Source organism: Cryobacterium sp. Y50 (assembly GCF_002929805.1).
GTDB lineage: Bacteria > Actinomycetota > Actinomycetes > Actinomycetales > Microbacteriaceae > Cryobacterium.
This window is the reverse complement of sequence record NZ_PJJM01000104.1, coordinates 1-230,686: the sequence shown is the minus strand read 5'-3', so window position 1 is coordinate 230,686 and position 230,686 is coordinate 1. Positions and strand designations below refer to the sequence as shown.

The 230,686-nt window shown below is 64.3% G+C and carries 199 protein-coding genes, 1 tRNA gene and 1 pseudogene (1 of these 201 cut by a window edge); 47 read left to right on the top strand and 154 right to left on the bottom strand.

Annotated features, from left to right (window positions below; genetic code table 11):
• The 5 genes from CXY73_RS19900 to uvrA all read right to left on the bottom strand — a co-directional run.
• On the bottom strand, positions 1 to 340 hold the 5' portion of the coding sequence (locus CXY73_RS19900) for a superoxide dismutase (protein WP_104178691.1). The gene continues 287 nt to the left of window position 1, outside the view; the window shows 340 of its 627 coding nt (coding positions 1–340); the start codon lies at positions 338 to 340; the stop codon falls past the left edge of the window.
• 97 nt (positions 341 to 437) lie between these two features.
• Complete coding sequence (gene whiA / locus CXY73_RS19895; RefSeq protein ID WP_104178699.1) at positions 438 to 1,418, bottom strand: DNA-binding protein WhiA; 981 nt, start codon at positions 1,416 to 1,418, stop codon at positions 438 to 440.
• Between the two features lie 84 nt (positions 1,419 to 1,502).
• Entirely contained in the window at positions 1,503 to 2,378 is an 876-nt protein-coding gene (gene rapZ, locus CXY73_RS19890) for an RNase adapter RapZ (RefSeq protein WP_104139358.1), read from the bottom strand.
• Between the two features lie 62 nt (positions 2,379 to 2,440).
• Entirely contained in the window at positions 2,441 to 4,345 is a 1,905-nt protein-coding gene (uvrC, locus tag CXY73_RS19885; RefSeq protein WP_104178690.1) for an excinuclease ABC subunit UvrC, read from the bottom strand.
• A gap of 13 nt (positions 4,346 to 4,358) precedes the next feature.
• A complete protein-coding gene (gene uvrA / locus CXY73_RS19880; RefSeq protein WP_104178689.1) occupies positions 4,359 to 7,226 on the bottom strand; it encodes an excinuclease ABC subunit UvrA in 2,868 nt (955 codons plus the stop codon).
• Positions 7,227 to 7,362: 136 nt separating this feature from the next.
• Between uvrA and CXY73_RS19875 the strand changes: the two genes are divergently transcribed.
• Genes CXY73_RS19875 through CXY73_RS19865 form a run of 3 tightly spaced genes read left to right on the top strand, consistent with a single transcriptional unit; the run spans position 7,363 to position 11,572 of the window.
• Positions 7,363 to 7,971: a PadR family transcriptional regulator gene (locus tag CXY73_RS19875; protein WP_104178688.1), complete on the top strand. Its 609-nt coding sequence runs from the start codon at positions 7,363 to 7,365 to the stop codon at positions 7,969 to 7,971.
• Positions 7,968 to 8,696 carry an ABC transporter ATP-binding protein gene (locus CXY73_RS19870; protein WP_104139346.1) on the top strand — a complete coding sequence of 243 codons (729 nt, stop codon included), beginning with the start codon at positions 7,968 to 7,970 and terminating at the stop codon, positions 8,694 to 8,696. The genes CXY73_RS19875 and CXY73_RS19870 overlap by 4 nt, the downstream gene beginning before the upstream one ends.
• On the top strand, positions 8,693 to 11,572 hold the full coding sequence (locus tag CXY73_RS19865; RefSeq protein WP_104178687.1) for an FtsX-like permease family protein: 2,880 nt from the start codon (positions 8,693 to 8,695) through the stop codon (positions 11,570 to 11,572). Before CXY73_RS19870 ends, CXY73_RS19865 begins: the two co-directional genes overlap by 4 nt.
• 112 nt (positions 11,573 to 11,684) lie before the next feature.
• On the opposite strand, the gene uvrB is transcribed toward CXY73_RS19865, so the two are convergent.
• The 8 genes from uvrB to polA all read right to left on the bottom strand — a co-directional run bounded on the left by uvrB (position 11,685) and on the right by polA (position 26,151).
• A complete protein-coding gene (gene uvrB, locus CXY73_RS19860; RefSeq protein WP_104178686.1) occupies positions 11,685 to 13,748 on the bottom strand; it encodes an excinuclease ABC subunit UvrB in 2,064 nt (687 codons plus the stop codon).
• Positions 13,749 to 13,777: 29 nt separating this feature from the next.
• Complete coding sequence (gene coaE, locus CXY73_RS19855) at positions 13,778 to 14,443, bottom strand: dephospho-CoA kinase (RefSeq protein WP_104139337.1); 666 nt, start codon at positions 14,441 to 14,443, stop codon at positions 13,778 to 13,780.
• Between the two features lie 98 nt (positions 14,444 to 14,541).
• Entirely contained in the window at positions 14,542 to 15,252 is a 711-nt protein-coding gene (locus CXY73_RS19850; protein WP_233198494.1) for a response regulator, read from the bottom strand.
• 750 nt (positions 15,253 to 16,002) lie between these two features.
• Entirely contained in the window at positions 16,003 to 17,457 is a 1,455-nt protein-coding gene (rpsA, locus tag CXY73_RS19845; RefSeq protein WP_104178684.1) for a 30S ribosomal protein S1, read from the bottom strand.
• Between the two features lie 194 nt (positions 17,458 to 17,651).
• Positions 17,652 to 20,300, bottom strand: a complete 2,649-nt coding sequence (locus CXY73_RS19840; RefSeq protein ID WP_104178683.1) for a multicopper oxidase domain-containing protein — start codon at positions 20,298 to 20,300, stop codon at positions 17,652 to 17,654.
• A complete protein-coding gene (locus CXY73_RS19835; protein WP_199185432.1) occupies positions 20,297 to 21,571 on the bottom strand; it encodes a hypothetical protein in 1,275 nt (424 codons plus the stop codon). The genes CXY73_RS19840 and CXY73_RS19835 overlap by 4 nt, the downstream gene beginning before the upstream one ends.
• Positions 21,572 to 21,652: 81 nt before the next feature.
• A complete protein-coding gene (locus CXY73_RS19830) occupies positions 21,653 to 23,326 on the bottom strand; it encodes a DUF885 domain-containing protein (RefSeq protein WP_104139328.1) in 1,674 nt (557 codons plus the stop codon).
• A gap of 152 nt (positions 23,327 to 23,478) precedes the next feature.
• Positions 23,479 to 26,151, bottom strand: coding sequence for a DNA polymerase I (gene polA / locus CXY73_RS19825; RefSeq protein ID WP_104139326.1), 2,673 nt, complete (start codon positions 26,149 to 26,151; stop codon positions 23,479 to 23,481).
• A 53-nt stretch (positions 26,152 to 26,204) separates the two neighbouring features.
• On the opposite strand from polA, the gene CXY73_RS19820 reads away from it, so the two are divergent.
• Positions 26,205 to 26,630: a hotdog fold thioesterase gene (locus CXY73_RS19820; RefSeq protein WP_104139432.1), complete on the top strand. Its 426-nt coding sequence runs from the start codon at positions 26,205 to 26,207 to the stop codon at positions 26,628 to 26,630.
• On the opposite strand, the gene CXY73_RS19815 is transcribed toward CXY73_RS19820, so the two are convergent.
• Entirely contained in the window at positions 26,627 to 30,241 is a 3,615-nt protein-coding gene (locus tag CXY73_RS19815; RefSeq protein WP_104178682.1) for a bifunctional RecB family nuclease/DEAD/DEAH box helicase, read from the bottom strand. The two genes, CXY73_RS19820 and CXY73_RS19815, sit on opposite strands and share 4 nt — an antisense overlap.
• 135 nt (positions 30,242 to 30,376) lie before the next feature.
• Positions 30,377 to 30,982, bottom strand: a complete 606-nt coding sequence (locus tag CXY73_RS19810; protein WP_035879545.1) for an ANTAR domain-containing response regulator — start codon at positions 30,980 to 30,982, stop codon at positions 30,377 to 30,379.
• A 38-nt stretch (positions 30,983 to 31,020) separates the two neighbouring features.
• On the opposite strand from CXY73_RS19810, the gene CXY73_RS19805 reads away from it, so the two are divergent.
• Positions 31,021 to 31,103 (top strand) — tRNA-Leu (locus CXY73_RS19805).
• 186 nt (positions 31,104 to 31,289) lie between these two features.
• The gene (locus CXY73_RS22150) at positions 31,290 to 31,460 is read left to right on the top strand and encodes a hypothetical protein (protein ID WP_158253163.1); all 171 of its coding nucleotides are present in this window, start codon (positions 31,290 to 31,292) and stop codon (positions 31,458 to 31,460) included.
• Positions 31,461 to 31,517: 57 nt separating this feature from the next.
• Here CXY73_RS22150 and pyk read toward each other — a convergent pair whose 3' ends face one another.
• From pyk to recO, 20 genes are all read right to left on the bottom strand, one after another.
• Entirely contained in the window at positions 31,518 to 32,963 is a 1,446-nt protein-coding gene (gene pyk, locus CXY73_RS19800; protein WP_104139321.1) for a pyruvate kinase, read from the bottom strand.
• Between the two features lie 66 nt (positions 32,964 to 33,029).
• Positions 33,030 to 34,487 carry a glutamate synthase subunit beta gene (locus tag CXY73_RS19795; protein ID WP_104139318.1) on the bottom strand — a complete coding sequence of 486 codons (1,458 nt, stop codon included), beginning with the start codon at positions 34,485 to 34,487 and terminating at the stop codon, positions 33,030 to 33,032.
• Positions 34,480 to 39,057: a glutamate synthase large subunit gene (gene gltB / locus CXY73_RS19790; protein WP_104178681.1), complete on the bottom strand. Its 4,578-nt coding sequence runs from the start codon at positions 39,055 to 39,057 to the stop codon at positions 34,480 to 34,482. Before gltB ends, CXY73_RS19795 begins: the two co-directional genes overlap by 8 nt.
• 165 nt (positions 39,058 to 39,222) lie before the next feature.
• Entirely contained in the window at positions 39,223 to 40,212 is a 990-nt protein-coding gene (gene lgt / locus CXY73_RS19785) for a prolipoprotein diacylglyceryl transferase (protein ID WP_104139429.1), read from the bottom strand.
• A gap of 93 nt (positions 40,213 to 40,305) precedes the next feature.
• Positions 40,306 to 41,139, bottom strand: coding sequence for a tryptophan synthase subunit alpha (gene trpA / locus CXY73_RS19780; RefSeq protein WP_104178680.1), 834 nt, complete (start codon positions 41,137 to 41,139; stop codon positions 40,306 to 40,308).
• On the bottom strand, positions 41,136 to 42,362 hold the full coding sequence (trpB, locus tag CXY73_RS19775) for a tryptophan synthase subunit beta (protein WP_104178679.1): 1,227 nt from the start codon (positions 42,360 to 42,362) through the stop codon (positions 41,136 to 41,138). Before trpB ends, trpA begins: the two co-directional genes overlap by 4 nt.
• Positions 42,363 to 43,133: an indole-3-glycerol phosphate synthase TrpC gene (gene trpC / locus CXY73_RS19770; RefSeq protein WP_104139308.1), complete on the bottom strand. Its 771-nt coding sequence runs from the start codon at positions 43,131 to 43,133 to the stop codon at positions 42,363 to 42,365.
• A gap of 19 nt (positions 43,134 to 43,152) precedes the next feature.
• Positions 43,153 to 43,383: a DUF6704 family protein gene (locus CXY73_RS19765; RefSeq protein WP_104139304.1), complete on the bottom strand. Its 231-nt coding sequence runs from the start codon at positions 43,381 to 43,383 to the stop codon at positions 43,153 to 43,155.
• A 74-nt stretch (positions 43,384 to 43,457) separates the two neighbouring features.
• Entirely contained in the window at positions 43,458 to 44,090 is a 633-nt protein-coding gene (locus tag CXY73_RS19760; protein WP_104139301.1) for a Trp biosynthesis-associated membrane protein, read from the bottom strand.
• Positions 44,091 to 44,101: 11 nt separating this feature from the next.
• Entirely contained in the window at positions 44,102 to 45,652 is a 1,551-nt protein-coding gene (locus CXY73_RS19755; RefSeq protein WP_104139298.1) for an anthranilate synthase component I, read from the bottom strand.
• Positions 45,649 to 46,014: a phosphoribosyl-AMP cyclohydrolase gene (gene hisI / locus CXY73_RS19750; protein ID WP_104178678.1), complete on the bottom strand. Its 366-nt coding sequence runs from the start codon at positions 46,012 to 46,014 to the stop codon at positions 45,649 to 45,651. Before hisI ends, CXY73_RS19755 begins: the two co-directional genes overlap by 4 nt.
• Entirely contained in the window at positions 46,014 to 46,775 is a 762-nt protein-coding gene (hisF, locus tag CXY73_RS19745; protein ID WP_104139293.1) for an imidazole glycerol phosphate synthase subunit HisF, read from the bottom strand. The genes hisI and hisF overlap by 1 nt, the downstream gene beginning before the upstream one ends.
• Positions 46,776 to 46,799: 24 nt before the next feature.
• A complete protein-coding gene (gene hisG / locus CXY73_RS19740) occupies positions 46,800 to 47,639 on the bottom strand; it encodes an ATP phosphoribosyltransferase (RefSeq protein ID WP_104139290.1) in 840 nt (279 codons plus the stop codon).
• Positions 47,640 to 47,709: 70 nt separating this feature from the next.
• Positions 47,710 to 47,973, bottom strand: a complete 264-nt coding sequence (locus tag CXY73_RS19735; protein ID WP_104139287.1) for a phosphoribosyl-ATP diphosphatase — start codon at positions 47,971 to 47,973, stop codon at positions 47,710 to 47,712.
• A 4-nt stretch (positions 47,974 to 47,977) separates the two neighbouring features.
• Positions 47,978 to 48,652, bottom strand: a complete 675-nt coding sequence (gene rpe / locus CXY73_RS19730; RefSeq protein ID WP_104139284.1) for a ribulose-phosphate 3-epimerase — start codon at positions 48,650 to 48,652, stop codon at positions 47,978 to 47,980.
• Positions 48,653 to 48,958: 306 nt separating this feature from the next.
• Positions 48,959 to 50,209: a deoxyguanosinetriphosphate triphosphohydrolase gene (locus tag CXY73_RS19725; RefSeq protein WP_104139281.1), complete on the bottom strand. Its 1,251-nt coding sequence runs from the start codon at positions 50,207 to 50,209 to the stop codon at positions 48,959 to 48,961.
• Positions 50,202 to 51,389 (bottom strand): tRNA dihydrouridine synthase DusB, encoded by a 1,188-nt coding sequence (dusB, locus tag CXY73_RS19720; RefSeq protein ID WP_104139278.1) that lies wholly within the window; start codon positions 51,387 to 51,389, stop codon positions 50,202 to 50,204. Before dusB ends, CXY73_RS19725 begins: the two co-directional genes overlap by 8 nt.
• Before the next feature lie 369 nt (positions 51,390 to 51,758).
• Entirely contained in the window at positions 51,759 to 52,436 is a 678-nt protein-coding gene (locus tag CXY73_RS19715; protein ID WP_104139275.1) for a DsbA family protein, read from the bottom strand.
• An 83-nt stretch (positions 52,437 to 52,519) separates the two neighbouring features.
• Positions 52,520 to 53,338 (bottom strand): isoprenyl transferase, encoded by an 819-nt coding sequence (locus CXY73_RS19710; protein ID WP_233198486.1) that lies wholly within the window; start codon positions 53,336 to 53,338, stop codon positions 52,520 to 52,522.
• The gene (recO, locus tag CXY73_RS19705; RefSeq protein ID WP_092448515.1) at positions 53,335 to 54,072 is read right to left on the bottom strand and encodes a DNA repair protein RecO; all 738 of its coding nucleotides are present in this window, start codon (positions 54,070 to 54,072) and stop codon (positions 53,335 to 53,337) included. Before recO ends, CXY73_RS19710 begins: the two co-directional genes overlap by 4 nt.
• 168 nt (positions 54,073 to 54,240) lie before the next feature.
• On the opposite strand from recO, the gene CXY73_RS19700 reads away from it, so the two are divergent.
• Entirely contained in the window at positions 54,241 to 54,933 is a 693-nt protein-coding gene (locus tag CXY73_RS19700; RefSeq protein ID WP_199185431.1) for a hypothetical protein, read from the top strand.
• Positions 54,934 to 55,039: 106 nt separating this feature from the next.
• Here CXY73_RS19700 and leuA read toward each other — a convergent pair whose 3' ends face one another.
• Positions 55,040 to 56,806 (bottom strand): 2-isopropylmalate synthase, encoded by a 1,767-nt coding sequence (leuA, locus tag CXY73_RS19695; protein WP_104139266.1) that lies wholly within the window; start codon positions 56,804 to 56,806, stop codon positions 55,040 to 55,042.
• A 448-nt stretch (positions 56,807 to 57,254) separates the two neighbouring features.
• Here leuA and CXY73_RS19690 point away from each other — a divergent pair, with 448 nt between their 5' ends.
• The gene (locus tag CXY73_RS19690) at positions 57,255 to 58,466 is read left to right on the top strand and encodes an LCP family protein (protein ID WP_104178676.1); all 1,212 of its coding nucleotides are present in this window, start codon (positions 57,255 to 57,257) and stop codon (positions 58,464 to 58,466) included.
• Positions 58,467 to 58,657: 191 nt separating this feature from the next.
• Here CXY73_RS19690 and era read toward each other — a convergent pair whose 3' ends face one another.
• From era to hrcA, 8 genes are read right to left on the bottom strand one after another with little or no spacing between them, the layout of a single operon-like run.
• Positions 58,658 to 59,575: a GTPase Era gene (gene era, locus CXY73_RS19685; RefSeq protein ID WP_104139260.1), complete on the bottom strand. Its 918-nt coding sequence runs from the start codon at positions 59,573 to 59,575 to the stop codon at positions 58,658 to 58,660.
• Positions 59,572 to 60,903, bottom strand: a complete 1,332-nt coding sequence (locus CXY73_RS19680) for a hemolysin family protein (RefSeq protein WP_199184371.1) — start codon at positions 60,901 to 60,903, stop codon at positions 59,572 to 59,574. Before CXY73_RS19680 ends, era begins: the two co-directional genes overlap by 4 nt.
• Entirely contained in the window at positions 60,903 to 61,367 is a 465-nt protein-coding gene (ybeY, locus tag CXY73_RS19675) for an rRNA maturation RNase YbeY (RefSeq protein ID WP_104139254.1), read from the bottom strand. The genes CXY73_RS19680 and ybeY overlap by 1 nt, the downstream gene beginning before the upstream one ends.
• Positions 61,364 to 62,380 carry a PhoH family protein gene (locus tag CXY73_RS19670; protein WP_104178675.1) on the bottom strand — a complete coding sequence of 339 codons (1,017 nt, stop codon included), beginning with the start codon at positions 62,378 to 62,380 and terminating at the stop codon, positions 61,364 to 61,366. The genes ybeY and CXY73_RS19670 overlap by 4 nt, the downstream gene beginning before the upstream one ends.
• A 40-nt stretch (positions 62,381 to 62,420) precedes the next feature.
• Positions 62,421 to 62,798 (bottom strand): HIT domain-containing protein, encoded by a 378-nt coding sequence (locus tag CXY73_RS19665; protein ID WP_104178674.1) that lies wholly within the window; start codon positions 62,796 to 62,798, stop codon positions 62,421 to 62,423.
• A gap of 19 nt (positions 62,799 to 62,817) precedes the next feature.
• The gene (locus tag CXY73_RS19660) at positions 62,818 to 63,558 is read right to left on the bottom strand and encodes a 16S rRNA (uracil(1498)-N(3))-methyltransferase (RefSeq protein WP_104139245.1); all 741 of its coding nucleotides are present in this window, start codon (positions 63,556 to 63,558) and stop codon (positions 62,818 to 62,820) included.
• Position 63,559: 1 nt separating this feature from the next.
• Complete coding sequence (gene dnaJ / locus CXY73_RS19655; RefSeq protein WP_104139242.1) at positions 63,560 to 64,666, bottom strand: molecular chaperone DnaJ; 1,107 nt, start codon at positions 64,664 to 64,666, stop codon at positions 63,560 to 63,562.
• Between the two features lie 51 nt (positions 64,667 to 64,717).
• On the bottom strand, positions 64,718 to 65,737 hold the full coding sequence (gene hrcA, locus CXY73_RS19650; protein ID WP_104139239.1) for a heat-inducible transcriptional repressor HrcA: 1,020 nt from the start codon (positions 65,735 to 65,737) through the stop codon (positions 64,718 to 64,720).
• A 238-nt stretch (positions 65,738 to 65,975) separates the two neighbouring features.
• Here hrcA and CXY73_RS19645 point away from each other — a divergent pair, with 238 nt between their 5' ends.
• The 3 genes from CXY73_RS19645 to CXY73_RS19640 all read left to right on the top strand — a co-directional run bounded on the left by CXY73_RS19645 (position 65,976) and on the right by CXY73_RS19640 (position 67,014).
• On the top strand, positions 65,976 to 66,356 hold the full coding sequence (locus tag CXY73_RS19645) for a DUF4870 domain-containing protein (protein ID WP_233198485.1): 381 nt from the start codon (positions 65,976 to 65,978) through the stop codon (positions 66,354 to 66,356).
• The gene (locus CXY73_RS23055) at positions 66,357 to 66,449 is read left to right on the top strand and encodes a DUF4870 domain-containing protein (RefSeq protein WP_233198484.1); all 93 of its coding nucleotides are present in this window, start codon (positions 66,357 to 66,359) and stop codon (positions 66,447 to 66,449) included.
• A 157-nt stretch (positions 66,450 to 66,606) separates the two neighbouring features.
• Positions 66,607 to 67,014 carry a DUF4870 domain-containing protein gene (locus tag CXY73_RS19640; RefSeq protein WP_233198483.1) on the top strand — a complete coding sequence of 136 codons (408 nt, stop codon included), beginning with the start codon at positions 66,607 to 66,609 and terminating at the stop codon, positions 67,012 to 67,014.
• A gap of 45 nt (positions 67,015 to 67,059) precedes the next feature.
• Here CXY73_RS19640 and hemW read toward each other — a convergent pair whose 3' ends face one another.
• The 4 genes from hemW to CXY73_RS19620 all read right to left on the bottom strand — a co-directional run bounded on the left by hemW (position 67,060) and on the right by CXY73_RS19620 (position 72,168).
• On the bottom strand, positions 67,060 to 68,283 hold the full coding sequence (hemW, locus tag CXY73_RS19635; RefSeq protein WP_104178673.1) for a radical SAM family heme chaperone HemW: 1,224 nt from the start codon (positions 68,281 to 68,283) through the stop codon (positions 67,060 to 67,062).
• 24 nt (positions 68,284 to 68,307) lie between these two features.
• Positions 68,308 to 68,961, bottom strand: a complete 654-nt coding sequence (locus tag CXY73_RS19630) for a DUF1990 family protein (protein WP_104178672.1) — start codon at positions 68,959 to 68,961, stop codon at positions 68,308 to 68,310.
• A gap of 5 nt (positions 68,962 to 68,966) precedes the next feature.
• Positions 68,967 to 70,817 carry a translation elongation factor 4 gene (gene lepA, locus CXY73_RS19625; protein WP_104178671.1) on the bottom strand — a complete coding sequence of 617 codons (1,851 nt, stop codon included), beginning with the start codon at positions 70,815 to 70,817 and terminating at the stop codon, positions 68,967 to 68,969.
• 127 nt (positions 70,818 to 70,944) lie between these two features.
• A complete protein-coding gene (locus CXY73_RS19620; protein WP_104178670.1) occupies positions 70,945 to 72,168 on the bottom strand; it encodes an amidohydrolase in 1,224 nt (407 codons plus the stop codon).
• A 63-nt stretch (positions 72,169 to 72,231) separates the two neighbouring features.
• On the opposite strand from CXY73_RS19620, the gene CXY73_RS19615 reads away from it, so the two are divergent.
• A complete protein-coding gene (locus tag CXY73_RS19615; RefSeq protein WP_104178669.1) occupies positions 72,232 to 72,969 on the top strand; it encodes an alpha/beta fold hydrolase in 738 nt (245 codons plus the stop codon).
• Positions 72,970 to 73,266: 297 nt separating this feature from the next.
• A complete protein-coding gene (gene rpsT / locus CXY73_RS19610; RefSeq protein ID WP_092339797.1) occupies positions 73,267 to 73,530 on the top strand; it encodes a 30S ribosomal protein S20 in 264 nt (87 codons plus the stop codon).
• A 272-nt stretch (positions 73,531 to 73,802) separates the two neighbouring features.
• Here rpsT and holA read toward each other — a convergent pair whose 3' ends face one another.
• The 4 genes from holA to leuS all read right to left on the bottom strand — a co-directional run bounded on the left by holA (position 73,803) and on the right by leuS (position 80,764).
• The gene (holA, locus tag CXY73_RS19605; protein ID WP_104178668.1) at positions 73,803 to 74,858 is read right to left on the bottom strand and encodes a DNA polymerase III subunit delta; all 1,056 of its coding nucleotides are present in this window, start codon (positions 74,856 to 74,858) and stop codon (positions 73,803 to 73,805) included.
• A 39-nt stretch (positions 74,859 to 74,897) separates the two neighbouring features.
• The gene (locus tag CXY73_RS19600; RefSeq protein WP_104178667.1) at positions 74,898 to 77,354 is read right to left on the bottom strand and encodes a ComEC/Rec2 family competence protein; all 2,457 of its coding nucleotides are present in this window, start codon (positions 77,352 to 77,354) and stop codon (positions 74,898 to 74,900) included.
• Complete coding sequence (locus tag CXY73_RS19595; protein ID WP_104178666.1) at positions 77,351 to 78,043, bottom strand: helix-hairpin-helix domain-containing protein; 693 nt, start codon at positions 78,041 to 78,043, stop codon at positions 77,351 to 77,353. Before CXY73_RS19595 ends, CXY73_RS19600 begins: the two co-directional genes overlap by 4 nt.
• 135 nt (positions 78,044 to 78,178) lie before the next feature.
• Entirely contained in the window at positions 78,179 to 80,764 is a 2,586-nt protein-coding gene (leuS, locus tag CXY73_RS19590; RefSeq protein WP_369831265.1) for a leucine--tRNA ligase, read from the bottom strand.
• A 201-nt stretch (positions 80,765 to 80,965) separates the two neighbouring features.
• Between leuS and CXY73_RS19585 the strand changes: the two genes are divergently transcribed.
• A complete protein-coding gene (locus CXY73_RS19585; protein WP_104139212.1) occupies positions 80,966 to 81,601 on the top strand; it encodes a DedA family protein in 636 nt (211 codons plus the stop codon).
• Here the strand turns inward: CXY73_RS19585 and cydC are convergent.
• The 4 genes from cydC to CXY73_RS19565 are packed head-to-tail and all read right to left on the bottom strand — an operon-like array spanning position 81,589 to position 87,390.
• Positions 81,589 to 83,289 carry a thiol reductant ABC exporter subunit CydC gene (cydC, locus tag CXY73_RS19580; RefSeq protein ID WP_104178664.1) on the bottom strand — a complete coding sequence of 567 codons (1,701 nt, stop codon included), beginning with the start codon at positions 83,287 to 83,289 and terminating at the stop codon, positions 81,589 to 81,591. The genes CXY73_RS19585 and cydC overlap by 13 nt on opposite strands.
• Entirely contained in the window at positions 83,282 to 84,952 is a 1,671-nt protein-coding gene (cydD, locus tag CXY73_RS19575) for a thiol reductant ABC exporter subunit CydD (RefSeq protein ID WP_104178663.1), read from the bottom strand. Before cydD ends, cydC begins: the two co-directional genes overlap by 8 nt.
• A 4-nt stretch (positions 84,953 to 84,956) precedes the next feature.
• Positions 84,957 to 85,961, bottom strand: coding sequence for a cytochrome d ubiquinol oxidase subunit II (gene cydB, locus CXY73_RS19570; protein WP_104178662.1), 1,005 nt, complete (start codon positions 85,959 to 85,961; stop codon positions 84,957 to 84,959).
• A 16-nt stretch (positions 85,962 to 85,977) separates the two neighbouring features.
• Complete coding sequence (locus CXY73_RS19565; protein ID WP_104178661.1) at positions 85,978 to 87,390, bottom strand: cytochrome ubiquinol oxidase subunit I; 1,413 nt, start codon at positions 87,388 to 87,390, stop codon at positions 85,978 to 85,980.
• A gap of 108 nt (positions 87,391 to 87,498) precedes the next feature.
• On the opposite strand from CXY73_RS19565, the gene CXY73_RS19560 reads away from it, so the two are divergent.
• The gene (locus CXY73_RS19560) at positions 87,499 to 87,885 is read left to right on the top strand and encodes a BlaI/MecI/CopY family transcriptional regulator (RefSeq protein WP_104139199.1); all 387 of its coding nucleotides are present in this window, start codon (positions 87,499 to 87,501) and stop codon (positions 87,883 to 87,885) included.
• Positions 87,886 to 87,910: 25 nt separating this feature from the next.
• A complete protein-coding gene (locus CXY73_RS19555; RefSeq protein WP_104139196.1) occupies positions 87,911 to 88,885 on the top strand; it encodes a M56 family metallopeptidase in 975 nt (324 codons plus the stop codon).
• 3 nt (positions 88,886 to 88,888) lie between these two features.
• Here the strand turns inward: CXY73_RS19555 and CXY73_RS19550 are convergent, their stop codons facing one another.
• The 5 genes from CXY73_RS19550 to CXY73_RS19530 all read right to left on the bottom strand — a co-directional run bounded on the left by CXY73_RS19550 (position 88,889) and on the right by CXY73_RS19530 (position 92,942).
• Positions 88,889 to 89,815, bottom strand: coding sequence for an ABC transporter substrate-binding protein (locus CXY73_RS19550; protein WP_104139193.1), 927 nt, complete (start codon positions 89,813 to 89,815; stop codon positions 88,889 to 88,891).
• A gap of 30 nt (positions 89,816 to 89,845) precedes the next feature.
• A complete protein-coding gene (locus CXY73_RS19545) occupies positions 89,846 to 90,553 on the bottom strand; it encodes an ABC transporter permease (RefSeq protein ID WP_104139191.1) in 708 nt (235 codons plus the stop codon).
• A complete protein-coding gene (locus CXY73_RS19540; protein WP_104178660.1) occupies positions 90,550 to 91,230 on the bottom strand; it encodes an ABC transporter permease in 681 nt (226 codons plus the stop codon). Before CXY73_RS19540 ends, CXY73_RS19545 begins: the two co-directional genes overlap by 4 nt.
• Positions 91,227 to 92,126, bottom strand: a complete 900-nt coding sequence (locus tag CXY73_RS19535; protein WP_104139184.1) for an ABC transporter ATP-binding protein — start codon at positions 92,124 to 92,126, stop codon at positions 91,227 to 91,229. The genes CXY73_RS19540 and CXY73_RS19535 overlap by 4 nt, the downstream gene beginning before the upstream one ends.
• Before the next feature lie 138 nt (positions 92,127 to 92,264).
• On the bottom strand, positions 92,265 to 92,942 hold the full coding sequence (locus tag CXY73_RS19530; RefSeq protein WP_104139181.1) for a TetR/AcrR family transcriptional regulator: 678 nt from the start codon (positions 92,940 to 92,942) through the stop codon (positions 92,265 to 92,267).
• Between the two features lie 148 nt (positions 92,943 to 93,090).
• Between CXY73_RS19530 and CXY73_RS19525 the strand changes: the two genes are divergently transcribed.
• Positions 93,091 to 94,113, top strand: coding sequence for an App1 family protein (locus CXY73_RS19525; protein ID WP_104178696.1), 1,023 nt, complete (start codon positions 93,091 to 93,093; stop codon positions 94,111 to 94,113).
• A gap of 193 nt (positions 94,114 to 94,306) precedes the next feature.
• On the opposite strand, the gene CXY73_RS19520 is transcribed toward CXY73_RS19525, so the two are convergent.
• The 3 genes from CXY73_RS19520 to hisD all read right to left on the bottom strand — a co-directional run bounded on the left by CXY73_RS19520 (position 94,307) and on the right by hisD (position 97,301).
• Complete coding sequence (locus tag CXY73_RS19520) at positions 94,307 to 95,341, bottom strand: quinone-dependent dihydroorotate dehydrogenase (protein ID WP_104178659.1); 1,035 nt, start codon at positions 95,339 to 95,341, stop codon at positions 94,307 to 94,309.
• A gap of 19 nt (positions 95,342 to 95,360) precedes the next feature.
• Positions 95,361 to 95,903, bottom strand: a complete 543-nt coding sequence (gene nrdR / locus CXY73_RS19515; protein ID WP_104139175.1) for a transcriptional regulator NrdR — start codon at positions 95,901 to 95,903, stop codon at positions 95,361 to 95,363.
• Between the two features lie 87 nt (positions 95,904 to 95,990).
• Positions 95,991 to 97,301, bottom strand: a complete 1,311-nt coding sequence (gene hisD, locus CXY73_RS19510; RefSeq protein WP_104139172.1) for a histidinol dehydrogenase — start codon at positions 97,299 to 97,301, stop codon at positions 95,991 to 95,993.
• 220 nt (positions 97,302 to 97,521) lie between these two features.
• Here hisD and CXY73_RS19505 point away from each other — a divergent pair, with 220 nt between their 5' ends.
• Positions 97,522 to 98,013: a flavin reductase family protein gene (locus CXY73_RS19505; protein WP_233198492.1), complete on the top strand. Its 492-nt coding sequence runs from the start codon at positions 97,522 to 97,524 to the stop codon at positions 98,011 to 98,013.
• Between the two features lie 144 nt (positions 98,014 to 98,157).
• Here the strand turns inward: CXY73_RS19505 and CXY73_RS19500 are convergent, their stop codons facing one another.
• From CXY73_RS19500 to CXY73_RS22145, 10 genes are all read right to left on the bottom strand, one after another.
• Entirely contained in the window at positions 98,158 to 98,940 is a 783-nt protein-coding gene (locus tag CXY73_RS19500) for a 1-acyl-sn-glycerol-3-phosphate acyltransferase (protein ID WP_104178658.1), read from the bottom strand.
• An 84-nt stretch (positions 98,941 to 99,024) separates the two neighbouring features.
• A complete protein-coding gene (gene dnaE / locus CXY73_RS19495) occupies positions 99,025 to 102,492 on the bottom strand; it encodes a DNA polymerase III subunit alpha (protein ID WP_233198491.1) in 3,468 nt (1,155 codons plus the stop codon).
• Positions 102,493 to 102,630: 138 nt separating this feature from the next.
• Entirely contained in the window at positions 102,631 to 103,563 is a 933-nt protein-coding gene (locus CXY73_RS19490) for an RluA family pseudouridine synthase (protein ID WP_104139160.1), read from the bottom strand.
• Positions 103,560 to 104,207, bottom strand: coding sequence for a signal peptidase II (lspA, locus tag CXY73_RS19485; RefSeq protein ID WP_104178657.1), 648 nt, complete (start codon positions 104,205 to 104,207; stop codon positions 103,560 to 103,562). Before lspA ends, CXY73_RS19490 begins: the two co-directional genes overlap by 4 nt.
• The gene (locus CXY73_RS19480; protein WP_104178656.1) at positions 104,197 to 104,823 is read right to left on the bottom strand and encodes a DivIVA domain-containing protein; all 627 of its coding nucleotides are present in this window, start codon (positions 104,821 to 104,823) and stop codon (positions 104,197 to 104,199) included. Before CXY73_RS19480 ends, lspA begins: the two co-directional genes overlap by 11 nt.
• A gap of 189 nt (positions 104,824 to 105,012) precedes the next feature.
• A complete protein-coding gene (locus CXY73_RS19475; RefSeq protein WP_233198482.1) occupies positions 105,013 to 105,306 on the bottom strand; it encodes a YggT family protein in 294 nt (97 codons plus the stop codon).
• Positions 105,307 to 105,314: 8 nt separating this feature from the next.
• The gene (locus CXY73_RS19470) at positions 105,315 to 105,848 is read right to left on the bottom strand and encodes a cell division protein SepF (protein WP_104139151.1); all 534 of its coding nucleotides are present in this window, start codon (positions 105,846 to 105,848) and stop codon (positions 105,315 to 105,317) included.
• A 32-nt stretch (positions 105,849 to 105,880) separates the two neighbouring features.
• On the bottom strand, positions 105,881 to 106,588 hold the full coding sequence (locus CXY73_RS19465) for a YggS family pyridoxal phosphate-dependent enzyme (protein WP_369831264.1): 708 nt from the start codon (positions 106,586 to 106,588) through the stop codon (positions 105,881 to 105,883).
• Between the two features lie 86 nt (positions 106,589 to 106,674).
• Complete coding sequence (gene ftsZ / locus CXY73_RS19460; protein WP_104139145.1) at positions 106,675 to 107,865, bottom strand: cell division protein FtsZ; 1,191 nt, start codon at positions 107,863 to 107,865, stop codon at positions 106,675 to 106,677.
• A gap of 287 nt (positions 107,866 to 108,152) precedes the next feature.
• Entirely contained in the window at positions 108,153 to 108,968 is an 816-nt protein-coding gene (locus CXY73_RS22145; RefSeq protein WP_158253162.1) for an FtsQ-type POTRA domain-containing protein, read from the bottom strand.
• A gap of 157 nt (positions 108,969 to 109,125) precedes the next feature.
• Between CXY73_RS22145 and CXY73_RS22140 the strand changes: the two genes are divergently transcribed.
• Positions 109,126 to 109,365, top strand: a complete 240-nt coding sequence (locus tag CXY73_RS22140) for a hypothetical protein (protein ID WP_158254169.1) — start codon at positions 109,126 to 109,128, stop codon at positions 109,363 to 109,365.
• 102 nt (positions 109,366 to 109,467) lie between these two features.
• On the opposite strand, the gene murC is transcribed toward CXY73_RS22140, so the two are convergent.
• From murC to CXY73_RS19395, 12 genes are all read right to left on the bottom strand, one after another.
• Complete coding sequence (murC, locus tag CXY73_RS19450) at positions 109,468 to 110,889, bottom strand: UDP-N-acetylmuramate--L-alanine ligase (RefSeq protein WP_104178654.1); 1,422 nt, start codon at positions 110,887 to 110,889, stop codon at positions 109,468 to 109,470.
• A 74-nt stretch (positions 110,890 to 110,963) separates the two neighbouring features.
• A complete protein-coding gene (locus CXY73_RS19445) occupies positions 110,964 to 112,037 on the bottom strand; it encodes a glycosyltransferase (protein ID WP_104139136.1) in 1,074 nt (357 codons plus the stop codon).
• Positions 112,034 to 113,392: a putative lipid II flippase FtsW gene (gene ftsW, locus CXY73_RS19440; protein WP_233198481.1), complete on the bottom strand. Its 1,359-nt coding sequence runs from the start codon at positions 113,390 to 113,392 to the stop codon at positions 112,034 to 112,036. Before ftsW ends, CXY73_RS19445 begins: the two co-directional genes overlap by 4 nt.
• A gap of 14 nt (positions 113,393 to 113,406) precedes the next feature.
• Positions 113,407 to 114,906, bottom strand: a complete 1,500-nt coding sequence (murD, locus tag CXY73_RS19435; protein ID WP_233198480.1) for a UDP-N-acetylmuramoyl-L-alanine--D-glutamate ligase — start codon at positions 114,904 to 114,906, stop codon at positions 113,407 to 113,409.
• Positions 114,906 to 115,997, bottom strand: a complete 1,092-nt coding sequence (gene mraY / locus CXY73_RS19430; RefSeq protein ID WP_104139129.1) for a phospho-N-acetylmuramoyl-pentapeptide-transferase — start codon at positions 115,995 to 115,997, stop codon at positions 114,906 to 114,908. The genes murD and mraY overlap by 1 nt, the downstream gene beginning before the upstream one ends.
• On the bottom strand, positions 115,994 to 117,403 hold the full coding sequence (gene murF, locus CXY73_RS19425) for a UDP-N-acetylmuramoyl-tripeptide--D-alanyl-D-alanine ligase (protein WP_104139126.1): 1,410 nt from the start codon (positions 117,401 to 117,403) through the stop codon (positions 115,994 to 115,996). The genes mraY and murF overlap by 4 nt, the downstream gene beginning before the upstream one ends.
• Positions 117,404 to 118,948 (bottom strand): Mur ligase family protein, encoded by a 1,545-nt coding sequence (locus CXY73_RS19420; protein WP_104178653.1) that lies wholly within the window; start codon positions 118,946 to 118,948, stop codon positions 117,404 to 117,406.
• A gap of 15 nt (positions 118,949 to 118,963) precedes the next feature.
• Positions 118,964 to 120,772 (bottom strand): penicillin-binding protein 2, encoded by a 1,809-nt coding sequence (locus CXY73_RS19415; protein ID WP_104178652.1) that lies wholly within the window; start codon positions 120,770 to 120,772, stop codon positions 118,964 to 118,966.
• A gap of 27 nt (positions 120,773 to 120,799) precedes the next feature.
• Entirely contained in the window at positions 120,800 to 121,357 is a 558-nt protein-coding gene (locus CXY73_RS19410; protein ID WP_104139116.1) for a hypothetical protein, read from the bottom strand.
• Positions 121,354 to 122,310 carry a 16S rRNA (cytosine(1402)-N(4))-methyltransferase RsmH gene (rsmH, locus tag CXY73_RS19405; RefSeq protein ID WP_104178651.1) on the bottom strand — a complete coding sequence of 319 codons (957 nt, stop codon included), beginning with the start codon at positions 122,308 to 122,310 and terminating at the stop codon, positions 121,354 to 121,356. The genes CXY73_RS19410 and rsmH overlap by 4 nt, the downstream gene beginning before the upstream one ends.
• Before the next feature lie 99 nt (positions 122,311 to 122,409).
• Positions 122,410 to 122,841: a division/cell wall cluster transcriptional repressor MraZ gene (gene mraZ / locus CXY73_RS19400; RefSeq protein ID WP_092339873.1), complete on the bottom strand. Its 432-nt coding sequence runs from the start codon at positions 122,839 to 122,841 to the stop codon at positions 122,410 to 122,412.
• A gap of 317 nt (positions 122,842 to 123,158) precedes the next feature.
• Positions 123,159 to 123,536: a DUF3040 domain-containing protein gene (locus CXY73_RS19395; protein WP_104178650.1), complete on the bottom strand. Its 378-nt coding sequence runs from the start codon at positions 123,534 to 123,536 to the stop codon at positions 123,159 to 123,161.
• Between the two features lie 132 nt (positions 123,537 to 123,668).
• Between CXY73_RS19395 and CXY73_RS19390 the strand changes: the two genes are divergently transcribed.
• Positions 123,669 to 124,835: a polyprenyl synthetase family protein gene (locus tag CXY73_RS19390; RefSeq protein ID WP_104178649.1), complete on the top strand. Its 1,167-nt coding sequence runs from the start codon at positions 123,669 to 123,671 to the stop codon at positions 124,833 to 124,835.
• A 109-nt stretch (positions 124,836 to 124,944) separates the two neighbouring features.
• Here the strand turns inward: CXY73_RS19390 and CXY73_RS19385 are convergent, their stop codons facing one another.
• Complete coding sequence (locus CXY73_RS19385) at positions 124,945 to 125,286, bottom strand: Rv2175c family DNA-binding protein (RefSeq protein ID WP_092450557.1); 342 nt, start codon at positions 125,284 to 125,286, stop codon at positions 124,945 to 124,947.
• Between the two features lie 158 nt (positions 125,287 to 125,444).
• Between CXY73_RS19385 and CXY73_RS19375 the strand changes: the two genes are divergently transcribed.
• A complete protein-coding gene (locus CXY73_RS19375) occupies positions 125,445 to 126,884 on the top strand; it encodes a LysM peptidoglycan-binding domain-containing protein (RefSeq protein WP_233198479.1) in 1,440 nt (479 codons plus the stop codon).
• A 112-nt stretch (positions 126,885 to 126,996) separates the two neighbouring features.
• Entirely contained in the window at positions 126,997 to 128,937 is a 1,941-nt protein-coding gene (gene pknB, locus CXY73_RS19370; protein ID WP_199185437.1) for a Stk1 family PASTA domain-containing Ser/Thr kinase, read from the top strand.
• 194 nt (positions 128,938 to 129,131) lie between these two features.
• Here the strand turns inward: pknB and CXY73_RS19365 are convergent, their stop codons facing one another.
• The 3 genes from CXY73_RS19365 to CXY73_RS19355 all read right to left on the bottom strand — a co-directional run bounded on the left by CXY73_RS19365 (position 129,132) and on the right by CXY73_RS19355 (position 132,368).
• Complete coding sequence (locus CXY73_RS19365; RefSeq protein WP_104139097.1) at positions 129,132 to 130,502, bottom strand: class II 3-deoxy-7-phosphoheptulonate synthase; 1,371 nt, start codon at positions 130,500 to 130,502, stop codon at positions 129,132 to 129,134.
• A gap of 100 nt (positions 130,503 to 130,602) precedes the next feature.
• A complete protein-coding gene (locus tag CXY73_RS19360) occupies positions 130,603 to 131,292 on the bottom strand; it encodes a 1-acyl-sn-glycerol-3-phosphate acyltransferase (RefSeq protein WP_104139095.1) in 690 nt (229 codons plus the stop codon).
• A gap of 131 nt (positions 131,293 to 131,423) precedes the next feature.
• On the bottom strand, positions 131,424 to 132,368 hold the full coding sequence (locus CXY73_RS19355) for an ROK family glucokinase (RefSeq protein ID WP_104139092.1): 945 nt from the start codon (positions 132,366 to 132,368) through the stop codon (positions 131,424 to 131,426).
• A 173-nt stretch (positions 132,369 to 132,541) separates the two neighbouring features.
• Here CXY73_RS19355 and CXY73_RS19350 point away from each other — a divergent pair, with 173 nt between their 5' ends.
• A complete protein-coding gene (locus CXY73_RS19350; protein WP_104139089.1) occupies positions 132,542 to 134,374 on the top strand; it encodes a long-chain fatty acid--CoA ligase in 1,833 nt (610 codons plus the stop codon).
• A gap of 227 nt (positions 134,375 to 134,601) precedes the next feature.
• On the opposite strand, the gene CXY73_RS19345 is transcribed toward CXY73_RS19350, so the two are convergent.
• The 3 genes from CXY73_RS19345 to CXY73_RS19335 form a co-directional block, all read right to left on the bottom strand.
• Positions 134,602 to 135,093 carry a peptide deformylase gene (locus CXY73_RS19345; protein WP_104139086.1) on the bottom strand — a complete coding sequence of 164 codons (492 nt, stop codon included), beginning with the start codon at positions 135,091 to 135,093 and terminating at the stop codon, positions 134,602 to 134,604.
• A 94-nt stretch (positions 135,094 to 135,187) separates the two neighbouring features.
• The gene (locus CXY73_RS19340) at positions 135,188 to 136,582 is read right to left on the bottom strand and encodes a MinD/ParA family protein (protein ID WP_233198478.1); all 1,395 of its coding nucleotides are present in this window, start codon (positions 136,580 to 136,582) and stop codon (positions 135,188 to 135,190) included.
• 35 nt (positions 136,583 to 136,617) lie between these two features.
• Entirely contained in the window at positions 136,618 to 140,022 is a 3,405-nt protein-coding gene (locus tag CXY73_RS19335; protein WP_104139083.1) for a pyruvate carboxylase, read from the bottom strand.
• 78 nt (positions 140,023 to 140,100) lie between these two features.
• Here CXY73_RS19335 and CXY73_RS19330 point away from each other — a divergent pair, with 78 nt between their 5' ends.
• Positions 140,101 to 140,913, top strand: a complete 813-nt coding sequence (locus CXY73_RS19330) for a ParA family protein (RefSeq protein WP_104139081.1) — start codon at positions 140,101 to 140,103, stop codon at positions 140,911 to 140,913.
• A 47-nt stretch (positions 140,914 to 140,960) separates the two neighbouring features.
• On the opposite strand, the gene CXY73_RS19325 is transcribed toward CXY73_RS19330, so the two are convergent.
• From CXY73_RS19325 to CXY73_RS19295, 7 genes and pseudogenes are all read right to left on the bottom strand, one after another.
• A complete protein-coding gene (locus tag CXY73_RS19325) occupies positions 140,961 to 141,512 on the bottom strand; it encodes a MerR family transcriptional regulator (protein ID WP_104139078.1) in 552 nt (183 codons plus the stop codon).
• A 308-nt stretch (positions 141,513 to 141,820) separates the two neighbouring features.
• Positions 141,821 to 142,513, bottom strand: a complete 693-nt coding sequence (locus CXY73_RS19320) for a MerR family transcriptional regulator (RefSeq protein WP_104178694.1) — start codon at positions 142,511 to 142,513, stop codon at positions 141,821 to 141,823.
• Between the two features lie 29 nt (positions 142,514 to 142,542).
• Entirely contained in the window at positions 142,543 to 142,977 is a 435-nt protein-coding gene (locus CXY73_RS19315) for an FHA domain-containing protein (protein WP_104139404.1), read from the bottom strand.
• Positions 142,978 to 143,167: 190 nt separating this feature from the next.
• Positions 143,168 to 143,764 (bottom strand): CDP-alcohol phosphatidyltransferase family protein, encoded by a 597-nt coding sequence (locus CXY73_RS19310; RefSeq protein WP_104139401.1) that lies wholly within the window; start codon positions 143,762 to 143,764, stop codon positions 143,168 to 143,170.
• A 91-nt stretch (positions 143,765 to 143,855) separates the two neighbouring features.
• A pseudogene (locus CXY73_RS19305) lies at positions 143,856 to 144,362 on the bottom strand (NUDIX domain-containing protein); the annotation flags it as partial.
• Between the two features lie 79 nt (positions 144,363 to 144,441).
• Positions 144,442 to 144,993, bottom strand: coding sequence for an adenine phosphoribosyltransferase (locus CXY73_RS19300; RefSeq protein WP_233198477.1), 552 nt, complete (start codon positions 144,991 to 144,993; stop codon positions 144,442 to 144,444).
• A 54-nt stretch (positions 144,994 to 145,047) separates the two neighbouring features.
• Positions 145,048 to 145,602, bottom strand: coding sequence for a MarR family winged helix-turn-helix transcriptional regulator (locus tag CXY73_RS19295; protein ID WP_104139067.1), 555 nt, complete (start codon positions 145,600 to 145,602; stop codon positions 145,048 to 145,050).
• A gap of 214 nt (positions 145,603 to 145,816) precedes the next feature.
• On the opposite strand from CXY73_RS19295, the gene CXY73_RS19290 reads away from it, so the two are divergent.
• Genes CXY73_RS19290 through CXY73_RS19260 form a run of 7 tightly spaced genes read left to right on the top strand, consistent with a single transcriptional unit; the run spans position 145,817 to position 151,415 of the window.
• Positions 145,817 to 146,863, top strand: coding sequence for a polyprenyl synthetase family protein (locus tag CXY73_RS19290; RefSeq protein ID WP_158254168.1), 1,047 nt, complete (start codon positions 145,817 to 145,819; stop codon positions 146,861 to 146,863).
• Positions 146,863 to 147,771 carry a squalene/phytoene synthase family protein gene (locus CXY73_RS19285; protein ID WP_104178643.1) on the top strand — a complete coding sequence of 303 codons (909 nt, stop codon included), beginning with the start codon at positions 146,863 to 146,865 and terminating at the stop codon, positions 147,769 to 147,771. The genes CXY73_RS19290 and CXY73_RS19285 overlap by 1 nt, the downstream gene beginning before the upstream one ends.
• Complete coding sequence (gene crtI, locus CXY73_RS19280) at positions 147,768 to 149,432, top strand: phytoene desaturase family protein (RefSeq protein ID WP_104178642.1); 1,665 nt, start codon at positions 147,768 to 147,770, stop codon at positions 149,430 to 149,432. Before CXY73_RS19285 ends, crtI begins: the two co-directional genes overlap by 4 nt.
• A gap of 43 nt (positions 149,433 to 149,475) precedes the next feature.
• The gene (locus CXY73_RS19275; RefSeq protein WP_104139055.1) at positions 149,476 to 149,799 is read left to right on the top strand and encodes a lycopene cyclase domain-containing protein; all 324 of its coding nucleotides are present in this window, start codon (positions 149,476 to 149,478) and stop codon (positions 149,797 to 149,799) included.
• Positions 149,796 to 150,116, top strand: a complete 321-nt coding sequence (locus tag CXY73_RS19270) for a lycopene cyclase domain-containing protein (RefSeq protein ID WP_104139052.1) — start codon at positions 149,796 to 149,798, stop codon at positions 150,114 to 150,116. The genes CXY73_RS19275 and CXY73_RS19270 overlap by 4 nt, the downstream gene beginning before the upstream one ends.
• Complete coding sequence (locus tag CXY73_RS19265; protein WP_104178641.1) at positions 150,109 to 151,008, top strand: prenyltransferase; 900 nt, start codon at positions 150,109 to 150,111, stop codon at positions 151,006 to 151,008. The genes CXY73_RS19270 and CXY73_RS19265 overlap by 8 nt, the downstream gene beginning before the upstream one ends.
• Before the next feature lie 29 nt (positions 151,009 to 151,037).
• On the top strand, positions 151,038 to 151,415 hold the full coding sequence (locus CXY73_RS19260; RefSeq protein WP_104178640.1) for an RNA-binding S4 domain-containing protein: 378 nt from the start codon (positions 151,038 to 151,040) through the stop codon (positions 151,413 to 151,415).
• 16 nt (positions 151,416 to 151,431) lie between these two features.
• Here CXY73_RS19260 and csrA read toward each other — a convergent pair whose 3' ends face one another.
• From csrA to CXY73_RS22125, 36 genes are all read right to left on the bottom strand, one after another.
• Positions 151,432 to 151,800: a carbon storage regulator CsrA gene (gene csrA / locus CXY73_RS19255; RefSeq protein ID WP_104178639.1), complete on the bottom strand. Its 369-nt coding sequence runs from the start codon at positions 151,798 to 151,800 to the stop codon at positions 151,432 to 151,434.
• 16 nt (positions 151,801 to 151,816) lie between these two features.
• A complete protein-coding gene (locus tag CXY73_RS19250; RefSeq protein WP_146071824.1) occupies positions 151,817 to 152,764 on the bottom strand; it encodes a hypothetical protein in 948 nt (315 codons plus the stop codon).
• Positions 152,739 to 154,790, bottom strand: coding sequence for a flagellar biosynthesis protein FlhA (locus CXY73_RS19245; protein WP_104178637.1), 2,052 nt, complete (start codon positions 154,788 to 154,790; stop codon positions 152,739 to 152,741). The genes CXY73_RS19250 and CXY73_RS19245 overlap by 26 nt, the downstream gene beginning before the upstream one ends.
• Before the next feature lies 1 nt (position 154,791).
• Positions 154,792 to 155,973: a flagellar biosynthesis protein FlhB gene (locus CXY73_RS19240; protein WP_104178636.1), complete on the bottom strand. Its 1,182-nt coding sequence runs from the start codon at positions 155,971 to 155,973 to the stop codon at positions 154,792 to 154,794.
• The gene (locus CXY73_RS19235; RefSeq protein WP_104178635.1) at positions 155,974 to 156,732 is read right to left on the bottom strand and encodes a flagellar biosynthetic protein FliR; all 759 of its coding nucleotides are present in this window, start codon (positions 156,730 to 156,732) and stop codon (positions 155,974 to 155,976) included. It lies immediately after the preceding gene.
• A complete protein-coding gene (gene fliQ, locus CXY73_RS19230; protein WP_104139023.1) occupies positions 156,733 to 157,008 on the bottom strand; it encodes a flagellar biosynthesis protein FliQ in 276 nt (91 codons plus the stop codon).
• Complete coding sequence (gene fliP, locus CXY73_RS19225) at positions 157,005 to 157,874, bottom strand: flagellar type III secretion system pore protein FliP (RefSeq protein WP_233198476.1); 870 nt, start codon at positions 157,872 to 157,874, stop codon at positions 157,005 to 157,007. Before fliP ends, fliQ begins: the two co-directional genes overlap by 4 nt.
• Entirely contained in the window at positions 157,871 to 158,386 is a 516-nt protein-coding gene (locus tag CXY73_RS19220; RefSeq protein WP_104139020.1) for a flagellar biosynthetic protein FliO, read from the bottom strand. The genes fliP and CXY73_RS19220 overlap by 4 nt, the downstream gene beginning before the upstream one ends.
• 3 nt (positions 158,387 to 158,389) lie before the next feature.
• Positions 158,390 to 159,094: a flagellar motor switch protein FliN gene (fliN, locus tag CXY73_RS19215; RefSeq protein WP_104139017.1), complete on the bottom strand. Its 705-nt coding sequence runs from the start codon at positions 159,092 to 159,094 to the stop codon at positions 158,390 to 158,392.
• Positions 159,091 to 160,020, bottom strand: a complete 930-nt coding sequence (locus CXY73_RS19210) for a flagellar motor switch protein FliM (RefSeq protein ID WP_104139014.1) — start codon at positions 160,018 to 160,020, stop codon at positions 159,091 to 159,093. Before CXY73_RS19210 ends, fliN begins: the two co-directional genes overlap by 4 nt.
• A gap of 44 nt (positions 160,021 to 160,064) precedes the next feature.
• Positions 160,065 to 160,931 carry a flagellar motor protein MotB gene (locus CXY73_RS19205; protein ID WP_104139011.1) on the bottom strand — a complete coding sequence of 289 codons (867 nt, stop codon included), beginning with the start codon at positions 160,929 to 160,931 and terminating at the stop codon, positions 160,065 to 160,067.
• Positions 160,928 to 161,797 carry a motility protein A gene (locus CXY73_RS19200; protein WP_104139007.1) on the bottom strand — a complete coding sequence of 290 codons (870 nt, stop codon included), beginning with the start codon at positions 161,795 to 161,797 and terminating at the stop codon, positions 160,928 to 160,930. The genes CXY73_RS19205 and CXY73_RS19200 overlap by 4 nt, the downstream gene beginning before the upstream one ends.
• Positions 161,797 to 162,030: a flagellar FlbD family protein gene (locus tag CXY73_RS19195; protein ID WP_092450621.1), complete on the bottom strand. Its 234-nt coding sequence runs from the start codon at positions 162,028 to 162,030 to the stop codon at positions 161,797 to 161,799. Before CXY73_RS19195 ends, CXY73_RS19200 begins: the two co-directional genes overlap by 1 nt.
• Positions 162,031 to 162,190: 160 nt before the next feature.
• On the bottom strand, positions 162,191 to 163,135 hold the full coding sequence (locus CXY73_RS19190; protein ID WP_146071823.1) for a hypothetical protein: 945 nt from the start codon (positions 163,133 to 163,135) through the stop codon (positions 162,191 to 162,193).
• A gap of 169 nt (positions 163,136 to 163,304) precedes the next feature.
• Entirely contained in the window at positions 163,305 to 164,492 is a 1,188-nt protein-coding gene (locus CXY73_RS19185; protein WP_104178633.1) for a flagellar hook protein FlgE, read from the bottom strand.
• 55 nt (positions 164,493 to 164,547) lie between these two features.
• Positions 164,548 to 164,973, bottom strand: a complete 426-nt coding sequence (locus CXY73_RS19180; protein WP_104178632.1) for a flagellar hook assembly protein FlgD — start codon at positions 164,971 to 164,973, stop codon at positions 164,548 to 164,550.
• A 15-nt stretch (positions 164,974 to 164,988) separates the two neighbouring features.
• Positions 164,989 to 166,548, bottom strand: a complete 1,560-nt coding sequence (locus CXY73_RS22135) for a flagellar hook-length control protein FliK (protein WP_158254167.1) — start codon at positions 166,546 to 166,548, stop codon at positions 164,989 to 164,991.
• Positions 166,545 to 167,219: a C40 family peptidase gene (locus CXY73_RS19165; RefSeq protein ID WP_104178629.1), complete on the bottom strand. Its 675-nt coding sequence runs from the start codon at positions 167,217 to 167,219 to the stop codon at positions 166,545 to 166,547. The genes CXY73_RS22135 and CXY73_RS19165 overlap by 4 nt, the downstream gene beginning before the upstream one ends.
• Positions 167,216 to 167,674 carry a flagellar export protein FliJ gene (locus tag CXY73_RS19160; protein ID WP_104138990.1) on the bottom strand — a complete coding sequence of 153 codons (459 nt, stop codon included), beginning with the start codon at positions 167,672 to 167,674 and terminating at the stop codon, positions 167,216 to 167,218. Before CXY73_RS19160 ends, CXY73_RS19165 begins: the two co-directional genes overlap by 4 nt.
• The gene (locus CXY73_RS19155; protein ID WP_104178628.1) at positions 167,671 to 169,014 is read right to left on the bottom strand and encodes a FliI/YscN family ATPase; all 1,344 of its coding nucleotides are present in this window, start codon (positions 169,012 to 169,014) and stop codon (positions 167,671 to 167,673) included. The genes CXY73_RS19160 and CXY73_RS19155 overlap by 4 nt, the downstream gene beginning before the upstream one ends.
• Complete coding sequence (locus CXY73_RS19150) at positions 169,011 to 169,640, bottom strand: FliH/SctL family protein (protein WP_158253158.1); 630 nt, start codon at positions 169,638 to 169,640, stop codon at positions 169,011 to 169,013. Before CXY73_RS19150 ends, CXY73_RS19155 begins: the two co-directional genes overlap by 4 nt.
• Complete coding sequence (gene fliG / locus CXY73_RS19145; protein ID WP_104138982.1) at positions 169,630 to 170,673, bottom strand: flagellar motor switch protein FliG; 1,044 nt, start codon at positions 170,671 to 170,673, stop codon at positions 169,630 to 169,632. Before fliG ends, CXY73_RS19150 begins: the two co-directional genes overlap by 11 nt.
• The gene (gene fliF, locus CXY73_RS19140; RefSeq protein ID WP_104138979.1) at positions 170,670 to 172,313 is read right to left on the bottom strand and encodes a flagellar basal-body MS-ring/collar protein FliF; all 1,644 of its coding nucleotides are present in this window, start codon (positions 172,311 to 172,313) and stop codon (positions 170,670 to 170,672) included. Before fliF ends, fliG begins: the two co-directional genes overlap by 4 nt.
• Positions 172,313 to 172,627, bottom strand: coding sequence for a flagellar hook-basal body complex protein FliE (locus CXY73_RS19135; RefSeq protein WP_104178627.1), 315 nt, complete (start codon positions 172,625 to 172,627; stop codon positions 172,313 to 172,315). Before CXY73_RS19135 ends, fliF begins: the two co-directional genes overlap by 1 nt.
• Entirely contained in the window at positions 172,627 to 173,016 is a 390-nt protein-coding gene (locus CXY73_RS19130; protein ID WP_104138974.1) for a flagellar basal body rod protein FlgC, read from the bottom strand. The genes CXY73_RS19135 and CXY73_RS19130 overlap by 1 nt, the downstream gene beginning before the upstream one ends.
• A complete protein-coding gene (locus CXY73_RS19125) occupies positions 173,013 to 173,354 on the bottom strand; it encodes a flagellar basal body protein (protein ID WP_104138971.1) in 342 nt (113 codons plus the stop codon). Before CXY73_RS19125 ends, CXY73_RS19130 begins: the two co-directional genes overlap by 4 nt.
• Before the next feature lie 260 nt (positions 173,355 to 173,614).
• Positions 173,615 to 173,962 (bottom strand): hypothetical protein, encoded by a 348-nt coding sequence (locus CXY73_RS19120; RefSeq protein WP_104178626.1) that lies wholly within the window; start codon positions 173,960 to 173,962, stop codon positions 173,615 to 173,617.
• Complete coding sequence (fliS, locus tag CXY73_RS19115) at positions 173,955 to 174,383, bottom strand: flagellar export chaperone FliS (protein WP_199184377.1); 429 nt, start codon at positions 174,381 to 174,383, stop codon at positions 173,955 to 173,957. Before fliS ends, CXY73_RS19120 begins: the two co-directional genes overlap by 8 nt.
• A gap of 5 nt (positions 174,384 to 174,388) precedes the next feature.
• On the bottom strand, positions 174,389 to 175,738 hold the full coding sequence (gene fliD, locus CXY73_RS19110; protein ID WP_104178625.1) for a flagellar filament capping protein FliD: 1,350 nt from the start codon (positions 175,736 to 175,738) through the stop codon (positions 174,389 to 174,391).
• 437 nt (positions 175,739 to 176,175) lie between these two features.
• Positions 176,176 to 177,474: a type IV secretory system conjugative DNA transfer family protein gene (locus tag CXY73_RS19105; protein ID WP_104138963.1), complete on the bottom strand. Its 1,299-nt coding sequence runs from the start codon at positions 177,472 to 177,474 to the stop codon at positions 176,176 to 176,178.
• 3 nt (positions 177,475 to 177,477) lie between these two features.
• Positions 177,478 to 178,752 (bottom strand): hypothetical protein, encoded by a 1,275-nt coding sequence (locus CXY73_RS22130; protein ID WP_158254166.1) that lies wholly within the window; start codon positions 178,750 to 178,752, stop codon positions 177,478 to 177,480.
• Positions 178,753 to 178,840: 88 nt separating this feature from the next.
• Positions 178,841 to 179,620, bottom strand: a complete 780-nt coding sequence (locus CXY73_RS19095; protein WP_104138957.1) for a hypothetical protein — start codon at positions 179,618 to 179,620, stop codon at positions 178,841 to 178,843.
• Between the two features lie 15 nt (positions 179,621 to 179,635).
• The gene (locus CXY73_RS19090) at positions 179,636 to 181,648 is read right to left on the bottom strand and encodes a hypothetical protein (RefSeq protein ID WP_146071822.1); all 2,013 of its coding nucleotides are present in this window, start codon (positions 181,646 to 181,648) and stop codon (positions 179,636 to 179,638) included.
• 598 nt (positions 181,649 to 182,246) lie between these two features.
• Complete coding sequence (locus CXY73_RS23685; protein WP_104178623.1) at positions 182,247 to 184,115, bottom strand: flagellin; 1,869 nt, start codon at positions 184,113 to 184,115, stop codon at positions 182,247 to 182,249.
• A 221-nt stretch (positions 184,116 to 184,336) separates the two neighbouring features.
• The gene (locus tag CXY73_RS19080; RefSeq protein ID WP_104178622.1) at positions 184,337 to 185,500 is read right to left on the bottom strand and encodes a flagellin; all 1,164 of its coding nucleotides are present in this window, start codon (positions 185,498 to 185,500) and stop codon (positions 184,337 to 184,339) included.
• Between the two features lie 768 nt (positions 185,501 to 186,268).
• Positions 186,269 to 186,433, bottom strand: coding sequence for a hypothetical protein (locus CXY73_RS22125; protein WP_158254165.1), 165 nt, complete (start codon positions 186,431 to 186,433; stop codon positions 186,269 to 186,271).
• 300 nt (positions 186,434 to 186,733) lie between these two features.
• Here CXY73_RS22125 and CXY73_RS19075 point away from each other — a divergent pair, with 300 nt between their 5' ends.
• Positions 186,734 to 188,149 (top strand): HNH endonuclease signature motif containing protein, encoded by a 1,416-nt coding sequence (locus CXY73_RS19075; RefSeq protein ID WP_158254164.1) that lies wholly within the window; start codon positions 186,734 to 186,736, stop codon positions 188,147 to 188,149.
• On the opposite strand, the gene CXY73_RS19070 is transcribed toward CXY73_RS19075, so the two are convergent.
• The 3 genes from CXY73_RS19070 to CXY73_RS19060 all read right to left on the bottom strand — a co-directional run bounded on the left by CXY73_RS19070 (position 188,146) and on the right by CXY73_RS19060 (position 190,215).
• Complete coding sequence (locus tag CXY73_RS19070; protein WP_104178620.1) at positions 188,146 to 188,811, bottom strand: maleylpyruvate isomerase family mycothiol-dependent enzyme; 666 nt, start codon at positions 188,809 to 188,811, stop codon at positions 188,146 to 188,148. The two genes, CXY73_RS19075 and CXY73_RS19070, sit on opposite strands and share 4 nt — an antisense overlap.
• A 132-nt stretch (positions 188,812 to 188,943) precedes the next feature.
• A complete protein-coding gene (locus tag CXY73_RS19065) occupies positions 188,944 to 189,279 on the bottom strand; it encodes a flagellin (protein WP_104138933.1) in 336 nt (111 codons plus the stop codon).
• A gap of 99 nt (positions 189,280 to 189,378) precedes the next feature.
• The gene (locus tag CXY73_RS19060; RefSeq protein ID WP_104178619.1) at positions 189,379 to 190,215 is read right to left on the bottom strand and encodes a sigma-70 family RNA polymerase sigma factor; all 837 of its coding nucleotides are present in this window, start codon (positions 190,213 to 190,215) and stop codon (positions 189,379 to 189,381) included.
• A gap of 353 nt (positions 190,216 to 190,568) precedes the next feature.
• Here CXY73_RS19060 and CXY73_RS19055 point away from each other — a divergent pair, with 353 nt between their 5' ends.
• The 4 genes from CXY73_RS19055 to CXY73_RS19040 are packed head-to-tail and all read left to right on the top strand — an operon-like array spanning position 190,569 to position 193,859.
• A complete protein-coding gene (locus tag CXY73_RS19055) occupies positions 190,569 to 191,054 on the top strand; it encodes a flagellar protein FlgN (protein ID WP_104138928.1) in 486 nt (161 codons plus the stop codon).
• A gap of 10 nt (positions 191,055 to 191,064) precedes the next feature.
• A complete protein-coding gene (flgK, locus tag CXY73_RS19050) occupies positions 191,065 to 192,507 on the top strand; it encodes a flagellar hook-associated protein FlgK (RefSeq protein ID WP_104178618.1) in 1,443 nt (480 codons plus the stop codon).
• Positions 192,508 to 192,510: 3 nt separating this feature from the next.
• On the top strand, positions 192,511 to 193,419 hold the full coding sequence (gene flgL / locus CXY73_RS19045) for a flagellar hook-associated protein FlgL (RefSeq protein WP_104178617.1): 909 nt from the start codon (positions 192,511 to 192,513) through the stop codon (positions 193,417 to 193,419).
• Positions 193,416 to 193,859, top strand: coding sequence for a flagellar assembly protein FliW (locus tag CXY73_RS19040; protein ID WP_233198475.1), 444 nt, complete (start codon positions 193,416 to 193,418; stop codon positions 193,857 to 193,859). Before flgL ends, CXY73_RS19040 begins: the two co-directional genes overlap by 4 nt.
• Before the next feature lie 57 nt (positions 193,860 to 193,916).
• On the opposite strand, the gene sufU is transcribed toward CXY73_RS19040, so the two are convergent.
• Complete coding sequence (gene sufU / locus CXY73_RS19035) at positions 193,917 to 194,450, bottom strand: Fe-S cluster assembly sulfur transfer protein SufU (protein ID WP_104178616.1); 534 nt, start codon at positions 194,448 to 194,450, stop codon at positions 193,917 to 193,919.
• The gene (locus tag CXY73_RS19030; RefSeq protein WP_104178615.1) at positions 194,447 to 195,808 is read right to left on the bottom strand and encodes an aminotransferase class V-fold PLP-dependent enzyme; all 1,362 of its coding nucleotides are present in this window, start codon (positions 195,806 to 195,808) and stop codon (positions 194,447 to 194,449) included. Before CXY73_RS19030 ends, sufU begins: the two co-directional genes overlap by 4 nt.
• 97 nt (positions 195,809 to 195,905) lie before the next feature.
• Here CXY73_RS19030 and clpS point away from each other — a divergent pair, with 97 nt between their 5' ends.
• From clpS to CXY73_RS18995, 6 genes are all read left to right on the top strand, one after another.
• Positions 195,906 to 196,190: an ATP-dependent Clp protease adapter ClpS gene (gene clpS / locus CXY73_RS19025; protein ID WP_104178614.1), complete on the top strand. Its 285-nt coding sequence runs from the start codon at positions 195,906 to 195,908 to the stop codon at positions 196,188 to 196,190.
• Positions 196,187 to 196,747, top strand: a complete 561-nt coding sequence (locus CXY73_RS19020) for a DUF2017 family protein (protein WP_104178613.1) — start codon at positions 196,187 to 196,189, stop codon at positions 196,745 to 196,747. Before clpS ends, CXY73_RS19020 begins: the two co-directional genes overlap by 4 nt.
• 286 nt (positions 196,748 to 197,033) lie before the next feature.
• Positions 197,034 to 197,849: an FAD binding domain-containing protein gene (locus tag CXY73_RS19015; RefSeq protein ID WP_104134332.1), complete on the top strand. Its 816-nt coding sequence runs from the start codon at positions 197,034 to 197,036 to the stop codon at positions 197,847 to 197,849.
• Complete coding sequence (locus tag CXY73_RS19010; protein WP_104178612.1) at positions 197,846 to 200,674, top strand: molybdopterin-dependent oxidoreductase; 2,829 nt, start codon at positions 197,846 to 197,848, stop codon at positions 200,672 to 200,674. The genes CXY73_RS19015 and CXY73_RS19010 overlap by 4 nt, the downstream gene beginning before the upstream one ends.
• 297 nt (positions 200,675 to 200,971) lie before the next feature.
• Positions 200,972 to 202,384 carry an amidohydrolase family protein gene (locus tag CXY73_RS19000; protein ID WP_233198474.1) on the top strand — a complete coding sequence of 471 codons (1,413 nt, stop codon included), beginning with the start codon at positions 200,972 to 200,974 and terminating at the stop codon, positions 202,382 to 202,384.
• 129 nt (positions 202,385 to 202,513) lie between these two features.
• Positions 202,514 to 203,182 (top strand): NTP transferase domain-containing protein, encoded by a 669-nt coding sequence (locus CXY73_RS18995; protein WP_104178611.1) that lies wholly within the window; start codon positions 202,514 to 202,516, stop codon positions 203,180 to 203,182.
• Between the two features lie 12 nt (positions 203,183 to 203,194).
• On the opposite strand, the gene CXY73_RS18990 is transcribed toward CXY73_RS18995, so the two are convergent.
• From CXY73_RS18990 to CXY73_RS18980, 3 genes are all read right to left on the bottom strand, one after another.
• Positions 203,195 to 204,520, bottom strand: a complete 1,326-nt coding sequence (locus tag CXY73_RS18990) for a nucleotide disphospho-sugar-binding domain-containing protein (RefSeq protein WP_104178610.1) — start codon at positions 204,518 to 204,520, stop codon at positions 203,195 to 203,197.
• Positions 204,517 to 206,865 (bottom strand): glycosyltransferase, encoded by a 2,349-nt coding sequence (locus tag CXY73_RS18985; RefSeq protein ID WP_104178609.1) that lies wholly within the window; start codon positions 206,863 to 206,865, stop codon positions 204,517 to 204,519. Before CXY73_RS18985 ends, CXY73_RS18990 begins: the two co-directional genes overlap by 4 nt.
• 401 nt (positions 206,866 to 207,266) lie before the next feature.
• On the bottom strand, positions 207,267 to 208,661 hold the full coding sequence (locus CXY73_RS18980; RefSeq protein ID WP_104134337.1) for an OFA family MFS transporter: 1,395 nt from the start codon (positions 208,659 to 208,661) through the stop codon (positions 207,267 to 207,269).
• 207 nt (positions 208,662 to 208,868) lie between these two features.
• Between CXY73_RS18980 and CXY73_RS18975 the strand changes: the two genes are divergently transcribed.
• Positions 208,869 to 211,169: an FdhF/YdeP family oxidoreductase gene (locus tag CXY73_RS18975; protein ID WP_104134338.1), complete on the top strand. Its 2,301-nt coding sequence runs from the start codon at positions 208,869 to 208,871 to the stop codon at positions 211,167 to 211,169.
• Positions 211,170 to 211,175: 6 nt separating this feature from the next.
• On the opposite strand, the gene fdhD is transcribed toward CXY73_RS18975, so the two are convergent.
• From fdhD to CXY73_RS18940, 7 genes are all read right to left on the bottom strand, one after another.
• A complete protein-coding gene (gene fdhD / locus CXY73_RS18970) occupies positions 211,176 to 212,027 on the bottom strand; it encodes a formate dehydrogenase accessory sulfurtransferase FdhD (RefSeq protein WP_104134339.1) in 852 nt (283 codons plus the stop codon).
• A 49-nt stretch (positions 212,028 to 212,076) separates the two neighbouring features.
• Positions 212,077 to 213,195, bottom strand: coding sequence for a GTP 3',8-cyclase MoaA (gene moaA, locus CXY73_RS18965; protein WP_104134340.1), 1,119 nt, complete (start codon positions 213,193 to 213,195; stop codon positions 212,077 to 212,079).
• Between the two features lie 251 nt (positions 213,196 to 213,446).
• Positions 213,447 to 214,664, bottom strand: a complete 1,218-nt coding sequence (fdhA, locus tag CXY73_RS18960) for a formaldehyde dehydrogenase, glutathione-independent (protein ID WP_104134341.1) — start codon at positions 214,662 to 214,664, stop codon at positions 213,447 to 213,449.
• A gap of 192 nt (positions 214,665 to 214,856) precedes the next feature.
• Entirely contained in the window at positions 214,857 to 216,971 is a 2,115-nt protein-coding gene (locus CXY73_RS18955; RefSeq protein ID WP_104178608.1) for a PhoX family phosphatase, read from the bottom strand.
• 131 nt (positions 216,972 to 217,102) lie between these two features.
• A complete protein-coding gene (locus CXY73_RS18950) occupies positions 217,103 to 218,467 on the bottom strand; it encodes a GntP family permease (protein ID WP_104178607.1) in 1,365 nt (454 codons plus the stop codon).
• Positions 218,468 to 218,516: 49 nt separating this feature from the next.
• The gene (locus CXY73_RS18945) at positions 218,517 to 219,689 is read right to left on the bottom strand and encodes a glycerate kinase (protein ID WP_104178606.1); all 1,173 of its coding nucleotides are present in this window, start codon (positions 219,687 to 219,689) and stop codon (positions 218,517 to 218,519) included.
• A gap of 72 nt (positions 219,690 to 219,761) precedes the next feature.
• Positions 219,762 to 220,904: a sugar diacid recognition domain-containing protein gene (locus CXY73_RS18940; protein WP_158254163.1), complete on the bottom strand. Its 1,143-nt coding sequence runs from the start codon at positions 220,902 to 220,904 to the stop codon at positions 219,762 to 219,764.
• A 340-nt stretch (positions 220,905 to 221,244) separates the two neighbouring features.
• Here CXY73_RS18940 and CXY73_RS22120 point away from each other — a divergent pair, with 340 nt between their 5' ends.
• A complete protein-coding gene (locus CXY73_RS22120) occupies positions 221,245 to 221,406 on the top strand; it encodes a hypothetical protein (RefSeq protein ID WP_158252965.1) in 162 nt (53 codons plus the stop codon).
• A complete protein-coding gene (locus CXY73_RS18930; protein ID WP_104178604.1) occupies positions 221,403 to 224,819 on the top strand; it encodes a DNA polymerase III subunit alpha in 3,417 nt (1,138 codons plus the stop codon). Before CXY73_RS22120 ends, CXY73_RS18930 begins: the two co-directional genes overlap by 4 nt.
• A gap of 16 nt (positions 224,820 to 224,835) precedes the next feature.
• Here the strand turns inward: CXY73_RS18930 and CXY73_RS18925 are convergent, their stop codons facing one another.
• Complete coding sequence (locus tag CXY73_RS18925) at positions 224,836 to 227,034, bottom strand: transglycosylase domain-containing protein (RefSeq protein ID WP_104178603.1); 2,199 nt, start codon at positions 227,032 to 227,034, stop codon at positions 224,836 to 224,838.
• Positions 227,035 to 227,235: 201 nt separating this feature from the next.
• Between CXY73_RS18925 and CXY73_RS23680 the strand changes: the two genes are divergently transcribed.
• Positions 227,236 to 227,436, top strand: coding sequence for a glutamate-cysteine ligase family protein (locus CXY73_RS23680; RefSeq protein ID WP_146071827.1), 201 nt, complete (start codon positions 227,236 to 227,238; stop codon positions 227,434 to 227,436).
• 237 nt (positions 227,437 to 227,673) lie between these two features.
• On the opposite strand, the gene CXY73_RS21675 is transcribed toward CXY73_RS23680, so the two are convergent.
• Both CXY73_RS21675 and CXY73_RS18915 read right to left on the bottom strand, forming a co-directional pair.
• Positions 227,674 to 229,200, bottom strand: coding sequence for an HNH endonuclease signature motif containing protein (locus CXY73_RS21675; RefSeq protein ID WP_146071821.1), 1,527 nt, complete (start codon positions 229,198 to 229,200; stop codon positions 227,674 to 227,676).
• A 10-nt stretch (positions 229,201 to 229,210) separates the two neighbouring features.
• Positions 229,211 to 229,447, bottom strand: coding sequence for a hypothetical protein (locus CXY73_RS18915; RefSeq protein ID WP_146071820.1), 237 nt, complete (start codon positions 229,445 to 229,447; stop codon positions 229,211 to 229,213).
• 893 nt (positions 229,448 to 230,340) lie between these two features.
• On the opposite strand from CXY73_RS18915, the gene CXY73_RS23040 reads away from it, so the two are divergent.
• Positions 230,341 to 230,686, top strand: a 346-nt coding sequence (locus CXY73_RS23040; protein ID WP_233198471.1) for a hypothetical protein, incomplete at its 3' end; no start/stop codon positions are given.

Here is a 230,686-nt window from a genome sequence, read left to right as displayed (position 1 = left end):
TGAAGTGCGCCTGGAACTTGTCGAAGGAACCGAAGTTGTCATCGATCGCGGCGGCGAGCTCGCCGATCGGCTTGTCTCCGCCATTCGGGGAGAGGTTGGTCCAGAAGATGGAGTGATTGACGTGGCCGCCGAGATTGAAGGCGAGGTCCTTCTGCAGCTTGTTCACGTTGGCGAGGCTTCCGCTGTCACGGGCCTCGGCCAGCTGCGCCAGCGCGGTGTTCGCGCCGGCGACATATGCCTGGTGGTGCTTGCCATGGTGAAGTTCCATGATGGTGCCGCTGATACTGGGCTCGAGAGCCGAGTAATCGTAGTCAAGGGTGGGCAGGGTATATTCAGCCATTACTTATCTCCTCTTCAGTGGTGTCACCGCACGAGTGCGGCGACCTTGCGCACATTCAAGTGTACCTGCGGGTTTACGCGGCACAGAATTGATGACGTCAGTCGTCTTCCGTGTGCACGGGGTAGGGAACATCGGTTCCCTCGATGCCAAACTCGACCGCTTTCTTGTCTGCCATGGCGAGCAGGCGGCGAATCCGGCCGGCGACGGCGTCCTTGGTCATTGGTGGATCGGCGTGGTGGCCCAGTTCATCGAGGCTGGAGTCACGAAAATTGAGGCGCAGATCGCCGGCATAGCGCAGGTGTTTGGGGATATCTTCGCCCAGGATATCCATGGCGCGCTGAACGCGGGCACAAGCGGCGACCGCGGCTTCGGCCGAACGGCGCAGGTTCGCGTCGTCAAAGTTGACCAGCCGGTTGGCGGTGGCACGCACTTCGCGGCGCTGCCGCAGCGTCTCCCAGTTGAGCACGGTGTTGGTGGCGCCCATGTGCACGAGCATGGCGCCGATGGCATCGCCATCGCGGATCACGACACGGTGCACTCCGCGCACTTCGCGAGCCTTGGCGGCGACGCCGAGGCGCCCGGCAGCGCCGACCAGCGCCATGGCCGCCTCGTTGCCGGGGCAGACGACCTCGAGTGCCGCCGACCGACCGGGATCGGTGAGCGTGCCGTTGGCAAGGAAGGCGCCGCGCCAGACGGCGGCGATCTCTTCCTTGGAGCCCGTGGTCAGTCGGTTTGGCAGACCGCGGATCGGTCGGCGACGAGCATCCAGCAGGCCGGTCTGACGCGCCAAGGTCTCGCCACCCTCGATGACCTGCACGAGGTAGTGGTTGGACTGACGGATACCCGTTGCGGCGATGACCTGCAGGGCGCTGCGCACACCATAGAGTTCGGCGAGGTCCTTGCGTACCCGGCGGGCCAGGATCTGGGTGTCGAGTTCGGATTCGATGGCGATGCGGCTGCTGATCATGTGCAAGCCTCCGGAGAACCGAAGAATGGTCGCCAATTCGGCGGCGCGCACGGTGGTCTTGGAGACCTCTACGCGGGATAGTTCATCTTTAACGTCGGCGGTGAGTGCCAATCGCTTTTCCATTCTGTTGATCAGTTGCGTTAGGTCTGAGTGGTGAGAGTGCGGTGGAGCAGCGGATGCTGAACCCGGTCTCGCTTATTCGCGTCCGAGGTCGCGGTGCTTGATATTAACCGCGACTCCGGGAAGTTTTTCGAGTCGGGACGCCAGTTCTCGGGCCATGGCGACGGAGCGATGTTTGCCTCCGGTGCAGCCGATACCGATGGTGGCATGGCGTTTGTTTTCCCGCTGGTACCCGGCCAAAACCGGTGCCAGGGCGGCCGCATAGTGGTCGATGAATTCGAGGGCACCTTTTTGGGCAAGTACAAAGTCTCTCACTTCCGGATCAACACCGGTGTGCGCGCGCAGCTCAGGGATCCAAAACGGGTTTGGCAGGAAGCGGGCATCGGCGACCAGATCGACATCCGTGGGCAGGCCATACTTGAAACCAAAGCTCATGATAGTGAGCTGCACGCCAGCCGCTCCGGCTGCGGCAAATCGCTCAGTGACGGTCGTCGCCAGCTGGTGCACGTTGAGGTCTGAGGTGTCGATGACCAGGTCGCTCGACTCCCGTACAGTCAGCAAGCGAGACCGCTCGGCCGCGATGCCGTCGAGCAGGGTGCCATCTCCCTGCAAGGGATGCGGCCGACGCACCGATTCAAAGCGGCGCACGAGCGCGTCATCTCGCGCTTCGAGGAAGATCACTTGAACCTGCGTGTTGCTGCGTAATTGCTGCACGGTTTCGAGAAAATCACCGAACAAGTCGCGGCCGCGAATGTCAACCACGGCGGCGATCTTGGGCAGGTTAGTACCGGCACGTTCGACCAGATCGACCAAGGGTCGAAGCATCTGCGGGGGCAGATTATCGACGACGTACCAGTCGAGATCTTCCAGCGCATTGGCTACGGTCGAGCGACCCGCCCCGGACATTCCCGTGACGATCAGCACTTCCTGCTTGTCGGGATCCGTAGTCATACGTTCAAAGCGCCTTAATGAAAAGTTGTGGGACTCTCAAGCCTACCCAGCGGGGAAGAGGTTCACGCGCGCAAATGGGCATGGATCGACTCGGCCAGCACCGGGCCGATGCCGCGGACATCTGCTATTTCCTGCACGGATGCGACCTTGAGCCGGGCTACCGAACCGAAATGCTGCAGCAGGACCTTGACCCGCGCGGGGCCGAGCCCGGCGATCTCCCCCAGAATCGAGGCAACGTCCTTCTTACGTCGGATGCGCTGATGGGTGATGGCAAACCGGTGCGCTTCGTCGCGGATGCGCTGAATCAGGAACAGAGCGTCGCTGTTGCGCGGCAGAATTACTGGGTAGTCGGAGTCGGGCAGCCAGATTTCTTCGAGCCGCTTGGCGATGCCGCACAGTTGAATTCCGGTCACGCCCGATTCAGCGAGGGCCCTCCTGGCCGCGGCGACCTGCGGTTGGCCACCGTCGACAATGAGCAGGTTCGGCTGGTACTTGAATTTGCCCCGCTTCTGCTCTATTTGGGCTATGTCGCTCTGACCTGCGACCGCGGTGGGAGCTGCATCTGCGCCATCCGCTGCACCGGATTCGGGTTTCAGGTAGGCGAGCCGGCGCGTGAGAATCTGGTAGATCGAGTCGGTGTCGTCGGTGGATACGGGAATGTTGAAGCGGCGGTATTCGTCTTTGCGGGGCAGTCCGTCTTCGAAGACGACCATCGATGCGACGATATTGGTGCCGCTGAGGTGGGACACGTCGTAGCATTCCATGCGCAGCGGGGCGGCCGGCATCTCCAGGGCTTCCTGAATGTCCTCGAGCGCCTTCGACCGCGCGACGAAGTCGGAGCTGCGCCGGGTTTTGTAGAGCATGAGCGCCTGTTTGGCGTTGTTGGTGGCCGTGACGAGGAGGGCGGCCTTCTCGCCGCGCTGCGCGGCCACCAGCCGCACCTTGCGCCCCGCTAGGTCGGCCAGCCAGATTTCAAGGGCTTCAGCGTCGTCGGGCAGTTCAGGCAGCACGATCTCGCGCGGCGGCTTCGACTCGTTGTTGTAGGCCGTCTGCATCATGGAGTCGATGAGCTCGCTCATGGTGACGTCGAGCTCCTTGTCGACCATCCAGCCACGCACACCGCGGATGCGACCACCCCGCACGATGAAGAGCTGCACGGCTGCCGCCAACTCGTCCTGCTCGATGGCGAACAGGTCGATGTCGACGTTGTCCCGCAGCACGACGGCACTCTTTTCGAGCACGGCATTGAGTGCCCGCACTTGGTCGCGCCGTTTGCCGGCGATTTCGTACTGCTGCGCTGCTGCTGCGTCTTTCATCTCCTGGGTGAGCTCGTTGATGAGCTTCTTGTCGTGACTGCCCATGAAGCTCACGAACTCGTTGACGATCTTGCGGTGATCCTCCATCGAAACCAGGCCGGAACAGGGGCCGAAGCAGCGCCCGATCTGCCCCGCGAAACACGGCTTGCCGCTCTGCATCGCCCGCTTGTAATTTGCGTTGTTGCAGGTGCGGATGGGGAAAGCCTTGAGCATGAGCTCAATGGTTTCGTGCACAGCCCACACCTTGGGGTAGGGACCGAAATAGCGAGCACCCTTGATACCCTCGGTGCGGGTTACCAAAGCGCGCGGCGCCTCGTCGCCCAGGGTGACGGCGAGGTACGGGTAGGACTTGTCGTCCTTGAACTGCACGTTGAACGGCGGATCGAACTCGTTGATCCACATCCATTCAAGCTGCAGGGCTTCGACCTCGGTGCCGACGACCGTCCACTCGACTCCGGTCGCGGTAGTGACCATGCGCCGGGTACGTTCGTGCAGGCTGTGCAGCGGTGCGAAGTAGTTGCTCAGCCGGGCCCGCAGGTTTTTAGCCTTGCCGACATAGAGGATGCGCCCGGTCGCGTCGCGAAACCGGTACACGCCGGGGTCCCGCGGAATCTCGCCCGCTTTCGGGCGATAGCTCAAGGAGTCAGACATGCCGTTCAGCCGCCTAGCCGGCCGCCAGGACCTCCTTCAGGAAGGAACCGGTGAAGCTCTTCTTGACCGTGGCGAGGTGTTCCGGCGTTCCGGTCGCAAGCACCTTGCCACCGCCCGAACCGCCCTCTGGGCCGAGGTCGATCACCCAGTCAGCGGACTTGATGACGTCGAGGTTGTGCTCGATCACGATGACGGTGTTGCCCTTGTCGACGAGGCTGTTGAGCACGAGCAGCAGCTTGCGCACGTCTTCGAAGTGCAGACCGGTGGTCGGCTCGTCGAGCACGTACACGCTGCGACCGTTGGAACGGCGCTGCAGCTCGGTGGCGAGCTTGACCCGCTGGGCCTCGCCGCCGGAGAGGGTGGTGGCGCTCTGGCCGAGACGCACGTAGCCGAGTCCGACCTCGACCAGCGTCTTGAGAAAACGGTGGATCGATGAAATCGGTTCGAAGAAGTCGGCCGCTTCGCTGATCGGCATGTCGAGCACCTCGGCGATGTTCTTGCCCTTGTAGTGCACGGTTAGGGTGTCGCGGTTGTACCGGTCTCCTCCGCATACCTCGCAGGCCACGTACACGTCGGGCAGAAAGTTCATCTCGATCTTAATGGTGCCGTCGCCCGAGCAGGCTTCGCAGCGTCCGCCCTTGACGTTGAAACTGAACCGGCCGGGCAGGTAGCCGCGGGTCTTGGATTCGATGGTTTCGGAGAACAGGGTGCGGATCTTGTCGAATACCCCGGTGTAGGTGGCCGGATTGGACCGCGGCGTGCGGCCGATTGGTGCCTGGTCAACGTGGATGACCTTGTCGAGCTGTTCGAGGCCGGTGACGCGGGTGTGCTTGCCCGGCAGCTTGCGGGCGCCGTTGAGTCGGTTGGCGAGTACCCGGTAGAGGATATCGTTGACCAGCGAGGATTTGCCAGAGCCGCTGACTCCGGTGACGGCGGTGAAGGTGCCGAGCGGGAACGTCACCGAGACCTTCTGCAGGTTGTTCGCCTCGGCTCCGGTAACGCCGATCAGTCGCTCCGGGTCGATCGGACGGCGGGTTTTCGGGGTGGCGATGGACTTGCGTCCGGACAGGTAGTCGCCGGTGAGCGACTTGGTGTTGGCCAGCAGTCCTTCATAAGAGCCCGAGTGCACGACGTGCCCGCCGTTGACGCCGGCACCGGGGCCGATGTCGACGATCCAGTCGGCCGTCTTGATGGTGTCTTCGTCGTGTTCGACCACGATGAGTGTGTTGCCGAGGTCGCGCAGCGTGACGAGGGTCTCGATCAGGCGCCGGTTGTCGCGCTGGTGTAGGCCGATGCTGGGTTCGTCGAGTACATAGAGTACCCCGGTGAGCCCGGAACCAATTTGCGTGGCCAAGCGGATGCGCTGCGCCTCACCGCCCGAGAGGGTCGCCGCGGCGCGGGCGAGGTTGAGGTAGTTGAGCCCCACCCGAATGAGAAAGTCGAGGCGCGCGCGAATCTCCCGGAGCACCTGAGCGGCGATGGCGGCCTCGCGCTCGGTGAGCGTGAGCTGGTCCATGAACTTGCGCGCGTCGCTCAAACTGAGCGCGCAAACATCCGCAATGCTCGCGTCGTGCACGAGCACGGCGAGTACCTCGGGCTTGAGCCGGGTGCCCTTGCAGACGTGGCAGTCAACCTCGCGCAGATATTCGGACCAGCGCTGCCGCTGGGTGTCGCTCTCGGCCTGCAGGTACTGGCGTTCGATGTAGGGCACGACGCCCTCGAAGCCGGAGGTGTAGCTCATTTCACGGCCGTAGCGGTTCTTCCACTTGACCCGCACCTCGAAGTTGTCGCCGCGCATGACGGCGTTCTGCACCTCGCTGGTCAGGTCACCCCAGGGGGTGTCGAGCGAGAAGTCGAGGTCGCGGGCGAGACCGTCGAGCAGCTTCTCGTAGTACTGGAACAGGCCCTTGCCCTGGGTCGTCCAGGGCAGCACGACTCCCTCGGCGATGCTCAGGTCTGGGTCGCCGAGTAGCAGGTCTTCGTCGACGGACATGCGCGTGCCGAGGCCGGAGCACTCTGGGCAGGCGCCGAACGGGGCGTTGAACGAAAAAGTGCGCGGTTCGATCTCGGTCAACTGCACAGGGTGGTTGTTCGGACAGGACAGCTTCTCGGAAAAGTTCTGCCAGGCCTTGTCGCCTTCTTCGTCGAGAAAGTTGATCTGCACCAGGCCGTCGGTGAGCTTCAGCGCCGTCTCGAGCGAGTCGGTGAGGCGGCTGAGCAGTTCGGGGCCGGCGACCAGACGGTCGACAACGACGGAGATGTCGTGCTTTTGCTGTTTCTTGAGCGTGGGCGGTTCACTCAGCTGAATCTGGGTGCCATCCACAATTGCGCGAGAGTAGCCGCCACCGGCGAGTTCCTGGAAGAGGTCGACGAACTCTCCCTTCTTCTGCGAAATGACCGGGCTGACGACCTGATAACGGATGCCTACCTTCAACTCCATCAGCTGGTCGGCGATCTGCTGTACGGTCTGCGACTGGATGATCTCGCCGCAGATCGCACAGTGCGGCACGCCGATACGCGCCCAGAGCAGACGCATGTAGTCGTAGATCTCGGTGATCGTGCCGACCGTGGACCGCGGGTTGCGGTTGGTGGACTTCTGGTCGATCGAGACCGCCGGGCTCAGGCCCTCGATGAAGTCCACGTCGGGCCGGTCAACCTGCCCGAGAAACTGCCGGGCATAGGCCGAGAGCGACTCCACATAGCGGCGCTGGCCCTCGGCGAAGATGGTGTCGAAGGCGAGCGACGACTTTCCCGAACCGGAGAGACCGGTGAAGACCACGAGCGAATCGCGCGGAATCTCTAGATCTACGTTGTGAAGGTTGTGCACGCGGGCTCCGCGCACACTGAGTTTCGGACCTGTTTCTACCTTGGTAATCGACACTCATAGAGTCTATGCAACGCCACTGACAGTGCCTGACAGCAAGCATCGCCGAGAGCGAACACCGGCGCATCCCGATATTGTTTCAGAGTATGTATATACTCAGTAGTTATTAGCCGATTGAAGTGCCGGAGGTCGTATGTCCGTTCGCCAGAGCCTGCTCGCCATCCTGAACCAGGGGCCGTGCTACGGCTACCAGTTGCGGGCCGAATTCGACCGTCGCACCGGGTCGACCTGGCCGCTCAACGTCGGCCAGATCTACAACACCCTCGACCGGCTCGAGCGGGACGGCCTCGTACAGAAGGCAGACATCGACGCTGACGGTCAAAATTACGTCGAAATAACGGATGCCGGCCGCGCGGAGGTCGCCGATTGGCTCGGCTCCCCCGTGGTGCGCACCATGGCCACCCGCGACGAGCTCGCCATCAAGCTCGCGATCGCCGTGACGCTGCCCGGCGTCGACATTGCCCAGGTGATTCAGGTACAGCGCACCGCCACCATGCGCACCCTGCAGGAACTGACCCGCGCCAAGAACGCGACGGCCGACCCGGAATCATCCGAGCAGTTGGCCTGGCTGCTCGTGATCGACTCGCTCATCTTCGCCGCTGAGGCTGAAGCGCGGTGGCTCGACCACTCCGAGCACCGGCTAGCCAGGGCGCGGGCGGCCGGCCTGGCCGCTCCGCTGCCGCTGAACACCGCGGTGCCCAAGCGTGGCCGCCCGGCCAAGACTGCGGCGGCCAGCGCATGACCGGCTCCGACATTCTTTTGCAGCTCGACGGCGTCTCGATGCAGTACGGCTGCGGTGAGACCGCGATCACCGCACTCGCGGGGGTCGACCTGTCGGTGCGCTGTGGCGAACTTGTGGCGGTGATGGGGGCATCCGGTTCGGGTAAATCGACCCTGCTCACCGTGGCCGGCGGGCTGACCCCGCCGACGGCCGGGGAGGTCATCGTCGAGGGGCACTGGCTCAGTCAACTCTCGGCGCGCGAACTTGCGACCCTGCGCCGTCGCAGCCTCGGCTTCGTCTTTCAAGACTTTAACCTGATCCCCTCACTGACCGCGCTTGAAAACGTGAGCCTGCCGCTCGAACTCGACGGGTGGACGTCGAAGAGGGCGCACCGTCCAGCCGTCGATGCGCTCAATATCGTCGAGCTCGGCGATCGGGCCCAGCATTTTCCCTCCGACCTGTCTGGCGGTCAGCAACAGCGCGTGGCGATCGCCCGTGCGGTCGTCGGCGGCCGGTCGTTGATTCTGGCCGATGAGCCCACCGGTGCCCTCGACAGCACGACCGGCGAGCTCGTGCTGCGGATGCTTCGCTCTCGAGTCGATGCGGGTGCCGGCGGCATTCTGGTCACCCATGATGCTCGCCATGCGGCCTGGGCGGACCGGATTGTCTTTCTGCGCGACGGGCGGATCGTGGACGAGTCGCGGGCATCCGCTGTAACGAGCTTGCTGAGTGGGCTGCCGGCATGAGTGCTGAACCGAGTTCGCTCGCTGGCGGGCGCCCGGGATCTACTCGAATTGCATTTCGGATCGCCCGTCGGATGGCCGGACAATCCCCGGGTCGCAGCGCGCTGATCGCCCTGCTCGTGGCAATTCCCGTGCTCGGCCTGGTGGGAATCACGACGGTCGACGCGAGTAATGTCGCTACCCCGGCCGAACGCGTGGTCCTCGAGCTCGGATCGACCGAAGCCCGGGTACAGATCGTGTCAGCGCCCGAACCGAAGCTCATCCAGGCCCCGCTGAACGACGGATCTTGGGGGACGAGGGACGATATTGCTGACGCTGACGCTCTACAGTCGATTGAACCCACGCCCGTCGCCGCGGCATCACTGTTCTCCAAGGGCACCTCCATGTTGTCCATTCGCTCGACGGCGGTGGTCGCGGAGACGAAGGACGGGCTCGGTTCCTTTTCGGCCGTGCAGGGCCAGCCGTGGGACCCCGCCTTCGCGGGAAAATGGGACGTGACGGCGGGATCGGCCCCGACCAATGACGAACAGATCATGGTGACCGCTGCCACGCTGGACCGACTCGGGGTGAAGCTCGGGTCGACCGCCACGTTCGCCGCGCCCGTTGTCGCGTCGTTCACCATTTCAGGCACGATTCGAAGCGCGACCCTCGACGACTCGGTGGTCGCGTTTTACGGGCTGCCAGGCGTCTTCGACGGCGTCATGCCCGACGATGCTGACCTGATGACCGAGTGGTACTTGCCCGACACACCGCTCACCTGGAGCCAGATCCGTGATCTCAACCCGCGCGGCGCGACCGTGCTGTCGCGCAACGTTCTGCTCGACCCGCCGCCGGCGGGCAGCAGTCCCTTTGACGGCGGGTCCTCCGGAGATTTCGTCGACCTCTTCCTCGTTCTCCTCGGCGCCTTCGCCCTGTTCGAGGTGGCGTTGCTGGCGGGTGCCGCGTTCACCGTCGGCGCCCGCACCCAGCAACGTACGCTCGCGACCCTGGCGAGCGTCGGCGGTGACCGGCGCATGTTGTTTCGCGTTATGTCTTTCGGCGGCATCATTCTCGGCTCTCTCGGAGCGGCCTTGGGAACCGTTCTCGGACTTGGCGCCGCGTGGATCTTCATGCAGTTCTCCGCGAACGGCAGCGCGAGCCGGTATCCGGGCTTTCACCTCGATCTGTTGTCCCTGTTGGTCATCGCGGCCTTCGCCGTGCTGGCCGGCTGGTGTGCGGCGGCAGTGCCGGCCCGGGCGGCTGGCCGCATTGACGTTTTGGCGGCACTGCGCGGCGCTCAGCGTCCGCCACGGGTCACGCGCCGCCGCCCGGTGGCAGGGCTCGTCCTCCTGGTTTTGGGCGCCGTCATCGCCGTTACCGGCGGCCTGGTCGAGCTCGCCGCTTTTGCGCCGACCTATCAGATGGGGCTCGCCAATTTCGGGATCGGCCTCATTGTCGCCGGTCCGGTAATCATGCAGATCGGAGCCGTGTTCGTCGCTCCCCTGATTCTGCGCTGGGCTGCCCGGTTAGCCTCGCGGTTCGGACCGGGTGCGAGGCTCGCAACCCGCGATGTGGCTCGCAACCCCGGGCGCAGCGTTCCGGCTCTCGCTGCCATCATGAGCTGCGTCTTCGTGGCGACCTTCGCGATGACCCTCATTTCGACCGCTCAGTTGAATTCGACAAAGGACTATACGTACCCCGTTCCGCTCAACACCGCATGGGTGGGTCTGAACGCCTACGGCAACGAGCCTCCTTACGAGTTTGTGATGCAGGACAGTGGACCCGAGGTGGTGGAAGCCCTGGATAGCGCCTTCCCCGATGCGCACGCTCGCCTGCTCAGCAGCGCAGCGGATCCACCCGGCGACTTGCAGTTTTCCAACCCCGAAGCCGGCGCTGTCGAATCGGATGCTGCTACCAGCGCAAACGCCACCGCCGCCGATGGCGTGCCAGTCTTCGCCTATCCGCGAATCAACCCCGGCACGGTGTGCCCGAGCGATGCCGATCAAAACGACATGGCGACGACCGAAATGCGCACCGACATCCGCTGCCCAACGCCCTATTACCTCGACATGAGGATGTCTGTTGGCAACGACCACATCTGGGTCGGCGATCTCGATGACTTTGCCGCGATTCTCGGCGAACCCGTGTCAGAGCAATCACGGGCCACGCTCGCCGCGGGCGGTGCGGTGAGCACCTATGAGCAGTACCTGGCGGACGAGACCGTGATCGTCGATTGGATGACGTCGCTCGATTCGACAGACAGTCCGGACCGCAGTGTGACACTGGCCGCGACCCTACAGCAGCCGGAGCATCCGCTGCCGTACGCGGTCTTCATGCTCGAATCAACGGCCGACTCGATGAAACTGGATTATCGACCGACGATGGTGATCAGCAGCCTCGGCACGGCACCCACTCAGGCCGAGAAAGACCACGTGTTGGGAACCGTCACCGCAGTGTCCCCGAACCTGAACGTGCAGGTGGAGCCTGGGCCGCAGGTCTTCGGCGCGTCGTGGACCTGGGCCCTGCTCGGTCTCACCGCCGTCATCGCCCTGGTCACGGCGTCGATCACCATCGGGCTCGCCCGCGCCGACGGGCACCGGGACAACGCCGTGCTCACCTCGCTCGGGGCTTCCCCGCGAGTGCGCCGGGCTTTCGGCTTCTGGCAGGCGGTGGTGATCGTTGGCCTCGGCAGCGTCATCGGGGTGCTGCTCGGGCTGGTTCCCTCACTCGCGCTGTCGCTGACCCGCGACACCGCTGGGCTCTCTTTGCTGCCATTCGCTCCCCCGTGGCTGCAGCTCGCGCTGATCGTGGTGGCGGTGCCGGCGGTCGTCGCGGTCGGTGGTGCCCTCACTGCTGGGGGAAACCGCACTCGGTTCAGCAATCGGGCCGCGTTCGACTAATTGACCGGCCGGGGATCGGGGATCCGCTCTCGCGGCACTGGTTGAGAAGTTGGCATGTGATTCAACCCGTGCCAGCTTCTCAAACACGTGCCGCGAGGCGCACAGGCCTCGGTTACTGCAGGTGGCCGGCCTTCTCCATCTGCCGGAGCTCGCGCTTGAGCTCGGAGAGCTCATCGCGGAGGCGGGCGGCGAGCTCGAACTTGAGCTCGCCAGCAGCCTCAAGCATCTGCGAGTTGAGATCGGCGATAATCGACTCGAGGTCGTTGGCGCCGTTCGCGGCCAAGCCGACCCGGCGGTTGGGCGTCGAACTCTTGCGGCGGGCATCGCGGCCCGCGAGCAGTTCGGCGGTGTCGGCCTCTTCGCGGGCGAGGGCCTCGGTGATGTCGCCGATCCGTTTGCGCAGCGGGGTCGGATCGATGCCGTGCAGCGTATTGTAGGCAACCTGCTTCTCACGGCGGCGGTCGGTCTCGTCGATCGCCTTCTCCATCGAGGCGGTGAGCCGGTCGGCGTACATGTGTACCTCACCGGACACGTTGCGGGCGGCGCGCCCGATGGTCTGGATGAGTGAGGTGGCCGAGCGCAGGAAGCCTTCCTTGTCGGCGTCGAGGATGGCGACGAGGGATACCTCGGGCAGGTCGAGGCCCTCACGCAGCAGGTTGATGCCGACGAGCACGTCGTAGATGCCCGCGCGCAGTTCGGTCAGCAGCTCGACCCGGCGCAGGGTGTCGACGTCGGAGTGCAGGTAGCGCACGCGCACCCCGGCCTCGGTGAGAAAGTCGGTGAGGTTCTCGGCCATCTTCTTGGTAAGCGTCGTGACCAGCACGCGTTCGTTGCGTTCGCTACGCTTCTTGATTTCTTCGAGCAGGTCGTCGATCTGCCCCTTGCTCGGCTTGACGATGATCTGCGGGTCGATCAGGCCAGTCGGGCGAATGATTTGTTCGACGATGCCATCTGCGATGCCCATCTCGTATTTACCCGGCGTGGCCGAGAGGTACACGGTCTGGCCGACCCGATTCTTGAACTCGTCGAACTTGAGCGGTCGGTTATCGAGCGCGCTCGGCAGTCGAAAGCCGTGGTCGACGAGGGTGCGCTTGCGCGAGGAATCCCCCTCATACATGGCACCGATCTGAGGAACGGTCACGTGCGACTCGTCGATGACCATGAGAAAGTCATCGGGAAAATAGTCGAGCAGGCAGTGCGGAGCCTCCCCCGGTTCGCGCGCATCGATGTGCCGGGAGTAGTTCTCGATACCCGAGCAGAAGCCGATCTGCTCCATCATTTCGAGGTCGAAGGTGGTGCGCATGCGCAGCCGTTGGGCTTCGAGCAGTTTGCCCTCGCGTTCGAGCACTTCGAGCCGGTCGGCCAGTTCGATTTCGATGGTGCCGATTGCCCGGCGCATGACGTCGTCGCTTGCGACGTAGTGCGAGCCTGGAAAGACCGATACCGAATCGAGCTTCTTGACGATATCGCCGGTGAGCGGATGCAGGCTGTACAGACCTTCAATCTCGTCGCCGAACATTTCGATGCGAATGGCGAGCTCTTCGTACATGGGAATGATTTCGATGGTGTCGCCGCGCACCCGAAAATTACCTCGGGAGAAGTCGACATCGTTGCGCTTGTACTGCATGGCGACAAATTTGCGAACCAACCAGTCGCGGCTGACTTTTTGGCCGATCTGTAGCGCGATCATGGCGTCGAGATAGCCCTGTGGCGTGCCCAGACCGTAAATACAGGACACGGTCGACACCACGATGACGTCGCGGCGGCTCAGTAGCGAGTTCGTTGTGGAGTGCCGCAGTCGCTCGACCTCTTCGTTAATCGAAGAGTCCTTCTCAATGAAAGTGTCGGTCTGCGGAACGTAAGCCTCTGGCTGGTAGTAGTCATAGTAGGAAACGAAGTATTCGACCGCATTGTTGGGCATGAGGTCGCGGAATTCGTTAACCAGCTGGGCAGCGAGCGTCTTGTTGTGGGCCAGAACGAGCGTCGGACGTTGCACCTGCTCGATCAGCCAGGCGGTCGTCGCTGACTTACCGGTTCCCGTCGCACCGAGCAGCACGATGTCGGTCTCGCCGGCATTGATGCGGGCGGTCAGATCGGCGATCGCGGACGGCTGATCGCCACTCGGCGTGTACTCACTGACCACTTCAAACGGGTTCACAGAGCGCGTTGGTTCCATGCCTCCATTCTACAAAGGCGGTCTGACAGTCAGTTCTGCGGAGCCGAAATCGGCGAGCGGATGCCATCGGTCGTCGTGGTCTCGCGGGTTTCAGCGGCGAGCACTCGCTCCCAGAGCACATCGACCTGCGCCCGCGTAGCATCGAGCGTGCCGGTGTTGTCGATCACGACGTCGGCGACGGCAAGTCGTTCCTCATCGGTCGCCTGCGCGCCGATCCGCTGGGTGGCCTGCGCCTCTGTCAGTCCGCGGAGGGCGATCATGCGTTGAATCCGGGTCGCCGCGTCGGCGTGCACGACCACGACCAGATCGAAGGTGACCAGGCCGCCGGCCTGCGCTTCGGCGAGCAGCGGAACGTCATAGACCACGATGGCGTGCGGATCGGCAGCGGCCGCGGCCGCGATCCGGTCGCGGGTGAGCTGGCGCACCTGTGGGTGGATGATCGCGTTGAGTCGTTTACGTCTCATCGGGTCGGCGAAGATGATGGCACCGAGCGCAGGCCGGTCTAGGCTGCCGTCCGGCAGCAGCACAGTGCTACCGAACTCCGCCGAGACTGCTGCGAGCCCGGGAGTGCCGGGCTCGACGACCTCGCGGGCCAACTGGTCAGCATCGACGCCCACCGCGCCGTGTTCGACCAGTCGCGTCGCAACTGTGCTCTTACCCGAGGCGATTCCGCCGGTCAGCCCAATCAGATACATTCCGTCAGACTATCTGCTGCGTGGGGTTGCACCGCGCGCATCCGCCACGCGGATGCGTCGACTTTTCGCGGGGCCCCGCGCCGGTGGTTGAGATCTTCCTATTCGAGGGCGCGCTTGATCTCGGCGAGCAACGCCTCACGGTTGAGGTCGGGCCTGTTCATAACGACGATGGGTTGTCCTGGATCGCTGTCGAGGGTGTCTTGTTCCTGGTCGGTGAGCTGTTCCGAAGACGTGACCAGAACCGGGATATGCTGCGTCGCCGCATGCTCCTGCAGCGCTTGCACGATCTTGAAGCCTCCCAGTTCTTCCATCATCAGATTGATCAGGATCAGATCAGGAGCCAGCGCGAGGGCGTCGGTGATCGCCGCGTCGCCGGTCTCGGCGGATTTGACGCAGTAGGTGGGTTTCTCCAAATACGAGGTCACCTGCTCGAAGGTTTCCCGGTCTTCGTCAACGACGAGGATACAGCGGGGATGGGAACGGTTGGGGCGCAACCCCAGCAGGGAAAGGGAATTCTGCAGTTCCGCTCGCTGGAGCGGTTTTTCCAGCACGGCCGCTGCGCCACGACTCAACGCCACACTCATGTCCACATCGCCGGCGATGACCACGACCGGGATTGACGCGAATTTTGGCGATTCATGCAGCTGAAGCAGAAAGTTCCACCCGTCTATCCCCGGCAATTTCACGTCGAGGGTGATGAGGCTGAGCGGGACTTGGCGGGCAAGATCGAGTGCCTCCTCTCCCGTGGAAGCTACAACCACCGCGAAGCCCTCGGCTTCGAGGAAAAGTCGGACGAGCTTCGCCGACATGTGGTCGTCTTCGACGACGAGGGCAGTGGATGTTCCCCCCGGCTCAGCTATAGCGGCGACAGCGTCGCTGAGACCCGCGAAGATGCATTTGGAATCGTGACCACCCATGGCGATCACTTCCTGCACGGAACCTTCCCCGAGTGCAGCGCAATTTTCATCCTCGGGTTTCACAGGTCGCTGCGGTCCGGAGCTGGAAGATGCTTCGACGACGACGCTGGGGCTGGGGGCTGGCGCCGTAGTGGCAAGCGGTTCGGCGTTGGCGTTGGCGGTCGTTCGGGCAGCATGGCGCGGCAGGCCATTGACTGACCATGACTGAGCTCCGTCGAAAGGTGTACCCTCGTCGTCCGTCGAGCCCCGCCATTCAGAATTGTTCTCGACCCGGTCGCCGGAGGAATCAACGGGACAAAATCTATTCATGAAACTCTCCGATGGGGCTGTGAAACCGTTGTGCACTGTGTTCTGCCGGCCAGAAGCCGATTGCAAATGGCGGTAGCCGCATCCGCTGGGCAATTTTGTGAATACCGAGACGCGACAAAATAGAGGAAATTTCCTCACTATCAGGTATACCACGAACGACGACGCGACTCATGACGATTGCGTAGCGATGGCGGATACCACCAAGTGCGCGGTCCGTCGGCATCCGCTTTCGTCGCCCCGGTTAAAACAAGGCGGGCCGCATCCCGAAGGATGCGGCCCGCCTTGCGCAGTCACACTGTAGCGGTGAAACAGCGCAGTGGTAAAGCTATGGTGCTAGTTGCCGCCGGAGAGCTTCTCGCGGAGAGCCGCGAGTGCTTCGTCGTCGGCGAGCGTGCCGGCGCCAGCCGACTCGCTCGAGAAGGAAGAGCCAGCCGGTGCGACGTCGCTGGGGGCAGCGATCTCGTCGTTCGCGGTCGAAACCTGCTTCTTGTGGGCTTCCCAACGTGCCTGGGCTGCAGCGTAGTCCTGCTCCCACTTTTCGCGCTGCTCGTCAAAGCCTTCGCGCCACTCGTTGGTCTCGGAGTCGAAGCCCTCGGGGTACTTGTACTGACCCTTGTCGTCGTACTCGGTGAGCATTCCGTAGAGCGCTGGGTCAAACTCGGTACCGTCGGGGTCAACGCCATCGTTAGCCTGCTTGAGGCTCAACGAAATGCGGCGACGCTCGAGGTCGATGTCGATGACCTTGACGAACACCTCGTCGCCGACCGAGACAACCTGCTCGGCGAGCTCAACGTGCTTGCCGGACAGCTCGCTGATGTGCACGAGACCCTCGATGCCCTCAGCAACGCGAACGAACGCGCCGAACGGAACGAGCTTGGTGACCTTACCCGGTGCAACCTGGCCGATGGCGTGGGTGCGGGCGAATACCTGCCACGGGTCTTCCTGCGTTGCTTTGAGCGACAGAGAGACACGCTCGCGATCGAGGTCAACTTCGAGGATCTCGACGGTGACTTCCTGGCCAACTTCAACGACCTCGCTGGCGTGCTCAATGTGCTTCCAGCTGAGCTCGGAAACGTGAACCAGACCATCGACGCCGCCAAGGTCGACGAACGCACCGAAGTTGACGATCGAGGAGACGACGCCCTTGCGGACCTGTCCCTTTTGGAGGTTATTGAGGAACGTGGTGCGGCTTTCGCTCTGTGTCTGCTCGAGCAGGGCGCGGCGCGACAGCACAACGTTGTTGCGGTTCTTGTCGAGTTCGAGGATCTTCGCTTCGATTTCCTGGCCCAGGTACGGGGTCAGGTCGCGAACGCGACGAAGTTCGATGAGCGATGCCGGCAGGAAGCCGCGCAGGCCGATGTCGACGATGAGTCCACCCTTGACGACCTCAATGACCGAACCGGTGACAACACCGTCGGACTCCTTGATCTTCTCAACGTCGCCCCATGCACGCTCGTACTGAGCGCGCTTCTTGGAGAGGATGAGGCGGCCTTCTTTGTCTTCTTTCTGAAGAACGAGGGCCTCGACCAGGTCGCCGACCTTGACAACCTCAGAGGGGTCAACGTCGTGCTTGATGGAAAGTTCGCGAGAGGGAATGACACCCTCAGTTTTATACCCAACGTCGAGGAGAACCTCGTCGCGGTCGATCTTCACTACGGTGCCCTCGATGAGGTCTCCGTCGTTGAAGAATTTCAGAGTCTTTTCGACCGCGGCAAGAAAGTCTTCAGCAGATCCAATATCGTTGATGGCGACCTGCTTGGGTGCCCGTTCGGTCGTTGCGATTGTCATATAGTAGTTGCTCCAGGATGGACATAATCGGGCCACACGCGAAAATACTTCAGATGTTTTGGATGCTCCGCGGTATAGAAAGACCGTAGAACGTTCCGCGCGTGGCAGCGGATAGGCGTCACAATTGTGACACTCCATACTAGCTACCCCGGGAGATCAGGGGCAACTCGAGATTCAGCTTCCAACAGTAGGCCCTACGGAACAACCCGGATATGCCCGGCCGCGCCGCGTTCAGCATCGGTCATAACGTGCGTCACGAAGGAATAGGTGCCGGCTTCTGGAAAAACCAGCTCGACAAACCCACCCTGCGCCGGCGCGAGAGCCAACGACTGGCTGCCGCCGGTACCGGTGCTACCGCCGGCACGCAGCCGGTAGTCGCCCTCAGCGTAGACCGTGTCGAACTGTCCGCCCACGATGTGAAAGGAGCTCATCAGGTTCGGTCCTGCGTCAACCACCCAGAAACGGATGCGCTCCCCCACCTTCGCGGTGAGCGGCTGCTCTTGATACTGGTTGGCGTAGCCGTTGAACACGACGAGGTCGGGGGTAGCCGCGGCGATCTTGTCGGAGTCGGCGGTGCCCCCCTGCGGCCCCAGGTAAAATTCGGACTGCACGAGTAGGTATTCCCGGTCAACCGGGTCGAGTCCGGCGGGGTCGATGACGACCGCCCCGAACATGCCGCTGGCGATGTGCAGCGACATCGGCATGGTGGAGCAGTGGTAGAGCCAGATACCTGACCGCGTCGCGGTGAAGGAGTACTCGAGGGTTTCGCCCGGCTCGATGGTGCGCATCGGGCCGTCGGGAGCGAGCGCGCCGGCGTGGAAGTCGAGGGAATGACCGGTCGTAGCCTCGTTGATCAGGGTGATCGTGAAGGTGTCGCCGACCTTTCCACGCAGGGTAGGGCCGGGCGCGGTGCCGTTGAACGGCCACAGGGTCTGGGTCACGCCGGGGGCGACCTCCAGCTCGGTGTCGCCGACCCGAAAGGTGTACTCGTGGTGGGTGTCAGTCGATGCGGGCGGCAGTGCGGCGTCGCGCGCCTCAAATCCGATCGAAGGCTCGGTTTGGGCGCCGAGATCGTCGGCGGCGGAGGAGTCGGTTAGACCGGATCCAGCGTGGTCTACGTGGTCGGCCGCGGCATCCGTCGACTCGGTATTCGCCTCGCCGTTGACATCGATCTGCAGCACCATGCCCATCTGGCGGTGGCCGGCGATGGAACACCAGCCTTCGCTGCTGGCGGCCAGGATGCCGGCGTCGATGACGACCGTCTCCCCCGGGGTGACCCGGCCCGACGTGATGCCGGTCGCCAGAGTGAGGTCGTGCACGGCCGTGTCGTCGTTGGTGATGGTCAGTTCAAGCCGGTTGCCGGCGGGTACGGTCAGGCTGGAGGGCGAGAATCTCATGTCGAGCATGGTCACGGTGGCCTGAGTGATCTCGCCCGAGGCGGTCGCGGTGTCCGAAGCGGTGACCGATGCTGCCCCGACCCCGGCCGTAACCGGGTCAAGAGCGACGCCCGCGGTGACGGCCAGCACGAGCACTCCAACCGCGGCAGCGGCCATTCCGCTGCGTGTGTGGCGCGGGCCGGCTGGCTTCGTGGCGAGCCGGGCAACCGGGGCAGACCCGGTCCGAGAGCGGAGACGTCCGCCCGCCATGACTGCGCGCACCAGCAGCACCAGAAAGCTCAGCAGCACCCCGAAGACCAGCAGGGACAGCACGACCTTGACTAGGCTCGGCACCGGCAGCAGGTACAGCAAGATGCCACCGTTGACGACAAGCAGACGAAACAGCGGCGCCCGGTCGAGTTCGGCGGCGGCGGCCTTGCCTGCCTGCGGTCCGCCGCCGGACACCATCGGTACCAGATAGCTCAGGGCGCCGAGCAGCAATTGCACCGCGAAGCCGGCCAGCAGCGGAATCAGCAGCCAGCCCAGGCGGGCAACGGCGTCAGTCAGAGTAGGAGCGGTCGCCACCAGCCAGCCGAGCACCCCGACACTGAACGTGAGCCAGGCGATCGATGCGGCCAGGCTCCAGCCGGCGAACGTGGTCGGCGGCGCCTGTTGGGCCTGCCGCACGGCCTCGCGTACGACGGGCACGAGGCCGATCAGGTAGAGCAGGCTGCCCGCGGCAGCGCCGAGCGGAAGACCAGCCAGGCTGGCACCGGCGGCGACGACCACGCCGGCCGCGAGCAAGGGTAGGGCGGTGCGGGCGGCCGCATCCGTTCCATCGCCGAGGCGGGTGCGCAGCACGGTGGGCCAGAGCAGCAGCAGGGTGCCGACCGCGGTCAGGCCGACCCAACCAAGTAGATTGAGAATGATATGCGCCAGGTAGAGGCGGGAGTGCAGATCGCCGCCGGTCCCCGGGTTCGCCATCCAGATGCCGAGGCCTACTCCCACGGCGAGGCTCACGGCGGCTGCCACGTAGTAGCGCACGAGCGAGCCGAAGCGGGTGGGTTTCGCCCGGTACAGCTGGCCGCCGAGGAAAACCGCGTGCAGCACCGCGACCGCGCCGACAATTAAGCCACCGACGAGCACCACAGGGAACAGGTTGACGGTCATGCCGACCAGCACGAGAATCGCCCCGAGCGTGTGCCCGGTCAGGCGAATGATCAGCGACCGGCGCCCGCTGAGGGCCGGCCGCCGAACCAGAGTGTCGGCGAAATGCTGGCTCCAGATGAGGATCGCGGTGCTGACGGCGCCGAGCAGCAGCAGATGCACCATAAGCCAGTCGGCGCCCGGAATACCCTGATGCACCAGAACGACGACCGCGAGCACGGCAAGCCAGCCGACGACCACGGCGTTGGTCTGCAGGTACCAGGTGCGGCGGGCGTGCACTCGGGCGGTGACGGGGCTCATTGACGGTTTTTTCTGGCGGGGCTGGCGTTTGGCATCGGGGCGCGGGCAGCGGAGGCCACGGCGATGATGATGAACAGCAGCAGGGCGGCGATGCTGAGTGAGCCGCCGAGCTGCAGCAGGGTGAGCTGTCCGCGACCGTCGCCGAACAGCACCCGCAGCAGAAGCGAAGCGTGCAGGAGAACGACGGGCAGGTACATGATCGGCCGGTACGGCAGCGGGCGGCGCAGCACGGCCGGCAAAATGACGGGGGCGTGCGCCATGATCATCGAGAGGGTGAATCCGAGCAGCACGGCGTGAACGGCGGCATCGTAGATCGGTCCGTTTGTCGTGGCACCGCCGATGATCCAGATCACTCCGGCGACGATCAGCCAGGCGTAGCCGCTGAGCAGACAGGCAGCCATGTACCGTGGCAGCCCGGTGGCCCGGAGCGTGCGGCGTGCGACATCGTGCAGGAACAGCCAGGAGACCACCCAGAGCAGGGCCAGGCCGAAGAATGGATATCCGACGGCCGGCAGGCAGAGGGCGAGCGAGACGCAGCCGCTCAATGACAGCGACGCCCAGAGCAGGCCGCGCCCGGGGTGGGTGCCGCGCAGGGATAACCGAGCGAGTTCGAGGCGTTCGCCGACGATCGTCAACACGAGGAAGGCGCTGAAAGCCGGGATCAAGTGGGCGACCGGAACGTTGGCGAGCCAGAGAACGGCGGCGACGACCAGGTTGATGCCGCCGAGGAACTGGATGGCGGTGGCCGTCATCGCCTGCCGACGCCAGATCGTGCGGTAGATCAGCAGCAGGCCGATCGCGCCGACGACGATCGTGGTGCGGCCGATCCAGGTCGGCAGGGGCGCCAGCACGAGCAGGCTGCCGAGACCGAGCAGCGCCGGCGCGGTGAAAGCCCACCATTTCTTGATGGCGACGGCCCGTTCAAGCACGATCAAGGTGCCGACGAAGCCGAACACCATCAGGGCGCCGTGCGACGCGGCCAGACGGTCGGCAAGTGGCGGAACGTCCAAGCCGAGCAGCGCCGTCGCAGCGTAGAGTCCCAGCAGCAGCGATGCGCCCGCCGGAGCCAGAAACAAAAAACGGATGCCCGGGCGATCGATCAGGGCGCGTTTGGGTTTGAGCCGTGGCCCGGTCCGGGCTGGTGCACGTGAGATGGGTGCGGTGCCGGTCGTTGAGACAGTGCCGGTCGTTGAGACAGTGCCGGTCGTTGAGACAGTGCCGGTCGTTGAGACAGTGCCGGTGTCGGACGGGGACAATTCGGCGGGACGCACAAGTTCAGTTTACCGATTCGTATATTCCCGCCGAGGACTACGTCTTGGGCCGGCCGGGCCGGCCCAAGTGCTACCGACGGGCTAGGCCAGCGCCGACCGCAGGGTGTCGAGGCCGACGCCGCCGAGGTCGAGGGCACGACGGTGAAATGCCTTGATCGAGAAGTTCGCTCCCTCGCGGGCAGCGTTCTCGTCGCGCAGCTGCTCCCAGATGCGCTGGCCGACCTTGTAGGAGGGAGCCTGGCCCGGCCAGCCGAGGTAGCGGTTGACCTCGAATTTGACGAAGCTCTCGTTCATGTTGACGTTCTGGCCGAGAAATTCGAAGGCGTAGTCGGCGGTCCAAGGGCCGGAGCCGTCGGGCAGGGGTTTGCCGAGGTGCACCCCAATGTCGAGGACCACGCGAGCTGCGCGCATCCGCTGCCCGTCAAGCATGCCGAGACGATCGGCCGGGTCGTCGAGGTAGCCGAGTTGTTCCATCAGGCGTTCGGCGTAGAGCGCCCAGCCCTCGGCGTGGCCCGAGGTACCGGCCAGCTGGCGGCGCCAGGTATTGAGTTTATTCCGGTTGTAGACGGCCTGCCCGATCTGTAGGTGATGGCCGGGAACGCCCTCGTGATACACGGTCGTCAGTTCACGCCAGGTGTCGAATTCGGTCACGCCGACCGGAACGGACCACCACATGCGGCCGGGCCGGGAGAAGTCGTCGGTTGGGCCGGTGTAGTAGATACCGCCCTCCTGGGTCGGAGCGATCATGCACTCGATGGTTTTGATCTCGTCGGGAATGTCGAACTGGGTTTCGGCCAGGTCGGCGACGGCTTTGTCGCTGGTTTTCTGCATCCACTCCTGCAGCGCCGGGGTGCCGTGCAGTTTGCGGCTCGGGTCGGTGTCGAGGTAGGCGATGGCTTCGAGCACGCTCGCGCCGGGCTTGATCTGGTCGGCGATCTTCTCTTGCTCTTCGACCATGCGGGCGAGCTCTTCGATGCCCCACTCATAGGTTTCGTCGAGGTCGATGGTGGCGCCGAGAAAGCGGCGGGAGGCGAGGGTATACAGGTCACGGCCGATCGCATCGTTTTCAGTGGCCGTACCCTCAAGCTCGTCGCGAAAGAAGGTGGCGAGCTTGTCGTACGCGGTCGCTGATTTGCGGGCACCGAGGCCGAGATCCTTAGCTAGAGAGGCGGGCAGGGTTCCGGTATCGAGCGACGCATTCGCGGTGAATTCGGCGAAGAACCCGTCGTTGGCAGCGTGGCGCTGGGCTTGGGCGAGCACCTCTCGCACCTGGCGGCGCGCCGGTGTCACGCCGCGTTCGATGCCGTGGCGCAGGGTCTCGATGTACCCGTCGATGGCCACTGGCAGGTTGCCGAGGCGGCTCGAGATGTTGGCCCAGTCTTCGACAGTTTTCGTGGGCATGAGGTCGAAGATCTCGCGGATCTCCTGCGCGGGCGATGCAATCACGTTGACGTCGCGAAGCTGCAGCTCGGCGTCGGAGCTTTCGACGGTGAGCGACAGTTCGCTGCGTAGGTCGGTTTGCGTGACTTCGTCGACGCTGTCGGCCGGGCGGGCGGCATCCAACTGCGCGATCGTCTTCTTCGCCGCGTCCACGAACCGTTCGTGACCGGCCGGGGAGTAATCGCCGTAGCGACCGTCTCCCTCTGTGCGGCCGATGTAGGTTCCCACGGTGGGGTCGAGGTCGACGAGGGTGTCCACCCACTCTTCGGCGATCTCGTCGATGGCCGTGGGAGAGCGCTGGATGTCATTTGTCATGCATCGAGCCTAGAACACGACGTTTCATTGCGAACCCCCAATTGGGGAATTTGGCCGGTCAACCCGACAGAGTGAGGGTAGCCAATCGCCCTGAAACCGAGCAGGGAAAGACGATTTGGCGCACCTCAGCCCTTCGATCGCGCTCGGTTGGACTAGTGCGCGGCGGCGTCCCAGTTGGCGCCGCGACCAACCTGTACTGTCAGCGGAACGAGAAGGTCGGCAGCGGACTCCATGTTGTGGGTGACGACCTGGCGCAGGGCATCCCATTCCCCCGGTACGACGTCGAAAATTAATTCGTCGTGCACCTGCAGCAGCATGCGGGACTCCATCGAGGCATCCAGCAGATCGGCGGCGATACCGTTCATGGCGATCTTCATGATGTCGGCCGCCGAGCCTTGGATAGGCGCGTTGAGGGCGGCCCGCTCGGCGTTGTCGCGCAGTACCCGTTTCGGGCTGGCCAAGTCGGGAAACGGCCGACGCCGACCGAAAATGGTCTGGGTGTAGCCGTCGACCTTGGCCTGCTCGACGACGTTTCGAAGGTAGTCGCGCACCGCGCCAAACCGCTCGAAGTAGTCGGTCATGAGTTGCTTGGCCTCTTTGGTATCGATGCGCAGCTGCTTTGACAGCCCAAAGGCGCTGAGGCCGTAGGCGAGCCCGTAGCTCATGGCCTTGACCTTGCTGCGCATCTCGCCCGACACGTCGGCCGGGTCGACTCCGAAGATGCGAGAACCGACGAAACGGTGCAGGTCTTCCCCGGCGTTGAACGCCTCGATCAGTCCGGCATCCTCGGAGAGGTGCGCCATGATGCGCATCTCGATCTGCGAGTAGTCGGCGGTGAGCAGGCTCTCACTGCCGGTGCCGGCTTGGAAGGCGGCCCGGATGCGCCGGCCTTCTTCGGTGCGCACTGGGATGTTCTGCAGGTTCGGGTCGTTCGAGGAGATGCGACCGGTGGTCGTGCCGATCTGCACGTAGGTGGTGTGGATGCGGCCGCTCGTGTCGATGGCCTTGTCGAGGGTTTCCACGATCTGGCGCAGCTTGGTGGCGTCGCGGTGCTGGAGTAGCAGATCGAGGAACGGATGCGGGTTGCTGGCTTGCAGGTCGGCAAGAGCACCGGCATCCGTTGAAAAACCGGTCTTGTTTGCGCGGGTCTTGGGCATCTCGAGCTGGGTGAACAACACATCCTGCAGCTGCTTGGGCGAACCGAGGTTCACCTCACGGCCGATCTCGGCGTAGGCAGCGGCGGCAAGGCTCGCTGTGCTGGTACCGAGCTCGGCGGAAAGCTCGGCGAGCTGCTCGTGCGAGACGCTGACACCGGCCAGTTCCATGTCGGCCAGGGCCAACAGGGTCGGCAGCTCGATCTCGAGCAGCAGTTTGAGCGAGCCGGGGTCGAGGGCTTTCTCGACGGCGGCGAACAGACGCAGGGTATACCAGGCCTGGGCGGGCGCTCCGGCCTGCTGCGTTTCGTCGGGTACGAGCTGGTTGGGGTCGGCGACGGCCAAGGTTTCGTCGAGATAGCGCGATACCAGGTCGGCCAGGGTTTTGTCGGGGCCGCCGGGGCGAATGAGCCAGGCGCCGACCAGGGTGTCGAAGGCCAGGCCGGCAAAGGGCAGCCCGCTGCGGCGCAGCGCCTTCACCTGGTGCTTGGCATCGTTCATGATCTTCGGGGCGTCGCCGGCGAGCCACGATTCGAACGGGGCGTAGTCCTTGCGACCGGCTTGCCAGGGCAGATTGATGGTTTCGTTCGGGCTGGCCAGCCCAAACCCGATCACTTTGCCGTCCTGCACCTCCACCGTGAGGCCGAGGCCCGCCGGGTTTGCGCTGCTCACCCGGTCAAGCCAGGACTGCAACTCTTCATCGAGCAGGTCCTGCGCAACAGGAGCCTGCAACGCGGGCACCTCCTCGATGACAGCAACGGATGCCTCAACCGTCGGATCTTCTCCGGCCAGCTTGAGCACTCGGTCGAGCAGGGTTTTGAATTCGAGGCGGGTGAAGATGTCGCGCACGGCGTCGGTGTCCATGGCGCCGCGCTCGAGCGCGGCGACCGCTACGGGCAGCTCCAGGTCAGTGACCAGGCGATTGAGCCGGCGGTTGCGAATCGCGTTCTCCTTCTGCTGGCGCAGGTTGTTGCCGACGACACCCTTGATCTCCTCGGCGTGTTCGAGGATGCCGTCGAGACTGCCATACAGGCCGAGCCACTTCACGGCGGTTTTCTCGCCAACCTTGCTGATGCCAATCAGGTTGTCGCTGGTTTCGCCGACCAGGGCGGCGACGTCGGGGTACTGCTCGGGTTCGATGCCGTAGCGTTCACGCACCCGGGCCGGGTCGTAGCGGGTGAGCGCTGACACGCCCTGGCTGGCCGGGTAGAGCAGGGTGACGGTCTCGTTGACTAGCTGGATCGCGTCGCGGTCGCCGGAAACGACGAGCACGTTGTAGCCCGCTGCGGTGCCCTCGACCGAGAGGGTCGCGAGAATGTCGTCGGCCTCGAAGTCTTCCTTGGTGATGGTCGTGATGTTCATCGCAGCGAGGGCTTCCTGCAGCAGCGGAATCTGGCCGAGGAATTCCGGCGGCGTCGCGTTGCGGGTGCCCTTGTACTCGGGGTATTCCCGGGTGCGAAAGGAAGCACGGGAGATATCGAAGGCGACCGCGAGGTGGGTCGGCTTCTCATTGCGCAGCAGGCTGAGCAGCATCGACAGAAAACCATGGATGGCGTTCGTATGCTGCCCGGCGTGGGTCTGAAAGCTATCCACTGGCAGGGCGAAGAACGCCCGGAATGCCAGGGAATGGCCGTCGATGATCATCAGGGTAGGCTTTTCGGAGTCCAACACTCCCCTAGCCTACAAGTGTCTTCCCGCGTGGGTTCCCCCGACCAAAGGTGATCATGTTCAATACGACTGACGATGCACTCGCCTGGGTTCAGCAGCGCGGTGGCGGAGACCTGGCCGACAAGATGGGGCTGGAGTTCATTGAGTTCACGATAGACCGCGCTGTGGCACGGATGCCCGTGGCCGGCAACACCCAGCCTGCCATGCTGATGCATGGCGGTGCCTACGTCGTGCTTGGCGAGACGCTCGGCTCGATGGCCGCGAACCTGCACGCCGGACCGGGGAAACTCGCCGTCGGCATTGAGATCAACGCCTCCCACAACCGCTCGGCAACGTCCGGCTATGTGACCGGAGTCTGCACGCCGATCCACCTGGGGCGCACGCTCACCACGCACGAGATCGTGGTCACCGACGACGCGGGGCGTCGCTGCTCGACGATTCGCATCACCAACATCATCAAGGACCTGCCGCCGCGAGCCTAGCTCTCCGCGCCGCCAGGCTTCTCCGCACCGCATGGCTTCTCCGCGGGGTCTGGCTTCTCCGCGGGGTCTGGCTTCTCTGCGCGATCTGGCTCCACCAGGCTGATGAACGCGCTGAGTTCGGCGACGCCGGCCGGTGTCACCGGCAGATAATCGGTCAACGCCGGCGAATAGACCAGGTAGGCGGCCCATTTCGCACGTGAGATGGCGACGTTCAGGCGGTTCTTCATGATCAGGAACGACAGGCCACGCGGTACGTCCTCGGCCGAACTGGTCGCGAGCGTGACGATCGCGACGGCGGCCTCCTGGCCCTGGAATTTGTCGACGGTGCCGACCCGCACGTCAGGGTAGCCTGCAGCGTCGAGGGAGTGCCGAACCAGGGCCAGCTGGGCGTTATACGGCGTGACGACGATCACGTCGGCTTCGGTCAGCGAGTCGTTCAGCCGGTCGGTGCTCGGGTCGGTCCAGAGCCGACCGAGGGTGGTCTGCACGAGGACGACCACGGCATCCGCTTCTTCGGGTGAGGAGATGGCGTTGCCGGTGTGGACGACCGGCACCGCGTGCAGCCCGGGCGCGACACCGGCGAGCGACCGGGTCGAGGTGACCGGGTTGGCGCGCAGCAGGCCGCCATAAGACAGCCGGGAGACAGGAGCGGCCACGGCCGGATGCATGCGGCGACTCTCGGCGAGAAAATAGCCCCGGTCGGCAGGCAGCACGTCGTGGCCGGCGGCGACCCAGCCAAGCGCCGACTGGTCGATCGGCTCGGGGTGGGTACCCTGGCTCACCTGTGGAAGCTGCTGCGGGTCGCCCAGCAGCAGCAGGTTCTGGGCGCCGACGCTTGCCGCGATCGTTGAGGCGAGCGAGAACTGCCCGGCTTCGTCAATGACGAGCAGGTCGAGGCTGTGGCGCGGCACACGGGCGGGATTGCTGAAGTCCCAGGCGGTGCCGCCGATCACGAATCCGGTGGCGGCATGGTCGAGCGCGAAGAGCAACTGGCCGTCCTTCGGTAGTACCGTGAAGGCGGCATCGACCGGGTCAACACCGGTCTTCACGACCTTGCCGACCAGAGCCAGATCGAGCCCAGCCGAGACGACGGCGCCGAGGAGATTCTCGACGACCGCATGGGATTGCGCGACGACACCGATCTTCCACCCGTGATGTTGTACGAGGGCGGTGATGACGTGAGCGCCGAGATAGGTTTTGCCGGTGCCGGGCGGCCCCTGGATCGCGAGGTAGGAGTGGTCGAGGTCAAGCAGCGTTACGGTGATGGCGTCGATCGTGGTGTCGTCGGTCGCGATGGCCGTCAGCTGCCCCGTGCGAGTACGCGGCGGGGTGCGGCGCAGAATGTCGACCATCGGGTCGCTCGGCCAGCCGGGCTGGGCGTCGACGATGGCAGCGGCCCACTGATCGATAGCGGGCTTCTGCTGCATCGGCCGGGGCGGTGCGGCCGGCGCGAGGGCGCTCGGCCGGTGATCATACCGAGCGACATCTTTGAGGAGCGTCTCTTCGACCAGGATGCCACCGTCGTCGCTGACCTCGAGCACTTTCACTGCGCGGTGGGTGCGGGCGCCCTCGGAAGTGTCCGGATTGGGGAATGGCCCCGGGTATTTGTAAAGCAAATAGGGCCCGGCCTGGTCGCCGGGTTTGATGCTGCTGCCCGGGGCAACTCGCCCGCGCAGCCACAGGTGTCGGCGGTCGACGCGTTGCTGGCCCTCCCTAAACCAGTCACGGTCTACGTTGACGTGTTCGACGACGAGCACGTCGCGGGTGTCCTGCCACTCGTCGATCGGATACTCGAGTCGAAAGTAGTGCCCCCACCAGAAACTCTTCTGCTCGCGGCGGTGATAGTCGATCGCGGCGGCGGCGAAGGCGGCCGCGGTCTGGTCGGCGGTGCGCGGGGTGTGGCTGGCCGGGGCCGCTAGGGCGAGCAGGGCGTCGCGCACCGGCGACGGCTCCACCGTGTCGGCATCCGCTTTGAGCGGCGTGCCGGCCGAGCGGATGCCGGCCCGGCGAGCCAGGGCGAGCAACCAGTCGCGCAGGCGCAGCGTTGACACGCAGTCATAGCGGTTGTAGTCGGCGATGGAGTCAAGCATGCGCTGCGCTTCAGCCCGATCTCCGTGTTCGTGCAGGTCGCGGACTGCAGCGTATTCGGTGATGGAATCGGCTGCGTTGGTGACCTCGCCACCCCGCAATTCGGTTCCCATGTAGAGCGGTTCGAGCTTCTTGATCGAATAGGAACGTGACCCTACACGCATCGTCTTACGCACCAGCGGATACAGGTCGACCAGCACATTCTCACGCAACAGCTGATCGATCTGGTCTTCGCCGACGCCATGGCGTGCGGCCAGGCTGAGCAGGTGAGTGCGCTCGTAGGCGGCGTAGTGGTAGACGTGCATGCCCGGAAACCGAGCTCGACGGTCGGCAAGGTAGGCCAGAAAGTCGGTGAGCGCCACGCTCTCCTCGGTCCAGCTGTGGGCCCAGAAAGCACGAAAGGTTTCATCGGTGTCGACCAGGCCGAACAGGTAGTCGAGGCCCCACTGTGTGCTGGTGCTCTTGGTCACGTGACCTTCCGACGCGTCTCCCTCGGACGCGTCTCCTTCAGAGTAGAGCGGGTCGCCTTCGAAATCGAAGAAGATATCGCCGGGGTTCGGTTCGGGCAGCACCGCAAGTGCGCCCGCGTTGTACAGGTCAATCGGCGGGGCCGTGCCCACGACCGCCTGCAGCTGCAGCCGCGCCTGCGTACGCAAGGTGGTGAGCGTCGAGTCGGCTATTCCGTCGATACTGCCGGTCGATGCTGCGACGTCGTCAATGGTGCGGATATCACCAGCCGCCAGCCGGGCACGCTGTGAGAGCCGTAGCCCAGCAACCAGCAGCGGATCGCGATGCTCCTGCACCTCGGTCTCACAGCTGGCGCAACGCCCGCAGACGGTGTACCGCGGGTCTCCCCAGGCGACGGATTCGGTGTCGGTGAGGCGCTCGGTGATGATCTGGATCAGGCGCTGCCGGCGTTTGCGATAGACCGGCCGAATGTCGGCGAGCCGGTGCACGCTCACCGAGCCGTCGCCGAGTAGCAACTCGACCGAGCAAGCCGTGGCAACTCCGATGCGCTCCAGTTGCTCCGCGTAGGCGGCGAGTTGGAGCAACGCGGTGACTCGGGCGTGCCGGGCGAGTTTGGTGTCCTGCAGCAGCCAGGCTTCGTCGCTCTGGCGCACGATAAAGTCGGCGAACCCGAGGAAGGCGATGTCTGCGGTGGGCGAGCCGAAGTCAGAGCCGCCAAAGTCGGAGTCAAACAACGTCGCCTGAAAAATAACTTCGGCGCCCGCGGTGAAGGCCAGCCGCGTGTCGTCGGCTGCTGCCACGAGGACGGCGCGGGACATCCTCTCCGGCCGGGAGATCTCGACGACGGAATGACTCTGCCGGTAGCGTTCGAGTACCCGGTGTTCGTGCTCGTCGCCGAGCCGGGACGTGCGTTCGAGCATGGCGTCGACCGGGTCGGACACGCTGTCGATGCGACCGAGCTTCGCGTCGATGCGGCGCAAGAAGGCAAACTCGCACACGGAAGCCGCGCTCAGGTCACTCGCGCTTGTCACCACGCTTCCGTCCAGTAAAAACATGCGTCCGCCCTTGCTCTTTTTTCGAGCGTATCGGACACCACCGACATACGATCCGAAAGGCCGCCGGCGGTCCCCTGGCCGCAACGCAGAACGGCCCGGCAGAATCTGCCGGGCCGTTCCATTTGATGAGTCCTGTTATTTCTTCGCGCTGAGCTGCTCGATGATGGCCTGCGACACGTCGTGCATGGTGAGGCGACGATCCATCGAGGCTTTCTGAATCCAGCGGAAGGCTTCTGGCTCGGTCAGGCCCATCTTCTCGTTGAGCAGGCCCTTGGCCCGGTCGACGAGCTTACGCGTCTCGAACCGTTCGACCAGGTCGGCGACCTCGGCCTCAAGGGTGATGATCTGGCTGTAGCGCGAGAGGGCAATCTCGATGGCCGGCAGCAGGTCGTTGGGGGTGAAAGGCTTGACGACGTAAGCGAGGGCGCCGGCTTCGGTGGCGCGCTCGACCAGTTCCTTCTGGCTGAACGCGGTCAGCAGAACAACCGGGGCGATGTGCTCCTTGGAGAGGCGTTCAGCCGCGCTGATGCCGTCAAGCTGGGGCATCTTGACGTCCATGATGACCAGGTCGGGGCGAAGCTCCCGTGCCAAGGCGACCGCAGTTTCTCCGTCACCGGCTTCGCCGACGACTTCAAAGCCGTTGTCGCGCAGAATCTCGACGATGTCGAGGCGGATGAGGGATTCATCCTCAGCAACGACAACGCGTCGCGGAGGGGTGGGGGTGCTGTCTTGGTCGGTCACGTGCAAAAGCCTACGGTATTCTGATCGAGTAGTTGTAAGCCGGTGTGGCGGAATGGCAGACGCGGAGCACTCAAAATGCTTTGTTCGCAAGGACGTGTGGGTTCGAGTCCCACCACCGGTACTTATTTCAACAGAGAAAACCCCTGGTCAAACGGGGGTTTTTTCATGTTCACAGCCACTTCGATAACTGGTATGCCACGAATCTATGCCGCCGGGCGCCCGAATCACGGCAATTTATCGGCACCCTCAGGGGTTTGTGACGCGCGCCAGATTGTGCTGATCCGCCGGCATCTGTCAGGCTGCCGCGATGATGAACAATATTACCCTTTGGGGCTATCTCGCGTTACTGATCTATCCAGCGCTCATCGCGCTGGGGTTTTGGATGGCTTATTTCGTTATTCGAAATGCAATCCGTTCGGGGCTGAGACAGCACCAGGAATGGCTGGACACGCGGGAACAACGTCCACCCGTTTCCTGAACCGCACGCGGAAAAGCCCCGCCAGGAACGATCCGGGCGGGGCTTTTACGTCAGGTGCTACTTCTTGACGTACGCCGGTGCGACCTCGTTGTGGGCGTCGCCCACGCGGTGCACGCGAATGTCGTTCGTCGAGCCGACGATTCCGGGAGGAGAACCGGAGATGACGACGACCTTGTCACCGACTTCAGCGAGGCCCTGCCCGATGAGAATGTCATCGACCTGACCGAACATCGCGTCGGTGTGGGTCACCGGCTCCACCAGATAGGTCTGGATACCCCAGGTGAGGGCCAGACGACGACGAATGCCAGCCTCCGGAGTGAACGCCAGCATCGGAATTTTGGACCGCAGCCGCGACATGCGCCGAGCAGAGTCCCCGGACTCGGTGAAGATACAGAGGAACTTCGCGTCGACGAATTCGGCGACCTCGATGGCGGCCAGGGTGATGGCACCGCCCTGGGTGCGCGGCTTATTGGTCAGCTTGCCGATGCGCTCGAGCCCATGTACTTCGGTGGATTCCACGATGCGGGCCATGGTCTGCACCGTGACGACGGGGTATTCCCCGACGCTGGTCTCACCGCTGAGCATGACGGCATCGGCACCGTCGAGCACGGCGTTGGCGACGTCGCTGGTCTCGGCGCGGGTGGGTACCGGGCTCAGAATCATGGATTCGAGCATCTGCGTGGCCACGATGACCGGTTTGGCCATGCGGCGGGCGATCTCAACGGCCTGCTTCTGCACGATCGGCACGGCTTCGAGCGGAAGTTCAACACCGAGGTCGCCACGGGCAACCATGATCGCGTCAAAGGCATCGACGATCTCTTCGAGGTTGTCGACGGCCTGCGGCTTCTCGATCTTCGCGATCACCGGAACGCGTCGCCCTTCTTCGGCCATGATCTCGTGCACGCGGGTGATGTCATCGGCGCTGCGCACGAAGGACAGCGCGATGAGGTCGGCTCCGAGACGCAGGCCCCAGCGCAGGTCGGCTTCGTCCTTCTCCGACAGGGCCGGCACGTTGACGGCCACGCCGGGCAGGTTGATGCCCTTGTTGTTGGAGACGGGGCCGGCGACGATGACCTTGGTCGTGACGACGACGCCATCCGTTTCAACGACCTGCACCTTGACCTTGCCATCGTCGATGAGCAGAAAATCGCCGGGGTGCACGTCGTGCGGCAGACCTTTGAAGGTCGTACCGGAAAGCTCCTTGGTGCCGAGCACATCGTCGGTGGTGATCTTGAAGATGTCGCCAACGGCGAGGTCGTACGGGCCACCCTCGAACTTGCCGAGACGAATCTTCGGGCCTTGCAGGTCGACCATGACGGCGACGGCACGACCGGAATCGTTGGCGGCCTTGCGCACGTTGGCGTAGACACTTTCGTGCACCTGATAGTTGCCGTGGCTCAGGTTCATGCGACAGACGTCAACCCCCGCATCAATGAGCGCCCTGATCTGCTCGTAGCTGGCCGCTGCCGGCCCAAGGGTGGCAACGATTTTTGCGCGTCTCATACTGGTGAATCTCCGATTTCCGCGCCCGGTGGGCGCAATAACAGCGTAGTGCGGAAGAATTAGGGGCTAGAGGGCGAAGGACCTGTCCGTGGGCTTCACGGGAGACGGTAGTTGCGTCGTTCCTTCGAGGAACGAGTCGACGGCGGCTGCAGCGGCTCGGCCTTCGGCGATGGCCCAGACGATCAAGGACTGGCCGCGACCGGCGTCGCCGGCCACGAAGACACCCTCGTGGCTGGTCTGGTATTGGGCGTCGCGTTCGACGTTGCCGCGATTGTCGAACGGGAGCTTCAGCTGGTGGCGGAGTACGTCCGATTCCGGGCCGGTAAAGCCCATCGCGAGCAGCACGAGGTCAGCTGGAATCTCCTTCTCGGTGCCAGCCTTGGGAACGCGACGTCCATCGAGGTATTCGGTTTCGGCGATGCGAATGGCACGCACCTCACCCAAGTCGTTGGCCAGAAACTCCACCGTCGACGCGAGGTACTGGCGGGTACCGCCCTCTTCGTGCGCGCTCGACACCTCGAACAGGGTCGGCGACATCGGCCAGGGCTGGCTGTCCGGGCGGGTCGTGCCCGGCTGCTTGCCAATGGCAAGGTTGGTGACGGATGCTGCCAGCTGGCGGTGCGCAGTGCCGATGCAATCGGCTCCGGTGTCACCGCCGCCGAGTACAACAACGTGTTTGCCCTCGGCAGTGATCTGGGCTTCGAGGCTTCCGCCGGCGCCGATCTTGTTCTGCTGCACGAGGTATTCCATAGCGAAATGCACGCCGGGCAGGTCGCGCCCGGGAATCGGCAGGTCACGGGGAATCATGGCACCGGTCGCCACCACAACGGCGTCATACCGGGCGCGCAGGTCGTCCCAGGTGATGTCCACACCGATGTTGACGTTGGCGCGGAATCGGGTCCCCTCCGCCGTCATCTGCGCGAGGCGCAGTTCGAGGTGCTTCTTTTCCATCTTGAAGTCGGGAATGCCGTAGCGCAGCAGACCACCGATTCGATCGTCGCGTTCGAACACGGCGACCGTGTGGCCAGCGCGGGTCAGCTGCTGGGCCGCGGCGAGACCGGCCGGGCCGGAGCCGACGACGGCGACGGTCTTGCCGGTCAGGCGTCCGGGCGGTTGCGGCTGCACCCAGCCTTTAGCGAAGGCCTGGTCAATGATCGACACCTCGACCTGCTTGATGGTGACGGCGGGCTGGTTGATGCCCAGCACACATGACGATTCACAGGGCGCCGGGCAGAGCCGTCCGGTGAATTCGGGAAAGTTGTTGGTCGAGTGCAGGCGTTCGATGGCTGCTCGGCCCTCGTCGCGCCAGACCAGGTCGTTCCATTCGGGAATGAGGTTGCCGAGCGGGCAGCCCTGGTGGCAGAACGGCACGCCGCAGTCCATGCAGCGACCGGCTTGCCGTTTGAGCACGGCACTGTCACCCTGCTCGTAGACCTCTTTCCAGTCCATCAAGCGGATGGCCACGGGCCGCCTCGCGGGAAGCTCACGTTCCGTGTCCTGTAGGAATCCCTTCGGATCAGCCATTGGTTACCTCCAGAATTCGATTCCAGACGACGAGACCGTCGGGATCGAGTCCCTCATCGACGGCAGTCTGCCTGGTCTCCAGCACGGCCGCGTAGTCGCGCGGCAGCACCTTGACAAAAGCGTTCATGGTTTCTTCCAGGTTCTCCAGCATGCGCTGAGCGAGTGCCGAGTCGGTCTGGTTCCGGTGTTGCTCGAGCAGGTCGCGAACGGTCTCGCGGTCCACGCCGTCGAGAGCGAGCAGGCGCAGCTCCCCCGAGGTCAGCGCATCACGGTTGACCCGTTCGGCGGTGAGGCCGTAGACATAGGCGGTTCCGCCACTCATGCCGGCACCGAGGTTGCGCCCGGTCTCGCCGAGAATAAGAGCGAGCCCGCCGGTCATGTACTCGAGTGCGTGGTCACCCACACCCTCGACGACTGCGATGGCACCGGAGTTGCGCACCAGGAACCGTTCGCCGACGATGCCACGAATGAACATGCTGCCCTGGGTGGCGCCGTAGCCAATGACGTTGCCGGCGATGACGTTGTCTTCGGCCGGGAACTGACTGGTCCGGTGGGGGCGTACAACGATCTGTCCGCCCGACAGGCCCTTGCCGACGTAGTCGTTGGATTCGCCCTCGAGCCGCAGGGTGATTCCACTCGGCAGGAAGGCCCCGAAGGACTGGCCGGCCGAACCGGTCAACCTGACCTCGATCGACCCGGCAGGCAGGCCGTTTTCGCCGTGCCGCAGGGTGACCTCGTAGCCGAGCATGGTGCCAACGGCGCGTTCGGTATTGCGAACCGGCAGATCGATCTGCACTGTGCCGCCGTGTTCGAGCACGCTCCGGCTGCGACGAATGAGTTCGTTGTCGAAGTGCTTCTCGAGTTCGTGTTCCTGAGCCCTGGCCCACTTGCGTGGTTCGCTCTCGGAGAAGTCCGGTCCGCTCAGAATGGGTGAGAGGTCAAGCCCCTGCGCTTTCCAATGGGTGAGCGCACGGTTCACATTCAAGACTTCACGGTGTCCGATGGCCTCGTCGAGGCTGCGGAAACCGAGTCCGGCGAGATACTCGCGCACCTCCTGGGCGATGAACTCGAAGAAGTTCACGACGTGGTCGGCCTGACCGCTGAAGCGCCCCCGCAGTTCCGGGTTCTGGGTGGCGACCCCGACCGGGCAAGTGTCGAGATGGCAGACGCGCATCATGATGCATCCGGTGACCACGAGCGGAGCTGAGGCGAAACCGAATTCTTCGGCGCCGAGCAGGGCACCGATCAAAACGTCGCGCCCGGTTTTCAGCTGTCCGTCAACCTGTACGACCACGCGGTCGCGCATGCCGTTGAGCATGAGCGTTTGCTGCGTCTCGGCAAGGCCAAGTTCCCACGGCGTGCCGGCGTGCTTGAGCGAGTTGACCGGGCTGGCGCCCGTTCCGCCGTCGTGTCCGCTGATCAAAATCACGTCGGAGAGCGCCTTGGCGACCCCCGCCGCGACGGCGCCGATACCGGATTGGCTGACCAGTTTGGTGTGGATGCGCGCCTTCGGGTTAGCCCGCTTCAGATCGAAAATGAGCTGCTTGAGGTCCTCGATGGAATAGATGTCGTGGTGCGGCGGCGGCGAGATAAGGCCGACGCCGGCCGTTGCGTTCCGGGTACGGGCGATCCACGGGTACACCTTGGTGGGCGGCAGCTGGCCACCCTCACCGGGTTTGGCTCCTTGAGCGAGCTTGATTTGAATATCATCGGCGTGCGTCAGGTACATGCTGGTCACGCCAAACCGCCCGGAGGCTACCTGCTTGACGGCACTGCGCCGGGACGGGTCCAGCAAACGGTCGAGGTCCTCGCCGCCCTCACCGGTGTTCGACTTGCCGCCGAGCCGGTTCATCGCGATGGCGAGGGTTTCATGTGCCTCCTGCGAGATTGAGCCATAGCTCATCGCTCCGGTCGAGAATCGCTTCACGATCTGCGAAACGGATTCGACCTCGTCGAGCGGCACGGGGGTGCGCTGGCCGGCGCTGAGCGTGAACATACCGCGCAGCGTCATCAGCGATTCGGCCTGGTCGTCGACCATTTTCGTGTACTCGCGAAAAATATCGTAACGGCGGGTGCGGGTCGCGTGCTGCAACCGAAAGATGGTCTCCGGGTTGAACAAGTGTGGGGCACCATCCCGGCGCCATTGGTATTCCCCGCCGGTCGCGAGCCGCTCGTGTGCGGTCACCGCGGCATCCATGGGGTAAGCCGATGCGTGCCGCGCCAGGTTTTCGACGCCGATCACGTCGATGCCGACGCCGCCGAGCTTGCTCGTGGTGCCGGTGAAGTATTGGTCCACGAAGGACTGCGCCAGGCCGACGGCCTCGAAGGTCTGCGCGCCGGCGTAGGACGACACGGTAGAAATGCCCATCTTGGACATGATTTTGAGCACACCCTTGCCGAGAGCCTTGATCACGTTCCGCACAGCCTTTTCGGGCGTGACGTTGGTGATGATGCCGCTGCGCACAAGGTCTTCGCAGGTTTCCATAGCGAGGTAGGGGTTGACGGCAGAGGCGCCGTAGCCCATGAGCAGAGCCACGTGGTGCACCTCGCGCACATCGCCGGCCTCGACCACGATGCCGACCTTCATGCGATTTTCGGTGCGGATCAAGTGGTGGTGCACTGCGGCGATCATGAGCAGCGACGGGATCGGGGCGAGGTCCTTGTTGGAATCGCGGTCGCTCAGCACGATGAACAGCGCGCCGGCTTCGATCGCTTCGTCAACCTCGACGCAGATCGCGGCGAGTCGATTGGCCAGGGCGTCGGGGCCCTCTTCGAAGCGGTACAGGCCGCGGACGGTTGTGGTGGTGCGGCTTCCGACGGCGGGGTCGATGTGCTGGATCTTTGCCAGTTCGTCGTTGTCGATGACCGGGAAATCCAAAATGACCTGGCGAGCATGCTCAGGACCCGCCGAGAGCAGGTTGCGTTCCGGGCCTAGACCGAGCTTAAGGCTCGTGACGACTTCTTCGCGAATCGAGTCGAGCGGCGGGTTGGTGACCTGCGCGAATTGTTGGGTGAAGTAGTCGAATATGAGACGTGAGCGGTCGCTCAGCACCGCGATGGGGGTGTCGCTGCCCATGGCGCCGAGTGGTTCTGCTCCGGTGCGTGCCATTGGGGTGAGCAGAATGCGCACCTCTTCTTCGGTATAGCCAAAGGTGCGCTGACGACGCACAACGGATGCCGGCGGGTGCACGATATGTTCCCGCTCCGGAAGGTCCTTGAGGTTGATGCGCCCCTTCTGCAGCCAGTCGCCCCAGGGTTCGCTGGCCGACAGTTCGGCTTTGATCTCCCGGTCGTCAATGATGCGGCCGGCCACGGTATCGACCAGGAACATCTGGCCGGGGCGCAGGCGGCCCTTGCGCACAACCCGTGCCGGATCGATTCCGAGCACGCCGATCTCACTTGCAAGCACGACGAGGCCGTCGTCGGTGATGAGGTAGCGACCGGGACGCAGGCCGTTGCGGTCAAGGGTGGCACCGACGAGAGAACCGTCGGTGAAGACGATCGCAGCCGGTCCGTCCCACGGTTCCATGAGCATGGAGTGGTATTCGTAGAAGTCACGACGTTCGTCATCGAGATCGGTCTGGTTCTCCCAAGCCTCGGGCACCATCATCATGATGGCGTGCGGCAGGGATCGACCCGACAGGCTGAGCAGTTCAACGACCTCATCGAAGGAGGCCGAGTCGCTCGTGCCGGGCGTGACGATCGGCAGCAGGGGGGCGAGGTCACCGAGCAGCTCGGACTCGAGCTGGGACTGGCGGGCTCGCATCCAGTTGCGGTTTCCCTGCACCGTGTTGATCTCGCCGTTGTGGGCGATCATGCGGAACGGCTGGGCGAGCGGCCAGGACGGAAAAGTGTTGGTGGAGTAACGCGAGTGCACGAGGGCGAGAGTCGACACGAATCGGTCGTCCGACAGGTCGGGGTAGAACGGTTCGAGCTGCAGGGTGGTGACCATGCCCTTGTAGACAAGGGTGCGGCAGGACAGCGAGACGAAATAGATCTCAAGCTCACGCTCCGCGCGCTTGCGCAGCCGAAAGGTCTGCCGGTCGAGTGCGATGTCGGCGAGCAGGTCGCCGGATTCGGTCGTTCGCACGCTCTGCACGAACAGCTGTTGGATAGCCGGCATGTTCGCACGCGCCTGGTTGCCGAGATCTTCCGGGTGCACCGGAACCTCACGCCAGCCGAGGATGGTCAGGCTTTCCTCGTCGGCGATCAGACTGATGGCCCGCTTGATGGCCGTGCGCGCGGTCGGGTCGGTCGGCAGAAAGACGTTACCGACGGCGTACTGCCCAACGGGCGGAAGCGCGAAATCCGTCACGGCGCGCAGGAATGCGTCGGGTATCTGGGTAATGATGCCGGCACCGTCACCGGTTCCGGCGTCGGAACCGACCGCTCCGCGGTGTTCAAGATTGCGTAGCGCGTCGAGGGCTTGGGTAATAATGTCATGCCCGGCGGTGCCCCGCAAGGTCGCCACCATGGCAAGGCCGCACGCATCACGTTCGGCGGCTGGGTCGTACAAACCGGCCGCTTCGGGCATGCTACTGAAGCGGGAATAGAGAGGTTTCTGCGGCATTGAGACCGTCCTCACGAAATAACTGGCAGTAAGGGACGACGCTGGCCCGAAGGAAATGTGTGCAGGGACTTGTAGCGGGAGCCCTGATCGGGTTTGGCCCTGTTCGAGTTTGCCTTGACCGGGCACCTCTACGAGTGTTCCGGTTGGGATTCAACCGACGTGATTCTACAGACGCGACGCGCTCGTGCTTGTGGCTGCGGCCTCGGTCGATTCGGTGTGATCATCGGCATCATCGCTCTGATCTGCGGAGCTTTGATCAAGATCATCCGAATCGCTGTCATCGAACTCTACCCCAGCGTCCGGACCAATCCATTCCCGGCCGGGAATATAAGGGCTGAGCTCTAGTCCGGGGTGGCGGTGGCGTTGCACGAGGATAATCACGAGGCCGAGCGCGATAGCGGCCAGAGCGGCCCAGACGTTGGTGCGGATTCCGAAGTAGATCTCACTCGGGTCGATGCGAATCGACTCAAAAAAGCTGCGACCCAGTCCATACCAGATGAGATAGACGCCCAGCGTCTGACCGAAACGCAGACGGAATTTACGCTCAAGATAAAGGATGACGGCGACGCCGATCAGATTCCAGATAACTTCGTAGAGAAAAGTCGGGTGGAATAGGGTGTCGGCCGGCAGTCCGACCGGGAAGGCGGCATTGCCCGACTCGATTTCCAGGCCCCACGGCAAAGTCGTCGGCAGCCCGAACAACTCGTGGTTGAACCAGTTGCCAAGCCGACCGGTGGCCTGAGCGACCAACAGTGCGGGAGCAACAGCATCCGCGAAGGTCCAGAAACGGATGCCGGCCATCCGGCAGCCGATATATGCGCCGACGGCGCCGCCGATCAGCGACCCGAAGATGGCGTTTCCGCCTTCCCAAATATAAAGGGTGCGGAGCAGGTCCGCTCCCTCAAAGAAGTAGTCCCCCGGGTGCGTCAGCACATGGTAAATGCGGGCTCCGACGATGCCGAGCGGAACGGCCCACAGAATGATGTCGAGCACGACACCCGGCTCGGCACCGCGCTTCGTCAAGCGGCGCGAGGTGATGATGGTCGCGAGGATGATTCCGGCGAGAATACACAGCGCATAGGCGTGGATGCGGAACGGGCCGAGGTCGAAAAACCGCCACTCGGGACTCGGAATACTCGTGCTCAGGAGACTCAACAACACCTAGGTACTACCTCTCATCGTGACTTGCGTCACTTGGGGCGAAATAATCGATCGCCTCGAACAATTTAGTGTAAAGCGCGCCTGCGCTTATTGGAGCGCGGAGGCCGGGCGAATATCGCTCGCACCCGCGGCGAGTTCGAGGGCCAACCGCGCTACGGCGGTCACTCCCCCGTCGGTGAGCGCCTTTACGAGGGCAGACCCGACGATGGCACCGTCGGCATAGCGGAGAATTTCCCGTACCTGCTCAGGGGTAGAGATGCCCAGACCCACACAGGCACTCGTGCAGCCGACACCACGGAGGCGTTCCACCAGAATACGAGCGGCAGCATCGACGCCGGCGCGGGCGCCGGTCGTGCCCATCGTCGAGACGGTGTAGACGAAGCCCCGGCTTGCTTTAATAGCCTGAACCAATCGGGCATCCGACGAGGACGGCGCGGCAAGGAACACCCGGTCCAGCCCCGTGCGTTCGCTGGCGGCCATCCAATCTGAGGCCTCGTCGGGAATGAGGTCGGGGGTGATCAGGCCAGCACCACCCGCGACACGCAGGTCGTCGGCGAAACGCTCGACGCCATACTGCACCACTGGGTTCCAGTACGTCATCACGAGAATGGGGGCGTCAACCTGGGCGGAGATCGCCTTGACGGCTTCAAATCCGTGGCGCAGCTTGAACCCGTTCGCCAGGGCCTGCTGCGTGGCAGCCTGAATGACCGGGCCGTCCATGACGGGGTCCGAATACGGCAGACCGAGTTCAATGATGTCGACGCCATTGACTACGAGCGCCACGGCGGCGTCAATGCTCTCAGTCAGGGTCGGGAAACCTACCGGCAGGTAGCCGATGAGAGCGCCGCCACCCTCGGTGCGTCGCTGTGCGATGGTCTGTTCGACCGTGCTGGCCACATTGCTGGTGACTCGAGTCGTCATGACTGTTCCGCGCCTTCATCGAGCAGGTCAAAATACCGGCCAGCTGTTTCCATGTCTTTATCGCCGCGGCCGCTGAGGTTGATCAGGATGGTCGCGTTCGGGCCGAGCTGACGGCCGAGCTCGAGCGATCCAGCCAGGGCGTGTGAGGATTCAATCGCCGGGATGATTCCTTCGGTACGGCTGAGTAACCGCAGGGCGCTCATCGCGTCGTCGTCGGTGATCGGCAGGTAGCCGGCCCGGCCGATGCTGGCGAGCCAGGCGTGCTCTGGGCCAACGCCGGGATAGTCGAGACCCGCTGAGATCGAGTGCGATTCCACGGTCTGGCCGTCTTCGTCTTGCAGCAGCATACTGCGGGCGCCGTGCAGCACACCCGGGCGTCCCTTGGTGATGGTCGCCGCGTGGCGCGGTGTATTGACGCCGTCGCCGGCCGCTTCATAGCCGTACAGCGCGACATCGGCATCGTCTAGAAAAGCGTGGAAGATACCCATGGCGTTTGAGCCGCCACCGACACAGGCCGTGACGGCATCCGGCAGGCTGCCGGTCAGGTCGAGGACCTGCTGGCGAGCCTCCTCGCCGATGATCTTTTGAAAGTCGCGCACCATGGCAGGGAACGGATGCGGCCCGGCCACGGTTCCGAAAATATAGTTGGTCGTCTCGACGTTGGTGACCCAGTCACGCATGGCGTCGTTGATCGCGTCTTTCAGGGTGCGGGAGCCGGTCTTCACCGGTACGACCTCGGCACCGAGCAAGCGCATACGGGCCACGTTCAGGGCCTGCCGCTCGGTGTCGACCTCCCCCATATAGACGACGCATTCGAGCCCGAACAGGGCGGCGACGGTTGCAGTGGCGACCCCGTGCTGGCCAGCTCCGGTTTCGGCGATGACTCGAGTTTTACCGATGCGCTTGGTCAGTAGAGCTTGGCCGAGAGCGTTGTTGATCTTGTGCGATCCGGTGTGGTTGAGATCTTCACGCTTGAGAATGATGCGGGCGCCGCCGGCATGCTCGGCGAATCGAGGCACCTCGGTAATGATGGACGGGCGACCGGTGTAATTAATGTGCAGGTCCATCAGCGCCGCGGCGAAAGCTGGATCCTTCTTGGCGAGTTCGTATTCCGCGGTGAGTTCATCGAGCGCTGCAACGAGGGACTCCGGTACAAACCTGCCGCCAAATTCACCAAAATATGGGCCGGATTCCGCACGCAAAGATTCTTTTCGCAAAGACATTTATACCGCCAAAAACTCAGAGAGGGTTCGGATGGGATCACTCGTGACGAGCGCTTCGCCGACCAGAACAACATCAGCTCCGGACGCACGGTAGTGCGCGACATCGACTGCCGTCTTGACGGCGGACTCGGCGACGCGAATAACGCCGGAAGGGATTTTGTCGGCGAGAGTGCCAAACAGGTTCGGATCAAGCTCAAAGGTGGACAGGTTGCGGGCATTCACCCCGACCAGGCTGGCGCCAATGTCGAGGGCACGACTAACCTCATCCCCGCTGTGTGTTTCGACCAACGCCGTCATACCAAGCTCACGGATGAGGTCGTGCAGGGACAGCAGGGTGGGCTGGTCGAGAGCGGCAACGATCAGCAGCACCAGATCGGCTCCGGCCGCGCGGGCTTCGAACACTTGGTACGGCGTTCCGATGAAATCCTTGCGCAGAATCGGGATGCTCACCGCGGCGCGCACCTGCTCGAGGTCGGTCAGCGAGCCGTGAAAGCGTCGCCCCTCAGTGAGCACGCTAATGGCGCTTGCCCCGCCGGCCTCATAGGAGACGGCCAGCGCTGCGGGATCGGTGATGGCCGCGAGGGCGCCGCGGCTCGGGCTCGCCCGCTTGATCTCGGCGAGAATCTTGACCCGTTCGGCGGGAGCAAGGGCGTGCAGGGCGTCGAGTGCGGGCGCGCGGATACGCGCAGCAGCCTCCACGCTCGCGAACGGGCGAGTGAGTAGGCGTTCTTCGGCGTCGGAAACCGCGCCGGCGAGAAGTTCTTGGAGCACCAGGTGGCAGCGCAGCCGGTCAGTGACCGTGCGGCGTGGCGGTCATGGTGTTGACGCCATAGCCGACCTTGCTCATCACATAGCCCACAACGAGGCCGGCGAGCAGCAGGCCGAAGGAGGCCCAGACCAGCCAGTGCAGCTCAAAGAAAAATGCGGTCGTGCCGATGGTGACCGCGACCAGCATGATGATGACAGCAGTCCAGGCTGCCGGGGAGTGGCCGTGTCCGGGATCTGACAGATCGATGCTCATGGTTCTCCTCATAAATACATTCTGCTGTGTACGTTGACAAGCGGGTTAAGTCTAGCGGAGCGGACGCGAGCGCTTCAGCGTGCGGTCGGGTCATCGCCGCGGCTGAGGTCGTCCCAGTCACCGACGGAGTCGCCTGCGGCAGTTTTGGCCGGGGTTGCCAGTGGTTGTGCACCGTCGGGCGAAGCGACCTGTTCAAACCGAACGGCCTGATACTTTCGGGTCGGACCCGGCCACCGACCGCTTGTGACGATGACGGCCACACCAACACCCGCCATGACGATTGCAGCGCTCATCGCCACGTACGGCCACGGAGTGACGACCGTCCCGAGCACGCTCAGCTGAATCGATTCGTGGCCGGCTATTCCCGTAGCGGCGGTCACCGCTGCGGCGCTGGCATCGGCGGGGTCTTGCACCGCTAGGAACGCGGCGAGAAACACCGAGAACCCGAGGAGTACCTCGAGCGCGCCGAGCACGATGCGAATGAGCCGACCGGCTATGGTGAGTGCCGCAGCGAGGGCGAATCCGGACAGCGCGAGGGCGGTCAGCGCCGGCGCGGCAATGGTTCCGTCGATCTGCAAGACCTGAGTGCCGGCGTCGGGGAGTCCGACTTCGGCCTGCACCCATACCTGAGTCCAGGCCAACAGGGCGAGCGAACTCGCGCCCAAAACGGCGAAGATGAGGATGAGTTTCAGGCGACGCGCGGACATTCGTTCTATCACTAGTACACCCTGCGCATGACGTTGGCGACGGCGACTGCTCGCAGCGGGGCTGCCGCCTTGTTCTGCGACTCCTGGTACTCGGACGCGGGGTCGGAGTCGGTGACGACGCCGCCGCCGGCCTGCACCCGCGCGATGCCGTCCTTGATCGTGGCGGTGCGGATGGCGATGGCGAGGTCGGCATCGCCGGCGAAACCGAAATAGCCGACCACGCCCCCGTACACACCGCGCTGGGCCGGTTCGAGAGCGTCGATGATCTCGAGCGCCCGCGGTTTCGGCGCACCAGAGAGCGTACCGGCAGGGAAGGTGGCCCGGAAGACATCGATCGCGGTCTTGCCAGGAACCAGGTTGCCCTCGACCGAGGAGACGAGGTGCATGATGTGGCTGAATCGTTCGATGCGCATGAACTCGGTCACCTCGACCGAGCCGGCCGTGCATACCTTGAGCAGGTCGTTGCGGGCGAGGTCGACGAGCATGAGGTGTTCGGCACGTTCCTTGGGGTCTTCGGCGAGCTCGATCGCATAGTCGGCGTCGGCATCCGGTGTTGTGCCCCGCGGTTTGGAACCGGCGATCGGGTGGGTGAAAACGCGTTGGTCTTGCACCTTGACCAGCGCTTCCGGTGAGGATCCGACGATCCAGTATGGATCGCCGCTCGGGGTTTCGAGGCTGAGCAGATACATGTACGGGCTGGGGTTGAGGCTGCGCAGCACCCGGTAGACGTCGATCGGGTGCGCGGTGCAGACCTGGTCGAAGCGCTGCGAGATAACCACCTGAAACACGTCTCCGTCGACGATGTGCTGCTTGCCGATGTTGACAGCCGACAGAAAATCGTCGCGGGTGGTGCGGTTGGTGGGTGCGCTCGGCGCTTGCAGGTCGACCTCGGCCAGCCACGCCTCGCTGGGCGCGGCGAGTCGGCTCTGCAGCGAATCGAGGCGCTCAGTCGCGGCAGCCCAGAGTTTGTCGGGCGTGTCGGTGCCGTCGTTCAGCACGTTGGCGATGAGCTGCACGGTGCCGTATTTGTGGTCGAGCACGACCAGGTCGGCGACGAAGCTGAAGGACTGGCCGGGAACGTCGTAGTCGGCGGGCGGCTGGTGCGGCAGGCGTTCGATCTGACGAATCGCCTCCCAGCCGATGAAGCCGACCAGCCCGCCGGTCAGTGGCGGGTGTTCGGGCAGCCGCGGCGTCTGCCAGCGGTCGAACAGGTACGCCAGCGCCGCGAGCGGGCCGAGGGAGGCCGCAGACCCGAGCGCGCGCTCGGCGGAGAGCCCATAGTCGATCCACCGGGTGTCGTCGCCCTGTTGGGTGAGCACTCCGAACGAGGAGACACCGACGAAGGAGAATCGCGACCAGATGCCGCCCTGTTCGGCGGACTCGAGCAGAAAGCTGCCGGGCAGCCCATTGGCGAGCTTGCGGTAGATGCCCACCGGGGTTTCGCCATCGGCGAAGAGTTCACGGATGACCGGGATGACCCGGTGCTCGCCGATCAGCGCATCGAACTGGACGCGGGCAGTCGAGCCCGCGGTGCGGGATCCTGAGGGGCTGCTACCGCTCATTCCGTGGGCCTTTCCATGGTGATCGCGCCGAGGTCGCGCCCGTCGAAGCAGGTGTGGCTGCCGGTATGGCAGGCGGCTCCGACCTGGTCGATTTGAACCAGCAAGGTGTCGTTGTCGCAATCGAAGGCAGCGGAGTGAACGTATTGAGCGTGGCCGGAGGTATCGCCTTTGCGCCAGAATTCCTGGCGGCTGCGCGACCAGAACGTGACGCGCCCCTCGGTAAGGGTGCGGCGCAGCGCTTCCCGGTTCATCCATCCGAGCATGAGCACCTCATGAGTGTCCCACTGTTGAATAACCGCGGGCAGCAGCCCGGCGTCGTTGAACACCGCGGCGTCAAGCTGATCGGTTAGTTGATCGTTCATCAGCGCACCACCATTCCCTCGGCGGCGAGTTCTCGCTTAACATCGCCGATGGTCAATTGTCGGTTGTGAAAAACGGATGCCGCGAGCACGGCATCCGCACCGGCTCGAATCGCCGGCGGAAAGTCTGAGGCGCGTCCCGCCCCGCCAGAAGCGATCACCGGAACCCGACTGTTCGCACGCATGAGGCCGATGAGGTCGATATCGAAGCCGGCCTTGGTTCCGTCGGCGTCGATGGAATTCACCAGAAGCTCCCCGGCGCCGAGCTCGATCGCCTGCCGGGCCCAGGCCACAGCATCCAGATCGGTTTCGGTGCGGCCGCCGTGGGTCGTGACAACGAAGCCGCTCTCTGTGCGAGCGGATCGCTTCACATCGAGGCTGAGCACAATCACCTGGGCGCCGAACCGATCGGCGATCTCCGCGATTAGCGCCGGGCGGGCGATGGCGGCGCTGTTCAGTCCGACCTTGTCGGCACCGCTCGCCTGCAGCCGCGAGACGTCTTCGACACTGCGAATACCACCGCCGACAGTGAGCGGAATGAACACCTGCTCGGCGGTCGCGCTCACCACGTCATAGGTCGTCGAACGGTTATCGACGGTCGCCGTGACGTCGAGAAAGGTCAACTCGTCTGCGCCCTGCTCGTAATAGCGGCGCGCGAGTTCGACCGGATCGCCGGCGTCGCGCAGGTTCTGAAACTTGACCCCTTTGACGACACGACCGTTGGCCACGTCGAGGCAGGGAATGACGCGCACACTCAGGCTCATCGCTGGTTGTCCTCTTCCGTGTACCTAGAGACGGGCGTTGTGAATGGTGGTGACCAAAATGGCTCTGGCCCCGATGGCGTAGAGCGCATCCATCACGTTGTTCATGTCCAGTCGGGCGATCATGACCCGCACTGCGGCCCACTCGGGGTCGTGTAGCGAGGAGACGGTCGGCGATTCGATGCCGGGCGCGAGCGCGGCGGCCGTGTCGAGCAGCGCGACCGGAATGTCGTAGTCGAGCAGCACATATTGGCGGGCCACGAGAACGCCCTGCAGGCGGCGTAGCAGTGTCGCGATTCCGGCCTTGTCGTTGGTGGAGCTGATCAGTACGGCGGTGGATTCGAGGATGACCGGTCCAAAGATTTCGAGGCCGGCCTTGCGCAGTGTGGTGCCGGTGGAGACAACGTCGGCAACGGCATCCGCTACCCCGAGCTGAACCGCTGATTCAACGGCCCCATCGAGTTCGACCAGATCGACGGTCACCGAGTGGGTGGCGAGAAAGCGTTCGACCAGACCGGGATAGCTCGTGGCGATCCGTAAACCGTCGAGATCTTTCAGCTCGGTGAAGCGCCCGGCCGGTCCGGCGAAGCGAAAGGTGGAGTCGCCGAAGTCGAGGCTGGCGATTTCCCGCGCCTTGGAGTGAGAGTCCAGCAGCAGGTCACGACCGGTGATTCCAACGTCGAGGGCACCGGAGCCGACGTAGGTGGCGATGTCACGCGGACGCAGGTAAAAGAATTCGACCCCGTTGCGCGGGTCGGCGGTGACGAGGTCGCGCGGGTCGCGACGACCGGCATAGCCGGCCTCGGCGAGCATCTGCGCGGCGGTTTCAGACAACGAGCCCTTGTTGGGCACGGCAATTCTCAGCATGGGGATATTCTCTCGGTTTTAGATCACGCGACTAGTCAATGATTTCGGGCCAGCACAGGCGCTGGCGCGGTCACAAATGTCGGTAAATATCGGCTGGAGAGAGGCCTTTAGCGATCATCATAACCTGCAGGTGATAGAGCAGCTGAGAGATTTCGGCAGAGGTTTCATCATCGCTCTGAAACTCGGCGGCCATCCAGACTTCGGCCGCTTCTTCGACGATCTTCTTGCCAATGGCATGCACGCCGGCATCGAGTTCACGAACGGTACCGGAGCCTTCCGGGCGGTTGCGGGCCTTGTCGCTGAGTTCTACGAACAGGTCATCGAAAGTTTTCACGACTCTAGGTTACCCGCCCGTGACGGTGACTCGCCGCGCGCTCCCGCAGCAGACCGATCTGGGCGGCCGGATTCTCGGCCCCGAACACACTGGATCCGGCCACGAAGGTGTCGGCACCGGCTCTGGCTGCGATCTCGATGGTCTGCGCGGTGATGCCACCGTCGACCTGCAGCCAAACGTCGAGGCCGATCTTCTGCACCTGTGATCGGAGCTGGGATAGCTTCGGCATGGTCTCTTCCATGAAGCTCTGCCCGCCAAAACCGGGCTCAACGGTCATCACGAGCACCTGGTCGAATTCGGGGAGCAGTTCGAGATACGGCGCGACATCGGTGCCCGGTTTCAGGGCGATGCCAGCGCGCACGCCGATCTGCCGCAGGCGACGGGCCAGAGCGACGGGCTCGGTCGTCGCCTCGGCGTGAAAGGTGACCGAGTAGGCACCGGCCTCGGCGTAGCCAGGCGCCCACCGTTCGGGGTCGTCGATCATCAAGTGGATGTCCAGCGGCAGCGGCGACACCTGCTGGAGCCGCTCGACCATGCCCAGCCCGAAGGTGAGGTTCGGCACGAAGTGGTTGTCCATGATGTCGACGTGAACGAGGTCGGCAGAGCGGATACGGCCCAGTTCCCTCTCGAAATTGGCGAAATCGGCGGCGAGGATGCTCGGATTTATGCGGGTAGCCATCCGTTTAGCTTATCGAGCCACAGCTGACTGCGTGGGTATCCTGTGGTGGTTCGCGCCGCTTGCAGTACAGTCATGTGTCTTCGAGAGTTGGAGCAATCTGAATCCTCGGATTCGCCCAAGACGAAACATACGTCGCGAAGCCGATGGTGGAACATACGCCAGTGCCCGCGCGTTCTGGCACCAGCGCGGCGCCAGCCGAGCGCACCGCGCGGGACCTACGGCGTTACGCGGGACTTCGTGTCTGGTCCCAGGATCTGAACGTGGGCCTGGGCCCCGACCAGCAAGGGAGTCGAGAGGAGGCGGGTGCTAGCCCTGTACCAGGCGCTCGTACCAGGCCAGGGCGGACTGGTCGGTGAGGCTCGCGACCTGGTCAACGATGACTCGCTTGCGGGAGGCATCGTCGGCGGCGGCCTGCCAGTCTTCGCGAAAGCCGGGGTCGAGGTGTTCATCACCGGACTGGTGCAGGGTTTGGGCGAGCAAGGTGAGTACCTGGCGCTGCTGCACGTAGATGGGTTTGCGGGTGTTGCGGGTCATGACGAACGCCGCGACGATGCCTTTGAGCACCGCAATTTCGGCCTGGATCTCGCGCGGCACGATCACATTTGCCCCGAACCGCAGCATGTTCGCGTCGGGGTGGGACTCTTTGGTGGCGTGCACGGCGGCACTGCTGAACCGGCCGATGAGCTGGCTCGTAAGGTTTTTCAGGTGACCCTGGTCGCGCCGCCCCGCGGTCCAGGAGTCCATCCAGACATCGAGGGAGTCGAGCCGGTTGAACGCGGTCGCCAGGTCCTCGGCGCTGGTCTCGTCGCCGATCCATTCCGACATGGTGGCGAGGAGTTCGTCGTGATCTGCACGGCTGCTCAGCGCTGCCACATCGACGTAGCCGTTGACGATGGCGTCTTCGAAGTCGTGCACGCTGTACGCGATGTCGTCGGAGAGGTCCATCACCTGGGCTTCGATGCAGAGTTGCCGGTCGGGCGCACCCGTACGCAGCCACTCGAACGCGGACATGTCGTCCTGGTAGAACCCGAACTTGGCCCGGCCGCTCGGGTCATAGACCGAGGATCCTTCTGGCCAGGGATACTTGCAGCTTGCATCGAGGCTCGCCCGGGTCAGGTTGAGGCCGTAGCTTCGCCCATCAGGCCCAAACACCTTCGGCTCGAGCCGGGTGAGCAAACGCAGGGTCTGCGCGTTACCCTCAAAGCCGCCGATGTCTTCCGACCATAGGCTGAGCGCTTTCTCGCCGTTGTGCCCAAAGGGAGGATGCCCGATATCGTGCGCAAGACAGGCGGTATCGACGATGTCGGGGTCTACGTTGAGGCGTGACGCGATCTCTCGCCCGACCTGGGCGACCTCGAGCGAATGGGTTAGTCGGTTGCGGGCAAAGTCGAGCCCCGCCGTGGGACTGAGCACCTGAGTCTTGGCCGCGAGGCGGCGCAGGGCGCTTGAGTGCAGCAGGCGGGCGCGGTCGCGGGCAAAATCGCTGCGCCGCGAATAGTGCTCTTCGGGAAACCAGCGGGCCTCATCGGTTTCGCTGTACCCGGTTTTGTTAGCCACCGCTGGTGTCCCCTTCGCCCTCGGTCAAATTCAGTCGTTGCTCACCGACGAGATCCTGCGACTCGAGCCAGTGCTCGGGCAGCGATGGTTTCTTCGGTGTTCCCGCCCGGCCGCGCGGTCCTTCAACGTCCGCGCCCGGGTAGGGCAGCGAGGAGTCGAGGGTGCCGAGCAGGTCGTCGAGTTGGGCGAGAGACTGCACCATGGCGAGGCTCGCGCGCAGGTCGCCGCCGACCGGGTAGCCCTTGAAGTACCAAGCGACGTGCTTGCGAATGTCGCGGCAAGCCCGGTCTTCGCTGTCAAAGTATTCGGTGAGCAGTTCGGCGTGGCGGCGGAATGCGTTGATGACCTGGCCCAGGCCCGGTTCGGCCTTGAGTTCCTGCCCACGAAATGCAGCGTCGAGGTCGCCAAAGAGCCACGGGCGGCCGAGGCAGCCACGCCCGACGACGACGCCGTCGCATCCGGTCTCACTGACCATGCGCAGAGCATCGTCGGCCGACCAGATGTCGCCGTTGCCGAGCACCGGTACGTCACTGATGGCGTTCTTGAGCTTCTCGATGGCCGACCAGTCGGCGTGGCCGGAGTAGAACTCGGCGGCCGTTCGGCCGTGCAGGGCGATGGAGGCAACGCCGGCTCCGGCAGCGGCCTTTCCGGCCTCAAGGTAGGTGAGGTGGTCGGCGTCGATGCCCTTGCGCATCTTCACGGTCAGCGGTATTGGGCCGGCCGCGGTGACGGCCGCCTCGACGATCTGACGGAACAGGCCGATCTTCCACGGCAGGGCAGCTCCCCCGCCCTTGCGGGTGACCTTGGGAACTGGGCAGCCGAAGTTGAGGTCGATGTGATCGGCGCGGTCCTCAGCGACGAGCATGGTCACGGCCTCTGACACCGTTTTCGGGTCAACGCCGTAGAGCTGAATGGAACGGGTGGTTTCACTTTCATGATGGGTGATCAACCGCATGGTCTCGGTGTTGCGTTCGACGAGCGCTCGGGAAGTGATCATCTCGCTCACGAACAGTCCGGCACCGTATTCGCGGCACAGCCGGCGAAACGCGGTATTGGTGATGCCAGCCATCGGGGCGAGCACCACGGGCACATCAAGCGTGAGCGGGCCGATACTGAGCGGACCGACTGCCAGCTGGACGATCGGCGCCCGCTGGTCGACGGCAGAAGTAGGTGAAGTCATGGTGGACCAATTCTCCCAGAAAGCGCGTGGTGCTCCGAATCCTCTGCAGACCGGATGCCCAGCGCACGCAGAAACGCAGCTGCCGGGCCCGGCAAATGGGGCGTTCGGCAGCTGCGCACAGCAATGAAGGGGTTCAGATCAGCTGCAGCAGCCGCCACCGCAGCAGGACCCAGCCGCCTCGTCGGTTGCGGCGGGTGCGCCCAGGAGTTCTATGGTGGGACGGCCGGCCGCGTCGGTGAAGACGGGCGGCGTCGTGGTGGCGGTGTCGGTCATAAGTTATCTCCTGTATCAATTGGGTGAAACGGTGAAGTCTGCGGGTACAGCTGGTTGCTTACCCGTCAGGCTACGCGAGTTCGCTGGGTGTCGCCGTTACGCGGAGGCTTCGTCGGCCAGAGCGTTGACCGAACGGTCGGCGCGGGCCTGGTCGAGCGCCTGAGTGAACGCCGTCGGATCCTGCGCGCCGGAAATGCCGTAGCGGCCGTCGATCACGAAGAACGGAACCCCCTGGATACCGTAGGCGCCGGCCTGTGCCACGTCGGCCTTGACCGCGGCGAGGTGCTCGTGGGCGGTGAGCGACCGCACGACGTCGGCTCGGTCGAGTCCGATCTCGGCGGCGAGGTCGGCGAGGTCTTCGATCCGGCCGACATGGCGACCGTCGATGAAGTAGGCCTTGAGTAGGCGCTCCTTCATATCGAGCTGACGGCCGTGCGCTTTGGCGTAGTGCAGCAGCTCGTGCGAAATGACCGTATTGGTCTGGTGCACGGCGTCGTAGTCGTAGTGCAGGCCGACACTTTCGGCGATACCGGTGACGCGCTCAAGCATCTGCTCGACCTCGGCGAGGGGCATGCCCTTCTTTTCGCTGAGATACTGCACAGGGGTGCCGGCATAATCGACTGGCGTATCAGGCGACAGTTCAAAGCTGTGATATTCGACCTCGACGGTGCCGTCGAACTGGGCGACACCGGTCTCAAACTTGCGTTTGCCGATATAGCACCAGGGACATTGCACATCAGACCAAATGTCCACCTTGATGGTGTCGGTGCTCATGGACGTGGTCGCTTCAGTAAGAATTGTGTCAGTCACACTCTGGTCAACGGGGCGCCGGGCCGATGTATTCCCAACTGAAACATTCAGGCAGTTGGGGTGTCGACCGCTCCGCCATAACGACGGTTGCGGGCTGCATAGAGCTCAACCGCGTGCCACAGGTCGACGCGGGTAAAGTCCGGCCACAGGGTATCGAGAAAAACCATTTCGGCATAGGCACTCTGCCAGAGCATGAAGTTGCTGGTGCGCTGCTCCCCAGAGCTGCGCACGAACAGGTCGACGTCGGGCAGCTCGGGCACGTACAGCTGCTTGGCGATAGCCTTCTCGGTGATGCCGGACGGCTGCAGCCTTCCGGCGGCAACATCCTCGGCCAGCGCGCGCACGGCATCCGCTATCTCGGTGCGCCCGCCATAGTTCACGCACATCGTGAGGGTGAGCACGTCATTGCCCGCTGTGAGTTTCTCGGCAAATTGCAGTTCGTTGATAACGGATGCCCACAGCTTCGGTTTGCTCCCGGCCCACCTGACGCGCACGCCCCACTCATTGAGCTGATCACGGCGGCGGTGTAGCACGTCCCGGTTGAAGCCCATCAGAAAACGCACCTCATCGGGCGAACGCTTCCAGTTCTCGGTGGAGAAGGCGTAGACGCTGAGATGCTTGACGCCGATCTGGATGGCGCCGGCGACGACGTCGAGCAGGGCGGCCTCGCCGGCCTTGTGGCCCTCGACCCGGGTGAGGCCCCGGCCGTTTGCCCAGCGGCCGTTGCCGTCCATGACGACGGCGACGTGCTGGGGTACGACCTTGCGGGGCAGGTCGGGCGGGTAGAGGCCGGTCCAGTCGAGCGGTTTGTACGCGACGGCGTCTTTGTGGGTGAACGGTTTGTGGCCGAACAGACTGGCCATCATCGGGCGACGTGTTCCAGCGAGCGAAGCCCGCGGCCCAGGTGCCACTGGGTGTAGGCGGCGACGACTCCGGCGGCTTGGTTTTGGGTGCGGTCTGGGCTCGCGGCGGCGTGTTCCCAGTCGCCGGTGAGCAAGGCGCTCAGCAGGCCGATCGTCGCTGCGTCGAGTCGCGGCGATCCGGGTGGGGCGCAGGAGTCGCAGACGATGCCGCCGAGCTGCACGACCATGGCCGAGTGTTGCCCGCCATCGCTTGACTGCGTGGCGCCGCAGCGGGCGCAGTCCTGAAAGCTCGGCGCCCAGCCGGCCATCGACACGGCCCGTAGTAGATAGGAGTTGAGGGTGAGGTGGGAACCGTGCTCCTGCCGGGACAGCGATCGCAGCGCGCCGACGAGCAGCAGGTATTGCTGCAGTGATCCTTCCGATTCGGTGAGTTTGTCGGCAGTCTCGACCATCACACTCGCTGCGGTGTAGCTTCCGTAGTCGGCCGTGATCAGGGCGCCGTAGGAGCCGAGGGACTCCGCCTGGGTGATGATGTCGAGGCTGCGCCCCTCGTAGAGCTGTACGTCAGCGACCATGAACGGCTCCAGCCGGGCGCCGAATTTGGAGCCGGTGCGTCGAACGCCCTTGGCCACGGCGCGCACCTTGCCGTGCGCTCGAGTGAGCATGGTGACGATTCGGTCGGCTTCACCCAGCTTGTGGGTGCGCAGTACGACGGCTTCATCTCGGTAGACAGGCACAGGTAATTATCCCACTCCGTCGCGCAGACTTCGGTCACGGCTCGAGTACCGGCCAAACGGCTGGCTCCGGTCGCTGAAAATTTGTCACGACTCGCATCAGACACTGGTTTTTCCGGGCAGACGGGGGGAAACTTAGAAGACGTAGTCCCCGTGGTATGGAGGTTTTTCATGAAGCCAGTCCAGGGCAGCCTGCCCGATATTATGCCCGTGCTGTCACGTGGCAAACACCGCACGCCCAAGAGCGGCGGCTGCTTCATGGAATTCGCCTCTTATCTCGCTGGCGAGTCGTGGAGCGACCACCCCGCGTGCACCCATCCGGTGCTCGCCTCGCTCGCCCGAATGGTCAACGACTGCAGTTCCGACACGGCGCGCTCGCGGCTGGCGCTGCTGATTCCATCGGTGATCGGCCTGACCGGACCCGACAAGCGGGTCGAAATCGTGGTCGCCCTGCGCGCCGGGTGCGAAGCGCTTCCGGTGGCGAGCCTGGAACGTCAGCGCGCGCTGACGGTGGGCATTCTCACCTGTGAACGCAACGCATCTGTTCTGAATCTACAATTGCCAGATCTGCCGCTGGCCGAACAGCTGCGTGCCAGCATTCGGGTCGCCCTTGATCAGGCTCCCGATGCCGAACGATGGGCGCGTGATTTCATTGGCAGCATGCACCCCTGGTCGCACACGAAGTTCACCCCGCGCACCGCCGACACGATCATTCGTGTCGCCGTGCAGGGCATCGGCGAAGCGTGCATTTCCGACCCGGACGCCCGGCTGTATACCCTGCTAGACCATGCGATCAACGATTGTCGCGTCCTTCTCGGCACCCGTACACCGGACCGATCAGAATACCTGCCAGCCCTGGCTTAGTCCCCGGCACAGGGCCAGGCTCACAACCGCACCCGGATGGTGCAACGAAAGCCCAGACTGCAGAGTCTGGGCTTTCGTGTGTTGCGCTAGAGCGGATGCTGTCTGCTTAGACGGCGGACAACTCCCGGTTGCCGACCTCCGCGCGAATGCCGCGGTTGACGGCGGAGACGACCGACTTGAGCGACGCGGTGGAGATGTCCGCATCGATGCCGACACCCCAGTAGCGCTTGCCGTTCACGTCGAGCTCGACATAGGCGGCTGCCTGAGCATCGCCGCCGGCCGACAGTGCGTGTTCGACGTAGTCGTAGAGCGTAATCGCGATTCCGCGCTCGGCCATGACGCCGAGGAACGCGTTGATCGGGCCGTTGCCGGAGCCGGTGGCCGGAGCCGCTGTGTCGCCGTCACGAAGTACGACGGCAAGGTCGACGGTGCCGGACAGGTCGCTTGAGGTGCGGGTGGAGTGCAGTTCAAACCGGCCCCACTGTGCTTCGGGGTTCTTGACCGTGGCCGGCAGGTACTCGTCGTTGAAGATGTCCCAGATCTGCTCGCTCGTGACCTCGCCACCCTCGGCATCCGTTTTGGCCTGCACGACGCCGGAAAACTCGATCTGCAGCCTGCGCGGCAGGTCGAGGGCGTGGTCCGTTTTGAGTAGGTAGGCGACGCCGCCCTTGCCGGACTGCGAGTTGACCCGAATCACGGCCTCGTAGCTGCGACCAAGGTCCTTGGGGTCGATCGGCAGGTACGGAACGGCCCAGACCAGGTCGTTGACGGTGCAGCCCTGCTTGGCGGCATCGGCATCCATGGCTTCGAAACCCTTTTTGATGGCGTCCTGGTGCGAACCGCTGAAGGCGGTGAAGACGAGGTCGCCCGCCCATGGGTTGCGCTCCGGTACCGGCAGCTGGTTGCAGTATTCAGCGGTGCGCTTGATCTCGTCGATGTTGCTGAAGTCGATCTGCGGGTCGATGCCCTGGGTAAACAGATTGATGCCAAGGGCAACCAGGTCGACATTTCCGGTGCGCTCACCGTTTCCAAACAGGCAGCCTTCGATGCGGTCGGCACCGGCCAGGTAGCCGAGTTCGGCGGCGGCAATCGCAGTACCGCGGTCGTTGTGCGGGTGGAGCGAGATCAACACGTTCTCGCGCTGGTTCAGGTGACGGCTCATCCACTCAATGGAATCGGCATACACATTGGGCGTGGCCATCTCGACTGTCGCCGGCAGGTTGATGATGACCTTGCGCTCCGGGGTCGGCTGCAAAATCTCAATGACCTGGTTGGAGATGTCGACAGCGAAGTCGAGTTCGGTGCCGGTGAAGCTCTCGGGCGAGTACTCGTAATAGATAGTCGTGCCGGGAATGGTCGATTCCATCTGCTTGCACAGGCGGGCGCCAAACAGGGCCAGATCGACGATGCCCTGCTTCTGCTCGCGAAACACCACCTCGCGCTGCAAAATGCTCGTGGAGTTATAGAAGTGCACGATGACCTGCTTGGCGCCGGCGATCGACTCGTAGGTGCGCTTGATTAAATGTTCACGAGCCTGGGTCAGCACCTGAATCGTTACGTCGTCGGGGATGGCGTTCTCGTCGATGAGGCTGCGTACGAAGTCGAAGTCGGTCTGGCTCGCCGAAGGAAAGCCCACCTCGATTTCCTTGTAGCCCATACGCACGAGCAGGTCGAACATGATGCGCTTGCGCTCGGGACTCATCGGGTCGATAAGCGACTGGTTGCCGTCCCGCAGGTCGACCGCGCACCAACGCGGTGCAACCGTGATGTGCTTACTCGGCCAGGTACGGTCGGGTAGCGCAACGGCGAACTGCTCGTGGTACGGGCGGTAGCGATGAATCGGCAGGGTGGATGCGGTCTGATTGTTCTTCATGATCCTGTTTCCTCGTGGGTGTCGCACAGCCAACGACGAACGCCGCGACGAGGGAGGCCTTTAGATTAGGACCCGTCGCGGCAGCTAAGGAGGAGCGCACCGTTCAACACATTTTTAGGCTAGCACCGTTTGGCACCGTTGCGCCCACGTGGCGGCGGAGGCGTCGGCGAGCGGATGCTCCTAGCCGAGTCCGGAAACTGAGGTCGCTTTGAACGAGTACGAAGCGTGACGCGGGAACCTCGTTCACGACTTGCCCGATTTTGGCGGCTGAATCGCGCCAACGCGTTTTGGTGACCACCGCGGTCGCTGACGAAGGCGATAGCCTCGGGAGGTACCAGGGCGATGCCGAGGGGCATGATGGGGTCGTGACGTTGATAGAAGGTTCGATCAGTGATCGGGCGCAAGGGGACGAGGCTTTGTGGTTGACGCGAACAGGCATAGCAAACGGATGGTCGGAATCGCGCGCCACGGGCGATTGAAGCGATCGAATCCCTATGCGAGGGCACTCAAAGCGGTGGCGGCGGTGCTGGCTGTTGCCGTGATCAGCGCATCATCCGTGGCGGCTATTGCGGTCTGGAGCCTGCACCAGAAGGTCGACGACAACGCCATCGACATCACCGATGGCGACACGTCAGCCGCAGAGTCACAGTTCGAAAGCTACGAAAACGGCTTCAATATTCTTTTGGTCGGCATCGACAACGATGCAACGCAAAGCGCGGCGTACGGAAAACGTGACGCCACCCTCAACGATGTGAACATTCTCGTGCACGTTTCTGCCGACCACAGCAATGCGGTCGTCGTGAGTATCCCTCGCGATCTCATCGTGCCGCATCCCACGTGCACGGATACAAAAAACGGGGACGAGTTTTCTGCGATGGCCGCACGCCCCGTCAATGAGGCCATGTCGCGTGGCGGGCTGCCCTGCGTGGTCAAGACCATATCCGAACTGACGGGACTGATCATCCCCTATGCCGGACTCATCTCGTTTGATGGGGTCGTGCAGCTGAGCGACGCCATCGGTGGAGTTCCGATCTGCCTGGATGCGGCCATCAAAGACCCCGCTGCGGGCCTCAATCTGCCCGCCGGCACGAGTATCGTCGCCGGGGACACCGCACTGGCGTTTCTGCGCAGCCGCAAAGGCGTGGGCGATCGCAGCGACCTGGCGAGAATCTCCTCGCAGCAGATTTACATGGCCTCACTCATGCGCACGGTTCAGGGCAATGGCACGCTCACGAGCATCCCGACCTTGATCAACCTGGCCGACGCTGCGGCGAGCAACATTGCACTATCGACGTCGCTGGCCAACATCGACACTATGGTCTCGATGGCTCTGGCGCTCAACGACATCGACCTGGATCGACTGCTGTTCGTACAATATCCGGGCACGACCGAGGACTCTGACTTTCCGGGCAAGGTGGTACCGCTCGACGCTGTGGCCGAGGAGATGTTCGCCAAACTCGCAGCCGACGAGCCCTTCGCTCTCGCCGGTACAACACCCACGCCGGCCCCGACGACGAATCTCCCGGTGCCGGTCGAAACGTCAACGTCGGCGCCAGGCGAAACTGCGCTCCCCACCCCCGAGCCAACCGTTCAGGCTCTGGATGGACTCACCGGCCAAACGGCCGAGGATGATTCCTGCGTCCAGGCCTTCAGCGGGTGAGTGCGGGCGGCACTCGGGCCGTTCCTGCCGGTTTCAGGCCGGCGGGCGTGAGTGTGCCCGATATGGGTAGCCGCTACGACGGTTACCTTAGCGGCCACCCGTTTCGGGGCGGGCGCTAAACATTTAGTGCTGGTGAGTCTTACCGATCCATGGCGGTTTTCGGACGGGACCCGAACTGCCTGCTCGGCGGGCTAGAAGCCGAGCCGACCGAGCTGCTTCGGGTCGCGCTGCCATTCCTTGGCGATCTTCACCCGCAGCGAGAGAAAGACCCGCTTACCGACGAGCGGTTCAATCTGTTTGCGCGCGCGGGTACCGACATCCTTCAGTCGGCTGCCCGACTTGCCGATGATGATGCCCTTCTGGCTATCCCGTTCGACGAACAGGTTGGCGTAAATCTCAACCAGTTCTTGGTCATCACGCTCGATGATGTCGTCGATGGTCACAGCGATCGAGTGCGGCAGTTCGTCGGTGACGCCCTCGAGGGCTGCCTCGCGAATGAACTCCGAGATGCGCGACTCGAGGGTCTCGTCGGTGACGGTGTCAGCGGGGTAGAGCGGGGCATCGGCATGCGGCAGCAAGAGCAGGAGTTGCGTTGCCAGGGTGTCGAGCTGGATGCGGCTGGTCGAGGAGATCGGAACAATCGCTTCCCAGTCCCGCAGCTGAGAGACGGCGAGCAGCTGATTGGCGACGTTGGTCTTGGAGGACGCATCAATTTTGGTGACGATGGCGACCTTTTTGGCCCGTGGGAAGGCATCCAATTGCTCGTTGATGAACTTGTCTCCCGGGCCGATCGGCTCGTTGGCCGGGATGCACAAGCCGATCACGTCGACGCCGGCCAGGGTGGCGGTGACAAGGCTGTTGAGTCGCTCACCGAGGAGGGTGCGCGGGCGGTGAATGCCGGGGGTGTCGACCAGAATGAGCTGGCCGTTCTTCTGGTGCACGATGCCACGGATGGCGCGGCGGGTGGTCTGCGGTTTTGACGAGGTGATCGCGACCTTCTCTCCCACGAGTGCGTTCGTCAGGGTGGATTTTCCCACGTTGGGGCGTCCGACGAAGGAGACGAATCCCGCTCGGTAATCGGCGGGGTGCGCCTGTGTTTCTGCGGTCATAACCGTTCTCCTTCATCATCAGACACTGTGCTGCGATTCATTCCCGTAAGAAATGCGGTCTGCGCATCAATCAGAGCTTCGTCTCGCTCCACCAGCACGGTGCTGATGCGCTTACGACGACCTTCGGTGCGTTCGGCGGTGAGGTTCAACCCGCTCACCGAGGCGACTGACCCGGCGACCGGCAGTCGCCCCAGCGCCTTAGCCAGAAGGCCACCGACCGAGTCGACATCATCGTCGTCGAGCTCGAGGTCAAAGAGTTCGCCGAGTTCGTCGACCGGCAGTCGGGCACTGACCCGAAAATGCCCATCGCCGAGGTCTTCGAACTCGACCACGTCGCGGTCGTACTCATCGGAGATATCACCGACGAGCTCCTCGATCAGATCCTCGAGGGTGACGAGTCCGGCGATGCCGCCGTACTCGTCAACGACCATGGCCAGGTGGTTAGACTCAAGCTGCATCTGCCGCAGCATATCGTCGGCTTTCTTGGATTCGGGCACGAACACGGCCGGACGCGCGAGTTCGGCGACCGTCAGTTGCAGGCCATTGATCGGGCGTTCAAAGACCAGCCGAGCGACGTCGCGCAGGTAGAGGATGCCAGCGACGTCGTCGACCTCGCCGCCCCGAACGGGTAAGCGCGAGGTACCGCTGCTCAGGAACAGGCCCATAGCCGCGTCAATGCTCGCGTCAGCGTCGATGGTGATCATGTCGGTGCGGGGAATCATGACCTCGCGCACGACCGTGTCGCTGAACTCAAAAATCGAGTGGATGAGCTCGCGGTCGTCTTCCTCGATCACGTCGAGTTCGGTGGCCTCGTCGACCATGCTGAGCAACTGATCTTCGGAGGTGAAGGTGGCGAGTTTGGTGCGCCCGGGGGTGACGCGGTTGCCGAGGGCGACCAGAGCGTTCGCGATCGGTCCGAGCAGAACGCGCACAACATGCACGAGCAGCGCGGTGGCTGTCAGTAGGGCGACCGGATGCGCCCGCCCGACGCTGCGCGGACTGGCACCGACCAGCACAAACGAAACCGAGGTCATGATCAGCGCCGACAGCAGCAGCGCGAGCCACAATGCCTCGATCGTGGTCGCAAAAACGAGGGTCACCAGTACGGCCGCCGTGGTTTCCGCAGTAATGCGAATGAAGTTGATCGCGTTCAGGTGCGCGCCGGTGTCTTCAGCGATCGCGCGGAGTGACCGTTTGGCGCGATGATTCGGCACCAGGCTGGCGATATCAGCCCGCGATTGGGTGGTGATCGCGGCGTCGACGGCGGCCATCAGACCAGCAAAAACGACCAGAACGACGGCCGCATAAATGAACCACACAATGTGCATCAGGGGCGTTGTCGTTCCTGCATGGCGAAGCCGATGAGGATATCGCGCTGAATGCCGAACATTTCCTTCTCTTCGTCCGGTTCGGCGTGGTCGAAGCCGAGTAGATGCAGTACGCCGTGGGTGGTGAGCAACAGCAGCTCATCGAGAGTGCTGTGGCCGGCGGTTTCGGCCTGCTCCTTGGCGACCTGCGGGCAGAGCACGATATCGCCGAGCAGTCCGGGCGGGGTCTCCTGCTCCTCGGTTCCGGGGCGCAGTTCGTCCATCGGAAAGCTCAAAACATCAGTGGGACCGGGCTCGTCCATCCACTGCACATGCAGCTGCTCCATGGCCCCTTCATCGACGAGCACGATCGCGAGTTCGGCGTCGGCGTGCACGTGCATGGTGTCGAGCGCGAAGGCGGCCAGGCGCAAGATGGCAGCCTCATCGACCGGGATGGCCGACTCGTTGTTGACTTCGATGCTCAACTGGAACTCCGTTTCGGATTGCGGCCGGGCGCATTGCCGGTGCGCTGGGGGCCACGGGTGGCGAATTCTCGGGCTTCGGCGCTCTCCTGTCGGAGGGCCTGCTTCTGCGCGTCGTACTCGGTGTAGGCATCGACGATACGACCAACCAGCGAGTGCCGAACGACATCGGCGCTGGTCAGATAAGCGAAGTGGATGTCGTCGATTCCGTCGAGCACGCGGGTGACCAGCTTCAAACCGCTCGTGCCGGCCGGCAGGTCGATCTGGGTGACGTCGCCGGTGATGACCATCTTCGAACCGAAACCGAGACGGGTCAGAAACATTTTCATCTGTTCCGGCGTCGTATTCTGGGCTTCATCGAGTACGACGAAGCTCGCGTTAAGAGTGCGTCCGCGCATGTAGGCGAGCGGGGCGACCTCGATCGTTCCGGCCGCAAGCAGCTTGGGGATCAGTTCGGGATCAAGCATTTCACCGAGTGCATCGTAGAGCGGCCGCAGGTAGGGGTCGATCTTGTCGGTGAGGGTGCCGGGCAGAAATCCGAGCCGTTCGCCAGCCTCCACAGCCGGACGGGTCAGGATGATGCGTTCGACCTCCTTGTTCTGCAGGGCGCGCACCGCCTTGGCCATGGCAAGGTAGGTCTTGCCGGTTCCGGCCGGTCCGATGCCGAACACGATCGTGTTGTCATCGATCGCGTCGACGTACTCTTTCTGGCCGAGAGACTTGGCCCGGATACTCTTGCCCCTGGCGGTCAGGATCGGGCCGCCGAGCTGGGCGGAAGGGCTGATAGAACTGTCGATGGCGAGCCTCCGTGCTGCGGTAGCTACCTCGATCTCACCGAGGTCGTGGCCGGTGCGCAGGGCCACCTGCAGCTCCTCGATCAGGCGGCGTACGGCCTCAACGTCGTCGGCCGAGCCGCCGAGGGTCACGTCATTGCCGCGCACATGCACATCGACGTTCGGGTAAGCGGCCTCGATGGTGTTCAGGTAGCGGTCTTCGGGGCCGAGCAGACGCACCATGGCGACACCGTCGACGGAGAAGTGTAATTCCAGATGGGGATCAGAGGGCGCCAAGTGAATCCTCCCCCAGCTGCTCCGACTGTTCCGGACTGCCCAAAACGTGCGCGTGTACGTGGAAGACCGTCTGGCCGGCAGCCGCTCCGGTGTTGAACACCAGGCGGAACTGTCCGTTGGTGCGTTCGGCCGCAATCTGCTCGGCGACGGCGACGAGTTCGGCCAGCAGGGCGGAATTGCCAGCGGCGAGCTCGACCACGTTCTGATACTGCGGGTCTTTCGTGGTGACGACAACGTGAACCGGGGCCTTGGGTGCGATGTCGAGGAAGGCGATGATGTGCTCGGTTTCGGCGACAATCGTCGCCGGAATCTCACGCGCGATGATGCGGCTGAAAATGGTCGGTTGGGCGACGAAAGAAGTCATACATCTATCTTAAGCGGCGCTACCAACGGCCGAGCGTTGCATTGAGGATAGCGAGGGCGGAGGGGCCCGCGGTCGATGTGCGCAATACGGTGTCGCCGAGGCGCACCGCTCTCGCGCCGGCCTGCTCGAGCAGCAGCAGTTCGGCCGGCGAAATTCCGCCCTCGGGTCCGACGACGAGCAGAATGTCGCGGTCGTCGGTGGGGACAGCCACCTCGGTGAGGCGACCGGTCGCGGTCGGGTCAAGCAGCAGCATCCGTGTCGTGGCGGCCAGAACGGCCAGCTGCTTGGTGCTGGATAGTGGGGCTACCTCGGGCAGCCAGGCCCGGATCGACTGTTTGCTGGCCTCGCGCACGATGGCGCTCCAGCGTTCGTGGCCCTTGGCGATTTTCGCGCCTTCCCACTTGGTGATCGAGCGGGCCGCCGACCATGGAATGACGCCGTCGACGCCGAGTTCGGTGGCGGCTTGAATGGCCAGTTCGTCCCGGTCCCCCTTGGCGAGAGCCTGTACCAAGCGGATGCGCGGTGTCGCAGCCGCCGTTTCGCTCGCGTCATCGACGCGCAGGGTTAACTGCGCAGCCTCTGCAGTCAGTACGGCTCCCTCCAGCAGCAACCCGGCCCCATTGCCCAAGCGGAGCCGGTCCCCAGGGCGAACCCGGCTGACCGTGACCGCGTGCCGAGCCTCGGCGCCGTCCACGGTCACGACCTGCCCCGGGCGACTATCGATCGTGCGGAGCGATTCCTGCAGGTAGAAATGTGCCACGTTAGCCGAGGAACCGGTCGCGCAGTTTCGCGAACAAGCCCTGCTGATACTGGCTCAGGGTCGGCGCCGGGGCCGCGTAGCGGGCGGCAAACTGCTCAATCAGTTCGCGTTCCTTGTGGTCGAGTTTGGTCGGGGTGAGGACGTGGATGCCGACCTTGAGGTCGCCGCGGCCACTGCCGCGCAGCTTGGTGATGCCGCGGTCCTTGATCGTGAGCACCTCTGAGCTCTGCGATCCGGGACGAATTTCCACCTCGATGTCACCGTCGAGTGCCTTCACGGTCACGGTGGTGCCGAGAATTGCATTGGTCATCGGCACGTCTAGCGAACACATCAGGTCGTCGCCGTCACGGCTGAACACATCGTGGTGGCGTACCTTCATTTCGAGGTACAGGTCACCGTTGGGACCGGCAGCCGGGCCGGCTTCGCCACTGCCGGGCATCTGCAGGCGCAAGCCGGTGTCAACGCCGGCCGGGATGTCGACCGGAACGGTGCGGCGGGCGCGAACGCGGCCCTGACCGGAGCAGGTTATGCACGGCGTGGCGATGATAGTGCCATAGCCGCGGCAGGAACCGCACGGGCTCGAGGTCATCACGTTGCCTAGCAGAGAGCGTACGGCGCGCTGGATGCTGCCGGTGCCGTGGCAGATGTCGCAGGTGATCGGGGACGTTCCCGGGGCACTACAGGAGCCCTTGCAGGTCTCACAGACGATCGCGGTGTCTACCTCAAGGTCGCGGTGCGTGCCGAAGATGACCTCATCGAGGTCGAGGTCGACTCGAATGAGGGCGTCCTGGCCGCGTTCGCGGCGCGAGCGCGGGCCACGGCTGCTGCTGCCGCCACCCCCGAAGAAGGTCTCGAAGATGTCGCCGAAGTTACCGAAGTTCTGCCCGTCGAAGCCGCCGTTCTGGCCGCCGCCCTGGTCGTACTTCTGGCGTTGCTTGGCGTCGCTCAGCACGTCGTAGGCGTGCGTGATGCTCTTGAACCGTTCGGATGCTTCGGCGCCGGGGTTCACGTCGGGGTGCAGTTCGCGGGCGAGGCGACGGTAGGCCTTTTTGATTTGGTCGGTGGTCGCGTCGCGGTCAACGCCAAGCGCTTCGTAATGGTCAGCCAAAGGTGGCTCTCCTTGATTTTCTGATGATGGTTGTTCGAAATGGCACAGAGCTTAGGTCTCGTCGAGCAGGCGCGAGAGATACCGGGCGACGGCGCGCACGGCCGCCATATTGTTGGAATAGTCCATGCGGGTCGGCCCGAGCACACCGAGCCGGGCCAAATTGCCGTTGGCGGTGTACCCGCTGGTCAGCACGCTCGCTTCCGGCAGGCCGAAGGCGGCATTCTCGCGGCCGATACTCACCGAAACGCCGTGCTGGTCGGTCTCCATCTCGCCGAACAGGCGCAGCAGCACGACCTGTTCTTCGATGGCTTCGAGCACCGGATAGATGCTGCCGGAGAAGTCGTCTTCGGTGCGCACCAGGTTTGCAGCCCCGGCCATGACGAGCTTCTCCTGACGGTTGGCTCCGACCTGGTCGGCGACGGTGCGCGTGAGCAGGTCGACGATCGGCTGCAGCGCTGACGATCCCGGCCAGACATTCGCGGCGAGTGCGGCGCTCGCCTCGGCCATGCCGAGTCCAACGACCGTGACGTTGAGTCGGACGCGCAATTCGCCGAGCGTCTGCTCGTCAAGTGCCCGCGGCAGGTCGATGACCCGCTGCTCGACCCCGCCGGAATCGGTGATCAGCACCGACAGAATGCGCGTCTCGGTCAGCGGCACGAAATCGAGGTGCCGAACCTTCGCGCGGGACAGCGAGGGGTATTGCACGAGCGCGACTTGGTGGGTGAGTTGCGAGAGCAGACGCACGCTCCGCACGAGCACCTCGTCGAGGTCGGCGGAGTGACCCAAAAAGGTTTCAATGGCCTGACGCTGGGCCGGGGTCAGCGGGCGCAGGTCGGCGAGGTGGTCGACGAAGACCCGGTAGCCCTTGTCGGTCGGGATGCGCCCCGACGAAGTGTGTGGCGCCGCAATCAACTCTTCTTCTTCGAGCAGGGCCATGTCGTTGCGAATGGTCGCGGCGGAGACGCCGAAAGAATGCCGGTCAACGATGGATTTGGAGCCGACGGGTTCGCGGGAGGCGACGTAGTCCTGCACGATGACGCGCAACACATCGAGCCCACGGTCGGAAACCATTTCGCCCGCCTTCCTCTTTTTCCGGTCCAGCGTCAATTGAGCGGATGCTCCGGGTCGTCGCACCGGTGAGCGCGCCGGAACGCAGGTTTGCCCGCACGTCGTTGGCACTCGCATTCACTGACTGCTAATACTATCGCGACCGGCCGTGTTCCGGCTGAGCGCACCCATTGCCAGTATCGCGAACCGAGCGTTTAATTCCTGATACCAGCGCCCCCGGCGTTCAACGAAAGGGACAATCATGAGCGATCCACAGGCACAACCTCCCGGCGATTCCAACTACCGTGACCCCAATGTTGGGCAGCCGCCGTATGGCCAGCAGCCCGGCACGGGCAGTCCGTTCGGCACCCCGGCAGCCGCGGCCCCACTCTCGGAAGTCGACGACCGGCAATGGGCCTCGTTGGCGCACCTCGGCGGCATCCTGAGCTTTCTGCCGTCGCTGATCATTTGGCTGGTCTTCAAGGACCGCGGCCGTTTCACCAATACCGAGGCGAAGGAGACGCTCAACTTTCAGATCACCCTCGTGATTGGATACGTCGCGATTAATATCGTCTCGTTCATCCTTGCGATCGTCACCTTCGGAATCGGCGGCCTGCTCATCGGACTGACCTGGCTGCTCTGAATGGCTGGAGCCATCTTTTCGATCATGTTGTTTCTGAAGGCCAAGGACGGCCAGAACTACCAATATCCGTTCGCGATTCGCCTGATCAAGTAGCGAGCAGACCGGGACAATACGCATCTCGGACGGTTAGTCTAAAGAAGGCTGGCTTGTACGTTGTCCGAACCCAGACAGTGCTTCTGCACTGGATGCTGTGGTCAACCCAATGCCAGTTCATCGCGACCAAATCGACCACGCTGGAACGGGAGACCACATGTCTGAGAACGATTCGCGCTCAAACCCATATGAATCAACCCCGCCGCACAACCCCTATGCGCAGAGTGTTCCGCCCTCGCCCATGAGCCCTACCGACGAGAAGATGTGGGCGACCCTGATTCACGTCGGTGGCATCCTTTTTGTCTTTGTTCCCGCACTCATCGGCTATCTCGTGCTGCGCGATCGAGGGCCGTTTATTCGGGCGCACAGCGCGACGGCTCTGAACTTTCAGATCACCCTGACGATCGTCTACGTGGTCGGGACCGCGTTAACGGCGATCCTCATCGGTTACCTGATTGTGCCTGTGGCCTGGGTGCTCGGCATCATCTTCTCGATCCTCGCCGCACTTGCGGCCAACCGCGGCCAGGGGTATTCCTACCCGCTGACCATCAGGTTCTTTAGCTGAACTTCTTCAGCTCAGCCTCTTCAGCTCAGCCTCTTCAGCTCAGTCCTAGTCGCTCAGCCGACGCACCACAGCGTCGGCCAACAGCCGTCCGCGCAGGGTCAGTTCAATGGTCCCGGCGAGGGCTGCCTTGGCGTTGACAAGCTCATCGGCGATCAGGCCGGCGACCTCGCGGCGTCCGGCCGCAGATAACGACGCGACCGGGATGCCGGTGCGGATGCGGCTCTGCAAGAGGATGCGCTCGAGTTCGCGGGTGGGCGCGTCGAGCGTCTCGCGACCGGCTGCCGGGGACAGGCCGGCAAGCATCCGCTCTGAATAGGCCGCCGGATGTTTGACGTTCCACCAACGCACACCGCCGACGTGGCTATGCGCGCCAGGGCCCACGCCCCACCAGTCCTGGCCGGTCCAGTAGGCAAGGTTGTGGCGGGAACGGTGCGCGTCGCTGGTGGCCCAGTTGCTGACCTCGTACCAGTCGTAGCCGGCAGCAGCGAGCAGTTCGTCAGCGAGCTCGTAGAAGTCGGCCTGCTGGTCGTCGTCGGTCGGAGCGATCTCGCCGCGGCGAATCTGCCGAGCGAGCTTGGTACCGTCTTCGACGATGAGCGAGTACGCGCTCAGGTGGTCGGGGTGCAAACTGAGCGCCTGTTCGAGGCTGGTGCGCCAATCCGCGAGAGACTCCCCCGGCGTGCCGTAAATCAGGTCGAGGCTCACGTCGAGGCCGGCGCCGCGGGCCCACTCCACGACGAGCGGCACCCGCTCTGGGTCGTGAGTACGTTCGAGCGTCGCGAGTACGTGCGGCACGGCGGACTGCATACCGAAGGACACCCGGGTGAATCCGCTGTCGGCGAGAGCACCGAGGTAGGCGGCGTCGACAGAGTCGGGGTTCGCCTCCGTGGTGACCTCGGCGCCGCGCTCGAGGCCCCATTGCTCACGTACCGCGCTGAGCATCTTCACAAGGTCGGTCACCGGCAACAGCGTCGGTGTGCCTCCGCCAAAGAATACCGTCGCCACCTTACGGTCCGGCAGTCCCGATGCTGTGAGGATGCGGCCGGCGGCCTCAACCTCGAGCACGGCCTGGCTGGCATAGTCGCTCTGCTTGACGCCGCGCAGTTCCGTCGCGGTGTAGGTGTTGAAGTCGCAGTAGCCGCAGCGAACCCGGCAGAAGGGCACGTGCAGGTAGACGCCGAAGTCGCGTTCGGCCGCTTGGACGGCTGCTGACGAGGGAAGGAGGCCATCGTCGGGTGCGGGGTCTCCGACGGGGTGTGGTCCGGCCATGGGTGGTGCTCCAGTACGTTGAATTCAGTTAGTGATGGCGCCAACGGGGTGCAGGACGCGCAGGTAAAGCCTGGTGAATCTAGCCTGTTGAAAGCGCAGAACCGGCCAGGCTAGGCGGTAATACCAGGTGCTGGCCCGGGAGAACGAGCGGATGGTCAGCCAGACCGAGTCATCGCCCCGATGCTCGACGATGAAGGATTCCTCGCCGCTCTCCGGGTGGCCGGCCATGGTGCCGTACGCAAATCCGATGCGGGCCGCCTCGTCGATCACGTACACGACGCGCACGGGCGCGGTCACCTGGAACAGCCAGACCTTCATTTTCAGGGTCGCCGTCATGCCGTTGGCGATGTAAGGGGTGCCGTCCTCGGCGAAGGTCGCTTCGTTGACCGGATGCTGCTGGCCGGCCGCCGGCGTGCCGTCCGGCTGAAAGGTGACCGGGGTGTACTGCACGCCAGTACCGTTTTCGAGATCGGTGACCTCCATGCCGCTGCCGCGCTGAATCCCCCAGGTCATCAGCAGCTTCGTGGTCGCTTCGAATCGCTCCGATGAGCTGCCGAGCCTGACGCTCTGCTCCATCGGCCGGTAGCCCTTCGGCGGATAGCTCATCAGGTCGGGCGCCAGCGTACCGCCGATGGCAGCGTAGCTGACGGCGGCGTCGGTGAAGGTGGCCCTGCGCATCCGCTCTACTTCTTGTCTTTGGTCTCGATGTCGCCGCTCAATGCGGCGATGAAGGCTTCCTGGGGAACTTCGACCCGGCCGACCATCTTCATGCGCTTCTTACCCTCTTTCTGCTTCTCGAGCAGCTTGCGCTTTCGCGAGATGTCACCGCCGTAACACTTGGCGAGTACGTCCTTGCGCATCGCCGAGATGCTTTCGCGGGCGATGATGTGAGCGCCGATCGCAGCCTGGATGGGCACCTCGAACTGCTGGCGCGGAATCAGTTTGCGCAGCCGGCCGGTCATGAGCGCGCCGTAGGCATAGGCCTTGTCGCGGTGCACGATGGCGGAAAACGCGTCAACCTGCTCGCCCTGCAGCAGAATGTCGACCTTGACCAGGTCGGCCTCTTGCTCGCCGGAGGCTTCATAGTCGAGCGAGGCGTAGCCGGCGGTGCGGCCTTTGAGCATGTCAAAGAAGTCGAACACGATCTCACCGAGCGGCATCGAGTAGCGAATCTCGACCCGGTCTTCGCCGAGATATTCCATGCCGAGCAGGGTGCCGCGGCGACTCTGGCACAGCTCCATGATGACGCCGACGTAGTCTTTTGGCGCCAGGATAGCCGCCTTGACCATGGGTTCGAGCACCTTGGCGATCTTGCCGGTGGGGTATTCACTCGGATTGGTGACCGTGATGGTGCGTTTGTCGTCGGTGGTGACCTCGTACGGCACGCTTGGCGCGGTCGTGATGAGGTCGATGTTGAATTCGCGTTCGAGACGTTCGGTGATGATCTCGAGGTGCAGCAGGCCGAGAAAGCCACAGCGAAAACCGAAACCGAGGGCGACGGATGTCTCGGGCTCATAGCCGAGACTGGCGTCGGAGAGTTTGAGCTTGTCGAGAGCTTCGCGCAGCGCCGGGTAGTCACTGCCGTCGATCGGGTATAGGCCGGAGAACACCATGGGCTGCGGTTCGTCGTAGCCGGGCAGAGCGTCGGTCGCCGGGCGCAGGGCTGTTGTGATGGTGTCGCCGACCTTGGACTGGCGCACGTCCTTCACGCCGGTGATCAGATAGCCGACCTCGCCGACCTTGAGGCCCTTGCTCTCGACGGGTTCGGGCGAGATGACGCCGATCTCGAGGATCTCGTGGGTTGCCTTGGTCGACATCATCTGAATTTTTTCGTGCGCCTTGAGGTGCCCGTCGATCATGCGCACGTAGGTGACGACGCCGCGATAGCTGTCGTAGACCGAGTCGAAGATCATGGCCCGGGCGGCGGCATCCGGGTTGCCCTTCGGCGCCGGAATCATGGTCGTAGCAAGGTCAAGCAGTTCCTGGACCCCGGCACCGGTCTTGCCGGAGACGCGCAGCACGTCTTCGGGGCGACCGCCGATGAGGCTCGCGAGTTCGCGGGCGTACTTCTCGGGGTCGGCGGCCGGCAGGTCGATCTTGTTGAGCACCGGAATGATCGTAAGGTCGTTCTCGAGCGCGAGGTAGAGGTTGGCGAGGGTTTGAGCTTCGATGCCCTGGGCCGCATCGACCAGCAGAATGGCGCCCTCGCAAGCAGCGAGGCTGCGGGAGACCTCGTAGGTGAAGTCGACGTGTCCGGGGGTGTCGATCATGTTCAACGCGTAGGTGACACCGTCCAGCTCCCAGGGCATCCGCACGGCCTGGCTCTTGATGGTGATGCCGCGTTCCCGCTCGATGTCCATACGGTCCAGGTATTGGGCACGCATAGAACGCTCGTCGACGACGCCGGTGATCTGCAGCATCCGGTCGGCGAGCGTCGACTTGCCGTGGTCGATGTGGGCAATGATGCAGAAGTTGCGGATGAACTCGGGGGCCGTGGCGGCCGGTTCCAGCGCGTGAAGGGCTCTCGGTGACATAGTCCGTCCATTCTTCCATGCTCGGCTGGGTTGTACCGTCTACGCGAGTCGCGCACGAGCTGGCACTGATGACTCATACGCGCCACCCCGCGCAGAAATTTGTGAGTTCTGCAGAGATGACCGAAGCTCAGGCGCGATGTGCTCGTTCGACGACCTGGCCGAAGCCGTCACTGTGCCGGTAGACCTCGACGCCGTCGATGAGCACGAGTTCGGCGCGGGAGGCGAGGTCGAGCGGGTCACCGGACCAGATCACGACGTCGGCGTCGAGCCCAACGGTGAGGGATCCGACTCGGTTGTCGAGCCCGAGAATCACGGCCGGGTTGACGGTGAGCGCTTCGAGCGCTGTCTGCACCGGCAGCCCCTCCTTCACGGCCAGGGCGGCCTGGTGCACGAGAAAGTTCACCGGAACGACCGGATGGTCAGTCGTGATGGCCACCCGAACGCCGGCGGCGGCGAGAACGGCGAGGTTGCCGATGGCTCGGTCGCGCAGTTCGACCTTGGTGCGTGCTGTGAGCATCGGACCGAAGATGACCGGGATGTTCTTCTCGGCGAGCACGTCGGCGACCTTGTGCCCCTCGGTGCCGTGGTTGATCACGAGGCGATAGCCGAATTCCTCCGCTAAACGGATGGCCGTGGCAATGTCGTCGTGGCGGTGCACGTGCTGGTCCCAGACGAGTTCCCCGGAGAAGACCCGGGCCAGGGCCTCCTTGCCGAGATCGCGGGTGAAGGTTTCGCCCTTCTCGGCGGCGGCATCGCGTGCGCGCACGTAGTTTTGGGCCTCGACGAAGGCCTGGCGAATGACCAGACTGACGCCGAGGCGGGTGCTCGGGGTCTGCTTCTTCTCGCCGTAGATCCGCTTCGGGTTCTCCCCAAGAGCGCTCTTGATGCTCACTGCGTCGCTGATCACCTGCTCGTCGATGGTGCGGCCGCCCCAGCTCTTGATCGCGACCGACTGGCCGCCGATCGGATTGCCGGAGCCGGGCTTGACCACGATCGTGGTGACTCCGCCGGAGAGCGCGTCGCGAAAGCCCTCGTCATCGATGTTGATGGCGTCGATGGCACGAACAGCGGCCATATTCGGGCCGGTCATTTCGTTGGTGTCGTTGCCGGCCCATCCGTTCGCCTCTTCGTGGATGCCCACGTGCCCGTGTGCCTCGATGAAGCCGGGCAGTACCCACTTGCCACTGGCGTCGACCATTTGCGCGCCGCTCGGTACTGGGAGGTCGGCGCCGATAGCGCTAATACGACCGTTCTCGATCAGCACCGTGCCGTTCGGGATGGTGTCACCGAGTACCGGCACGACGCGAGCATTGATGATGGCGGTCAGGGTGGTCGTGGGTGCAGGTCTCATGGCTCTAGCCTAGGCATGCACTTTGATCGGGGCACTCCAAGCGGGGCTGGCTAGGCTCACGGCATGGAGACTCCCGAAGCCCGCGTGCCGGTTCTGCTCGTGCACGGCATTCGCGCCTCAGCCACGATGTGGCGGTATCAGGAGGAAACCTTGCGTTCTGCCGGGTATCCCGTGCTCGCAATCGATTTGCCCGGCCATGGGCAGCGGATGAATGAGACGTTCACTGTGCCGGCCGCGCTCGCCGCCATCGACGATGGGGTGACGGCGCTCGGCGGCCGGGTACTGCTGGTCGGGCTCTCGCTCGGCGGTTACTATGCCGTGGCCTACGCTGCGAAGCACCCCGCTCGGGTGGCCGGGCTGGTCGCTGCCGGCTGTAGCGCCGTGCCGAAAGGCATGCTGCTTGAGGGGTATCGACTGCTGGCCCGAATAATTCACCGGCTGCCCGATCGAGGCTTGTGGTTGCACGAGGGCCTGGCGCGCCTCCTTTTGCCCGCGGCCGCCGCCCGCGACGTGCTCGCGGGCGGCGCCGCACTCGACGTGATGGATTCGAGCCTGCAGGCGACCTCAACGCTGACTCCCCTGGCCAGCCTCGCGGCGTATCCCGGCCCGATCTGGTTGGTCAACGGTGCACTCGATCACTTTCGGCTGAACGAGCGGCGCTTTCTTGCCGCCTGCCGCAACGGGACGGTCGTCGTGGTGCCGGGAGCGACGCACCTGTCGAGCCTCGTCCAGCCCGAGCGCTTCACCGCGATCCTGTTGCAGGTCACCGGGCGGGTGTCGGCCGCGCCCCCGGCTCGATGACGGCGGGCTGCGGCTCTACCCACGTGGCCGCGTTCGATACCGCTGCGCACTACGGTAACCGGCGTAGCGGCTAGCCAGATCGGGCGCAGTCATGTGCACGGCGGGTAGAGCGGTCTCCACTCGCGCGGACGGGAAGGGACTCCCGGAGACCGGGCGGGTTTTGGGGAGGCAGCAATTGCTGGTAACATTACTACTTGGCTTGCGTGTTGGGTCCCACCCCGCACGATTTTCGCCGCAGAAGCGCCCTCTACCGCTGAGCGGCTGTCCGTACTAGAACCTAACGAAAGCGTAAAAAACGTGGCAAATATCAAGTCGCAGATCAAGCGAATTGGCACCAACAAGAAGGCCCAGGAGCGCAACAAGGCTGTCAAGAGCGAGTTCAAGTCCGCGATCCGCGCGACTCGTACTGCGATTGCCGCTGGCGACAAGGACAAGGCCGTCGTCGGTCTCGCCTTTGCTTCCAAGAAGCTCGACAAGGCCGTCAGCAAGGGTGTAATCCACCAGAACCAGGCTGCGAACAAGAAGTCGGCCATCGCGAAAGCCGTTTCCGCACTCGTCTAATTGACACTGGCTCCATTCGCGCCTGGTGTCTGCATCGGCTCGTTAGAGCGGATGCCGTCCCTCGTCGCACAGAAACCCCCGCCGTCTCGGCTGGGGTTTTTTGCGTCCGTCGGCTCGCAACCCGTTCGGTCAGCCGTGACGCCTTGCCTGGGCCACGAATCGGGCGCGATATCTGTGACGCAGTGATCCATGACTGGGCATACGTTGCGGTCGACCCCTCATGCTGCCACAGCAAACTCAGTACCCCGGAGACCCGCTCGTTGCCAGTGGCGCTAGCCCTCGCCTCGGCGGGCGATCACGCCGATGAGACGTTCCAAGGCGTAGACCGGGTCGCGACCGGCACCCTTCACCGCCGCATCCGTTTCTGCGAGCACGACGATGCAGCGGGCGAGGCCCTCATCGCTCCAGCCTCGCAGGTCCTTCTGCGCTCGTTCCACCTGCCAGGGGGCCAGGCCGAACTGGGCGCCGAGCTGGGCGGAACCGCCGCGGGCTCCAAAGACCTTCGCCATGGTGCGAATCTTCATGGCGAAAGCCGCGACGATCGGCACCGGGTCAGCCCCGGATGTGAGGGCGTGCCGCAGCGCCACGAGGGCCTCACCAGTGCGGCCCGCGATAGCCCAGTCTGCGACTTTGAAGGCGTTGGTTTCGACGCGGCCACCGTAGTAACGGTCGACCGTGGTTTCGGTGACCTCGCTCGTCGCGTCCGCGATGAGCTGCTGGCAGGCAGCGGAGAGTTCGGCCAAATCGTCGGAGAACGCGGCAACGAGCTGGCGCAGCGCACTCGCGGTGACCCGTTTGCCGGCCGCTTTAAACTCGTTGGATGCGAATTCGTACTTCTCGGTGTCCTTCTTGAGCTCGGTGCAGACCACCTCGATGGCGCCACCGAGACCGCTGCGAATGGTGTCGAGCAACTTCTTCCCGCGCACTCCCCCGCCGTGTCGCAGCACGACATAGGTGTCATCGGCCGGGTTCTCCAGGTAATCGAGCGCCTCGGCCAGAAAGGTGTCGCTGCACTTCTCGACATTGCTGACCCGAATCAGCCGCGGCTCGCCGAACAGGGACGGGCTCGCCAGGGTGAGCAGCTCACCGGGGGCATAGCTATCAGCCTGCACGTCGCTGATTTCGAGGCTGGGATCTTCAAGTTTGAGAAAGTCGCGCAGCTGACGGATGGCACGTTCCGCGAGAAACGTTTCGGTCCCCGAGACGAGCACGATCGGCGCCGGACGCACCTGATGCCAGCCGAGCTGGGGGATGACGGCGCCCTTGGCCGCGCGGGTGGGGGCTGCCTTGCCCGCGCGGGAGCCGGTCGTGGCGGATCGTGCGGCCATAGCGCTCTCCTTGCGTGTCATGCGGGTGGTCGATCAAGCCTAACGCGCACCGCTGACCCTCCCGGTAGCAGTCGGTGCAGCAGTCGGTGCAGCAGTCGACGGCGCGGGCGGACCGCGGTCGGCGATCTTCTCCGTCCAGAGCACGATCGTGCCGTTATCCCCCGGCGCAACCACTGACATTCCCTCCCGGTCGGTGCGCACGGACAGGGTTCCCGCCGAGGCGAGAGTGTTAAGCAACGCGTCGGTGGGATGCCCGTAGGTGTTTGTCGTGCCGACCGAGATCAGCCCCACCCTGGCCCGCAGTTCGGCGTACAGCTCGAAGCTCTGATCGGCCGAGCCGTGGTGGGCGACCTTCACGACGTCGACCGAGCCGGGTAGCGAGATCCGCCGCAGGGCATTCTGCGATTCTTCGCCAAGATCTCCGAGAAAAATCGAACGAAGGCCCCGCCCTTCGAACAAAATGGTGATGCTTCCCGGGTTGCCCACCTGCATCGTGGTGGCTCCACGGACGGGCCAGAGAATGTTCCAGCGCAGTCCTCCAAGCGTACCGGCATCACCCCGAGACGTCTGGCGCACGACGGCTCCGCCAGCCGCGAGACGCTCGTGCAGGCGTTCGTCCTGCGCGTTCTCCGGCTGCCCGACCAGGGCGGTATCGACCATGCCAATGACTGCATCTACTCCGCCGATATGGTCGAGGTCGTAATGGGTGAGCACGAGCAGGTTGATGCGGCTGATGCCGAGAGTCGCGAGGCAGCTCGAGAGCAGCTTCGGATCGGGCCCGACGTCAACCAGGCCGTACTCATCACCGTCGCGCACGACAACGGCATCACCCTGCCCGATATCGCAAGCCGCAATCTGCCAGTTCGCCGGAAAAGTGGTGGCGCGGCCGATTTGGGTGCCAATCAGTGACCCGGCGTAGCTCCCGAACCCGACCAGCAGCACGGCGAGAACCGCCGCCGGCCAGCGTGCGGGGCGAGCAGCGGGCCCACGCAATACGACCACGAGAGTGAGCAGGGTGACGACCGAGAGCAGCAAGACGCCGGGCACTCCGCCGGGCCACGGCAGACGGGTGCCCGGCAGCGTCGACATGGTCTGGGACACGGCAGCGATCCAGGCCGACGGCAGCCAGGCCCCGGCGAGCAGGCCCGACGCTACGCCCGGGAGAACCGGCAGAGTCAGGCAGGCGATCAGCCCGACCACCGTGGCGACCGGTGCGGCAGGACCAGCGAGAATGTTGGCCGGCACCCCGTAGAGCGGCAGGCTGGGGCTCAACAGAATGAGTATGGGCTGACAGGCCAGTTGGGCGGCCAAAGGGATGGCGATGACGGCAGCCAGGGCCAGCGGCATCCACTGGCTGAGTACTCGGCTGAGCGGTCCGACCAGGATGAGGAGCCCCGCGGTCGCGAGCACGGACAGCGCAAAGCCGTAGTTTCGGGCCAGCCAGGGATCGCTCGCAAGCAGCCCGATCACGACGACGAGCAGGGTGGGCACGCCTCGCCCGGGCCGGCCCACGCCGATCGACGCGAGGGTGAGGGTGGCCATGACCGCCGAGCGCAGCACGCTCGGCTCCGGAGTAACCAGGACTGTGAAGCCGAGCAGTGTCACGAGTGATAGCAGAATGCGCCAGCTGCGGCGCAGGCGCAGATAGCCACCGAGGAGCATGATCGAAGCGATGACGATGGCACAATTGGCGCCGGAAACCGCGGTCAAATGGCTCAGTGAGCTGGTTTTCATGGCTTGATCGAGGGCTGGACTGACTGCGCTCGTGTCGCCGATCGCCAGGCCGGGGAGCAAGTCTCCCCCGTCGCCGGGGAGGCTCGTCGCCGCCGCCGCGAACCGAGCGCGGAGCTCGTTCGACCACTGCAGCCACCAGGGCGGCGACTCGGCCACCTGAGCGGGTTCGGTGGCGAAGAGCAAGGCGACCGCTGCGTCGCCCGGGTTCGTCGGGCGCAGGGTGCCGCGCAGGCGCAGGCTGGTGCCGATCTCGGGTTCGTGGCCTCCCCTGGCTGCCTCGGCGAACACCACCACCGGGCTTTCCAATCGCGTCGTATCGCCGCGCAGGTCGACCTGCGTGAGCGTGGCCCGGTAGCGTACTCGTCCCGAAGTGCCACTACCGATGAAGGCCCTGGCAGCAACCGGAACCGACCAGACGGTGACCGTGGCCGTGAGCGTCGCGTGCGACTCCGCGGCGGCACGCATCTCCGGCGGGAGGCGCACCGGCGCCCACACCCCGACGGCAGTGGCCACAAGTGCCGCGGCGGCACAGCAGAGAACGACGCTGCCGCCCAGCAGCTGCCAGCGGCTGGGCTCTGAACGCTGGTTCATTTCACGTCTGCGCGCCGGCATCCGTTTCATCACGAGGATGCCCGCCGTCACCCCGGCCGCTGCCCACAGCACAAGGGCAATGGACCAGGCACCCTCTGGCGCTCCGATCAGCAACCCCGACGTGAGCCACGCGGCCAGGGCCGGAAGCGCCAGCCGTAGGTCGAGGCTCATACTGTAATGAGGTCTTTGAGCGCCTCGAACGTTTTGTCGCCGATTCCCGCGACATCGCGCAGGCCGTCTACGCTGGCGAATCGCCCGTTAGCCGTGCGAAAGTCAATGATGCGCTGCGCCATGGTTGGGCCGATGCGGGGCAGGGAATCGAGGTCGGCGAGCGTCGCCGAGTTGAGGTTGACCTTGGCGGCGGGTGCGCCAGCTCCCCCCGAGACGGTCGCCGCTGGAACGCCCGGTGGAACCTCACCCTGCCGCGGCACGTAGAACTGCTCCCCGTCGCTCACGATGCGGGCGAGATTGACCCCGGCAGGGTCGGCCTCGGGGCTCAGCCCGCCGGCGGCGGCGATCGCATCCATGACCCGGGCACCGTCCTGCAACTCGAACAGACCGGGCCAGGCGACCGCTCCCAAAACGTGCACGAAGATGATCGCGCTCGTGGCAGAGCCATCCGGAGTTGTGCTCGCACCGGAATCAAACGGCTCTAGGCTGCCGCCCGTGGGGATCGATACCGTTTCCGAGCCGACCGTGCGCTGCCCCGCCTGCTGGCCCACCGCCGACACGATGACGGCGAACACGAGGGCGAGCAGCAAGAGCACGACGGCGGCTCCCACGCCGACTCGCAGTCGGGGACGTCCCCGCGCGGCCGGAGCGAGGCGCTCCAGATCGAGGGGGAACCGGTCATGCTGCATGCTCGCAGGCTAGGCCGCGCGAAGCATCCGTTTGTGGTCGGATGACCCATCTGTGCACAGATGAGACTAAACGGGCCTGTGGAGAAGGCCCCGACCGATCCTACGAGGGTCAGCCAGGGCCGATTTTGTCCGGCGCTACGGGCAGGTGACGAAGGAGACGAGCTTGGGCACCCGCACGATCACCTTGATGATCTCGCGATCACCGATCGAACGGATGACAGCGGCGGCTTCCCGCGCCATCTTCTCCAGGTCCTCACTAGAGATCTTCGGCGATACCTCCAGCAGGGTGCGCATCTTGCCGTCGACCTGGACGACCGCCGTGACCGATTCCTGAACGAGCAGGGTCTGCTCGGCCTTGCGCCATGGCACGAGCGCGATGCACGGCTCGTAGCCGAGGTGCTCCCACATGTCCTCCGCCGCGTAGGGGGCAAACAGGTTTAGCGCCATGGCGGTGGCCTCGGCGGCTTCACGCACCGCGGCATCCGCTGGCCCGGCACCGGTATCGATGACCTTGCGGCTCGCATTGACGAGCTCCATCAGGCGTGCGACGACGACGTTGAACTTGAACGACTCCACCAAGCCGGGCGCGTCGGACAGGAAGCGGTGGGTGATGCGGCGCAGGGTGACGTCACCGGTCTTCCACTCCACATCAGGCGCACTCGTGACATCGCGGGCGACGCGCCAGGCGCGGGCCAGGAACTTGGCCGAGCCGACCGGGGAAACGTCCGACCAGTCGATGTCGTCTTCCGGCGGACCGGCGAACGCCATCGTGAGGCGCACGGCATCAACGCCATGGCGTTCGATTTCTTCGGTGAAGTAGACCAGATTGCCCTTGCTCTTGCTCATCTTGTCGCCGTCGAGAATGACCATGCCCTGGTTGAGCAGAGCTGTGAAGGGCTCGGTGAAGCTTACCAGGCCCTCGTCGAACAAAAACTTCGTGATAAAACGCGCGTACAGCAGATGCAGAATGGCGTGCTCAACGCCGCCGACGTATTGGTCGACCGGAGCCCACTTTTCGGCATCCTTCGGGTCGAAGGCCTTGGTGTCATCACTCGGGTTCAGGAACCGCAGGAAGTACCAGGAGCTGTCGACGAAGGTATCCAGAGTGTCGGCGTCGCGTGTCGACGGAGTGCCGTCGATCGGGTTCGGCACGTTGACCCAATCGGTCGCACCGCCGAGCGGCGACGTTCCCCGGGGCTTCAGGTCAAGACCCTCTGCGGGCGGCAGCAGCACCGGCAGCTGATCTTCGGGGACCGGAATTTCGGTGCCATCGGCGCCGTGGATGATCGGGATCGGAGCGCCCCAGTAGCGCTGCCGGGAGACGAGCCAGTCGCGCAGGCGATAGTTCTTCGCGGAGCGGCCGAGGCCGTCGGCAGCGAGCTGTTCAATGATGCGCTTGATGGCGGTGATCTTGCTCAGGCCGTTCAGCGGACCGGAGTTGACGAGGCGGCCCTCGCCCGCCAGGGCGATGCCGGTGCTGAGCGGGTCGAGCGCCGGCAGTTCTTCGGTGCCGTCGAGCATGCTCTGGGTGATGACGGGGATCATGCCGGTGGCCGGCGAGTTGGTATCGACGACGACGCGCACGGGCAGGTCGAAGGCGCGGGCGAAGTCGAGGTCGCGCTGGTCGTGGGCCGGCACGGCCATGATCGCACCGGTGCCGTAGTCGGCGAGCACATAGTCGGCCGCCCAGATGGGCAGGCGTTCGCCATTGACCGGGTTGATGGCGTAGCGGCCGAGGAACACGCCGGTTTTGGGCCGGTCGGTCGCCTGACGCTCGATCTCGGTGCTGCGCTGAACCTGCACGAGGTAGTCCTGGAAGGCTTCCTGTACCTCGGGCGTGGACTCTGCGACAAGTTCGGCGGCGAGATCGCTGTCCGGGGCGACGACCATGAAGGTGGCACCGAACAGCGTGTCCGGACGCGTGGTGAAAACGGTGATGCGTTCGGTTCGGCCTTCGACGGCGAAGTCGACATCCGCTCCGATGGAGCGTCCGATCCAGTTCCGCTGCATGTTGAGCACCTTGGCCGGCCAAGTGCCCTCAAGCTGGTTGAGGTCATCCAGCAGACGATCGGCGTAGTCAGTGATCCTAAAGTACCACTGGGTGAGTTTCTTCTTAACGACGACGGCGCCGCTGCGGTCGCTCGTTCCGTCGGCCAGGACCTGCTCGTTGGCGAGCACAGTCTGGTCGATCGGGTCCCAGTTGACCCAGCTGTCCTTGCGGTAGGCCAGGCCCTTCTTGTACAGCTGCAGGAACAGCCACTGGGTCCACTTGTAATATTCGGGGTCGCTCGTGTGCAGTTCGCGGTCCCAGTCGAAGCTGGTCGCATAGAGCTTCATGCTCTTCTTCTGCTGGGCGATGTTATCGTAGGTCCAGCCGCGCGGGTCGATGCCCCGCTTGATGGCGGCGTTCTCGGCCGGCAGGCCGAAGGAGTCCCAGCCGATCGGGTGCAACACGTTGAAGCCCTGGTGGCGCCAATAACGGGCGACGACATCGCCGAGCGCATAGACCTCGGCGTGGCCCATGTGCAGGTCACCGGAGGGGTACGGGAACATATCGAGCACGTACTTGCGCGGGCGGGTGTCGCCCTCACCGCTCGTCTTGAAAGGAGCGAGCTCCTCCCAGATGGGTTGCCACTTCGCCTGGATCGCGGCGAAGTCATACACTTCTTCGTCGATCTCATCGCGCGAATCGATGCGGACGCTTTCGTGCTCGTGTGCCACGTGACTCTCATTCATTCATTGCAGGGGTTAGTCATGATTGATGCAAGGTGCACGCGCAACAGAGCGCCGGTGTACCCCCTTTAGATTACTAGGACGCAGCAACGCCAAGGTCGCAAGAAGTACGAAGCCTTCGCCGCTGACCTCCCGGCCGCCAGAGAGCCCGGCCTTGTTGATTCCCGAGCAGCACGTAGGCTGAACGAAATGAATGACATCCTCACGTGGATCCTCGACACCGTGTCCAGCGTCGACCCGGTCGTTCGAACGCTGCTGGCCTTTCTGGGCATGCTGCTGGAAACCTCGGTTCTGGTCGGCCTGGTCGTTCCCGGCGACACCATTGTGATCGTCGCGAGCACGGCCGTGTCCGGCCCGGTCGAGTTTGTCACGCTCGTACTGGCCGTGATCGTCGGAGCACTGGGCGGGGAAAGCATCGGCTTCGCGCTCGGGCACCACTTTGGACCGTTCATCCGCGCGAGCCGGCTGGGCCGCCGTATCGGCGAACACAATTGGATTCGCGCCGAAAACTACCTCGACCGGCGCGGCGGTGTCGCTGTCTTCATCTCCCGGTTTCTGCCGGTGCTGCACTCGCTTATTCCAGTCACCGTCGGCATGAGCCGGATGCGGTACCGCACCTTCATAGCATGGACCGTGCCGGCCTGCGTCATCTGGTCACTCACCTATGTCACCGTCGGCTCGGTGGCGGCCGGCGGCTACCGCGAGCTCAGCGGCAGCCTGCACTTCGCCGGATACCTGTTCGTCGGCGTGATCGCGCTGTTCATACTGGCGATGTTTTTGGTCAAGAAGTGGCTGCACCGCCGCGAGCTGCGTCACATGGACTGAGCCCGGGTCGACAGGGTCACCCTTGCCGTCACTAGTTCGTCCGGCACCGGCGTGTGGGAAATCAGCAGGACAGCCCGGTGCGCGTCGGTCGCAGCGCTCAAGATATCCCGTACCAGGGCATCAGCCTGGGCGCTATCGACATTCGCGGTGGGTTCGTCGACGACGAGCACCGGAAAATCGGCAAGCAGGGCCCTGGCCAGGGCAATACGCTGTGCCTGGCCGCCGGAGACCAAGGCGCCGCGCTCCCCGACACGAGCGTCGAGGCCGCCGCGCTCCCCGACCCATTCGGCCAGTCCGACGCGGGCCAGCACTGCCAGCAACTCGGCGTCGGTGGCGGTATCGCGGGCAAACAGCAGATTCTGACGGATGCTGTCGTCAAATAACCACGGACGCTGCTCGCACAGTCCGACCACCCGCCGCACCTCCGTTTGAGCAAGCAGGCGCGCTTCGACGCCGTTCAGACGGTACGAACCGGTGTAGTCGAGAAATCGCACCAGGGCCTGCGTGAGGGTGGTCTTGCCGGCACCGCTCGGTCCGGCCAGATGCACCCGGTCCCCGGGCGCGAGGCGCAGCGTCACACCGGCCACGCCTGGTTCGGTCTGGCCGGGCCAACTGGCACTCAGGCCGGTCAGTTCGAGCACGACCGGGGTCGCCAGCAGCAGCTGGGGGTTTGGAACATCGACGGGAATCTCGGCCGGTCGCGAAGCTGGGACAACCTCGGCGACGCGCCGTGCGCTCACCCGCACCTGGCGCCAGGCCGAAGCTGCCAGCAGAATCATGCCGAACACCTCGAATACGGCCATCGGCACGAGCACGGCGACGATGAGGGTCGGGCCGAGCAGGTCCGGGCTGAGCGGGCCGCCGCCGCCATCGAGCGCGGGGATTCCGAAGTACAGCGTGCCCAGCGTTGCTGCACCGGCAAAGAGCGCTACGACGGCCGATTGCACACCCACTCCGACCGAGCGGCGCAGGGCGGCCCGGCGCAGGCGCTCATCGGTGCGGGCGAGCTGGGCGAGGCGCGGCCTGAGAGCGTCGAAGGCGGTGAGTACGTCGAGGTTCTCCACGATTTCGAGCACCTCGTCGGCGAGGGTGCCGCGCAGCGGTGCGAGCTCCCGATCTGCCCTGGCTGCCACGCTGCCGGAGAAAACCGTACCGAGCACTCCGGCCAGCAGCAGGCAGACGAGCAGGGTGAGGCCAGCGGCGGGTACGATCAACCAAATGCCGATCACGCTGAGCACTGCGGTGATTCCCGCGACGAGCAACGGCTGTACGACCCGCAGCGGCAGGTCCTGTAGGTCATCGACGTCGCGCACGAGGCGGGTGAGCAGGTCGCCGCGCCCGGTCTGGGCGAGTCCGGCCGGGGCAACTGGAACGATGCGACGAAAGATGCCCAGGCGTAGTTCGGCGAGCTGCCGGAACGCGGCATCGTGGCTGGTCAGGCGTTCCAGGTAGCGAAACACCGAACGAAAAATCGCAAAGGCACGCACCCCTACGATAGCCATACCGAGATAGGCCAGGGACGGCATTTCGGCGGCGCGGGTGATGAGCCAGGCCGAGCAGGCCAGCAGCGCCACCGCCATAACAGCACTCGTCACGCCGGCCAGCAGGCCTGGAACAAACCAGCGCGGGCGCGGCTGGGCGAGCCGCAGCACGTCGCACGCGGCCGGGTCCAGCGTCAGGTCAAACATGAATCAGCTTCTCTAGCTCGATCACATGGTCAGCTGCAGCGAGGACGGCCGGCCGGTGGCTGACCACGATCACGACGCGGCCCATGTCGGCCAGACGACGTAGCCCGGCGAGGAGACCGGCCTCGGCGTCGGCGTCGAGCGCCGAACTGGGTTCGTCCAGAATCACGACCTGGCACTCAGTCGCGAGGGCCCGGTAAACGGCGCGCGCTGCGGCGACGCGCTGGGCCTGCCCGCCCGAAAGCCCGTCGCCGTTCACCCCGAGCACCGTGGTCGGTGACAGCTGCGCGGCCCCCGCCCAATCAAGGGCCTGAGCGACCAGGTTCACGGTGCGCGTACCCTGGCCAGCGGATACCGTCCCCAGCGCCACATTCTCGGCCACCGTTCCCCGGAACAGGCCGGGTCGCTGGCCAGCCCAGGCCAGCCACGGCCGACTTGGCCCGGCTGTCACGGCAACGTCGCCGAGCGTCACTTCGCCGGTGAGGGGCACGAAGCCGAGCAGGGCGGCAACGAGGGTGGATTTGCCGACTCCGCTCACGCCGCGCAGCACGCTGATTTCGCCGGCGGCGAATTCGGCGTCCAGCCGGTCGATCACGACGGTGTCACCGCGCCGAATAGATACGCCGACCAGGCGGAGAGAGCCGGCACCGAGGCCTCCCGGCGCGACAGCCGCAGCCGCAGGATCGACCGGCGCCGGGGCATCCGTTGTGTCGATGTCGTCGTCGAGAATCGCGAACAGTTCTTCGGCAGCGGCCAGGCCGTCGGCCGCGGCGTGAAACTGCGCCCCGACCTGGCGCACCGGCAGAAAAGCCTCGGGAGCCAGCAGCAGAACGAACAGTCCAACGCCCAGGAGTAGCGCGCCGTCGATGAGCCGCAGGCCGATCGACACGGCGATAAGGGCGACCGAGAGGCTCGCGGCGAGTTCGAGTACGAAACCGCTCAGAAAGGAGACGCGCAGCACCTTCATGGTGCGCGTGCGGTACTGCTCGGTGATGGAACGGATGCGATCAAACTGACGGCATTCCCGGCCGTAGATCTTGAGGGTGCCGAGGCCGCCGACCACGTCGAGAAACCCGGTAGAGAGGCGTTGCAGTGCTTGCCACTGTTCCTGCTGTACGGACTGGGTGACCCGCCCAATCAGAATCATGAACACCGGAATGAGCGGGATCACGATGATGACGGTGAGGCCGCTGGGCAGGTCTTGCCAGAGCATGACCGCGATCAGAATCGGTGTGGCAATCGCGGTCAGCAACAGCTGCGGCAAATACCGCGCGAAGTAGTTGTCGAGTGCGTCGAGGCCGGTCGTGACAACGGTCGCCAAGCGTGCGCTCTGCTGAGAGTCGACCCAGTCGGGGCCGCGCTCGGCGAGCTTGGCCAGAACGCGCGCGCGCAACTGGCTCTTGACCTGGGCTGCGCCTCGGTTAGCCGCGACTTCCAGCAGCCAAATGAGCACCGAGCGCAGCACCACAACTCCGGCCAGGGCCGCCAAGGTCGGCACGATCGTGCTTAGGCGCTCGCCCGCGACCGTGAGCATAATGGCCCGGGTCAACAACCAGGCAAACGTGATGACGACGACGGTTTGAGCAAGCCCGAGCAGCGCACCGATCGCGAGAAACCGGCGCGCTGCCGAGGCGTATCGAAGAAGACGAGGATCCAGGGGGCGCACTGCCTCAGTGTACGGCGACCTCAATGTGCGCTCGTCCGATGCGCTTGCGGAACACCCAGTAGGTCCAGCCCTGGTAGAGCAGGATGACGGGCATCCCGATCAGTGCTGTCCAGCTCATCACGCCGAGCGTGTAGGCCGAGGACGAGGCGTTTGCGATAGTCAGGCTGTTGGCCGGGTCGTTGCTGGCGGGCATGACGTCGGGAAAGAGCGACGCGAAAAGGGTCAGCACCGCCAGACCGATCGTGGCGGCCATCAGGCCGAAGGCAAGTCGTTCGGCGCCGCGCAGGTTGGCCACGAACGAGGCGATCAACGCGACGGCAGCGGCGGCGGCAAGCAAAGCAGATGCCGAGGTGCCGTACGCAAGGGTCGTCCAGGCCAGGAAAGTGGCCGCGACGACGATCGTGACGATTCCGGACTGCATGGCCAATTTGCGCGCCCGCAGCCGGATGTCACCCTCGGTCTTGAGCGAGATGAACACGACACCGTGCACGAAGAACAACAGCAGCGTCGTGACGCCGCCGAGCAGGGCGTAGGGGCCCAGCAGATCGAAGATCGTGCCGGCATAGTCGTGATTGGCGTCGAGGTTCACGCCACGCACGACGTTGGCGAAGGCGACGCCCCAGAGCAGCGCCGGAACGGCCGAGCCGACGATGATCATGCCGTCGAACCACTTCTTCCACTGCGATTCGGGGCGCTGGTGCCGGTATTCGAACGAAACGCCGCGCAGGATCAGCGCTAGCAGGATGAGCAGCAATGGCAGGTAGAAGCCGCTGAACATGGTCGCATACCACTCGGGGAACGCTGCGAACAGCGACGCCCCGGCGACGATGACCCAGGTTTCGTTGAGGTCCCAGACCGGACCGATGGTGTTGATGAGAACGCGGCGATCGGTGTCGTCCTTGCCGAGAAAAGGCAGGGACATGCCGACCCCGAAGTCGAAGCCGTCGAGCACGAAGTACCCGATGAACATGACGGCGATGATCCAGAACCAAAGAATTGTGAGATCCATAGTGTCGTCTCCTTTTCTAGTAGACCGTGGCAGCGTGCTGGAGTTCGCCGGTTTCGGCGTCGGGCACCGGCGCATCGTCGGGGCCTTTCTGAACGGCCTTGAGAATGAGTTTGAACTCGACCACCGCGAGGATTCCGTAGATCAAAGTGAAGGCGATCAGGGAGATCAGAATCTCCACGCCACTGACGCCGGGCGAAACGCCGTCCTGCGTGCGCAGCAGTCCGAAGACCAGCCACGGTTGGCGGCCCATCTCGGTGAAGACCCAGCCGACGCTCATGGCCAGCAGCGACATTGGGAAGCTCCAAATCGCGACCTTCCACATCCACGGGCGGGTCGGCCTGGCGTTCTTGCGGGTGAAGAACAGGCCGGCCACGGCGACCAGGATGTGCGCCGGGCCGAGGCCGATCATCCAGCGGAACGACCAGTACGTGATCCAGATGGTCGGGGTGTAGTCGCCGGGGCCAAACGCACCGACGTACTGTGCCTGCAGGTTGTCGATACCTTCGACGGTGCCGTCGAAGGTATGGGTGGAGAGGAACGAGAGCAGGTACGGAATGCGCACCGAGAACAGCTCATTCACGCCGTCGGGCGTGCCGAGGGTGAAGATAGAGAACGATGCCTCTGCGCCGGCCGCGGTGACATACAGCGCTTCGGCAGCGGCCATCTTCATCGGCTGGGCTTCGACCATGGCCAGGCCCAGCTGGTCACCGGCGAGCGTGGTAAGCACGCCAGCAATGACCATCATCCAGAGACCGAATTTGAGTGCCGGACGCATCGTGTCGAGGTGCTGATTGCGGTACAGATGCCAGGCGGCAACCGAGATGATCAGTCCGGCCGAAACCATGAAACAGGCGAAAATCGTGTGTGGAAACGCGGCGAGGGCAATGGGATTCGTGAGCAGTTCCCAGATACTGGTGAGTTCTGCCCGTCCCTTCTCCTCGTTGATCGTATAAGCGATCGGGTTCTGCATGAACGCGTTCGCCGCGAGGATGAAGTAGGCCGAGGCGATCGAGCCGATAGCCGTGAGCCAGATGGTCGCAAGGTGAATCTTCTTGGGTAGCTTGTCCCAGCCGAAGATCCAGAGCCCGATAAATGTCGCCTCGAGGAAGAAGGCGACGATACCCTCGAACGCGAGCGGGGCGCCGAAGACGTCACCGACGAAGCGTGAGTAGTCGGACCAGTTCATCCCGAACTGAAACTCCTGCACGATGCCGGTCACGACGCCCATGGCGAAGTTGATCAGAAAGATCTTGCCGAAGAAGTGCGTCAGCTGCAGGTACTTGATCTTGTCGGTGCGCACCCACGCCGTCTGAAAGATCGCGACCGTGAGAGCCAGGCCGATCGTGAGGGGGACGAAAAGAAAGTGATAGACGGTTGTGAGACCGAACTGCCACCGTGAGAGGAGTAAGGGATCCAACCACTCGTTCATCTGCCCTCCAGCATTTGTGATACTCGCGCATGGTTTTCTACGCCATGTAGAACATTACTCTTCTACAACGTGTAGAAACTTACAGTTTTGCGGCGTAGTGTGGGCCTCATGGGAAACTTGGGTGTGCTCGAACGGATGATGATGGATGTCCTTTGGAACTCCTCGTCACCGTTCACTGCTAACGAGCTCAAGGATGCCCTGATTCATCCCGACAATTCGGCCGCTCCGGCCAAGCGCCTGGCGACGACGACAATTCTTACTGTGCTCTCCCGGCTCGAAACCAAAGGCTTTGTCACGCGCGATCGCGGCATCCGTCCCCATGCCTATTCCGCGGTCATGACCCGCGCGGACCACACGGCCGGCCTCATGCACGAGGTGCTCGGGCAGGTGCCCGACCGCCAGGCGACCCTGGCCCGGTTCATCGGCGACGTGACCCCACAGGAAGCCGAGACGCTGCGCCAATTGCTGGGTGTCGCCACGTCCGACAGCGCCTGAGCGACGTGTCGGCTGACCAACCCTCGTGATCACCGCCGCCGCGGCACTGGGCCTCCTGGCCGTGCTGCTGGCCTGGCCGGTTCCGGTTGTGCTGGCCCGTTCCCACTGGCCGGCCCGCTCCCCCGGTATCGCCCTTGTGCTCTGGCAAGCCATCGCCCTGTCCGGTGGGGTATCCATGATCGGGTCCTTTCTGCTCTACGGCTTGTTTCCCTTCGGTAACGATCTGGGGCACAGCCTCATGGCACTGGGCGACGATCTGCGCGCCGGCACGCTCCCCGCCGGAATCAGTTTCACCCACGTACTCGCACTCGGGGCCGCCGTTCTACTCGGCACTCACCTGCTGTTGAACCTGCTCGCGACCTTCGTGCGCGCCGAGCGGCAACGGCGACGGCACCACACGCTCATCATTTTGCTCAGCGACCCCCTGCATGGTCAGCCGGGCATGCGCGTCATCGACCATCCGGCGCCAGTGGCCTATTGCCTGCCCGGGGCCGGCCACTCGGCGACCGTGCTCTCCAATGGACTGCTGCGCCTGCTCGATGCCGATCAGGTGCGCGCGGTGATCGCCCACGAACAGGCACACCTCGTGCAACGGCACCACCTAGTGTTGCTGGCCTTCAAGAGCTGGCACAGCGCCCTGCCCTGGTTTCCCATCGCCAATCGGGCCGAAAACGCGGTGGCACTACTGGTCGAGATGCTCGCGGACGATCACGCCCGCCGCGTCGTCGACGATCACACCCTCGCCCACGCGATCGCGCTCGTTGGCTTTGCAGTCGCCGGCTTTACCGCACAGCCGCCACCTGTAGCGGATGCGAGGGCTACCGCCGCGGCATCCGCTTCAGTCGCCGCTGCACCGGAGCACCCGGTGAATCAGGTATCGCCGCGGGTCGCACGTCTGGTGCACCCGATAGCACCCCTGCGCCGCGCTGCCACGGCCGGAGCGCTCACCGTGTCGGTGGCGCTCCTGGCCGGGCCGGCCTATATTCTGCTCGGCTCCTGACTACTAGAAGAGGTCGGCCTGCTTGAGCCAGTCGGCCGCGATCACGTCTTCTGAGGTCTCGTCGGTCACACTCTGTGAGTTGAGTGTCGCCAGGTCGGCAGCCGACAACGCGGCGCTGACCGCGTTCAAAACCTCGGCGGCTGCCGCGTCCACCTTGTTCGACACCACCGGCACAACGTTGTCCGAAAAGAACAGTCCGTCAGGGTCGGTCAGCGCGACGAGATTGGACGAGTCAATCAGCGGGCTCGCCGTGTAAATGTTCGCCAACTGGATATCTCCGGCAACAAGGGCGTCGACCGTGATCTGTCCGCCGCTGTCTTCAACGGGACTGAAACCGGCGATGTCGATGCCATACTTTTCCTTCAGCGCGGTCGGTCCGTATGGGCGCGTCTCGAGTTCGGAGTTTCCGCCGACCGTGATCGACTCGGTGACGTTGCTGAGTGAAGCGATGTCGGTGAGGTTGTATTTCGTAGCGAAGTCCTTAGTGACCGTCCAGGAATTCTGGTCGGAGGCATCTGCTTTATCGAGCACGCGCAGGCCGTCGGGGAGAGCTTCCTGCAACTGCGTGTAGGTCGCATCGCTGGTGCCGCCGGCGGCTTCACCGTCGAGTGCCTGCAGCAGGCTGCCGGTGTATTCGGGAAACACGTCAATACCACCCGCTTCGAGATCGGGCAGATAAACCTCACGCTGGCCGATACGGTACGAACGCTCCACCGTGAATCCGTTGGCCTCGAGGGCCTGCGAGTAGATCTCGGCGATGATGGCGTTGGAATAGTAGTCCTGCGATCCAACCACCAACGTGTCCGATTCGCTCGCTGTCGTACTTCCAGTGCCCAGCGGATCACCGGACGCACACCCTGCAAGGGCTACTACGGCCCCAACCGCGACGGCGCTAACGAGCGCGAGTCGGCCTTTTTGTATTGTGAACATGTGTTCTTCCTTCCTCGATGGGGGATTCCATCATCGGGTCAGGTCTTTCGACCTCACCCGAATGTCTGTGGGTCGTCCCGCGGTGACACCGCGTGGAACGATCAGAATACTCACGAGCGCGAATGCTCCTTCAAGCGCCAGCGCAAGCAGGATAACAAGAATCGACCCGCCGAGCATCTCACCGTAGTCCCGGGTTTTCAACCCGGCGAACAGGAACCGGCCGAGGCCGAAATCGGCAACGTAGGCGGCAAGGGTGGCCGTTGCGACGATCTGCAGGGTGGCCGAGCGCAGGCCGCCGATCAGCAGCGGAAGCCCGAGGGGCATTTCGACCAGGCGCACGATTTGGCCCTCCGACATGCCGACCGCGCGGGCAGCATCGACCGTCGTGCGGTCAATGGCCTGAAACCCCGTGTACGCGCCGGCGAGAATCGGCGGAATCGCCAGGACGGTCAGGGCAACGTATGGGGCGTTCAACCCGATTCCCACCCACAAGGCCACGATCGTCAGCAGACCCAGGGTGGGGATGGCGCGGAGGGCGCCAGCCCCGGCGACCGCCAGACCGCGTCCGCGGCCGGTGTGACCAATCAGAAAGCCGATGGGAATAGCGATGACCGACGCAAACAGCAGCGTGACGGCGGTGAAACCGAGGTGCTGCAGAACGCGGATGCCGATGGCACCGTCCCCCGCGTAGTTGGCCGGTTCGACCAGCCAGTGCAGGGCCTCAATGAAGAAGTTCATACTGCCACCCGCTGGAGCACGGCGACGCGCCGGGCACCGGCGGCGTGTGGTCGGGTCCACGGCATGATCATCCGGCCGAGAAGAACCAGTATGCCGTCGAGGAGCAGCGCCAACGCCACCGTGGCTACAATTCCGGCAACGATCTCGGCCTGGATGCCCCGTTGGAACCCATCGGTGAACAAACTTCCGAGACTTTGCGCACCGATGACAGCTCCCACGGTAGCGAGGCTGACCGTACTCACCGCGACCACGCGGAGCCCGGCCAGCAGCACCGGGCCGGCTAGGGGAAGCTCTACCTGCCAAAACTGACTCCGCGCCGAGAATCCGACGGCCGTGGCAGATTGCCGCACTTCGCGGTCCACCGACTCCAGGCCATCGGCCACCACCCGCGCCAGCAGAGCCACTCCGTAGAGGGTGAGCGCAATGATGAGATTGAGCGGGGATCGCACGCTGGTTCCGACGATGAAGGGCAAAAGGATGAAGAGCGGCAGCGACGGAACCGCATAAAACAGTCCGACGACCGTGAGGATGATGCCACGACTCACCCGGTAGCGGTGGGCGAGCCAGCCCAGCGGCACCGCGATCAGAAAACTTAGGATGATCGGAGGCACGCTCAAAAGCAGGTGATCGAGCGTGCGATCCCAGATGAAGTCGAGGTTCGACCAGACCCAGGTCACCGCGCCTCGACACCCTGCGCCGAAGCACCCGGACCCGAAACAGGACCGGCCTTTGCCTGAGCGGCTTTTGCCTGGGCGGCTGGTGCGTCGACGAGAACCCCGGCCAGACGCCCGTCCCCATCGACGAGCACATCGCCCTGCCCGTGGTTTTCAAAATGCAGCGAACGCTTTCCACGCTCGGCCCCAATAAAGCTCGACACGAACTCGTCGGCCGGATTGGCCAAAATCTCCGCTGGGGTGCCGACCTGCGCGATCTTGCCGCCGGTGCGCAGGATCACCACCTGATCGCCGAGCAGAAAAGCTTCGTCAATATCGTGCGTGACGAAAACGACCGTCTTGTCGAGTTCACGCTGCAGTCGTAGCAACTCCTGCTGTAGCTCGGCACGCACGATGGGATCGACGGCTCCGAACGGTTCGTCCATCAGCAAAATGTTGGGATCTACGGCGAGACCACGGGCAACGCCCACGCGCTGTTGCTGTCCACCGGAGAGCTGGCTGGGGTATTTGTCGGCGAGCGACCGGTCCAGACCAACGGTATCGAGCAGGCGCAGCGCGTCTGCCCTGGCCTTTTTTCGGTTCAGTCCACGCAGCATCGGTACCGTTGCGACGTTATCGATGACCTTGCGGTGGGGTAGGAGCCCGGAATTCTGCATGACGTAACCGATGCTGCGCCGTAGCTTGACCGGTTCAAGCGTGCCGATATCGGCCCCGTCGATCTCGACCGTTCCGCTCGTGGGATCCACCATGCGGTTGATCATGCGCAGCAGGGTGGTCTTGCCGGACCCGGACGTGCCGACCAGTACAGTAGTCCTGCGCGAGGGCAAGACGAGGCTGAAATTGTCAACGGCAACGGTACCGTCGGGGAAACGCTTGGTCACCGAACGAAATTCGATCATGGTGGCTCGTTCCTCACATCGGGTCGATTCAGTACAAACCAGATGTTAACCAAACCACCATTTCACACGATAGGCAAAATGAAGGACCGTAAACCATTCACCTCTCGGCGAACGCGCAGGACTCGCGGGGCCGACGTTCTAGGACGCAGTGGCGAGAACGTTGAGCGCCTGCGGGCTGTAGAACCCGTCCAGGTAGTTCCGCAGCACCAGACGGCACTCATCGATGAACCGGTCGTCGCCGAGCGGCTCGCTGTGGAATGCACGGGCCAATAACGCGTCTGCCATTTCAACGGCGACCTCAAGGCGAAAGATGAGCTCCGGACCGGCGGGCAGCTCGAACTCGTTCACGAGGACATCGGCCAGGCGACGGGCGAAGAAATCAACGTCAGCCACGACATCCGCTGCCGGCACACCGTCTCGGTCGTCGAAGTTGACAATACGAAAGCCGGGCTCTGAACGGTACAGACCAACGAAGGCCGTGACGACACAGTCGACAGCGTCCCACCAAGTAGTGAGGGTGCCGGCACCGAGTTCGTCGACGACGCGCTGCCGAAAACGTGCGACGGCACGCTCGTGGAGGGCGTGCAGAACGGCCACCCGGTCGGGGTAGTAGCGGTAGACCGTTCCGATCGACGCACCGGCACGCTCAGCGATCATCGCAGTCGTGATGCGGTCGAAACCGACCTCGTCCACGACCGCAGCTGCGGCATCGAGTAAACCGGACAACCGTGCTGCACTGCGCTGCTGAATCGGTTCGGTGCGCACCTGCTGTAGTGCGGTACCGGCGTCTTCACCTAATAGGCCACCAAGCGACATTTATCCCCCTTGAAGATAAATCATCATCATACGGGGTAAAACCCCATTTATACAGCTCTGATCGGGGGATGCACAGCAAGCATGGCAGAATAAGGGAGTGCCAGAGTCCCGAGACAACACGCCGAACGCGACCAGTCCCGTGCGAATCATGCACCGCGCCGCCCGGATCGAGGACTGGCTGCACGATCGGCGCGAACACTCCGCCCGTCGCCGCGGCTACCGGCCGACCGTTATTCCATATTCCGGCTATGGCTCTACCGATTGGGTGCGCATTCTCTGCCGGGTGCTCCTGGCCAAGCCGGACAAGCCCGAAAAAAGGCAAAAGCGTCCGAGAGCGGATGGCCGCGATGCCGGTATTCGAGGCTGGCGAAGCTTCACGAGCGTTCCGGTCAACGACGTAACGGTCACGATCGAGATTGACGGCCAGACCCATCATGTGCAGGCCGACCGGGGCGGGGTCGTCGACACTGTGGTGCCCGTATCGTTACCCCCGGGCTGGCACGTCGCCCGACTGCACACCGAATTCTCCGACGTTCAGCATGCCCCTATCTTCGTCGTTGCCCCGACGGTGGGCTACGGTGTCGTTTCCGATGTCGACGACACTGTCATGGTCACAACCCTCCCCCGCCCCCTGCTGGCAGCCTGGAACACGTTTGTGCTCGACGAGCATGCCCGGGTACCGACGCCGGGCATGGCGGTCTTTCTGGAACGGCTCGCGTCGTTCACCCCGGGTGCTCCGGTCATCTATCTCTCGACCGGAGCCTGGAACGTGGCGCCGACGCTGTCCCGTTTTCTCTCCCGCAACCTGTACCCGGCCGGGGCGTTGCTCCTGACGGACTGGGGTCCAACCCACGACCGCTGGTTTCGCAGTGGCAGTGCGCACAAACGGGACAACCTGCGGCGACTTGCCGAGCAGTTTCCACACATCCGCTGGATTCTGATCGGTGACGATGGCCAGCACGACGAAGCCATCTACAGCGACTTTCAGCGCGACTACCCCAGCAGCGTCGCCGCTGTCGCCATTCGCCAGCTCTCCCCCAGCGAAGCCGTACTCGCCGGTGGCCGGTCCCGCGATGCCGTCTTGATCGAGGGCGGCCCGGAGGTCCCCTGGGTCTATGGTCCGGACGGCTCGAGCCTGTCGAGCCAGCTCGCCGAACACGGCCTGCTCTAGCCCGCATTCAAGATATTTTCACGCCGCACGGGATTTCTGGCCACGCCGGAACTTTCGCGTACGGGCGCAGCCCCCGCGCAATGAGCTCTCCCTCAACGGATGCGCGCCGCTCCCACTTCCGCAACCCCGTGCGCACGTCTTGTGCACCGGAAACGGGCCAGGAGCCCAGCTGCCGGTTCGATCGGCGGTCGCTTCAGCGAGCGGCGAGGAGGCGGTCGAGGCCGCGGTTTATCTGGAGGGCCCAGAGCGGACCGCGGTAGAGAAACGCCGTGTAGCCCTGCACGAGGGTTGCTCCGGCAGCCAGGCGTTCAGCGACCTGGGCGGCCGTATCGACGCCGCCGACCGAGATGACGCAGAAATCGTCGGGCACGACAGCGCGAATCTGGTGCAGGACGGCGAGGGAACGGGCACCGAGCGGGGCACCGGACAGGCCACCAGCCCCGGCAGCGGCGATGGTCACGGCGTCTGTTTTCAGGCCGGTGCGGGAGATCGTGGTATTGGTGGCGATGATTCCGTCGAGCCCGAGGGAAACAGCGAGAGTGGCGATGCGGGCGACCTCGGCATCCGCTAGGTCGGGGGCGATTTTCACGAGCAGCGGGGTAGCGCCGGCAGCCTGTTTGACCGCGGTCAGCAGCGGCGCGAGCTGGTCAAGTTCCTGCAGGCCGCGCAGGCCCGGGGTATTGGGCGAGCTGACGTTGACGACGAGATAGTCGGCGAGGACGGCGAGGGTTTTGGCGCTCTGCAGGTAGTCGACCGTCGCGTTCTCGACGGCGGTGACACGGCTCTTGCCGATGTTGATGCCGAGCACGGGGCGCCCGCGTACGGCACGTACGCGGGCAAGTCGATCGACGGCGGCCGCGGCACCGTGGTTGTTGAAGCCCATGCGGTTGATGACGGCGCGATCGGCCACCAGCCGAAAGAGTCGCGGGGTCGGGTTGCCGGGCTGGCTGAGCGCGGTGAGGGTGCCGACCTCGACGTGGCCGAAGCCGAGCTGGCCGAGTCCGATGACGGCCTCGCCGTCTTTATCGAATCCGGCGGCGACGCCGAACGGTGAGTCGAAGTGCAGGCCGAGGGTGTTGACGGCGAGGTCGGTGCGCGGCCGGGTGAAGAGGTGAACGAGGCGACCAATTCCGAGGCTCGGAAGGAAGCGGATGACGGTGAACGCGAGGTGGTGGGCGCGCTCGGGGTCCATCCTGGTGAGCACGAATTTGAAGAACAGTGGATACATCGCGCCTTGAACCCTACGCCTACGGTTTAGTAGAACTGGTAGACGTGGACTCCGCCGCGGTGGCGATGGCGCCGGCAGCATCCGCTTGTTGCGCGCGTTTGCTCGCCTGAACGGCTTTATGCTCGGTGCGCAGCTGCGCTATGGCGCTCTCGAAGTCGTCGAGCGAATCGAAGCCCTGGTACACGCTCGCGAAGCGCAGGTACGCGACCTCGTCAAGGTCGCGAAGCGGCGGGAGGATCGCCAGGCCGATGTCGTTGGCCTCGATCTGTGCCGCCCCGGTCTGCCGAATCGTCTCTTCAACCTTCTGGGCCAGCATCGCCAGGTCGGAGTCGGTAACCGGTCTGCCCTGGCAGGCCTTGCGCACGCCGGTGACGATCTTCTCGCGGCTGAACGGCTCGACCACGCCGCTGCGCTTGATGATGTTCAGGCTCGCTGTTTCGGTGGTACTGAAGCGGCGACCGCATTCGGGACACTGACGGCGGCGGCGAATCGAGAGGCCGTCGTCGCTCGTACGCGAGTCGATGACTCGGGAATCGGGGTGGCGACAGAACGGGCAAAACATTGTGCTACCAGTCTACCGGTCCCTACCACCCCCGCTGCTCCACAAGAGCGGGGGAGGTAACCATTCACCCGCTCTCCTGCAACGGGTCTACCTGGGAGTGAACCGCGCGGTTACGGCGTCGCCGTGTGCGGGGAGCGCCTCGGCGTTGGAGAGCGCTGCAATGTGACCGGCAACGGCCTCAAGCGCCCGGCGATCGTACCGTACGACCTGCTGGGGCCGCAGGAACGTGTAGGCGCCGAGTGCAGAGGAGAACCGGGCCGCTCCCCCAGTGGGCAGCACGTGATTGGAGCCGGCGACGTAGTCGCCGAGGCTTACCGGCGAATACGGGCCGAGAAAGATGGCCCCAGCGTTTTCAATCGCGGCCAGCACGGCATCGGGGTCGCTGGTCTGAATTTCGAGGTGTTCCGGCCCGAAGGCGTTGCTGAACGCGGCGGCAACCTGCAGGCTGTCGACGAGCACGATCGCCGACTGGCGGCCGCCGAGCGCCGCGGTCACCCGTTCGCTGTGGGCAGTGGATGCTGCCAGCACGCTCAGGCGCGCCGCCACGGCTTCGGCGAGTTCAAACGAGTCGGTCACGAGCACCGCTGCGGCGAGCTCGTCATGCTCGGCCTGGCTGACCAGGTCGGCGGCGACGAGCAGCGGGTCGGCGGCGGCGTCCGCTATCACGAGAATATCGGTGGGACCGGCTTCGGAATCGATTCCGGCCTGGCCGCGAATGAGGCGTTTGGCTGCGGCAACGTAGACGTTGCCGGGACCGGTGACGATCTGCACCGGGTCGAGGCCGATGCCTTCGACGCCGTAGGCGAGGGCTCCGATCGCACCCGCGCCGCCCATGGCGTAGATCTCATCGACGCCGAGCAGTCCGGCGACGGCGAGGATGGTCGGGTGCACGCGTCCGTCGAAGTGGCTTTGCGGCGGCGAAGCGAGCGCAATCGAGCGCACGCCGGAGACCTGCGCGGGTACGACGTTCATCACGACGCTGGACGGATAGACCGCCTTGCCGCCGGGAACGTAGAGGCCGACCCGGTTCACCGGCTGCCAGCGTTGCGTGACGGTGGCGCCGGCCTCGATCGTGGTAGTCACGTACGGCGGAACCTGGGCGGCGCTGGCCAGGCGAACGCGACGAATAGTTTCGGTGATGGCTGTGCGCACGGCCGGGTCAAGCCCGGCGATGGCGTCGGCAATGTGGCTGGCCGGAACGCGCACCTGCTCGGGGCGCACCCGGTCGAGGCGTTCGGCCTGGTCCAGCAGGGCGGCCTCGCCACGCGCGCGCACGTCGGCAATAAGCTCGGCGGCGATATCGGCCGCGACGGCGACACTGGTCAGCGCACGGGGTACGGACGCCAAGAGGTCGGCAGCGGTCGGTTCTGTGCCGCGAAGGTCAATAGTCTGAATCATCGTGACCCAGCCTATCCGTGAACGCTGCGCGTCGACCGGCGCCGCCGCTCGGACTACCGAACACGCATCAACACGCCGTGCGCGGGAATAGGCTAAAGGTGAAACAGATTGTTGGTTGAGTATGCAAAGCAACGTTGAACCCCAAGTCATAAGTGAAGCCGCAACAACTGTGTTCCCGACCGCTCTGCTCCCGTCTGCCGGCCCGCCGCTTGCAGCCGATCTGAATGCTCCCGATGACCTCGCGGCGTTCAAGCACGCGTTTCGCCGTCATGCCGCCGGCGTCGCCGCGATCACGACCCTCGCGCCCGACGGTAGCCCGGTCGGCTTCACCGCCACCTCTCTCGCCTCACTCTCTGCCGTTCCGCCACTGGCGACCTTCAACATGGCTCGATCTGCGAGCTCCTGGGCCGCCATCGCCGTCGCCGACCGCGTGGTCATCCACATGCTCGGTGCCCAGAACCGGACCATCGCCGAGAAGCTGGCGGGCCCGCACGCCAAACGCTTCGACGGTGACCACTGGGAGCCGGGGCCGTATGGGCTTCCAGTCTTGATCGGAGTGACCAGCTGGATGATCGGCCGGGTTGTCGAACGAGTGTCGGTGCACAATAACGCCGTGGTGGTGGTTCAGATCGAGGGCGGCGGCATGGGCGCCGACGATGAGGCCCTGCTCTACCACGAGCGTACCTATCGGGTTCCGGGCGCTGCCGTCTAGAGCTGCCGTTGCTCCCTGCGGGCCGCGGCAGCGCCCGCCGGCGCGAGGTGCCACCGTGACCCCTCGGCAGGCGTTCAAAGGGTCGAAGATAGCACGTCGCGAACGATCGGGCGCCCGAGGTCCGGTCCTGGTTGAGCCGCGTAGTTACTTCTGGGCGGCTTGCTTTGCGGCGGCTTTGCGACGACGACGTTCGGCTTCGACCACGGCGGCCTCGGTCGGGGTCGGCGCGGTTCCGCCGAGGTGCGCAGGCTGCCACCACTGGCCCGAGCCCGGCACCGCATACTCCGACTGCACCGCGTCGACCAGGGACTGCATGGCCGCGTGCAGGCGCAGGGTGGCGACCGCAGCGTCACCGTCCTGGCCAGCAGCATCCGTTTGAAACGGCTGGCCAAATCGGATGCTGACCGGCAAGCCGACCCGTTCGCGCAGTGTCGAGCGGTGGTTCTTGGTCATCAGGCGATGCCCACCCCACACGGCCACCGGGATGATCGGCACGTTCGCAGCCTGGGCCATTCGCACAGCACCGGTCTTCAGCTCCCGCACGGTAAACGACGCGTTGACGCCGCCCTCGGGAAACACGCCAAGCAGTTCGCCCTCACACAGCGCGGTCACGGCCTGCGCGTAAGCCTCGCCGCCGCTCTCCATATCGACGGAGATATGCTTCATGCCGCGCAGCAGCCGCCCGACGAGCGGCTGGTCGAAGGCGCCCTTCTTGACCATGAAGCGGATGTGCCGGCGATTGTGCAGCCAGGTGACCCATTCGACCAGGGCGAAGTCGAGATAGCCGAAGTGAGTGATTGCGAGCACTGCGCCGCCGGTGGACGGCAGCTGTTCCAGCTCGGTCGTCGTCCGGCGTACCCGGAGCAGGCCGAACAGGGCGCGTCCGGCGCCAATCGCGGTCGCGTAAATTGGCTCTCGCTTGTGCATGCATTCAGCCTAAACGGACATCCTGTCAGTCATCTGCAGCCCGTCCAAGCGCAGCGAACCGGGTCGGCGCAGGATGCCGGAGGGTCAGGTCAGGCAGTTCGGCCCGAGGATGCTCTTGAGCTCGCCGAACAGGTCAGCGCTCACCTTCACCCGATGCGGCAGTTCGAACACTCGCGCCACATCACTCTTGACCAGTTTGAGTCGCACCTCGGCGTCGCCGGCGTGGCGCTTGAGAATTTCACCGAGCGCGCTCACCGTGTCGGTTGTCGCTCGCGCCTCCCCCACCGTGATCGAGACCATGCTCTGGTCTGACCCCTGCCCCAGCTCGGGCTGGAACACACTGAAGGCGTGCAGGTTCATGCCGTCGTCGCGCAGGCTCACCCGGCCACGCACCACGACGACCGAGTCGCTGATCAGCTCGGGTGCGAACTCCAGATAGGCCTTGCCCATGAACATCGCGGTGATCTCGCCGCCGAAGTCCTCGACCTGGATCATGCCGTACTGGTTGCCAGACTTCTTCGCAATGCGATGCTGCACGCTCGTGATCAGTCCGGCCACGGTCACGGTGTCGCCGTCTTCGGTCGACTCCGACGCGATCAGGTCGGCGATCGTGGTGCTCGCGTGTTTGGCGAGCGGTATCTCCAATCCGGCAAGCGGATGGTCCGATACGTACAGCCCGAGCATGTCACGTTCGTAGGCGAGTTTCTCTTTCTTGCTCCACTCCGGCCGGTCGGGCACCTGTTCCGTGTCCTGCGGCTCGTCGAACAGGCTGTCGAAGTCGAACCCGATATTGCCGTTGCTCTCTTCGCGCTTGATCTTGACGGCCGACTCGACGGCTGACTCGTGAATCTCGACCATGCCCCGGCGGGTCGCGCCGAGCGAATCGAACGCCCCGGCCTTGACCAGCGATTCAACGGTGCGCTTGTTGGCCACCGGCAGCGGAACCTTGCGTAGAAAATCGTGGAACGATTCGAAGCGCCCCTTCTCCTCGCGCGCGCCGCGAATGGCCTCCACCACGTTGAAACCGACGTTACGCACAGCGCCCAGACCAAAACGGATGTCCGTACCCACCGCCGCAAAGAATCCGATTGACTCGTTCACGTCGGGCGCCAGCACCTGGATGCCCATGCGGCGGCACTCGTTGAGGTACAGCGCGAGCTTGTCCCGGGAGTCGCCGACGCTCGTCAGCAGGGCCGCCATATACTCGGCCGGGTAGACGGCCTTGAGGTAAGCGGTCCAGTAGGAAAGCACCCCATAGGCAGCCGAGTGCGCCTTATTGAAGGCGTAGTCGGAAAACGGCAGCAGAATATTCCAGACCGTGGTGACGGCATCCATTGAATAGCCGCGGTCCTGCATGCCCTTCGAGAAGCCTTCAAACTGCTTGTCCAGTTCGGACTTCTTCTTCTTACCCATGGCGCGGCGCAACAGGTCGGCCTCACCGAGAGAGAAGCCGGCGAGCACCTGAGCGATCGACATGACCTGCTCCTGATAAACGATCAGACCGTAGGTATTGCCGATGACATCCCTCAGGGCCTCCTCGAGCTCCGCATGGATCGGGATGATCTCCTGCTGCCCGGTCTTGCGCAGCGCATAATTGGTGTGCGAGTTCGCGCCCATGGGGCCCGGTCGGTACAGGGCGATGACGGCCGAGATGTCTTCGAAGTTGTCGGGCTTCATCAGCCGCAGCAGGGCACGCATCGGCCCTCCGTCGAGCTGGAATACGCCCAGGGTGTCGCCGCGGGCGAGCAGTTCATAGGCGGCCGGGTCTTCGAGGCCGAGATCCTCGAGTACGGGCCGGTGTCCACGGTTCACCGCGATGTTGTCGAGGGTATCGTCGATGATGGTGAGGTTGCGCAGCCCCAAAAAGTCCATCTTGATCAGCCCGAGGGCTTCGGAGGCGGGGTAATCGAATTGCGTGACGACCTGACCATCCGCTTCACGCTTCATGATCGGAATAATGTCGATCAAGGGGTCACTCGACATGATCACGCCGGCGGCATGCACACCCCACTGACGCTTGAGGTTCTCGAGGCCGAGCGCCGTGTCGAAGACGGTGCGGGCCTCGGGGTCACTCTCGATCACGGCGCGAAAGTCGGCTGCTTCGCGGTAGCGCGGGTGGTCCTTGTCGAACATGCCGGTGAGCGGCACATCCTTGCCCATGATGGCCGGCGGCATGGCCTTGGTGAGCTTGTCGCCCATTCCGAACGGAAAGCCGAGCACGCGGGAAGCGTCTTTCAGCGCCTGCTTGGCCTTGATCGTGCCGTAGGTGACGATCTGTGCGACGCGTTCCTCGCCGTATTTCTCGGTGACGTACTTGATGACCTCACCGCGGCGACGCTCGTCGAAGTCGACGTCGAAGTCGGGCATGGAGACGCGGTCGGGGTTTAGGAACCGCTCGAAGATGAGGCCGTGCACGAGCGGGTCGAGGTCGGTGATGCCCATCGCGTAGGCGACCATCGAGCCGGCGCCCGAGCCACGCCCTGGACCGACGCGGATGCCCTGCTGCTTGGACCACATGATGAAGTCGGCGACGACGAGAAAGTAGCCGGGGAACCCCATCTGCACGATGATGCCAATTTCGTAATCGGCGCGCTTGCGCACGTTGTCCGGGATGCCCTTCGGGTAGCGTTTGGCCAGCCCGATTTCGTTCTCCTTGATGAACCAGCTTTCCTCGTTCTCACCCTCGGGGCAGGGAAAGCGAGGCATGTAGTTGGCTTTGGTGTTGAACTCCACCTCGCAGCGTTCGGCGATGAGCAGGGTGTTGTCGCAGGATTCCGGGTGGTCCCGAAACAGGTGTCGCATCTGCGCCGCGGTCTTGAGATAGAACTCGTTGGAGTCGAACTTGAACCGGTTGGGATCGTCGAGCGTCGACGCCGACTGCACGCAGAGCAGCGCCGCGTGGGCGGTGGCATCGTGCGCGTGGGTGTAGTGCAGGTCGTTCGTGGCCAGCAGCGGAAGGTCGAGCTCTTTAGCGAGCTTGAGCAGGTCGGTCATGGTGCGGCGCTCGATGTCGATGCCGTGGTCCATGATCTCGCAGAAGAAATTCTCCTTGCCGAAAATGTCCTGAAAGTCCCCGGCAGCTTTCTTGGCTTCTTCGTACTGACCAAGGCGCAGGCGGGTCTGCACCTCGCCACCAACGCAGCCGGTGGTGCCGATCAGTCCCTGGGAAAACTGGCTGAGCAGCTCGCGGTCCATGCGCGGTTTGAAATAATAGCCCTCGAGACTCGCCTTCGAAGAGAGCCGAAACAGGTTGTGCATGCCCGCGGTGCTCTCCGAGAGCAGTGTCATGTGGGTGTACGAGCCGGCGCCACCGACATCGTCGCGGTTCTGCCCGCTGGTTCCCCAGCGCACCCGGGTCTTGTCCCGGCGATCGGTGCCGGGTGTGATGTACGCCTCCGTGCCGATGATGGGCTTGATGCCGGCGTCGGTGGCGCTCTTCCAGAAGTCGAATGCACCGAACACGTTGCCGTGGTCGGTGATCGCGACCGCCGGCATCCCCTCGTCGACGGCGGCCTTGATCAGGGGTTTCACCCGGGCGGCTCCGTCGAGCATGGAATATTCGCTGTGCACGTGCAGGTGCACGAACGAGTCGGTCGCGCTTGCCGGGTTACTCACGATTGCTCCGAGCATTTGGTGGAACGGTGGATCGGTTGGGGTGCCTGGCTTGGTTCTGGGCCAGCGGATGCCCGGCTAATCTCCGCGCAGCACACCGAGCGCGTGCGTGAGGTCGGCCGGATAGTCGGCGTTGTAGGTAACCCACTCGTGACTGTCCGGGTGGGTGAAAGCTAGCTGCGTGGCGTGCAGCCACTGCCGTTTCAGACCGAGCCGGGCGGTGATCGATGGATCGGCGCCGTACATGGCGTCGCCGACACACGGATGCCGCTGCGCTGTCATGTGCACCCGAATCTGGTGCGTGCGGCCGGTCTCCAGGTGTACCTCCAGCAGGGAACCGTAAGGGAAGGCTTCGAGGGTCTCGTAGTGGGTGATCGAGGGCTTGCCGTCGGCCATCACCGCGAACTTCCAATCCGACCGCGGATGGCGACCGATCGGGGCGTCGATCGTGCCGGTCAGCGGGTCGGGGTGCCCCTGTACGACGGTGTGGTAAATCTTCTGCACCTCGCGGTCATGGAAGGCTTTCTTGAGCGCCGTGTAGGCCGTCTCCGACTTGGCAACGACCATGAGGCCGCTGGTGCCGACGTCGAGGCGGTGCACGATGCCGGCGCGTTCGGCCGCACCGGAGGTGGCGATGCGAAAGCCCGCCGCCGCGAGGGCTCCCGGAACAGTCGGACCGGTCCAGCCGACGCTCGCGTGTGCGGCCACCCCGGCCGGCTTGTTGATGACGACGATGCTCTCGTCGTCATGCACGATTGTCAGGTCTGGTACGGCGATGGGGATGATACGCAGTGGCTGTTTGGGCTGCCAGGTGACTTCGATCCAGGCTCCGGCTCGCAGTCGGTCTGACTTGCCAACGACGGTGCCGTCGAGCACGACGCCACCGGCTTCGGAGACCTCGGCGGCGAAGCTGCGCGAGAATCCGAACAGCTTGGCCAGACCGGCGTCAACGCGCACGCCTTCCAGACCGTCGGGAAGGGGCAGGGAACGACTCTCCGAGGCACCGGTCATGGGCGGGGCTCGGTGGTTGGAGCCTCGGCCGGTGTCGGAGCGGGTGCAGCTAGGGTCGGTGCGATGGTGGGTGTGTCTGGAGTCACAGCATCCGTTTGTTTCAGGGTTGAAGCGGGGGTCTTGCTTTCGGCCACGACCTTGTTGCCATCGAGGCCGATGCCTCGGATGGTCAGGATCATGAACATTGCCATGCTCGTCACGATGGCCATGTCGGCGACGTTATAGATCGCCGGCAGCATCCAGGGCGTTGAAATGAAGTCGATGACGTGGCCGAACCCAAAACCGGGCTCACGCAGCAGTCGATCGGTTAGGTTGCCGAGTACACCGCCGAGCAGTAGGCCGAAGACGAGCCCCCAGGCGAGTGAGCGGATACGCCGGGCGAACCAGATGATGAACACCACGACGGCCGCAGCGATGATCGAGAAGATCCAGGTGGACCCGCTCGCGAGGGAAAACGCGGCCCCCGGGTTCCGAACGAAGTGCAGTTGCAGCACATCGTTCAGAACCCGGATGACGGAGCCCTCCGTCATCGACGCGACGACGAAGTACTTACTGATTTGATCGAGCGCGTAAACGCCGAGCGCGACGAGGGCTAGAACGATAAGCGCTCGCGAACGCTTCTTCGTTCGTGCCCTAGGCTCCAAAGCCCTGGAAGCTGGGCTTCGAGTTGGAGTCGGCCGACGGGGAGTCGACCGAACTCGCGTCGAGGTCGTGCAGCTGACCCTCGATGTAGCTCTTGAGCTTGAGGCGGTACTCACGCTCGAACGTACGCAGGCCGTCGATCTTGCCCTCGAGCGCTGTGCGCTCCAGATCGAGCTTCTGCAGCTGAACGCGCTGCTGCGTCTCGGCTTCGGCGATGACGCGAGCTGCGGTGGCGTGGCCTTCAGCGATCAGGGCATCGCGCTTCTCGGCGCCTTCCTTGACGTGCTCCTCATGCAGGCGGCGAGCCAGCTGCAGCAGGTTGGTCGTGCCGGCCGTCTCGTCGATCGGCGTCGGTACGATCGATGCGGCCGCGGCCGCGGCCACAGGGGCTACGACGACGGCCGGTTCGGCAACCACCGCGGCAACCGGAGCGGACTCGGCTGCGGTGGTGACGCTCTCGCCAGCCTGGCCGCGCAGTTCTTCGTTTTCCTTAGTCAGGCGACGCAGTTCGACGACGACCTCATCGAGGAAGTCATCGACCTCATCCTGATCGTATCCCTCGCGGAACTTGGTCGACTGGAACCTTTTGTTGACTACATCTTCCGGAGTTAGCGCCATGGCTTTTCACCCTCAAAACTAATATTTATTGCGAACATTTGACTTACCCAAGCAATTGTTTGCTTCGAGCATATGAATGACTTGAGCATTTGAATGACTTGCGCCGATGACCGACCCGAGCTGCCGACGAGCGAGTACGGGCTCGCGACGAACCATCATCGGACAAGGATACATGCCTCGGTGGGGCTATTACAGTAAGCCCGACAGCGACATGCCCACGATGCAGCACAGCATCGTCAGTGTGAAACCGAAATCCAACGCGATAGGACCAATCCGAAGCGGCGGTACCAGTTTTCTGAAGAATCGCACCGGCGGGTCGGTCAGCGTGTAGACGAGCTCTACCAACACGAGTAGGAAGCCCTGCGGCCGCCAGGATCGGTTCACGCCGCGCACGAGATCAACGATGAAACGACCCCACAGAACGAGGAAGTACATAAAGAACAGGAAGTAGAAGAGATTCCCGAGAATCGGTATACCAGTCACACTCAAGTCTAGCCTTGCGCGAAGAAGGAGCTGTCCTCAGCGCCCTCTTCGGTGGTGCTGTCGCCGGAGACGATGACGTGGGACGGCGACAGCAAGAAGACCTTCGCGGTGACCCGTTCGATTTTGCCGTACAGTCCCTGCGACAGGCCGCTCGCAAAGTCGATGAGGCGGCGAGCGTCGCCGTCACTCATCTGCGACAGGTTGATGATAACCGGGATGCCGTCACGGAAGGATTCGGCGATGACCTGGGCATCCTTGTAGGCACGCGGGTGAACGGTAAGAATTTCATTCATTTCGGACGCAGCCACATTCTGGGGGGTCGCAGTCTTGCGCAGGGGGGTGACCGGTGCGCGACCGGCAGTGTTCTGGGCTGCGCTGGAGTGCGCGGCGGTACCGTGGGGCGTGCTGTCGTGCCCACGGGCCGGCACTGCGCTCACGTGGTTCGTGTTGGCAGCACCCTGGGCACCTGCGGGCGCCTGGTACTCCAGCTCTTCGTCTGCCAGACCTAGGTAGACCATGGTTTTCTTGAGCGGGTTGGACATGTCGACCTCCGTGTTGGTTTGCTTCTTCGAGATTAACTGAACGCCGGACGATTACCGGTGATTGCGGTGCCAATTCTTAGGTGTGTCGCCCCTTCGAGTACGGCAGCGGCGTAGTCCTGGCTCATGCCCATCGACAATGCCGTGGCCGCGGGGGCCTGGCTGCGAATCTGCTCACCAAGGTTGCGCACGCGCGCAAAGGCACGGCGTGGTTCTTCCCCGCCTTCTCCAGCGCTGAGCGGCGCGACAGCCATGAGCCCGAGCAGGTGCACGCCGGGCGCGGCGAGGACCGTGTCGACCAAAGCCGGCAGGTTCGCGGGATCCACGCCTCCTCGAGCTGCATCGTCTGTCAAGTTGACCTGGATGAAGCAGTCGATGGTCGATTCCGCCGAGGCGAGTGCGGCCACGAGAGAGTCCCGATCAACCGAGTGGATGACGTCGGCGTAGGCGCGCACCTGGCGCGCCTTCTTGCCCTGCACCTGTCCAACAAAATGCCAGGTCAGGTCGAGCTTGGCGAGCTCAGCAGCCTTGGACTGCGCCTCCTGGTGCCGGTTCTCCCCCACATCGCGCACCCCGAGGGCATACAAGGCTTCGATCATCGACAGGGGATGGAACTTGGTGACGACGATAGTCGTGATCTCGGCCGGATCGCGACCGGCCTCGCGAGCGGCGTCGGCCACACCGACGCTCACGGTTTCGAGACGGGTGGCCAGATCGGGCGCTGTCGCGCCTGGAGTTGCCATGCTCATGCTGCTCGGTTCGTTTCAATTCAGGCGGTTAAGGCACGATTTCCGGGGCCGACTGAGTCGGCCCCAGGATGGATCTCGACCTACTTGAGAAAGTCGGGGATGTCCAGGTCGTCGGCCTCTTCTTCGAAGGCCGGGTCGGCCACGGTGACGCCGCTCGCGGAGTCGGTACCACTCCAGACGGAGGCTGCCAGCTCGCCGTCGCTGTAGCTGCCCGAATCGGTGGGCGGCGCGCCAGCTGATCCAGCGGATGCCGTTCCGGTCCCGGCCGCAATGCCGGCCGCGACAAGGTCGGCCCGCCGCACCTCGACAGCCTTCGCGCCGGGCTCGCCCCCGTCAAAGCCGGCGGCGATGACGGTGACCCGTACCTCGTCGCCGAGGGTGTCGTCGATGACGGCACCGAAGATAATGTTCGCTTCGGGGTGCACTGCCTCCTGCACGAGGCGGGCCGCGTCATTGATCTCGAAGATTCCGAGGTTGGAGCCACCCTGGATCGACAGGAGCACGCCGTGGGCGCCATCGATGGAGGCCTCGAGCAACGGCGAGGCCACGGCCAGTTCGGCCGCCTTGATGGCGCGGTCGGCGCCTCGAGCAGAGCCGATACCCATGAGGGCCGAACCGGCGCCCTGCATGACCGATTTGACGTCGGCGAAGTCGAGGTTGATCAGGCCGGGGGTGGTGATCAGGTCGGTGATGCCCTGTACGCCGGCCAGGAGCACCTGGTCGGCGGTCGCGAAAGCCTCGAGCATGCTGATGCCGCGGTCGCTGATCTCCAGCAAACGGTCGTTGGGCACGACGATGAGGGTGTCGACCTCGTTTTTGAGCGAAGCCACGCCGGTCTCGGCCTGAGCCTGGCGGCGCTTGCCCTCGAAGCCGAACGGCTTGGTGACGACACCGATGGTGAGGGCACCGATCGACTTGGCGATGCGGGCGACGACGGGAGCGCCACCGGTTCCGGTGCCACCACCCTCGCCGGCGGTGACGAACACCATGTCTGCCCCGGCCAGGGCTTCTTCGATCTCCTCGGCGTGATCCTCGGCGGCGCGACGGCCCACCTCGGGGTCAGCGCCAGCACCGAGGCCGCGGGTGAGGTCACGACCGACGTCAAGCTTGACGTCGGCGTCGCTCATAAGCAAAGCCTGGGCATCCGTATTGATGGCGATGAACTCGACACCGCGGAGGCCCAGTTCGATCATGCGGTTAACGGCGTTGACACCACCACCGCCGATGCCGACAACCTTGATGACGGCTAGATAATTTTGATTGTTTGACACGTCCGGCCTCCGGGTGGAACCCTAAACCTCTAGTCGAAGTTTAAAGTTATGCTGAGTATGCAATTCCTGATTACGAAAGTATGCGGGCGACGCGCGCGAATGGGGAGGCACGCCCGCGTGTCGCGAAGTACACACAAAATCCGCTACCGTGACCTTGCTCGGGGCTCATAACCCGATGCTCGCGCTCCTGAATCGCGCCCGCGCGCCAAAAAGCTACTCGCGCACCCGGCAGGCCACGCGCGCGCAGCATCCGCTGGCGCGAGGTGAGAGGTTGTCGACGCCGGAAACTAGCGCAGCACGGCGCTGTCGGGCGAGGAAACGTCGTACTCATTGACCGTGCCAGCCGGGTGCCCGATAAGCAGAGCGGCGAGCACGACGGCCTTGTACTCCGACTTCTCCGGGTTGCCCCAGACCACCCGTTCGCCGCCGAGCAGGCTGAGCGTGACGTCATCCGTGGTCACGGCGGTGACGGAATCCAATTGCGTGCGGATACTTTCGGGCAACACGGCGAGTACTGCGGCCGCGGCGGTGAATCCGGCGCTGTCGACGCCATCGGGTACCTCGATGAGCGGGTAGCCGACGGCACGTTCCGGTGTCGTTTCCACAACGACGCCAGCAGCATCTACGAGGTCGAAGCCGGTCGCCCCGGTGAGGACGCCCACCGGAACCCGTTCAATGACCCGCACCACGAGCGTGTTGGGCGGGCGACTCTCGGTGACGTAACTCTGGATGAGCTTGAACTGGGAGAGTTCGGTCTTGACCTCGTCGGCGTCGAGGAGCGGCAACGGGGTGCCGAGCTGGCCGACAAGCGCAGTGGCGACGGCGCCTGCAGGAATGCGGCTGGTGCCGACGACCTCAATCGTGCGCAGCGCCATGAGCGGCGAGTAAGCGGCGCCGATGATCAGGCCGAACGCGAGCGCAACGCTGCCGCCCCCGACGATCCAAGCAATACGACGGCGCCGAGTACGCCCGGTGAACCGACGCACCTCCGCACGTTCGAAGCGTTTGCGGGCGCGTTGAGCTGCTCGCAGGACCGACCGTGCTGCGCGCGCCCCAGCGTGTCCGCCGCGTGCCAGCCCTGCTGGCGCGGCCGTTGTCGACATCCGAGGGGTTACGAACGTCGCCCAGGTTGCCGCGACCGTCGTTAACCGACGGGTCGTTAGAGCGGCCGGGCCTGCCGGGGCGGCGCGCTCGCCCCCGCCTACCGGAGTCGGTGAATCGGATGCCCCGGCCCCGGGGATAACAATCGGCTCCGTCGTCGTGTCGGAACCATCGAAAGGCCTCGCGGACGATATCGAGGGCCCATTCGACCCACTCTTCCCGCCGATGCCACGCCGGAGGAACATCTTCGGTGTCGTCACCGAACTCGCGGCGGCGCCAGTCGGGCCGTCAGGTTTTTGGTTCGACCCCACAGCCGGCCGGGTGCGCGAGGGTTTCGGCGCCGAAGCTGCCTGGGCAGGCGGCTTAGAGCTCGACGGTTTCGGTGCTGGAGTCGGCTGAGCATTCGGCTGAGCATTCGGCTGAGCCCGAGATGGCTTCCCCGCCGGGGTCGAAGTCGCCCTGGCTGGGCGATCGAAGCCGGCCGGCCGCCTCACCGCCACCTCATGCGCGTGCCTGTTCGAGCGCGGCGAGCAGCTGGGGAACAATACGGTTGACGTCGCCACAGCCGAGAGTGACCACGAAGTCGCCCTCGCGGGCGATACTGGCGAGGTAATCGGCGGCATCCTGCCAGTCCGGCACATAGGCGACGCGCGACGGGTCGCGGAACCGCTCCGACACGATCGCGCCGGTCACTCCGGGCTCCGGGTCTTCGCGGGCGCCGTACACCGCGAGCACAATCGTCTGGTCGGCAAAGTTCTCGAGCGTCTCGGCGAATTCCTGAGCGAACAGGCGGGTGCGACTGTACAGGTGCGGTTGGTGCACCGCGATGATGCGGCCCTCCCCCACGACGGTGCGGGCGGCCGCGAGGGCCGCGGCGACCTCGGTCGGGTGGTGGGCGTAATCGTCGTAGACGCTAACGCCGCCGACGGTGCCGTGCAGTTCGAACCGGCGTTGGGTACCGCCAAAGCCGGCGATCGCGTCGAGGCTTGCCGCGGGATCGAAGCCGAGCCCCACCAGCACGGCGAAGGCGCCGGCCGCGTTGATGGCGTTGTGCTTGCCGGGAATGCGCAGGGTGGTGCTGTAATCCTGGCCCTGCCAGGCGACGCTGAAGCTCACCGGACCGGTCGTGGTGATGGAGTGCACGCGAACGGTGGAATCGGGGTGCTCGCCGAACGTGATCACGCGCGCGGCGGCATCCGCTTCGGTCAGGCCGGCGGTGACCGTTGCGGTGACCCGCACGGCGCCGACATCGTCGGAAGAGATGACGACGAGCTCGCCGGCCTTGCTGCTGAACTGGACGAACGCGGCCTCGAACGCTTCAAGCGAGCCGTAATGGTCGAGGTGGTCGGGGTCGACGTTTGTGACCAGCGCCACCGCTGTGTGGTACAGCAAGAACGAGCCGTCCGATTCGTCGGCTTCGACCACGAACAGGTCGTCGGTTCCGCTTGCAGAACTCACCCCGAGCGATTCGATCACGCCACCGTTGACGAAGCTCGGGTCCTGGCCGAGGCCGAGCAGCCCGGTGACGATCATTCCGGTGGACGTAGTCTTGCCGTGGGCGCCCGCGACGGCAACGAGGCGGCGCTCACGAATGAGCCAGGCCAGTGCCTGCGCGCGGTGCAGCACCGGAAGGCCGCGCTCATTGGCGAGTACGTACTCCGGGTTGTCCTGCCAGAGCGCGCCGGTGACGACGAGGGTGTCGGCCGCGCCGACATTCGCCGCATCGTGCCCGATGAATACGCTGGCACCGAGTTGACGCAGCGCCTGCACGTTGGGCGAATCCTTGGCGTCGGAGCCGGTAACCGTGTAGCCCTGATTCAGGAATAGGCGTGCGATTCCGCTCATTCCGGAGCCTCCAATGCCCACGAAGTGCACCACGCCGAGGTTCTCGGGAATGATCAGGGTGAGGTCTGGTTGGATCACGGTGGTGTGCTCTTCTCGATCGAAGCAAATAAAACAATTCGTGCGGGCACTAGGTTACGCGTGCCGACCGACGTTCAAGTCGTGAGTGCCCCGTGCACGAGGTCGAGCATGCGTGCCGTGCCGTCCAACACGCCGACGGATGCCGCCCCACGCCCCATCAAATGCAGCCGCGCCCGGTCACCCAACAGGGTCACCAACTCGCCAAGAACCCAGGCCGGCACGAAGTCCTTGTCATTGATCAGCACGCCGCCGCCGGCGGCCAGCACCGGCGCGGCATTGAAGCGCTGCTCGCCGTTGCCGACCGGATACGGCACGTACACGGCCGGAATGCCGAGCGCACACAGTTCGCTGACCGTCGCTGCACCCGCCCGGGTCACGGCGAAATCGGCTACGGCGAGGGCCAGGTCCATCCGATCGCAATAGGCAACCAGGTGATACTGCGGCACGCCGGGGTCGACGATCTCAGCCTTGGACCCGGTGATGTGTAGCACCTGCCAGCCGGCGGCCACGAGGGCGGAGGCTGACTCGACCATGGTCTCGTTGAGCCGGCGCGCGCCGAGCGATCCCCCGGTGACCAGCAGCACAGGACGCTCGGGCTCGAGCGAGAAGAACGCGAGGGCCTCGGCGCGGACGGCCAAACGGTCGAGCTCTTCGATTTCGGGCCGGAGCGGCATCCCGACGAAGCGGGCGTGCCGAAGCGGGGTGCCGGCGAAAGCCACCCCGACATGCCGGGTCAGGCGGGCGCCGAGTTTGTTGGCCAGGCCTGGTCTGGCGTTGGCCTCGTGAATGACGATCGGCACACCCGCGCGCCGGGCCGCGAGATAGGCCGGCGTCGAAACATACCCGCCGAAGCCAACGACCACGTCGACCTTTCGAGAGCGAATGACCGCGGCCACGCCGCGCACGGCCGCGCTAAAGCGCGGCAGAAAGGCGAGGACCGTCCAGTTCGGCCGACGCGGAAACGGCACCCGGGGAACGACGATGAGTTCGTAGCCGCGGGCCGGCACCAGACGTGCCTCGAGACCTTCAGCGGTGCCGAGAACCAGCACCGTGGCATCCGCTTCACTCGCGCGAATTCGGTCGGCGACGGCGAGCAGGGGGTTGACGTGGCCAGCGGTGCCGCCGCCCGCCAGAAGGTACGTGGTCATGCTCGGTCAGCCTCAACAAGATTGGTGTCGTGCAGATCATTCGGACTGAAGGCGCCCTCCGCGTCGCTCGATCGGTCGCCGCGGGCGAAAGAGAGCACGATGCCGATCGCGACGAGGGTGGTGAGCAGGGCGGTGCCTCCGGCCGAGATCAGCGGCAGCGGCACGCCCAGAACGGGGAACACACCGAGCACGACGCCGATGTTGACGAAGGCCTGTCCGATGATCCAGACCATGGCGGCGGCGGTGGAGACCTTGGCCTGCACGGTCGTGGCTGCGCGCATGATGCGCAAAAAGGCGAAGGCCAGCAAAATGAACATGCCGAGCACGACTATGCAGCCGATCAGGCCGAGTTCTTCGCCGATTATGGCGAAGATGTAGTCGTTGTCGGCGGCCGGCAGCCACGACCATTTTGCCGCGGAGTTGCCGAGGCCGACGCCGAAGATTCCTCCGTTGGCGAGGGCCCAGGTGCCGTGCAGCGGCTGCCAGCAACTCGACGAGATCTCCCCGACCAGTTCCGTACAGCCCTCGTGCAGAAAACTCGTGATGCGAGTCAGCCGATTGGGGCTCACAATGGCCAGCACGACCGCTGCGCCGACGCCGACCAGCAGCGGCACAATGAGCAGGCGCAGTTTAACGCCGGCGAAGAACAGTGCGCCGAACAGAATGCCGGCCATGATCATCGTTGTTCCGAGGTCACCGCCGAGCATGACGAGAAGCGCGGCGCCACCGCCAACCCCGAAGACCGGAATGAACACGTGCTTCCAGTCGTGCAACTGGTGCTGTTTTTTCGAAAGGATCACACCGAGCCAGATAACCAGGGCCACCTTGATGCCCTCGGAGGGCTGAAACTGAATACCAAAAATGTTGAGCCAGTTGGTGTTGCCGCCGGTGCCGACGCCGAGGCCGGTGGCGACGACCAGAAACTGAAAGAAGCAGGTGATCAGCATCGCCGGCCAGGCCATGCGACGCCAGAAGGCGAGCGGCAGCCTGCTCACGACGAGCATGAGTGGAATGCCGATCAGCGCAAACATACCCTGACGCAAAATTCCGCCGAAGAAGCCCATATCGGCCAGAAAGGAATCGACCGACGACGACGAGAGCACCATGACGAGGCCGAAAACCACCAGGAACAGGGTGGTGCCGAGCAGCAGAAAGTAGTTGCCGCCCTCGGCCTTGAACACCCGACCGAGGTTGATTCGAACGGATGGTCCGCCCGGCCCTTCCGTCGCCGGCTGCTCGGGAATCCCCGACCTGCGCTCGGTCTTGCGCGCGCCGGGTGTGGGGCGAAAGGCGCGCGCATTCTCCGTGCTGCCCGGGTTCTGCGCTGCCAGCTCGGATGCGGGCTTACGGGGCACCTGTACCAACCGCGTCACCTGCCCAAGAAATCGTGTACTGCCTGATTGAAGAGCCGGCCGCGTTCGGCATAGCTCTCGAACTGATCCATCGATGCCGCGGCCGGTGCGAGCAGAACGGTGTCGCCGGCCTGTGCGATCGAGGCAGCCAGCCGCACTGCAGCCGTCATCACCTGTTCAGTGTCGCTGGCGTCGATCTCAAACACGGTCAGGTCGGGGGCGTGTCGCGCGAATGCCTCGCGTACTGCGGCTCGATCAACGCCGATGATGACGGCGCCGCGTAGTCGGCCGACGTGCTTCAGCACGAGCTCGGAGATGTCGACACCCTTGAGCAGCCCCCCAACCAGCCAGACCACCGACTCGTAGGCGGCCAGCGAGGCATCCGCGGCGTGCGGGTTGGTGGCCTTGGAGTCGTCGATCCACTCCACGCCGTCGCCGATCGCGACCGTTTCGATGCGGTGTGCGTCGAGGTGAAAGGTTTCGAGCGCGCGGTGGATGGTCGCCGGCTCAACCCCGAAGGAGCGCGCGAGCGCACTCGCGGCGAGCACGTCGGTAATCACGTGTGGGGCGCCGAGCCCAGCTGCGACCAGGTGCGGAACGGTGGTCAGTTCGAGGGCCCGCTCGAAGCGGTCGTCGAGAAAGGCCCGGTCGCAGACGATGCCGTCGACGATGCCGAGGTCGCTCGGTCCGGGCACGCCGAGGCCGATACCGATGGCGCGGGCGCCCTCCTGCACCTCGGCATCCTGCACCATCGCGAGGGTCGCGGCATCCGCTGTGTTGTACACGCACGCGACGGCGGTATTGAGGTAGACCTTGGCCTTGGCTGCGCGGTAGGCCGCAGCGGAGCCGTGCCAGTCGAGGTGGTCGTCGGCGACGTTGAGGCAGAGGCTGGCCCAGGGACGTAGTGCACCGGGTCCGCTGGGCGGCAGGTGGTGCAGCTGGTAGCTCGATAGTTCGACAACTAGCACGTCCCAGCCCTGTGGGTCGCGAATGGCGTCGAGTACGGGCACGCCGATATTGCCACAGGGGGCCACTCGACTGCCATGCGCGGCGAGCATGGTCGCCGTCAGCTGCACCGTGGTGGTTTTGCCATTAGTGCCGGTGACGAGCATCCACTCGGCCGGGGTCCCGACCTTGTCGCGCAGCCGCCAGGCCAATTCGATGTCGCCCCAGACCGGCACATTGTGCTCGGCCGCCCAGAGTAGTACGGGGTGGTCGGGGTGAAAGCCGGGAGAGACGATGATCAATTCCGGATGCTGCGCTACTAGCTCAGCCGGCACCTCACGCAGGTCAGCCTGCACGAACGGCACCCCGAGCACGGTCAACAGGTCGAAGCGCTCGTCGATACCCGGCGACGCGAGCACGAGCACGTCGGCATCGAGTTCGGCGAGGGTGTCCGCGGCGGAAAAACCGGTCACCCCAAGACCGAGCACGGTGACCCGCAAGGCCCGCCAGTCGGCGTGCCAGCTGACGAGCCCGTTCAGGCGGTCGCCGGAAGCGGGGGTTTCAGGGTTCACTATTGAGACAGCCATTCGAGGTAGAACGAGCCGACACCGGCGGCGACGAGCAGGCCGCCGATGATCCAGAACCGCACAACGACGGTGACTTCGGCCCAGCCCTTGAGTTCAAAATGGTGATGGACCGGGCTCATCAAAAAGATGCGTTTACCGTGGGTGATCTTGAAGTAGGCGCGTTGCACGATGACCGACCCGGCTTCCATCACGAACAGCCCACCGATGAGCACGAGCAGCAGCTCGGTGCGGCTGAGAATGGCGAGGGCAGCCAGCGCCCCACCGAGGGCCAGCGAACCGGTGTCGCCGAGAAAGATCTTGGCCGGGGAGGTATTCCACCAGAGAAATCCGATCAGGCCGCCGACGATGGTCGCCGCGACGATGGCAAGGTCGAACGAGTCGGGTCCGAGGTAGCACTTGTACTGGTCGGCGGCATCCGATCCCCCAAAGCAGCTCTGGTTGGACTGCCAGAACCCGATCACGACGAAGGATCCAATGGCGAAAATGGATGCCCCGGTGGCGAGTCCATCGAGGCCGTCAGCGACGTTCACCCCGTTTGAGGTCGCGGCCACGATTAGGCAGATCCAGAGCAGGAACACGGCGATGCCGAGGAAGGTGCCGAGCTTCATGAAGTCCAGTGGCAGGTCCCGAATGAACGACACACTGGTCGAGGCGGGAGTCTGACCATTACGGTCGACGAATTGCAGCGACAGCACTCCGAACGCGCCGGCGACGATGACCTGCCCCAGCACCTTGGACCAACCGCCGAGGCCGAGGCTGCGCTGATGGCGGGTCTTTAAAAAGTCGTCGAGAAACCCGACCAGTCCGAGGCCGACCATCATGAACAGCACGAGCAGGGGCGAAGGGGTAAACGGTCGTTGCTCGATCAGCATGGCGGTGAAATAGCTGATCAGCACGCCAAGAATAATGATGATGCCACCCATGGTGGCGGTGCCGCGCTTGGCATGATGGCTCTTTGGCCCATCGTCGCGAATGAACTGGCCCCAGCCGAACTTCTTGAACAGCCGAATGAACAGCGGCGTCAGAAACAGGGTGAAGGCGAGCGAAAACGCGCCGGACAATAGCAAGACTCTCACGAGAACAAGTCTCCCAGCCGATCGCCGAGGAACCGCAGACCCGCAGAGTTGGATGACTTGACGAGCACGGTATCGCCCGGATTCACTGAGCTACGCACCAGGTCGAAGGCCTCCTCCGGCGTGTCGACATACGCCGACTCACCGTCCCAGGACCCCTCGTTGATTGTGCTGATGTGCATGCGGCGGGCGGCGAGCCCGACCACGATCAACTGCGAAATATTGAGACGCACGGCGAGCAGACCGATGCGATCGTGCTCCTCACCGGCTAGTTCCCCCAGTTCGGCCATTTCGCCAAGCACGGCGATGGTGCGCTTTCCGGGGGTGCCAATCTGGGCGAGGGTCTTGAGCGCGGCACTCATTGAGTCGGGGCTCGCGTTGTAGGCGTCGTTGATGACGGTGACGTCGTCCTTGCCGCCGAGTACCTCCATGCGCCAGCGTTCAGCCCTGGTCGTGGCCTCGAGCGCGGCGACGATGTCGACCAGCGTGACTCCGAGCACCTCAGCGGCGGCGGCGGCGGCGAGGGCATTCATAACGTGGTGCTCACCGAGCACCCGAAACACGACCTGGGCGCTTTGCCCGTTGGCGAGGTACAGCGTAAAGGTCGTTCCGGTGCGGCCGGAGTGCAGGTCACTCGCGCGCACGTCGACCTGACCATATTCGCCGAAGTACACGATGCGGGCCGGGGTGAGCGCGGCCATCTGCGCGACGCGCGGATCGTCTGCATTGAGCACCGCGACATCCGTTGCAAGCAGGTCGGTGACCATCTCGGATTTGGCACGCACTGTGGCATCGAGGTCACCGAACTCGCCGGCGTGAGCGAGGCCGACACTGAGCACAATTCCTACGTCGGGCCGGGCCAGGCGCACCAGGTGTGCGATGGCGCCCTCGCTGCTGGCGCCCATCTCGATCACGAGAAAACGCGTCTCGGCGGTGACCTCAAGCATGGTCATCGGCGCGCCGACCTGGTTATTGAAGGATCCGCGCGGGGCGACGGTCGGGCCGACCCGTTCGAGCATGCTGCGCAGCAGGTTCTTGGTGGTGGTCTTGCCGTTGGAGCCGGTGACTGCTACAACCTTGAGCGTTCCGGCGGCGCGCACCCGGGCGACCACGACCGCGGCAAGGGCGCCGAGCGCGGCCACGGCGTCGGCGACGACGATCTGGGTGACCGGCAGATCGAGCAGTCGCTCGACGATCAGCACGGCGGCGCCGCGCTCGGCGGCGAGTGGCGCGAACAGGTGACCGTCGGTCACTGCGCCGGGCTTGGCGACGAAAATCGAGCCTCGTTCGATCAGGCGGGAGTCGGTCTGAACCGATCCGCTGACCTGGTCAGCGTCGGCGGCCGGACCGGCCAGGTGCAGCGTACCGTCAACGGCCTCGCTGATCTCGGCCAGGGAGAGGGCGATCATTTATAGCCACCCAGCCGAGCGCAGCGCTTCTCGGGCATCCTCGCGGGCCGAGTAGGGCAGTTTCCTGCCCTGTACCTCGTGGTAGTCCTCATGGCCTGGGCCGGCATACAAAATGGTGTCTCCTTCGTGTGCCAGTGACAACGCCGTGCGGAATGCCGCACGAGGGTTGGCCACCTCGTAGAACTCGCCGTCGGGAACGGCCGCGCGCGCTGCTTCGAGTAAGACAGCACGGATGCTCGCGGCGTCTTCGTAGCGCGGGTGAAAGTCGGTCACGACCACGATATCGCTGCCGCGGGCCGCGATCGCGCCCATATCGGCGCGTTTCGTGGTGTCACGGTCGCCGTCAGCGCCGAACAGCATGATCAGCTTGCCGGGGGTGAATTTGCGCAGGGCCGCGAGGCTATTGAGGAAGGCGTCTGGACTGTGCCCGTAGTCGATGTAGACGAGCGGGCCCCGGTCGCCGGAGATGCACTCGGCCCGGCCGGGAATATAGGCGACGATGCCGCCGTCACGGTCGAGGGTGTGTTGGATGGCCTCGAGGTCGAAGCCGGATTCGACCAGCATCACGATAGCGAGGGCTGCATTCGCCGCCATGTACCAGCCGAGCAAGGGTACCCGGGTGCGCAGGCGCCGGTCGTCCGGACCGTCGAGCACAAAATCGGTGTGGTTGGCGGTTTCACCGACCACGGTCATGTGCCAGTCGGCGTCAATATCCGTGTGGTTGGTGATGGTCGTGACCGGTATGCGGCATTCGTCGGCGATGCGCCGGCCCCAGTCGGTGTCGACGGTGACAACGCCGCGGTGCGAGCGATCGGGCTGGAACAGCTCGAGCTTGGCCTGAAAGTAGTCGTCCATCGCCGCGTAATCGTCGAGGTGGTCGTGGCTGAGGTTCGTGAACGCAGCGACGTCGAAGACCAGCCCGTCGACCCGATAGCGGCTGAGCGCCTGGGCCGACACTTCAATGCCGACCGCGCGCACCTCGGCCTCATTCATGCGGGCGAGCAGGGCGTGCAGTTCGCTCGCCTCCGGGGTGGTCAGCGCACTGGTCACGGCGAGATCGCCGATGCGGCGCTCAGCCGTTGAGGTCAGCCCGGAGACGATGCCCAGCTGGCTCAGGATACCGAAGAGCAGGTAGACCACGCTGGTCTTGCCGTTCGTTCCGGTCACCGCGAACAGGGTCGCTGGGTTGTCGGCGGTGCGGTAGATCCACCCGGAGACAGCACCGAGTGCGGCGCGGGCATCAGGGGTGATGAGCACGGGCAGCCCGCTGTCAGCGGCCAGGAGCGCCCCCGCCTGGTCGGTCAGGATGGCCACGGCGCCGGACTCTGCTGCGGCTGCTGCGAAGGTGGCTCCGTGCAGGTGTGCGCCGGGAACACCGACGTAGAGGTCGCCGGGCTGCACAGTGCGGGAGCTCAGGCTCACCCCGGTGACTTCGAGACCGTCGATGTCTCCACGTAGTTCTAGATCAAATTCGGCAACCAATCCCGACAGCGACCGCGGAACGGGATGCTCGGGACGGAGAGCCGACGGCGCCAATTCAGACACGCTGGGCTCGCTTTCTTACCAGGTGGACGGGAGGTCGGGCGCACTCGCGCCGGAGGGAACCGCCCGGTACTTTTTTAAAACTTGGCTCATGATCTCCTGGAAGACCGGAGCCGGTGCGGCAGATGTGTTCAGTTTAACAGGATCAGCGATGCTGACCGAGACGACATACTGCGGATCGTCGGCCGGAGCGAACCCGGAAACCGAAACGAGGTATCCGTTGGAATATCCACCGTGCCCGTCGGGCATCTGGGCGGTGCCGGTCTTGGCTGCGACGCGATAGCCCGGAATGTTCCACTTAGCGTTCACCCAGCTCTTCTGGTACACCATCTCGAGCACGTCACTCGTGTCGTTCGCCGCGCTTTCGGAGAGCACCCGGGTACCCGTAGTATCGGGCACGTCGGTCAGTGTGCCGTCGGCCTGACGGCAGCCCTCCACCAGCTGCACCGGCATACGCACGCCGTCGTTAGCGATGGTCTGGTAGATGCTGGCGATCTGCAGGGCAGTCGTGGTCAGGCCTTGGCCGAACATGGTCGCGTAGCTGGTCTGGTTGTCCCATTCGTCGGCGGGGTGCAGAATGCCGCCGTCTTCGCGCGGGAATCCGGTCTCGGTAGCGGTGCCCAATCCGAAGGCCTTCATATAGTCGTAGCGCTGCTGATCGGTGAGCATCTCGCCGAACTTGGACATGCCGGTGTTGCTCGAGTCGATCAGCACGCCGGTGAGGGTCATGTTCTGGTCCGGGTGCGAGTGGCTGTCATTGATGTTGGCACCGTTGGACGGCAGGTAGCGGTATGGCGCGACGACGCCGGTGTCGAGTGTGGCAACGCCGGCATCGAGAACGGATGCCGCGGTGAGCGCTTTGAAGGTCGACCCCGGTTCGAAGGACTGGGTGAATGCCCTGGAACCGCGATCGTCGGGGTTTTCGGTACCGCCGACATTGTTCGGGTCGACCGAGGGGTAGTCGGCGACGGCGAGCAGCTTACCGGTCTTGGCGTCCTGCACGACCGCGTTGGCCCAGGCGGCCCCGGTCTCCTGTGCCCGAGCGGCGAGGGTCTGCTGCACGAACCACTGCAGATCGGAATCGATGGTGGTGACGACGTCGCCACCATCAACGGCCTCGGTGCCCGTGACGCTGCTGCCAGGGATGCGCACGCCGTCGGCGCCCTTCTCGTAGGTTTCCGAGCCATCGGTCGAGGCCAGGCAGGCATCCTGCCCGGATTCGAGTCCGGCCTGTGGCACACCCTCCCCCGACAGAAATCCGAGTAGATTGCCGGCGACTGCTCCGTTCGGGTACACCCGGCTCGGGCTGTTCTCGGAGTACGTCCACGGAATGTGCAGCTCTTGCACGGCGCGCAGCACGTCGACGTCGACCTTCTGGGCGATGTAGGCGAAATTGGCCTTGGAGTTGGCCTCGAGGGCGGTGGAAATGGTCAGCAGAATGGCGTCACCGGTTTGACCGGTGGCAGCACCGATTTCGGCGGCCGCATCGGCCACCGACAATTCGACTTTTTTTCCGTCGACCGTGCGCTTGAAAGGGGTGGCGTTGACCGGCGACATGGTGATGTTGTAGCGCATGACCGTTCCGGCAAGCACCACACCGTTCCCGTCGACAATCTCGCCGCGCGAGCCGTAGATCACCTGGCCGACCGAACGGTTTCCCACGGAGTCCTTGGTGAGCGAATCGGCCTGCACCACCTGAATGTCGACCAGTCGCACCACGAAGACAGCGATGATGACGAACAGCACGACGATGGTGAAAAAGGTGCGTCGACGACTGGACCGGGTGTTGGTCGGGTTGGTTCGGGCACTGCTGCTGCGCACGCTCATCTGCCCATCATGGTCGACACGGAGAAACTATCGGGTAGTGGGCGCCGCGAGTCCTGCAGGAACTACCGGAGCACTCGTGATCGCGACGGTGCCCGCCGCCGCGTGGTCGGGCAGTTGCGACAGCAGTGTGCTGCCGGTCAGCAGGGCGTTCGGAACGAGGCTGGCCGCCCCGGCCTGCGAACCCGACGCCGATGCCGGAGCGCCCAAAACAGCGCCGTCGGACAGGCGCAGGTAAACGGGGTTGGAGTTGCTGACCATGCCTAGTCCCTCTGCGTTGGCGGCGAGGCTTTGCGGCGACGAGACCCGCGCGAGGTCTTCGCTCACGCCCGCCGCCGTGCGGCCGAGTTCGGACTGGCTCGACTGCAGACTGGAGATCTCGTAGGCGCCCTGGGAGATGCCCACGCTCAGGAGAAGCTGGGCGACGATGATTGCGGCCATTCCGGCCACAGCGGTGAGGGCATAGAAGATGCGCGGGCGGGTACGGCGGCTCGGGCTCGACGAGACGATACGAAAGGGGCGACGCCCCGGTGCCTCGAACTCTTCGCGTTCGACCGCAAACGATACGCGTGCCAGGTTGTCGCTCATGCGGCGGCCCTTCTCAGTCGTTCAGCAGCGCGCAGCCGAACCGGCGTCGCGCGGGGGTTGATGGCCTTCTCCTCGTCGGATGCCAGTTCGGCTCCGCGCAGCAGCAGGGTGAAGAGCGGTTTGTGTTCGGGGAGTTCCACCGGCAGGCCGGCGGGGGCAGTTGAACCGGATGCCGCGGCGAGGGCCTGTTTGACGATACGGTCTTCGAGCGACTGGTACGCCATGACGACGATGCGCCCACCGACCTGCACGCGCTCAAGCGCGGCGGGAATGGCCCGCTCGAGCACGGCGAGCTCCTGGTTGACCTCGATGCGGAGCGCCTGGAAGACCCGTTTGGCCGGGTGGCCCTGCCGCTGAACGGCGACCGGAGTCGCCTTCGTGATCACGTCGACGAGCTGTGCCGACCGCACGAAGGGAGTCGTTTGGCGAGCTTCGACGATGGCCTTGGCGTAGCGAGCGGACAGTTTCTCTTCGCCGTAGTCCTGAAAGATACGCTTGAGATCGCGTTCGCTGTAATCGGCGAGGATGCTCTCAGCGGTCAGGCCGGCGGTGCCATCCATGCGCATGTCGAGCGGGGCATCCTTTGAGTAGGAAAAGCCGCGTTCGACCCGGTCGATCTGCAGGCTGGACACACCAAGGTCGAACAAGACGCCGGCGACCTCGGTGATGCCGAGGCCGTCGAGGGCTTCGCCGATGCCGTCATAGACGGTGTGCACGAGGTGTACCCGATCGCCGAATCCCTTGAGGCGTTCCTCGGCGATGGCGAGGGCCTCGGTGTCGCGGTCTAGGCCGACGAGCGTGAGCCCCGGAAAGCGGGACAGGATCGCTTCGGCGTGACCGCCCATTCCCAGCGTCGCGTCAACGAGCACTGCTCCGGGTTGTTCAAGCGCGGGGGCGAGTAGCTCGACACAGCGTTCGAGCAGTACCGGGGTGTGAATTTCGTTGCTGGCCATAATGCCGGGAAAGTCCGTGAGGCCAGATTCCCCTCCATTTCGTCCTGGCACCGGGGAAGTGTGTCAGGGCTAAAACGGCGAGGAGTCAGGCGCCAAGGGCTAGAAGAGTCCCGGAATCACCTCCTCCGTCGTGTTGGCGTACGAGGTTTCCTGCTCGGCGAGGTACGTGGCCCACGCTTCGCTGTCCCAAATCTCGACTCGGCTGCCAGCACCGATGACGGTCAGTTCCCGGTCAAGCCCCGCATAGCTGCGGAGATTGCCGGGGATGGTGACGCGGTTTTGTTTGTCCGGCGTTTCAGAACTCGCTCCGGACAGGAATACCCGGAGGTAGTCACGAGCTTGTTTGCTCGTGACCGGCGCCTGGCGGATCTTGTCGTGGAGCGTTTCGAATTCGCGGGTGCTGAACACGTAGATGCAGTGTTCCTGCCCCCGCGTCATCACCACGCCGGTAGAAAGTTCCTCCCGAAATTTCGCGGGAAGAATTATTCGACCCTTCTCGTCGAGCCGGGGAGCGTACGTGCCAAGGAACACGCGGACCCCTTTCTTCCGGCCAGATTCAGGTCTACCTCCACTTTACTCCACCTTCAACCACTTATCGAAGAATTTTGACCTGTTTCAGAATTTTTTCGACAAAATGCCATGAATTCATTGGCAACTCATGGTGGAGGAAAAGAGAGCTTATTCGTTCAAAACGGATGCCTCTTGGCGATTTTTGGGCACAAAAAAAGGGCCGATCGGGTGATCGGCCCTTTGGGGCTGCAATTTCTTTAGTTTGGGAGCCCTGTGGAGGGACGCTGCGCTTGCTGGCTCTTCGTGTTACTGGCTCTTCGTGTTACTGGGCGTTCGTGTTACTGGCCATCCTGACGGCGGTCCCAACGGTCGTTCAGACGATCCATCAGCCCCTGGTCTGACTTAGCCTGCTCCGGTCGGCGCCCGGGTGCAGACGGCCCGGGAAGACCACGGATGGCCTTGCCGGGCGAGACGGCGATGAGAACGCCACCGAACATCACAATGAAGCCGAGAATGCCGAGCCAGAGCCACGCCAGTGCAACACCCGCGATGAGGGCGACAATGCCCGCGACGGCGAGCAGCACACCGACGGCGATGGAACGATAGTTTGGGCGAAGTCGCGACACTCCGACGCTGGCGACAAAGTCGGCATCGTTGTGATAGAGGCTGCGCTCCATCTCTTCAAGGAGTCGCTGCTCCTGTTCCGAAAGCGGCATCTCATTCCCTTCCAGTTGCGGGATCGAGCGGGTGGTTTAAAATTTGAACTGCACAATTCGAACTGCAAAATTCGAACTGGGTAAGGTCGAACTCCTCAATTCTAACCCCGCCATGGCGGCTAGGCTATACGGGTGCCTGAAAGCAAACGCCTGGTCGACTTGGTTCAATCTCGCATCGACGAGTTTCTCATGTCCCGCGATTCAATTGTGACCCTGATCGGCTCGGATCTGACGCCTCTGATGGACTTCTCACGGCAGTTTCTCAGCGGTGGAAAACGGTTTCGAGCCCAGTTCTGTTACTGGGGCGCGCAGAGCGTCCTAGCGGCAGACACTGGCCCACATGCGGCCCAGTTAGAGGCGAAAACACCGGCGGACGTAGGCTGTGGGCGAGGCGCGGCATCCACTGCCCCAGCACGGTTGGAGGCGGTCGTCTCAGCGGCCAGCGCCCTTGAAATTTTTCATGCCGCCGCGCTCGTGCACGACGACATCATCGACAACTCGGACACCCGACGCGGGGCACCGAGTGCCCACAAGTTGTTCGAAAGTTTGCACGAGAATGAGGGCTGGTCCGGCGGTCCTGTCACGTTCGGACGGGCGTCGGCGATGCTGCTCGGCGACCTGCTGCTCGGCTGGAGTGACGAGCTTCTCGACGAAGGACTCGATGCGGTCGCCGACCGACCTTCAGCCCGACGCGCTCGGCTCGAGTTCAACCACATGCGCACCGAGGTCACGGCCGGGCAATACCTCGACATTCTCGAGGAACGGGCCTGGCTGGCACACCCCGAATCGCAACTGCTCGACCGTGCGCTGCGAGTGATCGTCTACAAATCGGCCAAGTACAGTGTGCAGGCTCCGCTCGTGATCGGGGCCGCGCTGGCCGGAGCGTCGGCTGACCAGCTCAGTTCATTGCGGGCTTTCGGCCTGCCGCTCGGCATGGCCTATCAGTTGCGCGACGACCTGCTCGGGGTGTTCGGTGATGCCGCGGTCACCGGAAAACCGAGCGGGGACGACCTGACCGAGGGCAAGCGCACCGTGCTGATTGCGCTGGCTCGGGAGCGGCTGGACGACCGGGACAGAGTGATACTAGACGCGCAGCTCGGCGACCCCACGCTCGATCAGGGCCAGATTCGCGCCCTTCAGGAGCTCATCACGGCCAGTGGCGCGGTCGAACGGGTCGAAGCTTTGATTACCGCCAAGGTCGCCGAAGCGCTGACCGCGCTGGAAACCGCACCGATCGCCGGAGCCACCCGGCAGACCCTGCTCGATCTGACCGACCGCGTGACGCGCCGGGCGTACTGACCGGCGCAGCCAATGTGATTGGCGCATCCGTTTTTATCGCCAGGCTCGTGCTGAACGGCACGTCGTACTGCGCCGTGCGCTGCTCGCCGGCGGACGTGATTGAAAGCGGTTAGGCCAGCGCCTGGGCGACGCGCCGCACCTCGGCCTTGCGGCCGGCGCGGAGGGCTTCGATCGGCGCCACACCGAGACTGTCGTCGACCTCGAGCAGCCAGGTCATTGCCTGCATGTCGGTGAAGCCGTCATCGGCCAGCACAAACAGCGTGCCGCGCAGTTCTGGAACGGGAGCTCCATCACGCAGAAACAGGGAGGGTACCGACACGACGTTGTCCCGCCGGATAGCCAGCAGGTACTTGTCGTCGATCAGGTGCCGCACGCGGCTCTGGCTCATTCCGAGGAGGTTGACAAGGGCAGGAATAGTAAGCCACTCGGGCTCTGAAGACAGATCACTCACGTTGGTAGTTTCCCATGATTTTGGGGCCGGCACAAAACCTTGCACAGCTTTTTATCGTGATCAGTGCCAATTCGCTGCTCCGTGTCAATTGACTCCTCCTCATATTTATGAAAACCTCAGAGAGAGATTGCTGCACAGCAGCCAGTGCTGTGAACTCGATGTCCACACCGAGCGTGATGTACACAATGAAATGGAGCACCATGTCGACCAGGGTGACAGTACACACGAGGACCGAACAGATCAAGACGGATGCGGCGGCGCTGGCCGCACCGCGGGCCACCGTTTCGCAGGCTGGTGCTGCACACGCCGGTATTCAACTAGGCGGTATTGAACTGGGCGGTACTGAGGTAAGCGGTACCGAGGTGAGCGGCGCCAATCGTGCCAGCACGGCTGTGGCCGGCGGCACAAAGCGGCGGGTGAAGAAGGCCGCAGACCTGCGGTCCCGCCAGGCCCTGCTCACGGTGCCGCTTGTGCTGGTCAGCACCCTGGCCATCAGCCTCAACATCGCAGCTCCCGTCGAAGCCCAGGCCCTCGCCAAGAAGCCGCTGAAAGCGAAGCTCGCCCAGTCCACACCGGTTCTCGCCGTAGTTCCCACGTCGGTCGCTGCCACCGTGCAGATCGCACCGGAGCAGTACTCCGTCGTTGACGGCGACACCGTTAGTGGTATCGCCGGCCGGTTCGGTCTGGCGACGGCGGCCGTGCTGGCGCTGAACGGTCTCGATTCCCAGAGCCTGATCTTCCCCGGCCAAATCTTGACCCTGGCCGAGGCGGCAGCGCCGGCCGGTTCCGTTTCAACGGCATCGACGAATTATGTCGTGCAGAGCGGCGACACGATCAGCGGCATTGCGGCCGCACATGGGCTGAAGACCGCCGACCTGCTCGGAGCCAATGGCCTCGGCGGCAGTAGCGTGATCTACCCCGGCCAGGTCGTACTATTGGCCGCTGCTGGCTCGATGGAGGCCGCCGTGTACGTCGCGCCGGAGGTCGCGGCTTCCGCAGCCACCCACACGATTGCCTCGGGTGAGACCATTACCACGGTCGCTGATGAGGCCGGTGTGAGCGTGCAGGCCGTGCTCGACGCCAACGGGCTCGGCTGGTCGAGCATCATCTACCCCGGGCAGGTTCTGACGCTGCCCGTGACGGTCGTCCCGGCGGCCTCTATCACCCGCGCTACCGCGGGCGTCGTCACGCCGATGACCGACGAAATGCGCCAGAACGCCCGCACCATCGTGGCGACGGGGCGCGGCGCGGGTGTGAACGATGCCGGTCTGGTGATCGCGCTGGCCGCCGCCGCCCAGGAGTCGGGGCTGCGTAATGTCCACTATGGCGACCGGGATTCCCTCGGGCTGTTCCAACAGCGCCCAAGCGCCGGCTGGGGCACCCCCGAGCAGGTCATGGACCCGGTGCGGGCCAGCCTCGCCTTCTTCGGCGGCGCCGGAAACCCAAACCCCGGCATCACCCGCGGTCTGCTCGACATCGCCGGCTGGGAATCCATGACCGTCACCCAGGCCGCCCAATCGGTACAGATTTCGGCCTACCCCGACTACTACGCAAAGTGGGGAACATCGGCGCAAGCCTGGCTCGTCGAAATCGGTTAACCGAATTCAGCGCACCGACCGGGTGTCTCCCCGGCGAACCCTGCGCGCCGCGCGCCGCGGGCGCCACCCTATTACCTAGAATCAAGGAGTGAGCGTTCCCTCGACCGACCCGATGATTGGCCGTCTTATCGACGGCCGGTATCAGGTGCGCTCGCGGATCGCGCGCGGCGGCATGGCCACGGTCTATCTGGCCACCGATCTGAGGCTGGAGCGTCGCGTCGCGATCAAGATCATGCACGGTCATTTGGCCGACGACAGCGCCTTCAAGATCCGCTTCATTCAAGAAGCCCGGTCGGCCGCCCGGCTCGCGCACCCGAACGTCGTCAACGTCTTCGACCAGGGCCAGGACGCCGATATGGCCTACCTGGTCATGGAATACCTACCCGGCATCACCCTGCGCGACCTGCTCAAGGATTACGGCCGGCTCACCCCCGAGCAGACCCTCGACATTCTCGAAGCCGTGCTCAGCGGGCTCGCCGCCGCCCACAAGGCCGGCATCGTGCACCGCGACGTCAAGCCCGAGAATGTATTGCTGGCCGATGACGGCCGCATCAAGATCAGCGACTTCGGTCTGGCTCGCGCCGTCAACAACAACACGGCCACCGGTCAGGCCTTGCTCGGCACCATCGCTTATCTCTCCCCCGAACTCGTCACTCGCGGTGTCGCTGATGCCCGCAGCGACATCTACGCCCTCGGCATCATGACGTTCGAGATGCTGACCGGTGAGCAGCCCTATGTGGGCGAAGCCCCGATGCAGATCGCCTATCAGCATGCCAACGACACCGTGCCGGTACCGAGCAGCAAGGTCGACTCCATCCCCCGCGAACTCGATGAGCTCGTGCTCTGGGCCACCGCTCGCGACCCAGAGGACCGTCCCCGAGACGCCAGGGTCATGCTCGACCAACTGCACGACGTCAGCGCACTGGTGCGTGGCGGTACCCAGGAGCTGGCCCTGCAATCGACCATGGTGCTGCCCTCGAGCCGACGTACCGGCGCCAACGCCATAGCGGATGCCGAAACCCAGGTTTTCGGCGCCAAACTCGCTACCACCAACCCGCCCGCCGCGACCCTGCTCGGTATTCACCCGGTTGGTACCGGTCCGGTGGGGCCGCCCGACAGCGGCGAGCTACTGGGCAAGAAGGCCGACAAGCGCAAGCGCCGCGGATTCTGGCTGTTCGCCCTCGTCATTCTCATCGCTGCGACTCTCGGCGGCACCGGCTGGTACTTCGGCTCCGGCCCGGGCTCCGACGTGATGCTGCCCGATTTTGCGTCGGCCTCTCCCGAAGCAGCTTCGGCTAAATTGAGTGAACTCGGCCTCCAACCCGAGCTCGGTGGCGCCTTCAGCGCCACCGTCGCCGAGGGGATCGTCATCGGCACAGATCCGCATGCCGGCAGCCGCGTTCCCCAGGACAGCCCGGTCACGATCATCGTCTCCCAGGGACTGCAACCGATCACGCTGCCCACGCTGGCGGGCTTGACGCAGGAGGCGGCATCCACTCTGATCACCGACTTGAACGCCGCCGTCGGCAGCATCGACCCGATCTTCAATGGCGACGTGCCCGAGGGCACCGTAATGGCCGCGAGCAAGGAAACCGACGGTGCCGATCTCTCAGCCGGTGGCGAGTATTTCGAGGGCCTGACCGTGAACCTCGTCGTGTCACTCGGCGCCATTCCGAACGTCGACGGCAAGACCGTGGCCGAAGCCACCGACATTCTGGTGGGGAAAAACCTGCTCGCGATCTCCGGAGAGCAGACCTACAACGACACGGTGCAGGAGGGCGACGTCATCACGGCGCAGGTTCCCGAGGGCACGATTCGCGAGGGCGCCACGCTGGTCCTTGTCATCTCCCGTGGCCCAGAGCCGATCATAATGCCCGATGTCGTCACCGGCCAAACAGTTGCCGACGCCCGCGCCCAACTGGAGGCTCTCGGGTTCGAAGTCTCCTCGAATGTTCCGACGTTCCTCGAACGTGCGGTGGTTGCTAGCGCTCAAGTTCCCGAACCCGGGACAGCGTGGAAGAAGGGTTCACCGGCCTCCGTCAACTTCGGCTGACCGCATTTCGTGAGCGACGAAGCTGTTCGCGTGCCGACGTAGGTTCTTTCGACAACGCGGGTCGCCTCCGGAACGCGACTGGCGGCATCCGCTTGCCGGGCCCGACGTTCAAACGCGGCCCCACCTTACGGAAAGCGAGCCCATGATCCATCACGGGCCCGCTTTTCGGGCCCGGGTTCGGTGCAAAAAAGGGGCTAGCGAGCGGCCAGCTCCTCAGCCACCAGGAAGGCCAGCTCGAGGGACTGCATGTGGTTCAGGCGCGGGTCACAGAGCGACTCGTAGCGGGTCGCCAGGGCGGCCTCGTCGATGTGCTCCGAGCCGCCGAGGCACTCGGTGACGTCGTCTCCGGTGAGTTCGACGTGGATTCCACCGGGGTGAGTTCCGACGGCGCGGTGCGCCTCGAAAAAGCCCTTGACCTCGTCGACGACATCGTCAAACCGTCGCGTCTTGTAGCCGGTCGGCGTGGTGACACCGTTGCCGTGCATCGGGTCGGTCACCCACAGCGGCGTCGCTTCGCTGGCCTTGATGGCCTCGAGCAGCGGCGGCAGAGCATCCCGCACCTTGCCGGCACCCATGCGGGTGATGAAGGTGAGGCGGCCCGGCTCCCGGTTCGGATCGAGCTTGTCGACCAGACGCAGCATGTCGTCGGCCGACGTTGTCGGGCCGAGCTTGACGCCGATCGGGTTGCGCACCCGCGACAAAAAGTCCACGTGTGCACCGTCGAGGTCGCGGGTGCGTTCCCCGATCCAGATGAAGTGGGCCGAGGTGTTGTACGGCGTGCCGGTGCGGGAGTCGATGCGCGTCATCGGGCGCTCGTAGTCCATCAGCAGGCCCTCGTGGCTGGTGTAGAACTCGGTGCGGCGCATGGCCTCGAAGTCGGCGCCACAGGCGATCATGAACTTGATCGCGCGGTCGATCTCCTTGGCTACCTTCTCGTACTGCTGGTTGGCCGGGTTGGCGGCGAAGCCCTGATTCCAGCTGTGCACCTGGCGCAGGTCGGCGAAGCCACCCTGCGTGAACGCACGAATGAGATTGAGGGTCGACGCCGACGTGTGGTACGCCTTGACGAGCCGATCGGGGTCGGCCTCGCGTGACTCGGGCGTGAACGGGTAGCCGTTGACGATATCACCGCGGTAGGCGGGCAGGGTCACGTCACCGCGGGTTTCGAAGTCGCTCGAGCGAGGCTTGGCGAACTGGCCGGCCATCCGCCCCATCTTGATCACCGGCATCGACGCACCGTAGGTGAGTACGACGGCCATCTGCAGCACGGTCTTCACCCGATTGCGGATCTGATCGGCCGTGGCACCGCTGAACGTCTCGGCGCAGTCGCCACCCTGCAGCAAAAATCCCTGACCGCCGGCGGCCTGCGCGAGCCGATCACGCAAAATGTCGACCTCACCGGCGAACACCAGCGGCGGTTGCGTCGCCAATTCGGCGGACGCCGCGGCCACCTTGTCGGCGTCCGGCCAGGTCGGCTGCTGCTTGATCGATAGGGTGCGCCAGTGGTCGAGACCCGTGATGACAGAGGCTTCTGCGGCAACAATGGGCTCGGTGGGGTCTACCACGGGATAGTTCCTGTTTTCTCTGCTGGACCGGTAACGCGCGCCGGCTACGAAATGGATGGGGTGCTGCAACGCGCACGGCGCAAACAGCAATTCTGGCAGCTTATCGCGAAAGGCTGGCCCGCTTCTCTTTGACCGAGGACGCGTAGACGTCTACGTACTCCTGTGTGCTCAGCTGTCGCAGCTCGTACATGAGCTCATCGGTGACGCTGCGCAGCACAAACCGATCGCCTTCCATGCCCTCAAACCGGGAAAAATCGAGCGGTTTACCGATCACGATTCCAATTCGGCGAACCCGGGGAATGCGAGTTCCGGTCGGCATGGCCTTCTCGGTGTCGATCATGGCAACCGGAATGACCGGCACGCCAGACTCAAGCACCATGCGTGCCACACCGGTACGCCCACGATATAGGCGGGCATCCGGGCTGCGGGTGCCCTCTGGGTAGATGCCGAGAATTCGGCCATCCCGCAGAACGCGCAAGCCGGTATTGAGTGAATCTTCGGAGGCCTTGCCGCCGGAGCGGTCGATCGGCAGCTGTCCGGCTGCGGTCAGAAATTGCCGCGTTGCCCAGCCCTTGAGCCCCTTGCCGGTGAAATAATCGCTTTTGGCCAGGAATGCCACGCGGCGCGGCACGACGAGCGGCAGAAAAACCGAGTCGATGAACGACAAGTGGTTGCTGGCCAGAATGACCGGGCCGGTCTTCGGAATGTGCTCCAGACCGATGATCCAGGGCCGAAACAGCGAGAGCAGCAGTGGGCCGATGACGATGTTCTTCATGAACCAATAGAACATTCGCACTCCTTTATCCTGCTGTGAAAGCTTAGTCCGCCTACGCTATCCAAGCGGATGCCGCGCGCGGCCGGACCAGACTGGTCGCCGCCGCGGCCTCCCGCACCACCCCGCCAAGCCCGCTGAGCGCCCGCTTAGCGCACCGCGTGCAGCCGAGCGAGGTCTGCCGCACCGACCACACCGGCGTCGTTGACGAGCTGGGCGATGGCGAACTCAGCTTCAGGGTGATACCCGCGGGCTGGAAGGTGGGCGAGGTAGGCCGCCCGGATCGGCTCGAGCAACAGTTCGCCGGCGGCGGCGACTCCCCCGCCGAACACGAAGACCTGCGGGTCGAGTACAGCGCCCAGGCTCGCGCAGCCTTGCCCGAGCGCACTGCCGAGCTGACGCAGAGCGGCGAGGGCTCCGCCGTCACCGTCCTGAATCAGCAGTCCGACCTCTTTGCCGGTGAGTTTACCGCACCGCTCGCGGACAGCGGCCAGACCGAGGCCAATGCCGCCGGCATCCGCAAAATCATTGGCGATGCGCAGCAGTGCCCGGCCGGAACCGTACTGCTCGAGGCAGCCGTGGGCACCGCAGCCACAGGCCAGACCGTCGGGGACGACACGCAGATGGCCGAGTTCAGCGCCGGCGCCGAATCCACCGCGAAAAAGTGCGTTGTTGATCACGATCGCGCCGCCCACCCCAGTACCGATGGTGAGGGTGACCATATCGGTGTACGCGCGTCCGGCGCCGAAGCGAAATTCAGCCCAGCCGGCGGCATTGGCGTCGTTCTCGATGATGATGGGCAGGTCGAGGCGCGCCTCGAGCTTGTCGCGGAACGGCTCGTTACGCCAGCTGATGTTCGGCGCGTAGTACACAGTCGACTGGGCGGAGTCGATGAACCCGGCGGCGGCGACCCCCGCGGCGACGACATCTTCGCCCACGGAGAGGCCCAAAATCATGGCGACGACGACATCTTCGATTTCCCGCGGGTTTCCCGGGGAAGTCGGCTGCCGATCAGAGCGAATGATGGTGCCCGCCTCGTCAACGAGGGCGCCGGCAATCTTGGTGCCCCCGATATCGATACCAATTGCGTGCACGGGGCACCTTTCGTTGCGGGCGATCGAGAAGTAGTGTGGCGGCACCGGGTGGCCGGGCATGGCACGCTCTAGAGTGTAGTAAACCAGTTTGCCGCTGGACGAAACACCCGCTCACCTCAGATTTTCTGGCTCGCGAGCAGTTGGCACGTTCAGCCGGTACCAAAGGAGTTGCCGTGAAACAGTTTGATATGCCCGCCGTTGTTCCCGCCGATCCTGGCGCCAACCTCACCGATCTCCTGATGGATCGCCTCGCTGCGACTCCAGACCTTATTTTGTTTTCTCTGCCGCGCAACGGCCAGTGGCTTCCTGTCACCACGAAGGAGTTCCATGCCCAGGTCGTAGCCCTTGCCAAGGGTCTCGTGGCCGCCGGCATCGAGCCCGGCGACAAAATCGGCTTGATCTGCAGGACCCGCTACGAGTGGACCCTGATCGACTTCGCGACCTGGTTCGCCGGGGCGATTCTGGTTCCGGTTTACGAGACCAGTTCTCCGAGCCAGGTGCAGTGGAACCTCAGCGACTCCGGCGCTACGTCCGTCATTGTGGAGACCGCCGACCATTTCGCCCGCTTCGATGAAGTTCATCCGGAACTTAGCGACATCCGTTCGGTCTGGCAGATCGATTTGGGCGATTTGGACAAGCTCGTAGCCGGGGGTGTCAACGTCACCGACGCCGAGATCGAACGCCGCCGCAACCTCGCCGTCGGAGACGACATGGCCACCCTCATCTACACCTCCGGTTCGACCGGCAAGCCGAAGGGCTGCGTACTCACGCACGCGAATTTCCTCGAGACCAGCCGCAATGCCGCGGTCGCACTCAAAGAGCTTTTGATCCACCCCGAGGGCGCCTCGACCCTGCTGTTCATCACGACCGCGCACGTGTTCGCCCGCTTCATCTCGGTGTTGTGCGTGCACGCGGGGGTGCGCGTCGGGCACCAGGCCGACACCAAGACCCTTCTGGCCGCGCTGGGCAGCTTCCAGCCGACCTTTCTGCTGGCAGTCCCGCGGGTGTTCGAAAAGGTCTACAACTCGGCCCAGCAGAAGGCCATCGCCGGCGGTAAGGGCAAGATTTTCAACACGGCCGCTCACGTAGCCGTCGAGCATTCCAAGCTCGTGCAGGCCGGAACGTCGATTCCGCTTGGCATGAAAATTCAGTTCGCCCTGTTCGACAAGCTGGTCTACAGCAAGCTGCGCGCCGCGATGGGCGGCAAGGTCATTTGGGCCGTCTCGGGTTCGGCTCCGCTTGGCGCCCACCTCGGTCACTTCTTCAAAAGCCTCGGCATCGTCATTCTCGAAGGCTATGGCCTGACCGAGACGACCGCCCCGGCCAATGTCGGTCTGGCCACGCGGGCCAAGATCGGCACGGTCGGACCGCCGCTGCCCGGAGTGTCGGTGCGCGTCATGGACGACGGCGAGATCGAGGTCAAGGGTGTCAACGTCTTCAAGGAGTACTGGAATAACCCACAGGCCACCGCAGACACCTTCGACGACGGCTGGCTGAAGACCGGCGACATCGGCGACTTCGATTCCGACGGTTATCTCACCATCACCGGGCGTAAGAAGGAGATCATCGTCACAGCCGGCGGTAAGAACGTCGCTCCGGCCGCACTCGAAGACCCAATCCGGGCCAACCCACTGGTCGGGCAAGTGATCGTTGTCGGCGACCAGAAACCCTTCATCGGCGCGCTCATCACCCTCGACCCCGACATGCTGCCGGTCTGGCTGAACAACCATCAAGAAGATGCCGGAATGACGCTGGAACAGGCATCCGTCAATAAAACCGTGCTCGCCGAAATTCAGGCCGCGGTCGATCATGCCAATGAGGGTGTGTCGCGGGCAGAATCGATTCGCAAGTTCACGCTGCTGCCGATCGAGCTCACCGAGAACAGCGGGCATCTGACACCGAAGATGAGCATCAAACGCAACATCATTCTGCGCGACTTCGCTCAGGAGATCGACACGATGTACGCGAATGCGCCGGTGACTGAGGGGATCTCGCTGCGCGAGTAGTTTGAGGTGGGACCCGGCCCTGTGTGGGTCGGGTTCAGGCTTGCTGTAATTGTAGGTCGGGCCCAGTACTATTTCTGGCGGGTCGGGTCCGAGAAAAGCACTGCCTTCCACGCTTAAACCGTGAACTCGCAAACCCGCGGAACACTTCCCCGTTCCCTCATCTCCGTGACGGCACAAAGCTTCGATCGTGCCGGCTCAGCACCGAATGGTCACGCTCCGGTCAGGGGCTAGAACCAGGTAGACCCGCGGATTTCTTTCATCGCGGCGCGACGGTTTTCCTTGTCGAGACGGTCGATGTAGAGAAAGCCGTCGAGGTGATCGGTCTCGTGTTGCAGCGCCTGGGCCATGATGCCGGTGCCGGAGAGTTCGACCGGGTTATTGTCGAGTTCGATGCCGGTCACGCGCGCGAAGGGGTAGCGCTTGGTGGGGTACCAGAGGCCGGGAACGGACAGACAGCCCTCGTCGACGAAGTCGGGTTCACCGGAGAGTTCGACGATGATCGGGTTGAGGATGTAGCCGATGACGCCGTCGACGTTGTAGCTGAAGGCGCGCAGGTTGACACCGATCTGGGAGGCGGCGACGCCTGCCCGGCCGGGTAGGCGCACGCTGTCGACGAGGTCGCGCACGAGACCGCGCACGCGGTCGTCGATTCCGTCGATGGGGTCGGATACGGTCTTCAGCACCGGATCCCCGAAGAGACGGATTTGACGTTCGGGCACGGGGACACTCCTCGGGGTGAGCGGATGGGGCAGGTTGAGCAGGAGGGCACGACTAGTTCGAACGGATGCAGCGTGCCCCGGTCGAGCGGCAGCGCTAGGCGCTGCGGTCGGCGGGCAGGCCCTCGACGACGAGCTCGGCCAGGGTGCGCGCGGCCAGCCGGGTGATCGGCTTCAGGTCTTTGTAGGACACTACGCTGCCGGCGGCGAGCTGCGGGTCGTAGGGAATGCGCACGATTTCGCGCACCCGCGAGCGAAAGTGCGACTCGATCTCTTCGAGCCGCACCAGGTTCGTGCCCTGCGTGGCGGTGTTGAGCGCGACAATTGCGTTGCGCACGAGGTCGCCGTAGCCGTTCGCTTCGAGCCAGGTCAGGGTTTCGGAGGCCAAACGCGCTTCGTCGACGCTTCCGCCGGAGACGATGACGATCGAGTCGGCCCGCTGCAGGGTGGCGCGCATGACCGAGTGCACAATTCCGGTGCCGCAGTCCGTGAGGGCAATCGAGTAGTAGCGGGCGGCCAGGTCGGCGACGACGTTGTAGTCGTTCTCGTCAAAGGCCTCGGAGAGCAGCGGGTCCGTGTCCGAAGCAAGAATGTCGAGGCGGGTTTCATCGCGCGAGACGAGCGCGGAGAAATCGGTGAAGTTGCCGATCGATGCCGCCTTTGAGACGACATCGCGCACGGTCGAACGGGTCTGCTTGCTCACGCGTTCGGAGAGCGTTCCGCGGTCGGGGTTGGCGTCGATCGCGATGATGCGGTCGTCGCGAGCGTCGGCCAGAGCCATGCCGAGCAGCGTCGTGACGGTGGTCTTGCCCACGCCACCCTTGCGAGTGAGGATCGGCACGAACCGGGTGCCGCCCTCGAACTTGCGACGAATGCGCTCGTTCATCTCCTTGTACGCACGTACCTTGGCCGAGTCGCCGAGATTGACCAGGTGCAGCGAGAGCGCGTAGATGAATTCCGGCCAGACGCCCTGCGGCGCCTTGCGGGTCTTACGGTTCACGGTGATCAGGCGATCCGAGGTGAGCATGGCCGCCGACTCGGGGGCTGAGCTGTTTTCGGAGCGGATGCGATCGCGCCGAACCGACGCTGCGGCATCCGGTCTGGAGAGCGATTCGATGGCGGAATTTGCGCCGGCAGCTCTGGCCGGGGCCGGCGTGTTGATTTCGACGGTGTGGGTGACCGGCGTCGGCAGGACACGGGCGTTTTCGACAGAGGTGCTCGGTCCCCCCGGTGCGACGGCCCGCCGTGGGGCGGCGGGCACGTCGATGGAAACGCTGAAACTCTCGGGCAGGGAGGCAGCGAGGTTGTCGATCGTGTGCGGTGGCAGTTCGCTGTGGTACTCGTCGCCGTTGTTGTCGGTAATGCCAGACTCGTCACTGCGCCTGTCGACACCGCGGTCATCGGTACCGCGATGCTCGTCCCTGGTTCGCTTGGCGGCGGCCGACACGGGGCGCGCGAGCGCGCTCTGGTCGTCAGTACGTTTGTCTGGCACGGTACATCCTCAACTGATCGATAACGGCCCTAATCTTAGCGTGGACGCACCGTTACGAGCAGATCGCCGGCATCGACCTGCTGGGTGAGCGGGATAGCGACCCGCTCGATGGTTCCGGCAATCGGTGAGGTGATCGCGGCTTCCATTTTCATCGCTTCGATCGACGCGACGCTCTGGCCGGCTTCAACGTGCGTACCCTCCTCGACTTTCAAAGTGACCACACCGGAGAAGGGCGCGGCGATCTGGCCGGGCTGGTTCGCATCCGCTTTCTCGGCGACCTTGGTCTGCACGGTGATGCTCGTGTCACGTACGAACACCGGGCGCAGCTGGCCGTTGAGAATGGTCATGACGGTGCGCATGCCTTTGTCGTCGGCCTCACCGATCGCTTCAAGGCCCACGTAGAGCCGCACACCCTTCGCTATCTCGACGGCGTGCTCGTGGCCCTGCTGCAGGCCGTAAAGGTAGTCGTGGGTGTCAACGACGGAGAGATCGCCGTAGGTTTCCTTGACCTGTTCGAACTGGCGAGTCGGCGCCGGGAACAGCAACTGGTTGAGCATTGCACGACGCTCGGCGCTTCCGGCATCGAGGGCAGTACGTTCACCGTCGGTGATTTCGGTGACGCCGACGCGCACGTTACGTCCGGCGAGTACCTTGGTGCGAAACGGCTCTGGCCAGCCGCCTGGCAGGTCGCCGAGTTCGCCGGCCATGAATCCGATGACGGAGTCCGGCACGTCGTAGTTGCCCGGGTTCGCTTCGAAGTCGGCCGGGTCGGCCTTCACCGCGGCGAGGTAGAGAGCGAGGTCCCCGACGACCTTCGACGAGGGCGTGACCTTGGGCACCCGGCCGAGGATGGTGTTCGCGGCGGTGTACATGTCTTCGATTAGTTCGAAGTGGTTGGCCAGGCCGAGAGCGACGGCCTGGGTGCGCAGGTTCGACAGCTGCCCGCCCGGGATCTCGTGGGAGTACACCCGGCCGGTCGGGGCGCTGAGCCCCGATTCGAAGGGGCTGTACAGGGTGCGCACAGCTTCCCAGTACGGCTCGAGGTCGGTCGTGGCCTTGAGCGAAATGCCGGTATCGCGTTCGGTGTGGGCGAGGGCGGCGACGAGAGAGGATGCCGACGGCTGGCTGGTCGTGCCGGCCATCGGTGCGGATGCCACGTCCACGGCATCCGCACCGGCCCGCGCTGCGGCGAGCAGGGTCGCGAGCTGGCCGCCCGGGGTGTCGTGGGTGTGCACGTGCACGGGCAGGTCGAAGCGTTCGCGGAACGCGGCGACGAGCTTCTCGGCAGCGCTCGGACGGAGCAGCCCGGCCATATCCTTGATCCCGATGACGTGGGCGCCGCTGTCGACGATCTGCTCGGCCAGGCGTAGGTAGTAGTCGAGGGTGTAAAGGTTCTCGGCCGGGTCGAGCAGGTCACCGGTGTAGCAGACGGCCACCTCGGCCAGCGCGGTGCCGGTATTCAGCACCGCATCGATCGCCGGACGCATCTGCGACACGTCGTTGAGGGCGTCGAAGATGCGAAAGATGTCCACGCCGGTGTCGGTCGCCTCGCGCACGAACGCGTCGGTTACCTCGGTCGGATATGGCGTGTAACCGACGGTGTTGCGGCCGCGCAGCAGCATCTGCAGGTTGATGTTCGGAAGCGCTTCACGCAGGGCTGCGAGGCGCTCCCATGGGTCTTCGCCGAGAAAACGCAATGCGACGTCGTAGGTGGCGCCGCCCCACGCCTCGACCGACAGCAGTTGCGGCGTCAGCCGGGCCACATAAGGGGCCACTGCGACAAGGTCCTTGGTGCGCACCCGGGTCGCGAGCAGCGACTGGTGGGCATCCCGGAACGTCGTGTCGGTAACGGCCAGCGCGGTCTGGCCGCGTAAGGAGGCGGCGAACTTTGTCGGGCCGAGTAGCTGCAGCTTCTGGCGCGAGCCATCGGGCGCCGGCTGGCTCAGGTCGAGCTGCGGCAGCTTATCGCGTGGGTGCACCGTGGTCGGCGGCACGCCGTTGGGCTGGTTGACGGTGACCTCGGCCAGCCATTTGAGAATCTTGGTGCCGCGGTCCTTGGACTCGCGGCCGCGCAACAATTCCGGGCGCTCGTCGATGAACGAGGTGCTCAGATCGCCGGCGGCGAAGTCTGGGTCGTCGAGCACGGCTTGCAAGAACGAGATGTTGGTCGAGACGCCGCGAATGCGGAACTCGGCCAGCGCACGCTTCGACCGCACGACGGCGGCGGCATAGTCGCGGCCGCGGCAGGTGAGCTTGGCGAGCATCGAGTCGAAGTGCGGGCTGATCTGCGCTCCCGGGTTGATCGTGCCACCATCCAAACGGATGCCGGCGCCACCGGGAGACCGGTAGGTGGTGATCTTGCCGGTGTCGGGCCGGAACCCGGCCGCGGGGTCTTCGGTGGTGATGCGGCACTGCAGGGCTGCGCCGCGCAGGCGGATCTCGCCCTGGGTCAGGCCGATCTCGGCGAGGGTCTCCCCCGAAGCAATACGAATCTGCGCTTGCACGAGGTCGACATCGGTGACTTCTTCGGTCACGGTGTGCTCGACCTGGATGCGCGGGTTCATCTCGATGAACACGTGCTGACCAGCGCGTTCCCCGACGGTGTCGAGCAGAAACTCGACCGTGCCGGCGTTGACGTAGCCGATCGAGCGGGCGAACTTGATGGCGTCGGCGTAGAGCTGGACCCGAATCTCATCGCTCAGGTTGGGCGCCGGAGCGATCTCGATGACCTTTTGGTGGCGGCGCTGCACCGAGCAGTCGCGCTCGAACAGGTGCACGGTCTCGCCGGAGGCATCCGCCAGAATCTGCACCTCGATGTGCCGGGGCCGAAGCACTGCGGCCTCGAGAAACATCGTGGCGTCGCCGAAGGCGCTGTTGGCCTCGCGCATGGCCTCTTCCAGTGCTCCACGCAGCTCGCTCTTCTTGGCGACGCGACGCATGCCGCGCCCTCCACCGCCCGCGACGGCCTTGGCGAAGATGGGAAAGCCGATCTCATCGGCCTGGCTGATCAGCAGTTCAACGTCGGTCGACGGCTGGGTTGACTTGAGCACGGGAACCCCGGCCGCGATGGCGTGTTCTTTCGCCGTGACCTTGTTGCCGGCCATTTCGAGCACGTCGGCGCCGGGGCCGATGAAGGTGATGCCGGCAGCGGCAGCGGCATCGGCCAGCTCCGGGTTCTCCGACAGAAAACCATAACCGGGGTAGATAGCATCGGCGCCAGATTCCTTGGCGACGCGGATGATCTCACTTACGTCGAGGTACGCGCGAACCGGATGCCCGGTCTCGCCAATCTGATACGCCTCATCCGCTTTCAGACGGTGCAAGGAGTTCCGATCCTCGAACGGAAACACCGCCACGGTCTTGGATCCGAGCTCGTAAGCCGCGCGCATGGCACGGATCGCAATCTCTCCGCGGTTGGCAACAAGGATTTTCTCAAACATGCAAGCCTTTCGAGGGCGTACGGGGCGCACAGCTAACGGTTAGGTTCTCTAACACTAGTGAAGGTAACCTTGGTACTCATGCACGTACTCAGCGTTAGCTCCCTCAAGGGAGGCGTAGGAAAGACCACGGTGACCCTTGGTCTGGCTTCTGCAGCCTTCGCCCGCGGCGTGCGAACACTGGTCGTGGATCTCGATCCGCAGTCTGATGTTTCCACCGGAATGGATATTCAGGTTGCCGGTCACCTCAACGTTGCCGATGTGCTCAGTTCGCCGAAGGAAAAGACCGTTCGGGCCGCGATTGCGCCCAGCGGTTGGACGCGGAATCGTCCAGGCACGATTGATGTCATGATCGGCAGCCCTTCGGCCATCAATTTCGACGGGCCACACCCGAGCATCCGTGATATCTGGAAACTCGAGGAAGCACTCTCGACGATCGAGAAGGACTACGAGCTCGTGCTCATCGACTGTGCGCCGTCGCTCAATGCCCTCACGCGTACCGCATGGGCCGCGAGCGACCGGGTCGCGGTTGTGACCGAGCCCGGTCTGTTCTCGGTCGCTGCGGCTGACCGGGCGCTGCGCGCGATCGAAGAAATTCGACGTGGGCTGAGCCCGCGGTTGCAGCCGCTCGGAATCATCGTGAACCGGGCCCGCGCGGCGTCGCTCGAGCACCAGTTTCGAATCAAGGAGCTGCGCGACATGTTCGGGCCGCTCGTGCTCAGCCCGCACTTGCCCGAGCGCACCTCCCTACAGCAGGCGCAGGGCGCTGCGAAGCCGCTGCACATCTGGCCCGGTGACAGTGCCCTCGAAATGGCGGGCTACTTCGACCAACTTCTCGACCGGGTGCTGCGCACAGCGCGCATCGGCGAGTATGCCGAGGTTCCGGCGCACTAGAATTTTCGCGCCACGCGCTGCGAGCCAGTGGCTCCGTGCCTGGGCTGCTAGGAAATTTTGCGGGTGCTGCGACGGGCTGCTAGCTCGTCGGCGGGGTCGACCGGCTGCATGTCGAGTTCGACCAGGCTGGTCTCGACCTCGCGGAGCACCTTGCCGACGGCGATGCCGAAGACGCCCTGACCGCGGCTGACCAGGTCGATGACCTCGTCGTTGGAGGTGCAGAGGTAGACACTCGCGCCATCGCTCATGAGCGTGGTCTCGGCGAGATCGCTGATGCCCGATTCGCGCAGCTGGTTGACGGCGGTGCGAATCTGCTGCAACGAGATGCCGGTATCGAGCAGGCGTTTGACGAGTTTGAGCACGAGGATGTCGCGAAAGCCGTAGAGACGCTGGGAGCCGGATCCGGCCGCCCCACGCACTGTTGGCTCGACCAGGCCGGTGCGGGCCCAATAGTCGAGCTGGCGGTAGCTGATACCGGCAGCACGCGCAGCGATAGCACCGCGGTAGCCGGAGTTCTCATCAAGCTCGGGCATGCCATCGGTGAACAGCAGTCCTAACGAGTAACGCGAGGCGTCAGCATCAGGCTTGAGCTCACTCATATGGGTTGCCTCTCGGGGATTTACCTGGTGCGGTGATTCAGCTGGCGGTGACGCTCTGACTCACTGTGGTGCGGAATTGGTGCAGAAAGAACTAGTGAAAAATTAGTGCTGAAGGTTGGTGCCGTACAGCTGGTGCTGCGACGAGGTCCTGCTGTGGGTCGCTCTAACTACGGTACCGAGGTGGGGTGCCTTGGTGCCTGACATTCGCGCAATAGGTTTGGCGTGTCGGCGACAGACACCGACGAAGGCGCCAAAGCGACGGCGTCGAACCGACTTCACGACGGTTTGTGCCTGTGCCAGTCTAGGACCTACTTGGTCAGTCGGCCCAGAGCTGAGCGAATCAGACTGCCCCGAATCACTTCAAGCTGCCCGGCGATTTCTACCGCCATTTCGGCAGCTTTTGCCCGGCTCGAGGCGTCTTTACGTCGAGCCAGAGGCACCAAGGCACTCTCAATCAGCCCCAGCTCACGCTCAGCGGCCCCACGGAAGCCACGCAGGTGGCGCGGTTCGATGCCACTTCGTTGCAACTCCACGAGAGCACGCAGCACGTTCAGCGCCCCCTCGCCGTAGTAATCAGCGGGCAAAATGATCGACGCCGAGACGGCATCGTGCAGCAGGGTCGCCGAGGACCCCGCCTCACGCAGGAGATCTTCCCGGGAGAGCCGGCGCACGGTGCCGAGCATCGACGGCCCCGGGGCCGTTCCGCCCGGCAGCACCGGCGATAGACCGGCGTCCAGATCGTCCAGATAAGAACGGATGACTTTCAACGGCAGGTAGTGATCGCGCTGCATGGACAAAATCAGCCGTAACCGATCCACGTCGCCCGTGCAGAACTTGCGATAGCCCGATTCGGTGCGCGCCGGGGAAACCAAACCCTGCTCCTCGAGAAAGCGAAGCTTGGACGGGGTGAGATCAGCGAATTCCGGGGTGAGCCGCGCCAGGACCTGGCCGATGCTCAGCAACGGCGCGGAGCTCGGGGACTGCGCCTTCGCCGCCGACACGGGCCGAGTCTGAGCGGCGCTTGCCGCCACTATTCGCTCGCCGTGCGGGCGAGGTCAAGGCGCGAGGCGTAGAAGGTCAGGCGGAATTTACCGACCTGCACCTCGGCACCGTCGGTGAGGCGAGCCGTTTCAATGCGCTCCCCCTCGTAATAGGTGCCGTTGAGCGAACCGAGGTCTTTGACGGTGAACCCGGTGCCGTTGCGCAGGAATTCGGCGTGGCGGCGGGACACTGTGACATCGTCTAGAAAAATGTCAGCGTTGGGGTGCCGGCCGACACTCGTAAGGTCGGCATCCAGCAGAAAGCGGGCTCCGGCATTCGGGCCACGACGAACCACCATGAGCGCAGAGCCCGACGGCAACGCTGCGATCGACTCCTGCTCCTCTGCGGTCACGTTGGAGTCAATCGACGCGATCTGAACGGCGAACTCCTGGCTGAAATTCATCGTCGTATCGGTGCTGAGCATGTCGTGCACCGTCGTCGTCTCGCCGGACACCGCGTCGATGGGCACCTCGCCGTTGGACGATGCTGGGGTGGACTGCGCCTTGCTGGGCATTGCTTCGCCTGTCGTCGGGTTCTTTGGCTGATCTGGGGGCACGGGATCGTTCTGTTTCTCGCAATTATTGCTACCGGATAAATCGACCATCATGCACCTCCTATCGTTCCAGCGTATCGGAAGATACACCCTCGGAGACCCTCGAAAGTCGAATCACTCGCATCGCTTCAATGGCGTAGATAATGCCGGCCCACCAGTACAGAAAAACGCCCCAGATTCCGAAGGCCCATCCCACCGGCTGCGACCACCATGCCAGCTGCGGAAATGCCTGCCCCAGCATGATCATCGGCAGGGCGTAGAACAGGCAAAAAGTGGCGACCTTGCCCAGTTGGTGTACCGGGAGCGGACCGAAGCCGAAGTTCGCGAGGATGATTCCCAGTGCCAGGAGAAACACATCGCGACCCACCACGACGAGCACGATCCACCACGGCACGAGGTCGCGCCACGCCAGACCGATTAACGCAGCGAAAATATAGAGGCGGTCGGCGGCCGGGTCCAGTAACTGGCCGAGGCGGGTGATCTGGTTCCAGCGGCGGGCCAGGAAGCCGTCCAGCCAGTCCGTGAAACTGGAGATGCTGAGCACGACGAGCGCCCAGGCATCTTCTCCCTGAGCCAGCAATACCAGGAACACGGGTACGAGCAGGAGACGCAAAAAACTGAGCATGTTGGGCAGGGTCAAGACCCGATCGCTCACCATGCCGTTCACTGGGCCTGTCACATACGCAGTCTATCGAGCGCCCGACCGGGACTGCACGGCAAGACACGCTACGTGCCCGACTGTGCGGTCAGCTCAGTCGCGCTCGCAGGGCTGGCCAGCTGGCAGCGAAACCGGGATGCAGCGCAAGCAGGTCAACGGCGTCGGCGGGTACCCAGCGCAGGGCAATGCTCTCCAGATCGCTGATCACCGGCTCAAACACCTCGGTGGCTTCGACGACGACGGTCGTATACGACCAAAAGCCCAGGTCCAAGCGCGAGGTGAATTTTAGAATGACGAGGTCGGCCGGAACGCCCGCTTCTTCCCGCGCTTCGCGCAGCGCCGCGTCGAGCGCGGTTTCGTTCTCGTGACGGGCGCCACCGGGTAGTCCCCAGGTATCACCAAAATGGCTCCACACCGCGCGATGCTGAAGTAACACCCCACGGTCGGGATGATGCACGAGCAAACCGGCCGCCCCGAATCGGCCCCAATACTTACGGCCGTCCGGACTGTAGACCCAGGCGTCGCCGCTGTCCCGATTCACGGGAAGCCGAGGCACACCGGCTGCAGCCGGACCAGACACGTCAGAACCGTCAGTCATGCTCTAAGCATGCCCGTCTGCGACCCCAAAACGAATTCAGGCGGCCGACGAATTTACGCTGTCGGTGGATTCTCGGGCCCTAGACCGACATGATGGCGTGCATCGGAGCCGTGCCCAGACGTTCGCGACCGTGCAAATCGGTCAGTTCGAGCACGACGCCGACACCGGAGACGGTGTAGCCGGCCCGTTCGATCAGTCGGCTCGTCGCGGCGATGGTGCCTCCCGTGGCCAACACGTCGTCGAGGATCAAGACGCGGGTACCGGCGGGCAACTGGCCGACCTCGAGTTCCAGGCGTGCCGAGCCGTACTCGAGGTCATATTCCTCGGTCAGCACGGTACCGGGCAGTTTGCCGCCCTTACGCACGGCCAAAACGGATGTGCGCGCTGCGTACCCGACAGCGGCCGCCAGGAGAAAACCGCGCGCCTCAATGCCGGCCACGGCATCGAACTGGCCGCGATGCTGATCGGCGAGGTCATCGACGATCGCGCGGAAGGCGCGGGCATCAGCGAAAACCGGGTTCAGATCGCGGAACACGATGCCAGGCTGGGGAAAATCGGGATACGAAGCCAGCAGCGCCTCGACGTAGCTGGCGGCGGGGGACGGCGAAGTGGGCACAGAAAAGTGAGTCACTGATTCATCTTAAGCGGCGCTGCCCGCAGCCGTACGCAGACATCGCGGCCTGGGTCAGGGTTTCGAGCGCTCCGGGGCCAGTTCTTCGGCAGATACCTTCGGAGCGCGCGGCACCGCCGCTATCGCGCTCATCGAATCCAGAAAGTGTACGACGGCGATCTGCTGGTCGCCGGTGAGCTCCAGGGCGACCCGCATCATCTGCTCGTGGGTGACAGCGAGCGAGTCGCGCATCTCCTGGTGCGACGACTGCGTGGCGAACAGCCGCTGCGCGCGCGCGTCTGCCGGGTTCACCTCGCGGCGAATATGACCGGATGCCGACAATCTTGCGAGAAGTTTTGCCGTTGCCGCCGAGGAGATGTTCAGGAATTCGCTGAGATCCTTTGGACTGGCGACCCGGTCCTGCCGTTCGCAGGCGATGAGATGACGCAGCGCCATCAGATCGGTTTCGTTGACGTTCATCTCGGCCTGCGCACGATGACGCATGGCGGCATCGGCTACCCGAAACCGACGCACGGCCCGCAGAACCTCGGTCGCGGAAGGTACACCCTGATTCTCGAGGTCATACCAGTACGCCCCATGTTGTGGAAGGCTACTCTCATCTTGGGCCATGTGACCATGCTAACGTCAGTTGTCGCTAACTTGGTTAGTTATTCGTGCAAGGATCGGGTTGACGCAAGAAGGAGGGCACACGTGCACACCGCCACTACTTTGAATAAACACGAAATTCTGCTTACTGATGCGCACAAGTACGGCGGCACGGCAAACCAGCCCAACCGGTCAGTGTCACCACTGCCGGTCCAGGTACGACGTGTGGACAATGTTCATGCTTGACACGGTTCCGGCCGGAGTGGAAATTGAGCTGGCTCGATTCTTCGCCGCCGCTCGCCTGCGAGCGAGTGACTACGGCGAGCACTACGTCGCCCTCTGGGATTCCCTGGCACAGGCCAGCAGCGGCGGCAAGCGGGTGCGTCCGGCTCTGGTTCTGGCGGCGTATGCCGGTTTCGGCGGGCGCGATCAAGGTCTCGTTGCTCCGGTAGCGGTCAGCTTCGAGCTGCTGCACACGGCCTTCCTCATTCATGACGACGTCATCGACCGCGACCTAGCCCGCCGCGGGGTGGCCAACATTGCGGGTCGTTTCAATGACCGCGCGCTCGCCCACGGCGCGGCGGCCGATCAGGCCGGGGTCTGGGCTACGGCGGCGGCAATTCTCGCCGGCGACCTCGCCCTGAGCGAGGCCCACCGCGCACTGGCGAAGCTGCCGGTCGATGTCCCCACCCGGCTGCGTCTGCTCGACCTGCTCGACCGGGCGGTTTTCGTCTCGGCCGCCGGGGAGCTGGCCGATGTCACCAACAGCTCGGCTCGGCATCCGCTCACCGTGACCGAGGTCATCACCACCCTGGAGAATAAGACCGCCGTGTATTCCTTCGAAGCCCCGTTGCAGGCCGGAGCGGTACTGGCCGGGGCCGGGGACGACGCGATTCGCATTCTCGGCCGCTACGGACGCCTCGTTGGAGTAGCCTTCCAACTCACCGACGATCTGCTCGGCGTCTTCGGCGACCCGCTGAAAACCGGCAAGAGCGTGACGGCCGACCTGCGCGAGGGCAAGCAGACGGCTCTGATCGCCCACGCCGGCAGCACCGCCAGCTGGTCGCTGATCGCACCCTATCTCGGTAAGATCGACCTGAACGACGACGAAGCCGAGCGCGCCAGGGAACATCTGCGCGCCTGCGGAGCGAAAGAAGCGGCCGAAGGCCTGGCCTACGACCACTCCCGACTGGCCGTCGAGGCCCTCGACCCCGCGATCATTCCGGCCGAGCTGCGCGCCAGCCTGATTGAACTCGCCGAGGCCGCCGTGAATCGGGCACGCTGATGAGCCCGTTGCGGGCGTCGGTTCGAACCGGCAGTACGACCACCAACCTGAATAAGTACGCCGAGACGGCCCGGGCGAGTTCGACGACGGTCATCGGGCACTATTCCACCTCGTTCGGACTGGCCGCCCGACTGCTTGACACCCGGGTGCGCACGCCGGTGCGCACCATCTACGCCCTCGTGCGCATCGCCGACGAGATCGTAGACGGAGCCGCCGCCGAAGCGGGAGTCTCCACCGAGGAACAGCGGCAGCTGCTCGACGAGCTCGAACTCGAGACCGAGCGGGCGATCGTGCGCGGCTACAGCACGAACCTGGTCGTGCACGCCTTTGCCGCGACGGCCCGCCAATCGGGCATCGACTCCAGCCTGATTGCCCCCTTCTTTGCGTCGATGCGCCGGGATCTCGACCCGGCACCGTTCACCGCCGAGGGTGTCGCAAACTACATCTACGGCTCGGCCGAGGTGATCGGACTCATGTGCCTGCGCTGTTTTCTGCAGCATTCACCACGCACTGCAGCCGAAGTCGGCGTGCTCGAAGACGGTGCGCGCCATCTCGGCGCGGCCTTTCAGAAGATCAACTTTCTGCGCGACCTGTCCTGCGATCGGGAGTTGCTCGGCCGCAACTACTTTCCGGGAATCGACCCGCTGAACCTCAGTGACCAACAGAAGAATGCGATCCTCGACGACATCGATGTCGACCTTTTGATCGCCAGCGCCGTGCTGCCCTTGCTGCCCGCCGGTTGCCGGCGCGCCGTGGCCGCAGCTCAGGGCCTATTCACCCGATTGTCGAATCGGCTACGGTCGACACCGGCCGATCAATTACTGCGTGCCCGCGTTCGGGTGCCGGATGGGGAGAAATTCGTGATTGCTCTGACCGCCAGCCTCGGACCCGGCGCGTGGAAGCGATGACCGGCGCAGCCCGCACGAGAACCGGGCGAACCCGCACGATCGTGATCGGCGGTGGTATCGCCGGCCTCGCGAGCGCAGCGCTGCTCGCTCGCGAGGGCCATGAGGTGACGCTGCTCGAGGCCCGTGCTGAGCTCGGCGGGCGGGCTGGCGTGTGGAGCACCGACGGTTTTCGCTTCGACACCGGGCCGTCGTGGTACCTCATGCCCGAGGTGTTCGAGCATTTCTATCGCCTGTTCGGCACCACGGCGGCCGAGCAACTCGACCTTGTCAAACTGAACCCCGGCTATCGGGTGCATTTTGAAGGGGACCCGACGCCGGTGGATATTCTCGCTGGCCGCGCCGCCAACATGCGCTTATTTGAAAAGCTGCAACCGGGAGCCGGGGCGGCGCTCGGCCGCTATCTTGACTCGGCCACCGAGACCTACGACCTGGCCGTGCAGCGCTTTCTGTACTCCAGCTACGAATCGTTTCGCCCGTTTCTGGTACCCGACGTACTGCGGCGGCTCGGACGGCTGGCCCGCCTGCTGCTGCAACCGCTGAATAAGTTTGTCGCCGGCTATGTCAGCGACCCCCGACTGCGACAGATTCTCGGTTATCCTGCAGTCTTTCTCGGATCGGCGCCGAACCTGACACCGTCGATGTACCACCTCATGAGTCATCTCGACCTGGCCGACGGCGTGCTCTACCCACAGGGCGGTTTCGAAACCCTGATCGACAGTATTTCCGCGCTCGCCCGCGTCGAGGGCGTGCAGATCGTCACCGGCGCGCGCGTCACCGCGATTCGAGTCAGCGATCACAAGGCCATCGCCGGGGTGAGCTACCTGGACGCCGGGGACCAGATGCAGTACCTGCCCGCCGACACTGTCGTGTCGTCGGCTGACCTGCACCACACGGAGACCGAGCTGGTACCGGCCGAACTGCAAACCTATCCCCAGCGCTGGTGGGACAAGCGGGTGTCGGGCCCCGGGGCCGTGCTGGTCATGCTCGGCGTAACCGATGAACTCCCCCAGCTGCAGCACCACTCACTGTTCTTCACCACGGACTGGGGCAAGAACTTCGGGCAAATTTTCGGCAAGCGCCCCTCGGTGCCGTCACCGGCCTCACTCTACGTCTGCATGCCGAGCGCCACCGACAATTCGGTGGCCCCGGCCGGAAGCAGCAACCTGTTCGTGCTGGTGCCGGTACCGCCCGATGTGACCCTCGGCCACGGCGGCATCAACGGCGCCGGCTCGCAGACGATCGAGCTGATCGCCGATGCCGCCATCGAGCAGATCTCGCGCTGGGCCGGAATCCCCGACCTGGCCGACCGGGTCGTTGTACGCCGCACCGTCGGCCCGGCCGACTTCGCCACTGACCTGAACAGTTGGAAGGGCGGCGCCCTCGGCCCCGCGCACACCCTGCGACAGAGCGCCTTTCTGCGCGGGTCGAACATGTCCAAGAAGATCTCGGGGCTGTACTACGCCGGCGGCACAACCATTCCCGGAATTGGATTGCCAATGTGCCTGATCAGTGCCGAAATTCTGCTCAAGCGGATGCGTCACGACACGACCACGGGACCACTCGCCGAACCGCTGCCCGCACGTCCAGTGCGCCCCGCCGGGGTTTTTGGACCGGCCGGCGCTTCCGGCGACCCGGTGCAGTCCGAGCCGCAGCAGTCATGACGGCACAATGCGGTCATGACGGGACAATAGTGATTGTCGTTTCGTGACCCTGCTGTACCTGCTCACCCTGCTGGTCTCGCTCGGCGGAATGGTCGTACTGGACTGGCGGTTTCGGCTGTTCTTCTGGCACTCACCCGTTCGAGCCGCGCTCGTGCTCGGCATCGGCGTACTGTTTTTTCTGACCTGGGACCTGTTCGGCATCGGCCTGGGCATCTTCTACCGCGGAGAAACCACCCTGATGACCGGGCTGCAGCTGGCACCGGAACTACCGCTCGAGGAGCTCGTCTTTCTCACCTTTCTCTGCTATCTGACCATGAATCTGGTGCGGGGGGCTCAGCTCGTTCTGCAGCGGCGAACCCGCGCGTGACCTATCTCATCCTGAACACGATCTTTCTGGCAGCGGCCGCCGCGATTGCTGTGCTGGCGCTGGCGCGCCGGTTGATTTGCGGCCGATTCGTGCTGTCCGTGACGTTGGCCCTCGTGTTGACCCTGCTACTCACGGCCGTTTTCGATAACCTGATGATCGGGGCTGGACTCTTCAGCTACGACCCGGCGCACATTTCGGGTCTGTTCGTTGGTCTCGCTCCGATCGAAGATTTTGCCTACCCACTCGCCGCCGCGATTTTGCTGCCTGCACTGTGGGTTCTCCTGGGCCGTACCAAGATAGGACGAACGGATGACTGAGCAGCTCGGCACGGTGTCATGGAAGACCCGTCAGGTGGTGCTGTCGTCGCGCCCGCTCAGCTGGATCAATACCGCTTTTCCGTTTGCCGCGGCCTATATCGTGACCACCGGGCGCATCGACGCACTGCTGATCGTGGGTACCCTGTTCTTTCTCGTTCCGTACAACTTGCTGATGTACGGCATCAACGATGTTTTCGACTACGAGTCCGATCTGCGCAATCCTCGGAAGGGCGGCGCGGAGGGGGCCCTGCTGCACCCAGCTCTGCATCACCTGGTTATTGGCGCCGGCGTAGTGAGCGTGGGGATTGTGGGGGCGGCGATGGTGCTGCTGGCGCGCGCGGAGCATCCGTTGTCCTGGGTGGTCCTCGCCGGGAGCCTGTTCGCCGTCGTCGCCTACTCGGTGCGCGGACTGCGGTTCAAGGAACGCCCCATTCTGGATTCGATCACCTCGAGCACGCACTTCGTCAGCCCGGCCGTCTACGGCCTCGTCGTGGCCGGCGCCACGATCACTCCTGGATTGCTGGCCCTGCTTGCGGCGTTTTTTCTGTGGGGTTTGGCCAGCCATGCCTTCGGCGCCGTGCAGGACGTCGAACCCGATCGCCACGCCGGAATCGCGTCGATCGCGACGGCACTCGGTGCCTGGCCGACGGTGCGCCTCGCGATCACCTTCTGGGCTCTGGCCGGCCTGCTTTTGCTGTTCACACCCTGGCCCGGGCCGCTGGCCGTTGTGCTCGTCGTGCCGTATATTCTCGCTGCTCGGCCGTTTTGGACGGTCAGTGATGCCAAGTCGGGCCGCGCCAACCGAGGCTGGAAGCGTTTTCTCCGGCTCAATTTTCTGAGCGGATTTCTCGTGACCATGCTGCTGATCTATTCCATCAGGCTGGCCGCGTGACGCAGGCCGAAGCCAGGTAGAGTCTTGTGATGGAGCTTACTTCTGCCCGAGTCGACAGCTGGAGCTGGGGCGTTCGCCTGTTCAAGACGCGTTCCATGGCCACGACTGCTTGCCGCGCGGGACACGTCAAGGTCAACGGTGACAAGGCCAAGGCCGCGCAGGCGCTGCATGTCGGCGATGAGGTGCGCGTGCGCACGGCCGGGTTCGACCGGGTGCTGATCGTGTCGCGCCTCGTGGTCAAGCGGGTCGGGGCAGTGGTCGCCGCCGAGTGCTACGTCGACCACACTCCCCCGCCACCGCCGCGCGAGGAGGTCGCTCTGGTGCCGATGCGCGATCGCGGTGCGGGGCGACCGACCAAGCGCGAACGCCGGGAAATCGACGAGCTGCGCGGGCACAGCACCGAGTGACCCGCAGAGCCTACGGCTACGGCTGCGCGGGCGGCTGCGGAACCGGTGGCTGGGCTGCCACGGGTGTGGCGGCGGCTGCGGGAACGGCCTGGGGTTGCGGCGGCTTGGGTCGCGCCTCAGCCTGGGACTGATGTGACTGCGCCGATTGCAGGGCAGCGAGCATGCCGAGCGAGCGTTTGATGCGGTCCTCGGCGTTCGCGTCGACGTGGCTCGCCGCCATGTTGGCTTCGATGACTGCACGCAGCACCTCGTCGCGTTGAATCTTCACCCCGCGCGGGGCGTCGATTCCGATGCGCACGCTGTCTCCGCGCGCGTCAAGCACGGTGACGACGATGTCGTCACCGATGAGGATTTTCTCCCCGGGTTTGCGTGTCAGGACCAGCATTGTTCAAGCCTATCCTTTAGGCCTGCCCCGGACGTGCCGCCCGTCGTCCACTCGGCGGCGCGGTTACGCGGCCGTCCATCCATTCCACGGGAAGCCCGAACGATTCAACGGAGGTCGGTGTGGTCGTGAAGTGTCGGCCGATGGCCGCGACGGCGTCGATCGGAACGACCGCGTTGACCATGTTCACCCAGCGCGTGCTGTCCTCGCTCTTGCGTCCGGCGTCCACAACGACCCAGATCTGGTCGGCGCCGATCGCCTCGAGGTCGGCTGCACGGGCCTCCGCGTCGGAGGCCGGGTCGATGCCGAAAGCGATGAAGGCGCTGCAGCCCGTTTCGACCCCGCGGGCACGGGCCGCGCGAGCGCTGCGCCGGTCATCCACTCGATCGGGACCGACGACGGTACCGCTGGCCAACACATCACCACCCCCGGCGAGCCGTTGCATCAGGCGCGCAATGGTGAACGGGTCCTCACCAAGCCCGAGAATCAGTACGAGATCGCCCGGTCGAGTGAGCGGCGCGGGAACCGGGAGGGTGCTGACCAGGCTGGGACCGGGCGCTGACGGGGGCCCGCCGCCCGCGTACTCGGCGCTGGCCGGCATCGCTGACGGACGCGTCGTCGCAAAGGTCAGCTCGTCCATGAGGGCCGCGAAGCCGTCCGAAGCCGTTGACAGCTGCGGGCCGGTGCGGGCGATTTCGTATTCGGCATCGTCGGCGTCGTCGAGCAGCGCGGCGATTCCGAGGCGCTTGTTCAGATCGAGCCCGGAATGGGCCGAGCGTCGTTGCGATTCCGGCGCGGGCACCTCGACGGTGACCTCATAGTGTTGGCGCGCGAAGAAGCCGCGAATGCCACCGACGGTGACCCGTTCGGCCGCGATGATGACCGCGTGCCGACCGTGCACGAGCAGGACCCGCTCCTGCACCTCGCGCATGGTCGCTCCCTCAAGCAGAAATCGAGTCGGTTCCACGAACCACACCTACCGTCTCAATGGTGACGTTCGCGGAGGTGACTTCCTGGTAAGACAGCACCGGAAGTCCGCCGGTCTGGGTGGAGACCAGCCGGCGGATGGCTGGGCGCAGTGCTGGAGCGCAGACCAGCACGGCCGACACTCCGCTCGCTTCGACCGTGGCCACCGAGGCTCGCACCGAGGAGAGCACAGTTTCGATGCGGGCCGGGTCCATGAGTATCTGGGTTCCCTGATCGGAGGGGCGCATTCCCTCGAGCATGCTTTGCTCCAGAGTCGGCTCGATCATGATCACGCGCAGCACGGCGCCGTCGAGGTATTGCGCGGTCAGCGCCGGTCCGAGGGCCATGCGGGCGGCCTCGATCAGGCCTTCCGGGTCGTTCGAGGTTTTTGCGCGCAGGGACAGGGCCTCGTAGATGCGGGGCAGGTCGTTGATGGGGATCTGCTCGATCAGCAGTCCCTGGAGTACCCGCTGCACCTCGGCGAGGGACAGCAGGCCGGGAATCAGATCGTCGACCGATGAAGGGTTGACCTGCTTGACGCCGTCGGTGAGCACCCGTACGTCTTCGCGGGTGAGCAGCCGGGCCGCATTGATCGTGATGATCGAGGACAGGTGGGTCACCACGACGGACACCCGGTCGATCACGGTGGCGCCGGTCATCTCGGCGCTGTGCCGCATCTCGCTCGGCACCCATTTGCCGGACAGTCCGAAGACGGGCTCCACGGTTTCGACGCCGGGCAGGGTGTCGAGAAAGTCACCGAGCGCGAGCACTTTGCCGGCCGGGGCAATTCCACGGCCGTATTCGACGCCGGCGATGCGAATGACATAGGTTGACGAGGGCAGGTCGACGCTGTCCCTGGTGCGCACCGGCGGCACGACAACGCCGAGGTCCATGGCGATTTTGCGCCGCAGGCCGCGCACCCGGGCGAGCAGGTCGTCCGAGGCTCCCGAGACGATATCGACGAGGTCAGGGGCGAGCATAATCTCCAGCGCATGCACCCGCATTTGCTCGATTAAGTCCTCGGTCGTGTCGGTCTTGGCCACGCTCTTCTCTGCCGCTTCACTCGCGGCCGCAGTGGCGACGGTACTCGCCTCACGCACCTTCAGTCGCTGCGCCACCACGATGAGGGTTCCACCGACGATCAGAAACGGCAGCACCGGCATGCCGGGAATGATCGCCATCAGAATGGCAGCGCCGCCGGCGATGACCAGGGCCACGCGCGACTGTGTCAGCTGAGCGGATGCCGTCGACCCGATGTCGGTCTCTGCATTGGACCGGGTGACGATCATGCCGGTGGAGACGGCCATCAGGAGTGCGGGAATCTGGGTGACCAGGCCGTCACCGATGGTGAGCAGCGCATAGGTGTTGAGGGCGTCGCCGATTTCCATGCCGCGCTGCAGCATGCCGATAGCGATGCCACCGACCAGGTTGATGATGATGATGATGAGGCCGGCGATGGCGTCACCCTTGACGAACTTCGATGCGCCATCCATGGCGCCGTAGAAGTCGGCTTCGGCGGAGACCTCGGCGCGGCGGGCCTTGGCCTCGGCATCGGTGATCAGGCCGGCACTCAGGTCGGCGTCGATCGCCATCTGCTTGCCCGGCATGGCATCGAGGGTGAATCGGGCACCGACCTCGGCGACGCGCTCAGCACCCTTGGTGACCACGACGAACTGAATGACCACGAGGATGAGAAAGATGACCGAGCCGATGATGATCGAGCCGCCGACGGCGACGTGACCGAAGGCCTCGATAACCTGCCCGGCGTACGCGTCGCCGAGCACCAGACGGGTGGATGCGACGTTGAGACCGAGTCGAAACAGGGTCGCCACGAGCAGCAGCGACGGGAAGACCGAGAATTCCAGGGGCTTCTTGACGAACATGGTCGTGAGCAGGGTGACCAGGCCGAGCATGATGTTGACGATGATCAGAATGTCGAGCAGAATCGCCGGGATGGGGACGACCAACAGCAAAATGATGCCGACCACGCCGACTGGAACGGCGAGTTTTGCGAGGTTCTTATTCACGTCAACGGCCTCCGGCTGTCTGAGTCTGGTTGGTCTGAGTCTGGTTGGTCTGAGTCTGGTTGGTCTGAGTTTGGCTTGAGGGCATCGGGCGGGCGCCGCCGAACGGCGAGGACATGGTGTGTACGCCGGCCCCGGTACTGCCGCGGGCTTTCAGGGCCATCACGAAGGCAAGCACTCGGGCCACAGCGTTGTACATATCGGCGGGAATCTCCTCACCGATCTCGCAGGCCGCGTGCAGGGCCCTGGCCAGGGGGATGTCCTGCACGATCGGCACCCGGTCGGTGTCGGCCTGCTCACGGATGCGGGCGGCCACGTGGCCGAGTCCCTTGGCGACAACCCGCGGCGCTGACCGGCCCGGTTCGTACTTGAGCGCGACGGCAACGTGAGTCGGGTTGACCAACACGACATCAGCATCCGCTACCGCAGAAATCATACGGTTGCGGCTCATCATGATCTGACGAGACCGACGCTGGGATTTGATCAGCGGGTCGCCCTCGGCGGCCTTGCTCTCATCCTTGACCTCTTTCACGGACATACGGGTTTTCTTGCGGTTGCGCCGCATGACCACGAAGACGTCGGCGGCGGCAAGCACGAGACCGGCAACGACGGCGGCCTGCAGGAGTGCTGCCGCGCCGTCCGACGCTGCTTTCATAAGCTCCGACACGGGGAGTCCGCCCGCAGTCATCAGCACCGGCATAAGGCCCTGAATGACCATGTACAGCACGAAGCCGACGACGGCGGTCTTGGCCAGAACCTTGACGCCTTCCCACAGTGCCTGGCCGCCGAATACCCGCTTCATGCCGGTGATGACGTTGAACTGCTCGTATTTTCCCGTGAACTTCTTAAAGTGGATGCCGCCCTGCAGCGCTGCTCCGCCGAGCACGACCACCAGGACCACGACGAAGAACGGGGTCAGCACCTCGGCCATCGAGACCAGCCCGCTGCCGAGCGCCTGCACGGCCACGTCGGTGTTCGGGGTGGCCGCGAGGGTGCCGATCATGAACATCTGGTCGGTGCCCGCTGCCGCGCCCCGCTCGATCGTGGTGGGTAGCATGAGGGCGGCCGCGCCGACGCCAAGCCAAGCCGTGATGTCCTGAGATTTGGAGAGCTGCCCCTTTTCGCGCACCTCCTTCATGCGCTTGGGGGTGGCTAGTTCGGTCTTTTCGCCGGAGTCCTCAGCCATTTATTGCACCCCCATGAGTGCATCGAGCGCCTCGCCGGTGAGCGAGGACACGATCTGCGGGAGGGCAACGAACACGGTCGCCGCGAGGGTCAGGGTGATGAGAATCTTGAGCGGAAAGCCGAGGGCGAAGGCGTTGAGCGCCGGGGCGACGCGCGTGAGCAAGCCGAGGCCGGCATCCGCTAGAAAAAGCACCACGAGCAGCGGGCCGGCGATCTGCACGGACGCGAGGAACATTTGGGTGACGGCCGCGACGAGCGTCTGCGCAGGGTCGGCGAAGTCGATGCCGCCGCCGAGCGGAATAGCGGTGAAGCTGCGGGCGAGGCCGCCGATGATGAGTTGGTAGGCGCCGGAGGCGAACATGAGGGCGAGGGCGGTCATCTGAAACAGTCGGGTGAACTGGGCGCCGTTGACCATGGCCTGAGGGTCGAAGCCCTGGGCCATCTGGAATCCGCTGAACATGTCGATGAGGCCACCGGCGGACTGCACGGCGGCGAAGACGAGGTAGACCAGAAAGCCGAGCAACGCGCCAACCACGATTTCGAGCACGAGGGCGCCCATGAAGCCCGCCGTGTTCTGCGACACGTAGCCATCGGCGACGCGCGAGGACATGGCCAGGGCGAACGCGACCGCGAGCATCCCTTTAATGCGCAACGGAATCGCGTTGTAGGAGAACGGCGGCGCAATGACGATGAACGCCACCATGCGCACACCGGACAGCATGACCGCTTCGATCCAGGCGTAGTTGAGAACGAATTCCACTCAGCCACCCCCGAGGAGGGAGGGGATCTTCTCAAACATCTGGTTGGTGAAGGCTATGGACTCTGCAATCATCCAGTGCCCGCAGATCAGCAGCGCGAAGGAGACCGCGATGGCCTTGGGCACGAAGGAGAGGGTGACTTCCTGGATCTGGGTGATCGACTGCAGCAGCGAGATGGCGAAGCCGACGACCAGCGCGGTGATGAGCATCGGCGCCGATAGCTTGGCGGCGAGAATGAGGGCCTGCAGGCCGATGTCGAGAACCGCATTGGTATTCATGTGACCATCTGATAACTGCCGATGAGCGAGGTGATGATGAGCCCCCAACCGTCGACGAGAATGAACAGCAAAATTTTGAAAGGCAGCGAGATCATGACCGGTGGGAGCATCATCATGCCCATAGACATGAGAGCGGCCGAGACCACGATGTCGATGACCAGGAACGGGATGAAGATGACGAAGCCGATGATGAAGGCAGCGCGCAGCTCGGAGATCATGAACGCCGGGATGAGCGTCAACAGGGTCACGTCATCGGGGTTGTCCGGGTTCGGCTGGTCGGCCGCCCTGGTCATTAGCGCGAGGTCTTCACCGCGGGTGTTGGCCAACATGAATTGCCGCAGCGGCTCGGAGCCGAGGTTGAGGGCATCGGTGAAGGTCATGGTGCCGTCGAGGTAGGGCTGCAGGGCGACGCTGTTGATGTCGGTGAGCACCGGCGACATGATGAACAGCGACAGGAACAGAGCCAGTCCAGCGAGCACCTGGTTCGGCGGGATCGACGGCAGGGCCAGGGCGTTGCGGGTCATCGCGAGTACGACGAAGATCTTGGTGAAACTCGTCATCATGAGCAGTAACGCCGGGGCGACCGAGAGCAACGTAATTCCGAGCAGGGTGACGATGGCCGAGGACGGCGCGCCGTTGGGGCCGTTGATGTCGACGCTCAGGCCGCCGCCGCCGTTGTCGTCGGGGTTGGTCGGGTCGGTCGGGTCGGTCGGTGCGGTCGGTGCGGTCGGGTCGACCGTCACGGCGTGGGACGGGTGAGCGCCGAGCCAGAGGAAGACGGCCGTGATCACGATGGCGAAGAGAATCAGGATGCCGACGCGCGCGACGTTGCCGCGGTTGGTCGACCGCGAGAGTACGGCGCTCACCGGCCGTTCCGAAGGGCGGCGGCAGTCTGGGTCCAGGTGGCCGGGGACAGGATCGAGCCGGCCAGGCGTGAGGGAGGTGTGGTTTTCGGTGCCGGTGTTCCCGTGCGACGCGGGCGGAATGCGAGGGTCGAGGTGTCATCCGACGCGGCCGAATCGAGGGATCGGGCGAAAATGGTGGCGGAGGATTCGGCTGGTGACTGAGCTGGGACGGTAGTGGTCTCGGTGAGCGTGGCGGCGGCATCCGCTTCACTGACATCGTCGATGGAGGCGGGGCTGCCGTGCAGCACGCTGACGGCGTGCTCGGTGACGCCAAGAATGAGACGTTGGCCGTCAACGTCGACGACAACTACGGATGCCTTCTGGCCGACGTTGGCGCGGCCGACGACGGTGACGAGGTTTGCGGAGAGCTTGGCTCGACCGCCCTGGACCAGGCGACGCTGCAGGTACCAGAGCAGCCCGAACACCACGCCGAGCGAGAGGACGACCCGCAGGGCGACGATGAGGGTGTCCATGTATTACAAGCCTTCGACGACGTCGAGAATCTGGGTGATGCGTACGGCGTAGTCCTGGTCGACGACAACGATTTCGCCATGGGCGATGAGACGACCATTGAGCAGAATGTCGGCGGGGGCGCCGGCGGAACGGTCCAGTTCAATGACCGCACCGGGTTCGAGCGAGAGTACGTCACGAACGGCCATGCGGGTGCGGCCGATCTCCACGGTCAGGGTCATTTCGACGTTGTTGATGCGGCCGAGGTTGCCGAGCACGGCCTTGTTGATGGTGGCCGTTCCCCCGCCGATGGTGCCGTTGGAGCGCAGCCGAATCGCGAACCAGCCGGTCACGACGCCGCCGGCGCTGAGCTCGAATACCTGGGTGTCGTCGGCGAGGAACAGAGCGGAGGCGTCTTCGACGCGGGAATCGCCGAGCACACCGATGCCGAGCACGCTCGCCGCGCTCTCCAGCGCGGGCCGTAGCACGTCCTGGCTGGAGACGAGAGATGGAGCAGCGCCGGACGCGGCGTCGAGCGAGGACGCATCCATGAGTACGACGGCCAGGTCGGCTGAGCTGGACCCGACGAAGGAGGCCACCACACTGGAGCCGAACCTGGCGGTCAGGGCGGCGCTGCCACTGTGCACGGTGGCGTGCAGAGGCACGGCCGTGGGGAGAACGCGCAGCAGTGCGTCGACGGCGGCTTCGGAGACTGACTGGTTGGAGATCATGAGGTGCTTTCTTCGGTGTCGATGACGATGCAGGCGAGGCGGGAGCCGTTGGCTCCGACGGCGGCCCGGGCCAGGGCTTGGCCTCCGACGGCGAGATCAAGCGGGCGATGCTTAGGGTGCGGGATGGGGAGCACGTCGCCGACCATGAGGGAGAGAATTCTGCTGGGCAACACTCGAGCCGGGGTCAGCCGAAGTGCGACATCGACCGGAACGGCAGCGAGCTGTGCCTGCAGGTATTCGGCCGAGTTCGTGGTGATGCGCACCGGGTTGGCCTCCCCCATCTGCGGCATGAGTGCCGCGGCGGGGATGGCCAGTGTCGCCGTTGTCGTGTTGCGTTCGATACGAATCGAGAAGGTCGCAACGATCATCAGGTCGGCCGGGGCCGCAGCCTGGGCGAACTGCGAGTTGTACTGGATACCCTCGACGGCGAAGTCGTTGACCAGCAGCGGGCCGAATGAGTAGCGCAGATCTTCGAGCGCCTCGGTCATCATCTGGCGCATGAGTGCGAGTTCGATCGGGGTGAAGTTGCGCTCGGCCGGAATCACCTGGGAACCGTTGCCGCCAAGCATGTGGTTCACCCAGGTCAGTCCGGTCACTGTCGGCAGTTGAATGACCGACCTGGCCTCCAGCGCGGCGATCGTGCAGAGCACCATGGCCGTTTTGGACGGCAGGGATCCGGCATATTCGTCGTAGGTCTGCATCAGCACCTGATCACAGGTGATCGTGCAGAGCGCACGAACCCGTGCGGTGATCTGAGTGCCCCACTGGCGGGCAAATGTCTCGAAGGCGAGTTCAAGGACGCGGGCATGATCGCGCGCCAATGTCGTCGGCCGGCGAAAGTCATACAACTCCACCGACTTGGCCGCTCTAATAGGCGCACCTGTTTGAATCTGTTCCTGGACCGTCACGTTTGCACTATCGGTCATGGGCGTCGAAATGTTAGAAGTTGAGGAAAGGTCGTTTATGCTGCCTAATGCCCCGATGTAACTGGGGCGCTGTCTTCCGTTTCGCTGGTGTCCTGCGACAGTGTGCCATCGACGGCCGCGGGAATCAGATCTCGCACGCTATCGGGCAGGGTGGAGAGCAGCACAATATCGACGCGCCGGTTCTGGGCCATCTCCGAGAGACTGCTTCCCTGGGACACCGGCCTGGCCGATCCGTAACCGACGGCGCCGATAAGGGCGGGATTGACACCACCCTGCTCGACCAGACGCCGAAGCACCTGGGTTGCCCGCCCGGAGGAGAGCTCCCAGTCTGTGGCGAAGGTCGCCGACTGTCCGTGCTTGTCGGCATGGCCTTCAACGGATATCTGCAGTGCGGAGTGGATGATGGCCGGTGCGGCAGCATCCAGCACGGCCACGGCAACGGCGCTAAGCGCGGTGCTGTCCGGGGCGAAGAAGGAGTCTGTTCCCACCAGCCCCATAGTCAGCCCACGCTCGTCGATAAAGAATTCCACCCGCTCAGCCATACCGGCGGCCGACAGGTTGGCATTGATGCTTTCTTCGGTCGCTTTCAATGAGGCAACCTCGGCCACGGCCTGTTGGGCATCGGTGAGGGTCTTGTCGATGAACCCTTCGGCCACGTCGTCGACCATTTCGGCGGGGACGACGACGCCTTCAGCGGTGTCGATGCTGCCGACCTCGACGGCACCGAAACCGGTGGCGAGCGAATTGGCGAGCTTTTCAAACTTGCTCTGGTCGACCGTTGACATGGCAAACAGCACGATGAACATACACATCAGCACGGTGACCATGTCCATGTACGAGGCCATCCACCGCTCGTCGTGGAACTCGGGCTCGTCGTCGTGGCCCTTGCGTCTACGTCCGCGCGCGCTCATGCTGCTTCGGCGTTGTCTTCAGCCGCGGACTTCTTGCCCTTGGACTTCGTTTTGATTTTGCTGGCGGGCACCTCGCCCGCCGCTCCAGCAGCTTTCGCCTTCGCCTCACCCTTGGGCAGGTCTTCGAGCGGAACCATGGCACGCAGGCGTTCGCCGAGCAGACGCGGCTGACTGCCGGCTTGCACGGCGAGAACTCCCTCCATCAGGAGCGTGAGGCGGTCGATTTCAATGTCCGACAGGCGGCGCAACCGCGCGCCAATGGGAAGCCAGAGAAAGTTGGCCGAGAGCAGGCCCCACAGGGTGGCGACGAACGCGGTGGCGATCATTGGTCCGAGGGTCTCGGGGGTGGACAGGTTCTCCAGCACGTGAGTCAGCGACACGACGGTACCGACGATGCCGACGGTCGGGGCGTAGCCGCCGAGGCTCGTAAAGAACTTCGAGGCGCTTCGCCCCGATCTAGCCTTGGTGGCGATTTCGTCTTCGAGCTGCATGCGCAGCTCGTCACCGTCGGTGCCATCGGCAATGCTCTGCAGGGCGCCGCGCAGAAACGGGTCCGACACGTTGTCGGCTTCCTGCTCGAGGGCTAGCAGGCCCGATTTGCGGGCGGTCTCGGCGATGCCGACCACCTGGTCGATAACCTGCACCGGCGGTGTGGTCTTGCCTCGAAACGCTCCGGGGAGAGCCTTGAATGCGGTGATGCTGTCTCGCACTGTTCCGCCGGCGATACCGACGGCGATGGTCGCTCCGAAGACAAGGATCATCGGGGCGGGAAGAAGAATGGACATCACCGACGCGTGCTCGAGGGTGATCATGGCAACGAGCGAGCCGAAGGCCAGCGCGATACCGATCAGTGTTGCGGGATCCACTAGATGGCCCGTGGGCCCCGCGGCAGGTCACTGGCCGTCGGGTCATAGGCGAGGGCAATGACGTGAGCCCGATAGCTCGCGATCTTTTCGATGACTTCGTCCATGGATTCGGTCACGATGAAGTTGGCACCATCAACCATGACGAGCGTCGTGTCCGGGTTGGCGTGGATGCGTTCGATCAGGTCGGGATTGATCGCAAAGTGGCTTTCATTCAGCCGCGTGAGTACGATCATGAGCTCTTCCCTGGTTTTTGGCACCCCCAGACGAGGTGTCAACCGCTACTGTCGGTCATTGCGCGACTGGCGTTAGGTCGCTTAGGTGCCCGGATCCAGCCGCATCAGTTCAGCGGACAACTTCGGTGGGTGCGCGCCCCCGATCACCCGCCGAAGTTGTCTACTGAACGGGCCGGGCAGACCCGAGCCACCCGCGACGCTGCAGGTTGCGGGCGATCCGCGCCACGAGCGCAGCCTCGTGTCGCAGGTCCTCGGCATTGACCCGGGTGACGTGCAGTCCCTCGGACTCCAGCTCGGCAGTGCGGGTGAGATCTCGGCGCCACTGCAGCTGGTCGGTTCGGTGCTGGTCGCCCTCATACTCGAGGAGCTCGCCGTAGTCCTTGAAGTACAGGTCCGCGCGCGCCAGAAACCGTCCGGAGGCGGAGAAGACGTTCTCATTGACGAGTGGGTGCGGCAGACCGTTCGTCACCACGACGACCCGCAGCTCAGACTCCGGCGAGGATTCGGCGCGGTCGCTCAGCAGCAGGAGAGCCTTGTGCAGGAGCAGCTTTCCGCGCCGATGGCCGTCGACGGCGCGGGCGAGCTCGTCGAAGGTGGCCAGGGATGATTCCCAGTGGACCAGAAAGTCGCCCACCGCGACCAGCTGGCGCAGGTTCAGGGTGTTAGCGATATCGCACCAAGTGCGTGCCGGACTCGTGATGCTGAGGCCGAACCAGTCGATCAGATCGGTGTCGTGCACGGCCAAGGAGTGTCCGGTGACGCCATTCAGCCGCAGGGCGCGGCCGGGCAGGGGAACACCCACGTGCAGGGAAGTGGAAACGCCGGAGCGATGGAGCGGCAGCGGTGCACCCAGCAGCAGGGCTGCCGTGTCGTGACTGAAGAAGCTGCCCACCGGCATACGTGTGGCGAGGACGGAGCACCGGGTGCGCACGCTCAGCGAAACGGATGCCGGTATGCGCACGCCCCAGAATGGGCGGGCCAGGTCGCTGGCGCGCATGCGCCCGGTGGACAGCCCGTTTTCCGTGCCGCGAGCCACGGTAAAGGGGTGGGTTTGCAGGTGCGGCGGGAGGTTGCGGCGTTCGGTCACGACAAGAGGATGACGCATTCCGTGCTCGCCCGTTGAGGTTATGCACAGGCTTGGGGTGAGTGGACAACTTTGTGGGGTGCGGGCGGTCCGGAACCACCCGAAGTTGTCCACTGAGGCTGAGGGCGGGGAAAGAAAGGGGGCACCCGTCGGACTTGAAGGGTGCCCCTTTGGCCCGCCGGAGGCGGGGTTAGCGCTTCAGGTTGGTGAGCTCCTGGAGGACCTCGTCGGAGGTGGTGATGATGCGGGCGTTGGCCTGGAAGCCACGCTGCGCGACGATGAGGTTGGTGAACTCCTGCGACAGGTCGACGTTCGACATTTCGAGGGCGCCGCTCGAAAGCGAGCCGAGGCCGTTGGTGCCAGCGGTACCCACGGCAGGTTCGCCCGAGTTGAACGTGGCGCGGTAGGCGGAGCCGCCGGCCTTCTCGAGTCCGCCGGGGTTGACGAAGTTGGCGAGGGCGATGCGGCCGATGGCGAGCTGCTCACCGTTGCTGAACAGCCCGACCAGTGTTCCGTCGGCACTGAGCGTGTAGGAGTTGAGGGTTCCGGCGGCGTTGCCGTCGTCCGCAGCGCCGGAGACGCTGGTGAGTCCGGAGAAACCCTTGAGCTCGGAGAGATCGATGACAATGCCGCCAACCGTCAACGTGCCGGCCCCCGTGAAGGTGCCGGTGGCAGTACCTGTTCCGGATGTCAACGTCGTCGACGTGGTGTTCGCCTTGTCGGCAACGGTCCAGCCGTCGGGAGTCGACGTGAGGTCGCGCGTGAACGTGAGCGTCACGGTGCTCGACTCTCCGAGGTCATCGAAGACCTCGAAGTCGCGCGTCAGGACCGTGCCGTCTTCAGCATCGGAGGGCAGGTTACCGCCGAATGCCGCAGTGGTCGTGGGGGTCGCACCGATGATCGCGCCGACCGGCAGCGTGATATTGCTGGTCGGACCACCGTCGGCAACAACGCCGTTGTTGGCACCCCAGCCCTGCACGATGGCGCCGTCGGGCGTGACCAGGCGGCCGGCGGAGTCGAAGTCGAAGGAACCGGCGCGGGTGTAGAGGGTTTCGCCGCCCATTTTGGTGATGAACAGGCCGTCGCCGGAGATCAGTAGGTCGGTGGACTTGCCGGTGGCCTGCGAGGAGCCCTGTGAGAAGTTGGTGGAGATACCGGCAACCTGCACGCCGAGGCCGATCTGGGCCGGGTTGGTGCCACCGACCTCGCCCTGGGGAGCGCCGGCGCCAGAAGTCAGCTGCGAGAGCGTGTCCTGAAACTGAGCGGCCGAGGCTTTAAAGCCTGTGGTGTTGACGTTGGCGATGTTGTTGCCGGTGACGTCGAGCATGGCCTGGTGCGAGCGAAGACCAGAAATGCCGGAGTAGAGAGAACGAAGCATGAGAATGTTCCTTTCAAGAAAGCGAATGAAGGTAAAAAGTGTGGGTGTCGCGACGTTAAGAGGAGGAAGCGGCCGTGGTCACACCGGAGACGGCGTCGAGGACAATCGATTTGCCTCCGATCGTGACCTGCGGAACTGCGTCCTTGAACGAGACCGAGGAAGCGATTCCGGTCGCCTCGGTGCCGTCATCCATCGTGTAGGTGACGGTTTGGCCGACGAGCGCGGCAGCGGATGAGCGCATCTGCAGCGAAAAGCTCTCCTGGCTGGCCGTGGCCATCTCGGTGATTTTCTCCATCATCGCCAGCTGGGTGGTCTGGGCGATCATCTGGTTGGTGTCCATCGGCGAGGAGGGGTCCTGGTTCTGCAGCTGGGTAACCAGCAAGTTCATGAACACCTCCGAGTCCATCGACTGGCTCGGCGTGCGGGTGGTCGCGCCGGAATACAACCCGGCGGCCCCGGCGGCTACTGCGTCTACTGGCATGGTTGATCTCTCTTTCTAAGCCATTACGTCGATAGTCGACGCGGATCCGAATGTGAAGGGGCGAAGGGGTTGCTCGCCATTAGCAATGTCGCGCTCGCGCGCCAGCAGGTTTTCGGGCGCTTGCTCGGGCCGCGGCTGCTTGGTGCCCGCCGAGTCTCCCGCCAGATCGCCCGCCTGGTTCTGTGACGAAAGATTGAGTTGTGCGCTCAGTCCCCCGCCGGCCAGGTCGCGGCGCAGGTCGGGCATGATGGCGCGCAAGGCTTCGCGGGCCAGATCGGTGGGAGCAAACAGTTCCACCCGAATATTGTCGAGCGATACGTGAGCACGCACGGTGACCGGGCCGAGGTTGTCGGGGTTCACTGTGATGGTCAGCGTGTGCTGGCCGGGTGCCACATTGGCCAGCGAGAACAGCGGCTTGGCAATCTGCGCGGCCAAAGGCACCGGCAAAGCGGATGCGACGGGCGCGGGTGCCGCGACCGGCGTCAGGTTGGCCGTTGGTACCGCCGGCGCGGCCAGGCTGGGTGTCGGGGACGAAGCTGGAGCATCCGTCGTGACGATGCGCACGGCGCCGAGCTTCGGGCCGCGACCGGCTTCGTTCGCCATTGCTGTCAGGGTCGTGGCTGCAGCGGCCGTCGGTGCCGTGGACGGTGTCTGCGCTGCGGCCGACCCTGCTGGCGCGCCCGGCGCGGTCGGCGCGGTCGGCGCGGTCGGCGCGGTCGGCGCGATGCCGGCAACGGTCGCGCTGCCCGGCAATGCCAATGCGTCGGTGCCGGTGCCGGTAACGGACGCCGCAGCCGGGGTCGAGGCTGTGCGGGCGGCGAACCCGTTCAAGGGTGCGGACAGCGCGGCTAGTGCACCGGCCTGGCTCGAAGCTGCGCTAACGGCGGCTGCACCGGTGGTCGCGCTCGTTGCTGCGGTGTTGACGTCAAGAGCATCAACGTCGGCGGGACCGGCAGCAGTTGGTCTGGTGGCGACTTCACTGGCCACCGACACACCGGAGGTAAGGGCAGCGCCGAGCGCTCCGGCGGCAGCGTGGGCTGTTTCGAAGCCCAACTTGTCCACAGCGACAGCGCCGAGTTGCATCGGGGTAGCGCCAGCGGCTGCGGTGTCGCCGGACTTCACAGCAGATGTCGATTCGGTCGAGCTGGGATCCTGCTCGATCGACGACTGCTCATCATTCGCGCTTCGGGCGGCGGCCCGGTCAACAGCGGATTCGGCGGCGACTGAGTCGGCAGCTGCTGAATCGGTAGCCACTGAGTCGGCGGCCACTGAATCGTTGGCCGACGAATCATTGGCCGAAGACGTGATCGAGCCTGCAAAGGTAGATTCGCTCGCACGATCGGCGGTTCGCGCAGCAGCACGGTCGTCGGCGTGAGCCTCGTGGGCGGAACGGGCGCGGTCAGCATCCGCTGTGGCTGAACGGCGAGCGGCCTGGAGGTCAGCGACGGAATCGGCCATGGCCGAGGCGAAACCGTTGGCTCCGGCCGCCGGAGTGCCGGTGGCAGCGCCCGTCCCGGGGGCGCCGGTCAGGCCGACTGCTCCGCCGGAACGGAGGTGGTTCAGTGCGAGGCTCATGCTGCGCCGCCCTTGGCAATGGCAGCGAAGGCGGCGCTCAACATTTCTGTCGTAGGCACTGTTGCGCTGGCAGCGCCCGTGGTTCCCGCCGTGATGCTGGGAATAATGCGACGAATGGTCGTGATCTCCGAATCTGACATATAGACGTCCCGCAGGCACACGTCGCGCCCGGGGTATGGTGCGTGGATAATCTTGTTGTCGCCGGCGTAGATGAGAATGTGGTCGCCGCCGCCGGTGACGATGAGGTCGCCGGGCAGGGCTTCGGCAAGCGATGCCACCTCGGTGCCTATCTGCATCTGGCCGGAAACCAGTCGGGGCATAGCTATTCCAACATCGGAATATACCTTTTGCACGAGGCCGGAGCAGTCCATTCCGCTCGCGTCCTCACCACCGAAGACGTAGGGGACACCGAGGTACTTCTTGGCGGCGTCGACGACGTTGGTTCCGGTCGCTCCGCTCGTCGCTCCAATAGCAGATGTCCCGGCAGCGGATGCCCCGCCGGCCGTGCCCACTGCCGCAGCCATGGAAGCGGCGAAGCTGTCGGCCGAAGCTGTTGCGGCGGTCGCCGTGGCTGCCGCAGCAGTGATCGTCGCCGCGCGCGGCCCGAAGGCGAGCTGCTGCATCATCGACTGGATCTGCTCGATGCGTCCCATAGCGGCAATCATGGTCATTCTGAATCACCTTTCTGGGGCGAGGTTGGAGTGTCGGTGCGGTCTCGGTGCCAACGCGTCGAAGCGATTTCATCGAGCACGATTTGTTCGGCGCGAAGGTCTTCGGCCCGGGCGGTTTCGTGGTGACGAACCTCGAGCTTCTCCAGGGCGATCGCTTCGGCGCGAGCCGCATCGAAGGCCGCCTGCGCCTCTGCGAGCGACGCGGCGTTGTTGCGGCCCAGGGCGTCGAGGTCGGCCAGCATGCTGCGGGACGACGATCGTGCGGCGGCCATGGCGTTCATGGCTGCGACGGTGTCCGGCGTGATCGCCGTGGCACTGAGGGCCGACCGTGCCCGGCCGCGACGCGCTTCATTCGCGGCTACTCGCGCATTCGCTTCGGCAAGGTCGCTCGCCGCCTGGTCCTGCTGCAGGTGGCGCAAGCGGAGCAGGCCCGCCAACGGAAAATGACGAATCATTGCACGCCACCCAGCTTGCTGGTGAGTCCGGCGAGCTGCTGCCAGGCCGCGTCTGAGGGAGTCTGGTCATCCATCCGCTGCTGCAGGAACGACTTAATGGCGGCATCGTGCGCGACGGCAGCGTCGACCAGCGGGTTGGTGCCGGTGCGGTAGGCACCGACGTCGAGCAGGTCCTGAGCGCCCGACCGCGCGGCGAGCACCTTGCGCAGGGTGGTCGCGATGGCGTTTTGTTCCGGCGAGTTCACCCGCGACGCCACGCGCGAGATCGAGCCGAGTACGTCGACGGAGGGAAAATGGCCGGTGATGGCGAGTTTACGGTCGAGAACGACGTGGCCGTCGAGAATGGACCTGGCAGCGTCAGCGATGGGTTCGTTGTGGTCGTCACCGTCGACGAGCACGGTGTACATGCCCGTGATCGAGCCGACTTCGTCGGTGCCGGCGCGTTCGAGCAGGCGAGCCAGCACGGAGAAGGTCGACGGCGGGTAACCGCGCGTGGCCGGCGGTTCGCCGACCGACAAGCCGATTTCGCGCTGGGCCATGGCCACGCGGGTGAGCGAATCCATCATGAGCATGACGTCGGCGCCGCGCGCGCGAAACGATTCGGCAATGCGGGTGGCGGTGAAGGCCGCCCGCATCCGCATCATGGCGGGTTCGTCAGACGTGGAGACCACAACAATGGAGCGGGCCAGCCCCTCGGCCCCGAGGTCATCCTCGAGAAATTCGCGAACCTCACGGCCCCGCTCCCCTACCAGGGCGATGACTGAAACTTCGGCATCCGTTCCGCGGGCGATCATCGACAGCAGCGAGGACTTGCCGACGCCACTGCCGGCGAACAGGCCCATGCGCTGGCCGCGACCGACCGTGGTGAGGGTGTCAAGAACGCGCACTCCCAAGTGCAGCGGAGTGGTGATGCGGGCGCGGTGCATGGCCGAGGGGCTGTCGTTTTCGAGCGATACGGCACCGTCAGAGACCAGCGGGCCCTTGCCGTCGATCGGGCGACCGAGTCCGTCGATGACGCGGCCGAACAATCCAGAACCGGTAGGAACGAGAAGGGGGCTGTGCGCGGCGCGCGCGGGGGCACCGGCGCGGAGTCCGGTCATGCGTCCGAGCGGCATGCAGCGGATGATGTCCCGAGTGGTCGCGACGACCTCCGCGTCGACGCCGGGGGCATCCGTTTCACCGCCGAGAACGACGAGGTCACCGATGGCGGAACGCAGGCCCCGCACCTCGACGCCGAGGCCGACGATCGACGACACGACGCCGATACGCTCGGGGTGTGCGACACGCAGAGCCGAGGCGAAGGCGTCGGCGTGCGGGCGCCACGTTGTCGTCGCGGTCATGGGGTCTGCCCCGCGACATCGGCAAGCAGAATCTCTTTCGCGCGCGCCAGGGCGGTCTCGATACGGGCATCGAGAATTCCGTCGTTGAATTCGGCGATGGCATCCCCGCGATTGATTTCCGCGTCGGAAATGAAGGTTACGCCACTGAGGCGCACGGTCGCCGCGTCGAGAAGCGGCAGATCTTCGGGATTCATGCGGATGCTGTGGGCCGACGTGCGGTCGCCGGCATCAACGGCGCGCATGGCGCGGTCGAGGGCCCGTCGAGCGGATGGCTCGGTGCGGCTGAGCTCGTTGCCGATAATGGCCTCGGCCAGCTGCAGCGCGCAGGCCAAAAGAGTGTTTTCGGCGTCGCCCAGCACCGGCAGGCTGCGCTGGTCGAGGGCGGCTGCTGCGGCATTCAGCACGCGCACTCCGCGATCCATTTTCGCCGCTACGAGACGCGCGCCCTCTTCGCTTTCCGATTGAAGGTCGAGCTTGACGCGATCGATCTCGACCGTCGCTGCCCGCAGGCCCTCGGCGTAGCCGGCAGCGTGCCCCTGAGCGCGCGCGGTTTCGTCGGCGCGGATGCGCTCGTCGTTGTGCAGGCGGGGAAAGGAGATTCGACCGAAAACGGTGTCAGCTGACATATTCGTCGTCCGATCCGCGCTGCACAGTGATGATTCCCTGGGCTTCCATGTCGCGAATGGCGCGCACAACACTTGCACGGGCATCCTCGACCTGGCTCATGCGAACCGGGCCTAGGCTGCGGATCTCGTCGTCGAGCACGTCGCGATTGCGCTCGGACAGGTTCGCACGAATGACTTCGGAGACCGCGAGGGTGGTGCTCTTCATCGCCATCGCGAGAACCGTGGTGTCGATTCCGCGCAGAACCTGCTGCACGTCCCGGCTTTCGAGCTTGACGATGTCGTTGAAGGTCAGCATGCGCGAGCGCACTTCTTCGGCCAGAGCGGGGTCGCTCTCTTCGAGGCCTTCCAGCAAGGCGCGCTCGGTGGCGGCATCGGCTTGATTGAGAATATCGACGAGCGGCTGAATTCCGCCAACGACTTCGGTGACCTCGCGAGAGGCGAGGGAACCCGCCCGTTGTTTGAGGGACTCGGTCACGACGCGGATGGATTCGGGGGTGGCGCTGCCCATCGTGGCGATGCAGCGTGCCACATCGGTGCGCAGGGCCGGGTCCATGCCGGTGAGCACACCGGAAGCCTGGTCGCGGCGCAGGTGCGCGAGTACGAGGGCGATGGTCTGCGGCATTTCGCCGTCGAGCAGGTTGAGCACATCGGTGGGTTCGGAGGAGTCGAGAAACTCGAACGCCTTGCTGGCCATCGAGGTCGCCACGCGGGTCATCATGCCAGCCGAACGCTCGGCGCCGAAGGAGGCTTCGAGCAGGCCCATCGCGAAGTCGTGGCCACCGCGGGCGTGACGCCCACCGCGCTGGGTCATCTCGTGAAACTCGGTCAGAATCGCCTCGGCGATGCTGGAGTCGACCTTGCGTAGCTGCACGATCTCGGAGACGATATCCTCGGCCTCGACCTCGGTGAATTCCTTCATGACCTCGGTCGCGCGCTGGCGATCCATGTTCATGAGCACGACGGCGACTTTTTGGGTGCCGGTGAGGGGAGTATCCGTTCGGGCGACCGTGGGGATCGCTACGGTCTCGGTCATGCGCTCTGCCGGTCATCCATCAGGCCGCGCAGCTGCTCAGCCATGCCGCGGGGGTCGTTCTGAGCCAGTGCGTCGATTTCTCCACGACGGATGTCTGCTTCCGTCGGTTCAAAGTGAACCGTACGAATGACCTGGGTCGGCAGGTCGGTCGGGTTGAAGAACAGGGAGCCAGGACCGGCCATGGCAGAGTTCGAAGGGTTGGCGCCGGGTCCGGTGAGAGCGCCGACACCGCCAACGCCGCCGAGCATGCCCTGCGTCTCGCTGAGTTCGCCGATCTCGACCGATTCGCGGCGCTGACGGCGTGACCGCCTGGCGTAGAACACGAGGCTGACGACGATGGCGGCCACGATGCCGAGCGTGATGACGGCGACGCGAATGATTTCGGCGGTGGCCGCTGCTGAGGCGGCATCCGTCGACGCTTTGAGCGCGGCGGCCGCTGCGGTCGCGCCAGCGGTGCTGAAGGCCACGACCTCAACGGTCACGGCGTCGCCGCGCACGGCGTCGATGCCGGCCGCCGAGGTGACCAGCGAGGTGACATCGGCAACGTTGATGTCACCGGCAGCGTCGGCGTTGAGGGCGACGGATACCGTCTGCCGAGTGATCGATCCGGCCGGAATGGTGCGGTTCTCGGTGACCTTGTTCACGGCATTGTTGCGGGTCGTGGATTCGGAGGTGAAGGTACCGTCGGTTCCTTCTGTCGTGGCCGCCGTGTCGGTGCCGAGCACGCCGGCCGCCGCGCCGCCGGTGCCGGTGTAGGTCTCGGTGTCGACCGAGTCGTTCAGGGTGAGCGCTTCGGTCGGGGAGGTGAAGGACTCTTCGACGCGGGAGGCCGATTCGGTGCTCAGGTCAGCGGCGACGACGACGGTGGCGTTGCCGACACCGACGACCTTGTCGAGCATGGCCTGCACGGCGCTCTGTACGCCGAATTCATAGTCGGAAACCTGCTTGTCGGCGGAGCCGGTGGCGCCAATTCCGACAGCCGAAAGTACGGTGCCGGTCGAGTCTACGACGGCCACATCCGAGGCCTTCATGCCGTCAATGGAGGCGCTCGTCAGGTGCACAATCGCCTGAACCTGGTCGCTCGACAGGGTGACACCGTTGCGGGCCTGCACGAAAACGGATGCCGTCGGCGCGTGCTTCTCAGACACAAAGACGCTGTCTTCCGGGATTGCCAGCTGTACCGACGCGGTCTGCACGCCGTCCATCGCTCCGATGGTCTGGGCTAGTTCGCCCTCGAGGGCACGTTTGTAGGTCACCGACTGCTGAAACTCGCTCGATGTGACACCCATGGTGTCAAGCAGCGAGTATCCCCCGGTGCTCGAGGAGGGCAGGCCGGCCGCAGAAGCCTTGATGCGCTGGCTGTAGACATCCGCTTCGGGAACAAGGATACTGGCACCGCCATCGGCGAGTTCATAGCTGATGCCGTCTGCGGTGAGCTGGTCGACGATGCTGCTGGCGTCCGCGCCGCCGAGACCGGTGAATAGGGGGGTGTAGGCAGGCTTGGTGAGGAACATGCCGAGCGCGGATGCGCCGAGCACGAGTACGGCGATGCCAATGATGGCCACCGTGCGCTGGGCGACGGTGAATTCGCGAACGGCATTGCCGAAGCGGCGAAATATCGAACTTACCTGACGGGGCATTATGCCTGCATCCTCATGATCTCGTTGAATGCGTCGACGCCTTTGTTACGAATGGCAGCGACGAGTTCCATCGTGAGCTGTGCACGGGTACTGGCAATGGTGGCGGTGTGAATGTCATCGAGGCTGCCGTTGACGGCCTGGATGGAAAGTTCGTTGGATGCAGACGACAGGCCCTGCAGGTTGTCGACGGCGCCGGACAGCGCGTTGCCGAAGCCGGCCCCATCGGTCGCGGTGGTGTTCGAGGAGCCCATGACGCCGCCGGTGGTGCTGGCACCGATGATGGCGGGGGGAAAGCCGATTGCGCCAATAGGCATCAGCCACGTCCGATCTGTAATGCTGCTTCGTAAGCGGTCTTGGCCCGGTCAACCACGGCGGCGTTGGCCTGGTAACCACGCTGGGCCATGATGAGGTGTGCCATCTGCTCGGCCATGTCGATGTCGGGGTAACGCACGTAGCCGGCCTCATCAGCGAGCGGATGCGTCGGCTCATAGACGAGAGTTCCAGCCGCGTCTCCGAAAGCGGCAGACGCGGCAACCCCGGAGGTACCCTGACCTTCTTGAGCCATGATGAAGCGCTCCTGAAAGGCTGGACCGTTGGTGGCCTTGACCGTGTTCGCGTTGGCCAGGTTGTCGGCAATGGCGTCGAGCCACTTGCGGTGCATCGTCATGCCGCTGCCGGAGATGCTGATCGCGTCGGTCATCAGTTGGTCCGTAGGGCGGTGCGCATGGCCGTCGCCGGGCCTTCAACGGCCTTCGCCGCGAACTGGTAGCGCAGCAGAGCGTCGATGTTGGCGAGGGTCTCGGTGTCGAGGTTCACGTTGTTGCCGTTGAGGTTCGTCGCCTCGGTGGAACGCGTCGTAGCGGCGGTGACGTTGCCTTCGCCAGCCTGCACCGACTGGGCCAGGGCGTTCTCGAACGAGACAACCTTGGCGTGATAGTTCGGCGTATTGATGTTGGCGATGTTGTTCGCGATGGTGCGCTGGCGTAGCGCGAGGCCATCCAGTGCGCTGGTGAGTGCCACAGAGGTCACGGAATCAAGCACAACTACCCGTTTCGTCGACGAAAGACATAAACGGCCAATCCTTGGCCCGATGGTGAGCAATCCGTGCTCGATAGTACCTATCGGCTGGGGTAGATGCCGCGTTAGGAGTTTTGCAGAAAGATTTCAAAAATTGTGGCGATACAGCCGGTTGGGCGGCGTAGAGCCGAATTTAGGCCCGTTTCCCGGCCATCGCCGCAGGTTAAACCGGCAAATATATGACACGTCGTAGCGCGTGGCGTGAGGTGACCCAGAGAGACCGGTCAGCCATCAACGTCGAGATAAACGGATGCCCGCGCGTCGCGCTTCGGCGGCACCGCCCGCACCGCGGCGAGGTGCTTCGCAGTCAGATTGCGCGCCGTCTCGAGCTCGCCAATGAGCTTCTGTTGGTTCTGCAGCAGGTCCCGTACGCGTTCAGCGAGTTGCGCCGGAATGGCCCCGAGCCCCCGCGGCACCACCCACATGTCGTTGGTCGAGCCTGCCGAGACCGCCACCCCAGAAACGGAACCCGCCCGCCCGCCATCGGTGACGCCCGTAATCGACCGAGCCGCAGCATCCACTCGCAGCTCGAGGTCCTCGAGCACCGCCTCCCAAGCCGACAGGTTAGCCAATGCCGAGCACTCCGCCGACTCGAGCCGCCGGGGCCGGCGTGGCCGGCAGCATCCCGGCCGCTTCGTGCCAGGTCTGCCGCAGCGGCTCGAGCAGCGCGATGCACTCCCGCGTGCGCTCCGAATTGCGGCTCGTGTTCGCGCTCATCATGGCCGTCGACGCATACGTATACAAGGAGAACAATCCCTCGCCGCCGTCCCACGCCTCAACATTGAGCGAGGTGCTCAGCTCAGACACAATGGCCTGGGCGTGCAGCAGGTTATCCGACGCGATCTGCCAGTCCTGGCGCAGCTGCGCGGCTTCGGCCCGGTTCAGGTCGAGCAGCAGACGGTCGTACAGCATGGTTAGCAGGCGCACCGGCGTCGCCGAAAGCACCGCGTCGCGGTTGTAGCGCGAGCGCTGGGCCTGGGTCGCTGCTGTCATCGTCGTCACTTCGTCGAGTTGGTCAGTGAACTCACCTGGGCGGTGAGCCATGCGGATTGTGCGTTCATATTGCTGAGCTGTACTTCCATGGCCGAGTAGGTGCGCTCGAGGGTTGAGCGCCGCGAGGCCAGTCTCACGTCCCAGCTGTCGATCTGGGTGCCGAGGCTCTTCACGAGCGATTCCTGCCCGGTGATTCGCGAGGTGATCATGCCGTCGTACTTGTCCGACGCGTTCTCGGCGACGGCCTCGACTCGGAAGGCGATCGTGGCGAGCACGCCTTTCACATATTCCGGGTCTTCGGCCATGGCCGTGGCGAACTTGGCCGAGTCGAACTCCATCGTGCCGCTCTTGGTGATGCTGATGCCGATCTCCGACGGAGAGCGCCCGTCGATCGGCTGGCTGGCAGCGTTTAGAATCTGCTGCTTCACATCGCGCACCGTGCTGTCGCCGCTGAATACACCGGCCGACAACACGGCCTTGCCGCTCGAGTCGGTGCTGTTCACCACGGCGCTCTTGGTCGAGATCAGCGCGAACACCCCGTTGAGGGCGCTCACCAGGTCGGAGGCGATCGTGCTCACCGCGGCATCGTTGCGCGACACGCTGATGGTCACGGCTTCGGTTGCCACAGCGGATGCCGTCACCGACACTCCCGGAAGCAGGTCGCTGAAGGTGTTGGTCGACGAGGTGATGATCTGCTCGGCGTCGCTGCCGGCCCAGAGCCGCACTTTGGCGTCCTGAGCGGCCGTGATCTGCGTCATCGCGGGATCCCCCGCGTCGGCCGGGTCGAAAGAGAACGAAAATGCACTGTCGGCGCCGGTCGCTGTCGCCGTGAACTGCAGGCGATAGAGCGGGTTACCGCTCGCGTCTGTGCCAGCAGCAACCTTGACAGCCTTGACGCCGGATTCCGAGGCGTTCACCGCGGTGACGATATCGTCGAGGTTCGTTGTTCCGGCCGAAATCGTCGTTGCTACCCCCGACGCCGTGTTGGTGATCGAAAAGGTTGATCCGGGCCAGGCGGAGACCGCACTGGAAACAGAGACCTGAGCCTTGGCCAGCTGGTCGACAACAATGTCGATCGAGCCGGCCGTAGCGGATGCCCCGGCCGTCACCGATACACCGGTCGAGCTGCTCTTCGCCGAGTACAGGTCCAGCGCATCGGTCGCCGTCGCCTTGCCGGCGAGCGTCGCGAGGGACGCGATCGAGCTATTCAGTCCCTGCAGCGCGGCCATGAGCGTGTTCGTGCTCGTGACCTTGGCTTTGAGCTGGTTCTGGGGACCAGCCTCGAGGGTCATCAGGGAGTTGATGAGGGACGTCGTGTCCAGACCGCTGATGAGCCCATCGACTGCCATCGACATGGGATGCCTCTCCTGGTGCTCGATTGATCATGTAGTACGGGGTCTGTATGACGGCAGTGTTGAGCGAGGTCCAGTTCGCCGGTTCGCTACCGCCATACAAGATTGAGGGTCAGCTGCGCTAATGAGAGGGCTGAGGGTGGAGCACCGGCTGGGAGGGATGCGGCGTCGTGAACGTGGAGGCGGCATCCATTTTGATCAGGGCAACACCGCGGCTGGGGTTCGGCGAATGCCGTGCGCCCTGGCGGTAAGCGTGAGTCGCCGCACTTCGTGTGTCTGTTTGCACGCTGATGGTGTGTCCTCCATGAACAAATGATGCTGCTCCGGCCCATCCATGGGCCAGCATCATAAGCTATCGACCGCGCATGCTCGGCGGTTAGAAAACCCGGCGAGAATCTGGGCGTGAGGCCGGGGTTGCACCGGCCTCACGCCGGGTCGTGCTAGTGCTCGAAGGCGAAGGTGAATCTCAACGGAGCATGGTCGGGGATCGCCGCGATGCAGGTTCCCACCGGCAGTCGAGACAGATCCCAGTCTTCGACGACATAACCGTCGTCAGCCTTTTCGATCATGCCGGTGTTTCGCACCACAGACTCGAACCGCGAAACCTTCTTGTTCTTGCCGAACCGGTCGCGCACGAATGCCCGTGAATCGCCGTCATAGAGGCGAAATGCGAACACCGTTCCAAACGATGAGAGAACCGATGCCGCCATCTGCTCTCCGTACATGTTCTGAACCTGCTTGATATTCTGCGTCCCGACGATGAACCTGAGACCGAGCGACCTTCCGAAGTTCAACCCGTTAGACAGGTGGGTCAGCTCCGGCAGCAGAGCAAACTCATCGAGTACGAAGAACACGCGGCCGCCGGCGCGGGAACGCGACATCGCCTCTTTCATGGCCACGTCGATCATCGTCTTGTAAATTGGCGCCAGCATGGTGCCGGAGGCAATGTCGTACTCCAGAAAGAGCGCACGGGCACCCTTGGCGCGCACGAACCGGCGAATGGAGAAGTCGCCCACCCGGCCGAAGGAGGAACGGAATGACTCCTGAATCACCTGCTGCATGAAGGCCATGGTCGCCATGGTGGAGTTGGCGCCTTCCTTGGCAATGTAGTGTTTCGCTCCGCGCAGGTCGCCGTTTTCCGGCTTGTCGAGCAGCTCGTGCATTTCTGGGATCGTCATGCCGCCGACGAGCATGCGAATGTCTTGATTCGACCGATCGGCCGACTCTCGGTACATCGCGGTGACCAAAGCAACGAAGACGTCCCGTGCCGCATTGGCAAAGTAGGCGTTATCACCGGCGTTCTCCATCAGAGAGGAGAACAGTCCGTTGCACACCTCCAGAATCTCGTCATCGACCTCGCGCCCGAGTGGCACATCACGGAATTCTTCGAACAGGTTCCAGGAAACCTGGCCCTCATACTCAGCGGCCGTTGTCGCCGCGATCACGGCGTCACCCGGCTGGTGGAAGGCCTCGTAGTAATCGCCCTTGGTATCGAAGAACACCATGACGTCATCCGGCTTGAGCCCGCCACGGATCGTTTTGATCAGAGCAGAGAGCCCCACGGTCTTTCCCGTTCCGATGCCGCCGATGTAGAGAACGTGCCGTCCCATCATCGGGTCATTGAGCGCGATCCCCGTTCCACCAACGCCGTGAACGCCGAATTCGGCCGGGTTCGCACCGATGTAACCGCAGGCATCGGTCAGTACGTCGCCGCTGACCACTTCTTCAGTGAAGGCCACGGCTCACCAGTCCATTTCAGGGTCGTTGTCTGGTTCCGGGCTCGGTGTGGCGTCCTGGGGCGGCGGAGTCGGGGCCTCTACCGGGGCGGGAGTCGGTTCAGGCGCCGGTGCCTGCGTTGGCTCAGGCGAGGGTGCCTGTGTTGCGTCGGGCGTCACTGCCTGCGCTTGGTCCGGCGTCACGGCCTGCGTTGGGTCGGGCGTCACGGCCTGCGTTGGGTCCGGCGTCACGGCCTGCGTTGGGTCCGGCGTCACGGCCTGCGTTGGGTCAGGCGTCACGGCCTGCGTTGGGTCAGGCGCCGCAGCCGGTTGTGCCGGAACCGGAGTCGTTCCCGGAGCCGGCGCCTGCTGCGTCGGAGCCTGTACCGCGGCAGGACCTGGAGCCGAAGTTTGCTGCACAGGAGCCGGACCCTGTGTCTGCTGGGTCGGAGCCTGCTGGGTCGGAGCCTGCTGCGTCGGGGTCTGCTGCGTCGGGGTCTGCTGAGTCGGAGTCTGCTGGGTCGGGGCCTGCTGGGTCGGGGCCGGCGCGGCCGCGGCGGCCTCCACCGTTATGGACTGGTTATTGATGACCGAGATCGAAGCGTTGGGTGCGGACGTAGTGGTGTTGGTCACCGCGTTGCTGGTGTTGCTGGGGGCATTGACCGAATTGTTGATGGTCTGGTTGGTGTCCCCGTAGGTGACAGTGTCCCCAGTCTGGTTGACATCACCCTGTGATTGTCCGACTCCGGCCGTCGCTGACGCCGCTCCCGCAGAAGCAGCAACGGCTGCACTGGATTGCTGGCTGGAGGGCTGGCTCGATGCCTGACTAGAAGACTGACTCGACGCCTGACTGGAAGACTGACTAGAAGACTGACTCGACGGTGCACTTGAGGGCTCGGGCGCCGGGCTGTCGAAGAGCGCATCGACTCGTTCCAGCAGCCCGAGCGCCTTCTCCAGCACGTCGAGAACACCGTTGACCGTGTCGATAGCCCCATCAAGGGCGCTGAGTGGATCGAGTGCGACCACGGGCGGAACGCCGGCTGCGTCTGCCGCCTCGGCAGCTGCCGGTACGGCCGCCCCCGCCGCAGCCTCCGGTGACGCAGACGCAGCTCCCCCGAGCAGCCCGGCGAGGACCTCCGTGATGACTGCACTGGGGTTTTGCAGCGTTTCGCTGACGTTCCCCACCAACTCGGCGGTGTCCGTCACCAAGTCGGATGCCTCCTGCAGAGCTCCGGCCACGTTCGTCAACAGCTCGACCGCGCTCTCCAGGCCGCTCACCGCGTCTTTCACCGCGTCGATCACCGGGCCACGTGCCCTGGCGTCGTGGTGACGGCACGCGTCAGCGAACCGTCAGCGGGCAGGCATCCGTTCGTGAGTCGCATTATTGTGATCAGTCCCGACCGGCGAGCTTGCCGCGTGCCTGCACGTCGAGGATCAGCGCGCCGACCTCGTGCGCGATGCGGTCGATGTTGTCGGCGTCGGCGTACGACTGGGCGTCGTCGGCTTTGAACACGCCGAGTTCGCGAATGAGAGCCCAGACTACAACCGTGAAGCCGATGAAGACGCCGAAGATCAGAAAGAGCAAGATCATCATGAAAAGCTTCAGCAGGTCGGTCTCGTTGGCCAGGGTCTGCGAGTTCTGCGGTCCGACCACCTTGAGCGTGGCTGTCGACCGGCGCAGGATTGCAATCACGATTATGCCCACGACCAGGGACGCGATTGCGAGAAATGCGCCTCCGAGACCGAATTCCGCGGGGACATAGTCGCTGGTTCCCGCGAGAACCGCGAGCATGACCATTCCGAGAAAGTTGAGGACGACCCCGATGCTGACGGCGACTCCGAGGGCGTTGAGCCCACGGTGCCGGCCAATCTCGATGCCCTCGATTTTCGGAACCTGATACTCCTTGGTCTGAATCGAGGAGGAGCAGAACGTCTTGCCTTCGGCGGAGTAAACCACCCGGGAGTCGGTGACGAAGAGGTAGCTCACGAGCGAGCCGAGCGGGCGGCGCTTGCGTGTGATGGGGTAGGTGCCGAGCACGATCTCGTCGGCGAGCAGGCGGAACGGGTAGTCGACCATGGCTGCGGTGGGCGACGCGAGAGTGTCGGTCGCGGCGGTGGTGCTGGGCGGGCCGAAACCCGGGGCGGTGGTGGTTGATTCGGATTCAAACATGTGGTTGTCCTTGCGTCAGTTGGAGGTGGTGCTGCGCGGCCGGCTGGTGCCGAGCGCGTCAGAAAGGTCAAAGAGGTTGGCGCCACTCGTTCGCGGCCGTGGCGTCGCCGGCTGACTGACCAGGGACGGCAGTTTCACCGTGACCCGCTTCCCAGACTTCGCCAGGTGCATCAGGAGGCCCGGCGGCCGCAACGTATGTCGCTGCATTGGCCAGTCGAGCATGGACTGATTCGGCCGCGGCCGTAGTGCAATGGCCGGCAGACCGAAGAGCGATCCCGACCCGCTCGTGCGCGGCGGCGCAGCCGGGAACGTGGTGCCGAGCGGGCTCGGTACCCGTCCCGCGTCGAACCGCACTCGCGCGGCCTGAAACTTCGTCAGCACCAGGCGTCGATACTTCACGAGAACGATGATTCCGGCGATGACGGCGAGGGCAAGGCTGGCCAGAACAAAGAATCCGGCGACCGTGGGGCCACTGCTCTGGATCGACACGCGGGTGTCCGCGCCCGAATATTTCAGTGTCGTTCCGATGAGCCCAGTGGCCTCGTCTGGCTCTAAAGTCGCCGCAGTCATGCGCTGGCCGAACGGCAGGCTGATCGTTGTCGTTGTGCCTCCCGCGACCTCGTGGTTTCCGGTGATCTTGCCCAGGCCCGCGTCGATCGTGTAGCTATAGTCGCGAGCGAAGAAACCGGAGGCTTCGTTCTCGGTCGCCGATACCGTCGCACCCGGCGACCACTTCGAATAAGCGGATGCGAAGGCTTCGGCGTCTTTCCCGGTAATGACGGCCGTGAAGATGGTTTCGGAGTCACCCTTCTTTGACGTGAGGGAACCTGTGGCCGGGGTGAACAGCTTCGTGAAGCCGTCGCCGACGAGGGCTACGTCGGTGTTGTCGACCGTGAACGCCATGGTCGCCGTGACGGAGCCGAAGGCTGCGAAGGTGAAGTCCGCGGCAACGGACGTGATGGGTGGGGAGTTGTCGAACCGCACTGGGGTGTCGGCCGACAGGTCGACGTCGATGACCTGCGGCTGGTAGTCGGTTCCGGCGCTGACCGCGTCGTGAATGGCGCTATCGCTGCCGGTGGCACAGATGTTCGCGCAACTGGCGAACTCGGTGACCGACTTGGTTAGCGTGGCCGCGTCGTTGGTGTCGGCGCCCGATTTCACCTCGAAAGTGCTGCCGGTTGTGCCCAGCGCTTGGTCGGTGGCGCTGGCGATAACTGCCGCGTCGCCGTTGAACAGCAGGTCCCAGGTGCCGGGCGATACCATCGTCAGGTCGGCGCCGGTCGGAGTCGACTGGCTGAAGTACTTCTCGTAGACGGCCTCGTTTGCGGCGTATTGCGCCGCTGCAACCGAGAAGAAAATCCGGCGCTCGATCTGGTCGATGTCGGTGATGTCCGTGGCCATCGAGACCTCGGTGAAGCCGTTGTCGATGACGCTCGAGTAGTCGTAGGTGCTGCCCTGAGTGACGCTGGTGCCGGCAAAGTCCAGCACGGTCACGCCGACCTCGTACATGTTCGAGGAGTCGGTAGCGGCAACAACGCCGTCGGCGAGCAAGCCATCGAACATCCACTTGAGCAGGCTGTAACTCGTGAAGTCCTCATCGAGCGTGATGCCCTTAACCAGCAGGGAATCGGTCACCGAGAAGTTGACCTCCGACGTGGTGTCTCCGCCGCTCGCGAGCAGCGCCTGCGCCTTCTTCTGATAGTCCGCAGAGTCGGCAAAGGCCATCGTGAGCGAGAGCACGATGCCGCCGTCGGGCGCTACCTGAACACCGCTATAGCTCAGTTCGGTCGGCAGATACTTTTGAACGGATGCGTCAACCGCCGCCGCTCCCCCGACCAGATTGGCCGCATCGTCGGCCGCAAGCGTCAACGTCATGACCCGCGAGCCGCTGCCGTCGCTCGCGACGGTCATCGTCGTGTCGATCAGCGCGCCGCATCCGGTCAAAACGAGCGCTGTCGCAACCGCGACGATGGCGTGTAATGCTCGGCGCAGTCGTCTTCTCGGGACTTTCGCTGTGGTTTGGTTCACGTGGTCACTCCGCTGGGCAGGGCGTCGGTCACGAAAGTGGTGCTTCTCGTGGCGGCGACGCGATGAAAGATGTAGGTGGGTCTGTTACGACACCGTCGGGCGTCGGTGTGCCGGTTTAGCCAGCGAAGCTGCCGTTGCGCGCCAAGAAATTCCCCCAGTGAAATCGGCACCTGTCTGAGTGCTCACTGAAAGATAACATAAGGAATACTGTGCATTTTGCCGTGTAGTGCCCGATAGGACGCACGGTCGCTGGCCCTCTGTCGGGCCCGCTGGCCCGCTCGCTCGACCTGGAATTGCCCCGTCGCCGCGGGGCCCCCGAAGTCGGTGTCCGCTACGGTAACTGGCGTACCGCGCACCAATATCGGGCGCGGTCCCGCTCATTCGGCCGAGGAGAGCCAGCGCGACCCGTCTCGATATTACGGCCCGCACCGTTGATCGAGCACGCCGAGATCTCCGTCGTCCAACGCGACCATGTCGGCGAAACGGCGGTGACGGCATGAAAAAAGCCCGGCCACAGCCGAAGAGCGACGTCCAATTCGCTCTTTGACTGCGGCCAGGCTCAGGTCAGGATCGACCTGTCTATTCGGCTGTACCAGTGTTACTGGAGCAGCTGCAGCACGCCCGAGTTGCTCTGGTTCGCCTGCGCGAGCATGGCGGTGCCGGCCTGCGACAGGATGTTCGCACGGGTGTACTTGACCATTTCCTCAGCCATGTCGGTGTCGCGAATACGCGAACCGGCAGCGGTGAGGTTCTCCTTCGAGACGGCCAGGTTCCTGATGACACTCTCGAACCGGTTCTGGTTGGCACCGAGCTCGGCGCGGGCGCTCGACACCTGCGTGATCTGGGCGTCAATTTCCGTCAGCGCCAGTGCCGCGCTGGCCGCAGACGAGAAGTCCAAGGCCGCTACGACGGTCGTAACGTTGGCCGTCGTAGACACCTGCTCATAGACGTTGGCACCCGCGGTCACACCGGTCGAGTCGACCTCGGGGCCGGTGGAGCCCACTGCAGTGCCTGCCGCGCTGAAAGCGGTGGATGAGGCCGTGGAGGTTCCCGTAATGCTGGCCACAGCATCTTCACTGACGGTGATCTTGTTGTCGACCGCATTGTTCAATCCCGAGGCTTTCGACGTGATCGTCAAGACACCCGAAACGTCGGAAGCTGTGAAGCTTGCGTTGAAAGTTGTGGCAAGGTTCAACGCAGACACGAGGTTGGTGATGTTATTTTCCGCCGCGGTTAGGGTGAATGTTCCCGTATCACCACCGGCCTGTACGAATTGAAGCGCCTTGCCCGACGTGTACGTGTAGCTCTCACCCTTTGTCGACACGGCACCGGCATTGTTTCCAGAAACCGTGATGCCATCGGTCTTCGGGTCCGTGAGACTCGTGTTCGCCGAGGCGATGGTGAACTGGCCAGCGGTTGCGCCCTTACTCACCGTGAACTTGCCATTGTTAGACGAGTCGGTGTTGAACTCAGTCACGATTTGATCATCAGTGAGCGTGCTAGTTGCCTCGCCAAAGTTATGAGAAATCGTAGCGCCGTTTGCCTGCGTAATTGTCACAATGCCGGCTACGGTGGCTCTGTCGATGGCCACGCCCGAGGTCGACACCGTGCCGGCGCTCGTGGTGGAGACCGTGATCGCGTTCGTCGTGCTGCTGACAAGCGAGGCATCCTGAGACTGGATGGTGTACTTGCTGGCGTCGGTGGCATCCGCCGTCACGGTGAATTTGCCCCCGGTCGCCGCTGCAGCGGACTGCAGCTTGGCGAGCACATCGGCATCCGTACGAGTACCATCGGCCGCACCAAAGCTCACGGTGAAGTCTTGGCCGCCGGCCTGCTTAATGTTGACGTCGCCGGTCACAGTCGTGGCGTCAAAGTCGACGCCGCTGAGCTGAACGGCACCATCGGCGATGGTAGTGACTGCCTCAACGTTCGTACCGCCGCCGATGGCGCTGGCAACCGTAGCAACGTTGGACTTGCCGAGGCCAACCTCAATGCGGCTGCTGGCCTCGGCGTTCGCGCCGATCTGGAAGCTCAGCACCGACTTACTGCCGTCGAGAAGCTGGGTGCCGTTGAAGTTGGTCGACTCGCTAATACGAGTCAATTCCTTGCTTAGCGCCGTAACTTCGGTCTGAATCGCCGCACGCGATTCCTCGTTGTTCGAGTCGTTACCAGCCTGAACAGCGAGGTCACGAACGCGCTGCAGAATTGACTGCACCTCGTTGAGCGAACCTTCTGCGGTCTGAAGAACGCTGACCGCGTCCTGTGCATTCCGGGCGGCGACCGTGAGGCCACCGACCTGCGACTTCAGGCCCTCCGAAATTGCCAGACCAGCTGCGTCATCCGCTGCACGGTTGATGCGCAGGCCGCTGGAAAGCTTTTCCAGCGACTTGGACAGGTCGTTCTGCGTTGTTGCGAGGTTGCGGTAAGCGTTGTTTGCCGCAATGTTTGTATTTACCTGCATGCCCATGATGAATCCTCCGTGATTGGGTCTAACTTCACCGGCCCATCCATGGGCCAGCACCCAGAGCTATCGGCGGGGGTAGACAACGGGGTTAGAAGAAATCACGAAAAACTTTGTGGCACGACGAATAAGCCCCGCGGCATCCGCTTCACGAATTTGCATTCATGAGCGGATGCCACCTGGCTTAGATCAGCGGTCGATCTCGCTGGTGACGCCTACTTCAGGTGTTACTGGAGCAGCTGCAGCACCCCCGAGTTGCTCTGGTTCGCCTGCGCGAGCATGGCGGTGCCGGCCTGCGACAGGATGTTCGCACGGGTGTACTTGACCATTTCCTCAGCCATGTCGGTGTCGCGAATACGCGAACCGGCAGCGGTGAGGTTCTCCTTCGAGACGGCCAAGTTCTTGATAACGCTCTCGAAGCGGTTCTGGTTTGCACCGAGTTCAGCTCGAGCCGTTGAAACGTTCTGAATCTGGGCGTCGATCGCCGTGATGGATGCCTGAGCAGCCGCGGACGAGTCAAATCCCAGGGTGGTTGATCCGGCAACGACCGTGACCGCCTGTGCATAGGTACCGGCAGTCGTGACGTCCTGGTCGATGGTGATGGCGGACGCGCTGCCCGACTTGGACGTTACGACCAACTTGCCGGCCTCATCGGTCGATGCGGTGAAGTTCTGAGCAAACCCGGCATCGGCGTTGAGGTTGGTGGCAACGCCCGCGTTGCTGGTCGGAGCCGTTCCCGGAGCAGCAACCGTAACAACGGTGCTTCCCTGGGTGAACTCGTAGCCCTTGGCGTAGTTGACGGTTGCTGCTGAGGCCGACTTGACCGACGTCGTGCCGAAGGTCAGCGCGGTGACAATAGAACTTACGTTCGCGCCAGCGAGGTTCACAGAAATCTTGCTGCTGGCATCGCCGTTTGCACCGACCTGAAAGGTCAACGACGTCTGATTGCCTGCCGCAACCGAATCGACGTCGCCACTGAGCAACTTCGTGCCGTTGAAGTTAGTGGCGTCTGAGATACGCGTGAGCTCTTGGCGCAGGGAGCTCACCTCAGTGCTGATCGCACCACGAGATGCCGTGTTGTTCGAGTCGTTACCGGCCTGAACAGCCAGGTCGCGCATGCGCTGGAGGATCGAGGTGACCTCGTTGAGCGAACCTTCAGCGGTCTGGATGACCGAGATGCCGTCTTGGGCGTTACGAGCGGCAACCGTGAGGCCACCGACCTGGGACTTAAGTCCTTCCGAGATTGCGAGACCAGCTGCGTCATCCGCGGCGCGGTTGATGCGCAGGCCACTGGAAAGTTTCTCCAGCGACTTCGACAAGTCGTTCTGCGTTGTTGCGAGGTTGCGGTATGCGTTGTTTGCCGCGATGTTTGTGTTGACCTGCATGCCCATGATGATTCCTCCGTGAGTGGGTGTTGTTACACTGGCCCATCCATGGACCGGTATCTACATCTATCGGTCGCCCCCCTATGGGGGTAAGGAGCGCGGCGATTAAAACTCATTAACTTCAATTTCGGCGCTTTTCGTCTATATATATGACCGCTCGCGAGTCGCACTCGACGGCATATTTACCTGTCTACCCCCTATTTAAGCCCGTATTTATGCGGATGTTACCTCTCGCGACGTACGCACCGACCCGCCTTTCCCAGGCCTTCGGCCCTGAAAACAGCCCACCCCCCGCTTGCGGGACACGTCGATTCCCCCGTAGCGCTGGTGGTTGACGTGGCCTCCCCCGAGTGGGTGCCACCCATAAAAGGCCAGATGAGGCCAGAAATCTCCGATAAACAAAACGACACGCCGCATGATCATTTACGAGCGAATTCGCGTGCCCCCACTCTGGGGTACTCACTGTCTACCCCAATATTCGAGAATCATCCGCGCGCAATGTAGCAACACGCCACATCCCCGGTTTTACGCGGTTTCGGTCGCGCCCCACTCCGGGGCACACCTTGTCTACCGTCTGGCGATGCCAACCAGGCGCGCTGAGAAGGTTCCCGGCAGCATCCGCCGGGCGCGACAAATTCTTTGGCGCAGCAACTACAGCTGAAATGCCGCGGCACGCCTTTGAAAACATGGCCCTGGTTTGATCAAGTGCCACGAGCTCAACAACGTGCCGCGACGCCAAGGCGGCCAGCCCTAGCGGCCAGCCTTGGCGGCCAGCTACGCGCGCTGGGGAGAAGCCTCAGCCACAGCCATCCGCTGCAGGGCAGCCGCGCGGTGGATGCGCCAATCACTGCGCACCGCATCGTCATCAGACCCGAGCTCCCTTGCAAAGTGCAGGTCAGCCTGCACAGCCATGACAACATCGGCGTCAGAGACGTTCACAGCGGAACAGTGTCGCGCAGAATGAAAGTCGCATCGAACTTACGAACGAGACTCATGCTCGAAAACCGAGCTATAATCTGAGTAAATCTCGCTTTTTTGTTCGATGGGTGAGATAATGAATGTATGGAGATCAACGACGATCCACCGCCGAAACCGGCGCCGGCCACGCTGGCAAGAGCGTTTCACGTCGGGCAGCAGGGTGCTGAGGAGATAGCTGCAGCGACGCATGAAGGGAACGGCCAGCGGAGGCCCAATCAACCGAAGACGAAGCGCAGATCCACAGTGGATACCTTGGACTACGTGAGCGCAGGTGCGCTGCAAGACTGGCGGACGCGGCCGGTCGACGAGGAACAGGTGCGGCTACTTGACGAGGTTCGAGAGTGCGATCTGGCCATCAACCGTGCCCACGCCGCCCGCGCGGCCGCAATCGATCGGGTCGCCGTATGGGTGGCTGGCACGGCGGAGACTGGTCGACCGCTGCCGGCAATGTTGCTGACACGCGAAGCGCAAGACGCTGGCGAGACTGGTCGCCCGTTGCAGCGCTGGTCGGAGAAGAAGGCCGCCGAGGAAGGCCTCGTCGCGGAGCTCGCTTGTCTGCTCCGGGTGCATGACAATACCGCCCGCAATCTGCTCTGCATGAGCAAGATGCTGCAGCACGAACTGCCGGCGACCCGCGCCAAGCTCGCCGACGGCACGATCAGCTACCGCCACGCGGAGATCATCGTCAACAATGCTCTGTCGCTGCCCGATGATGCCTGGGCCGCCTTCGAAGTTGAAGCCCTCACCGGGGTGGAAGACCTCACGGTCGGGCAGCTCAAGAAGCGGGCGATCACCGTGCGGGAACTTTCCCACCCCGAGTCGATCGTGAAACGCCATAAGAAGGCACTGAGCGAGCGGTGGTTCTCCGTCATTCCTGCCCAGGACGGCATGGCCTGTCTCGAGATGATCCTCACGCAAGAAGACGCCGCCGCGATCACCGACCGCGTCGACTCCCTAGCACGCAGCCTGCACAACGCCGCCGAGCAAGAACCCGTCGATACCCGCACCCTCGGCCAGCAACGCCTCGACGTCGCCGTCGACCTCCTGCTGACCGGAGTGACCGAGACGGGCCTGGGCGCCGGAGTGCAGGGCTTGGTAAACGTGACCGTGCCGGTGCTGACCCTCATGGGCCTCAGCGACGAACCCGGAACCCTCGACGGATTCGGACCCATCGACGCCGAGACCGCCCGCCGAGTCGCCGCCACAGCGAAAAGCTTCACCCGCATCCTGATCCACCCGGAGACCAGCGCAGTGCTCAGCGTCGGCAAGACCCGCTACAAGGTCCCAGCCGACCTGAAGAAGTGGCTGGAGATCCGCGACGGCACCTGCCGATTCCCCGGCTGCACCCGGCAAGCCCGACACAGCGAAGTCGACCACACCCACGACTGGCAATACAACGGCGAAACCCGCTGGGACAACCTCGCCCACCTCTGCAAACGCGGGCACCGCCTCAAAACCGAGTCCGGCTGGACCGCCGAGCAAAGCACCGACGGGGTGATGCACTGGACCAGCCCCGCCGGCAAACACTATGCGACCCACCCCGCCACCCGGCTCGGCCCGAACTCTGCTGCCGCCGCGAGCGAACGCGCACCAGCGGAGCAGATCCCGAAGCGACCGGTCGATGTCTGGGCCGAACTCGCTGACCCCAACCACGACTGGGCCAGAACACCCTTCTAGAGCGACCTTGCAAGTAACCCACCGGGGCGGCCGAACAGGAACAGCAGGTGCGCCTCTGCCGTTCCGAGGAGTTCGGGGCCGCGGCCGACGCCCCAGTCAGCATCCGTCGCCACCAGCGTGCGAACGCGGAGTATGGCCTTGATCGCTGTCGGCGCGATCAAGCTCTGACGCAGGGCTACCGCGCCGGATACCGTCGGCGCCACCGGCAGTGTGAGACCGAGCGGATGCGCCAGGTCGAGACCGTGCACTACGGCCTCGGTGAGTTCGGTAATGCCGTGGCGCCCGTAGCCGGCCGCCTTGCTTGCGGCGATCTGCCTGATCTGCGCGACGAGTTCGGCCGGCGTCGCTTCTGCTGCGGCACGACTGAGCACATCGATCGCCCGGTTGGGATTGATGAAGTGACCAAAATAAGCGCGTGTCGCAGTGCTGACCAGCTCGCGGTTGGAGCTGCCAACCCGCCACACGATGTGGCCGGCGACGTCCCGAACCCGCCAGCCCTTGCAGAGGCTCGACGACTCCCACTGCTCGGCAGTGAGCCCCGCGAGCAGATTGGCGCTCGCCGTGAGCGTGGTGGCGAGATAGTCGCGCCAGTTCGAGTTCGCGCCGGATTCGTCACCGACACGTCGCTGGCTGAGCGGAAGGTATTTCGACAGGTCGGCCATATTATTTAGCGTAGACGACAGCGATCGGTAGCACGCAGAAATACCTCGCCTAGGAACACCACTACCCCGCCGACCGAAGTCGACGGGGTAGTGGCAGGGAACACACCGCAGTCGCTGGAGCGGCTGCGACGACTACTTACGTGCGGGCTCGAGGAGCTGCAGCACGTCAGAGTTCGACTGATTGGCCTGGGCGGACATGGCGACGCCCGGCTGCGCGAGAATATTCTCCTGCGTGTGCTTGGACATCTCGGCGGCCATCTCGCTGTCGCGCAGCGGAGTGCTTGCGGCGATCTTGTTCTCGGTTGCAACTTGGGAGAGCTTGCCATCGAATTCGACGGTGTCGGCGACGACGCGGTCTCGAATTCCGCCCGAGAGGGCGACGGTTGGCTGAGCGAGACCGCTTTGCGACGCTGCCAGGTTGCGCAGGGCTGTCGAAGCGGAGTGCGAAGTGTTGACCTGAATGCTCATGATTTTTTCTTCCGTGAGATGTGATTGTCACGCCGGCCCGTCCGTGGGCCGATGCTGTTTGGTGAGGTGAAACTAGGCAGTGAATTGGTACTGCGGGGGTCAGGACGCGATGCGGGCGACCTCGGGTACGGCATCTTCTAGGAGTGGTCCTCGCACCGTGCGGGTCATACCCACGGCTGCCAGGTCGGCGAGTCGAGCGAGGTAAGCGCTGCGACGGGCTGGTGCAATGCGCGACTCCGGCTGGTACACAGCCTCGGTGTCATCGGCATAGTGGGTGCTGAGGCCATCACGCAACAAGCGGATGGCCTCGGCTCGGGTCTGAGACACGGCCGAGTGGGTGGTTCCCAGGTCGGCTGCAATCTCTTTAACCGATCGGTCGTCGAAGTAAACCTGCTTGACGATCTCGCGCATTTTCTCCGGCAGGGCCGCGATAGCAGCGCGCAGGTAGACCAGTCGCTCATCTGAGAGCAACGAAGATTCGGGCATGGCCGTGTCAGCCACGAGAAATTCGGCGGTGGTGTCGTCGAGGGTGGTCAGCGTGCGGGCGGCATCGGAGAGGCCAGCAGCGGCGGTCTCGCGATCGACACCGAGCGCGGCGGCAACTTCTTCGACGTTGGGCGTGCGACCCAGAGCTGCGGACAACGTGTCCTGCACGGAGAGCGTTTCCTTGATGCGGCGGCGCGCAGTGCGGGTGGCCCAGTCGTTGGAACGCATCTCGTCGGCAAAAGCACCGATGATGCGACGGCGGGCGAAGGCACCGAAGGGAACGCCGAGATCGGGATTGAAGGCATCCGCTGAAGTGATGAGGGCGACGGCGCCGGCGGAAGCGAGATCATCGCGAGACAGGTGACGAGCCTTGGCCCAGACCTCGGACACAAGGTATCCAACGAGCGGAAGGTTCTCGACAACGAGGGCATTGCGCTCAGTCCTATTCACAAGCCGGCCCCCCAGAATTATTTCACTACCTGTCAAAATGTGCCCGCTCATGCGCCACACGCAATAGACCCGACGGCCTGTTACCGCCAATCTACCCCAGAAAAGGGTAAATGGGTAGTATCTTTTTACCCATTTGACCAATTTCCTGTCCCTCGAAGGGGGGGATTAGCACGTTCCGGAGGTTGTTGTCTGGCATTCAGGCAACATCGCGGCGGCAAAGTGTTGGAGTTTTCGTGAATTGCGAAGTCTTTTTCTAACGCTTTTGGGTGACCGACCGAGAGTGGGATTGACGGAATCGATGCATCTACATGGGTAGCTGCCGAACTAGGCCGATAAAGGTGGTTGGAGGACTCATGGGCGCCAATGAACTCTCAGCGTTGCTCTGGCGCGAACGAGAACTCCTGGAACTGCTGGTGTTCAAGCTCGAAGAGGAGCAACTACTGCTGCAGGGCGGCAAGTCACGCTGGCTCCAGCACGCCACCCGCGAGGTCGAACAGGTCTTGAACCTGGTGCGCGAAGCTGGCCTCGGCCGCTCGGTCGAAGTGGCCGCCCTGGCTACCCTGTGGGGAACGCAGGACGATTCAACCCTGCGCGAGCTCGTCGCCAACGCCCCGACCGGTCCGTGGGGTGAAATCTTCGCCGCCCACCTCAAGGCCATGGGCGATCTCACTACACAGATCAAAGAACTGCGCGACTCCAACGAACGCTTCATCCGCAACGCCGCCCGGTCTACCCAGGAGACCATGGCCAGCGCGAACATCGGCGCCAAAACTTACGACGCGAGCGGAGCGACCGGCGCCCCGGTGACGAACGCCCGCATCTTCGACCGAAACCTGTGAGGACGTTGCGATGAGTACTTTCAGCGGCCTGAACACGGCCTACTCGGGACTCGTCGCGGCCAGAAAAGGTCTTGACGTTGTCGGACAGAACATCTCCAACGCCAACACGGTCGGTTATACCCGTCAACGGGTGACCACGTCGGCCGTGGGCAGCCTGGCCGAAACCGGCCAACTCACGAGCGGCCTGCGCGTGGGCGAGGGTGTCTCCGTCGACGGCATCGCCCGCCTCGGCAATGCCCAGCTGGATGCCCACGTGCGCAACTCCGCAGCGGCCGCCGGCTACACCGCCGTGCGCGCCAACTCCCTGAGCAGCATTGAGACCTCGCTCAACGAGCCCGGCGAGAACGGCATCTCGGCCAAGCTCGACGAGTTTTGGGCCGGCTGGCAGGAACTCTCCAACGGATCGGACTCGGCCACTCCCGCAGCATTGCTCCTCTCTACCGCCGGAGAACTCACCACCATGATCGCGCAGGGCTACCAGGCCGTCAGCAACGAGTATTCCTCGGTGCGTGGCGACCTCGGAAGCATGGTCACCGAGCTCAACACCGCGGCGAGCCAGGTGGCCGCCCTCAACGTGCAGATTCGCACGACCCTCGCCACCGGTGGCAGCGCCAACGAACTGCTCGACCAGCGCGAACTGCTAACGACGACGATTTCGGCGCTCACCGGGGCATCCGTTGTGGCGCAGAGTGACGGAACGGTCAACGTACTGATCGGCGGCAACGCGCTCGTCAGTGGCGGCACGGCTAGTGCGCTAAAATTGGTGGGCGGAACGACGCTTGACGACGCGATGGCTGGCACCAAGGTCACCTTGGCGTGGGCGGATGATTCGCGCACATCTGACGTGGTCGTCGACGGCGGCGAGATTGCCGGGGCGTTGACACTGTTGGCTCCGACAGGCGACCTCAAGCGGGCAGCGGATGGTTACAACGAGTTCGCGAAGGACCTCGCCGAAAATGTGAATACGATTTATGAGACCGGCACGAACGCTTCGGGCGATCTATCGGACCCGTTCTTTACATTCGCCCCGGGCACACAGCCTGCACTCGGCCTCAGCGTTGTTCCGGTGAAGGCTTCAGATATTATCGCCGGCGACCTCGCTGGAGGTGGCGCCTACGACGGTTCCGTAGCGGATGCCATCGCCCAGCTCGGCGCTGGCCAGGCCGTCGACGAGTTTGGCGCCGCTGTCGACTCCCCCAATACCAAGTGGTCAGACTTCGTCTCGACCATTGCCGTCGCCACCCAGTCCGAGCTGCAGCAGGCGAACCTGGCTAGCACGACGGCCACCTACGCCTCGAGCCAGCAGCTCGCCAATTCCTCGGTCGACCTCGACGAAGAGAACGTGAACCTGCTCATGTTCCAGACCGCGTACCAGGGCGCCGCCCGGGTGTTGACGGCCGTAGACGAAATGCTCGATACCCTGATCAACCGCACCGGACTGGTAGGAAGGTAAGTCATGATCACCCGTGTCACCGGCCAGACCCAGATGCGCGCGGCCCAGCGCAACCTGCAAGAAAACATGGCGCAGCTGTCCAAGCTGCAGGAACAAGCCAGCACGCTCAAGGGCATCAACCGGTCGTCCGACGACCCGACGGCTGCGGCATCCGCTATGGCGGTGCGCGCCGAGCAGGCCGCAACCGGCCAGTACAGCCGTAACGCCAACGACGGCGACAACTGGCTCACGACCATCGACTCCGCCATGTCGGCGACGAGCGACATCATGATGCGAGTGCGCAACCTCACTGTGCAGGGTGCCAACGGCGCCGTCAGCGCCACCGCCAAGGAAGCCATCGCGGTCGAGCTCGAAGGACTCAAGGCCTCGCTGCTCACCCAGGCCAACACCACCTATGTGGGACGTAGCGTGTTCGCGGGCAATTCGAATGCCGGCGTGGCATTCGAGGCCGACTATTCCTATACCGGGATTGACAGCAGCAGCGGCATTTCCAATAGCCCCGTCGAACGGCGCATCAGTGCTGACACGACAGTTCGAGTGGATGGCGATGGTGCGGCGATTTTCGGTGGCAGCGCTGGGGCATCCGTTTTCGATCTGCTCGACGATGTCATCGCGAGCCTGCGCGGCAACTCCACGGATTCAATCAGCAGCCACCTCGGGAACATTGACACCCGAATGGACAAGATGACCAGCGAGTGGGCCACCATCGGTGCCCGCCAGGTGCAGATTGAACGCGCGCAGGAGAATCTGCTGAGCAAGACCGGAGCGCTTGAGACCCAACGCGTCGGACTCGAAGACGTCGACCTCACCCAGATTGTGCTCGAACTGCAATTGCAACAGGTTTCCTACCAATCCGCCCTCGCTGTCACCGCCAAGGTGCTGCAGCCCACACTGATGGACTTTCTCCGATGAGCACTTCTCCGATGCCCCCCGTGTCGCCAAGTACAGAGTCGCCGAGCGTTGCGTTGGTCAGCCCGCTGCTGAGCTTCGTCACTCCGCCGCCCGGGCTCGATCCGCACACGGACTTTCGACTGAGCGAGATCGAGGGCGCTACCGGGCTGTACTCACTGCAGGCAGAAGCCGAGCCCGAGACGCGCATGTTCGTGCTCGACGCCGGGGTATACCTGCCCGACTACTCCCCCGTGATCTCGAGCGAGCAGTCCGACGCCCTCGCGATCGTGGCCCCGGCCGATGCGATCGTACTCGTCGTGGTCAACCCCGGTGAAGAGACGACGACGGTGAACCTCATGGCTCCGATCGTGGTCAACGCGCTGACCGGCATCTGCGCCCAGGTCATTCTCGACAGCCAGGACTGGCCCCTGCGCGCCGAGCTCGGGGCCCTCGCCGCCTAATTGCTCCGCACGCCGAGCTTTCTGCGTGAGAGGCCATCTTCTGGGTGGCGCTGTCAACTAGCGCGACTCAGCCTCGATCAGCGCAACCTCGAAGGCTACCCACGGCAGCATGGCGCACTTGACCCTGGCCGGATAGCGCGAGACTCCCCCGAACGCCGCGGCGTCGCCGAGAATCTCTTCGTCGGGCTCGATCTTGCCGCGCGAGCGCAGCATCTCACGAAAGTTGTCGAGCAGAGCGCGGGCCTCGGTCACACTGAGGCCGCGCAGCGTATCCGTCAGAATCGAAGTGGATGCCTGCGAGATCGAGCAGCCCTCCCCGGCCCAGACCAGATCGAACACCGAGGTATCCGTTGAAGCGCCAGCGGCCGAGTCAACGGCATCCGTCTTGGTAGAAGCACCAGCGCCGAGCGAGACGCGCAGCGTCACCTCGTCGCCGCAGGTCGTGTTGATCTGGTGCGATTCGGCCACGCGCAGGCCGCTCGCGGCGCCGTGGGATACGGCGTCGGCTAGCGGCGCGAGGTTGACGGCTCCGTGCCTGGCTTTGGAGTGCTCCAGAATGATGGTCTGGTAGAGAGTCTGCAGGTCGCTCATCGCTTGACTGCCCCGTTCACGCCGAAGAACGGCGCGACCTCGGCGAGGGTGGCCAGAAACAGGTCGACCTCGTCGGTCGTGTTGTACAGGTACGTGCTGGCCCGGGTCGAGGCGGTCACGCCCAGTCGGCGGTGCAGGGGTTGGGCGCAGTGGTGGCCGACGCGAACGGCGATGCCGGCGTCGTCGAGAAACTGGCCGACATCGTGGGCGTGCACACCGGCGACATCGACGGCGGTAAGTCCCAGGCGCTCCACGCCGAGTCCGGGGCCGAGCAGGCGTACGCCGTCAATCTCCGCGAGGCCGGCGACCAGGCGCTGGCCGAGCTGGGCCTCCCAGGCGGCGACCCGATCCATGCCGGTTTCGCGCAGGTAGTCGACGGCCGCCGCTAGGGCGATCGCCTGGGAGATGCGCTGGGTGCCGGCTTCGAAGCGCTGCGGCGGCGCCTGAAATTCGGCCGTCTGCATGTTCACGGTCGTGATCATCGACCCCCCGGTCAAAAACGGCGGCATGTCGGCGAGCAGGTCGGCCTTGCCATAGAGCGCGCCGATACCGGTCGGACCGAGCATCTTATGACCCGAGAAGACCGCGAAGTCCACGTCGAGCGCCTTGACGTCGACCGGCAGGTGCGGCACGGTCTGGCAGGCGTCGAGCACGACAAGCGCGCCGACCTTACGGGCCAGGGCGACGAGTTCGGCCACCGGGTTCAGGGTTCCGGTGACGTTCGAGCCATGCGTGAAGGCGAGCAGTCTGGTGTGGGGGCCGACAACATCCGCTGCGGAAAGCAGGTCGAGAGTGCCGTCATCGAGAACGGGAATGAAGCGCAGCGTGGCGCCGGTGCGCAGCGCGAGTTGCTGCCAGGGAATGAGGTTGGCGTGGTGTTCCATCTCGGTGACCACGATCTCGTCGCCAGCGCCAAGGCTGAATCGCCGGGCCGCCCGGCCGCCGAGGCCGAGCGAGGCGTTGGAGAAGCTGTAGGCCAGCAGGTTGATGCCCTCGGTGGCGTTGGAGGTCCAGACGATCTCGTCGCCCCGGGCGCCGACGAACGCGGCGACCGTCTCGCGGGCCGCTTCGAACACCTCGGTCGCGTCGACGGCCAGCGTGTGGGCTCCACGGTGCACGGCAGCGTTGCGCTGCTCGTAGTACTCCTGCTCCGCTTCCATCACGCTGATCGGGTTCTGCGAGGTCGCGCCGGAATCCAGATAGGTGAGCGGATGCCCGTTCACGCTTTGATGCAGCACCGGAAAATCGTTGCGAATGCGCTCCACTGCGGTGTTGGTCAGCGGGGCAGTTTCGCGGTGCTGTGCAGTTTCGCGGTGCTGTGCAGTGGAGCTTGCGGACGATGGAGCGATAAACGTCATACACCAAGGATATTCCCTCGACCCGAACGCGGGCGCCGCGCAGTGCGAGTATGACCAAACGGTGGAAAACGCGTTGGGAGCGTGTGAGGCTTAGCGGGTGACCAAGACTGCCGAACAAACCGAGCTGCGCGAGTCGGTCGCACTCGACCGCCCCTGGGTGACCCTGGTCTGGGACGACCCGATCAACCTCATGTCCTATGTCGCCTACGTTTTTCGCAGCTACTTCGGCGTCACGCCCGAAGAAGCCGAGCGGCTCATGCTGCAGGTACACAACAACGGGCGGGCCGTCGTGGCGACCGGCAACCGCGAATCGATGGAACGCCACGTCGAAGCCATGCACGGCTACGGCCTCTGGGCCACGCTTGCCAAGGCCGAGGAATGAACGCCGTGCGTCGGTTCACCGCGCAGGAGGACGGCGCCCTGCTTGGCCGGTTCGAACCGATCGAGGCCGACCTGCTGCGCCTGGCCACCAAACAGCTTCTGGAAATGCTCGACTCCGGCAGCGCCGACCCCGAGCTCGCCGAAAGTGACGGAATCTTCGCCCGGCTGCTGCCTGACGCCTACCGCGACGATGACGAAGCGGCGGCCGAGTTTCGCCGGTATACCTCGGTCAACCTGCTCGAGCGCAAGGCGCTCAACGCACAAATCGTGATCAACACCCTCGGCCTCAGTGCTGGCGAAGAAGATGCCGCTGCCGAAACGGATACCGCTGCTACCGACACCGAGCATCGCCAGCCGATCACGATCAGGCTCGCCCCGGACGCCGTGCAAGCCTGGCTGCGCAGCCTCACCGACCTGCGGCTGACGCTGGCCGACCGACTGCAGATCTCCCCCGATGGCGTGGTGCACCTCGCCACCGAAGACACTCCGTTCCTGCGCGAACTGTACGACTGGCTGGGCATGTTGCAGGAAGAACTGGTCTACTCGATCGACGTCTGACCGCCGAGATTTCGGCGCTTCGATGCATGTTTCATCGGCACTTCGACCGGTGCTTCGATCGGTGCTTCGATCGGCCCGAAATCTGCCTGACATCGTCGCGTTATTCTGCTGCATGGTTCGTGAGGTAGCCTCTTCTGTACATCTTTACTACTGTGCATCTTTACTTCTGTCCATCTTTGCTACTGTGCATCCCCCATTACCGTGCGCCCATGGTCGCTCGCACGGCTCGACCCGGCCACGCTCAGCCTGACACTGCTTGGCCCCTCCCGGCACTCGACGGAGCCCCATGGACTTGAGTACTGTAACCCGAATCATCCCTGCTCTGCAGCGCAGCGATCTTGACGCCCTCGGACCGACCGTCGTGCCGCTGGCCGGCGGATCCGAGCTGTTCGCCGACCCGCGCGCCCACCTCACCGGCCTGGTCGACCTGCAAACCTTCGGATGGCCGGCGCTGACGATCACGAATGATTACCTCGAGATTGCCGCGACCTGCACCTTCACCGAGCTGTCTCGGCTGCCGATGCAGAAGGGCTGGGCGGCGCATCCGCTTTTCTATCAGTGCTGCACGGCCCTGTTCGGCTCGTTTAAGGTTTGGAATGTTGCCACGATCGGCGGCAATCTGGCTACCGCGCTTCCGGCCGGGCCCATGATCACCCTGGCCGTCGCGCTCGACGCCGAGCTGCTCATCTGGCGGGGTGACGGCACCGATGAGATCGTTTCAGCCCGGTCCTTCGTGACCGGAAATATGACCAACGTGCTCGGGCCGCAAGATGTGCTGCGCTCCATTCACGTGCCGCTGGCCGCGCTGCAGGCCACGACGGCGTATCGCAAGATTGCTCTGTCACCGCTCGGGCGCTCGGGCGCGGTACTCGCCGGGCGGCTGCACGCCGACGGCTTGTTCGTGCTCACGGTCACGGCAGCGACCCTGCATCCGGTGCAGTTGCGGTATGCGCAAGTGCCCACCGCCGACGTTCTGGCCGACGATATAGGTGCGATCGACTGCTGGTTCACCGACGCCCACGGCGCCGCCGACTGGCGACGCGCGATGGGTCTGCTGCTGGGAGAAGAGATTCGCGCGGAACTCGCTGGAAGGTGCTCATGACGTTGGAACAGGCAAGAATCGAGGCCGTCGACACCGTCATTTTCGAGGTCAACGGCACCCGGGTTGAGGCGACGCCCAGACCCGGCCAGTGCCTGCGCACCGTGCTGCGCGATCACGAACACTTCGAGGTGAAGAAGGGCTGCGACACCGGCGACTGCGGCGCCTGCACGGTTCAGGTCGACGGCACGCCCGTGCACTCCTGCATTTTTCCGGCTTACCGTGCCGCCGGAAAGCAGATCACGACCGCGGCCGGCCTCGGCCAGCCCGGCAACCTCGCGCCCGTTCAGCAACGCTTCGTCGACTCCGCCGGCTTCCAATGCGGCTTCTGCACGCCCGGCATGGTCGTCACGGCCGCCGCCCTTGAAGCGGATGCCGACGCCCACCTCGACGACCTACCCCGTCTGCTTAAGGGAAACCTCTGCCGCTGCACCGGTTATCGCTCGATCAACGAGGCGATTGGTGGCCAGCACACCCCGCCGGAAGGCGTCTGCCACGCGGGGCAGCCACGTGAGCACGCCGAAGCATCAAGTCTTGGGCCGGTACGCGCGACCGGTCGGGCCGCCGGGCTCGTCGGCACCTCCCCCGGCGCCCCCGCCGGTGAGCGCGTGGTCAGCGGGCTCGAGCCGTACACCCTTGACGTTTCCGTTGCCGGGCTGCTGCACCTGGCGGTGTTGGGGAGTCCACACGCGCACGCGCGCATCCGCTCTCTTGATGCGTCAAAGGCGGCCGCGCTGCCGGGGGTGCACCGGGTGCTGACCCACGCCGACTCGCCGACGACCCTATTTTCGACCGCGCGGCACGAGAGCCGTTTCGACGACCCCGACGACACCCTCATCTTCGACCAGACGCTGCGCTTTCGCGGGCAGCGGGTCGCGGCCGTTGTCGCCGACTCGGTCGCGATCGCCGAGGCGGCCTGCCGGCTGATCGACGTCGAGTATGAGTTGCGGGGCGCCGTGTTCGACCCTCGGCTGGCTGGTATGCCGGGTGCACCACAAGTGCACGGCGACAAAGACCCGGTCGTGTCCCGCCTGGCGAACCCCGGACGCAACCTCGTCGCCGAACTGCACGGCGAATTCGGCAATGTGACAGCCGGACTCGCCGAGGCGACCACCGTCATCTCCGGCAGCTGGCAGACCCAGCGCATTTCGCACACCCACCTCGAAACCCACGGCACGATCGGCTGGATCGACGGCGACCGGCTGGTGCTGCGTACGAGCTCGCAGGTTCCGTTCCTGGTGCAGAAGGAGATCTGCCGACTGTTCGACCTCGACCCGGCCGGAGTGCGCGTGTTCACGGCCCGGGTCGGCGGCGGTTTCGGCGGCAAGCAAGAGCTGCTCACCGAAGACCTCGTCACCCTCGCCGTGCTCACTACCGGCCAGCCGGTACAGTACGAATACACCCGCACCGACGAACTCACGATCGCCCCGACCCGGCACCCGATGACTATCGACGTGACCGTCGGCGCCACCGCCGATGGCCGCCTAACCGCGCTGAAACTGGGCGTACTCGCCGACACCGGCGCCTACGGCAACCACGGCCCCGGCGTGATGTTCCACGGCACGAGCGAGTCCGTCGCGCTCTACAACGTGCCCAACAAGAGAGTGGATGCCCAGAGCGTCTATACGAATAACCCGCCGTCGGGCGCCTTCCGCGGCTACGGCCTCGGCCAGATCATCTTCGCAATCGAAAGCGCGCTCGACGAACTGGCCCGGGAACTGGCCGTGGACCCGTTCGAACTGCGCCGGCTGAACTCGGTGCAGCCTGGCGACCCGCTCGTCGCCACGCACGAGGAAGGGCCAGACCTAATCTTCGGAAGCTACGGCCTCGATCAGTGCCTCGACCTCGCCGAAGCGGCGCTCAAGCGCGGCAATCGGGCCGTCGCACCCTCCGGCGCCCAGTGGAAAGTCGGCTCCGGCATGGCATCGTCGATGATCGCGACCACTCCGCCGCGCGGCCACCGCTCCCAGGCATCCGTTCAGCTTCTCGCGAACGGACGCTACCTGGTGCGGGTCGGCACGACCGAATTCGGCAACGGCACCACGACCGTGCACGCGCAGATCGCCGCAACGGCGCTGCACACTTCTGTCGACCGCATCGATCTGGTGCACTCCGACACGGCTGCTGCCGGTTACGATTCCGGAGCGTTCGGTTCGGCCGGGGTCGTCGTGGCCGGCAAGGCCGTACTCGCCGCGGCGACCGCGCTGGCCGAGTCCCTGGTCGGTGCAGCGGCGGTGTACAGCGGGGCTGCCGATCTGACCTGGCAGCTCGAGCGGGAGGGGGTGCGCGCGAGCGCCGCGTTCGTCACCCTGAGTGAACTAGCCAGCTGGGCCGGTGCCAACGATGTCGATCTCACCGCTGTGCGGCGCGAAGACGGGGCGCTGCGCTCCCTCGCCTTCAACGTGCACGCGTTTCGCGTGGCCGTGAACACCGACACCGGCGAGGTGCGCATTCTGCAGTCGATCCAGGCCGCCGATGCCGGCTTCGTGATGAACCCCGAGCAGTGTCGCGGGCAGATCGAGGGTGGAGTCGCGCAGGCGCTCGGCACCGCCCTGTTCGAGGAGGTCGTACTCGACGACGCCGGAGCGGTGACCACGCGGGTACTGCGCAACTACCACGTTCCCCAGCTCGCGGATCTACCGGTCACCGAGGTCTACTTTGCGCAGAGTCACGACGTGCTCGGGCCCTACGGCGCCAAGTCCATGAGCGAGTCAACCTACAACCCGGTCGCGCCGGCGCTAGCCAACGCCGTGCGCGATGCGATCGGCATCCGTCCGACGGAGCTGCCCATGTCCCGCGACCGCATCTGGCGTCTGCTGCACGGCTGAGCGGATGCGCCGCCCGGTTCTCGCAGGGTGACGCTGTATCGCAGGGCGAGGCGCTGCCCGAAGCGTCTTCGTTCATCACCGAGATTCGGCTGTCGGCACCGAACAAACACCGATTTCTGCACGATCTGTCGCCGTTCAACGTACAGAACAACGGTGAAGTTTACCACACGGCCGACCGGCCTGGGACTCCTACACCGGGCTGGTTTAGGTGCGCTCCGGTACCGAACTGGGCAGATTCCCGGCCGAACGGCGCCACAACGCCGAGTTCACAGCGGGGAGACGGTAATCTCCGCTGTTGTGCACAGAACCATTTCGCCCGAGGTCTTTCGCGGCCACATTTTTCACATAACCGGCGCTCCCACAGTTGCGCAGGCCCGATCGCACCTCGTCTCGGTGCCCGACGGAGCCCTCGTCACGGCCGCCGATGGCACGATCGCCTGGGTCGGCCCCTTCAACGAGCTGCCGGCCACGTTTGCCGCACTGCCGGTGACCCAAACCGGGTTCATCTTGCCGGGTTTCGTCGACACCCACATCCATTTTCCGCAGACCTACACAACGGATGCCTACGGCGGCGGCCAACTACTCGAATGGCTCGACGAGTGCGTGTTCCCAGCCGAGGCTCGGCTGGAAGACCCGGGGTTTGCGCGACAGGTGGCGCGCGATTTCACCCGGCGTCGGGCATCCGTCGGCACGACCAGCGCTCTCGTGTTCGGCTCGGCGTTTGCGCCCGCGCAAAACGCCCTGTTCGAAGAAACCCAGGCGGCCGGCCTGCGACTGGTGAGCGGGCGCGGCATTCAGACCGTCGGCACCGACTCCGCCCGAGCGCTGGTCACGAGTGAGCAGGCAGCTCTTGAACTCACGGCGGCCGAGATCGACCACTGGCACGCCGTCGACACCGGCGACGCGCAGACCGCGCTGCTGCAGGTCGCGATCGTGCCCCGATTCAGCCTATCGGTGACGCCGACAACCCTCGCTGGGCTCGGCGAGCTTTACGACTCGGTGCGGGGCCGCGGCGTGTACTTTCATAGCCACCTCAACGAGAACGACCGGCCAGGCTCCGGGGAAATCGACGTCGTGCGCTCAGTGTTCGGCACGACGACCTATCTCGACACCTACGACGGATGCTTCCTGCCAGGCTCGGCCCACGGTGGCTCGTCGCTGCTCGGCCCCCGCAGCATCCTCGCCCACGCCGTGCACTGCCAAGATTCGGAGCTCGCCCGCCTCGCCGACACCGGCACGTCGATCGCGCACTGCCCGACCTCGCAGGCGTTCCTCGGGTCGGGCACCATGCCGTGGCGGCGCACGACCGGTTTCGGGGTGAACGTCGCGATTGGAACGGATGTCGGCGGCGGCGACGAATGGCTCGTCACGCGGGTGCTCAACGACTGCTACAAGGCGCACCTGTCCGAACCGGGAGATGCCGGCCTGGCACTCGATCCGGCCGCGCTGCTGTTCACCGGAACCCTCGCCGGGGCCCGCGCGCTCGATATGGAGGCCCGGTTCGGCAATTTCGACCTCGGCAAGGATGCGGACGTTCTGCTAATCGACCCGGACCGCTGGGAACCGCTCGCACTCGTGCTGGCGAACGCCGTGCGCGCCGACGACGCAGTGCTGGCCGCCGAGCAGACCCTATTTGCGCTGCTGCTCGCCCTGCGCGAGCCCGCGATCACCGGGGTCTACGTTCGTGGCCGCCGCGTGAACGTGGACTAGACCGGGCTTGGTTTCGCAGGCCGACAGCCCCAGGGTGCGCCGGCCTGCTGCCGTGGGCTCGCCAGGTCTGCTCACCCGTGGTGCGGCTGACTGCAGCACAGGTCGCCGCAAAACCCTACGATGGCAGGCATGTACCTTTCGCCGTCGCCCAGCCGCGTGGCTGGGCTGGTGCTCGCCGCCGGTGCCGGTTCGCGCTATGGCATGCCCAAGGCGCTCGTGCACGATGGCGCCGGGCGTTCCTGGCTGCAACGCGCTGTCGACGTACTAGCCGAAGCCGGATGCTCTCCCGTTATCGTCGTGCTCGGCGCCCGCTGGGCCGAGGCGGCGGCTCTGCTTGACGCTGGTGATGACGACCCGACCAGTGCGCCAGTTCGGGGCAAAGACCGGCCGCCGGCATCCGTTCGTATCGTGCAGGCCACCGACTGGGCTGAGGGGCTCTCCGCGTCGCTGCGCGCCGGTCTGCGCTGCGCCATCGAACAGCCCGATCTCACGGCCATCGCGGTCATTCCGGTGGACGTGCCCGATCTGAACGCTGCTACGGTTGCGCGAATGATCAGCACGAATTTCGGCACCACGGCGGTGCCGGGCGCGACCGTTCTCTCGGCCAACACTCTGCGCCAGGCGCGCTTTGCGCGCCAACCGGGGCATCCCGTTGTGATCGGCCGACAGCACTGGACGCCGCTTATCGATACCCTCGCTGGCGACACCGGTGCCCGCCCGTACCTGCGCGCGCACCCGGTCGAGCATATCGAGTGCGGTGACCTCGGAACGGGTGTCGACGTCGACCGGCCGAGCTGACTGGTTTCTCTCCTAGCCCCGGGCGGGCACCCGAGTGAGCGCCGCGTAGGCCCGCTCGGCTCCGGATTGCCGGGTCAACGACAGCGCGAGCGTATCGAGGCGGGCGCGCGGGGCGGCGCTCGAGTCAGCGCTAAGGCGCAGCATTCGCTCGCAGGCAGCCCGCAGATCCAGAACCGTGGCAGTATTGGGCGGCAAGGAGGTGCCAAAGCCCGCTGCATCGAGAGCGGCCGCGCCGGCGAACTGGTCGGTCGAGAACGGCAGTACGACGAGCGGAACTCCGGCTGTCATCGCCTCGGTGACCGAATTGTTGCCGCCGTGGGTGACGGCAAGCACGGACTGTTGCAGCAGGCGCACCTGCGGCAGGAACGCGCGCACCAGCCAGGCGGCGGGCAAGGCCCCCAACTCGGTCGGGTCGGTCGTCCCGGCGGCGATGGCGACCCGCACTGGAAGGCCGGCGAGGGCGGCGACGACGCGGGCGAGCACGTCAGCACGCACCGAGAGAAAACTTCCGAAACTGACGTAGACCACGGGCAGCGAATCCGCCGCCAGCCAGGCCTCGACCTCGGGATCGACGGACTCGGATCGCACGGCGGAGCCGAGAAACACGTGGGGCGGCAGCTGGCTCGTTCTCGCCGGCGCGTGTAATTCGGCCGGGTAGTTGAGCAACAGCACGTCTCCCGATTCCTGGAAGGCGTCCAGGCTCGGCTCGGCGTGAGGGTCGAGCTTACGCAGGGCGTCGTTCCACTGGGCTGTGAACGTGTCGCGCACGGCCGCGCACTGCAATTGGAGCAGGGCCAGTTCTGAGGCGGCAGGCGAGAACACCGCGGGCCAGGCCGGCGGGTAACCGTAGACCTCCGCGCCCACGGGCAGTGCAGACGGATGCCCCAGCACGATGTCTGCGTGCGCGACGCCGGCACTGAGCAAACCCAGCCTGGCGCTGAAGGCCAGGTGGTCGACGATGACCTGATCTGGCTGCACCCGCGCGACGATGCGCTGCACCCTGCGGGCAATCTCGACCGGGTTGTACAGCAGGTCGCTACTGCGAGCCGCGGCCTGAAATCGCAGAGTGTCGACCATTCCACGGCGGGTCGCGTCGAAGAACCCCCGCAGGGCGTCGTCTTCACCGGCGGGCTGCTGTTCGACGCGGATCGTGCCGGGGTTGGAACCGCGGCCCAGTTGAAGATGCTCACGTTCAAACCCGAACTCGGTCACGATGTCGGCCGTGGCCGGCCCGCTCGCGACCACGACGCGTTCGCCGGCTTGCGCCCAGGCGGTGCCGAGCGTCGCGAGTGGGTACAGGTGCGAGGCATAATCCGGGCTGATGATCAGCAGGGTCACGAAACGCTCAGTTCCCAGGCCGCCGGCTCGGTCGCCACGGCAACGCCGCGGTAAATCTCGCCGAGCGCCGACGCCATCGCTTCGATCGTGAACTTGTTCGCGACCATGCTGCGGGCCCGTATCGCATTGGCGCTACCCTGCGTTCCGCCAGCGAGGTCCACGGCCTCAGCAATCGAGCGAGCGAGGGCGGCACCGTCACCGGTAGCGACGAGAATGCCCGTCACTCCGTGCTCGACGTACGTGGCCGGTCCGCCGCCATTCGGCGCGACCACCGTGAGTCCGGTGGCCATCGCCTCGAGTAGCGCGATTCCAAACTCCTCTTTCATACTCGCGCAGACGTACACCCCAAACGGTGCCGACAGGCCCGGCCGGCCGTAGCGCACGGCGGCCAGCCAGCGAGCGACGGTGTCATTGGGGCGATGACCGGCCAGCAGCAGGCCTCGGTCAGCGGAATCGGCCAGGACGCCGCCGGGCAGGATGTTGGTCATGCGCTGCAACTCGATGTCTTCATCAAACGACGGATGCTCCAGGTCGCCTCCCACAATCAACAGATTGCAGCGAGCTCGCAGTTGAGTATCACCGTTCCATGCCTCGACCAGGCTGGCCATACCCTTCACGCGGTGCAGCCGACCGACGCTGATCAGCAATGGCAGGCCTCGCCGAGCGGTCGGCAGCGTTCCGAGCAGGTTGTCGAGCTGGGTAAAGGCCACTGCTGCGGGCTCCACTGCTGCGGGCTCCGCCGCTGCTCGGCTACGGGCATCGGCAGAAACCAGCAGACTTTCGCCGGTCAGTCCGAGAGACCCGAGCGCATCCGCGCGAGAGCGGTCGATCACCGCGAGGTCGATTCCCTCGGGAATGACCGAGTGCCGTTCCGGATGCGCGTCAATGTCGATGCCAGTCAGACGTTCCATATCTTGCTGCAGTCGCGGTCGCGGAAACAGCACGGTGTGCGCGGCATCTGCGGCAAGCCGCTGCACGAGGCGGGCGCGAAACCAGTAGTGCTCGACGGCATCGACGGTGCCAAAGTTGGCCCGGGTGAGCGCGCCACTCGCTTCGAGAGACTCGATCACGCCGTGCGGGTCTGGCGCGACGGTGAAGACGACCGGAATGTCCAGGTCCCGCGCTACTGTGGCCGCGGCAAGGCTGCCGACGTCGGCCATGCGCAGGTGAATCGCATCGACCACACCAGCCGAGCGGAGGATACGCCGAATGCCGCGCTGCGCGGCAACCCGCCGAGGCCACGCGTCGATCGACGGGACCGCGCCGCCGACGAACGGAATCGTCGCGAAGGAGTGTCCATGCCGGGTGCTCCCGACATCGGCCAGGCCGCCCAGCGCCGACTCGTAAGTGCCGCGCGACATGGTGATGACCCGTTCTACCGAGTCTTTTTCTGTCGCACGGCCAGCGGAAAAACGGCTGCCGACGAACGGCGCACGGAGAGCGGCCGCCGCGGCGCTTTGGGTTCTACCGCCCGGCAGGCCGGCTGGCCCGGCAACGAGGGCGTCACCGAGCCGTACCAGAAGGGTCGCGATGCCGCCGTTGTCGCCGACACCCACCTGGGAGAGTTCACCATCGATGTCGGCGTGCAGGAACAGCTGGGCGATCGTGGCGCCCCGGTTCCATTTTGGCCGCGGCGCGGCCGTCGCCGTGAGATCGAACAGTGCCAGCCGGGATACGGCTGCGAGTTCGATCCCATCACCGGCAACTGCATTGTCTTCCGAGAGAGCGCTGAGCAACGCGAGCACGGCTTCGCTCGGCGACCGGTCGCCGAGGCCGGCAATGGCGGCTGCACGAGCACCTAGGCTCTCAGCGCTGTCGGTGGCCACCCGACGCAGCAGGCGTTCGGGAACGCGGCCAGGAATCAGGCCGATGGTCTCGATAAGGCGGGCACGGGCATCCGTTTCGGAGATGCCGAGCAGCGAACCCTCCAGCAGCAGGGCCACCTGGTCCGCAGCCGAAGAGCCCCACTGTTCCAGGGTGCGCTGGGCGAGCATGCCGGAGAAGCCACCCAGCCGAACCAGGGTTACCAAGCCAGCGATCGCGTCGTAGCGCGGCAACCGGGTACCGAAGGCCCAGGCGGCATGCTCGCGCAGAAAAGCGCAGTCGTGGTACAGGAGGGCCACCAGTACCTCATCGGCGGAGTCATCGAAGACCTGGGCGAGGGCGTGCACGGCGGCGATAGCGGTGAGCTGGTCGCTCAAATCGGTCGCGGCCTGGGCCAGCAGCCGCACAGCCCGAGCGCCCCCATCGCGGCTGGCTGCCACGGTGAGGTCGTCGGCGCGTCGAATTCCCTCGAGCAGCGTTGCCGCGGATCGTTGGTCGTCGAGTGCGGTGTGCGTAGCCATTGGCTGCTCCTTCTCGTGAAACTCCTCGAATCAATCGTGGCGATTCGGGGTTGCCACGAGTGAATATTGGTGAATTTCAAAACTTCCGGTGCGAGAAACGTTGAGGATTCCGCACACGAAAGCGAACGAATCAGGTATAGCTAGCCTAGCTAGCGAATTCCCCATGCGCCATCATTGCATGAATGAGGGCACCAGGGCTGACAGACTGCCCTGATCGGTGCCGAGCGTTCAACACGCAAAATAGAGCCACGCCCCAGTGAATGGGGGCGTGGCTCTATCTGTTTATATCTGCAGATGCCGGGTTTAGCCGAACAGGGCCGTCACCTTCGCGAGTGTCTGAGAAATGCCGAACGCCAGCGGGATCCCTACCAGCGCCCAAGCCACGATGACTTTTAGAACCTTCATGCGTGCGCCTTCCAAGCTGTTGCACCGACGAGCGGCTTTTCGGGTTCGTGATAGTCGGTGTGAACCGGTCGCACGAAAAGATTCGCCACAAAGCCAACAACGAGCAGCCCAACCATGGTGAGCAGGGCCGGCTGATAGGCCGCGGCCGTCAACTCACCCGGAGCGCCCTGAGCATCGAGGAACGAGTTGACAATGAGCGGGCCAGCAATGCCGGCCGCCGACCAGGCCGTCAGCAGGCGGCCATGGATGGCCCCCACCTGAAAGGTTCCGAACAAATCCCGCAGGTAGGCCGGAGCGGTAGCGAAACCGCCACCGTAAAAAGAAATGATAATGAAGGCCAGTACAACGTAGAGCGCCGTTGTGCTTGACCCGACGAGGGCCAGCAGCAAGTACAACACCGTGCCAACGCCGAGGTACACCATGTAGATATTCTTGCGTCCGGTCTTGTCCGACGTAGCCGACCAGGCGAATCGTCCGCCCATGTTAGCGAGCGACAACAGGCCCACAAAGCCTCCGGCAACGGCGGCCGAGACCAACGAGTTGCCGCTGCTCTGCCGGAAGAAGTCCTGGATCATCGGTGCGGCCTGCTCGAGAATGCCGATACCGGCCGTGACGTTGCAGAACAAGACGACCCAGAGGAGCCAGAACTGACGCGTGCGAATGGCGTTCCTGGCTGAAACGTGGTTGCTCGTGACGAGGGCCTTGACCCGCACCTTCGACGGATCGAATCCGGCCGGCACCCAATCAGCAGCCGGAACCTTGATCGTGAAAGCGCCGAACATCATGTACGCGAGATAGATCACGGCGAGAGTGAGAAAAAGTTTGCCCACGGAATCGCCGCTCGCCACCCAGTTCGCTGCCCCGGAGCTCGGGTCATAGAAGCTGAGTAGCACCGTCGACACCGGGCTGGCGATGAGGGCGCCTCCTCCAAAGCCCATGATGGCCATGCCGGTGGCGAGGCCCGGGCGGTCCGGAAACCACTTGATGAGCGTCGAAACGGGCGATATATAGCCGATGCCGAGCCCGATACCGCCGATGAAGCCGTAGCCGACGTAGACCAGCCACAGCTGGTTCGAAAAGATTCCGAGCGAACCGATGAGGAATCCGCCCGACCAGAACAGAGCCGCGACGAACATGGCCTTGCGCGGTCCGTGGGTGTCGACCCAGGTACCCATGATGGCGGCCGACAGGCCGAGCATCACGATGGCGATTGAGAAGATCACCCCGATCTGCACCAGGCTGGCGTCGAAGTGCGCCACGAGCGCCGTCTTGTAAACACTCGTGGCGTAGGCCTGGCCAATGCAGAGGTGCACGGCCAGTGCGGCCGGCGGAATCAGCCAGCGGTTGAATCCGGGTGGGGCGATGGTGCGGTCTCGGTCGAGCCAGCTCATGGACATATCCTTGCTGCCGGTAAGGCGATAGCGACTCTGCTGTGCGTTTCGGCTGTCCACGAGGGCCGTGGACGTACTCCGCAAACGGATAGGTTGAATGGTCTGCGGAGGCAATCCTAGACGAATCATCGAGCACATTCTGTTCCAAAATCTTGCCCATTTGATAATTCGGGGGATTTTTCTTTCGAGGCAAGGCAGGATGGGTACATGACACGTTCAGCACCCATCGACGACATCAACGAAAATAATCTTGTCGTCACCGCGCCCAAGACCCACGCGGCGGGTGTGCAAGCCGTAGTGGTGGCGCTCGATCGGGGAATCGCCCAGGCTGGTGTCGTTCGCACCGCGCGGTCGCTGCTGCGCCTCAATCAGCGCGACGGCACCGACTGCCCCGGATGCGCGTGGCCGGAATCCCAGGGACATCGCAAGACCGCAGAGTTCTGCGAAAACGGCGCGAAGGCCGTCGCTGAGGAGAGCACGCTACGCACGGTGACGCCCGAGTTCTGGGCAGAGCATTCCATCGCCGAGCTCGCCACCAAGACCGAGTATTGGCTCGGAAACCAGGGCCGCATTACGCACCCCGTCGTCATTCGCCCGGGTGACACGCACTACTCGCAGATCTCCTGGGATGATGCTTTCGAGCTCATCGGTGAGCAGATTCGCGCGACCGTGCCCGAGCGCACCGTCTTCTACACGTCCGGCCGCACCGCCAACGAGTCAGCGTTCATGTACCAATTGTTCGCGCGGTCTATCGGCACTAACAACCTGCCCGACTGCTCCAATATGTGCCACGAGTCCTCCGGCTCAGCACTGAACCCCACGATCGGCATCGGCAAGGGTACGGTCTCGCTCGAAGACATCCACCAGGCCGAGCTCATTTTGGTAGTCGGCCAGAACCCGGGCACCAACCACCCGCGCATGCTATCGGCTTTGGCCGAATGCAAGGACAACGGCGGCAAGATTGTGGCCGTCAACCCTCTGCCCGAAGCCGGACTGTTCAATTTCATGGACCCGCAGACTCCGAAGGGCGTCGTCGGCAAGGGAACTAACCTGGCAGATGAGTTTCTGCAGATCAAGGTCGGCGGTGACCTGGCCTTGTTCCAGGCGCTCGGTCATCTGTTGCTCGAGGAGGAGGCCCGCGTGCCGGGGTCGGTCATCGACCACGAGTTCGTCGCGGCGAACACCGACGGTATCGAGGCCTATCGAGCAGCCCGATCGGTGATCGACTGGACCGAGACAAAGAACGCCACCGGCCTGGACCGTGCCGCAATCGAGACGGTGGCGCAACTGCTCATCGCGAGCAAGGCCACCATCATCTGCTGGGCGCTGGGACTGACCCAGCAGCCGCACTCGGTGAACACCCTCAAGGAGATCATCAACCTACTGCTCCTGCAGGGCAACTTCGGCAAGCCCGGCGCCGGTGCGTGCCCGGTGCGCGGCCACTCGAACGTGCAGGGCGACCGCACCATGGGTGTGTGGGAAAAGCCGAAAGAGCCCATGCTCGCCGCCCTCGACGCCGAGTTCGGCATCGTATCCCCGCGGGAGCATGGGCTCGACTCCGTCGACACTGTGCATGCCTTCGTGCACGACCGCGTCGACGTGTTCGTCTCCATGGGCGGCAACTTCGCCCTGGCTTGCTCCGATACCGACCTGCTCGAGAAGGCCATGCAGCGCGTCGGTCTCACCGTACACGTCTCCACCAAGCCCAATCGCTCGCACGTCATGCACGGTTTGACCTCGCTCATTCTGCCGACGCTCGGCCGAACGGATACCGATGACAAGCATCCGTCGGGCCGCCAGGTGCTCTCGGTGGAAGACTCGATGTCGGTCGTTCGCACCACTCAGGGACGCCTCGATCCGGTGTCGGAGCATTTGCTCGCCGAACCGGTGATCATTGCCCGCATGGCCCACGCCACGCTTGGAGACGACCACGCGGTCGATTGGAAGGCAATGGCTGAAGACTACGACGTCATTCGTGACCACATCTCCCGCGTCATCCCCGGCTTCGTCGATTTCAACGTTCGGCTCAAGACCAAGAATGGGTTCGTGCTGCCCAACCCGCCGCGTGATACGCGCAGCTTTGCCACCGATATTGGTCTGGCCCGGTTCACGGTGAGCCCGATCGAGTATCTGTCGGCGCCAGAGGGTCACTTGATACTGCAGACCATCCGCAGCCATGACCAGTACAACACCACGTTCTACGGGCTTGACGACCGTTACCGCGGCATCAAGAACGGGCGTCGCGTCATCCTTATTCACGAAGACGACGTCACCGAGCTGGGCTTCGCGGACCGCGATATGGTCGACGTAATCAGCACGTTCCAGGGCGTTGAGCGTCGAGCCGACACGTTCCGCCTCGTGGTCTATCCGACACCGCGCGGCTGCGCGGCTGCTTATTTTCCGGAGGCGAACGCGCTTATGCATCGCGAGCTCGTAGCCCGCGAATCGAACACCCCCGGTTACAAGGCCATGACCGTGCGCTTCGTTCCGGCCGGCGCCCCTGCCTAACCGGGGTTAGGCGGCCTGCACGTCACGCTGTGCGTCGATGATCCGGTCGCCGCCGGCGTAGACGACCATAGAGTTGCCGCGGAGAAAGCCGACCAGGGTCATGCCAACCTCGGCGGCGAACTCCGCGGCGAGTGACGAGGGTGCCGAGACTGCCGCGAGCACCGGAATGCCCGCCATCAGGGCTTTCTGGGTGAGTTCGAAACTCGCCCTGCTCGATACCATGAGCACCGTACCGGTCAGCGGCAGCCTGTTCTCTTTGACCGCCCAGCCGATGACCTTGTCGACGGCGTTGTGTCGGCCGACATCTTCGCGCAGCACGAGGAGTTCGCCGGTGGCGGCATCGAACAGTCCGGCAGCGTGGATGCCGCCAGTTTTCTCGAACACGTTCTGCCCGGCGCGCAGCTTTTCGGGAAAAGTCGTGAGCAATTCGGCAGTCACCTGTACCGCGTCATCCGCTATCTCGAAGACTGACTTGGTGCGCACGGCATCGATGCTTTCCTTGCCGCATAAGCCACAGGAGCTGTTGGTGATGAGGGAGCGCTCCAGGCTCGGTGCCGGTGGCGCGACGCCCGCGCCCAGCGTGACATCGAGCACGTTATAGGTGTTGACCCCGTCGATGGCCCCGGCGCAGTAGCGGGCCGAATTGAAATCGTCGCCCTGGGTGATGACGCCCTCCGAGACCAGAAACCCAGCCGCAAGGTCGACGTCATTGCCGGGGGTACGCATCGTGACGGCGAGGCGGCGGCCGTTCACTCGAATTTCCAGGGGTTCCTCGACGGCGAGCAGGTCTTCGCCAGCCAGGGGATGGGCACCAACGGTGATTCGGGTGATTTTGCGTCGAGCGGTAATTCTGTTCATTCTTAGAGTCTGGCACGCTGGTGCCTTTACCGCACTCCAGCCCTGCCGATTAACCGCCGATGTAGGACATTTCGATTTTCTTGGCACCGGACGCTCGCAGCTCACTGGTCTTCGCACTCCGCAGCTGCGAATAGCGGTCAGTGCGCTCCCGCCAGAGGTGTGCCATGACGGTGGAGAGTTCAGCGTCGGAGCAGCCGCCGCGCATGAGAGCCCTCAGGTCGTGACCCTCGGTGGCAAACAAGCAGGTGAACAGTTTGCCGTCGGTGGAGACGCGGGCGCGGGAGCAGGACTGGCAGAACGACTGGGTCACGCTCGAGATGACGCCGATTTCGCCGCCGCCGTCCTGGTAGCGCCAGCGTCTTGAGGTTTCGCCGCTGTAGTTCGGGGCGATCTCTTCGAGCGGCAACTCGGCATGGATGCGCGCGATGACATCCTTCGACGGCACGACAGCGCCCATCTCCCAGCCGTTGCTGGTGCCGACGTCCATGAATTCGATAAACCGCAAAATGTAAGGGGTGCCCTTGAAATGGCGGGCCATGGCAACGATGTCCTGGTCGTTCTTGCCGCGCTGCACCACCATGTTGACCTTGATCGGGCCGAGCCCGACCGCTTCGGCCACGTCGATACCGTGCAGTACCTTTGCAACGGGAAACTTCACGTCGTTCATGGTGCGAAACGTGGTGTCGTCGAGCGAGTCGAGCGACACGGTGACTCGCTTCAGGCCGGCATCCTTGAGCGCCTGCGCCTTGACGGCTAGCGCCGACCCGTTCGTGGTGAGCGCGATATCGATCTCACGGCCGTCGGGGGTACGCAGCTCGGCCAGCAGGGCAATGAGGTCTTCAAGCCCCTTACGCAGCAGTGGTTCACCGCCGGTCAGCCGAATCTTCTCAACGCCATGGGCGACGGCCACGCGCGCGAGCCGGGTGAGTTCCTCGAAGCTGAGGAGCTCGTCGTGTTCCATGAACGCGAAGTCCCGGCCGAAGATCTCCTTCGGCATGCAGTACACGCAGCGAAAGTTGCAGCGGTCGGTGACGCTGAGGCGCAGATCATGCAGCGGCCGGTTCAGCCGGTCGGTCACGGTGCCGGTGGGCGTTTCAAGGTCCACCGGAATGTCCGCGCGCTCTCGATAGAAACGCGGAGCTGGTTCTGCAAGGTCGGCGCCGGTCATGCTTCCACCCTAACCCCGCGCCCCGCACGGGGATGCCCAGAACACCGGTTCTATGCGGATGCCGCGGCTCGCGGCCTGAATCCGCGGCTAATTCAGGAAAAATTTCAATTTCTGAGCGGATCCGGCGCTATTCGCGCAGATTCGGGTCGGATTTCCTGAATAAGCCACGCGGCGAGCGGATGCTGATGGACACCGATACAGGAATGGTCTGCCCGGGAGAATTCCCGAGCAGACCATTCGCTGACCTGTTGTTAACCCTTGACGTACCCGTTGGGGTTCAGCACGTACTTCGTCGCCGCGCCGGCGTCGAATTCGGCGTAGCCACGCGGGGCGTCTTCGAGGCTGATCGCCTGGGCGTTGACGGCCTTGGCAATGTGTACCTTGTCGTACAGGATCGCCATCATCAGCTGACGATTGTACTTCATCACCGGGCACTGGCCTGTGGTGAACGACAGCGACTTGGCCCAGCCGAGCCCCAAACGAATCGACAGCGAGCCCACTTGAGCGGCCTTTTCCTTGGCTCCCGGGTCACCCGTGACGTAGAGGCCCGGAATGCCGAGGGCACCGCCGGCCGCTGTAACCGTCATGAGCGAGTTGAGCACGGTGGCCGGAGCCTCGTGGCCGGCGTCCTTACCGTGACCACGCGCCTCAAAGCCCACAGCGTCGACACCGGCGTCAACCTCTGGCACGCCGAGGATCTGTTCGATCTGCTCCCCCGGCTCGCCCTTGCTGAGGTCGATGGTCTCGCAGCCGAAGCTGCGGGCCTGCGCGAGACGTTCCACGTTCATATCACCGACGATGACGACGGCCGCGCCCAGCAGTTGCGCCGAGACGGCGGCCGCGAGGCCCACCGGGCCGGCTCCAGCCACGTAGACGGTCGATCCGATGCCCGCACCGGCAGTGTAAGCCCCGTGAAACCCGGTCGGGAAGATGTCGGACAACATGGTGAGGTCCATGATCTTTTCGAGCGCCTGGTCCCGATCGGGAAACTTCAGCAGGTTCCAGTCGGCGTAGGGAACCAGAACGTACTCGGCCTGGCCTCCCACCCAACCGCCCATGTCGACGTAACCATATGCACTACCCGGACGGTCCGGGTTGACGTTGAGGCAGATGCCGGTCTTGCGTTCCTTGCAGTTGCGACAGCGACCGCAGCTGATGTTGAACGGTACCGACACGATGTCGCCCACCTTGATGAATTCGACGTCGGGGCCAGCCTCGACCACTTCACCGGTGATTTCGTGACCCAGCACCAGGTTCGCCGGTGCGGTCGTACGGCCGCGCACCATGTGCTGGTCGGAGCCGCAGATATTGGTGGTCACGGTCTTGAGAATGACTCCGTGGGGCACCTTGCGTCCCACGTTTTCCGGGTTGACGCCCGGCCCGTCTTTCAGCTCGAAACTCGGGTAATCAATGTCGATGACCTCGACGACACCCGGGCTCTTGTAGGCAACTGCTCTGTTCCCCGTCATGAACTACCTTCCTGGTTTTACGCTGATCAGGATGATGTGTTGGCCACGGCCCGATCGGCACTGGATGTTCCTGAACGCTGCGTGTGAGGGCAGCTCTCTCACTCCATCACGGCCCGGCTGAAATTACAATCAGTCAATTGCCAGTTCGCGCCCCCCTTTCAGGACTCAGGCACGACCAGACTGGTGAGCGTCTCAGGCTTTCCAGACCTGCACAACGGATGGCCGTGGACCGGCCCAGGCACCGGCCGGCACGGGTGCACCCAGCGGAACGTAGTCGGGGAATTGGCTCGACTGGGCCGCCCAGCTGCCTCGCTCCCCCGGGTGTTGCACGGCGACGTAGACCATCGATTGCTCAGAGCGGATGACCGGACCGCAGGTTTCGGCCTCGCGTGGCACCGAGAGGAACTGTTGCACCCTGCCGCGCTCGGGGCCGGTGAGCGGTACTTTAAACAATCCGTCGCAGTATCCGATCGTGCTCGGCGCGCCGTCGGTGGAGATCCACAGGTTGCCCTCGGCGTCGAAAGCCACGTTGTCTGGACAGGAGATGGGCGATACCTTATCGCTCGGAAAACCGGCGAAGTAGGTGCTCGTGTTCGTCGCGGGGTCGCCGCAGACCAGCAACAGGTTCCAGTCAAAGGTCACCGAGGTGGCGTCGGAGCCGGTTTCGGTGATCTCGACGATGTGGCCGTCGCGGTTGGCCACCCGGGGGTTGGGCTCGGTGGCGCCTTCCTGGCCGAGCGTGCCGCGATCGGTGTTGTTGGTACAGGCGACATAGATCTTGCCGGTCACCGGGCTCGGCTCGACGTCTTCGCAACGATCCATTTTGGTGGCACCGACGGCATCCGCTACCAGGCGGGTATTCACGAGGGCATCGTCGGTGCTGAAGCCAGGTACCTGGCAGACCCCGTCGATAACGAGCGCCACCCACTGACCGGTGCCGTCGAAGAGGCCGTCGGCGGGTAGCTGGCCGGTCCCGGTGATCTCGCGCTCTGGCGAGTTTCCCGCAAAGCGGGCCACGTAGAGGGATCCCCTGGTGAGCAGGGACTTGTTGTGGGTGCGTGCCTTCGGACCCTTCTTCTTGTCGAAGCGGTCGAAGGAGACAAACTTGTAGAGATAGTCGAAGCGCTCGTCGTCGCCCATGTAAGCGGCGACGTGACCGGTCTTTCCAACGATGACATTGGCCCCCTCGTGCTTGAACCGGCCGAGAGCCGTGTGTTTGACCGGGGGCTCGTTCGGTGTCTCCGGATCGATCTCCACGATCCAGCCGAAACGGTTCGGTTCATTCTCGTTGCCGGCCACGGTGGCGTCGAACCGGTTGTCGACCTGCTCCCAGAGCCGACTGGTCGGGCGGTTGGCCAGGCCGTAGCGGGCCTCCGCTGTGCTGGTGCCCTTCGTGCGAAAGTACCCGTTGAAGTTCTCTTCACCGGAAAGCACGGTGCCCCACGGAGTGGTGCCCCCGGCACAGTTGCCGAGGGTGCCAAGCACGGTGCGGCCCGTCGGGTCCGCCGTGGTCTTCAGCAGGTCGCTGCCGGCGGCCGGGCCGGTGACGGTGAACGGTGTGCTCGCGGTAATGCGGCGGTTCAGAGGGTCACCCACGCGGTAGGTCCAGGGTTGACCGGCGCGCTTCCGTTCGAGGGCGACCACGGACATGCCGTGGGCCATCATGGCAACGCGACGATGCTCATCCGCTTCGACCGCGGTGAGGGCTGGCGAAAACATGATGCCCTCGTTGGTGTATTCATGGTTGGTGACGAGGATGCCGGAGCGTCCCTTTGGTCTCTTGCTCTCGATGATGTCGAGGTAGTCATTGTTGTAGCCGAACTGGCGGGCCTGCAATGCAGCGCTCTGATGTTCGGGGTCGAAACGATCGGTGGCGGCGAATAGCGGGTCGCCCCAGCGGATGATCGGGTTCCAGGAATAGCCCGCCGGAACCACGAAGGAGTCAACGGCGGCCGGAACTGGAGCGATGGGGGCGAACGCGAGGCCGCGGCCAGCAGGACCGGCTGGGCCGCCCGGCACGGCCAAGGCGGGAGCGGGTTCGCCGGAACCCAGCAGGATGGCGGCGGCGGCGACGCCAGCCCCCACGAGCAGGGATCGACGGCTCATGGCGGCCCCCACGATGTCGCGAAAGTAGTCGTTCGAGCTCTCATTGGGTACAGGGTGAAAGCAGGCATCCGCGCACTTGAGGTGGCAAGTGACGGCGCTGCGCTTGCCGAGGGTGTGCCCCTGCATGGGAAGAAGCGGGAGCAATGGCCGGTCACGAGCTGGGGCGTGCTGGCGGGGTGCGGTGGATTCGTTGCTCAGCATACGGGCGCTCCTCGTGGTCGTTTTGGTCCCCGAACTGGGGATAAAACTACTCTCTCGCCGTCCCCTCTCCGATTCACGACAGCCCTGTGGCCCGTTGGTGAACGGACTATGAACGCTCGGGGCCGCTAGCTCTAAAGAACGATGAGGCCGATCACCCAGACGGCGGCGAAGCCGGCGACGCCCTGGATGGCGGTGGCCGGGGTGAGCGTGCGGTACGCGGTCGCGACCGGGATGCGACTGAGCTGCGAGACGACCCAGAAGAAACTGTCGTTGGCGTGCGAAACGACCATAGCACCGGCACCGATGGCCAGCACCGAGAGTACCTTTCCCAGATCGGAGTCGAGCCCGAGGACGGGCAACAGCGGCAGGAGCAGCACCGAGGTAGTCACCATGGCGACCGTCGACGAGCCCTGGGCGGTCTTGAGTGCGGCCGAGATCAGGAACGGGACGGCCAGGCCCAGGCCGAGGGTCGAGAGCGTGTTGCCGAGAAAATCGGTGAGGTCGGACGCCGCGAGAATCGCTCCGAAGGCGGCACCGGAGGCGGTGATCAGCAAAATGGGGGCTGAGATACGGATGCCCTCATTCACGCGTTCGCCGAACATCTCCAATTTTCCCTTACCACGCAGCAGAAACAGCGCGGCAATGAGGCCAACAGCCAGGGCGATGACCGGGGTTCCGAGAAAAACGATGGCGGCGTACAGGCCGGACTCACCGAACGGCCGGGCCGGAAGGTTGGCGATTGAGGCGATGCAGATCAGTAAAATCGGGGCGAGAATCGGTAGAAAGGCCAGGAACGTGTTGGGCAACTTGCCATAGGCGGCGCGGATGGCTTCGTAGTCCGAGTCGAGGTCGCTCTCTTCGCTGGCCAGCTCTGGGATCAGCTCAATGTCTTTTTTCAGGAACCGGTTGGCCCAGAGCAGCCCGGCCAGTGCCGAAACGGCGGCGACGATCAGGCCTAACCCGATGATGAGGCCGAGCTGGTCGATGATGTTGAGGTTGCCGGCAGCCGCAAGCGGGCCGGGAGTCGGCGGCACAAAGACGTGCGTAGAGTAGAGGCCGGTCATCAGGGCAATCGTCATGGCCACGAGCGACACCTTGGCCCGGGCGGCAAGCGATTTCTTGAGCGAGTTGAGAATAACGAATCCGGAGTCGCAGAACACCGGAATCGACACGATGAAACCGATGACACTCATGGTGAGAGTCGGAAACCGGGTACCGAGCACGCGAATGAGGGCTTCGGCCATCGATATCGCCGCGCCGGTGCGTTCGAGGATCACCCCGATGATGGTGCCGAACAGAATGATCAGACCGATATTGCCCAGGGTGGCACCGAAGGCTGTCGTGATGATCGGGGCGATCTCGACGACCGGAAGGCCGAAAGCAAAACCGCCGACCAGCGCCGCAGCGAGCAGCGCGAGGAAGGGATTGATTTTCAGCTTCGCGGTAGCGAAGACGATGGCGACGACAAGAATCACCAGGATAGCGATACTCAGCATTGAGACGGCCTTTCTCTTTCAGGTTCAAGTTCAGGTGGAACGGTGGCGATTAGCGGGAGTGAAGAAAGAGTGCGACGGCGTGCGCCGTGGTTTCGCGTACCCGTGCGGCCGCATTCTGCTGCAGGTCGTCGAGCGTTGCCGGCCCACCGGCGATCGAGAACGCGGCAGTGACACCGGATGCCGCGGTGTCGGCCGCAGACAGCGCTACCCGCCCGGCGATGACGACGACCGGGCATCCTGCCGGGGCGAGACGAGCGACGGCGACGGCCACCTTGCCGCCGAGGGACTGGGAGTCGAAGCTGCCTTCACCGGTGAGCACGAGGTCGGCGTTAGCCATTTTGTGGGGCAGGCCTACGGCATCCGCTACCAGGGCGGAGCCGGGAACCAACTCGGCCCGAAGCAGCGGCACGAGAGTGGCCGGCATGCCGCCGGCCGCCCCCGCTCCGGGCCGGTCGGTCATGTCTTCGCCTGTCATGTCGAGCACGATCGCGGCGAGGTGGGCCAGGCCGGCGTCGAGCCCAGCGATATCGCGGGGCTGTGCACCCTTTTGTGGACCGAAAACGGCAGCGGCGCCAGTGGGGCCACAGAGTGGATTGTTCACGTCGACGGCGAGGCGCCAGCGCACGGTGCGGGCGCGTGGGTGCAGCTCGCTCAGGTCGATCGAGGCAATCCGGGTCAGCCCGGCGCCACCGGGAGCGACGGGGGTGCCGGCAGCATCAAGAAACCGCGCGCCTAGGCCAGCCAACAGGCCTGTTCCACCGTCGGTGCTGGCCGAGCCGCCGACGCAAACCAGAATCTCTTCGACATTTTGCTCGAGCAGCTCGAAGGCCAGCAGACCGACTCCGAAGGTGTCGGCGCGCTGGGGCTGGGGCGCGGCATCCGCGACCAGCGGCAGGCCATTAGACTCGGCTGCCTCGATCAGACCAATGAGACCATCAGCCGAGGTGGTATAGCGAGCCTGGCGGCTGCGGCCGAGCGCGTCGACAGTGAGCAGGCTGCGGGGCGTGACTCCCCAGACCATAGCGATGGCATCGAGGGTTCCCTCGCCGCCGTCGGCCATCGGGCAGATCGTCAGCTGGGCCTCCGGCAACCCGAGGGCGAGGCAAGCGTCCCGTGCCCCGGCTGCCATGGCGTCGGCCGCTTCGGCCGCGCTCAGACTTCCCTTGAACGAATCGGGTGCGATGACCAGTGTGAGCGGCTTCAGCGCCGTGCGACCATTCATTGATTCAGGCTAGAACACAATCGCACACATATTAAGGTGGAACGAACCCACATTTACCAGTGACCGATGTGGTTAGACCTGTGCATCGTGCACATACTGGGCCGAGTTTGCCGCCAGCGCGACCCGCATCGAGACGGCGCAACTGAACCGACGAATATTCAGGTCGGTGAGCAGCTCGATGCGATCGAGTCGCTGCACCACGGTATTGCGGTGCACGCCGAGCGCCGCCGCGGTGTGCGCGATCGACAATTCTTCGCGCAGAAACACGCGCGCTGTTTCGCGCAGAACCTCGCCGAGCGGGTCGAGCACCGACCCGGCCACGTCGCCCAGCAGTTCGTCTGGCAAGACGGCGATGGCCAGTTCGAGACCGAGAGAGTCGAGCGGAATTTCGGAGCACGGCTCTCCGGCTGAGGTGCCGATGAGCCCGGGCCAGGCGAGCAGCGCACTCAGGCGTTCAGCATCATCGGTGAGTTGCACCATCGTCGCGCCAACGCGCCCGGTCAAAAACCGCAAGGACTTGGAACCGGGCTGCTGCAACCGTTGCTGGAGCAGCGCGAGACTGAGAGCGGTCGACGATCCGCTCAACACCCAGACAGCACCGTAAATATCGGCGGCCACGACTCCGGACACATCGCGCAGTTGGCGCAGCAACAACACCGAACGACTGGCTCCAAGATGCAGAATGCCGGTCAGATTCCACGGCGGCTGCAGTGGAGCATCAATACCCTGCAGTGCCGCGATCAGGCGCCCCTCGGTGAGCTTGCGCAGCGACAGGCTCGAGAGGATGTCCCGGGTCGCCGATTCCCGCCACGACGCGTTGTCCCGCAGTCGTTCCTGCATGATCAGCATCTGAACGGTGAGCACGAGCACCTGCGCCACTGGCAACACTTCGGCGGGGGTTCCGGTGACCCCGACCACCGCGACGACGCGTCCATCGAGGATCAGTGGAATATTCACTCCCGGCCGGGTGCCCTGTTGCTCGTCACCGGGAGCAATCTGCACCGTCTCACCACGTCCGGCGGCGTTTCGCGCCCCGTCGTGCAGGGTGCCGATGCGCGATGCGTCCAGCGAGCCGATGATCAGACCTGCGGCATCCATGATGTTGACGTTGTGCACGAGGCTCGGAGCGACCTGCTCGACCAGGCGCTGCGCGAGCACCCGGGTGATCTGCACAGTATCGGGCAGCACGGCGTCGCTCGGAACGATGTCAGTCACCTGACCATCGTAGATCGAGGCCGGCGGATGGGTCTCACGCAATCTCTTGTGGCGCGTGTCGGTGGGTTGACCTACACTTTTCATATAGAAGATGCATTCTAGAAGAACCGGTTTTGTTCAGTATTTGTTCGAACTTGATACAGCATTTTTTATTATTGGCTCATCAGCTTTTTTATGACCAGCCGGTACGTATACACCCGAATACCAGCACCCGAAAAGGGAGGCCACCCTGCCCCAGATTATTGATACACCGGTTGACGTTGAGCTGTCCGCTGATGGCGACCCGCGCGCGTTCATTTGGAATCGATTCGAGCACACCGTCATCGGGCAACCACAGGCGGTGTTCAAGCGCACCCGCTGGTGGGAGAACGAGGGAACGCCCACCCGCATCGACACCGAGCTGTGGCGGCTCGATGCCAGCCGGGGCGGCGAAGAGCAGCACCGGTACGACCTGCGCCGCGGCACGGACGGATCCTGGACTTTAGCATTGGACTGGGGATGAACAGCGCACCGAACTTCCCGCACCTGCACGTCGCGAGTGCCTACTCGACCCACTATGGGGTGACGCTTCCCGAAGTTCTGGCCGAGCAGGCGGCCGCACAGGGTGCAACGTTTCTCGCCGTCACCGACCGTGACGGACTCTACGGCGCCGTCAAACATGTGCGCGCCTGCGTTGCCGCGGGCATCCGCCCCGGGCTCGGCGCCGAACTCGCCGTGCACGACGAGGAGTACCGCTCGCTCGGCCGGGTGGTCGTGCTCGCCCACGGCGATACCAACGGTCGCGGGTACGCCGCACTCTGCCGGGCGGTCAGTGCCGCTCACGCCGGCGATGCCGGTCACCGCTCTGCGATCACAACCGGTAGCGCCGAGCCGAGCATTTCGCGCGCCCGGCTGGCCGATCTGGCCGGCCTCGCTTCGCTTAGCGTGCTGCTCGGACCAGACTCCGACGTCGGTCTCGCAATCGGCCGGCGCGACAATTCAGATGCCGCGGCGCGGCTCGCCCTCTGGCAGGGGGCCCTGCCCACACAGGCCGTCGTACTCGAAATCGTCTGTCACCTGGCCGAAAGCGGCACCGTCGGCAGCGTGACCCCGGCCACGCGCATGCTCGCCCTCGCCGAAAACGCCGGGCTCCCTGCAGTGCTCAGCAATGCCGTGCGGTACGGCACGCCCGGCGAGGCGGTCACCGCCGATCTCGCCGACGCCGCGCGCTATCTGCTACCGCTCGCCGAACTCGAAACCCCACAAACCAACGGCCAGGCCTGGCTCAAACCGGCCGGAGCGATGCGCCAGGTGGCCCGCATGGTCGTCGATGCCGGTCTGCACGATGACGGGGCGCTCGAACGGCTGCTGCGTGACACCGAGCAGCTCGCCGACCGCTGCAGCCTCGACCCGGTTCTCGATATCGGGTTGGGGCGCCCGCGCATGCCGGAGGCGCGCATCATCGGCGTCACCGGCGACCCGGTCACCGAACTGTGGCGGCGCGCCCGTAGCGGTATCGCCGACCTGTACTCGGCGAGCGGCTCGCGCGCGGTCGAAGCGGCCCATGCCCAGCTCGCCCACGAGATGAAAACGGTCGAACACTTAGGTTTTGCCAGCTACTTTCTCACGGTGTCACGGGTGGCCGACATTATTCGTGGCATGGGCATCCGCATTCAAGCGCGCGGCTCGGGGGTCGGCTCGGTGCTCAACTATGCGCTGCGCACCTCCTCGGTCGAACCGATCGCGAACGGGCTGCTCTGGGAGCGTTTTCTCTCCCCCGAACGCCAGACGTTGCCCGATATCGACATCGACGTCGAATCGGCCAGGCGACACGACATCTACCGCGAGGTGTTTCGTGCCTTCGGCAGCGACCGGGTCTCGCTCATGTCGATGACCAACGCTTACCGCGGCCGCGGTGCCGTGCGCGACGCCGGTCTGGCCCTCGGCCTGCCCGATGCCCAGATCAACGTGATCGCCAAGCAGATGTGGCGATTCAACGCCCGCGACTTTCGCCGCGCCCTCGAGGAGAAGCCCGAACTCGAGGCCCTCGCCGCCGAGGTGCGTGAGTCGCAACAGCTCGACCTGCTCGTCGACCTCACCGCCAAGCTTGACCGGCTCCCCCGGCACATCTCGGTGCACCCCTGCGGCGTGATTCTCTCCGATGCGAGCCTGCTCGACCGCACCCCGGTGCAGGCGAGCGGCATGGGCCTGCCCATGTCGCAGTACGACAAACACGACATGGATCCGATGGGGCTGATCAAACTCGACATTCTCGGCGTGCGCATGCAATCGGCGATGGCGCACGCCGTTGAAGAGCACCACCGACTCACCGGCGAAAGTATCGACCTCGACCGGGTGCCACTCGACGATGCGAAAACCTTCGAGCTCATTCGTTCCACCCGCACCCTGGGCATCTTTCAGATCGAGTCCCCCGGCCAAATGGAGCTTGTCGGCAAGCTGCAACCCGAGGTATTCAACGACCTCACCGTGGAGATTTCGCTGTTTCGCCCCGGCCCGATGAAAAACAACATGCCGCTCAAGTATCTGCAGGCCCGGCACGGCGAGGTGATGCCCGACTACATCCACCCTCGCTTCGAACCGATTTTGCGCGAAACGAACGGCGTCGTGATCTTTCACGAACAGGTCATGCGACTGTTCGACGAACTCACCGGCTGCGGCCTCGGCAAAGCGGATGTCTTTCGCCGGCACCTGGGCAAGCCAGAGCAGCTGCCGCAAATTGAGGAATACCTGCGCGAAAAAGCGCTCGCCCGTGGGTTTAGTGAGAAGGTCATCGACCAGGTCTGGACGGTGTTGGCGGGGTTTGGCAGCTTCGGTTTCGCCAAGGCCCACGGTGCTGCCTTCGCCCTGCCCACCTACCAGTCGGCTTGGTTGAAAACCCACCACCCGGCCGCCTTCCTGGCCGGGCTGCTCACCCACGACCCGGGCATGTGGCCCAAAGACCTCATCGTCGCCGAGGCTCGGGTACTCGGGGTACCTGTGCTCCCCCTCGACGTGCAGTCCAGCGCGCTCGACTACCGGGTGGAGGATCTCGCGGACGGGAGCCAGGGCATCCGTTTGGCGCTGCCAGAACTGGTCGGCAGCACGGAGGCGGAGCGGGCGCGCATTGCACAGCATCAACCGTTTGGGTCACTGCAGGACTTTCGTGATCGAGTGCACCCCCGGCGGCGCACCTTCGAGGCGCTCGCGCGGGTGGGCGCCCTCGACACGTTCATCGGCTACGACCGCGCCCGGCGGCACGAACTGCTCGCGCACATTCAGTCGCTGCGTGGCACCGCCGTGGTCATTCGCGCCGACCAGCTCGCGTTCGAGGTGGAGTTGCCGGTGCCGCGGTACTCGGGTGACCGCGCCGGCGCTATCACCTCGCTCGAGCTGCGCGGCCGCACCCAGACCGATCTGGAACTGCTCGATCTGAATCTGGCCGTCGGGTCGCACCAGATGAAGCGGTTTCACACGCTGTTCCGCGAGTTGGGGGTGACACCGGCGAGCGAGCTCGGCAACCTGCCCGGCGGCACCGAGGTGCTGCTCGCCGGAGTGCGGCGGGCCACCAACACGCCGCCGATGCGCGGCGGGCGCCGAGTCGTGTTCATCAGTCTCGACGACGGCACCGGACCGGTCGCCAACGTCGTGTTCTTTCACGACGCGCAGGAACGGGTCGGCGGGCAGGTGTTCCAGACCAATTACATGCTCGTGCGCGGTCGCACCCGGCGCTCTGGCGCCCGAGGAGTGTCGGTGACCGGGGAGAATATCTGGAATCTGTTCGACGTGGCCAGGCAGGTGAAGGAGCGGCATGCCGTTGAGCGCGCCGCCGCCGAGGAAGCTGCCAGTGCGGCCGCGTACGCTGCGGAACTGGCCGCGCACGGCGGGCATTCAAGCGGCGGTACCCTGCACCATCTCAATGCGGCGCATAGCGCCTAGCGATGACTAACCGGCGCTACCGACCCGCCGCTGTTGCCCCGGGCTGTGGACTGACCCTGGGGGCTAGTTCCTCGAAGGCATCACCGCCGTACTTGGCGTTCGCCGCCGACATGACCACCGGCCACATGCGGTGGCGTGCCGTCGCGATCTGGTCCCGACCGAAGAATTGCCGCCGCTGGCTGAGCGCCCCGGTGAGGCTGACCACCGCGACCACGGTCGCCACCTTGGTACTCGCGCCGCTCATCCAAGTGTCTTTCGCGCCATCCGTTGTCCCGGTCTTGCCGATCATTGGCACATTCGGATTCGTATTGTAATTCGATTGCTGCCCGGTGCCGCTGACCATTACCCGGTGCATGGCGTAAGCCAGACCGGCAGCGACCGTGGCATCAACCGATTGGGTGCAGACCGACGACGGCACTGGAATCTCGACCCCGCCAGGTCCGACGATCCGGTCGATGGCGATCGGCGAACAGGTCACCCCCTTGTTCGCGATGCCGGCGAAGGCGACGGCCATACTGAGCGGGGCAATTTCGTTGGTTCCGATAATGGATGCCGCGGACTGCGAGAGCGGGTTGCCGTCGGCTCGGTGCATGCCAAACGCCTCCGCCGTCTGCCGGATACCACACAGGTCGAGCTTCTTGGCCATGCCGATAAAGCCGGTGTTGATCGAGCCGACCGTGGCCTGCAGCGCACTGTAGTTGGTGCCCGATTCGTTGGCATCGTTGCGCGGGTTGAAGCCCTCCCTGCTGTAGTTCTGAGGCCCGAAGCAGCTGTCCTGGAAGGTACCCCAATTCGCCTTGCGGCGGGAGTCGACCCTTTCGTTGAGCGAGTGGCCTTCCTTGAGCCACTCGGCCAGTGTGAAGACTTTGTAGGTCGATCCGGGTTGGAACCCGCTTGAGCCGCCCTCGGCGTAGTCGGTGGCGTAGTTGATGCCGGTGAAGTTAGCTCCGGTCGCCTGCACGGCCGGGTCCTGGCTGTAGTCCTTGTTCTGGGTCATGGCGAGTACCCGGCCGGTGCCCACCTGTACGCTCGTGATGATCGCGCCTACATCGCCACCGGCATAGACCTTGGGAACCTGCTGGTTCATGGTCGTCACGGCCGCGTTCTGCACGTCGAGGTCAAGGGTCGTGTACACGTCGTAGCCGCCCCGGCGAAAGTTGAGCATGCGCGTGGCCGCATCGGCGCCGAAGGTGGGGTCGGTCTGCAGAATCTTGGTCACATAATCGCAGAAGAAGGCGTTACCCACTGCGGTCTGGCAGCCGGTGCTCGGTTCGGTGATGATCGGTTCGACCGGCGCAGCGGCCGCGGCGTCGAAATCGGTCTGGCTGAGCTTCTTGTGGTGCAGCATTTCACGCAAAATATAGTTGCGGCGCTGTTTGTTCGCGGCATACCCGTCGGCAGCGCCGTTGGTCTCACTCGCAGGCTGATCGAGCTGAAACTTGACCGGGTTGTTCACGATCGCCACCAGGCTGGCCGCCTGCGGCAGGGTGAGCAGGGCAGCCGTCGTATTGAAGTAGTAGCTGGCGGCGGCCTCGATGCCATAAACTGTGCCGCCGAATCCGGTGATGTTGAAATATTGACGCAGAATGTCGCGCTTGCTGTATGTCTTCTCCACCCCGATGGCCAGCCGCATCTCCTTGAGCTTGCGGTCGGGAGTGGTCTCGGTCGCTGCGCGGTAGCAGGCGTCACGCGCGCGCTGGTCGGCGAGAAGCTCGCACTTCTGCACCAACACGTTCTTCACGTATTGCTGCGTAATGGATGACCCACCCTGAGTGTCTCCGCCGGCCACCGTCGTCGCCGTGGCCCGCAGCGTGCCCTGCAGGTCGACCCCGCCATGCTCATAGAACCGAGGATCCTCCCCCGACACTGCAGCGTCCTTGGCAAATTGGCTGATCGCATCCCAACTCACCTCGATACGATTTTGGTCATAGAACGAGGCAAGGAGTTCGACAGTTCCGTCGCTGCGCGTCGCCAGGATGTCGCTCTTCTGGGACAGCGGCTCGATATTCACGTAATCGGGCAGGCTCTCAAACACCGAGATCGTGTTCGTAGCGGCCAGGCCCGAGAGCGCAACCACCGGGGTCATCGATGCGGTGACGAGCACGCCGGCCGCAACGCTCATGGCCACGAAACCGAGTAGGCCACCGAGGGCACCGTGCAGTGTGCGCAGACGGGACAGAGCTGAATTGCTTGGAATCTGAGTGACCTGAACCACGTTTACTCCCAGCTGATGCCATCCAGTGCGTGAGCCAACACCTGCGCGCTGGTTCGCGAGTAAAGATCATGTTAGCCAGATGAGGTTGATTAAATGGTCGGCAGTCCGATACGCGAATGTATCGGCTTGATACCGGTTTGCCGGTACTATCCGGTGACGGTGCTGGAGGTGACGAATGCGAACGTTCGGCATTGAAGAGGAATTCAACTTTCTCAAACCGGCGACACTTCAGCCGGCAAACGTCGGCGACGCGGTACACGCGGAACTTCTCTGATCACCTCATCAACGGGCTGCACGTACACGTCGGCATTCCGAACCGCGAGGGCCGGTGTACAGGCGCTCAACCGAGTGCACGTCTGGCTGCCCACGCTGCTCGCGCTTGCGGTGAATTCGCCGTTCTGACACGGCGCCGGCGGCACCTACGACCTGCGCACGATCTGGTGGAATGCGCGGCTGCTCCTGGAACATCCGACCATGGAGATTCGCGTCTGCGACGCCCAGCTCGATGAGCCGTCAACACTGCTGCTCGCCGCCCTGACCCGTGCGCTAAGACTGCACCTTTGCCCAGAAACGAGACTGCCATCCCGTGACGCACCGCGATCTGCAGGGCCGGCCTCAAAGCACGGGCTAGCGCAACCGTCAGTTTCGGTAGTCGTCGAGTGGGTGATCCTGTCTCGAGTCGTTCCCATTGCTCTCGTCGAGCTGGTCGTGATCGGCGTCTCTTAACCGGCGGGTATCTTCGGCGCCAATTACGGGCGCAGTCGACGTCGGTATGCCGAACTGGGCGGGGTCGAGCATGAGCGGGTTCTTGCTTGGGAGGGCAATCAAAGTTTGCTCGGGGTTGATCTCGATCGGGGGTTGCAGCCAGTACAGGCCGTCGCGAAGCCAGATCTTCCAGTGTCGGTTATGGAGCAACATATGATGCAGACTGCAAAGAAGAATGGCCTGATCGATATTGGAAAGCCCATGATCAACCCAATTTTCGATGTGGTGTGCTTCGGTCCAAGACGGTGGTTTCTCGCAGCCGGGCCACCGGCAGCCGCCGTCTCGGACCGCGAGGGCGCGGCGTTGCTCACGGTTGAAGAGACGTTGGTCTCGTCCAACATTGAGGGGTTGACCGGTCTGGTCGAACAGGATGCCGAGGTAGCCGGTGTCGCAGAGGTGCCGGTCGATCGTCTCCGCCGACACCGGTGCGGGGTTGCCCACGATATATCCGAAAACCGGATGACTGATGGCCGGTTCTGTGCCGTGGATGGTCTGAGCCCCGCGCCGAGCTTCTGGCCTCCGACTTGCCTCGCCGCCCGCACCGCTGGCTGTTCCAAAGCCCGCCAGCGTGTCGCTCGGCGCCTCCGCGGTGCTCTCGACATTGTCGGTTTTCTCGGCGTTCTCGGCACTGTCGGCGTTCTCGGCATGGGCGGCGTTCTCGGCATGGCCGGCGTTCTCGGCATGGTCGGTGTTCTGGGTGTTCTGGGTGTTCTCTGTTCCGCCCGTGCGCTCGGTATTCGGGGCACCTGGCGCGATCGGCGCGACCTGTGCGGGCGGAGCAGGGAACGACCACGTTGTGTCGTCGCGGGCCTGCTTCTCCCGCGCCAGAATACCCGCAGCATCAAGGTCATCCCGCAACCGCCTCGCTCGCTTGAAGGCCTGCTCGGTGTTCATTCCCGGCGCCTCCACCAACAGCACCCGCAGCGCAGCGGCCAGCTTCTCAGCAGTGATCGCTTGATCCAGAGTACCCAGGCCCCGCAGCAGGGCGTCGCCGACGCCGGGCGAGAAAGTTCCTTGAGCGACAGCGTGCATGATCGGCGCCTGCCACGGCACCTCCACCACGACCGGCCGCGCGACCGGGCGTGCCGGAAGAACCGCGACGACCGGCACGACAGGACCAGGCCCAGCCTCGGGCAGCGGCAGATCGGGGTGCAATTCGACCCACGCTGCCGCCCGCTCCAACTCCCGGGCGGCCCACCAAGCGGCCACCCGCCCGGCATCTCGTGCGGCCGCCCGCTCGGCTTGCGCTGCAGCTTCGGCAGCGGCCTGAGCAGCCCACGCAGCTTCCCGCACGGCCTCGGCGGCTCGCCGCTCAGCAGTTTCCGTCTCGCTCATGAGTACCCCGACCGCCAGCAAGCGACCCGCTTCGATACTGCTCAGGCCGGTGGCCTCCTGCACCATCAACGTCGCATTACCAAACCCGTGCCGCGCCGCCACCCCCGACCGGCCCAGCTGGCGGCCGCGACCGCTGCGCGATCATGCCCGCCAGCAACGCTGCAACCGTAGTACTCAGCCGCAGCAGGTCGGCGATCGGACCGCGCGCCGCAAGCACCTCAGGATCGGACACGCTACTGAACTCAGCACTGGAACCACCCAGCGCGGCGACAGCGACCGCCGCCCGGGTCAGATCCACTGCCAACGTGCTCATAAATCAGCCCAACACCCCACCACCGACATTCCCGAGGAAAAATCATGCTTACAAGCGCTAAAACCGAAAAATCCGCAAAGAATACCCAAAGAAATGTTTTCAGGGATGCCTGGCCCTCAACGCGACGCGACCCTGCCGCCAGATCGAACACTCGGGGCCGAGTTCTCCCCTTTCCGTCACGCCGTGCACCTGCTACAGCCGAACAGGCCAGGCGACAGGCATAGGGAGCCCTGCCCGCCCAGCCATACCGTGATTCACAAAGAGATACCAGCCTGTGGAGAACTTAAACGGGATTGTAGCAATCCGGTCTACTGTGACCCCATGCGAAACCCGTTGCATCGCCGTTTGCTGCACACCGTTGCACTGAACACTGTCTTGCTGGTCTCCATCAGCCTGCTCAGCGGATGCATGGCCACCCCAACCCCGCACAACACGTCCGTGCCATCGGCGGCCGCGCCCACCATGATCCCCCCGGTCTTCGCCTCAAATGAAGAAGCACTGGCCGCCGCCATGGCAACGTACTCGGCTTACCTGTCGGCTGGCGATGTCGCTGGCAAAATCGGATCCGACTCCTGGAACAAGTACCTGGCATTCACAAATGGCCCAGAACACGATGCAGTCATGTCATCACGCACAGCCCTAGAAGCTGAGGGACGGTCTCTGACGGGCTCCACAACCTTTGATTCAATCAAAATTCAGATGTCCTCAGCTCTTCCGGACGCGACCTGGGAGATACGTACTTACCTGTGTCTCGACATAACACACAGTCGGTTGCTCGACTCTTCCGGGCAACCAATCGATGACTCCGAGGGCCCCTTGCGTTGGCCGATGGTGGTCCGGTTTGTCACACCGCAGAAAGATTCCCAACAACTACTGATTTCGGAGTCGACAATATGGTCCGGTTCAAATTTCTGCTAATCGTTGGAACCCTCGCCGTTCTAACGCTTAGCGCTGTTCCGAGCACGGCAGTCTTTGCGGGATCCGCGCGGTGCACTCCTGAGGAGATCAGAACGGGGAAATGTCCCTCCGAGCTTGTCTCGGGCGGTCTCACCAATGGCCACGGCGTCGATGTATTCGCCGAGGGGTCTACGAACTCGAACGGCACGGGGGCGGCGACCGGGCCCGGCGGCGAATCGGATGACGCCAACGGCACCCAAGGCGGCTCGGCGGGCAGCCAAGTACGACCGACTATGTGCGTGAGCCACAAAACGACAACAACAGCCAGCCAATGGGTTCCGT

Coding starts and splice junctions, on each gene's coding strand:
- fliD (WP_104178625.1), bottom strand. CDS start 175,738: ATGTCGATGGCAGTCGATGGGCTCATCAGCGGTCTGGACACGACGTCC.
- fliG (WP_104138982.1), bottom strand. CDS start 170,673: ATGACCGAGACCGTAGCGATCCCCACGGTCGCCCGAACGGATACTCCC.
- leuA (WP_104139266.1), bottom strand. CDS start 56,806: ATGAAGAACAATCAGACCGCATCCACCCTGCCGATTCATCGCTACCGC.
- CXY73_RS19210 (WP_104139014.1), bottom strand. CDS start 160,020: ATGACCGATAGTGCAAACGTGACGGTCCAGGAACAGATTCAAACAGGT.
- rpsA (WP_104178684.1), bottom strand. CDS start 17,457: ATGACAATCGCAACGACCGAACGGGCACCCAAGCAGGTCGCCATCAAC.
- CXY73_RS19815 (WP_104178682.1), bottom strand. CDS start 30,241: ATGTTTTTACTGGACGGAAGCGTGGTGACAAGCGCGAGTGACCTGAGC.
- rsmH (WP_104178651.1), bottom strand. CDS start 122,310: ATGGCCAGCAACGAAATTCACACCCCGGTACTGCTCGAACGCTGTGTC.
- CXY73_RS19080 (WP_104178622.1), bottom strand. CDS start 185,500: ATGGGCATGCAGGTCAACACAAACATCGCGGCAAACAACGCATACCGC.
- trpA (WP_104178680.1), bottom strand. CDS start 41,139: ATGACGACTCGAGTCACCAGCAATGTGGCCAGCACGGTCGAACAGACC.
- CXY73_RS19360 (WP_104139095.1), bottom strand. CDS start 131,292: ATGTTCTATTGGTTCATGAAGAACATCGTCATCGGCCCACTGCTGCTC.
- CXY73_RS19260 (WP_104178640.1), top strand. CDS start 151,038: ATGGAGCTTACTTCTGCCCGAGTCGACAGCTGGAGCTGGGGCGTTCGC.
- CXY73_RS19335 (WP_104139083.1), bottom strand. CDS start 140,022: ATGTTTGAGAAAATCCTTGTTGCCAACCGCGGAGAGATTGCGATCCGT.
- CXY73_RS19290 (WP_158254168.1), top strand. CDS start 145,817: ATGCTTGACACGGTTCCGGCCGGAGTGGAAATTGAGCTGGCTCGATTC.
- nrdR (WP_104139175.1), bottom strand. CDS start 95,903: ATGTTTTGCCCGTTCTGTCGCCACCCCGATTCCCGAGTCATCGACTCG.
- CXY73_RS19665 (WP_104178674.1), bottom strand. CDS start 62,798: ATGACTTCTTTCGTCGCCCAACCGACCATTTTCAGCCGCATCATCGCG.
- rapZ (WP_104139358.1), bottom strand. CDS start 2,378: ATGACTACGGATCCCGACAAGCAGGAAGTGCTGATCGTCACGGGAATG.
- CXY73_RS19850 (WP_233198494.1), bottom strand. CDS start 15,252: ATGTCGGCGAAGCTCGTCCGACTTTTCCTCGAAGCCGAGGGCTTCGCG.
- CXY73_RS22135 (WP_158254167.1), bottom strand. CDS start 166,548: ATGAGCCTCGCACTGAACCACCTCCGTTCCGGCGGAGCAGTCGGCCTG.
- csrA (WP_104178639.1), bottom strand. CDS start 151,800: ATGCTGGTCCTGACACGCAAACCCGGGGAGAAAATCCTCATCGGTGAC.
- CXY73_RS19185 (WP_104178633.1), bottom strand. CDS start 164,492: ATGCTTCGTTCTCTCTACTCCGGCATTTCTGGTCTTCGCTCGCACCAG.
- CXY73_RS18985 (WP_104178609.1), bottom strand. CDS start 206,865: ATGGCTACGCACACCGCACTCGACGACCAACGATCCGCGGCAACGCTG.
- murF (WP_104139126.1), bottom strand. CDS start 117,403: ATGATCGCCCTCTCCCTGGCCGAGATCAGCGAGGCCGTTGACGGTACG.
- CXY73_RS19150 (WP_158253158.1), bottom strand. CDS start 169,640: ATGTCAGCTGACACCGTTTTCGGTCGAATCTCCTTTCCCCGCCTGCAC.
- CXY73_RS19765 (WP_104139304.1), bottom strand. CDS start 43,383: ATGAGCATCGATCTGTCAGATCCCGGACACGGCCACTCCCCGGCAGCC.
- dusB (WP_104139278.1), bottom strand. CDS start 51,389: ATGACTTCACCTACTTCTGCCGTCGACCAGCGGGCGCCGATCGTCCAG.
- trpB (WP_104178679.1), bottom strand. CDS start 42,362: ATGTCTTTGCGAAAAGAATCTTTGCGTGCGGAATCCGGCCCATATTTT.
- CXY73_RS19040 (WP_233198475.1), top strand. CDS start 193,416: ATGAGCACTTCTCCGATGCCCCCCGTGTCGCCAAGTACAGAGTCGCCG.
- CXY73_RS18975 (WP_104134338.1), top strand. CDS start 208,869: ATGACACGTTCAGCACCCATCGACGACATCAACGAAAATAATCTTGTC.
- uvrC (WP_104178690.1), bottom strand. CDS start 4,345: ATGTCTGACTCCTTGAGCTATCGCCCGAAAGCGGGCGAGATTCCGCGG.
- CXY73_RS19240 (WP_104178636.1), bottom strand. CDS start 155,973: ATGGCTGAGGACTCCGGCGAAAAGACCGAACTAGCCACCCCCAAGCGC.
- CXY73_RS19670 (WP_104178675.1), bottom strand. CDS start 62,380: ATGGTGCGTCTGCTCGGCCCCGAAGACCGCTACCTGAACACCATCGAG.
- CXY73_RS21675 (WP_146071821.1), bottom strand. CDS start 229,200: ATGGTGCAGGAGGCCACCGGCCTGAGCAGTATCGAAGCGGGTCGCTTG.
- cydB (WP_104178662.1), bottom strand. CDS start 85,961: ATGGATCTCACAATTCTTTGGTTCTGGATCATCGCCGTCATGTTCATC.
- CXY73_RS19015 (WP_104134332.1), top strand. CDS start 197,034: ATGGACTTGAGTACTGTAACCCGAATCATCCCTGCTCTGCAGCGCAGC.
- CXY73_RS19135 (WP_104178627.1), bottom strand. CDS start 172,627: ATGCCTATTGGCGCAATCGGCTTTCCCCCCGCCATCATCGGTGCCAGC.
- CXY73_RS19070 (WP_104178620.1), bottom strand. CDS start 188,811: ATGGCCGACCTGTCGAAATACCTTCCGCTCAGCCAGCGACGTGTCGGT.
- fliQ (WP_104139023.1), bottom strand. CDS start 157,008: ATGAATACCAATGCGGTTCTCGACATCGGCCTGCAGGCCCTCATTCTC.
- CXY73_RS19640 (WP_233198483.1), top strand. CDS start 66,607: ATGTCTGAGAACGATTCGCGCTCAAACCCATATGAATCAACCCCGCCG.
- CXY73_RS19760 (WP_104139301.1), bottom strand. CDS start 44,090: ATGTCCGCGCGTCGCCTGAAACTCATCCTCATCTTCGCCGTTTTGGGC.
- sufU (WP_104178616.1), bottom strand. CDS start 194,450: ATGAGCGACCTGCAGACTCTCTACCAGACCATCATTCTGGAGCACTCC.
- CXY73_RS19520 (WP_104178659.1), bottom strand. CDS start 95,341: ATGTATCCACTGTTCTTCAAATTCGTGCTCACCAGGATGGACCCCGAG.
- CXY73_RS19550 (WP_104139193.1), bottom strand. CDS start 89,815: ATGTTCACAATACAAAAAGGCCGACTCGCGCTCGTTAGCGCCGTCGCG.
- CXY73_RS19870 (WP_104139346.1), top strand. CDS start 7,968: ATGACCGGCTCCGACATTCTTTTGCAGCTCGACGGCGTCTCGATGCAG.
- CXY73_RS19020 (WP_104178613.1), top strand. CDS start 196,187: ATGAACGCCGTGCGTCGGTTCACCGCGCAGGAGGACGGCGCCCTGCTT.
- CXY73_RS19395 (WP_104178650.1), bottom strand. CDS start 123,536: ATGCCGCTTTCGGAACAGGAGCAGCGACTCCTTGAAGAGATGGAGCGC.
- CXY73_RS19195 (WP_092450621.1), bottom strand. CDS start 162,030: ATGATCGTACTCACGCGGCTGAATGAAAGCCACTTTGCGATCAATCCC.
- CXY73_RS19315 (WP_104139404.1), bottom strand. CDS start 142,977: ATGCTCAGCACCGATACGACGATGAATTTCAGCCAGGAGTTCGCCGTT.
- CXY73_RS18950 (WP_104178607.1), bottom strand. CDS start 218,467: ATGCTGAGTATCGCTATCCTGGTGATTCTTGTCGTCGCCATCGTCTTC.
- CXY73_RS19600 (WP_104178667.1), bottom strand. CDS start 77,354: ATGAGCCTCGACCTACGGCTGGCGCTTCCGGCCCTGGCCGCGTGGCTC.
- CXY73_RS19205 (WP_104139011.1), bottom strand. CDS start 160,931: ATGAGCGCGCGCGGACGTAGACGCAAGGGCCACGACGACGAGCCCGAG.
- CXY73_RS19830 (WP_104139328.1), bottom strand. CDS start 23,326: ATGACAAATGACATCCAGCGCTCTCCCACGGCCATCGACGAGATCGCC.
- pknB (WP_199185437.1), top strand. CDS start 126,997: ATGATTGGCCGTCTTATCGACGGCCGGTATCAGGTGCGCTCGCGGATC.
- CXY73_RS19630 (WP_104178672.1), bottom strand. CDS start 68,961: ATGCGCAGGGCCACCTTCACCGACGCCGCCGTCAGCTACGCTGCCATC.
- CXY73_RS19160 (WP_104138990.1), bottom strand. CDS start 167,674: ATGATTCGTCATTTTCCGTTGGCGGGCCTGCTCCGCTTGCGCCACCTG.
- hisG (WP_104139290.1), bottom strand. CDS start 47,639: ATGCTGAGAATTGCCGTGCCCAACAAGGGCTCGTTGTCTGAAACCGCC.
- CXY73_RS19645 (WP_233198485.1), top strand. CDS start 65,976: ATGAGCGATCCACAGGCACAACCTCCCGGCGATTCCAACTACCGTGAC.
- hisD (WP_104139172.1), bottom strand. CDS start 97,301: ATGATTCAGACTATTGACCTTCGCGGCACAGAACCGACCGCTGCCGAC.
- CXY73_RS19525 (WP_104178696.1), top strand. CDS start 93,091: ATGCACCGCGCCGCCCGGATCGAGGACTGGCTGCACGATCGGCGCGAA.
- CXY73_RS19010 (WP_104178612.1), top strand. CDS start 197,846: ATGACGTTGGAACAGGCAAGAATCGAGGCCGTCGACACCGTCATTTTC.
- pyk (WP_104139321.1), bottom strand. CDS start 32,963: ATGAGACGCGCAAAAATCGTTGCCACCCTTGGGCCGGCAGCGGCCAGC.
- CXY73_RS19795 (WP_104139318.1), bottom strand. CDS start 34,487: ATGGCTGATCCGAAGGGATTCCTACAGGACACGGAACGTGAGCTTCCC.
- CXY73_RS19165 (WP_104178629.1), bottom strand. CDS start 167,219: ATGACCATGATTGCCGCTATGGGACGCATCGAGCAGATCCAGTCGATG.
- CXY73_RS22150 (WP_158253163.1), top strand. CDS start 31,290: ATGATGAACAATATTACCCTTTGGGGCTATCTCGCGTTACTGATCTAT.
- CXY73_RS18995 (WP_104178611.1), top strand. CDS start 202,514: ATGTACCTTTCGCCGTCGCCCAGCCGCGTGGCTGGGCTGGTGCTCGCC.
- CXY73_RS19700 (WP_199185431.1), top strand. CDS start 54,241: ATGAAGCCAGTCCAGGGCAGCCTGCCCGATATTATGCCCGTGCTGTCA.
- CXY73_RS18930 (WP_104178604.1), top strand. CDS start 221,403: ATGAACAGCGCACCGAACTTCCCGCACCTGCACGTCGCGAGTGCCTAC.
- CXY73_RS19155 (WP_104178628.1), bottom strand. CDS start 169,014: ATGACCGCGACGACAACGTGGCGCCCGCACGCCGACGCCTTCGCCTCG.
- holA (WP_104178668.1), bottom strand. CDS start 74,858: ATGGCCGCACGATCCGCCACGACCGGCTCCCGCGCGGGCAAGGCAGCC.
- flgK (WP_104178618.1), top strand. CDS start 191,065: ATGAGTACTTTCAGCGGCCTGAACACGGCCTACTCGGGACTCGTCGCG.
- CXY73_RS19055 (WP_104138928.1), top strand. CDS start 190,569: ATGGGCGCCAATGAACTCTCAGCGTTGCTCTGGCGCGAACGAGAACTC.
- CXY73_RS19415 (WP_104178652.1), bottom strand. CDS start 120,772: ATGAGCGTGCGCAGCAGCAGTGCCCGAACCAACCCGACCAACACCCGG.
- CXY73_RS19470 (WP_104139151.1), bottom strand. CDS start 105,848: ATGTCCAACCCGCTCAAGAAAACCATGGTCTACCTAGGTCTGGCAGAC.
- CXY73_RS19095 (WP_104138957.1), bottom strand. CDS start 179,620: ATGTTTGAATCCGAATCAACCACCACCGCCCCGGGTTTCGGCCCGCCC.
- CXY73_RS19410 (WP_104139116.1), bottom strand. CDS start 121,357: ATGAGCGACAACCTGGCACGCGTATCGTTTGCGGTCGAACGCGAAGAG.
- moaA (WP_104134340.1), bottom strand. CDS start 213,195: ATGACCGGCGCCGACCTTGCAGAACCAGCTCCGCGTTTCTATCGAGAG.
- lepA (WP_104178671.1), bottom strand. CDS start 70,817: ATGTCACCGAGAGCCCTTCACGCGCTGGAACCGGCCGCCACGGCCCCC.
- CXY73_RS19190 (WP_146071823.1), bottom strand. CDS start 163,135: ATGCGTCATCCTCTTGTCGTGACCGAACGCCGCAACCTCCCGCCGCAC.
- coaE (WP_104139337.1), bottom strand. CDS start 14,443: ATGTATCTGATTGGGCTGACCGGCGGAATCGCCTCGGGTAAGAGCACA.
- CXY73_RS19680 (WP_199184371.1), bottom strand. CDS start 60,903: ATGCACATTGTGTGGTTCATTTATGCGGCCGTCGTTCTGGTCGTTTTT.
- CXY73_RS23685 (WP_104178623.1), bottom strand. CDS start 184,115: ATGGGCATGCAGGTAAATACAAACATTGCGGCAAACAACGCTTACCGC.
- CXY73_RS22145 (WP_158253162.1), bottom strand. CDS start 108,968: ATGTCGACAACGGCCGCGCCAGCAGGGCTGGCACGCGGCGGACACGCT.
- CXY73_RS19480 (WP_104178656.1), bottom strand. CDS start 104,823: ATGGCGCTAACTCCGGAAGATGTAGTCAACAAAAGGTTCCAGTCGACC.
- CXY73_RS18945 (WP_104178606.1), bottom strand. CDS start 219,689: ATGAATGGTCGCACGGCGCTGAAGCCGCTCACACTGGTCATCGCACCC.
- CXY73_RS19375 (WP_233198479.1), top strand. CDS start 125,445: ATGTCCACACCGAGCGTGATGTACACAATGAAATGGAGCACCATGTCG.
- CXY73_RS19285 (WP_104178643.1), top strand. CDS start 146,863: ATGAGCCCGTTGCGGGCGTCGGTTCGAACCGGCAGTACGACCACCAAC.
- fliF (WP_104138979.1), bottom strand. CDS start 172,313: ATGCCCCGTCAGGTAAGTTCGATATTTCGCCGCTTCGGCAATGCCGTT.
- CXY73_RS19755 (WP_104139298.1), bottom strand. CDS start 45,652: ATGAGCGGTAGCAGCCCCTCAGGATCCCGCACCGCGGGCTCGACTGCC.
- fdhA (WP_104134341.1), bottom strand. CDS start 214,664: ATGACGGGGAACAGAGCAGTTGCCTACAAGAGCCCGGGTGTCGTCGAG.
- rpe (WP_104139284.1), bottom strand. CDS start 48,652: ATGGCTACCCGCATAAATCCGAGCATCCTCGCCGCCGATTTCGCCAAT.
- CXY73_RS19840 (WP_104178683.1), bottom strand. CDS start 20,300: ATGAGCCCCGTCACCGCCCGAGTGCACGCCCGCCGCACCTGGTACCTG.
- CXY73_RS19265 (WP_104178641.1), top strand. CDS start 150,109: ATGACTGAGCAGCTCGGCACGGTGTCATGGAAGACCCGTCAGGTGGTG.
- CXY73_RS19180 (WP_104178632.1), bottom strand. CDS start 164,973: ATGCCAGTAGACGCAGTAGCCGCCGGGGCCGCCGGGTTGTATTCCGGC.
- CXY73_RS19820 (WP_104139432.1), top strand. CDS start 26,205: ATGTTCAATACGACTGACGATGCACTCGCCTGGGTTCAGCAGCGCGGT.
- CXY73_RS19560 (WP_104139199.1), top strand. CDS start 87,499: ATGGGAAACTTGGGTGTGCTCGAACGGATGATGATGGATGTCCTTTGG.
- CXY73_RS19295 (WP_104139067.1), bottom strand. CDS start 145,602: ATGGCCCAAGATGAGAGTAGCCTTCCACAACATGGGGCGTACTGGTAT.
- CXY73_RS19620 (WP_104178670.1), bottom strand. CDS start 72,168: ATGAGACCTGCACCCACGACCACCCTGACCGCCATCATCAATGCTCGC.
- CXY73_RS19030 (WP_104178615.1), bottom strand. CDS start 195,808: ATGACGTTTATCGCTCCATCGTCCGCAAGCTCCACTGCACAGCACCGC.
- CXY73_RS19615 (WP_104178669.1), top strand. CDS start 72,232: ATGGAGACTCCCGAAGCCCGCGTGCCGGTTCTGCTCGTGCACGGCATT.
- CXY73_RS19710 (WP_233198486.1), bottom strand. CDS start 53,338: ATGATGGCCAGTCTGTTCGGCCACAAACCGTTCACCCACAAAGACGCC.
- gltB (WP_104178681.1), bottom strand. CDS start 39,057: ATGCCGCAGAAACCTCTCTATTCCCGCTTCAGTAGCATGCCCGAAGCG.
- CXY73_RS19310 (WP_104139401.1), bottom strand. CDS start 143,764: ATGGTGAGCGATCGGGTCTTGACCCTGCCCAACATGCTCAGTTTTTTG.
- CXY73_RS19220 (WP_104139020.1), bottom strand. CDS start 158,386: ATGGACACCCTCATCGTCGCCCTGCGGGTCGTCCTCTCGCTCGGCGTG.
- CXY73_RS23055 (WP_233198484.1), top strand. CDS start 66,357: ATGGCTGGAGCCATCTTTTCGATCATGTTGTTTCTGAAGGCCAAGGAC.
- CXY73_RS19065 (WP_104138933.1), bottom strand. CDS start 189,279: ATGAGCATTCAGGTCAACACTTCGCACTCCGCTTCGACAGCCCTGCGC.
- fliS (WP_199184377.1), bottom strand. CDS start 174,383: ATGACAGCAGCGACCCAGGCCCAGCGCTCGCGCTACAACCGCGACGCG.
- CXY73_RS19330 (WP_104139081.1), top strand. CDS start 140,101: ATGCACGTACTCAGCGTTAGCTCCCTCAAGGGAGGCGTAGGAAAGACC.
- hemW (WP_104178673.1), bottom strand. CDS start 68,283: ATGGCCGGACCACACCCCGTCGGAGACCCCGCACCCGACGATGGCCTC.
- hrcA (WP_104139239.1), bottom strand. CDS start 65,737: ATGGTTTCCGACCGTGGGCTCGATGTGTTGCGCGTCATCGTGCAGGAC.
- CXY73_RS19585 (WP_104139212.1), top strand. CDS start 80,966: ATGAATGACATCCTCACGTGGATCCTCGACACCGTGTCCAGCGTCGAC.
- flgL (WP_104178617.1), top strand. CDS start 192,511: ATGATCACCCGTGTCACCGGCCAGACCCAGATGCGCGCGGCCCAGCGC.
- fliN (WP_104139017.1), bottom strand. CDS start 159,094: ATGATCTCCAACCAGTCAGTCTCCGAAGCCGCCGTCGACGCACTGCTG.
- dnaE (WP_233198491.1), bottom strand. CDS start 102,492: ATGCTCGACGGAGCCGCCCGGGTGAAACCCCTGATCAAGGCCGCCGTC.
- CXY73_RS19865 (WP_104178687.1), top strand. CDS start 8,693: ATGAGTGCTGAACCGAGTTCGCTCGCTGGCGGGCGCCCGGGATCTACT.
- crtI (WP_104178642.1), top strand. CDS start 147,768: ATGACCGGCGCAGCCCGCACGAGAACCGGGCGAACCCGCACGATCGTG.
- hisF (WP_104139293.1), bottom strand. CDS start 46,775: ATGAGCCTGAGTGTGCGCGTCATTCCCTGCCTCGACGTGGCCAACGGT.
- CXY73_RS19715 (WP_104139275.1), bottom strand. CDS start 52,436: ATGAGCACCGACACCATCAAGGTGGACATTTGGTCTGATGTGCAATGT.
- CXY73_RS19325 (WP_104139078.1), bottom strand. CDS start 141,512: ATGAGTGAGCTCAAGCCTGATGCTGACGCCTCGCGTTACTCGTTAGGA.
- CXY73_RS19500 (WP_104178658.1), bottom strand. CDS start 98,940: ATGCACAAGCGAGAGCCAATTTACGCGACCGCGATTGGCGCCGGACGC.
- CXY73_RS19530 (WP_104139181.1), bottom strand. CDS start 92,942: ATGTCGCTTGGTGGCCTATTAGGTGAAGACGCCGGTACCGCACTACAG.
- era (WP_104139260.1), bottom strand. CDS start 59,575: ATGACCGCAGAAACACAGGCGCACCCCGCCGATTACCGAGCGGGATTC.
- CXY73_RS19595 (WP_104178666.1), bottom strand. CDS start 78,043: ATGCAGCATGACCGGTTCCCCCTCGATCTGGAGCGCCTCGCTCCGGCC.
- CXY73_RS18915 (WP_146071820.1), bottom strand. CDS start 229,447: ATGAGCACGTTGGCAGTGGATCTGACCCGGGCGGCGGTCGCTGTCGCC.
- CXY73_RS18980 (WP_104134337.1), bottom strand. CDS start 208,661: ATGAGCTGGCTCGACCGAGACCGCACCATCGCCCCACCCGGATTCAAC.
- CXY73_RS19875 (WP_104178688.1), top strand. CDS start 7,363: ATGTCCGTTCGCCAGAGCCTGCTCGCCATCCTGAACCAGGGGCCGTGC.
- CXY73_RS18955 (WP_104178608.1), bottom strand. CDS start 216,971: ATGCTGAGCAACGAATCCACCGCACCCCGCCAGCACGCCCCAGCTCGT.
- cydC (WP_104178664.1), bottom strand. CDS start 83,289: ATGTTTGACCTGACGCTGGACCCGGCCGCGTGCGACGTGCTGCGGCTC.
- CXY73_RS19565 (WP_104178661.1), bottom strand. CDS start 87,390: ATGAACGAGTGGTTGGATCCCTTACTCCTCTCACGGTGGCAGTTCGGT.
- CXY73_RS19490 (WP_104139160.1), bottom strand. CDS start 103,563: ATGACCGGTGCCTCGGAGAGTCGTTCCCTGCCCCTTCCCGACGGTCTG.
- CXY73_RS19465 (WP_369831264.1), bottom strand. CDS start 106,588: ATGGCAACTCCAGGCGCGACAGCGCCCGATCTGGCCACCCGTCTCGAA.
- uvrB (WP_104178686.1), bottom strand. CDS start 13,748: ATGGAACCAACGCGCTCTGTGAACCCGTTTGAAGTGGTCAGTGAGTAC.
- CXY73_RS19690 (WP_104178676.1), top strand. CDS start 57,255: ATGGTCGGAATCGCGCGCCACGGGCGATTGAAGCGATCGAATCCCTAT.
- hisI (WP_104178678.1), bottom strand. CDS start 46,014: ATGAACGATCAACTAACCGATCAGCTTGACGCCGCGGTGTTCAACGAC.
- fdhD (WP_104134339.1), bottom strand. CDS start 212,027: ATGAACAGAATTACCGCTCGACGCAAAATCACCCGAATCACCGTTGGT.
- CXY73_RS19545 (WP_104139191.1), bottom strand. CDS start 90,553: ATGAACTTCTTCATTGAGGCCCTGCACTGGCTGGTCGAACCGGCCAAC.
- CXY73_RS19535 (WP_104139184.1), bottom strand. CDS start 92,126: ATGATCGAATTTCGTTCGGTGACCAAGCGTTTCCCCGACGGTACCGTT.
- CXY73_RS19445 (WP_104139136.1), bottom strand. CDS start 112,037: ATGACCACGTACCTTCTGGCGGGCGGCGGCACCGCTGGCCACGTCAAC.